Source organism: Tatumella sp. UBA2305, from assembly GCF_002345795.1.
GTDB lineage: Bacteria > Pseudomonadota > Gammaproteobacteria > Enterobacterales > Enterobacteriaceae > Tatumella > Tatumella morbirosei.
The window spans coordinates 57,672-288,357 of sequence record NZ_DDVT01000021.1 but is presented as its reverse complement, the minus strand read 5'-3'; the positions used below and the strand labels follow the sequence as shown (position 1 = coordinate 288,357).

Sequence of the window (230,686 nt, the reverse complement as noted above, 5' to 3'; positions counted from 1 at the left end):
CCGGTTTCTGAAGCAACCGGCTCGATGGTGGTGGATATTGGTGGGGGTACCACTGAGGTTGCGGTGATCTCTCTGAACGGAGTGGTCTATTCTTCTTCTGTACGTATTGGTGGTGATCGCTTTGATGAGGCTATCATTAACTATGTCCGTCGTAATTATGGCTCGCTGATTGGCGAAGCCACTGCTGAAAGAATCAAACATGGAATTGGTTCAGCTTATCCGGGCGATGAAGTGCTGGAGATTGAAGTTCGTGGTCGTAATCTGGCTGAAGGTGTTCCTCGCGGATTTACTCTGAACTCAAATGAAATTCTCGAAGCATTGCAGGAACCATTAACGGGTATTGTCAGTGCTGTGATGGTCGCGCTGGAACAATGCCCGCCGGAACTGGCGTCCGATATTTCGGAGCGCGGTATGGTGCTGACCGGTGGTGGTGCATTGTTACGTAACCTTGAGCGCCTGCTGATGGAAGAAACCGGTATTCCGGTGGTAGTTGCTGAAGATCCGCTGACCTGTGTTGCCCGTGGTGGTGGTAAAGCGCTGGAAATGATAGATATGCATGGCGGGGATCTGTTCAGCGAAGAGTAATAGCTGACAGGACTGAAGTGATGGCTGGTGGAGTCCGCCAGCCACGTTGCTTGTGAACACCCAATGATGACGTGTCCAGCCTAAGGGAGTGCAGGCTAATCGCACTCCCTTAATATTTGTCGAGGAACACGCAGGATTTATGAAGCCGATTTTTAGCAGAGGCCCGTCTCTGCAGTTACGCTTAGTTTTAGCCGTGATTGCTGCGATAGCGATCATCGTTGCAGATAGCCGCGTGGGTTCTTTCCGCGAAATTCGCAGCTATCTTGATACCTCTGTAAGTCCATTCTACTTTCTGGCTGATGGCCCGAGACGTTTCCTGGATGGCGCTGCAGAGACATTCGCGTCGCGTCAAATGCTTGAACAACAGAATAATGCGCTGCGCCGTGAACTGATGCTGAAAAATAGTGAGCTGTTGTTACTGGGACAATATAAGCAGGAAAATATTCGTCTGCGGGAGCTGCTGGGCTCACCGCTACGTCCTGGTGAGCGTAAAATGATCACTCAGGTAATTTCTGCGGGAGCGGATCCATACAGTGACCAGGTGATCATTGATCGAGGAAGTGACAGCGGCGTTTATGAAGGCCAACCAGTGATTAGCGATAAAGGGGTCGTTGGTCAGGTGGTGTCCGTCGGTAAATTCAGCAGCAGGGTCATGCTGGTATGCGATGCATCCCATGCTTTACCGGTTCAGGTATTAAGAAATGATGTCCGCGCGATTGCTTCGGGTGCCGGATGCTCAGAAGATCTGCAACTGGAAAATATGACGGGTAGCCAGGATATTCGGGTGGGGGATGTTCTGGTCAGTTCCGGACTGGGGGGACGTTTCCCTGAAGGTTACCCGGTGGCTGTGGTTTCTTCTGTGACTGTAGATACCCGGCGCGCAACGACGGTTATTCAGGCGAAACCAACCGCCGGACTCCAGCGGCTACGTTATCTGTTACTACTGTGGAACACCGGAAATAATGACGGAGCTTCCGTGACTCCGGAAGCTGTTCGCCAGGCTGCCGATGATCGGCTGTTACAGATGATGCCTCAGGTGTTGCCGCCGGCGGGTGAAGCGGGTAAAGCACCCGCCAGCGATGATACGGCCCCTGCGGCCGGAGCTACCGTTCCTCCGGCGAGCGGAGTCGCGCGTGGAGACCGTCCTTGAGTAGTCGTTATCGCAGTCAGGGACGCTGGGTCATCTGGTTATCTTTTCTTGTTGCTCTGATTCTTGAAGTTATGCCGTGGCCGGAACAGATCTATATGTTCCGGCCATCATGGTTATTGTTGATTCTGCTTTACTGGGTATTGGCATTACCTCATCGGGTCAATGTGGGTACCGGCTTTTTTCTGGGTGCGGTGATGGATCTTATTGTCGGTTCAACGCTGGGAGTCAGGGCACTGGCTTTAAGCCTCGTAGCCTATCTGGTAGCTTATAAATTTCAGTTATTCCGAAATCTTGCCCTCTGGCAACAAGCCTGCATGGTGACAGTGTTATCGTTATTTGTGGATGTTGTAGTGTTCTGGGCGGAGTTTCTGGTCAGCGATGTGGCTTTCCGACCAGAGATTTTCTGGGGCGGAATAGTCAATGGGGTACTCTGGCCCTGGTTGTTCCTGCTAATGCGTAAAATTCGTTATCAGTTTGCCGTTCAGTGAGTGAAATTATGCTCAGTTTATATCTTGCCTCTGCCTCCCCGCGTCGTCAGGAGTTACTGGCTTTGTCAGGCCTTACTTTTGAACGTTTGATCACCGATGTGGAAGAGGTGCGCCGTAAGGACGAGTCTCCGCAGGCATATGTATCCCGTCTGTCGGCAGAGAAAGCTCTGGCAGGCGTCCGGGTGGCCCCCCGAAACTTGCCGGTTATCGGTGCGGATACTATCGTTGTTTCTGAAGGCAGAGTGCTGGAGAAGCCCTGCAGTGAAGAAGATGCCTGCCGGATGCTGAACGCGCTGTCAGGAAAAACGCACCAGGTGATAACCGCGGTGACCGTAGCTAATCGTCAGCACAGTCTGACGACCAGTGTGACCACTCAGGTCACTTTTCGTCAGCTGAATGCCCGTGATATTGCGCAGTATATTGCCAGTGGAGAGCCTATGGACAAGGCAGGAGCCTACGGTATTCAGGGAAAAGGGGGACGTTTCGTCAGGTCTATCGAAGGCAGTTATTCTGCAGTCGTAGGTCTGCCGCTGGTGGAAACGGAAGAGCTGCTCGACCAGTTACAACTTTTAGCGGCGGAAAAGGATCAACATGACGGCTGAATTACTTGTAAATGTCACCCCTTCAGAAACCCGGGTGGCTTATATTGACGGTGGAATTCTGCAGGAAATCCATATTGACAGAGAATCCCGCCGGGGTATTGCCGGAAATATTTATAAAGGCAGAGTCAGCCGCGTCTTACCAGGCATGCAGGCCGCATTTGTAGATATCGGACTGGACAAAGCTGCCTTTCTTCATGCCTCAGACATTATGCCGCATACTGAGTGTGTTGCCGGTGATGAACAGAAAAAATTCAGTGTCCGTGATATCGCTGAGCTGGTGCGTCAGGGGCAGGACCTGATGGTTCAGGTGGTTAAGGAACCTTTAGGGACCAAAGGTGCCCGTCTGACTACCGATATCACTTTACCTTCCCGTTACCTGGTCTTTATGCCGGGGGCTTCACACGTCGGCGTTTCTCAGCGTATTGAAAGCGAACAGGAACGCGAAAGACTGAAGAAAGTCGTAGCAGATTATTGCGACGAAAACGGAGGTTTTATTATCCGAACAGCCGCCGAAGGGGTGGGTGAAACGGAGCTGGCCCGCGATGCTGCATTTCTTAAACGATTATGGGGTAAGGTATCAGAGCGCAAAAAACGGAATCAGACACGTTCGTTACTTTATGGTGAACTGGCCCTCGCTCAGCGGGTACTCAGAGATTTTGCAGAAGCCGAACTTGATCGTATTCGTATCGATTCCCGGCAGACCTACGAGTTGTTGCTGGACTTTACATCGGAATATATGCCGGAAATTACCCGTAAGCTGGAGCTCTATTCCGGGAAGCAGCCAATATTTGATTTATTCGATGTCGAAAATGAAATTCAGCGGGCGCTGGAACGTAAAGTTGAGCTGAAATCCGGTGGCTATCTGATTATTGATCAGACCGAAGCCATGACGACCATTGATATTAACACCGGGGCATTTGTCGGCCATCGTAATCTTGAAGAGACGATCTTTAACACCAATGTTGAAGCGACTCAGGCGATTGCACGGCAACTTCGGTTACGTAATCTGGGTGGGATCATTATCATCGACTTTATTGATATGTCCGATGAAGAGCATCGTCGCCGGGTACTTCATTCGCTTGAAACTGCGTTGAGCCGTGACCGGGTGAAAACCGGTATCCATGGTTTTTCAGCCTTAGGGTTAGTGGAAATGACCCGCAAACGCACCCGGGAAAGCCTTGAGCATGTGTTATGTGGTCAGTGCCCTGCCTGTCAGGGGCGTGGTTCGGTCAGAACTGTAGAAACAGTGTGCTACGAAATTATGCGTGAAATTGTGCGGGTGCACCATGCATACGATACCGATCGTTTCCTGGTTTATACGTCCCCCCGGGTTGCCGAAGCGTTGAAAAGTGAAGAGTCCCACGCGCTCGCGGAACTGGAAATTTTTATCGGTAAGACGGTGAAAATTCATGCGGAGCCACTGTATAACCAGGAACAGTTTGATGTCGTTATGATGTGACTTCCTGAATCTTACGGGGAAAGTCTTGCGCGTTAACAGGGATGTTAAGTTGTTGATCGGCTATAATGCAATATCAGCGGCCCGGCCGCAGATAGTTTTGTATTTTGTATATCCGGGTCTGATTACCGGGTGTGAATCAAGGAGAAGTGTGTGAGGCGTTTGCCGGGGATATTATCACTGATAGTTGCTACGCTGATCGTGATCGTCGCGTTGCTGATCAGTGGTCTCCGTATCCTGATGCCTTATATGAACCAGTACCGTACTGAGATCCTGTCGGTTGTTTCGTCGGCGACCGACAGCCATATCCAGGCGGGTGAGCTTACAGGCCGCTGGGAAACCTTTGGCCCTTCGGTCGATATTAAAGATCTGCGCAGTACACTTGACGATGGTACTACCCTGACTATTTCTCATGTCCGGCTGGCGCTGGATGTCTGGCAGTCTTTACTTCATGCGCGATTACAGTTTCGTGATCTGACTTTTTGGCAGTTGCAGTTGGATCTTCCTTCGTTACCACAAGCCTCTCCCGGCAGTGGCGGTCACCTGGCCCCTAAGCAGCTACAAAGTCTGTTTCTTCGCCAGTTTGACCACTTTGTATTGCGCGACAGTAATATCACCTTTCCTTCCCCATCCGGTCAGCAGGTGCAGTTAGCGATCCCGCAACTGACCTGGTTTAATGAGCGTAAACGTCATCGTGCTGAAGGTGAAGTTGGGCTGACCAGTTTCACCGGGCAGCATGGCGCTATTCAGGTGCGGCTTGATCTGCAGGATGAAAAACAGCTCATTGACAGTGGACGTATTTGGTTGCAGGCCGATGAGGTAGATGTTAAACCCTGGCTGGGACGTTGGATGCATGATAACACGACACTGCAGAGTGCTGATTTTAGTCTGACGGCGTGGATTAATCTGAAAAATGGAGCTGTCGACTCAGGAGATCTGCAGCTGAGTAAAGGCAGCGCCAGTTGGCAGGCTGGTCTTCAGTTGCATCAGTTAACCGTCGATGATCTGACGGCTCATCTGTCCAGGTCAGGTAAGGGATGGGCGCTATCTATCCCTCAGACGGGTATTGAAACAGACCAGCAACGCTGGCCTCAGGGGCAATTGTCACTGTACTGGCAGCCCGAACAAAATAATTTACTGCGTGCCGCTAATGCTTCTGAAATCAGAGTCAGGGCGACTCATCTTGATTTGCAGCGCATGGCTTCACTGGTCCCTCTGATGGCACCGCTGGCACCTGAGCTGGCCGGACAATGGCAGTCATTGCAGCCGGAAGGTACCGTGGATAGTCTGGCAATCGATTTTTCGCTGGCAAAACCGCAAACCAGCCGTTTCCAGGCCAGCTGGCACAATCTTAGCTGGAAAAGCTGGGAATCAGTGCCTGCGATAACGGGATTATCCGGATCGGGGAGCGGCAGCTTTGATCACGGACAACTGAGGGTCTCCGGAGGGCCACAAAATATAACCGTTGGGAGTGAATTTCGTGCCCCGCTGGAAATGGGGCAATTCTCGGGTGAACTGACCTGGGATACCCGTGACGGTAACCTGCTCCTGGAAGGGAAAAACCTAAAAGCCAGCGCCCGTTCGGTCGAAACCCGGGGAGATTTTAGCTATCAGCAGCTTAAAGACGGAAAACCACGGCTGGATATTCTGGCCGGGATTAACGTATTGGATGCTGGTGATGCATGGCGCTATTTTCCACAGAATCTGATGGGAAAAAACCTGACAGATTACCTGAGCGGAGCCATTAAAGGGGGAACAACCCGTAACGCGACGTTGATTTTCGCCGGGAATCCTCATGATTTCCCGTTCCGTCATAATGAAGGCATGTTTCAGGTGAGCGTTCCGTTAACGGAGGCGACTTATGCTTTCCAGCCGGGCTGGCCTGCACTTAACCATCTGAATATCGACCTGAATTTTGTTAATGATGGATTATGGATGAAAGCCCCGCTGGCCCAACTGGGAAATGCCACGGCAGCCAACGTTACCGCGGATATTCCGGACTACCGGCAGGAAAAACTGATAATTAATGGTGACATTACTGGCAGTGGTAGTGATATTCATGATTACTTTAAACAAACTCCACTGGCAAAATCGCTGGCAGCGGCCCTGGCACAGTTGCAAATTAAAGGGGATGTCAGCGGACATCTTAATCTGGATATCCCGCTGAATGGCAAACTGGTTACCGCGACCGGTAATGTCGTCTTTAATAATAACGACCTGTTTATCCAGCCACTGAAGACGACGCTGAAAAATCTACACGGTAATTTCCGCTATGTGAATGGCGCGCTGACCAGCGATCCTATCCAGGCACAGTGGTATGGGCAGCCGGTGACATTTAACTTCTCGACGCTCGAACAGAAAAATGATTTTGCGGTGAATGTTGGTCTGCAATCTGTCTGGCACCCTGAATCAATATCGGTGCTACCTGCTGCGTTGCGCTCACGGCTAAAGGGAAATCTCCCCTGGAAAAGTAAGGTGGATATCAGTCTGCCATATCATGGTGAAGCCAGCTATAAAGTCAATATTACCGGAGATGCAGGTGAAGTAAGTAGTCACTTACCATCGCCGTTGGATAAGCCAGGCGGTGGCCATCTGCCAATAGACGTCAATGTTAACGGGAATCTGCAGAGCTTTATTTTGAGTGGCAGCATCAAAGGTGACCAGCATTTTGTCAGCCGTTGGTTACTGACACCCCAATTGAGGCTCGACCGGGGTATCTGGAAAGATCATACAAATAAGACACCCGCTCTTCCGGATAAAGCCGCGATGGTCGTGAATTTGCCGGCTCTCAACGGGGAAGATTGGCTGGCGCTGTTAACTAATAATAAAAATAATAATGATACTAATGAGTTACGCAGTACCGGCAGTCATGTGCAACTTCCTGGTGATGTTGAATTACATACGCCCTCGCTCAACCTGGGAGGGCAACGCTGGAATGATTTAACGGTATCACTGGCGGAATCGATGTCTGGTAATACCACTGTGACCGCGTCCGGTAAAGAAATTCGTGGTGTACTAAATATAAATAATCATCAGCCGTGGCGACTGAATCTTGATTATCTCTATTACAACCCACAATCGGCCTCAGGAAATCCGCTGAGTGGAAAAATGTCCAATCCTTCTACGCTCAGTTTCACTCAGTGGCCAGCATTACAATTGAATTGTCAGCAATGTTGGTTCTCCGGACAGAATTTCGGGAAAATCTCTGCTTCTCTGGCACCTTCCGGAACTAAGTTAGTACTTACAAACGGCGAGGTGAATACCGGTCACGCTAAACTGAAGGTAAATGGTGAGTGGGACAATATCCCGGGCGCACCACGTACAGCCTTAAAAGGTCAGCTGACCAGTGACGATATCGGTCAGACGATGCAATGGTTTGGTACGTCAACCCCGGTGAGAGAGGCTCCGCTAAAACTGGACTACGATTTGCATTGGCGAAATGTGCCGTGGAAGCCGGAGATCTCAACAATCAGTGGTATATTGAAACTGCATACCGGTAAAGGTGTGATAGAAAATGTCAGTACTGGCCGGGCTGGGCAGTTGTTGCGGCTGGTCAGTGTCGATGCGCTGTTGCGTAAGTTAAGTTTTGATTTCAAAGATACCTTTAGTGACAAAGGATTCTATTTTGATTCCGTGAACGGTACTGCATGGATACAAAATGGTGTGCTGCAAACTGATAACTTACTGATTGATGGACTGGAAGCGGATATTGCTATGAAGGGACAGGCAGACTTCGTCCGTCGCCGGCTGGACTTCGAAGCTGTAGTGGCTCCGGAACTCTCAGCATCAGTAGGGGTAGCGACAGCCTTTGTGATTAATCCGGTCGTCGGGGCGGCGGTATTTGCTGCCAGTAAGGTTCTGGCACCGTTGTGGAATAAGATTTCACTCCTGCGTTATCACATAGGCGGTACTATGGATGATCCGCAGATTCATGAAGTTTTACGTAAGCCACGCACCGCTGAATGAGACAAATTTGACGGCAGAGCAGAATTACAGCAGGCTATATCTAAACGTAATTATACGAGTGAGAAATGATGACACTGAACCTGCTAAGTGAGCACCTGCTAACTGCTAATAATATTAAACAGCAGGATTTATTTTCCCTGTTAAGCCAGCTTTCAGAACGCCGTCTGGATTATGCCGACCTCTATTTCCAGTCCAGTTACCATGAGTCCTGGGTGCTTGAAGACGGTATTATTAAAGACGGTTCGTGGAATATTGATCAGGGTGTGGGCATCCGGGCGATCAGTGGTGAAAAAACCGGCTTTGCTTATGCTGATCAGCTGACTCTGAAAGCTTTGCAACAGAGCGCCGATGCCGCCCGTAGTATAGTTCGTGAATCTGGCAACGGGAAAGTGAAAACCCTGGCAGAAGTCACTCATACCCCGTTGTATCCGGCTTTGAACCCGCTGGACAGCCTGACCCGTGAAGAGAAAATTGCGTTATTACACCGGGTGGATAAAACAGCACGTGCTGCAGACCCGCGTGTCCAGGAGGTGAGTGTCAGCCTGAGCGGGGTTTATGAACAGGTACTGGTCGCGGCAACCGATGGCACACTAGCCGCAGATATCCGTCCACTGGTCAGGCTGTCAGTCAGTGTTCAGGTAGACTCCCAGGGGAAACGTGAACGAGGAGCCAGTGGTGGTGGAGCCCGGACAGGGTATGAATTTTTCCTTGCCGATGAATCCGGTGAAGTTCGTGCTGACGCCTGGGCTAAAGAAGCGGTGCGTATGGCACTGGTGAATTTGTCTGCGGTTGCTGCACCTGCAGGAGCATTGCCTGTTGTTCTGGGTGCCGGTTGGCCCGGAGTACTGCTGCATGAAGCGGTGGGGCATGGCCTGGAAGGTGATTTTAACCGGCGTGGAACGTCGGTATTTAGCGGTAAAGTTGGACAACTGGTGGCTTCAGAGCTTTGTACCGTCGTAGACGATGGAACCCTATCCGACCGCCGTGGCTCGCTGGCAATTGATGATGAGGGTGTACCTGGTCAGTATAACGTCCTGATTGAAAAAGGTATTCTGAAAGGATATATGCAGGATAAACTGAATGCCCGCCTGATGGGCGTTGCACCGACCGGTAATGGACGCCGTGAATCATACGCCCATTTGCCGATGCCACGTATGACAAACACTTATATGCTGGCGGGAGAATCCACACCTCAGGATATTATCGAAAGTGTGGAGTTTGGCCTGTATGCCCCGAACTTTGGTGGCGGGCAGGTGGATATTACTTCCGGGAAATTTGTGTTCTCAACCTCAGAAGCTTATCTGATTGAGAAGGGTAAAATTACTACACCTGTCAAAGGTGCTACGCTGATCGGTTCCGGCATCGAAGCCATGCAACAGATCTCGATGGTAGGTAACGATCTGGCGCTGGATAAGGGGGTAGGTGTCTGCGGCAAAGATGGTCAGAGTGTGCCAGTGGGTGTCGGACAGCCGACCTTAAAACTGGATAAACTGACCGTGGGTGGTACCGCCTGACTCTCTGTAGTTCTATCTGTTAACGCACAGCCCTTCAGGCTGTGCGTTTTAGTTTCTGCTACGGTATTCCTGATACTTTAGTGCCATCTCGCGAAAGTATTCGGTGAGATAATCGATACAAACCTGCACTTTTAATGGCAATTTATCCTTTTCTGTATACAGCGCATATACTGGCCGTGGCTTTGACTGATATTGGGGATACAAAATCTCTATTTCGCCTTGTTTAATATCATCCAGTACCCACATCAGTGGCATACAGGCAATACCGGAGCCAGCTTTTAACCAACCAATCAGGCTGAGTGGGTCATTGGTCGCGAAGCGTCCTTTCGGGGACAATCTCAAAGTGTTTCCGTCCGGGGCTGTCAACTCAAATTCGTTATACGGATAAACACTGTATTCCAGCCAGGCAAAGCTTTCTAATTCCTCCGGCCGTGCGGGAAGATCTCTTAGCCCGGGAAAGCGGGTAGAGGCGCAAAGCACCATCGGCATACTGCCCAGCCGTCGTGAAAACAGCGCTGAATTCTCTAGGTTCCCCGCCTTGATCACTAAATCTAATCCATGAGCGATTAAATCCGGAGAGGGATTTCCGGTGATTAAGTTAACGCTTAACCCCGGGTAGTCGTTCAGTAGTTTTGCTGTCATTGGTGATAAGACAATTCTTGCCATCGTCGTGGTACTGCCAATGCGCAGAGTACCTATGGGGGTATTATTGAAGGCATACAACTGTTCATGAACTTGTGCTGCTTCGCTCAGCATTTTCCTGCACCCCTGGTAATAAATTCGGCCAGCTTCAGTGAGACCGATACTACGGGTACTACGATTCAGTAGTTTAACCTGCAATTCATCTTCCAGCTTCGCGATAGTTTGGCTGACAGAGGAGACACTGAGGTGCAACTGGTTTGCTGCGGCAGTGAAAGAGCCTAAATCAACCACTTTCGCAAAAACTGACATACCTTTTAAACGTTCCATTGTTAACTCTGAATTAAAAGTGATTTATGTCACATAAAGTAGAAAACTAACTATCAGACACGTTACTATAATGAGATCCGGTCAATAATTTACGTTCTTGCTGTACCGTCTAAAGTTATACAAATTCAAGTATTTTGACATATGCTTGTGGTTAGCTGGCTATCAGAGAGCGATTGCCCCTGATGCTGATGGCCACTATTCCTGGTTGTCTGGGTGTAATGTCATGATTCCAAAGGGTTTAAAATGAGTGTGCATCCGGTTTTAGTCGTCTTTGGGCTATCTTTTCCGCCCATTTTTGTAGAGCTGATTCTTTCGCTGCTGCTGTTCTGGCTGGTGAAAAGGATTCTGACTCCCAGCGGGATATACGATCTTGTCTGGCATCCTTCTCTTTTTAACACAGCGCTGTATTGCTGCGTCTTTTATTTTGTCTCCAGTTTAATGGTCTGAGGTTTCAGTGAAAACGCTTATAAGAAAAATCGCACGTTATGCGATAACCCTGATTCTGGTGGTCATTGCCATCATCATTGTATTCAGGGCCTGGGTCTACTACACCGAGTCACCCTGGACCAGGGATGCTAAATTTGCTGCAGATGTTGTGGCGATCTCTCCTGATGTTACGGGGCTGGTCAGTGAAGTCAAAGTCCACGATAACCAGTTTGTGAAGAAAGGCGAGACTCTGTTTATTGTCGATCGTCCGCGTTTTCAGGAAGCCCTGGATGAAGCTCAGGCCAATGTTGAATACTATCAGGCAGTAGTAGCGGAAAAACGCCGTGAAGCAGCACGTCGTAACAAGATAGGTACACAGGCATTGTCGAAAGAAACCGTCGATCAGGCCAATAATGATCTACAGACCAGCGAACATCAGCTGGCACAGGCTGTTGCAGCCCGTGATTTGGCCCAGATTGATCTGACCCGTACCGATGTGCAGGCACCTTCCGATGGCTGGGTGACAAACCTGACCGTATTCGGAGGAGAGTTTATTACCCGTGGCTCGGTGGCAGTGGCTCTGGTGAAAGCGCAGTCTTTCTATGTTATCGCTTATATGGAAGAAACCAAACTGGATGGCGTTAAACCAGGTTACCGGGCTGAAATTACTCCACTGGGCAGCAACGTCACCCTGCATGGTACCGTAGACAGTATTGCCGCGGGGGTAACCAACAGCAGCAGCACGGTTGACTCGAAAGGGATGGCAACGGTGGACTCTGATCTTGAATGGGTAAGGCTTGCGCAGCGTGTTCCGGTACGTATCCATCTTGATAAACAGCCAGGTAACCGCTTTCCTTCGGGTACTACTGCCACAGTGGTTGTGACCGGTGAAAAAGATCGACCCCATGAAAAGCCTACGTTTATCTCAGGTCTGCTGAACAGATTAAGAGAATTTGGTTAATCGGGGTGAACGATGGTCCAGTATTTTCGTTTTCCGGTTAAATTAACTTTTGCCATCCTGATGGCGCTCATCGTGGGTTTCTATTGTAATTTAGAAACTCCACGCTGGGCAGTCATGACCGCCGGTATTGTTGCCGGCGGTCAGGCATTCGCCGCCGGGGGAGACCCTTATTCTGGAGCTCTGCGACACCGCGGGATACTACGTATTATCGGAACCTTTATTGGCTGCCTGGCTGCACTGACTATTATGATTTTTACCGCGCGGGCGCCGGTGGTCATGTTATTACTCTGCTGCATATGGTCAGGCTTCTGTGTCTGGTGGTCATCACTGATACGGGTCGAGAACTCCTATGCCCTGGGCCTGGCAGGGTATACGGCACTGATCATTATCGTAACAGTAGATGCCAGCGGTACTCTGCAACTTGTTCCCCGCTTTGCTGTAGAACGTTGCTGCGAAATTATCATCGGTATTGTTTGTGCCATCGTTGCCGATATGATCTTCTCTCCCCGCTCAATCAAGAAAGTGGTCGATCAGGAAGTCGAATCTCTGTTATTAGCCCAGTACCAACTGTTACAGCTGTGCGTCAGACACCAAAGCAAAGAAGAGCTGGATAAATCCTGGAATGCGCTGGTGCGTCGTACCAGTGCTTTTAGCGGTATGCGCAGCCAGTTGCGGATGGAATCAAGCCACTGGCGTAATACCAGTCAGCGTATGAAAATGTTACATACCTTATCTCTCACCATGATTACCCAGGCGGCGGAAACGTTTCTTATTCAGAATACCCGGCAACATTATGTGCCGGATGATTTCCATCAGCTCATCGATCAGGATGTCAATAATATTACGGGCTTTCGTAAGCAACTCAAGGAGTTGCGTCGGCTACTGACACTTAATGAAACCTCCGATATCCCGGTGACTCTCAGTAGCTGGGTGGGTGCAGCTTCTGAATATTTACTGTTGATGAAAGGGATTCAAAGTAATGCCCGGATAAACAAAACCGAAGAAACTATTCTGCAACGTGAGGGTGAAGTTCATGTCCGTTCTGCTGAAACTCATCCGGCGATGATCAACGGGATTCGCACATTTGCGGCAACCGCACTGGGCTCACTGTTTTGGTTGTATACTGGCTGGAGTGCCGGCAGTGCCTGTATGGTCATGCTGGCAGTTGTGACGTCTCTGGCGATGCGCTTGCCTAATCCTTTGATGATGGCAAAAGATTTTCTGTACGGGATGTCGGTGGCGGTGCCTTTAGGCGCGATTTACTACGTATTCTTAATGCCGGGCACCCAACAAAGTTTGTTTTTGCTGTGTCTGATTATAGGCGCTCTGGCTTTTGTCTGCGGTATTTTTATCCAGAGGCGTCAGTTGGGTACCCTGGGAGCATTTATCGGAACTCTGAATATCATTGTGTTAAGCAATCCCATGAGTTTTTCTATCAATACTTTTATTGATAGTGCTCTGGGCCAGGTGATTGGATGTTTTGTTTCAATGATGGTGATATTACTGATTCGTGATAAATCAAAAGCCCGTACCGGACGGAAAATTCTCAACCGATTTATGTATGCTGCCGTTTCATCATTAACGACTAATCCGGAAAAACGCAGGGAAAATTACCTTCCTTCTTTGTATCAGCAATTATTTTTGTTATTAAATCTTTTCCCCGGAGATATCGATAAATATCGTCTGGCGTTAACATTAATCATCAGCCACCAACGTTTACGCAGAGCTGATATACCCCAAAATGCCGATTTGTCTGAATTTCATCGTCGTTTGCGTTACACCGGTGACAGGGTTATCTCATCTCATAGTGAAGAAAAAAAACGCTACTATTATCATCGGCTGTTGCAGGAATTTGAGATTTACCAACAAAAGCTTAAGCAATATTCTGCCCCTGTATCAGTGACGGAGCCGGTACACCGGTTGGCCGATATTCTGTCTCGTTACCAGAACACTATGATTAATATCTGAAGCGTGGTCCGCAGCCCCGCGAGGCGGCAGACATGAGAGACCAGGAAGATGACCTGGTGAGTTGTCGCTGGTTTATCTCTGTTTCGTGCTGTTAAACCGAAAGTTCAGAAATAAAAAAAGCCCCCGGAAAGGGGGCGAAGCTGACGTTACTGTAGTGTTATTATGTAAATCCCGGTGGGAAGCCGGTAACTTACAATTATTATAATATTTAAGATCCTGCATGGCTCATCCGGATAATTTATCCCGGCGTGTGATTTTTATTATTTTCCGGTAAGCCTGATTCATTTTGATTCTTATGACAAATATTACGGTCATGATTCCTGTGTACAGACAGGATCTCACCGGATGTTTTTTTTACTTTTTTACAGACTATTGTTTGAGGTTATTTATAAATAATGGCGGTTTCGTGATAGTTGCCATTCATATAAGCCTCGGTGACATGGTAGGCTTTAGCCCCCAGGGAAGCTGCTTTATTATTTAATTGTTCGTCGATATCCGAAGGTGATGCATTAATTCCGCTGACGGTAATCACGCCAAAAGACTGCATTCCCCGGGCCTGTTCGCTACTGACAGACTGCGCAGCAAAAGTGCTAAATGACAGCGCTGATAACACGCTGACCATCGCCAGGCCTGCTTTTATTTTCACAATCGTTTCCTCGTTAATTTTTTAATTTCGTGATTCAGATCACGGAGAAAATTATAGATCTGATAACGTAAGAAATTAATGTTTTGCTAATAATGTTTTTTTCGAATGAAAGCGATTACCTGGAGATTTTTATAACAATTTAAACTAAAAATTGATGGTAATTTAACCCGGTGTGTTTTTTTCCTTTTATAACAAAATGTTATGTGTACTTAACATTAAGTGCTATTTTGTCGGGCGTTAACACTGGTGTCATATTTCAATGTTCGACCAGAGGTCTGCAGGGGATAGTGCGGGAAATGGAACCGGGAAGCGTAGCGATACTGGTTGACCGGCATCATTCAGATGCCGGTATTTCTGACTTAGAGTTCCTGTTCGAACAGAGTCAGAATGGCATCATAAAGTTTTTTCACGGTAAAGTTTCGTGATGGAGTGACAAAGATAGTGTCATCACCGGCGATAGTCCCCAGAATGCCTTCTGCTTTACCCAGGGAGTCGAGTAGCCGGGCAATGAGTTGAGCAGCACCAGGACTGGTATGGATGACGACCAGAGCGTCATTATAATCAATATCTAATACCAGATTTTTCAGTGGGCTGCTGGTCGTTGGAACCCCCAGTTCAGCCGGCAGACAGTAAACCATCTCCATTTTTGCATTTCGTGTACGCACTGCACCGAATTTTGTCAGCATCCGTGAGACTTTAGACTGGTTTATGTTGTTAAAGCCGTCGTCCTGAAGAGCAACTACAATTTCGCCCTGAGAACTAAACTTTTCTTCTTTTAGCAGTGCTTTAAATGCCCTGATTAAATCTTCTTGTTTAGAGGAGGTTCGCATAGGCTACCATGAGTAATAAAAGGGAATTGCGCAGGGATAATTACATGATTATGCACCTGTGTGAATTTTTATGCAATCGACAAACGGGTATAAAAAGGCGGGAATGCGCCAGGCGCGGATTGTAGCAAATAAATTGTGAATAGTCCAAATGGCCAGATAATCACTTTTTTATAGTTTTTTATATTGCAACTGACCAACGGATAGTTTGTTTAGCTCTGCTGTAGCTTGTCATCAGGGTTGAGTATTCGGTGACAAACCGGGAGTACTATCGGGGAATTTATTCCGATGAATGGATAAAAAATCATACGCTGGCCGGTAAGAGCGAAATGGCGCGCGGCTTGCCTGCAGCAAGACGACGATTGGCAATTAAGGAGAAGAGTTACTTACGCCGTTGTCCTGTGGGAATTCACGGATGGTGACAGGAATAGTCATCTTTTTATCATTACGTAGTAATTCAACCTCAATGACGGTGCCGGGACGAATTTCAGCGACCTGGTCCATCGTTTCCTGTGCAGAAACGGCGGGTTTTCCATTCACACTTAACAGCAGGTCATTGGCTTGAATACCAGCCTGTTCTGCCGGGCCTCCGGGAGCGACTTTACTGACCACAATTCCCTGTATCTTATCCAGACTGTTGCCGTGACCATTCAGGGCTGGAATTTCCCGGGTGGTTATTCCGATAAACCCGCGTATCACCCGGCCGTAACGGATAAGCTTATCCATTATCTGGGTAGCCAGAGCTGTCGGGATAGCAAAACCAATACCTTCAGGAGTTTCTCCGTCGCTACTTTTATCAAACGTCAGAGTGTTTATCCCCATCAACTCACCTTGTGAATTGATCAGAGCACCTCCGGAATTTCCCTGATTAATAGAAGCGTCAGTTTGCAGAAAATTCTGGCGTCCTGAGGAACTCAACCCTACGCGCCCGGTGGCACTGATAATGCCCTGAGTGACGGTTTGTCCCAGGTTATACGGGTTACCAATAGCCATCACCACATCACCAATATGGGGGATCCGTTTCCGGTTGATGGGTATGACCGGCAAATTAGTGGCTGAAATTTTCAAAACAGCAAGGTCAGTCATCGTGTCTGAACCGACCAGGGTTGCTTCGTAGAAACGTCCGTCCTGTAACGCCACAATGATCTGATCTGCATTATTGATGACATGCTTGTTGGTAAGAATGTAACCTTTGTTGTTCATTATCACCCCAGACCCCAGAGTGGTAATGCCGCGACTGTTATTGGTCTGAGTATTGCGGTTATAGACGTTAACGACCGCAGGTGCCGCCCGTCGTACCCCCTGGCTGAAACTGACTACCGGTTCTTCGGCACTATCATCTGAATGGTCGAACAGAGCGAGCACGCGGCTTCCATAGTGAAATCCAGGCATCACCAGTAGAATCACTACTGCCACAATAAGGCCGATAATCACCGAACGTAATAATTTGAGTAGCATGCCAGTTGCTTTGCCAGAAGAAAGGTGGCTTAGGATAACATGATAACGGTCGGCACGGGTATCCGCTTGTGACGACCGTTATCAGTGCTTTTTAACGCATTAACAGATAGATACTGTCTTTTCCACGAATGATATTCAGAGCGATAACATCCGGTTTGGTGTCGAGGACTTTCTTCAGTTCATCAAGGCTTTGTACCCGTTGGTGGTTAATGCTGACAATCACATCACCGGCATGCATGCCAACCTGTTCTGCGGCACTTTGTTTACTCACCGAAGTGACTTTCACACCTTTCTGTTTATCTGTTGTTTCTCCGTTACCAAATTCAGCGCCCTGGAATGCCGGCTGAGGTAACTGAGTCGATGCGCTATTCGAAGAGTTACTTTGATCCAGAGTGACCACCACATTGATGGTTTTACCATCACGCAACAATCCGAGTCGCACTTTTTCGCCCGGAGCCGCGGTCCCGACTTTAACTCTCAATTCGGCAAATCCGGTAATCGCCTTATCATTCAGGGTGGTAATAATATCACCCGCTTTGACACCGGCTTTATCTGCAGCGGAACCTGGTAATACCTGGGCGACAAACGCACCATGAGTGACATTCACATTGAAAGCTTTTGCCATATCAGCGGTCAGTTCAGTCCCTTTAATTCCTAACTGACCGTGTTTCACCTGGCCGTACTTCATCAACTGGTCGGCAATGTTGATAGCCATATTGCCAGGAATGGCAAATCCGATACCAATATTCCCGCCACCGGAGGCCAGAATGGCAGTATTAATGCCGATTAACTCACCACGCAGATTCACCAGCGCTCCGCCTGAGTTACCACGGTTAATTGCAGCATCCGTCTGAATAAAGTTCTCCAGGCCTTCAATATTCAGCCCGCTGCGGCCTAGTGCTGAAATGATACCGGAAGTTGCGGTTTGTCCCAGTCCAAACGGGTTACCGATAGCGATCGCGAAGTCACCTACCTGCAGTTGGTCCGAGTTACCAACTTTAATTTGAGTAAGATTCTTCGCATTGCTGACCTGTATCAATGCTATATCGGACTGGCTGTCGCTGCCGATCAGTTTGGCGGTGTACTGGCTGCCATCACTGAGTTCGACAGTGATTTTATTGGCACCATTGATGACATGATAATTTGTGAGAATATAGCCTTTCTGCGCATCAATAATCACGCCGGAACCCAGTCCTTCAAACGGCTGACCCTGCGAATTTTGTGGTGCCTGTTGGCCAAAGAATTTCTTCAGTGGCTCAGGAATATTTTGATCATCAGATGCCGGCTGAATGCCACTGACTTTCACACTCACCACTGCCGGCAGAACTTTTGCCAGCATAGGGGCCAGTGAAGGGAGTGGTTGACCTTCAACCTTTACTGGCAGACTTGCCTGGACAGGAAGTGAAAAAGACAGATTCAGCCCGGCACCCAGCGCCATAGCCAGCAGTAACGGTGATAATTTTTTCATTTTGCAGGTGTTCTCACTGTTGAGGGTAAGAAATTGCCGGAGTACGCAATGGCGGCAGCGGAAACACACCGGGCGCATTTATGCGCCCGGTGGGATCATTTGTGGTTTATCGGGCCGCTTCTCAGTAATCCTGAAGCGCCTTCAGAGTAATCCCGCGGGATTTGAACCGGAGCCTGATCATTATCAGCTTCTGCTTCGGTATCCTGCCAGGCAAACGGATTCTGGTCCCCGGGCAAATCAGGTAACAGATCGTTAGAACCTTTCGCCATATGCTGATAAAGCTGACGGTAATCATGAGCCATGTTATCCAGCAATTCGGCACTGCGTGCAAAATGGCCGGTCAGTTCTTTACGGTAATCTTCCAGTTCAGCTTTCGATTTTTCCAACTCATACTGAACGTTACGTTGCTCACGTAATTTTTTATTTCCAAAGCGCATAGCAACAGCGCCAATGACAAGCCCAATTACTAATCCGATTAGCCCATATTCCCAGGTCATAATGACTCCCCTAATTTCCGTTGTTCTTCAGGGCACAACGATTCACTACTGCATGATAATCAGTTAACAACAAGAAGATAACCTACTTCAATACTAGTCACTATACCCGTTAATCTCCCGGATGTGGAATCCTGAGTCAGGCTGTCGTACTGTATAACGGTTTTTTTTCGTCAAACGACAACAAACGGACTTTTCCGGATAGCTGAGAAAAATGCAAATGACATCACCCCTGGCCCTGTATCAGCAAGAGCTTACCCGCGGCGCTTTTCAGCCTGATGACGTTCAGAAGGCGGCAATAACCCGACTGGATTCGATTTATCAGTCTTTTACCTCACGGAATACCTCTCAGTTACCCTCCAAAAAAGGCGTGTTTGGCCGTCTTTCCGGGTTACTGGGAAAGACTAAACAGGATGAAATAACCCCGGTTCGTGGCTTGTATATGTGGGGAGGGGTGGGTCGCGGGAAAACCTGGATCATGGATCTGTTTTTTCAGTCTATTCCTGGTGAGAGAAAACTTCGCTTACATTTCCACCGGTTTATGCTGCGGGTGCATGAACAACTCACAGAATTGCAGGGGCACAGCGACCCGTTATTGATTATTGCTGACCGCTTTAAAGCAGAAACCGATTTATTGTGTTTTGACGAGTTCTTTGTTTCCGATATTACCGATGCTATGTTGCTGGGTACTCTGATGGAAGCTCTGTTCGGGCGGGGTATTACACTGGTAGCTACCTCTAATATTCCCCCGGATGACCTGTATCGTAATGGTTTGCAAAGAGCGCGTTTTTTACCTGCAATTGAGCAGATTAACCGCCATTGTGACGTGATGAATGTTGATGCAGGGATTGACTATCGCCTGAGGACATTGACCTCAGCTCACCTCTGGAAAACACCCGCCACACCACTGGCTACAAAAGAGATGGCGTCGATGTTTGGTGTTCTTTCCGGCTGTGACTACTCTCAGGCAGAGTCACCTGTGCTGGAAGTTAATCATCGGCAGATGGCAACACTCAAAGAACATGGCGGCGTGGTGGCACTGGATTTTGTTACGCTGTGTGGTGAAGGACGCAGTCAGCTTGACTATATAGAGCTTTCGCGGCGTTATCACAGTGTCTTTTTGTTTAATGTTCCTGTGCTGACAACGGCGATGGAAGACCAGGCAAGACGATTTCTGGCATTAGTCGATGAGTTTTACGAGCGACATGTTAAACTCATTGTCTGCGCAGAAGCCGCGCTGGAAGATATTTATGCCGGCAATCAGCTAAAATTTGAATACCAGCGTTGCCTTTCACGTCTGCAGGAGATGCAGAGTGAAGAGTTTCTGCGCCGCCCTCATTTGCCATGAATGCGAATGTCCGGGCGCGGGGCCGCAATTTTTATCGCAAAAAGAGTCGATTTTTAGTCGCGACTTCTCTATACTCTTGCGACCCCACGTTACGGCAAATGGTTTTTTTTCCCAAAAACCTTTGTGATCCGGTAATTCTATCCGAAGGGGTAGGCTTGCTGGCAAAATGGTCGTGTGAGCCTCAATCGTTTACTTAAGCGTTTGGGATTTCACCAACGTGTAACTTATATTTGGGTAAGCTTTTCAATGAAAACTTTTACAGCTAAACCAGAAACCGTCCAGCGTGACTGGTATGTTGTTGACGCGACAGGCAAAACTTTAGGTCGTTTAGCGACTGAACTGGCTCGTCGTCTGCGTGGTAAGCATAAAGCGGAATACACTCCGCACGTTGATACCGGTGATTATATTATCGTTCTGAACGCTGATAAAGTTGCTGTTACCGGCAACAAGCGTAGTGATAAAATTTATTACCATCACACCGGCCACATCGGTGGTATCAAGCAAGCGACCTTCGAAGAGATGATTGCTCGCCGTCCTGAGCGTGTGATTGAAATCGCGGTTAAAGGCATGCTGCCAAAAGGCCCGCTGGGTCGTGCTATGTACCGTAAACTGAAAGTTTACGCAGGTAACGAGCACAACCATGCGGCACAGCAACCGCAAGTTCTTGACATTTAATCGGGATTACAGGCAATGGCTGAAACTCAAAACTACGGCACAGGTCGCCGCAAAAGCTCCTCCGCTCGCGTCTTTATCAAGCCGGGAAGCGGTAACATCGTTATCAATCAGCGCTCTTTAGAGCAGTATTTCGGTCGTGAGACTGCACGTATGGTCGTGCGTCAGCCACTGGAACTGATCGATATGGTTGGAAAATTTGATCTGTACATCACTGTTAAAGGTGGTGGTATCTCTGGTCAGGCTGGTGCGATCCGTCACGGTATCACACGTGCTCTGATGGAGTATGACGAATCTCTGCGTTCAGAACTGCGCAAAGCGGGCTTTGTTACCCGTGATGCACGTAAAGTTGAACGTAAGAAAGTCGGTCTGCGTAAAGCACGTCGTCGTCCACAGTTCTCCAAACGTTAATTGTTTGCTGCTTTTGCAGCATATCAGTTGGCATCAAAAACCCGCTTCGGCGGGTTTTTTGTTGATTTATTCTCTGTATTTGCGTCATTTCAGGCATTTTATTGGCAAATCTTTAATCACCCCCCACAAACAGGCGAAGATCTGATAAACTGTCGGCTTAATTTATGCTTGGCAGCAGTTAAGCGATGCGCAGAATTCAGGGAATGGTTGAAAAGAACGCATCTGCATAGGTTGCAAGCGCTATGTTTACTGGTTAGCAGGCCATCGCCGGCTATTCCCGGTATCTTTTTGAGCAAAGTGGAGGTTTTCATGGCTGTCGCTGCCAACAAACGTTCGGTAATGACACTGTTTTCCGGACTCACTGATATTTTCAGCCACCAGGTGCGTATTGTCCTGGCTGAAAAGGGCGTTAGTGTGGAGATTGAACAGGTCGATATGGATAACCTTCCACAGGATCTGATTGATCTGAATCCGTATTGTACGGTTCCTACCCTGGTTGACCGTGAGCTGACGTTGTATGAATCCCGCATTATTATGGAATACCTGGATGAACGTTTTCCTCATCCGCCATTAATGCCGGTCTATCCTGTCGCCCGTGGTGAAAGCCGCTTGATGATGCACCGTATCGAACAAGACTGGTACAGCCTGATGTTCCTGATCGAAAAAGGAACCGCTCAGGAGGCTGATGATGCCCGTAAACAACTGCGCGAACAGCTGCTGGCCATTGCACCTTTATTTTCCCGTACACCGTTCTTCATGAGTGAAGAGTTCAGCCTCGTGGATTGTTATCTGGCGCCGCTATTGTGGCGTTTGCCTTCAATGGGTGTGGATCTGAGTGGTGCGGGTTCAAAAGAACTTAAAGGTTATATGACCCGTGTTTTCGAACGTGATTCTTTCCTGGCTTCACTGACCGAGACTGAACGCGAAATGCGTCTGCAATTTCGGGGTTAATTATGGAAATGTCTGAAATGACAGCACGTCGTCCCTATCTGCTGCGTGCTTTCTATGACTGGTTGCTGGATAACGATCTGACGCCGCACCTGGTCGTAGATATTAATCTGCCCGGCGTGATGGTTCCGCTGGAATATGCTCGTGACGGACAGATTGTATTGAATATTGCCCCTCGCGCGGTGGGGAACCTGGAACTGACCAATGAAGAAGTGCATTTTAATGCTCGCTTCGGTGGTGTTCCACGTCAGGTTATTGTGCCGATGGTGGCAGTTATGGCTATTTATGCGCGGGAAAATGGGGCAGGGACGATGTTTGAGCCAGAACCAGCGTATGAACAGCTGGCGGGTGATGATGAGGCTCAGCAGGTACCGTCTGAGACTGTGATGTCTGTCATCGATGGCGATTTGCCAGATGATGCAGAAACATCTGTTGATGATGACGACAACGAACCACCTCCTAAAGGTGGCGGGCGTCCTGCGCTGCGCATCGTTAAATAACCACGGACCTCTTTATGAACCGGCCACGATCAGTGGCCGGTTTTTCTTCTGTAGTTCACTTCACAGCTGTTATTGCGCCGTATAGCCACCGTCTACCAGAAGCGATGCGCCATTTATAAAACTGGCTCCGGATCCCGCCAGAAACAGTACTGCATTTGCTACCTCTTCCGGGCGGCCCAGCCGTCCCTGAGGATGAAGTCTGATTAAATCGTTTTTCTGTTCCTGTGTCAGTTTTTTCAGTAGCGGGGTATCGATGTACCCGGGGCAGATCGCATTAATACGAATATTTTTCCCCGCATAATCGGCGGCCAGAGTTTCGGTCAATAGTTTTACTCCGCCTTTTGCCGCAGCATAAGCTGTAACATGGCGTTTTCCGACAAAGCTATGTATCGACCCACAGTTGACGATAATTCCGTCTTGCTGACGGGTTAACCAGTGTTGGATAGCATATTTGTTACTCAAAAAAACACCGGACAGATTAATATCGATAGTCTTCTGCCAGTCGCTGAACGATAGATCTTCTACTGCTCCATCCCTGGCGATTCCCGCATTCGCAAAAACGATATCCAGCCAGGAAAAGGTATTGAGGGTATCAGTGATCAGTGCCTGCTGGTCCTGTTCGCTACAGACATCGGTCTTTCTGAACCGGACGTTTAATCCCTGTTGTTGTAATTTCCCGGCGATACTCTCTCCGTCAGCGGCGATATCCGCTATCATGACAGATGCGCCCGCACGGCCGAAAGCTTTGACCGTTTCCAGGCCAATCCCACTGGCTCCACCGGTTACAATGACAACTTTTCCCGAAAATTCCATAGATGCTCCTTATCTCAACCAATACTATTCACCCTTTGAGCCAGTGAGTTACAAAATTCGCTGGCTCCCCGGCAACGGACTCCATCCGGAGTGATGCCGGAGTCAACGTTAACTTTTTGGCCAAAAAAAAAGGCACATAAATGTGCCTTTTCTCGCGGAGGTATTAGTGCAGGATCACACTTCCAGGTAATCCATAATTCCTTCAGCTGCTTTGCGACCTTCCGCAATGGCAGTCACTACCAGATCAGAACCACGGACAGCATCCCCCCCGGCAAAGATCTTAGGATTGCTGGTCTGGAAGGTACTTTCGCTTTTCTCAGGGGCAATAATCCGGCCCTGGGTATCCAGTTCCACGCCAAATTCTGCCAGCCAATCCATTTTATGCGGACGGAATCCGAATGCCATAACAACAGCATCTGCCGGGATTACATGCTCAGAACCGGCGACGATTTCTGCCCGACGACGGCCGGCTGCATCAGGTGGTCCCATTTCGGTACGGGCCATTTTCACACCGCTGACCCGACCGCTGCTGTTAATTTCCACACCCAAAGGCTGCAGGTTGAACTGGAATTCAACCCCTTCTTCACGGGCGTTTTTAACTTCGCGTTTTGAACCTGGCATATTTTCTTCGTCGCGACGATAGGCGCAGATAACATGACTGGCACCCTGACGAATGGAAGTACGTACGCAGTCCATCGCGGTATCACCACCGCCTAACACGACCACACGCTTGCCGTGCATAGTGATGTAAGGCTGGTCATCCAGCGGCTCAAAGCCCATAGTGTGACGGGTATTGGCTATCAGGAAAGGCAGGGCATCATAAACACCAGGTGCCGATTCATTCTCCAGTCCTCCGCGCATTGACTGGTAAGTCCCGACACCGAGAAATACGGAGTCGTACTCATCCATCAGCTCATTCAACTGAACATCTTTGCCGACTTCGGTATTGAGTCTGAACTCAATACCCATTTCGGTGAACAGCTCACGACGTTTAATCATCACTTCTTTTTCTAATTTAAAAGAAGGGATACCGAAGGTGAGTAAGCCACCGATTTCCGGGTGTCTGTCATAAACTACGGCTTTTACGCCGTTACGGGTCAGTACATCTGCACAGGCCAGTCCGGCAGGACCTGCACCGATAATCGCAACACGTTTACCGGTAGGGGTCACGTGAGACATATCTGGCTTCCAGCCCATCTCCATCGCTTTATCATTGATATAGCGCTCAATGTTACCGATGGTGACGGCACCGAATTCGTCGTTCAGTGTACAGGAGCCCTCGCACAGACGGTCCTGCGGGCAAACCCGGCCACAGACTTCCGGCAGACTATTCGTCTGGTGAGAAAGGTCTGCAGCTTCCATAATCCGGCCTTCATTGGCCAGTTTTAGCCAGTTCGGAATGTAGTTATGGACCGGGCATTTCCACTCACAATACGGGTTACCGCAGGCCAGACAACGATCAGCCTGCGCCTTTACCTGGCCTTCCGAAAAAGGCTCATAGATTTCAACAAATTCAATTTTCCGGATTTTCAGCGGTTTCTTGGGCGGATCAACACGCTGCAAGTCGATAAATTGATAAACGTTCTGACTCATCGTGACCTCTTACTGCGCCTGAACCCGCAGCTCTGCTGCGGAACGGCTACGGTGACCCAACAATGCTTTTACATCACTGGACTTTGGTTTTACCAGGGTGAATTTAGAAGCCCATTCCGGCCAGTTAGCCAGAATTTCTTCACCACGGCCTGACTGGGTGTACTGAACATGTTCAGTAATCAGTCCGCGCAGATGCTCTTCATGAATTGGCAGCTGTTCAACATCCAGCACTTCAACCAATTCCGGATTCACGCGTTTACGGAATTCACCATCTTCATCCAGAACATAAGCAAATCCACCGGTCATCCCTGCGCCGAAGTTAACTCCGGTACGGCCTAACACACAGACAATACCGCCGGTCATATATTCACATCCGTTATCACCAATCCCCTCAACAACCGTGATGGCTCCTGAGTTACGTACAGCGAAACGTTCTCCGGCACGACCTGCGGCAAACAGTTTGCCACCTGTGGCACCGTACAGGCAGGTGTTACCCGCAATAGTCGCATCGTAACTGCGGAATGCTGACCCCATAGGTGGCCGGATTGCCAGCAAACCGCCGGCCATGCCTTTACCGACATAATCGTTCGCGTCTCCGGTCAGGATCATTTCCAGACCCCCGGCATTCCACACCCCGAAACTCTGTCCTGCGGTACCGGAAAAATGTACGCGGATAGGATCGGCAGCCAGGCCCTGATCACCATGAACACTGGCAATAGCACCGGATAAGGTCGCTCCCACAGAACGATCAGTATTCCGAATATCAAAGTAGAACGTTTTACTTTGTCTGAGTTCGACAAATGGTAAAGCCTGCTCCAGTAATGCTTTGTTTAACAGCCCTTTATCAAAAGGGGGGTTACTTTCTGTGCAGTGCAGGGCTTTGCCAGGCATCGGCTGTGCCGTCTTCAGCAACGATGAAAGATCCAGTTTCTGTTGTTTGGCGGTAAATCCGTCCAGCTCTTTGAGTAGATCAGTACGACCGATCAGATCAGTTAACCGGGTCACTCCCAGAGAAGCCATAATCTCACGGGTTTCACGGGCTATAAACTCAAAGTAGTTAGTGACTTTAAATGGCAGACCGTGGTAATGGTTTTTACGCAGTTTGTCATCCTGAGTGGCTACACCGGTCGCACAGTTGTTCAGGTGGCAAATACGCAGGTATTTACAGCCTAATGCAACCATCGGGCCGGTACCGAAACCAAAACTTTCGGCACCAAGGATAGCGGCTTTAACGATATCCAGCCCCGTTTTCAGACCACCATCGATCTGCAGACGGATTTTATGGCGTAAACCATTTGCGACCAGAGCTTGCTGAGTTTCAACTAATCCCAGTTCCCATGGGCAGCCGGCATATTTCACGGAGGTCAGCGGACTGGCCCCGGTACCACCATCGTAACCAGCGACGGTAATTAAATCGGCATAGGCTTTAGCGACCCCGGTAGCAATAGTGCCGACTCCCGGTTCTGACACCAGTTTTACCGAAATCATTGCTTTCGGGTTGACCTGTTTCAGATCGAAGATCAGCTGGGCTAAATCCTCAATTGAATAGATGTCATGGTGCGGTGGTGGCGATATCAGGGTCACCCCGGGAACTGAATAACGCAGACGCGCGATATAAGGCGTTACTTTATCACCAGGTAGCTGACCACCTTCACCAGGTTTCGCTCCCTGGGCGACTTTAATCTGGATAACATCTGCATTCACCAGATAAGCCGGAGTCACACCGAAACGTCCTGAGGCCACCTGCTTGATTCGTGACACTTTATTCGTGCCATAACGTGCCGGGTCTTCACCGCCTTCGCCGGAGTTAGAGAATCCTCCGATGCTGTTCATAGCTTCAGCCAGTGATTCATGCGCTTCAGGGCTCAGAGCGCCAATAGACATCGCTGCGGTATCGAAACGTTTATACAGTTCACTGGCAGGTTCGACATCATCAACATTAATGCTGACGGTGTCTTCGCCTGGCTGGAGTTGCAACAGATCACGGAACGTGGCTGCCGGACGCTGATTGACCAGATCAGCATATTTCTGATAGTCGCTGTATTCACCGCTTTGAACTGCCTGTTGCAGGGTGCCGACGACATCCGGGTTATAAGCGTGGTATTCGCCACCGTGGACGTACTTCAGTAAGCCACCCTGTTCCAGAGTCTTACGTTGCAGCCAGGCACGTTTGGCCAGGTTAACCAAATCCTGCTGGAAGTCAGTAAAACTGGCTCCGGCAATACGGCTGGTCACGTTCTGAAAGCACAGACGGGTCACATCCTGGTGCAGACCAACGGCTTCAAACAGTTTGGAACAACGGTAAGAAGCAATGGTTGAGATGCCCATTTTGGACATGATTTTGTACAGACCTTTGTTGATGCCGTTACGGTAGTTCAGCATCACATTACGGTAATCTTTTTCGATCACCCGGCTATCGCACATCTGAGCCAGAGACTCGTAAGCCAGCCATGGATACACGGCAGTGGCACCAAAGCCAAACAGTACCGCAAAGTGGTGCGGATCGCGGGCTGAGGCCGTTTCAACAATGATGTTGGCATCACAACGTAGATTTTTTTCTACCAGACGTGCCTGTACTGCACCAACGATCATTGGAGCGGGTACCGGTAAACGGCCCGGACTTATCTGACGATCGGAAAGCACCAGCAGTACTGTTCCCTGGCGAACCAGCTCTTCTGCCTCGTCATTCAGGCGATGAATAGCGTGCTCCAGCGTTTCGTTGTCCGGTTCGAATGTACAATCCAGGGTATCGGCACGGTAGTATTTGCCTTCCAGCGTGGTTAGCTGGGTGAAGTCTGAATAGAGGAGAATCGGCGATTTAAAGCTTACCCGATGTGCCTGTCCCTCAGCTTCACAGAAAACGTTCATTTCCTGGCCGATACTGGTCGCCAGTGACATGACGTGGTTTTCACGCAGCGGATCGATTGGCGGGTTGGTCACCTGAGCGAATTGCTGACGGAAATAGTCATAAATGATACGTGGACGGCTGGAGAGTACGGCAAAGGGGGTATCGTCACCCATTGAACCGACAGCCTCCTGGCCATTTTCACCCAGTACCCGCAATACGGTATCCAGCTCTTCGCTGCTGTAACCAAACTGCTTATGGTAAGTTGCCAGCATCGCGTCGGATAACTGACGGCTGCCGACCTGCTCGTCCGGTAACTCTTCAAAAGGCACCAGGCGCTTAACGTTCTTCTCCATCCACTCTTTATAAGGGTGGCGGCTTTTCAGGTCATTATCGGTTTCTGCTGAATGGAGGATACGCCCTTCACGGGTGTCAATAACCATCAGTTCACCCGGACCGACGCGGCCTTTTTCTACCACTTCATCGGGTTGATAGTCCCAGATGCCGACTTCTGAAGCACAGGTAATCAGTTTATCTTTGGTGATGACATAACGGGCCGGGCGTAAGCCATTACGGTCCAGGTTACAGGCTGCATAGCGGCCATCCGACATAACAATCCCCGCCGGGCCATCCCAGGGCTCCATATGCATCGAGTTAAAGTCGAAGAAGGAACGTAATTCCGGGTCCATATCCGGGTTGTTCTGCCAGGCGGGTGGTACCAGTAAGCGCATCGCGCGGATCAGGTCCATACCGCCACTCAGGAACAGCTCCAGCATATTATCCATTGAACTGGAATCCGAGCCTGTTTCATTAACAAATGGCGCCGCATTTTGTAGATCCGGAATCAGTGGCGTATTGAATTTGTATGCACGAGCACGTGCCCACTGACGGTTACCGGCAATGGTATTAATCTCGCCATTGTGCGCCATATAACGGAATGGCTGAGCCAGTGGCCAGCGAGGCACAGTATTGGTAGAAAAGCGCTGATGGAACAGACAAATAGAAGATTCCAGGCGTAAATCAGCCAGATCCAGATAAAAGCGTGGCAGGTCGGCAGGCATGCACAACCCTTTGTAGATATTTACCTGGTTTGAGAAGCTGCACACATAGAAATCACTGTCATTCAGTGCTTCAACGCGTTTTTCTATCCGGCGGCGTGCCATATACAGACGGCGTTCCATATCACGCGGGCGCCAGCCAGCTGGTGCATTAATAAATATCTGCTGGATATCAGGCAGGGAGGAGAGTGCAATTTCGCCCAAAACGTCCTGATTGGTCGGGACCTCACGCCATCCGACCACTGACAGTGTTTCGCGAATAATCTCTTCTTCGACAATCTGACGTGCCGCACTGGCTTTTGCTTCATCGGTGCTCATAAACAGCATACCAACAGCATAATTTTTGGCCAGCCTCCAGCCTTTTTCTTCAGCGACAACGCGGAAGAAACGGTCAGGTTTTTGTAACAGCAGTCCGCAGCCATCTCCGGTTTTGCCGTCAGCAAGAATTGCACCGCGATGTTGCATTCTGGCCAGGCCATGGATGGCGGTACGTACTACTTTATGGCTCGGTTCACCTTCTATATGGGCGATCAGACCAAAACCACAGTTATCCTTTTCAAGGGATTTATCATACAACATTTAGTGAACCTCCCCGGGCTCTATAGACCCTTAATATTCCGGCAGTCAGACATGCTCAGTGAAGGCGACAGAATGAACGCACAAGGTTGCGCCGTTATTCCTTTATCGCCCTATAGCCAGGACTGGTTTAGTCGATGTGACAAGTGCCGGGAACTTGTTACAGGGAACCTCTGCTACTGCATAAATATGGCGGAAAGTGAATCCGCACAGAAAGCTTCCAGTGGATTTCCAACTTATCGGGAAAGTGAAGTCAGGTCAAATAGTGGCGCGTTTTAAGTTGTTATTGACAATTTTTATCTATCATTATGATTATTATGAATTTACTGGACCATCAGGAGGTTTGTTTCGGTGGTGAAGGCGTAGATAAGTGTGAGCTGTCTCACTATAGTGCAGTGCCACAATAACTGCACCATGCTGGTGCCAGGGGGAATTGCAGCAGAAAATGCTACAATGCTCGGCGTTAGCCACTAATATATCTGTTTTTCTTATAATGTCATTTTTGCATCTTACGGTAGCTCATATTAGTAAAATTAATTAAACCATACGATGATTAATGATGCATAAAATTGGTATTTATATTCATTCTCACTTGAAGGTTGGATGAGGTCAGAGACTATTCCCCTGGTACTCATCCCCTGGCTTCCGCAAAATCGATTTTCTACCTGATATTTCCGGTGATCCCTGGTGGTAATTTCCCCTCTGTCCTTTCTGTGACAACATTTTAGGATATGATGGAGGCTACTGTCAGGGAGCGCGTTATGAAACAAATAAGACTGCTAGCACAATATTACGTGGATCTCATGGTCAAACTTGGCCTGGTCCGTTTCTCTTTACTTCTGGCTTCAGCGCTGGTGGTACTGGCCATGATTGTCCAGATGGCCGTCACGCTGGTTCTTCAAGGGCGGGTAGAGAGCATTGATGTCGTTCGATCGGTATTCTTTGGCTTACTGATTACTCCCTGGGCGGTTTATTTTCTGTCGGTAGTGGTTGACCAACTGGAAGATTCCCGACAACGTCTCGCCAGGCTGGTGGATAAACTGGAGGAGATGCGTAAACGTGATTTACAGCTCAACCAACAATTAAAAGAAAACATCCAGCAGCTGAACCAGGAAATTAACGTGCGTAAGGAAGCGGAGCAGGCCCGCGAACATGCCATGGATAAGCTCAGGGAAGAGATGGCGAGTCGTGAAAAAACGCAAATTGAGCTTGAACAGCAGTCAACGTTTTTGCGTTCCTTCCTCGATGCGTCACCGGACCTGGTATTTTACCGAAATATTGATCGTAAGTTTTCGGGCTGTAACCGGGCTGTTGAACTGTTGACCGGCAGAGTTGAAAAACAGCTGGTCGGTCTGTCCCCTAAAGATATTTATGATGCCGATACAGCAGAGAAAATTCTGGAGACCGATGAGAAAGTCTTCCGTCATAACGTTGCTCTGACCTATGAACAGTGGTTGCAGTACCCGGATGGAAAAAAAGCCTGTTTTGAAATTCGTAAAGTTCCTTACTACGACCGTGTGGGCAAACGTAGCGGGCTGATGGGATTTGGTCGCGACATTACTGAACGTAAACGCTACCAGGATGCGCTGGAAAATGCCAGCCGCGAAAAAACGACCTTTATTTCCACGATCAGTCATGAACTTCGTACCCCGTTAAATGGCATTGTTGGCCTGAGCCGGATTCTGCTGGATACCGGGCTTAATCAGGAACAGTTGAATTATCTGAAAACCATTCATGTTTCTGCGATTACTCTGGGGAATATTTTCAATGATGTCATCGAGATGGATAAAATTGAGCGGAGAAAGGTTCAGCTTGATAACCAGCCGATAGATTTCACCGAATTTCTGGCTGACCTGGAAAACCTCTCCGGATTACTGGTACAGCCTAAAGGGCTGAAATTTGTCATGTCGACTCAGCTGCCGCTACCACAAACTATTATTGCTGACGGCACGCGGCTACGGCAGATTTTATGGAACCTGATTGGTAATGCGGTGAAATTTACCCGTGAGGGTGAAATTGTCGTCACGGTAGCCTATGACGAACAGCAACAGCAGTTACGTTTTGACGTTCAGGACTCAGGTATTGGTATTCCGCAAGGTGAGCAGGATAAGATCTTTGCCATGTACTATCAGGTGAAAGATCAGCATGGAGGGAAGCCCGCCACAGGAACCGGCATTGGTCTGGCAATCTCTCACCGGCTGGCTCAGGTGATGGGGGGGAATATCACGGTGCACAGTGCTCCGGGGGAAGGGGCATGTTTCAGTCTGCAGATTCATGCACCCCAGATGGAAACCCGTACTGAAGAGATTAACGAAGAAGATATTTTACCCCTGCCGGCTTTACATATTTTACTGGTCGAAGATATCGAGCTGAATGTTGTTGTGGCTCGCTCGGTGCTGGAAAAACTCGGTTGCAGTACGGAAGTCGCAATGACCGGGAGTGAGGCACTGGAGATGTTCGAGCCGTTAGAGTTCGATATGGTGCTGCTGGATATACAGCTACCGGATATGACCGGACTGGATGTGGCACGCACTTTACATCAACGGTTTGCCGGTCAGCAATTACCGCCTCTGGTTGCGCTTACCGCAAATGTTCTGAAGGATAAAAAAGAGTATCTGGAAGCAGGTATGGATGACGTCTTGAGTAAACCGTTGTCTGTTCCCGCGCTAACGGCAGTGATTGGCAAGTTCTGGAATCAGCATGAATCCTTAGAAGAACCCGGGGAAAATGTTGTAATAGCCGCGGACGAAGGGCACCTGGATATTGCCATGCTCGAACAGTATATGGAGCTGGTGGGATCGCAGCTGATATATCAAAGTCTTGATATGTTTGAAAAAATGATGCCGGGCTATCTCGATGTTTTAGATTCGAACATGATGGCCAGAGATCAGAAAGGGATTGCCGAAGAAGGACATAAAATCAAAGGAGCCGCAGGTTCGGTAGGCTTAAAACACTTGCAACAGGTGGCGAAGCAGATCCAGACGCCTGAACTTCCTGCATGGTGGGATAATGTGCAGGAGTGGATTGATGAACTGCGTCATGAATGGCGTCATGAAGCCGCGATTCTCAGACAGTGGGTAAAAGCCAGGGAACAGAGCACTAATACTAAGCGGCAATAAAAAATGACCCCGGATAAACCGGGGTGCGCGAATATTGCGCCAACACCAGGGAAACTGCTATTCCGCCAGCGAAAAAATTATCGTTTACCGGGCGAACCCGGGCGGCGGAAGGTATTGGTTAGCTATGACTACTACCTTAACAAAAATTGCGATCACTTTGCCACAATTCATTAAGATTTGTGAAGTTGGAATGTTTCCAGACAGAAATATTTTAACAATGATTTAGCCAGTATTGCTGTTCAATAATACGTCACCAGATTATGTAATCGTTTTATTCCCGGGCCGGTAAGGTATCGCGGAGCTAAAGATTATCATTAAAACCTTACAGTTATCAGTGTCTTTGCGGTCTCATATTCTGGTCGTTGCTCTGAATCGTGATTTATATAAAAAAACAACAGCTAAGAAAAATATCCTAAGAAAGCTCACAAATTATTGACTGATTTTAACAAGTTTCTGAGCTTATCATTTTCACTTTCTTTAGTTTAAAAAAGTCGCCGGTCAGTGATGAATGATTCCGGTCATCTGATGCAAACGGCAAGATTGTGTTAATATATGGTTATTTAAGTGGTGTTTTTTGTTTAACGGCGCGTTAAATGTATGGGGCGAGTTACCATTGGGCAGAGAATTAAAACTTAAGACATCTTAATGTTTTGTGGGATTTAGTATTTTGCTGGAACCGATTCCCTTCATTTTCTGAAGTCATTGATGTTACTGAAAGTAACCCGTGTCAGATGTCGCTTCACTGGCTGCTGTTACCCGGGACTTTAGCTAATAAGCGATTACTGACTAATAAATATTTATGAAAAAAACTGTGTTAGCGCTACTCTCAGCAGATGATATGTTTAGCGTAAAAGCCCCGCAGGGATGGATGGATGAGAAAAAAGCATAACAGGGTTGTATCATGGCTAAAGCGTTGCTTGCTTCGCCTGGTGGTGCTGTTGGCAGGAATTACTGCTTCGCTGATACTGCTGTTTTCAGTGGTTCCGGTGCCATTTTCTGCGGTCATGGCAGAACGGCAGATCGGTGCATTTCTGTCCGGAGATACGCAATATCGTGCTCATTCTGACTGGGTGAGCATGTCTAAGATTTCACCCTGGATGCCCCTGGCGGTGATAGCCGGTGAAGACCAGAAATTCCCTCAGCACTGGGGATTTGATTTTGATGCTATGCAGTCCGTACTGGACAGTCGTCAGCATGGGGAAATGCGCGGTGCTTCAACGCTGTCCCAGCAGACCGCAAAAAATCTGTTTCTTTGGGATGGACGTAGCTGGATACGCAAGGGGATGGAAGCGGTACTGACGGTGGGTCTTGAAACGGTCTGGAGCAAAAAGAGAATTCTGACAGTATATCTGAATATCGCCGAATTCGGCCCCGGGATATTCGGGGTACAGGCTGCCGCAGAAGCTTATTTCCATAAACCTGCCAGCCAACTGAGCCGTGAGCAAGCTGCGTTACTGGCTGCGGTACTGCCTAATCCGATAATTTATCATGCCGCTTCGCCTTCAGCATATACCCGCGAACGGCAGCAATGGATTTCTCAACAGATGGGGCAACTGGGAGGAAGGGAGTTTCTGCAACGACATCACCTGTATTGACAGCGACACCGCGGTAATCCCGGGATTTAGTCCTCATCGAAACCAGCGTTAAATAATTCAATCACCGCCTGTAGTGCTTCGGTTTCCTGTGGGCCGGTAGCTTCTACTTCAATCTGCCCTCCCTGGGCTGAGTCCAGCATCAGTAATGCAATAACACTACTGGCATCGGCTTCGGTGCCTGCCTCATTACGCAGAGTCACTTCCGCGTCATAGCTTTGTACCAGCTCAAACAATTTCATTGCCGGGCGGGCATGCATTCCCAGTTTATTTCTGATTTTAACTAATTGCTTGATCGTCATGATTTTTTCTTTTCCAGAGTGCGGTGTCGTGACTGAACGTTTTTTCCCCGTGAGCGGAAGTAGTCCGCCAGTTGTTCAGCAATATACACTGATCGATGTTTACCCCCGGTACAGCCAATCGCGACAGTCAGATAGCTGCGATTGTTGGTTTCCAGCATCGGTAACCAGAGCTCAAGATAGCTACGGGTCTGATAAATAAAATTATGCACTTCGGTATGACGATCAAGAAACGCAGCCACTGGCCGGTCAAGACCGGTGAGCGGTCGCAGTTTTGGGTCCCAGTGAGGATTGGGCAGAAAGCGGACATCAAATACATAATCTGCATCGATAGGGATTCCGTATTTAAATCCAAAAGATTCAAATACTATTGTAAGTTCGCGTTCCCGTTTACCAAGCAGTCGTGTTCTCAGCATTTCGGCCAGTTCGTGCACCGACATCTCAGAGGTATCGATAATTAAATCGGCCCTCGACCGCAGAGGTTCAAGCAGATCGCTCTCTTCATCAATAGCGCTCTCCAGTGACAGGTTTTTACTGGAGAGAGGGTGCAGGCGACGTGTATCACTGTAACGTCGAATCAGAGTATTTCTGTCAGCATCAAGAAAGAGTAACTGCGGAGAAAACTGAGCGGATAACCGGTTAAAGGCATCCTCAAAAATTTCCGGTGACTCAGGCATATTACGCACATCAATACTAACAGCCGCAGAAATATTACGCTTTTCCAGTGAGTTAGCCAGCTCTGGCAGTAAATCGACCGGTAAATTGTCAACACAATAGAACCCCATATCTTCCAGGGCACGTAGTGCGACAGATTTTCCCGACCCTGACCGACCGCTCACGATCATCAGTACCATGATCCTTCTCCCGTCATAATCCCTGGTTAACAGGCTGATTTATTGTTGTTTTTCGTCGCTGCTTTGCTGCTCTTCCATGATGATACTGTAGAGTTCCTGGTCACTTTGTGCTGCCCGCAAACGGCGGCACACAGTTTTATCTGCCAGGCGTTTTGCGACCTGAGATAAGGTATGTAAGTGCGTTTTACACTGATCAGCCGGGACCAGTAGTGCAAACAAAAGGTCCACCGGCTGATTATCGACCGCATCGAATGGAATCGGATGCTCAAGATGAATCAATACCCCAATAGTTCTGAGCGTGTCTTCTTCCAGTTTACCGTGAGGGATGGCAATCCCGTTGCCTATTCCGGTGCTGCCCATCCGTTCACGATTCAGGATCGTCTCAAAAATATTTTGGTGCGGCAGATTCAACTGAGTCGCTGCCAGTTCACTTATTATCTCCAGCGCCCGCTTCTTACTCTGGCAATGTACGTTGTTACGGGTACATTCAAGGGTAAGCACATGGCCAAGTTCAAGTGTCAGATCGCTATTCATATTATTTCGCTTGCAGATTCCACTGCCCATTTTCCGAAGATGGTCACTTATCCGCAGTATTAGCCGTCGGGTCGCTAAACAGCAATACCTGCGGATAAAAGCAGCCACGGAGAGGCAATGTCTGCTGTTTATTTAATGGGATAACTCAGTTTGAAACTAATGCTGTTTCAGTTTTTCTTTGTGGCGGGTTAACTGTCGCGCCAGTTTGTCTGTCAGCCCGTCAATGGCCGAATACATATCATCGGTTGTTGCTGTCGCATGGAGCTCACCTCCGTTCACATGTAAGGTTGCATCTGCAATTTGCTGAACTTTCTCGACCTTCAGGACGATATATACCTGATTGATGTGTTCAAAGTAATGCTCCAGTTTGGCAAATTTTGTGTGAATAAACTGGCGCAGTCCCTCAGTTATTTCAATTTGTTGTCCGGTAATGTTCAGTTGCATAGGCTTTCCTTCTCATGATGTCAAAGCAGCTGTTTACGCTGGTTTGAGGGTGGGATAGATAAAGACTCGCGATATTTAGCAACAGTTCGTCTTGCGACCATGATCCCCTGTTCAGATAACATAGAGGTGAGTTTGCTGTCACTCAAGGGTTTACCCGGATTTTCCGATGAGATTAATTTTTTCACCAGCGCCCGAATCGCCGTTGATGAAGCTTCCCCGCCACCTTCGGTACTGACATGGCTTGAGAAGAAATATTTTAGTTCAAAGATGCCACGCGGACTGTGCAGAAATTTCTGGGTCGTCACCCGCGAGATAGTGGATTCATGCATATCGACTGACTGGGCAATGTCTGCCAGTACCATTGGCCGCATGTACTCTTCCCCTTGCTCAAAAAAAGCCTGCTGCTGTTCGACAATGCAGCGGGTAACCCGCAACAGAGTATCATTTCGGCTTTCCAGGCTTTTAATCAGCCACCGTGCTTCCTGCAAATTACTGCGGATAAACTGATTATCACTGTCGTTGCGCGCTCCGCCACTCATCGCAGCATAATGCTGATTAATGCGTAGGCGTGGCAGGCTGTCGGAATTCAGCTCGACAGTCCACTGGTTGCCTGTTTTCCGCACCAACACATCCGGAATCACATATTCAGACTCACCGGTATGGATAGACTGGCCCGGACGCGGGTCCAGTGACTGAATAAGAGCCATGGCTTCTTTCAGCACATCATCCTTCAGGCGGGTGACACGCATCAGACTGCGAAAATCATGATTAGCCAGTAAATCCAGATGCTCCCGGACAATTAACCGGGCTTCTTCCAGCATAGGGGTTTCCGGGCTGAACTGTGATAGTTGTACCAGCAGGCAGTCTTTCAAATCGCGGGCACCCACGCCTATCGGGTCAAAATGCTGTACCCGTTTCAGAACCGCTTCTACCTCTTCAATACTCAGTTCGTCATCACCAATACTTTCCAGAATGTCTTCCAGTGGAACGGTGAGATAGCCGGTATTATCAATGGCATCCACTATCGAAGTGGCAATCGCACGGTCAGTATCACTGAAGGGCGTCAGTTCAACCTGCCACATCAGATAGTCCTGCAGAGACTGAGTGGTTTCGCCCTGATAGACCGGCAGTTCATCATCCTGATAATCAGTACCCGTACCGGAGGGGGTGCCAGCGGTATAAATTTCATCCCAGGTAGCATCCAGAGGCAGTTCCTCCGGCATATCTTTTTGTTCTAATGCTTCACGGGTGTCCAGAGATGCAGTTTCACCCGACTCCTCAGAATCCACTTCGTTGAGAACTTCGGCCTGTTCCAGTAACGGATTACTTTCCAGTGCCAGTTGCAGTTCCTGCTGTAATTCATGCGTAGAAAGTTGCAACAGTCGTATCGCCTGCTGCAACTGGGGGGTCATTGCCAGTTGTTGGCTGAGCCTGAATTGCAAACTTTGCTTCATAGTGAGGAATGAGTTTCCCGAAAAAATTTCATTGAGGACACATTAACAGAGTCAGAGCCGGAACTCTTCACCGAGATAAACACGTTTCACTTGTTCATCGGCAAGAATATGGTCCGGGGTGCCATGGGCAATCAGTTTACCCTGACTGACAATGTACGCCCGTTCGCAAACTGCCAGCGTTTCGCGGACGTTATGGTCGGTAATCAGTACGCCCAGGCCGCTGTCACGCAGGTGTTCAATGATCTTTTTAATATCAATCACGGATATCGGATCAACACCGGCAAAAGGCTCGTCCAGCAGAATAAATTTCGGATTGGCTGCCAGGGCTCTGGCAATTTCCACCCTGCGGCGTTCCCCGCCTGACAGTGCCTGACCCATGCTGTCACGCAAATGTTCAATATGGAATTCTTCCATCAGTTCATTGGCGCGGTCAGCCCGCTGTTGTGCGTTGAGGTCTTTACGTACCTGTAATACAGCCATCAGATTATCGTAAACACTGAGTCGACGGAAGATCGATGCTTCCTGCGGCAGATAACCAATACCCAATCGCGCACGGGCATGCAGTGGCAGCAGGCTGATATCATCGTTATCGATAATAATTTTCCCGGCATCCCGTGGCACGATACCCACTACCATATAGAAGGTGGTGGTTTTACCGGCCCCGTTAGGCCCCAGTAATCCGACAATTTCGCCTGATTTTACTTCCAGACTGACATCTTCAACGACCCGACGGCCTTTGTAAGCTTTTGCCAGATTTTCTGCTATTAACGTCGCCATAACTGTTATTGACTCTTGTTAGGATGTGCCGGTTTATTATCGTTCTGAAGTTCAGAAGGCATCAGGGTTGTGGTCACACGTTTTTGTTCGCCGCCCTGACTATAAGCCTGCATTTTCTGCTCTTTCACCAGATAAGTGATTCGATCGCCTTTGATATTGCTGTTCAACTGCTCGATGTAGGCATTGCCGGTCAGCTCAACCAGGTCTTTTGCCAGATCGTAATGCAGTTTAGCGGCATGGCCTTTCACCGGTTTACCGTTATCCTGCATCTGGTAGAAGGTGGCAGGATTGCCGTAAGCATCGACCAGCGTTTTCTGGCTGTCGCCACCAGGCCTTGTCACTACCACTTTGTCTGCGGTGATCCTGATGGTTCCCTGGGTGATGATGACATTCCCGGTGAAGGTTGCCACATTCCCCTGCATGTCCATCGACTGATTTTCCGAGGTGATATTTACGGGCTTATCAGAATCACCTGTCACCGCGAGCACTGGCAGGCTGCAACCAAGCAGCGCGGCGACCAACAGCAACCGGATGCTATTTGTTTTGGTTTTGGATTTCATAATCGGTTTTGACCTTTTCAATTAATTCGGCTGTTTTGGCCCGTAAATTGCCACGTAACTTCATCCCGGTTGAACGGAATCCTTGCCCGTAAAGTGTTACCTGATCATCCGAGGTCACATCCTGGGTGGCCAGATTTACCTGTGCATTGTCTGTCGTGATACGTTCAATTTTAGCATTTGGATTGAGTGCCTTGACTTCGACATGTCCATAAAGATACAGCATACGGTTTTTGGTTAATTTGGCTTTATCTGCCTTTACTGACCATGCGGGTGATTCTTGCTGGTCATAGGTCGTCATCACCGGGTTATCGAACCAGCTGACCTGAGATGCATCAAAATAGGATACCTTATCGGATACCAACCGATAAGCTAACGCGCCTTCAGGGTTATAAACCACAGTGTGGGAGCTGGCTGTTGTGTAGGTAGGACTCTGATCATCCTGTGCTACAGATATGGGCTGAGAATCCTGATTTGTCAGGTTCCAGCCAATCAGTACTACCGCAATCACTGCCAGCAGAAGGGTAATCCAGCGTCTGCTTGTACTCATATCGATAACCCTTTGGCATCCTCAAATTTATTTTGCGCCATCAAAATAACATCACAAATCTCGCGTACTGCTCCGCGGCCGCCATTGATACGGGTCACATAATCGGCACGTTGTACGAGCAGGGGATGTGCGTCTGCTACAGATACGCTGAGGCCTACTTTTTCCATAACCGGCCAGTCAATCAGATCGTCACCAATATAGGCGACCTCGTCAGCCTGGAGCGATAGTTTATCCATAAGATCGGCAAAGGCCAAAAGCTTATCTGACTGTCCCTGGTACAGATGACTTATCCCGAGGGTATGACAACGATCTTCCAGCAGTTTGGCTTTTCGGCCGGTGATAATAGCAACTTCGACATTATTGGTTAACAGGCAACGGATACCGTAGCCGTCACGAACATTGAACGCTTTTAGTTCCTCACCATTATTTCCCATATAAATCAGGCCGTCAGACATTACCCCATCGACATCACAGATCAGTAATTTTATTTTTTCGGCACTGGCTATGACCGCAGGGCTGACAGGCCCGTAACACGTATCAATAGGGAGTTTATTGTTCATTTTTTTTTCCTGATCAGACAACACCGGCGCGCAACATATCATGCATATGTATCACACCCACAAGGCGATTGTTATCGGCAACCAATAGTGAGGTGATATTTTTACTCTGCATGACATTCAGGGCATCGACAGCCAGAATATTCGGAGATACACGGATCCCGCCCGGTGTCATGACCTCATCGATGGTGGTTGACTGGAAATTGATATCCATATCGATAACTCGTCGCAAATCACCATCGGTAAAAATACCAGCGATGGTCATATCCTCTTCAGTCACTACGGTCATTCCCAGTTTTTTGCGGGTGATTTCCAACAGAGCATCGCGTAATGATGCATGACGTGAAACACAAGGCATCTCATCACCGGAATGCATAACATCACTCACATGTAACAGTAATTTACGCCCCAATGCTCCGCCAGGATGAGACAAGGCAAAATCTTCGGCAGTAAAACCGCGGGCCTCCAGTAAAGCGACAGCCAGGGCATCCCCCATGACCAGGGTGGCAGTGGTGCTGGTGGTGGGGGCGAGTCCCAGCGGGCAGGCTTCCTGAGGCACCTTCACCGTCAGATGCAGGCCAGCAGCTTTCCCCATAGTGCTCTCTGGCCGGCTAGTCAGGCAAATCAGGGTAATCTTCAGACGCTTAATCACCGGAATCAGTGCCAGTATCTCGTGAGATTCCCCGCTATTTGAAATGGCTATCACGACATCGTCACGTCCGACCATACCCAGATCGCCGTGGCTGGCTTCTCCCGGATGGACAAAAAACGATGGAGTTCCTGTACTGGCAAAGGTGGCCGCCATTTTGCGTGCGATATGGCCCGATTTACCCATGCCCATCACGACCACTTTTCCTGTGCAGCGGAACAGGATTTCGCAGGCCCGGGTGAAGTTTTCATTAATGTATTGCTCCAGTTGAGCAAGCCCTTCGCGTTCAATGCGCAGTACTTTCCTGCCTGCTTCCTTAAAATCAAAACCCGTCAGGGTCGACTGATCAGACATTTTGATGAATCCTTTTAAAGATCATTAATCATCGGGTAGCCCCAGAGAATGGCAACCCAGACAAAAAATCCGCCTAACAGTAACGCACCGGTCAGTCTGCCGATAGTGCGGTTTTTCTTCAGGCAGATCATCGCAAAAACGGTACTGACACCCAGCATTATCCAGTAGTCACGGGAAAAGGCATTACTGTCAATACGGCCCGGGCAGACGATGGCCGGTAAACCCAGAACAATGGCGGTATTATAAATGTTAGCACCCAACAGATTGCCGACCGCGATATCACCTTCACCTTTCAGAGTTCCGGCAATGACTGTTGCCAGTTCTGGCAGGCTGGTTCCGATAGAAATGAAAATTAATGCCATCACTAATTCGCTGATACCCAGATAGTCACCAACGACCACAGCATTGTCCAGAATCATTCGCGTGGCGACCGGTAAGAGTACCAATGCGACTCCCAGCCAGAGAAACGCCACGGTATTACCGGCATCTTCGCCCGGCAGTTCTGCGACCTGTTCTCGTGAGAGTTGATCGCCGGTAGTGGCCTGGCTTTTTCCTGCAATTCGGATAATTCCCCACAGGTAGAGAATAGCCATGACGACCAGGCAAATACCTTCGGTACGGGTCAGCAGATTATCAGCCAGCAACAGTCCACAGAGTAATGTGACCAGCAACATGAGCGGTAATTCCCTGCGTAACAATGCTGAGCTGATTTTCAGAGGATTGAGCAATGCCGCACCGCCAAGAATCAATAATATGTTGGTGATATTTGACCCGACAGCAATCCCCACGGCAAAATCCCGTTGTCCGTGATTTGCGGCGGACAATGACAGGATGATTTCCGGTAGAGAAGTTCCGATTCCCACCACCGTCATCCCGATTATCAGTGGCGGAACTCCCAGTGAACGGCAAAGTATGGATGCGCTAAAAACGAGACGGTCTGCGCCATAGGCCAGCAATAGTAAACCAAGGACCAGCAGAACAATCGCGACAAGCATGGGAATTCCTTTGCCAAAATCTGTAATGAGCAATCACTGCATTACAGCGAAAAGAGAGATCAGTAGTAAACAAGCGCTGATTTTGACTGTCGAAAGGCCAAAAGTAAATTTTATGACGGAATTACACAAAAACGACCTGTAATTTTCTGTAAAAATGACAAGATGCTTTCTCCCGGGCTGGCATCATAGATAACTAAAATGCCCGGACACCTGCAAGGGGTAAACATGGTTCAGCAACAGAAAGGATTAGTGGAAATCCGTGGGGTGAGCTTTACCCGTGGATCCCGCAAAATCTTTGATGACATTTCTTTAACGGTGCCGGAAGGCAAAATTACTGCCATCATGGGTCCCTCTGGTATAGGTAAAACCACGTTATTACGTCTGATTGGTGGTCAGCTGCAGCCAGATAAAGGAGAAATTTTCTTTCACGATGATAATATTCCTGGTTTATCCCGGAGTAAGCTGTACGACGTTCGTAAAAAAATGAGTATGTTGTTTCAGTCAGGCGCCTTGTTTACCGACCTCAGTGTCTATGACAATGTCGCCTGGCCATTGCGGGAACATACTTCCCTGCCTCCGGAGTTGTTGCACAGTACGGTAATGATGAAACTGGAGGCTGTCGGGCTGCGGGGGGCAGAACAACTGACTCCGGCTGAATTGTCTGGTGGTATGGCAAGGCGGGTGGCTTTGGCCAGGGCTATTGCACTTGAGCCGGAACTGATTATGTTTGATGAGCCTTTTGTGGGACAGGACCCCATTACTATGGGGGTGCTGGTTAAGCTGATTGATGAACTGAACCACGCATTGGGACTGACCTGTATTGTGGTTTCTCACGATGTTCCGGAAGTCCTCAGTATTGCCGACTATGCTTATATTGTGGCCGGGCAGAAGATTATTGCACAGGGAGATGCAGCACAATTACGCCAGAATGATGATCCGCGTGTGCGGCAGTTTATTGATGGCCATGCAGATGGTCCGGTACCCTTCAGGTTTCCGGCCGGTGATTACCTCACCGATTTGCTAAGTCCCGGGAGGCACTAAATCCATGTTGTTACAGGCAGTCGCGTCATTAGGGCGTTGGGGAATTAAGAGCTGCAGGTCATTTGGCCGCGCGGGGTTAATGCTATTCCATGCGCTGGTGGGTAAGCCCGAGTTTGCAAAACACAGCCGTCTGGTAGTGAAACAAATCTACAGTGTAGGGGTACTCTCACTGCTGATTATTCTCGTCTCGGGACTGTTTATCGGGATGGTGCTGGGATTACAGGGGTATCTGGTACTAAAAACCTACGGAGCGGAAACCAGCCTCGGAATGCTGGTGGCGTTATCGCTATTGCGCGAGCTGGGACCGGTCGTAACCGCGTTACTGTTTGCCGGCCGTGCCGGCTCAGCATTGACAGCTGAAGTCGGATTGATGAAAGCCACCGAGCAGCTCTCCAGCATGGAAATGATGGCAGTGGATCCGATAAGACGGGTCGTGGCACCGCGTTTCTGGGCCGGGGTGATCAGTATGCCGTTACTGGCCATGATGTTTACGGCCATTGGGATTGCCGGCGGTGCACTGGTTGGGGTGAGCTGGAAAGGAATTGATTCCGGATTTTTCTGGTCTGCTATGCATGGCGCGGTCGATTTCCGGATGGATATTGTTAACTGTGTGGTGAAAAGCATCGTGTTTGCGATTGCGGTTTCATGGATAGCATTATTTAACGGTTATGATGCCATTCCGACGTCTGAAGGCATCAGTCGCGCGACGACACGAACGGTGGTTCATTCGTCTCTTGCTATTCTTGGGTTAGATTTTGTGCTGACAGCACTGATGTTTGGGAATTAACGCAATGCAAAGTAAAAAAAGTGAAATCTGGGTAGGTATTTTCCTGTTACTGGCGCTGATTGCCGCGCTATTTCTTTGTCTGCGCGTCGCCGATTTGAAATCCTTTGGCACAGAACCAACATGGAAATTGTATGCGACCTTTGACAATATTGGCGGGCTGAAGGTGAGCTCACCGGTGGAGATTGGTGGTGTAGTGATTGGGCGTGTGACTAATATCTCACTTGATGACAGCACACTCTCACCAAAAGTCACTATGGCAATCTATGATACTTATGCCGGAAAAATCCCCGATACCAGTTCGCTGGCGATCCGTACTCAGGGTCTGTTAGGTGAGCAGTTCCTGGCGCTGAATCTTGGATTTAATGACCCGGATTTAGGTTCATCGATACTGAAAAATGGCGATACGTTGCGTGACACCAAATCGGCGATAGTCCTCGAAGATTTGATTGGTCAGTTCCTTTATAAAAATAACGATAGCGACAAAGACAAGCATTCACCGGCAGGTGCTGACAGTTCTTCTGCGGCAGCGCCGACCCACTAAGAGGATATTCTATGTTATTTAAACGTTTCGTGATGGCAGCCATGCTGGTTATCCTGCCACTGGCAGCAGCCAATGCGGCAGACCAGGTGGATCAGACGAATCCTTACACGCTGATGAATCAGGCGGCGGAGAAGACCTTTTCCCGTCTGAAAAATGAGCAGGCAAAAATTAAACAAGATCCAAACTATCTGCGTACCATCGTCCGTGAAGAACTGATGCCTTATGTCCAGGTAAAATATGCCGGAGCATTAGTGCTGGGACGTTTCTACAACCAGGCCACTCCGGCTCAGCGTGATGCTTACTATCAGGCATTTGGCGATTACCTGACACAAGCTTACGGTCAGGCGCTGGCGATGTATCATGGTCAGACATATCAAATTCAGTCTCCGCAACCTCTGGGTGATGCGAATATTGTTGCCATCCGTGTCACTATTATTGACCCGAATGGTCGTCCTCCGGTCCGTCTTGACTTCCAGTGGCGGAAAAACACCCGTACTGGTGCATGGCAGGCCTACGATATGGTGGCTGAAGGAATCAGTATGATCACCACCAAACAGAACGAGTGGGGGGATCTGCTACGTACCAAAGGTATTGATGACTTAACTGCACAGTTAAAAACTTATGCAGCTCAGCCGATCACTCTGGGCCAGCAGAACTGATGAGCAGCGAACTGCAATGGCAGCAACAGGCCTCAGCATTACGATTGACCGGCAAGCTTGATCACGAAACTCTCCTGCCTCTTTGGAATCAACGAAATGCCGTGATGCAGGGGATTTCTGAAATGGACCTTTCCGGGCTGAGTCGGGTGGATTCGGCTGGACTGGCTTTGCTGGTGCACCTGCAGGATATTGTTCGCCGTCAGGGGACTCAGCTAACATTTAGCGGCATCTCTGATAAATTACAGTCATTAATCGCACTGTATAATCTGCAACATATTATTGTTTCTTCGAAGGAAAGCCGTTAATTCCTGCCTTGCACATTAAAAGCCCCTGATTTAATCAGGGGCTTTTGTGTATTTAAGATAATGTCGCTTTCTAATAAGATAGGCGCTGATTATGATTATCGGAAGCTGAAAGCAATGGAAAATAATGAGATTCAGGCAGTCCTGATGCAGGCTTTGTCGCTGGACGAAGTTCATGTGAGTGGCGATGGCAGCCATTTCCAGGTGATTGCGGTGAGTGATATTTTTGAAACCATGAGCCGTGTGAAAAAACAGCAGGCAGTGTATGCCCCGCTCATGGAATATATTGCAGATAACCGTATTCATGCGGTATCGATCAAGACCTACACCCCTGCCGAATGGGCACGGGATCGTAAACTGAGTGGCTTTTAAACCTGTTCTTCAGGAAATTCGAGCCGGCAGGTCAGTACCTTTTATGAATGCTAATTGAGAGCTGTGTTAATGGAAAAATTTCGAGTACAGGGGCCCACCCGCTTAAGTGGTGAAGTTACCATTTCCGGAGCAAAAAATGCAGCGTTACCGATTCTGTTTGCAGCTTTGCTGGCCGAAGAACCGGTTGAAATTAAAAATGTCCCGAAATTACGCGACATTGATACCACGATGAAACTGCTCGGCCAACTGGGTGTAAAAGCTGAACGTAATGGTGCTGTTCACCTGGATGCCAGCGATGTCACTATTTTCTGTGCCCCCTATGATCTGGTCAAAACTATGCGTGCCTCCATCTGGGCCCTTGGGCCACTGGTCGCGCGTTTTGGGCAGGGGCAGGTTTCTTTACCGGGTGGCTGTGCGATTGGTGCTCGCCCGGTCGATTTGCATATCAGTGGTCTGGAGCAACTGGGTGCCGAAATTCGTCTGGAAGAAGGCTACGTTAAAGCATCGGTTGATGGTCGGCTGAAAGGTGCCCATATCGTTATGGACAAAGTCAGTGTTGGCGCAACCGTGACTATCATGAGTGCGGCAACGTTGGCGACCGGGACGACTATCATTGAAAATGCTGCCCGTGAACCTGAAATTGCAGATACTGCCGGTTTCCTGAACGCCATTGGTGCAAAAATCACCGGCGCAGGGACTGACAGAATCACGATTGAAGGTGTGGAACGTCTGGGGGGCGGTAGCTATGAAGTGGTGCCCGATCGTATCGAAACCGGGACTTTCCTGGTCGCCGCGGCTATCTCCGGTGGTAAAGTTGTCTGTCGTAAGACCCGTCCGGATACGATGGATGCTGTGCTGGCTAAGCTGCGTGAAGCTGGTGCTGATATTGAGACTGGTGAAGACTGGATCAGCCTGGATATGCATGGACACCGGCCAAAGGCGGTGAATATCCGCACTGCGCCTCATCCTGGCTTCCCGACAGATATGCAAGCCCAGTTTACACTGCTGAATCTGGTAGCAGAAGGCACTGGAGTCATCACCGAAACCATTTTCGAAAATCGCTTTATGCATGTCCCTGAACTGATTCGTATGGGTGCGCACGCTGAGATTGAAAGCAATACGGCAATCTGTCATGGCACAGATAAATTGTCTGGTGCTCAGGTTATGGCAACAGATTTACGAGCTTCCGCGAGTCTGGTACTGGCAGGGTGTATCGCTGAAGGTGAGACTATTGTCGATCGTATTTATCACATCGATCGTGGCTACGAGCGTATTGAAGATAAGCTGCGTAGCCTGGGGGCTCATATCGAACGGATGAAGGGAGAGGACGAACACGCGGTAGAATAATCAATCGCTAATTGTTTCTCCCGTGACACAACAGGCCCATGGCAGAGATGCCAGGGCCTGTTTTATTTCATGCGGTAAAAGCTACTGTGGCAAGGGCTGAGTCTGCTCATGACGTGGTAGCCGGCGCATCAGTTTTTCCCGGTCGAGTAATTCATGAGTAATGGGATCATAGTAACGGCTCGGCCATATTTCTGCCGGATGAATATCAATAGCTTTGGCAATCAGCCATTCACCTTTTGGCCACGGGCGGGATAATGCATTCGCCAGGGTTGAAGAACTTAACCCCGCATTTCTTGATACTGCAGCCAGAGAAGTTCCTTTTTTTCTGAGCGCCGCGATGATATCTGCAGTGTGCCAGTCCTTTTTCAACGTATTCATCTTATTCTCCTTTTCAGATGCCAGCGATGTCTTCCGGACATCGTTTCATTTAACGCGATAAAATTACATCGTTTATGGAAACAGGTATATCAAAAAACGACTAATAATTTCATAAAATTAATTTAAAAACCGCGAATTTACTACAGCCGTCGCAATTCCGGGTAAAAGCTGGCTGAAAACATCTGAAAATATACGGGCGGGATCAGATAAATGGGGAGAATGGAAAGAGGGGAAGGGCGATCCGTAACGATCGTCCCGAAATAAAGGCAAAGGGCACGGATCCTTTGCCTGTCGGCAACCGATCCGTCGGGAGATTAATGATCGCGCTGAACAGACATATGGGCCAGTGACTCTAGTGCCTGACGCCACGGAGTATCAGGCAGAACCTGCAATGCCAGAATAGCTTTATCTGCTTCGGTTTCAGCCCGTTGGCGGGTCCATTCCAGAGAACCACATTGCTGCATGGTTTCCTGAACCTGCTCCAGCAGGTGACGACCATTACCTTGCTCAATGGCCTGGCGGATCATTGCTGACTGTTCAGGATTACCGTGTTTCATTGCGTGCAGTAATGGCAGGGTCGGTTTGCCTTCACTCAGATCATCACCGACATTTTTACCCAGCGCAGTATTATCGGCGCTGTAATCCAGCAGATCGTCGATCAACTGGAAAGCGGTACCAATATAACGTCCGTAATCCCGTAACGCCTGTTCCTGCTCATCACTGGCGCCAGCCAAAATGGCGGATGTCTGGGAAGCAGCCTCAAACAACCTCGCCGTTTTACTGTAAATGACCCGCATATAACTTTCTTCAGTAATATCCGGATCGTTACAGTTCATCAACTGCAGCACTTCGCCTTCAGAGATCACATTAACGGCTTCTGACATCAGGGCAAGGATCTTTAACGATCCCAGACTGGTCATCATCTGGAAGGCCCGGGTGTATATGAAATCGCCCACCAGGACGCTGGCGGCATTTCCAAAGGCAGCATTCGCGGTGGCTTTTCCGCGACGCATATCCGATTCATCCACCACGTCATCGTGCAGCAATGTGGCGGTGTGAATAAATTCGATCAGTGCGGCGTTGAGAATATGTTGGTCGCCCTGGTAACCGAGTGCTCTTGCTGCCAGAACTGCAATCATCGGACGAATGCGTTTGCCTCCGCCGCTGACGATGTAATGACCCAGTTGGCTGATAAGCGCAACATCGGAGTTCAGCTGGTCAAGAATGGTCTGATTGACGGCCGACATATCGGCGGAAGTGATTTCTGTAATTTGTTCTAATTTCATACGTCTTTTCAGTTTTTGACTCGGTTTTGGCCATTTTAGGGCCGTTTAAGCAACAGTGTTCAGATAGTTTGTTTCATCCTGTATCTGAATAAATTTCCCTGTCTGCAGTAACGCTGGCTTCCGGCAGTTTCAACAGACGCCAGCGGCCTTCGAATGCTACCTATTGTACTTGAATTTTGATTACAGGAAACACCCGGCTGTGCCCTGTGTTTTTTTTCTGCAATACCCTGCAAACGAGGCTTGTCTTCTGTGTGATATTTGCGTAGAATTCGCGCCCTATTGTGAATATTTATAGCGCCGCCTGATTTACTCAGAAAGGGCTAGCGCAGAAGCGGAGTTTTATATGTACGCGGTTTTCCAAAGTGGTGGTAAACAACACCGAGTTAGCGAAGGTCAGACCGTTCGCCTGGAAAAGCTTGATATCGCAACCGGTGAAACCATTGAGTTTGACCAGGTTCTGATGATTGCCAACGGCGAAGAAGTTACCATTGGTGCTCCACTGGTTTCAGGTGGTGTTATCAAAGCTGAAGTCGTGGCTCATGGTCGTGGTGAGAAAATTAAGATTGTTAAGTTTCGTCGCCGTAAACACTATCGTAAGCAGCAGGGTCACCGTCAGTGGTTCACTGATGTGAAGATCACTGGCATCAGCGCTTAACAGGAGATTTGACAAATGGCTCATAAAAAGGCTGGCGGCTCCACACGTAACGGTCGCGATTCTAACGCAAAACGCCTGGGCGTAAAACGCTTTGGCGGAGAAACTGTACTGGCAGGTAGCATCATCGTTCGCCAGCGCGGAACCAAATTCCACGCGGGTAACAACGTAGGTTGTGGTCGTGACCACACCCTGTTTGCTACTGCAAACGGTCAGATCAAATTCGAAGTTAAAGGTCCGGACAACCGTAAATACGTCAGCATCATTGCTGAGTAATGGTTGAGTGGCCCGGCAGCATAATCGTTGCCTGACTTAACGAGTTAAAGCCCCGCAGCTTGTGCGGGGCTTTTTACATTCTGCTGCCCTATCCACAGTAAACCCCCGCGTACCTCAGCAGAATGCTGTACACTGGACAGATAAAATACAGAATACTGATACTGGCATGTATGCCGGTATTATCCGCCGCCGGTCAGCAGAGCCGACCCTGGCGGGCCCGTCTGTAGAGCCGGAGTCTTTACAGGCGCAAGAGTGACGGAGAAGAGAAATGAAGTTTGTTGATGAAGCGACAATTCTGGTTGTCGCAGGCGATGGCGGCAACGGTTGTGTCAGCTTCCGCCGTGAGAAATATATTCCGCGTGGCGGTCCTGACGGTGGAGATGGCGGCGATGGTGGCGATGTCTGGCTGTTGGCAGATGAAAACCTCAATACCCTGATCGATTACCGTTTTGAGAAGGCTTTCCGTGCCGAACGTGGCCAGAATGGCCAGAGCCGTGATTGTACCGGCAAACGCGGGAAAGACGTGGTGATTAAGGTGCCTGTGGGTACCCGGATTATCGATCAGGATACCGGAGAGACCATGGGGGATATGACCCGCCATGAGCAGCGTCTGATGGTTGCCAAAGGTGGCTGGCACGGCCTGGGTAACACCCGGTTTAAGTCGTCGGTTAACCGTACTCCGCGCCAGAAAACGATGGGCACAGAGGGCGAGAAGCGCGACCTGCAACTGGAACTGATGTTGCTGGCAGATGTCGGGATGCTGGGGCTGCCTAACGCCGGTAAATCGACCTTTATCCGCGCGGTCTCTGCAGCTAAGCCGAAAGTGGCTGACTATCCGTTTACCACTCTGGTGCCGAGCCTTGGGGTCGTCCGTATGGATCACGAACAGAGCTTCGTGGTGGCAGATATTCCCGGCCTTATCGAAGGTGCGGCGGACGGTGCAGGGTTAGGGATCCGTTTCCTGAAACACCTCGAACGTTGTCGTGTATTGTTGCATCTGATCGATCTGGCACCGATAGATGAGTCAGATCCGGTAGAGAATGCGAAGATAATCCTGGCTGAGTTGGAAAAATACAGCGATAAGCTTTACCAGAAGCCCCGCTGGCTGGTGTTTAATAAAACGGATCTGCTGGATAAACAGGAAGCAGAGAGCCGCGCTAAGGCAGTGGCAGATGCTCTGGGATGGGATAAAAAATATTATCTGATCTCTGCGGCCAGCCGCGATGGTGTTAATGCATTGTGTTGGGATGTGATGAGCTTCATCAACGCCAATCCAAAACAGGCGGAAGAAGAAGAGAAGAAACCGGAGAAAGTCGAGTTCATGTGGGACGACTATCACCGTGAAACTCTGGAAAACAATGCCCAGGCTGAAGAAGAAGATGAAGACTGGGACGACTGGGACGAAGATGATGATGAAGGTGTAGAGATCATTTATCAGCGTTGATCCCTGACGATCCATGATCTGCGGAATTATCATTTAAAAGCCGGAGCTTGTCTCCGGCTTTTCACAGGCTTAGCCCAGTACGGACACCGTCAGTCTGGCGGTACAGCACAGTTTTCCTTTACTGTTACGGATCTCTGTCTGCCAGACCTGCAACTGTCCGCCAATATGCAATGGGTGACAACTGGCATAAACCAGCCCCCGGGAAACCGACCGGTGGTGGCTGGCATTCACTTCAATTCCAACCACACTTTTACCCTCTTCACAGGCCAGGTAACCGGCAACGGATCCCATGGATTCTGCCAGCACCACGGACGCTCCGCCATGGAGCAATCCGAACGGTTGTCGTGTTCGTTCATCTACGGGCATTATCGCTTCCAGATGCTGTTCGCCAATCACAGTGAACTCAATACCCAGGTGCCCGACCAGACACTCCTTGCCCAGGGCATTTAATGCTTCGAGGGTAATTGGTCGTTTCCAGACAGTTTCCATGCGATCAGGCTCCCAGAGTGGCTCCGCCATCCACCACAATATCCTGTAATACCACGTGGCTGGCCTGTGCTGAGGCCAGGAACAAAATGGTATTGGTAATTTCCTGTGGCTGGGCGATTTTCTTCAGTGGAATGCCTAACTTAAATTGTTCGGGGAAGCCGTCAATAGTCTGCTGTTCAGACTGAGGGGTCTTCCACAGACTACGTTGCATTTCTGTATCGGTGGATCCCGGAGAGACAATATTACAGCGTACCCCATGCGGGGCCATCTCCAGGCCAACCGTCAGGCATAAACTGCGTAATGCGGCTTTAGACGCTCCGTAAGCCGACATGCCAAGGCGTGGGGCATGGGCAGCATTTGATGCGACAGTCACGATAGCCCCTTGTTGCTGGCGACGGAACACCGGTAATGTCTGCTGAAACAGATTAAAAGCCCCACCAGCATTAACATTCAGGCACTGCTGCCAGTCGTCAAACGAAAGCTCATCCGTGGCGCCGATCCGCAGGATCCCGGCGGCATTAATCAGGACATCCAGCCGGGGCTGTCTGGCCAGCAGCTTCTGGCAGACCTCAGTCACCTGCTTTGGATCTGCCACATTCATCACCTGACAGCGGAAAGGGTAGTCCTGCCGATCAAATTTTAAATCGAATCCGGTCACTTCAGCTCCGGCCTGGTGAAATGCCAGCGCGGTCTGATAGCCGATACCCTGACCAGCCCCGGTCACCCAAACTTGTTTGCCCTGAAACTCTGGCCACTGACTCATGCTTTTACCTCCCCGGACAGCAGGCTCCACCAGCCATCAACAGAGGCATTTTTTGCCAGGGCCACAAAATCAATCTCCGGATGCGCCATGCGCCAGCGGGCGGCCAGCGCCATCATGCGCACGGAATCCAGACCATAATCGATCAGATTCTCGTCATCTTCCGGTTCATCGTCATCCTCGAGCAATGGCAGAACCATAGCACGCAGGGCACTTTTACTTTCCGGCAGTAGCATTAAATCTTCGGTTGTCACCACTTTACCACTTCGGCCTGCGGTGTAAGTCAGAGCCATCAGGTGCTCTTCACGGCTGAAATCTGCCAGCGCATCGGCCACCATAAAAGGTTTGATATTGCGCATAAAGGCATCGGTGGCTGTTGTCAGGCAACCGATATGAGCGTACACCCCGGTAATCAGTAACTGGTTACGTCCCATAGTTTGCAGTTGCTGTTCGAGATCTGAACGGTGAAAAGCACTGTAACGCCATTTAGTCAGGACAATATCCTGATCATCAGGCGCCAATGCATCGGTGATCTGCTGTTGGTCCGGATGACGGTTTAAACCCGGTCCCCACATATCATTAAGCAGGGCGCGGTCTTCATCACTCTGCTGATTTGGCTGAGCGGTATAAAATACCGGTATCCCCAACGCTTTACACTGAGCACGTAACCGGGCAATATTTTCAACCACCTGGCGAATTAACGGGCTATCACTCCCCCAGAAATTCAGAAAATAGTTCTGCATATCATGGATCAGTAGTGCTGCCCGTGCCGGTTCGAACACCCACTGAACTTTATTTTCCGGCAACTCATCCACTGCCGGCAGGGTGTAAGACTCAAGCTTAGGGATACTCATGGTCACTCCATCAATCGGTGGTAATTCGGATTATTTTTGTTGTTCAGTCAGCCACTGGCGCAGTGCTTTTTTATCGACTTTGCCTACCGGAGTCAGTGGCAGCTCATCCTGCTGAATAATGCGATCAGGGAGTTTAAATTCAGCAATACCCTGTTCACGCAGATGTCGGCGTAAATGTGCCGGCTTGATCGGTTGTTTTGCGACGATAAATGCGCAGCTCTTTTCACCCATCAGCTCATCACTCATTGACACCAGTGCAGCATGGATAATATCAGGGTGACGTTGCAGCAGGTTTTCGATCTCCTCGGCAGCAATCTTCTCTCCGCCACGGTTGATCTGATCTTTTTCACGTCCCTGAACTTTAATATTACCTTCCGCGGTGATCTCAATCAGATCACCGGAACAGTAAAATCCTTCATCATCAAAACAGGTCGCGTTATGTGCCGGGTTATTAAAATAACCACGGAAGGTGTAGGGACCCCGGGTCATCAGGCGACCGATCTGGCCTGCCGGCAACAGCTTGCCGTCTTCATCCACCACTCTGACTTCGTCATCTTCACTCATGGGCCTGCCCTGAGTGGTCACAATTATCTCCAACGGGTCATCCAGCCGGGTATAGTTCACCAGCCCCTCGGCCATACCAAACACCTGTTGTAGCTGACATCCAATTTCTGAAATTATCCGCCGTGCCAGAGTTTCACTCAGACGTGCCCCACCGACCTGCAGGACTTTCAGGGAATTCAGTTCACCGTGATTTCCCTGTTCACTGATGGCCTGTAACCAGAGGCTGACCGCCGGGGGGACCAGCCCGGTCAGGGTAATCTGGTGTCTGGCGATCAGCGGGAAACATTGCGTGGCACTGGGATCGGCGGCCATGACGACCAGCCCGCCGGCATAGAAAATCCCCAGGCACCCCGGAGAGCTCATCGGGTAGTTATGGGCAACCGGCAGGGCGCACAGGTAACGGGTATCAGCATCGACACCGCAAATATCATTACTGGCACGAATACTGTAATAGTAGTCGTTATGGGTCCGTGGAATAAGTTTCGGGGTGCCGGTACTGCCCCCGGAAAGCTGAAAGAAAGCCACTTCATCTGCAGCACTGGGATCGGCAACAAAATTGTCTGCCGGCGTGGCAAGCCACTCAGCCAGGCTGTGATCGCCATCGATAGCATGATGCATCAGCACCGTCGTCACAGAAGGAGTCTGTTCCCTGAACTGATCAAGAAACTGATTATCGGCAAACAAACTATGTCGGCGATCGGCAATCAGTAGTGCGGGTTTTATCTGTTGGGCATAAGAAAACAGCTCAGTACGCTGATGGCTGTACAGGGCATTCACCGGGGCGACGCCCAGTTTCAGAAGCGCAAAGAATACCAGGTAAAACTCGTTATTATTGCCAAGCTGAACCAGTGCGGTATCACCTTTCTTCAGTCCGGCTTGCTGAAGTCTGGCGGCCAGACGGGAACTGGCCAGGGCCATCTGCCGGTAAGTGATCTGCGACTCGTCATCGATAATGGCAACAGCGTCATTATCTTTCTGACGATCGGCAATATCACTTAATGGCAGGTCCAGCCAGTACCCTTTGGTACGGTAGCGACTCGTCAGCTCATCCGGCCAGCGTGTATAAGGGATAGTCATGGGAATTACCTTGATTGTTCAAGCCCGAAAGCTTTCAGCATTGTTGTCAGTTTTACGCCGGTTTCCAGCCATTCAGATTCCGGATTTGATGCCGGGACAATACCGGCACCGGCGAACAGGGTGATATCCTGATTATCGACGGTGGCACAACGTATCGTGACGGCCCATTCGCCATTTCCCTGGTCATCGCACCATCCCACCATGCCGCCAAACAGATGGCGGTCGAAAGGTTCCAGCTGGCGGATTAAGGCCAGCGCCTGAGGATGCGGAAAACCACTCAGTGCCGGTGTCGGGTGTAACAGGGCGGCCAGTGACAAAGCACTTTCGTGACTGTTCTTCAGGGTGCCCCGGATAGAGGTTGCCAGATGCCATAAGGTTCCTGTGGTGACCAGCTCCGGCACTTCGGGCACCGATAACGTCTCGCTGACCGGTTGCAGGGTATCGCGCATGGAATCAGTGACCAGGCGGTGCTCATGGCGGTCTTTTGCCGAGTTCATCAGGGCCTGGCCGGATTGATGATCAAGTTGCGGATCACTGGCACGTTTGGCTGATCCAGCCAGCGGACAGGAATAAAAATGATTTGCCTGCTTTCTCAGCAATAATTCCGGACTGGCACCCAAAAGTGTAGCACCTGAGGATAGTGGAACGTGGAAATGATAGTTATCCGGATTCTGTTGCACAATCTGTGACATCAGCGCCTGCAGGTCCATAGACTCAGGGCTGTGAATGTTCAGCAGACGTGATAATACGACTTTATCCAGCTCTCCCCGCTTCATCGCCTCAACTGCCCGGGCCACCATCGTGGTAAAAACGTTTTTCTCCGGGACCTGGCGGACATACAGAGCATGTTCTGCCGGGGGACCCAGTGGCGCGGTCTCCACTGAGCTCAGTTGCTGGCGATCGAAAAATTCGTAGCTTTCCGGAATATACAACTCTGACGGTTGACGTGTATCAAACGGAATTGCGCCGACAACTACCGGACGTGAAATTCCGGCAGCCCGGGCATGGCGGAATGCAGTTTCCAGACTTTCCGCACTGGCTGAAAGTTGCGGGTTCAGACCGGAAAGAGGCAGTGTCAGACGTTGAAAACAGCCATCAGTTATCAGACTTCGCCAGCCTGACGTAAACAGAAATCGGCCTTTTAAGGAGGGAAATTCCCGAAAGCAGGGATTTTCAGCCTGTTCCTTTTCTAGCATAGTTGCATCCTGAAATGATAAAATGTCTAATAATGATTATCATTTGTATTGTTTCGTGTAACCTAACCGGATCCGTGTAATGTGTCAACGAAATCGTCCTTTGCAGGTAAAAATCCGCAGTTTATGCGAAAAGTCTCCACTGGTAATTCCGGGAAAAAACATGAAAACAGTACACTCAGGTTATAAATGGTTGTTGATGGTATTTTTACTGCCTTTAAGTATGCAAATCAGTGCCATGGAAGGCTGGCCACGACAGGTTCATGGTGAAAACGGCACCATCACGTTACAACATAAGCCTGAGCGCATTGTCTCTACCAGTGTGACATTGACCGGGTCATTACTGGCGATTGATGCTCCGGTAATTGGCAGTGGTGCGACCGCGCCGAACAGCCGTTTTACCGATTCACAGGGCTTCTTCCGCCAGTGGGGAGATATTGCGAAACAACGCCAGGTAAAGCGTCTGTATATTGGCGAGCCGAATGCTGAAAGTATTGCCAGTGAAGCTCCGGATTTGATTCTGGTCAGTGCCACCGGAAATGACAGTGCGGTAAAACTGGTGAGTCAGTTATCGGCGATTGCTCCGGTGCTGGTAGTGAACTACGACGATAAGAGCTGGCAGCAACTGGTCTCAGAGCTGGGACAGGCTACCGGCCATGAAGCACAGGCGGCGCAGAAAGTTGCAGAGTTCGATCAACGTGAAAAAGCGTTGAAAGCACAACTCCGTCTGCCTCCGCAACCTGTCTCAGCAATGGTCTGGAATGGTGGCGGTCGTGAAGTGAATCTGTGGACCCCCGAGTCAGCTCAGGGCAAATTACTGGAACAACTGGGTTTCACTCTCGCCACCCCGCCTGCGTCTGTCACCGGTAATTTCAGCATGGGGCACCGTAAGGATATCATTCAGTTATCCGGTGAAAACCTGGCTGCCGGACTGGCAGGTAAAAGCTGGCTGCTGTTTGCCAGTACCGACAACACCGTGCCTCAGGTCCTCAAAGATCAGTTCCTTTCACAAACGGATGCTGTCCGTAACAAGCAAGTCTATGCAATGGGCAGTGACAATTTCCGTCTGGATTATTATAGTGCCAGCCATCTGCTGACTACCCTGCAGCATCAGTTCGCACATTAATGGTGAGAGAAAACGGTACATCAGTACCGTTTTCTCTGGCCAGTGGTCGCTAAATTTCTTTGCAAGGGTGGCATTTCCAGTTCGTTGAAGGTCCTGAGGGTTATGCGTCAACCGTATTTGCTGATCTTGCTGTTGTTGTTATTTACTCTGTTAACCGTACTGAGCCTGATTGCCGGGTCAAAAATGATTCCGGTCACGGAGACCTGGCAGTCACTGTTCTCTCCTGAGCATTGTGTATCTCAGGACTGTACGATTATCCGCTTTGCCCGGTTGCCCAGAACACTGGCCGGGATTGCCGCAGGTCTATCTCTCGGGCTGGCTGGTGCGCTAATGCAGACGCTCACCCGTAATCCGCTGGCTGATCCTGGCATTCTTGGGGTTAATTCCGGTGCGTCTTTCGCCATTGTGCTGGGCATCGCCCTGACAGGGGCCGATACCCCGCTGGCCTGGCTCGGATTTGCTTTCAGCGGCGCGATTCTTGCCTTATTGATTGTCGCGCTGACCGGTGCCGCTGCGGGAGGTCGGGTGAATCCGGTACGGTTGACCCTCGCGGGTGTCGCCCTGGCCGCGGTTCTGGAGGGGATGACTAATGGCTTGTCATTAATGAACCCCGAAATTTATGATCATCTTCGTTTCTGGCTCAGTGGTTCGCTGGATATTCGCCAGTTTACTTCGCTGGCGGTGATCTCTCCGGCAATCGTCCTGGCGACAGTGTTGTCGCTACTATTAAGTAAATCACTGAATAACCTGAGTATGGGCGGCGACCTTGCGGTAACGCTCGGTACCCGGGTATTACGTACCCAACTGACGGGGCTGGTGGCGGTAGCTCTGCTGGCCGGTTCAGCGACGGCGCTAACCGGGCCGGTAGCGTTTGTTGGTCTGATGGCGCCGCATTTGGGTCGTTTTCTGACAGGTGCTGATCACCGGCGGTTACTGCCGGTCACCTTGCTGCTCACTCCCTGTTTACTGTTGGCAGCTGATATTGCCGGCCGCTTTATGGCGGTGGGGGAATTACGGGTTTCTATCGTCACCGCGTTAATTGGTGCGCCGGTGCTTATTTTCCTGATACGCCGTCAGTCTCAGGGAGGTATCTGATGAAGGCCCGTAACCTGAAGGTATTAATCTTTTTGTTGTTGCTACTGCTGTTACTCAGTTTTTTATCTCTGACACGCGGGACCTTACCGGTCAGTAATGATCAGTTATGGCAGGTGCTGCGGGGGGATGCACCCCGTGGGATTAGCATGGTAGTTATCGACTGGCGGCTACCGCGTGTAGTAGCCGCGCTGATTACCGGTGCTGCTCTGGCACTCAGTGGCGCGATTTTCCAGTCACTGTTGCGCAATCCCCTGGGCAGCCCGGATGTGCTGGGCTTTAACACCGGCGCATTTTCGGCGGTATTACTGGCGATGGTGTTTCTGCCAGGTCAGCCAGCGATATTAGCACTGGCGGCGCTGGCGGGAGGGCTGGTAACGGCGGCAATCGTCTATCTTTTTTCCTGGCGCCAGGGGGTGGCAACCTTCCGGTTGATCATCGTTGGGATTGGTGTTCGTGCATTGCTGATGTCACTCAACAGCTGGCTTATCACCACGGCCTCACTGGATACTGCATTATCCGCCGGGTTATGGAGTGCCGGGTCACTGAACGGTATCAACTGGAACAGCCTGCCTCCGGTCGCCCTGATTTTACTGATGGCAACGGTTGCCACTGCGCTGTTGGCAAGACGTATGCGTTTGCTGGAAATGGGCGATGATATGGCTGCCGCCTTAGGTATTCCGGTCGAACGTAGCCGACTGTGGTTGATGCTGGTGGGGGTGATACTGACCGCCGTATCAACAGCGCTGATTGGTCCGGTGTCGTTCGTCGCGCTGGTCGCACCACAAATTGCCAGTCGTCTGTGTCGTGATGGACCCTATCAAATGATTGCCAGTGCATTCAGTGGTGCTGTTCTGTTACTGGCGGCAGACTATATTGCCACACATCTTTTCGTCCCGTATCAGCTGCCGGTCGGTGTCGTCACGGTCAGTCTGGGAGGGTTGTACTTAATGAGCTTACTGGTCAGAGAGGCACGTCGCAAATGACCGACAGACAATCACCCTTGCAGGGGAATCACCTGACCCTCGGCTACGATAAGAAAATTATTTCCCGCGATTTATCCGTGTCTATTCCGCAGGGAGAAGTGACGGTGATTATCGGTCCGAACGCCTGCGGAAAATCGACCCTGCTGCGTACACTGAGCCGTTTGCTCACTCCACTGCAGGGGCAGGTGGTACTGGATGGTGAGTCGATTAGCAGTTATCCGACCAAAGAAATTGCGCGGCGGCTCGGGCTTTTACCGCAATCTCCCAATTCCCCTGCCGGTATCACGGTACGTGAATTGGTGTCGCGCGGCAGATATCCGCATCAGCAACTGTTTGGCCGGTGGCGTAACGAAGACGCGCAGGCGGTAGATCAGGCAATGCAGGCTACCAGAGTTGACCATCTGGCAGAGCAAACCGTGGATACCTTGTCCGGTGGGCAGCGGCAAAGAGTGTGGATCGCGATGGTACTGGCGCAGCAAACCCCACTGTTATTGCTCGATGAACCTACCACCTGGCTGGATATCACTCATCAGATAGAACTTATGGAGCTGATGCGTGATCTTAATCGTCAGCACGGCAGAACGCTGGTAGTAGTGTTGCATGAACTGAATCATGCCTGCCGTTATGCCACACATCTGATAGCCATGCGTGACGGGCAGATTATCGCTGAGGGTAAACCTTCAGAGATCGTCACAGCAGAGCTGATTGAGCAGGTGTATGGACTGAAATGTATGATCATCAGCGATCCGGTGGCCGGAACGCCGATGGTTGTCCCCTTGGGCAGAGAGTAGCAAACCCCGTAACTGTCGCAGCCTGCCGGAAGCACCAGGGCTTCCGGTAAGCATGAGTTATTTCTGCAGGCTTTCCAGCCGCTGGCTGATTTCCGGACCGATGATCGCCAAAACTGCCTCAGAAAAGATTTCTGAATGGGCGCAGTCGACGGGCACAACTTCCAGCTGACGGATATACGGCGCCCAGCATTGCTGTGCATCAGCCCCCTGCTGGCGGGTTCTTTCGGCCAGGAACATGGTGGCCTTACCCCCAAAGCGGGCGCTGGTCGCAGTGGTCAATAGCCTGACCGCGCTGGCATAGTTCTGACTAATGACTTCAAACATCCCGGCCATATCTTCACCGGCCATTTTCCGCTGACTTTGCATAAATTGCTCACGCTCGCGATCAACTTCAGCCAGGACTTCCGGGTCCAGGACATTTTTTCCCTGGCGTTCATCCCAGTTTTGGGTTTCCGGTGGCCAGGTATCCAGCAGCCCTAGGAAAGCAATCCGCTCACCGGCGGCTTCCAGACGGGCTGCCACTCCCTGAGCCAGTGTGCCACCCAACGAATAGCCGATCAGATAATAGGGGCCATGAGGTTGCTGCTGGCGGATAAGCTGCAGATGCGCATCACAGACATCGTCTATATGCTGGCTCTGTTGCAGAATGCCGTCGGCGGTAGGCGACTGGATACCGGTCACCGACCAGTGAGCCGCCAGATAACGACGCAGAACACTGAACTGCCAGGCGAAACCGGAGGCAGGGTGGAAGCAGAATAGCCGGGGGCCATGACTTTCCCGCAGCGGCAGCAATGGAGCATGACCGGCTTCAGTCCCCTGATCCTGCTGCGGTGTCGTCAATAACCGGGCCAGTTTTTCGACGCTGGGTGCGACCATAATTTGTCCGACGGTGATGTGCTGGTGTAATTTCTTACGCAACCGTGCCGCCAGCCGCATTGCCAGCAGTGAGTGTCCGCCAAGAGCGAAGAAGTCATCTGTGGCGAACAGTGTGTCGCAGCCAAGAATCGCGGCAAATTCTTCGGCCAGCTCGCTTTCCAGCCCTGCCGTCGGTTTTCGCTGGTGTTTACCGGTATGCAGAGCCGGTAACGGTAATGCTTTACGATCCAGTTTGCCGTTATTACTCAGAGGAAAATCATCAACCTGCATAATCGCCACCGGTACCATATGCGCCGGCAAGTGTGCGGCAAGCTGAGATCGCAGTTGCTCTGTGTCTACCGGTTGATCGCTTATTACATAAGAAATCAGCTGGCGGGCATCTTCCCAGCGCTGGTCATGACTCTGGTTTTCCTGCAGTACGCGCGCCAGTGTAACTGCCTGCTCTACGCCAGACTGCTCAAGCAGAACATGATCAATTTCGGTCAGCTCAATACGCTGACCGCGGATTTTCAACTGATCATCATTCCGGCCAAGATATTCAATAGCGCCATTAGCCAACCGCCGTACCACGTCTCCGGTACGGTACATCCGTTCACCTTCTGCGCCTGGCAGGGCCACAAACCGTGAGGCAGTCAGACCCGGACGGCCCAGATAGCCCTGAGCCAGCTGAATGCCACTTAGCCACAGCTCGCCGGCAATACCTTGCGGCAGAGGTTGTAGCTGTGCATCGAGAATATGCAGTCCGGTGTTCCAGACCGGGAAGCCGATGGGCACGCTGCTGCCGGTAACCGCCGCCAGCTCAGGACCGAATGCCGGGTACCAACTGACATCCACGGCCGCTTCCGTCGGACCGTATAAATTGTGTAGTTCTGTTCCGCATAACTGCTGCCACTGCCGGGCAAGAGCTGTCGGCAGGGCTTCGCCACTACAAAAGACCCGACGCAGTTCGCGTGCAGCCAGCCTGGCACTGTCCGGGGGTAACGATGAAGTAAAGGCCGCTAACATCGATGGTACAAAATGGAGTGTGGTGACATGATAATCGAGTATCAGTCTTAGTAATGCTTCCGGGTCGCGGTGTGATTCAGGAGGTGCCATCATTAACCGGGCCCCGGTAATCAGCGGCCAGAAAAATTCCCATACAGACACATCGAAACTGGCCGGGGTCTTTTGCAACACGACATCAGTGCTGTTCAGCGGATAATGATTTTGCATCCACAACAGACGGTTGATGATAGCCTGATGACTGACCAGTACGCCTTTCGGCCGACCGGTAGAACCGGAGGTATAAATCAGGTAAGCGCCATCACCTGCAAACGGTCCGGGCAATGACAAGGGGCCGCAAAGTGGCGACAACAAAGCATCATAATGGTACTGAGCGACTCCGCTGATCGCCCGGAAACGGGAAGTCAGTTCGGGCCCGGTAATCAGGAGTTTCGGGGCTGCGTCTTCCAGCATCATCTGCAGACGGTCGTCCGGGTAACCGGTATCCAGCGGTAGCCAGACGGCACCCAACCGAACAATAGCCTGTAATGCCAGCGACAAACAGACTGAGCGCGGCAGGGCGACAGCCACAATATCCCCGCGACTCACACCCGCCTGATGCAGTTGCTGTGCCAGTGCCAGGCCCTGCTGGTGCATTTCGTGATAAGTGAGTTGCTGATGCACATCCGCCAGACCAATCGCCTGAGGTGAAGACAACGCCTGCTGTTCCAGCAGGTCAGATAAGGTGGTTGCCGGCACAGGGTGTTCTGCCTGACCGATATCAGCAAGCTGTTGTTGCTCTTTAGCATTCAGAATGATCGCCTCTGAACATTTCAGACCCGCTGACTGGCCAAACTGTTTTGCCAGTAATGGCAGACGATCCAGATGTTCCTGAAGCAGGCCGGCATCATAGCGTCCGGCATTAGCCAGTATTCCAAAGGTTACATCGCCGGATTCGCCGGGGAAAATGGCGATTTCCAGATCACGTACCGGGCCGGAGGCAAGATGACGGGTATCGGCATGCAGGCCACTAAAACTGAGCTGATAATCAAACATTTTAACGTTGATCACCGGACCATACAGTGGATCGCTGTCGCCGTGACGGCCGGCATCCCGCATCACCTGTTCCGAATCGTAACGCTGGTGGCGGCGGTTTTTCTTAATTTCTTTAGCCAGCCGGGCTGCCAGTTCAGGCAGTGTCAGGTTGGGCTGATAATCGACAGCCATCGGTAATACATTGATGACCGGACCTGTGGCGCACAGAGCTGCTGAGCCAAGGCGGCGCATAAAGATAAATCCACTGCTGAAAGGTTGCTGTCCGGTCAGACGAGCCAGCCAGACAGCAACCAGCGCAATTGCTCCGTCGGTGAGCGTCAGTTGTTCGGCTGTCAGTTGGCTACACAGTGGTTGCAGATCGGTGGCGGACAAGGTCAGTTGCAGCCGGATAAGTTCAGTCGAAGGGTGCTGCCCGCTCAGTGGCTGTTCAGAGAGGCTAACCGGCGCAGGCAGTGTTTTGACTTTCTCCTGCCAGTAGCCGGCATCCCGTTGCCAGCCGGCAGACTGTTGGTAATCCAGATATTCAGTAACCACGTCACTGAACGGAGTGAACGGTGAGGGCCCCGTATCAGTTTGCTGGCATAAAGCCGTGTAGATCTCAGCAATACGTCGGGTAAGGGCTGTGAAACTGAAACCATCGATCGCAATATGATGATAACGCTGATACCAAAGCCAGTGGTTATCTGCGATCTGCAAAATCAGATTACGATACATCGGTTTACCCGGAGCCAGTCGCAAATCACTGTGTAAATCCTGGTGCATCAGGTGTTCTGCGGTCTGACGTGGATCCCCCTCTTCACGAAGGTCACGAAATTCCGCGTCAATGACCGGCGCCTGACCGGGGCATTGCATGGCTTCACCCTCGATTTCTTCAAACACCATATGCAGGGTATCAGCCTCAGCCAGACCATGGCGGATAGCCGCGGTGAGATGCGGCAGCGAGATCTCGCCCTGTAATTCTGTCACATGGGCCACCGCGTAGGCATTGCTGTAAGGTGATAGCTGATCTGCCAGCCAGATCCCCGGTTGTGCTGCGACCAGCGGCAGCCAGCGTGTTTGTTCAGACATAATGACTTCCGGTACTCAGTTGTGCCGCAGGGCGGATATCCGTCCAGTGTGATTCCAGCCATAGCAGGCATTGTTCCTGTGGGCAGGGGCCATAAACCCGCAGCCAGCCGTCAGGGACAGTAATAGATTCCGGCCACAGACTGAACTGCCCTGCATGATTTTTCAGTACGCTGGCAGAGGCGTCTGGCTGGTCAAAAGGATGAAGATTCTTCATATCAGACTCCTTCCCGGGATGACTCAGGATGAGTATTAAGAGTGGCCTGTAATCCATTGAGTAGTCCGCCACGCCAGCACAGCGCGTCATGGCCCCCCTCAATAAATTCCAGTGTGGCGGTAATATTCTGTCGGCACAGCGCATCGTAGAGCGCACTGTTGGCCTGACAAATAACCTGTTCACGGTGGCCCGCCTCCAGATAAATCCGGCGTGGCGCAGTGGTAAAGGCATGTTGTTCCAGTTGTTCAGTGAGCCAGCCGGCAGGCTGTCCACGTCCTGGCCACCAGAAAGAGCCAGACAGGCTGACGGCCATGCCAAAGGATTCCGGCTTGTGTAATGTGGCATAAACCGCGGACAATCCACCAAAACTCTGCCCGGCGATCAGGGTTCGCTCAGCCGCCGCTTGCCAGCCGGTCCATTGAGCGACCCCGGGAAGGAGTTCCTGTTGAATAGCCTGCCAGAAATCCGGATTGCAGGTCAGTTCCCGGGTACGGTGCTGACGATCGATAATATCGACCATCACGTAAATGGCGGGTGGCAACAATTGCCGATCGGTCAGTGACTGCAGGGGGGCCGCGACCGGCATTTGCTCAGCCCAGAATTGTCCGTCCAGTAGCAGCACTAACGGGCGTTCAGGATTAGCCTGTTCACCGCTCTGATATATCCGGATCTTGCGCTGGTTACCCAGCAGGGAGCTGTCCCATAAATAATGTTCCAGGGGAAGTGTCGTTTCCTGATGCTGATCCAGTGGCTGCCATTCGGGCTGCGGCGGAGCATCCGGCATATGTAACGGAGAGACTGACATTCCCCGGCCACCTGACCAGTGTCGCAACGGATTAAGCGGGTCATACCCGGCATGAGAGAATTTTTCCCGCCACCATTCCCGCCTCTGGAAGATATCGGCTGCGTCGTCAGGTCGTTCAGCGGTGGTATCCGGAATCAGGCAGTAGCTGCCACGCCAGTTGGAAGGCAGCCGGGTTTGCCAGAACCAGACATCAGTTCCGGCAACGCGTTGCAGTGAGCGGGGCGGCGTTTTCTGGTGGTGGTCCGTGATACCGGTGATATTAATCCAGACATGGCGATAACCAGAGGTCGTTTCATTACCCTGGGGGTCACGCCACAGAAAAGTGACTTCACATTCGCTGCCAACAGCAGGCGAAATACGTGGAAGCCCTTGTTGTTGTTGCTGTTGCCACCAGGATTCACTCCCGGGGTGCTCGGTAAACCAGTCAGGGATAGCCATTCGTGGGATAGTCAAATCACTTAAAAAAATAGAGTAATTAATAATAGTATTGATAATTATTTCTGTTTGCAATAAGGTGTTGCGGCGCCTGTCTTTGCTGTTACAGAAACTGCCCTTATCCCTGCCGTCCGCCGGTATTTCTCATTGCTAAAGCAGTTGTCCGCAAAGGCGTAGCTGAACACTTTATGAAAAACGTGGCTAAATAACCGGATTTTCTCCAGCCAGCCTGGTCTGCGCGTGGCAGAAGACCAGGATCATTCTAATGAAAAAAATATCTCTGCTTTCCACTGCTATCTGCCTTGAGCTCGGGGCATCGGCGTTACTCTTTTCATACCCGGTACTGGCAGCTGACAACACCACTAACGATACAGCGGCCAGCCAGCAACAGGCGACTGAACCAACGGCAGTCAGCAAGACTGATACCGACAGTGGCACGATTGTGGTGACCGCCAGGCAACAAAATTTACAGGCTCCGGGCGTTTCCACCATTACCGCAGACGAAATCCGTAAACATCCGCCGGCCCGTGATGTCTCTGAAATTATTCGTACCATGCCTGGCGTTAACCTGACCGGGAACTCGACCAGTGGTCAGCGCGGTAATAACCGTCAGATTGACATCCGTGGGATGGGGCCGGAAAACACCCTGATTCTGATTGATGGCAAACCGGTTTCCAGCCGCAACTCGGTCCGTTTTGGCTGGCGTGGAGAGCGGGATACCCGGGGGGATACTAACTGGGTACCACCGGAGATGATTGAACGTATTGAAGTGATCCGGGGTCCTGCCGCGGCTCGTTACGGTAATGGTGCAATGGGTGGGGTGGTGAATATCATCACCAAACAGGCGACTAACCAGTGGCATGGATCCTGGGATACCTACCTGAATGCGCCCCAGCATAAATCGGAAGGCTCCACCAAACGTACTAACTTTAGCCTGATGGGGCCGGTTTCTGACAGCCTGACACTGAGTATCTGGGGTAATCTGGATAAAACGCAGGCCGATGCCTACGATATCAACGAGTCGCATACTACTCCTCGCCCGGGCTTGTATGCGGGTGGCTATCCTGCTGGGCGCGAAGGGGTTATAGATAAGGAATTGCACGGTAAATTAAACTGGGAATTTGCCCGTAACCAGCATCTGGAATTTGAAGCAGGTACCAGCCGTCAGGGAAATCTGTATGCCGGCGATACCCAGAATACCAACACGACAGATTTCGTAAAATCGATGTACGGTAAAGAGACTAACCGTATTTATCGTCAGAACTATTCACTCACCTGGACCGGGGTCTGGGATAGCGGGGTCAGTACCAATACTTACGCTCAGTATGAAAGAACCCGTAACTCAAGATTGTCTGAAGGGCTGGCTGGAGGGTTTGAAGGCGTACCGAGTGGTGGTTTTGCTGATATCGATTTAGGTGATGTACTGCTGCACAGTGAAGTTAGCATTCCGTTTAACCTGATGGTAAATCAGAACCTGACGCTGGGTACCGAATGGAATCAGCAGAAAATGAAAGACGGAGTATCGACCAGTCAGGCACTGACCGGGGACAGAACCGGGGGGGCGATTGACGGGATAACAACCGGGAAACGCGACCCGTACTCCAGCGCCGAAATTTTCTCGTTGTTTGCTGAAGATAATATGGATATTACCGACAGCACTGTGCTGACCCCGGCGCTGCGTTTCGATCACCATTCGGTTTCAGGAACTAACTGGAGCCCGTCACTGAATCTGTCGCAGGGGCTGACCGAGAACATTACCCTGAAAATGGGGATTGCCCGGGCTTATAAAGCCCCTAATCTGTATCAGACCAACAGAAATTATATTTTATACAGTAATGGTCAGGGCTGTAAAGGCTATGCCGGTTCAGGCGTCGGATGTTATCTGATGGGTAACGATAATCTGAAAGCTGAAACCAGTACCAACAAAGAGATCGGGCTGGAATATAAAGATGATGCCGGTCTGCAGGCCGGAGTTACCTGGTTCCGCAACGACTATCGCAACAAGATTGAGGCGGGTACCAGTTCTATTGGTACCAGCAGTACCGGCACGTATATCTACCAATGGCAAAATGTTCCGAAAGCCGTCGTAGAAGGTCTGGAAGGCACGCTGAATATTCCGGTTACCGATACCCTCAGCTGGAATAACAATATGACCTGGATGCTGCAGAGTAAGAATAAAACCACCGGTGATCGCTTATCGGTTATTCCGCAGTTTACCCTGAATTCCGGACTCACCTGGCAGGCGCGTGAAGATCTGTCTCTGGCAACAACCTTTACCTGGTATGGGCGTCAGAAACCTAAACGTCTCGACTATCGCGGTAATGTGGTCAGTTACCCTGACACCCGCGAAGTCAGTCCGTACAGTATCGTCGGTGCCAGTGCGACCTGGGATGCGACCAAAAATGTCAGCATCACTGCCGGGATAGAGAATCTGTTTGATAAACGCCATTTCCGTGAAGGTAACGCCCAGTCTACGGGAACCATTACCTCTTCAGGAGTGGTTAACCCGATTACTATCTACGGTGCCGGTGCGAATACTTATAACGAATCAGGGCGGACGTTCTATATGAGTCTGAATACCCACTTCTGATAAGTGAGCGACATAAAAAAGCCGCCCTCAGAGATGAGCGCGGCTTTTTGTTTACCGAATCAGTACTGTTGGTAAAGATCGCGATACAGACGGCTTTCAAAGCGCACCAGCGGAGCGCGGCGGGTACGCTGGTCCTGCGGCGGTACCGCGTAGCCGGAGAGATACTGCACAAACGCGATTTTATTGCCGTTAGCGGTGGTCAGGAATCCTGCCAGGTTATAAACCCCCTGCAAAGAACCGGTTTTCGCCGATAACTTACCATCTACCCCGGCCTCATGCAGACCGCCCCGGTACTGCAGGGTTCCGTCATGTCCGGATAATGGCAGCATGCTGATAAAGTCCAGCGTACTGTCGTTTTTACCAATGTATTGCAATGCCTGCATCATGGTGGTGGGGGCAACCAGGTCGTGGCGCGACAGACCGGAACCGTCCATCTGCACCGTATTCCCGAAATCAATCCCGGCTTTCTCTTTCAGAATTCTCCTGACCGCATCAGAACCCGCGCGGTAAGTGCCTGGTACGTTAAAGTAGTGATGGCCAATGGTACGGAAAATAGTATCGGCATACATGTTATCGGACACCTTCAGCATATGGCGCAACAGATCATGTAGCGGTGCTGAATCATGGCTGGCAAGTACGGTACCCGGAGGGGTCGGCTGAGTTTGCCGTAACAGATGACCACTGTAGTCGATATCTGCCTGACGCAATTCATCACGCAGAATTTCACCGGCCCAGGCGGCGCCATCCTGCACAGCAAAGGCTAACGGAAGCGGGTCGGCGCGTTTACGCAAACACCCGGTCAGGGTATAGCGGTTTAATTCACCCGGTACTACATCGAGTTCACAATACTGGCCTTCTCCGGAATTGGGGGCGATAGTCTTCACTTCGCTGAACATATGTGCCGGATAGTAGGAGGCTATACGAATATAGGCGTTTTGCCCGGGAGTATCAGCACTGTAGAGGGCAACAGAAAAACAGTTTTTGTCGATAATTGCGGCCCCCGGTGGAGCACTGAAACACTGGGTCAGATCGTTCCAGGGCCAGCCCGGAGCAGCATCATGGCTGGCAAATACTGAGGTATCAATCACCAGGTTACCCTGAATATGGGTGACCCCCTGTTTTTTCAGACTACTCACCATCGCCCGTAAATCCTGACGGGTAAATGACGGGTCACCGTCGAATCGCGCCACCAGGTCACCCTGTAATGTACCGTTACTGATTTTACCTTTTGTTTCAAACGTGGTCTGAAACCTGAAATCTTTGCCCAGTTCCAGCAGCGCGGCCAGTGATGTGAAAATTTTCATCGTACTGGCAGGCAACGACATACGCTGACCGTTATAGTCCACCAAAGGTTCCTGCGAGCCGACTTTTTGTGCCAGGAACGCCAGACTGGCCCCGCTTGGCAAATATTGTGTATATTGCTCTACAGGGATAGCGGCCTGAGCCTGCAGAGTAAAAGCGAGAGTCAATCCTGATATAAGTCGTAAAAATCGCATAATCTCGGGCTAAGTGACGGAGGAAGCCGCAATACTACGTCCCCTTATGGGGGAAAGTAAACGATGACCCATAGGGAACTCCGGGGTAAAATACGTATCAAAATGAAAAACTGACGCTTGCCTGTGGTTAAACATGCCCCGGGCAGGCTTGTTTTATTCTGAAATTAATGCGTTGCAGGACGCTATTCTCTGCAGTCATCAGTCAGGATGACACTTCTACACATAAGATAATGAGGAGTTTAAGATGAGTCAGGTTCCTATGACGCTACGTGGTGCTGAAAAACTGCGTACAGAACTTGAAGAGCTGAAAACTGTGAAGCGTCCCCGCATCATCGCCTCTATCGCGGAAGCGCGTGAACATGGCGACCTGAAAGAAAATGCGGAGTATCATGCTGCCCGTGAAGAGCAGGGATTTTGTGAAGGGCGTATTCAGGAAATTGAAGCAAAATTATCCAATGCTCAGATCATTGATGTGACTAAAATGCCGGCCACAGGGCGGGTTATTTTTGGGGCAACCGTCACCGTCTATAACACCGGAACTGATGAAGAATCGACTTACCGGATTGTGGGTGACGATGAAGCCGATTTTAAGCAAAATCTGATTTCTGTAAATTCACCGATGGCCCGCGGATTAATTTCCAAGCAACAGGATGATGTTGCGGTCATCAAGACGCCGGGTGGTGATGTGGAATATGAGATTCTGCGGGTGGAATACCTGTAATCTCTTGCTACGCTTAAGTAACAGAATGTCACTTTTACCGTTAAGTGATTCAGCGGATGAGTAAAAATGTGCGGTAACTCTGCATTGATTTACTTAGCGTGGTAACATAAGTTGCCTGAATGAAATGTAAAGAATGGAAAAGGCCGCGGGTGCGGCCTTTTAACCCACAGCGCAGCTGTGGCAATTTCTTCGGGCGCCGTTACCGGTACGGCGCAGAAATTCAGCGAGGCAGAGAAATTTTATTCTCTTTTGAGCGGCGATACAGCACCAGTATTTTGCCAATAACCTGAACTTCAGACGCCTGGGTTTCACGAATAATTGCATTAACAATCAAAGCCTTAGTTTCGCGATCTTCACCTGCGATTTTTACTTTGATCAGTTCGTGATGTTCCAGCGCGTTCTCGATTTCAGCCAGTACACCTTCGGTCAGGCCGTTGTTGCCTAACATGACAACTGGCTTCAGGGGATGGGCCAGGCCTTTCAGGTGCTGTTTTTGTTTGGTACTCAGATTCATCGTATTATTTACTTACTCAGGGATTGAAAACGGTTCATTCTACCGCCATCTCTGGTATATCGCCAAATCAACACGACTTATACGTGGTGATTTCTCGCGACAAGCACGAATTAGTTGGAAAAATTATGACCGGTAAAAAGCGTTCAGCCAGTTCCAGCCGCTGGCTTCAGGAACACTTTAGCGATAAGTATGTGCAGCAGGCACAAAAAAAAGGGTTGCGTTCGCGCGCCTGGTTTAAACTGGATGAAATTCAGCAAGGTGACAAATTATTCAAACCAGGCATGACAGTTGTTGACCTTGGCGCAGCTCCGGGTGGCTGGTCGCAATATGTGGTTCAACAAATCGGTTCCAAAGGGCGTATTATTGCTTGCGACCTGCTGCCGATGGACCCTATTGTAGGGGTAGACTTTCTGCAGGGTGATTTTCGTGACCAGGCGGTTTTAGCAGCATTACTGGAACGTGTAGGTGATGATAAAGTTCAGGTCGTCATGTCTGATATGGCACCGAATATGAGTGGTACTCCGGCAGTGGATATTCCACGTTCGATGTATCTGATAGAACTGGCGTTGGATATGTGTCGGGATATTCTGGCGCCGGGTGGTAGTTTTGTAGTGAAAGTGTTTCAGGGAGATGGCTTCGATGAATACCTGCGGGAAATTCGCTCCCTGTTTACGAAAGTGAAAATTCGGAAGCCTGACGCTTCACGTTCACGTTCACGTGAAGTGTACATTGTAGCGACTGGGCGCAAACTATAGTACCCTACGCTGTCTGTTAACATCGTTGTAATATGAGGTTAATCCCTTGAGTGACATGGCGAAAAACCTGATTCTCTGGCTAGTCATCGCAGTAGTGCTGATGTCGGTGTTCCAGAGCTTTGGGCCCAGCGAGTCGAATGGCCGGAGAGTTGATTACTCAACTTTCCTGTCGGAAGTGAACCAGGATCAGGTCCGCGAGGCACGTATTAACGGGCGTGAAATTAACGTTATCAAAAAAGACAGTGGAAAATATACGACCTATATTCCTGTCAACGATCCCAAGTTGCTCGATAATCTGCTGACTAAAAATGTAAAAGTCGTTGGTGAGCCACCGGAAGAACCAAGTCTGTTGACTTCTATCTTCATCTCCTGGTTCCCGATGCTGTTACTGATAGGCGTGTGGATATTCTTTATGCGCCAGATGCAAGGCGGTGGCGGCAAAGGCGCGATGTCTTTTGGTAAGAGCAAAGCGCGTATGCTTACTGAAGACCAGATTAAGACCACTTTTGCTGATGTCGCCGGTTGTGATGAAGCGAAAGAGGAAGTGAGTGAGCTGGTAGAATACCTGCGTGAACCGAGTCGCTTCCAGAAACTGGGTGGTAAAATTCCTAAGGGCGTCCTGATGGTCGGTCCTCCGGGGACTGGTAAAACATTGCTGGCGAAAGCGATTGCCGGTGAAGCCAAAGTTCCGTTCTTTACCATTTCCGGTTCTGACTTTGTTGAAATGTTTGTCGGTGTCGGTGCATCCCGTGTACGTGACATGTTCGAACAGGCTAAAAAAGCGGCCCCGTGTATTATCTTCATCGATGAAATCGATGCGGTGGGTCGTCAGCGTGGTGCCGGTCTCGGTGGCGGACACGATGAACGTGAGCAGACACTGAACCAGATGCTGGTTGAAATGGATGGTTTTGAAGGTAACGAAGGAATTATCGTTATTGCTGCGACTAACCGTCCGGATGTTCTTGACCCTGCATTACTGCGTCCTGGCCGTTTTGACCGTCAGGTAGTGGTTGGTTTGCCAGATGTTCGTGGTCGTGAGCAGATTCTAAAGGTGCATATGCGCCGTGTTCCGTTAGCGACTGATATTGATGCTGCTATTATCGCCCGTGGCACCCCTGGTTTCTCCGGGGCCGACCTGGCGAACCTGGTCAATGAAGCGGCATTGTTTGCAGCCCGTGGTAACAAGCGTGTTGTCTCAATGGTTGAGTTTGAAAAAGCCAAAGACAAAATCATGATGGGTGCTGAACGTCGTTCAATGGTGATGACTGAAGCCCAGAAAGAGTCAACAGCATACCACGAAGCAGGACACGCCATTATCGGCCGTTTGGTTCCTGAACATGACCCGGTACATAAAGTGACTATTATTCCTCGTGGTCGTGCATTAGGCGTGACTTTCTTCCTGCCGGAAGGAGATGCCATCAGTGCCAGCCGCCAGAAACTCGAAAGTCAGATCTCTACACTGTACGGTGGTCGTCTGGCAGAAGAGATTATCTATGGTGCCGAGAAGGTCTCTACCGGGGCATCTAACGATATTAAAGTGGCAACCAACCTGGCACGTAACATGGTAACGCAATGGGGCTTCTCAGAAAAACTGGGACCATTACTGTATGCTGAGGAAGATGGTGAAGTGTTCCTGGGTCGTTCAGTCGCCAAAGCGAAGCATATGTCTGATGAGACTGCGCGTATTATCGACCAGGAAGTGAAACACCTGATTGACAGCAATTATCAGCGTGCCCGTACCATCCTTAATGAAAACATGGATATCCTACATTCCATGAAAGATGCATTAATGAAGTACGAGACTATCGATGCACCACAGATTGATGATCTGATGGCCCGCCGTGAAGTACGTCCACCGGCTGGCTGGGAAGAACCCAAAAATAATGGTTCTTCTTCAGACAACAACAGTGGTACCCCTGCTCCTCAGGCTCCGCGTCCGGTCGATGAACCGCGCACCGAGAACCCGGGCAATACCATGTCTGAATCATTCGATAAATAAGCTGTTTTTGCGTTAAAATACAACCCCGGCTGGTCCGGGGTTTTTTTTTGCTGATTTTTGTTGCCGGGAGACCATCTGATGAAGTTGTACGCCAGGGATTCTGAACTTGACCTTTCATTTCCCCATGTGATGGGAATTCTGAATATCACCCCTGATTCATTTTCGGATGGTGGCAGTCATGCGACATTAACCGACGCAATCACCCACACCAATGAAATGGTCAATGCCGGCGCGACTATCATTGATGTCGGAGGAGAATCGACCCGTCCGGGGGCAACTGATGTCAGTGTTGAAGAAGAACTGGATCGGGTGATTCCTGTGGTGACTGAAATTGCCCGCCGTTTTGAAGTCTGGATCTCGGTGGATACTTCCCGCCCGGAGGTGATTCGCGAATCTGCACGGGCAGGGGCTCATCTGATTAACGATATCCGGGCATTACAGATGCCAGGTGCACTGTCGGCAGCGGCCGAAACCGGATTACCTGTCTGCATTATGCATATGCAGGGGCAACCAAAAACCATGCAGCAGGCGCCTGACTATGATGATGTCGTGGCCGAAGTGGACCGCTTTTTTGCTGAGCAGATTGAACGCTGCCTTGCCGGGGGCATACAAAAACAGAACCTGATACTCGACCCGGGCTATGGTTTTGGTAAAACACTGGCGCATAATTACCAGTTGCTGGCTAACCTGAGCCATTTTCATCATTTCGGATTGCCGCTGTTGGCTGGAATGTCCAGAAAATCGATGATAGGTCAGTTATTAAATGTCGGGCCGTCACAACGTCTGAATGGCAGCCTGGCTTGCGCTGTCATTGCTGCGATGCAGGGAGCGCAAATTCTCCGTGTGCATGATGTTAAAGAAACCGTTGAAGCAATACGGGTTGCAGAAGCCACATTAAGAGCGAAAGGATAACAGTATGAGTGAGCGTAAATATTTCGGCACCGATGGAATACGTGGCAAGGTTGGAGAAGCGCCGATTACGCCAGATTTTGTCCTGAAACTGGGCTGGGCCGCAGGAAAAGTCCTGGCCCGTCACGGTTCGAAAAAAATCATTATCGGTAAAGATACCCGTATTTCCGGCTATATGCTGGAATCTGCGCTGGAAGCCGGACTGGCAGCCGCAGGTTTATCGGCAGCATTCACCGGCCCAATGCCAACGCCGGCCATCGCCTATCTTACCCGGACCTTCCGTGCTGAAGCGGGGATCGTGATTTCTGCTTCGCATAATCCTTTTGATGATAACGGTATAAAGTTCTTCTCTACCGAAGGGACTAAATTACCCGATGATGTGGAAGCTGCGATTGAGCTGGAGATGGAAAAAACCATCACCTGCGTACCTTCCGCAGAACTCGGTCGTGCCAGCAGGATTGTCGATGCAGCCGGGCGTTATATCGAATTCTGCAAAGGGACGTTTCCAAGTGAGCTCAATCTTAATGGTATGAAAATCGTAGTCGATTGTGCCAATGGTGCGACTTACCACATTGCACCGAACGTGCTGCGTGAACTCGGCGCTGAAGTGATTACTATCGCGGCTCAGCCCGATGGCATGAACATCAATAAGGAGTGTGGTGCTACCGACCTGCGGCTGTTGCAAAAACGGGTACTGGATGAACAGGCACAACTCGGTATAGCCTACGATGGTGACGGAGACCGGATTATGATGGTCGACCACGAAGGTAATCAGGTCGACGGAGACCAGATTCTGTATATCGTGGCCCGTGAGAAACTTCGTCAGGGGAAATTACGTGGCGGGGTTGTGGGTACCCTGATGAGTAATATGGGCCTGGAGTTAGCGCTTAAACAGCTGGGTATCCCGTTTGCCAGAGCAAAAGTGGGGGACCGTTATGTCCTGGAAAAACTGCAGGAAAAAGGCTGGCAGTTGGGGGCCGAGAATTCCGGACATGTTATCCTGCTGGATAAAACGACCACCGGTGACGGTATTGTGGCTGGTTTGCAGGTGCTGACAGCTATGGTTCGTAACCATATGAGCCTGCACGATCTGTGCAGTGGCATGAAATTGCTACCGCAGGTATTAGTGAATGTGCGTTTCAGCGGCGAGAAAGATCCGCTTACAGCGGAGTCTGTGAAACAGGCCACTGACACAGTAGAGAAAGAACTGGCGGGGCGGGGCAGAGTCTTGTTACGTAAATCCGGCACAGAACCCTTGATTCGCGTGATGGTCGAAGGTGAAGATCGTCAGCAGGTTACATTGCTGGCTAACCGAATTGCCGATGCGGTTAAAGCGGTTTGATAATCTCAGGGTGTCGCCGGATAAACGCTGGCTACTCCCTGTGTTCCGGCTAAAAACGGGTGTTTTTGGTAAAGTCATGGCGATAATTGTCATCGTCTGCTGTTTTTATCACCAAACGAAAAAAGTCCGGTAAATTGCTCTTGCAGAGCGTGTCGGCATTGGTTAGTATTCAGACCCGCTTCTGATGGGTGTGGATATATCCATTGGCGCCTGGTGAAGTTTTAACTGTACGGTAGCGTGCAAGGAAACAGGTTAATTATGTACGAAGCTCTTTTAGTTATTTTCCTTCTGGTAGCAGTCAGCCTGGTAGCTATGGTGATGCTGCAGCAAGGTAAAGGCGCTGATATGGGTGCATCTTTTGGTGCTGGTGCGTCAGGAACGTTGTTTGGATCTAATGGGTCAGGTAACTTTATGACTCGTATGACCGGCATTCTGGCTGCGCTGTTCTTTATCATTAGTCTGTTGCTTGGCAACCTGAACACTAATAAAACCGCCAAAGGAAGTGAGTGGGATAATCTGAGTGCTCCTGCTAAGTCTGAACAGACTCAACAGCCAGCTAAACCGGTAGCACCAGGTAGTGATATCCCGCAGTAAACAGCAGTAATCCTACTTTCGACGAATGTTTTCTCCGTCGTCTTAAGCAGTACCGAGGTGGTGGAATTGGTAGACACGCTACCTTGAGGTGGTAGTGCCCATTAGGGCTTACGGGTTCAAGTCCCGTCCTCGGTACCAGTTCAGTTTAACTTGCATTTTTTGCATGTTCGGCGTAAAATTCGCCACGATTTCGGACGCGGGGTGGAGCAGCCTGGTAGCTCGTCGGGCTCATAACCCGAAGGTCGTCGGTTCAAATCCGGCCCCCGCAACCACTTTCCCTTAGAGTTGTTTTTCAAAATACCAACAGGTCTCCGTATTCACCTGGTTTTGAAAAAAATTCTTTTGGTATGTGTTTTGTCACAGATCGACAAACACAGGGTCCAGTGATAAAAAGCCCCGAATATTCGGGGTTTTTTATTATCAGGTAATAGTGATTTTGGGCTTTATGCCCTTTTTTTATGTCTTGGGGGTGGGCTTGTCCACATTAGAGCAAAAATTAACCGAATTAGTTACCGCTCCGGTTGAAGCGCTTGGCTACGAACTGGTCGGTATTGAGTTTGTTCGCGGCCGTGTTTCGACGCTGCGCATCTATATTGACAGTGAGAATGGTATCAACGTTGATGATTGCGCTGATGTCAGCCGCCAGGTCAGCGCTGTAATGGATGTCGAAGATCCGATTACGGTGGCGTATAACCTTGAAGTTTCATCACCGGGTCTGGAAAGACCGTTGTTTAACGCAGCACACTATCAGCGTTTTACCGGCGATGAGGTAAGTCTGGTGTTGCGGATTGCGGTACGAAACCGCCGTAAGTGGCAGGGCATCATTAAAGCTGTAGAAGGTGAAATGGTGACCGTGACCGTCGAGGGTAATGATGAAGTGTTCGCGCTGAGTAATATTCAGAAAGCGAATCTGGTCCCCCATTTTTAAACGTCCGGATTGAGGCTAACCAGGATGAACAAAGAAATCTTAGCTGTTGTAGAAGCCGTTTCTAACGAGAAATCCCTGCCGCGCGAAAAAATTTTTGAAGCGCTGGAAAGTGCGCTTGCAACGGCAACCAAGAAAAAATACGAACAGGAAATTGATGTTCGTGTTTGTATTGATCGTAAAAGTGGTGACTTTGATACCTTCCGTCGTTGGCTGGTAGTTGACGAAGTGACTCTGCCGACCCGCGAAATTACGCTGGAAGCCGCTCAGTTCGAAGACGAAAGCCTCACTCCTGGCGATTATGTTGAAGACCAGATTGAATCTGTTGTTTTTGACCGTATTACGACCCAGACGGCGAAACAGGTTATTGTACAAAAGGTACGTGAAGCCGAGCGTGCCCAGGTCGTTGACCAGTTCCGGGAGCAGGAAGGTGAGATTATCACCGGTGTGGTTAAGAAAGTTAACCGTGACAATATTTCCCTGGAAGTGCGTCCGACCGATGGCTCTGCGACCAGTGCTGAAGCGGTAATTATCCGTGAAGATATGCTGCCGCGGGAGAACTTCCGTCCGGGTGACCGTATCCGTGGAATTCTGTACGCAGTGCGTCCGGAAGCCCGTGGTGCTCAACTGTTCGTCAGCCGCTCTAAACCGGAAATGCTTAAAGAGCTGTTCCGCATTGAAGTGCCGGAAATCGGCGAAGAAGTGATTGAAATTAAAGGCGCAGCCCGTGATCCGGGTTCACGTGCCAAAATCGCAGTAAAAACGAATGACAAACGTATCGACCCGGTAGGCGCCTGTGTAGGTATGCGCGGGGCTCGTGTGCAGGCCGTATCCAGCGAACTGGGCGGTGAGCGTATCGATATCGTGCTGTGGGATGATAATCCGGCACAGTTTGTTATTAATGCCATGGCACCTGCTGATGTCGCCTCCATTGTGGTGGATGAAGACAATCACACCATGGATATCGCTGTTGAAGCCGGCAATCTGGCTCAGGCGATTGGCCGTAATGGCCAAAACGTACGTTTAGCCTCTCAACTGAGCGGTTGGGAACTGAACGTAATGACGGTTGATGACCTGCAGGCGAAACACCAGGCAGAAGCTCATGCAGCCATCGATATGTTCACAAAATACCTCGATATTGACGAGGATTTCGCCACTGCACTGGTCGAAGAAGGATTCTCTACCCTGGAAGAACTGGCGTATGTGCCGGTGAATGAGCTGCTGGAAATAGACGGGCTCGACGAAGATATGGTAGAGGCTCTGCGTGAACGAGCTAAAAATGCGTTGACCACCCTGGCGTTGGCCAAAGAAGAAAGTCTGGGTAACCAGAAACCTGCTGATGATTTACTGGCATTGCAGGGGATGGATAAAGATCTGGCTTATCGTCTGGCGGCAAAAGGCGTCAGTACTCTGGAAGATTTGGCTGAACAGGGTATTGATGACCTGACAGATATTGAAGAGCTTTCTGCAGAGAAAGCTGGCGAGCTGATTATGGCCGCACGTAATATCTGCTGGTTCGGCGGTGACGCGTAACAAACAGGAAGGAACAGCATGACTGATGTAACTGTAAAATCGCTGGCTGCAGAAATTGAAACGCCTGTGGATCGTCTGGTACAGCAACTGGCTGACGCAGGGATCTCTAAGTCTGAAAATGATTCTGTGACTGAACAGGAAAAACAAAGTTTACTGTCATATCTGAATCGTGAGCATGGAAATGCCGATTCAGGTAAACTCACTTTGCAACGCAAAACACGTAGCACCTTGAATATTCCTGGCACCGGGGGTAAAAGTAAATCGGTGCAAATTGAAGTCCGCAAAAAGCGTACCTACGTGAAAGATGATGCCGAAGCTGAACGCCAGGCAGAAGCAGAAGCGCAGGCACAGCGTGAAGCGGAAGAGACGGCACGCCGTGAGGCAGAAGAGAAAGCCAAACGTGCTGCTGAAGAAAAAGCGAAACGTGAAGCTGAAGATAAAGCTAAGCGTGAGGCAGAAGAAAAAGCCAAACGTGTAGCTGCGGAAACAAAAACAGTGACCAATCAACAAAAGAACGATATGACCCAGGCAGCGCCATCAGATAAAGCCCGTCGCGAAGCGGAAGCCGCTGAACTTAAGCGTAAAACCGAAGAAGAAGCTCGCCGCAAGCTGGAAGCTGATGCAAAACGCATTGCGGAAGAAGCCCGCAGACTGGCAGAAGAGAAAGGCGACGAGTGGCAGAAGCCGGTTGAAGCCGAAGATGCTTCTGACTATCACGTGACTACTTCCACCCATGCGCGTCAGGCTGAAGACGAAAATGACCGCCAGGTAGAAGGTGGCCGTGGTCGCGGGCGTACTGCTACTAAAAGCCCGCGGGCTAAGAAAAGTAACAAACATTCCGAAGCGAAAACTGACCGTGAAGAAGCACGTGCAGCAATTCGTGGCGGCAAAGGTGGAAAACACCGTAAGGGCAGTGCCCTGCAGCAGGGCTTTAATAAGCCAGCCCAGGTGGTTAACCGCGATGTAGTGATCGGTGAAACTGTCACTGTGGCCGAACTGGCGAACAAAATGGCCGTTAAAGGTTCTCAGGTCATCAAAGCCATGATGAAACTGGGTGCCATGGCAACGATTAACCAGGTTATCGATCAGGAAACTGCTCAGCTGGTTGCCGAAGAAATGGGTCATAAAGTCATCCTGCGTCGTGAGAACGAGCTGGAAGAAGCCGTGATGAGTGACCGTGATACCGGTGGAAATACTGAAGCTGAATCACGTGCGCCTGTCGTGACCATTATGGGTCACGTCGACCACGGTAAAACTTCTTTGCTGGATTACATTCGTTCCGCGAAAATTGCTTCCGGCGAAGCCGGCGGTATTACTCAGCATATCGGTGCTTACCACGTTGAGACTGAAAACGGGATGATCACCTTCCTGGATACCCCGGGCCACGCCGCGTTTACCGCCATGCGTGCCCGTGGTGCTCAGGCTACGGATATCGTTATCCTGGTCGTTGCCGCGGATGATGGTGTTATGCCGCAGACAGTCGAAGCTATTCAGCATGCGAAAGCCGCGAATGTACCGGTGGTGGTTGCCGTCAACAAAATTGACAAGCCTGATGCTGATCCGGATCGGGTGAAAAATGAGCTGACTCAGTACGGAATTATTCCGGAAGAGTGGGGCGGCGAGAATATGTTCGTCAACGTTTCTGCAAAAGCAGGTACCGGGGTTGATGATCTGCTGCAGGCAATCCTGCTGCAGGCTGAAGTTCTGGAACTGAGCGCAGTTCGCAGCGGTATGGCCAGTGGTGTCGTGATCGAGTCTTTCCTGGACAAAGGCCGTGGTCCGGTGGCGACGGTTCTGGTTCGTTCCGGTACTCTGAACAAAGGCGATATCGTTCTGTGTGGTTTTGAGTATGGGCGTGTTCGTGCAATGCGTAACGAACTGGGGCAGGATGTTCAGGAAGCGGGTCCATCCATTCCGGTCGAAATCCTCGGTCTGTCAGGTGTTCCTGCGGCGGGTGATGAAGCGACAGTGGTACGTGATGAGAAGAAAGCCCGTGAAGTTGCTCTGTATCGTCAGGGTAAATTCCGTGAAGTTAAACTGGCTCGTCAGCAGAAATCTAAACTGGAAAACATGTTTGCGAACATGACCGACGGTGATGTATCTGAACTGAATATCGTACTGAAAGCAGACGTACAGGGATCGGTAGAAGCTATCGCTGACTCGTTACTGAAACTGTCTACCGATGAAGTTAAAGTGAAGATTGTTGGTTCAGGTGTCGGTGGGATTACCGAAACGGATGCCACGCTGGCAGCGGCTTCTAATGCTATCGTACTGGGCTTCAACGTTCGTGCTGATGCTTCCGCTCGCCGGGTCATCGAATCCGAGAGTCTGGATCTGCGCTACTATTCCGTTATCTATAACCTGATCGACGAAGTTAAAGCAGCCATGAGCGGCATGCTGGCACCGGAATACAAACAGCAGATTATCGGTCTGGCAGAAGTCCGTGATGTGTTTAAATCACCTAAGTTTGGTGCCATTGCAGGTTGTATGGTGACCGAAGGTGTGGTCAAACGTCATAATCCAATCCGTGTTCTGCGTGACAACGTGGTTATCTATGAAGGTGAGCTGGAATCCCTGCGTCGCTTCAAAGATGACGTTAACGAAGTCCGTAACGGCATGGAATGTGGTATCGGTGTGAAGAACTACAATGATGTTCGCGCCGGCGATTCTATCGAAGTGTTTGAAGTTATTGAGATCAAACGTACTATCGATTAATCGTTACCGGGTTAAGACGATTTGGGAGGCCACTGGCCTCCCGAATTATTTGAAAGGAGCCGAAATATGGCCAAAGAATTCGGCCGTTCCCAGCGCGTTGCTCAGGAACTGCAAAAAGAAATTGCGTTGATTATTCAGCGTGAAATCAAAGATCCGCGTGTCGGACTTATGGTGACGGTATCGAGCGTGGAAGTCTCGCGTGATCTTGCCTATGCCAAAGTATTCGTCACGTTTCTGAATGATAAAGATGAAGATGCCGTTAAAGGCGGGATCAAAGCCTTACAGGATGCCTCCGGATTTATCCGGACCCTGCTTGGGAAAGCAATGCGTCTGCGTATTGTACCGGAACTGACATTCTTCTATGACAACTCACTGGTGGAAGGGATGCGCATGTCAAACCTGGTCAGCCGTGTTGTTAAACAGGATAATGAACGTCGCGGTGATACCCCTGAAGAACACGGGGAGGAGTAATGGGACGTCCCCGTCGCCGTGGCCGTGATATCCATGGCGTTCTGTTGCTGGATAAACCTACCGGGATATCCTCCAATGATCTGCTGCAAAAAGTAAAACGTATTTATAACGCTAACAGAGCCGGACATACCGGAGCGCTGGACCCGCTGGCGACCGGTATGCTGCCTGTCTGCCTCGGTGAAGCGACCAAATTTTCCCGTTACCTGCTCGATTCTGATAAGCGTTACCGCGTGATTGCCCGTCTGGGGCAGCGTACCGACACTTCCGATGCTGATGGTAATGTGGTGCAGGAACGACCGGTTGTTTTCACCCCTGACATATTGCAACAGGCACTGAACAGTTTTCGCGGGGAGACCCTGCAGGTGCCTTCGATGTTTTCAGCACTGAAACATCAGGGGCGGCCGCTGTATGAGTATGCCCGCCAGGGAATTACCATTGAGCGTGAGCCACGGCCAATAACGGTTTATGAATTGCTGTTTATCCGGCATGAAGGTGATGAGCTGGAGCTGGAGATTCACTGTTCTAAAGGAACCTATATCCGGACCATTATTGATGATCTGGGTGAAAAGCTGGGCTGCGGAGCACATGTGACTATGTTACGGCGTGTGCAGGTGGCGGGTTATCCGACGGACAGAATGGTCACGCTGGAGCAGCTACAGGCATTGGCAGAGCCGGATGAACAGGGCGGATATCCGGCAGAGCGCCTGGATGCATTACTGATGCCGATGGACAGTCCGGCTGAAGCCTATCCGCTGGTCAATTTGCCGGAGTCAGTGAGCCACTGGTTTAAACTCGGACAGCCGGTACAGATTGCCGGTGCACCGGCCGATGGCCTGGTTCGGGTCAGTGAAGGTGAGCACGGCAAATTTATTGGTATGGCCGAGATTGACGACCAGGGGCGTGTGGCACCCCGCCGGCTGGTCGTTGAATATTTCGACTGAGTTAATTGCACTCATGCTTGCCGCAGAGTAGAATGGCGCGGCTTTAAAGTGGGGAGCTGAATTAGAGATCGGCAACCTGAAATCAAACATATACTGGAGTTTATTATGTCTCTAAGCGTAGAAGCTAAAGCAGAGATCGTTGCTAAATACGGTCGTGGTACCAATGACAGTGGTTCAACTGAAGTTCAGGTTGCTCTGCTGACTGCACAGATTAACCACCTGCAGGGTCACTTTTCTGAGCATAAAAAAGACCACCACAGCCGTCGCGGTCTGCTGCGCATGGTTTCCCAGCGTCGTAAATTGCTGGATTACCTGAAGCGTAAAGATGTAGCACGTTACACCAGCCTGATCGAAAATCTGGGTCTGCGTCGCTAAGTCTGACGAATTTTTTCGAGGGTTGGCACTGTGCTTTATTGTCGGTGAGTATCCGAAGAAAGAATTTGAGCGAGTTTCGCGAAAAGGGGGCCTTTACGGCCCCTTTTTTCGGGCGACTGGCAGTATTTCTGCTAAAACTCATGTATTGTTACCGTGAGTGATCTTTATACGCACGATTCGCGCGGCTAATGAGAAATTTTATCTGGCTATCTGCAGGACAAGATTTGTCATTAGTCGCGAGGATGCTAAGAGATCGAAACCCATGCTACAGAGAGCCTGAGAAAAGGCATCTGCACTAAAATTAAAGGATCTAAACTTTGCTGAATCCGATTGTACGTAAATTTCAGTATGGTCAGCATACCGTAACACTGGAAACCGGTATGATGGCCCGTCAGGCGACTGCCGCAGTCATGGCAAGCATTGATGACACCTGCGTGTTTGTTACCGTAGTGGGTCAGAAAAAAGCGAAACCAGGTCAGGACTTCTTCCCGTTAACGGTCAACTATCAGGAGCGTACTTACGCCGCTGGTCGTATTCCGGGAAGCTTCTTCCGTCGTGAAGGTCGTCCGAGTGAAGGCGAAACGCTGATTGCTCGTCTGATTGACCGTCCGGTTCGTCCGCTGTTCCCTGAAGGCTTTGTCAATGAAGTCCAGGTCATTGCTACCGTGGTTTCTGTTAACCCGCAGGTTAACCCTGATATCGTCGCGATGATCGGTGCTTCTGCAGCACTGTCTCTGTCTGGTATTCCGTTTAACGGACCGATTGGTGCAGCCCGTGTGGGTTACATCAACGATCAGTATGTCCTGAACCCGACCACCGATGAGATGGCGAAAACCCGTCTGGATCTGGTGGTTGCCGGTACCGAAAATGCGGTACTGATGGTGGAATCTGAAGCCGATATCCTGAGCGAAGAGCAAATGCTGGGCGCGGTGGTCTTTGGTCACGAGCAGCAGCAGGTCGTTATCGAAAACATCAAGGCTCTGGTTGCCGAAGCGGGCAAACCGCGCTGGGACTGGCAGCCTGAAGCCGCCAACGAAGCGTTGAACTCTCGTATTTCTGCGTTAGCGGAAGCACGCCTGAGCGATGCTTACCGTATCACTGAGAAGCAGGAACGTTATGAGCAGGTTAACCTGATCAAGAGCGAAACTACTGCTGCACTGTTAGCCGAAGACGAAACACTGGATGAAGGCGAAATTAGTGATCTGCTGCATGCTATCGAGAAAAATGTCGTCCGTGTTCGTATCCTGAACGGTGAACCGCGTATCGATGGTCGTGAAAAAGACATGGTTCGTGGTCTGGATGTGCGTACTGGTGTTCTGCCTCGTACCCACGGTTCTGCTCTGTTTACCCGTGGTGAAACTCAGGCGCTGGTGACCGCGACTCTGGGGACTACCCGTGATGCGCAGAACCTGGATGAGCTGATGGGTGAAAGAACTGACAGCTTCCTGTTCCACTACAACTTCCCTCCGTACTCTGTAGGTGAAACAGGGATGGTCGGTTCTCCGAAGCGTCGTGAAATCGGCCATGGCCGTTTAGCGAAACGTGGTGTACTGGCAGTGATGCCGAAAGCCGATGCTTTCCCGTATACCGTGCGTGTGGTTTCTGAAATTACCGAATCCAACGGTTCATCTTCAATGGCTTCTGTCTGTGGTGCCTCTCTGGCGCTGATGGATGCCGGTGTGCCGATTAAAGCCGCTGTTGCAGGTATTGCAATGGGCCTGGTGAAAGACGGTGAGCGCTTTGTTGTTCTGTCCGATATCCTGGGTGACGAAGATCACCTGGGTGATATGGACTTTAAAGTCGCCGGTAGCCGTGAAGGTGTCACTGCACTGCAGATGGACATCAAAATCGAAGGGATTACCCGCGAGATCATGCAGGTAGCTCTGAACCAGGCGAAAGGTGCGCGTTTGCATATCCTGGGTACCATGGAACAGGCTATCAGCACTCCTCGTATTGAAATCTCTGAATTTGCTCCGCGCATTCATACTATTCGTATTAATCCGGACAAAATCAAAGATGTCATCGGTAAAGGCGGTTCTGTTATCCGTGCGCTGACCGAAGAAACCGGCACCACCATTGAAATCGAAGATGACGGTACCGTAAAAATTGCGGCAACTGACGGTAACAAAGCGAAAGAAGCTATCCGTCGGATTGAAGAAATCACGGCAGAAATCGAAGTTGGCCGTGTCTACAACGGTAAAGTCACCCGTATTGTTGACTTCGGTGCTTTCGTCGCGATTGGCGGTGGTAAAGAAGGTCTGGTACATATTTCTCAGATCGCTGATAAGCGTGTCGAAAAAGTGACAGATTATCTGCAAATGGGTCAGGAAGTTCCGGTCAAGGTACTGGAAGTCGATCGTCAGGGTCGTGTACGCCTGAGCATTAAAGAAGCGGTCGAAAAACCGCAGGCAGAAGAAACGACTGCGGCTAACCCGGCTGACGCGGGTTAATCGTTCGATGATTATCCGGGTCTCCGCCAGGTGTGGAGATCCGGATTTATGTTATCGCGAGGGCAGGATTCCTTTGCACGGCAGGCGGATGACAGGATGTTCATCCTAATGTTTGTATTCGGGAGTGGGATAATGAAGCCTTTTTTACGCTGGGGTTTTGTTGCGACAGCTTTGGTGCTGGCAGGATGCAGCAGCTCTAATTGGCGTAAGAATGAAGTTCTTGCCGTTCCTCTGCAACCAACATTGCAGCAGGAAGTTATTCTGGCGCGTATGGAACAAATTCTTGCCAGTCGTGCCCTCACCGATGATGAACGCGCACAGCTGTTATATGAGCGCGGAGTGTTGTATGATAGTTTGGGTCTGCGGGCACTCGCACGGAACGATTTTTCCCAGGCGTTGTCTATCAGACCAGATATGCCAGAAGTGTTTAACTATCTTGGTATATACTTAACGCAGGCAGGGAATTTTGATTCTGCCTATGAAGCGTTTGATTCTGTACTTGAGCTTGATCCAACTTACAATTATGCGCATTTAAACCGTGGTATCGCCCTCTATTACGGCGGACGATACAAGTTAGCGCAAGATGATCTGCTGGCGTTCTATAAGGACGATCCTAATGATCCTTTTCGTGCACTTTGGCTGTATCTCGATGAACGTGAGATAAATGCAGACAAAGCGAAAGTAGCGCTCAAACAGCGCTATGATTCGGCGAATAAAGATCAATGGGGATGGAATATTGTCGAATTCTACCTGGGTGATATCAGTGAAAAAACACTGATGGAAAGACTTCAGGCAGATGCTACCGATAACACCTCGCTCGCTGAACATCTCAGTGAAACCAACTTCTATTTAGGTAAGTACTACCTAAGTCTGGGGGAGAAGGACAACGCAGAAGCGTTGTTCAAACTGGCGGTTGCCAACAACGTGAATAACTTTGTTGAACACCGATACGCATTGTTGGAACTGGCTGAACTTGGCCAGGCACAAGACGATTTATCAGAATCCGACCAGCAATAGCTGACGTTTTTTAACGCCCTTTGTTTATGTTTCCTGTCACCCTTTGGGGTGAGGGGCGTTTTATTCGTCAAAAACTTCTAATTTGAGCCGGTTCACACTTTTCAATGAAACTAACTGCAAGTTTTCATGACGAGTTATGTAGACTGGCCGCCGTTATCTAAGAGGCACGTGTACTACATGACTGATATTCAAACCACTTTTGCTGATCTGGGCCTTAACGAATCCATTTTGTCTGCTCTTAACGACATGGGATACGTTAAACCATCGCCTATCCAGGCGGCCTGTATTCCTCACCTGCTGGAAGGCCGTGATGTTCTGGGTATGGCTCAGACCGGTAGTGGTAAAACAGCGGCATTCTCTTTGCCATTGCTGAACAACATTGATCCTGCCCTGCGCGCACCACAAATCCTGGTGCTGGCCCCAACCCGTGAGTTGGCGGTACAGGTTGCAGAAGCTGCCACTGAATTTTCTAAACATATGCGCGGCGTTAACGTACTGGCCCTGTATGGCGGTCAGCGTTATGACGTACAGCTGCGCGCCCTGCGTCAGGGGCCACAGATCGTCGTCGGTACTCCGGGGCGTCTGCTGGATCACCTGAAGCGCGGGACTCTGGACCTGTCTAATCTGCGTGGTCTGGTTCTGGACGAAGCTGATGAAATGCTGCGTATGGGCTTCATCGAAGACGTTGAAACCATTATGGCGCAGATCCCTGACGGGCATCAGACGGCACTGTTCTCTGCAACAATGCCGGAAGCGATTCGTCGTATCACTCGTCGTTTTATGAAAGATCCACAGGAAGTGCGTATCCAGTCTAGCATCACGACCCGTCCGGACATCAGCCAGTCTTACTGGACTGCTTACGGGCGTAAAAGTGATGCCCTGGTACGTTTCCTCGAAGCAGAAGATTTTGATGCGGCAATTATTTTTGTCCGTACCAAAAATGCGACTCTGGAAGTTGCCGAAACTCTGGAACGTAGCGGTTATAACAGCGCGGCACTGAACGGTGACATGAACCAGTCACTGCGTGAACAGACTTTGGAACGCCTGAAAGATGGTCGTCTGGATATCCTGATTGCTACCGACGTAGCAGCACGCGGACTGGATGTGGAACGTATCAGCCTGGTGGTTAACTATGATATCCCACTGGATGCAGAGTCTTACGTTCACCGTATTGGTCGTACGGGCCGTGCGGGACGTGCCGGTCGTGCGCTGCTGTTTGTTGAAAACCGCGAGCGTCGCCTGCTGCGTAATATCGAACGTACCATGAAGCTGACGATCCCTGAAGTAGAACTGCCTAACGCAGATCTGCTGAGCAGCCGTCGTCAGACCAAATTTGCTGAACGTGTACAGCAACAGCTGGAAAGCAGTGATTTGGATCAGTACCGTGCACTGCTGGAAAAACTGTCCCCTCAGGAAGATCTGGATATGGAAACTCTGGCCGCAGCACTGCTGAAAATGGCCCAGGGCGAACGTCCATTAATCGTACCTGCTGATGCACCACGTCCTCCACGTCGTGAATTCCGTGATCGTGATGACCGTGGTGGCCGCGACCGTGATGATCGTCGTGGTAACCGTGATGGTGACCGCCCACGTCGTGAGCGTCGTGATGTGGGTGATATGCAGATGTACCGCATTGAAGTGGGCCGTGATGACGGTGTTGAAGTTCGCCACATCGTGGGTGCTATCGCTAACGAAGGTGATATCAGCAGCCGCTACATTGGTAACATCAAGCTGTTTGGTTCTCACTCAACGATCGAGCTGCCAAAAGGTATGCCGGGTGAAGTCCTGCAGCACTTTACCAAGACCCGTATTCTGAATAAACCGATGAATATGCAGTTGATTGGTGATGCACCTCAGTCATCCCGTGAACCTCGTCGTGGTGGTCGTGAAGGTGGTCGCGAAGGCGGACGTCGCTTCTCTGATCGCCGTGAAGGTGGTCGTGAAGGTGGACGCAGTTTCGGTGGCAACCGTGAAGGTCATCGTGGCCAGCGTCGTGAAGAAGGTACTGCACCGGCTGCACGTCGTCGCGAATACTAATCACTGAGAAAAGGGACCGTGTTCCGGTCCCTGACTAAGTCCGACAAAAAAGCGATGGTGAAAACCATCGCTTTTTTTATGTCTGTAGATTAGCTGTCAGAAATAGTTTACAGGGATTGTGCCGCAGCCATCGCCAGTGAGAACGAGTAGATACGTGCATCTGTATCGAAGATTTGCCCGTTAACCATAAACTCATCTGCCTGATATTGTTGCTGAAGAGACGCCAGTCCCTGAGCTACGGAGGCCTGATCGCCGACCAGTGACATACCCAGAGCACGGTCGACACCGTATTTTTCTGCCGGTGACCAGATATGATCCATATTTTCGACCGGAGCCGGTAACGGGCCGGGCATACCACGGCGCAGGTTAATAAACTGCTGCTGCTGTGAGGTGAACAGATAACGCGCTCTGGCTTTACTTTCCGCGGCAATCACATTCACTCCGATCATCACATAAGGCTCAGCCAGCCGTGCTGACGGACGGAATTTCTCCCGGTACAGAGTCACTGCCTGCGACAGCATGTCCGGAGCAAAATGAGAAGCGAAAGCAAACGGCAGCCCCAGATGTGCTGCCAGCTGAGCACTGTACAGGCTGGAACCCAGTAACCATAACGGGATCTGCAAGCCGGTACCTGGCACCGGCTGAACGTCAAAATGGCTGCCAGCCGGTGCATCAAACCAGCGGATCAGTTGTTCAATATCCTGCGGAAAGCTGTCTTCTGCGCTACCACTCATATGGCGGCGTAACGCCATCATAGTCCGTTGGTCAGAACCAGGCGCACGGCCGATACCTAAATCAATTCTTCCCGGATATAAGGTGGCAAGGGTACCGAACTGCTCAGCAATCACCAGAGGCGCGTGGTTAGGTAGCATCACGCCGCCGGAACCGAGGTGTAAGTGTTGAGTATTTGCCGCGAGGTAGCCAATCAGTACCGAGGTGGCCGCGCTGGCAATCCCGGTCATATTGTGATGCTCGGCCAGCCAGTAGCGATGATACCCGGCAGACTCTGCAAACCTGGCTAATGCCAGTGAATGGGTAAACGCGGCACGCGGATCAGACTGTTCCGGAATCGGAGACAGATCCAGTACCGAAAGTTTGAAGGGCTTGAGGTCAGACATATTCATACCTTTATCACACCGGGATCTCTGGCGTATTACCGGCAGAGTGACGCAAAACGCATCACTCTCAATGTATCGGTTTTTCTGTCGGATCAGCTAAGCGGATTGTGCCTCTTCTCTGTCTGCAATGCCATCCCTTCAATATTACGCCAGTAGCCATTGCAGTGAGTTGCGTCAGTAAGATCAAAAGGCATTGTTCCTTGCAGATTATCTCTGAACTGCTGTGTCAGCGCCGGCGTTTGCATATCTTCCGGCGACAGACGCAACACATCTACCATTGACTGCATGCCTTTTTGCTCATTCCCCAGGTGGTAGCAATAGCCACTCATGGTCTGAATTCCGTTCAGCACAAACACCGGCTGTCCTTCCTGAGAAAGTACCTTTCTGCCCTGTGGGTAATGAAGGCAGCAGGTCTCACAATGGTCTTTATCGCGGTTTTCTGAACGGGCAGTAAAACAGCGTGCCGACAAGGCCAGTGGCAGATGTCCATAACCAAACACCTCCACTTCAAACTGATCTCTGAAACCTGCTTCGGAACACTCCTTCAGTAGTGTCTCCAGCCAGTCACGGGACAATTCTACCGGCATGCACCAGCGCACCATTCCTTGTTTCAGTAATATTTTCAGGCTGGCCGCGTTGTATATATTCAACGCATGCCCGGCGACAAACGGCAGCCGGTTCTCTGCGGCAAGATTCACGGTGCCCATATCACTGGCTTCAATCATAAACTCACCATTACTGACATAGCGTTTCAGCTCTTTCAGTTCTGAAGGTGATTGCAGTAAGGCCAGGGTACTCAGAACCACCTGCTTACCGGCAGCGGCCAGCTGGCGGGCCATCTCCAACCATTGTGAAAAAGAGGTAGCACGCCGTTTACTACATACTGCTTCCCCAAGATAAATGATCTCAGCATCGCAGGTCGCGGCAGCACGATAAAATTCATTCAGAGTGTCGGTTGGCCAGTACCAGAGCACTGGCCCGAGTGCATATTTCATGGTGGATCCTATTGCCATTGGCGGTGCAAAGCACCGAGGGTGGTTTGTGTTCCTTCGGCCAGTTCACTCAGTTGTTGCAGCCAACGGGAGTCAACCGAAAAGTTATCAGGTGCGTGCAGGCAGCGGTCAATTGCTTGTCGCCATACCGTAGACACCTGACGGACATACGCCGGACTGCGCTGGCGGCCTTCAATTTTTACCGACACAATACCCATTCGTTGCAGTTCCGGTAGCAGGGCCAGAGTGTTCAGGCTGGTGGGTTCTTCCAGCACATGGTAGCGCTGACCATCCACCTGATAACGCCCCTTGCATAGCGTTGGATAGCCGGTATTTTCCTGCGGGCTGAACCGGTCAATCAGCACATTATTAAGCCGTGACTCCATCCCCTGACTGGTCTCTTCCCAGCGGACAAATCTGGCCGGAGAACAGGCACCCACGGTGTTTGGCGATTCCCCGGTCATCCAGGAGGACAGGTAACAGCGACCTTCGGCCATGATACACAGGCTGCCAAAGGCGAAGACCTCAAGCGGGACGGTGGTTTCCCGTGCTAACTGGCGAACCTGATGCAATGACAGAACCCGCGGCAAAACCACCCGGTGCACAGAAAATTCACGCTGATAAAAGCGGATAGCTTCGGTATTAGTGACGGAGGCCTGAACGGAAAGGTGACGCTCTGTCTGCGGATAGCGGCTACAGGCATAGTCGAGCAGTGCCGGATCGGCCATGATTAATGCATCCGCGCCACAGTTCACGGCAATATCTACCGCCTGTTGCCAACGTTTGAACCCGCCGGGGTGGGCAAAGGTATTAATAGCAACATGTAATTTTTTGCGTTGCTGATGCAGATATTTTGCGGCCTGTTCCAGTCGCTCGGGGGTAAAGTTCAGCCCCGTGAAATGCCGTGCATTGGTGTCATCTTTCAGGCCAACATAGACTGCGTCGGCACCATTTTCCGCTGCCGCTTTCAGTGCGGGCAGGTTACCTGCCGGACACAACAATTCCATACCTATCTCCAGATAAAAGCCGGTGGAAAAGTGTAGGGAAATTTATCAGCCTGAAAGTTGATTCAGGGCAGTGTATTACCGGATAGTCAGAAAAATCGTCGTCCGGGCAGATAAAATAGTGCTTCTGTTATGAGTCAAAAGGAAAGGAAGATTATGCTGCAACGGTTACATCATCAGCTGGTTACCCGGTTACCCAAATTACTGGCAGGCCCACTGGGTATTCTGCCTTTTTCCTGCAAGAAAATGTTTCTCAGACAACTGATAAACTGGCAATACCAGCAACTGATTGCAGCTGGTGATATCGACTTTTTACAAGGCCGCCGACTGGGCATCGATATCCGCGATCTGCGTCTGCAATGGGTGATGACCCTGCAACAAGGCCGTATCATGATTACCGATGATACTGTCGCGGGTGTGTGGTTCAGATCAGGAATTAATGACCTGATATTACTCGCGGCAGGCCGTAAAGACCCGGATATGTTATTCTTCCAACGCCGGCTGGTAGTTGAGGGAGATACAGAGTTGGGATTAGCGGTAAAAAACCTGATGGATGCTATTGAACCAGAATCTATGCCGGTGTTATTACGTAACGGGTTGCAGCATCTGGCTGCATTTACAGAAGCAGGAATGACACAGGACGCCAGCGTTATTACGGTGCGCGAAGAGAACTCATGCTAATTCGAACTGAAATTGGTATTGATGCACCAGGCATCGACCGTTTATTAAAAGACAGTTTCCCTTCAGATCAGGAAGCTAAACGGGTCAGAGAACTGCGTGAGCAGGGGCTGCTTACCCTGGGGATTGTTGCGACCGATGATGAGGGGCAGGTACTGGGTTACGCAGCCTTCAGTCCCGTCACGTCGGATGGCGAAGACAGTGGCTGGGTGGCATTGTACCCACTCGCTGTAAGCCGTGAGTTACAACAGCAGACTCTCGACCAACAACTGGTCTGTGAGGCCCTGGATACCCTGAATGAATTTGGCTACAGCGCGGTCATTGCCGAAAACAACGTGGACTGTCTGATTCCGGTTGGGTTCACTGCCTCACAGGGGCTGAACTACCAGTGCCCTGAGGGACATTTGCCGCAAACCCTGCTGGTTTATCCATTAGCCAATGGCCCTACCGATACTCTCAGTGGGGAACTACAGTTCTCAGCCCCTTTTTATGGCTGACCTGTCAGCCAGAGTAACAGATTGTCAGGTTGCTGCTCCACCAGTCGCAGTTTATCTGTCCGTGGCTGTTGTTTAAGCTGGTATTCAAGTTTCGATGCCCGCGACCGGTTACCGGCAGGACACTGGAAAACCAGTGTCAGTGGCCCTTTACCCCGTAAGGCTTTTGCGCCGGTGCCCTGCTGATGCTGCAAAAAACGCCGGGCAACATCGGTAGTGATCCCGGTATACAGCGCACCTGATGCGGTACGCACCATGTAAAGGAACCAGCAATCTTCTGTTGTCTGCATCTTTTTCCTTCCTGATCAGAGCAGGCAGTGTAGCGTGCTGTTTGTAACGATGCCATCGGTGAGTGGCTAAGGTTCTGAATTTGTCTGATTTAAAGCATTGCATTGGCTACCTGAAAAAAAACCATGTACTGACCCTGTGTGCCGGGAGTGGAGAAACGCTGTGGGCCGCAAATTGTTTTTATGTTTTCGATGAACAGAGTGTCTGTTTCTGGCTGATGACCGAAGACACCACCCGCCACGGACAACTGATGTTGAAAAACCCGCATGTGGTGGGTACAGTCACGGCAACGCCTAAATCCGTCATGCTGATTAAAGGGGTCCAGTATGCCGGCGAGATTTTCCGCCCGGAGGGGCAAAGAGAACAGCAGGCGCTGGCCAGTTATCAGAAGAAATTTCCGATAGCTAAATCCATGAAAGCTCCGTTGTGGGAAATTCGTCTTGATGAACTAAAAATGACCAACAACACCCTCGGATTTGGTAAAAAAATTCACTGGCAACGCTCCTCCTGATGGTTTCCTGCTCAGTTCCTTCCCGATGATATAACGATCTTTAAGCCGGTGGTTATGTCATCTGCTGGTACTTCCCTGCAGCACATGCCTCCTGTCATCCAGGTTTTATCTCGCTGAAAATAACATTCATAAAGTTTAATATTATTAACTAATTTCATTTGAAATCATCGACTGTGTTAGATAGTAGTTAACTCCGGGTCAGATATCGGATGGCCGTGATCCCTGATTTAAACTGGATAAATTATTATAAATTTTTTCGCCTCAGAGCTCAGGCGCTGTGAGCAATTCACCTGCTAAATGTAAAACAGTAATTCATCTCATTATTTAATGTTTATTGAACAATGATTTATTCACAACCATCTGTTTTGAGGAAGGGGGGATATTTGCAAAACAGTGCTTCTTCTGAACAGTCAGCCAGGTTACCCACTGCCCACCATATCGTTCCGCGTAATGAGAAAGGTATGTTACCTAACCTGACCGCATTGAACGGTACCAGGTTTATAGCCGCCATGAGGGTATTTCTTTTTCATTCATCACTGACACCGATCCTCGCGCCGTTCTCAAATCCGACGGTCAGTGACTGGTATTATGTCATTTTTAGTAAGACCGGTTGGGTCAGAGTGTCGATATTTTTCATTCTTAGCGGTTTTGTGATGGGTTGGTCATCCCGACCGGTCGATCATCCCCTTCTTTCTACATGTGACGTTTTGCAAAAATTTACCCGGTGAACGTGGTGGTGATGCTGATAACGCTGGGTCGGGGACACAAAATATGATTTTTCGCACGGGATCCTGTTGGTGTCGTTGGCCGCAGTGGTCAGTGTGCTAGTGGGCTGGGCGCTGTATAAGTTTGTGGAAATTCCCTGCGGCAATTATCTTAACTCGCTGACCAAAGACAAAAAAGTTGCGCGCACCATGGCTGAAGCGGGCTGACGGAAATATCGGCAGATGCATGCCGCCCCGTCGGCCACTGAATCGGGTCGACGGGTCAACGCAGATACCAGATACGTTGGTTTTTACTGCCGCGCCATTTGAGCGTCAGATCTTTCTGGCTTTCTATAAATTTACCATCGATCAATACGTTAATCCGGCGGATGATGTCGCGTTGTGTGTCACTTAGCCAGTGAAAACGATACCCAGTCCATAGCCAGATATCTTTACCGGGACATTCATCCGCCACCCGGCTGACCAGTTGTCGCACCGCACTCAGATTGGCCGGATGTAAAGGATCGCCGCCGGAGAGCGACAGACCCTGACGACGAATCCGGGTATCGTTAAGATCGGCAATAATCTGGTCTTCCAGCTCAGGGGTGAACGGGTGGCCAGAATCCACCCGCCAGGTTGACTGGTTGTAGCATCCACGGCAATGATGCTCGCAGCCGGCAACAAACAACGTACAGCGGGTTCCGGGCCCGTTAATCACATCCAGTGGATAATAACGGTGGTAATTCATGTCACTATCCCGGAAGACCGTTCTGCAAATGTTTCACCCGACGTTTAACCTCTTCCTGTTTACCGGCATTAAACGGTCTGGCATCCGGGCTACCGAGGTATCCGCAGACTCTGCGGGTCACTGATACTCTGGCCGGATTATGGTTATCGCATTGCGGGCAGGTAAATCCTTTACTGGTACAACTGAATTCTCCTTTGAAACCGCAGTCGTAACATTCATCAATCGGTGTATTGGTACCATAGTAAGGGATTCGCGAATAGCTGTAGTCCCAGACATCTTCCAGGGCTTTCAGGTTATGGCGCAGATTAGGATATTCTCCGTAACAGATAAATCCGCCATTAGCGATTTCCGGATAAGGGGCTTCGAAATCAATTTTATCGTACGGGTTCGCTGTTTTTTCCACATCCAGATGGAAACTGTTGGTGTAGTAACCTTTGTCGGTCACACCCGGAATTACCCCAAACTCAGCGGCATCCAGCCGACAAAAACGGTCACACAGGTTTTCGCTGGGTGTACTGTAAAGACTGAATCCGTAACCGGTGTCGGCTTTCCACTGATCCGTCGCCTGGCGTAAGCGGTGTACGATAGCCTGTGCTTTCTTTTGTAGTTCAGGGGAATCAAAAAGATGCTGCCGGTTGCCGGTCAGGGCATTAATGGTCTCATGCAGACCAATATAGCCCAGCGAAATGGAGGCCCGGCCATTGCGGAAAATCTTACCGACTTTCTCATCCGCCTGTAACCGGACACCGCAGGCACCTTCCATATACAGAATAGGAGCCACCCGCGCACAGGTATTTTCCAGACGACTGATACGTGTCATCAACGCCTGCCGTGCTATTTCCAGCCGACTTTCCAGCAGAGTCCAGAAGCGGGTCTCATCGCCTTCAGCCTGCAACGCGATGCGCGGCAAATTCAGGCTGACCACCCCAATATTATTTCGTCCTTCATGGATCTGCTGACCGTTTTCTTCATAGACTCCCAAAAAACTCCGGCAGCCCATAGGGGTTTTAAATGAACCCGTCACTTTGACGACCTGATCATAATTCAGAATATCCGGGTACATTCGCTGGCTGGCGCACTCCAGAGCCAGTTGCTTAATATCATAATTGATATCTTCGGGACGATGATTCACTCCTTCACGTATTGCGAACACCAGTTTAGGGAAAACCGCGGTTTTATGATTTTTTCCTAACCCGTTAATCCGGTTTTGCAGGATGGATATCTGTATCAGCCGGGCAGCCCGGGTGGTGCCCAAACCGAAGCCAAAGGTGACAAAGGGGGTCTGACCATTGGCCGTGTGCAGGGTATTCACTTCATATTCCAGCGACTGAAAAGCATCAAAACACTCTTTACGGGTACGGGCATCGGCATAGCCTTCCACATCGTGAATTTGCCATTCCCTGGCAATTTCACGATGCCGTTGCAGGCTGGCTTCAACATACGGGGCCAGTACTTCATCAATCCGGTTGATGGTGGTGCCGCCATAAATATGGCTGGCGACCTGGGCAATGATTTGCGCAGTGACCGCGGTGGCGGTGGCTATCGATTTCGGTGGGGTGATTTCGGCATTACCCATTTTGAATCCACGGGTAAGCATGCCCTGCAGGTCAATCAACATGCAGTTAAACATCGGGAAGAACGGTGAATAATCCAGATCGTGGTAGTGGATATCGCCGCGATCATGGGCCTGCATGACTGACGCAGGTAAAATATGCTGCCTGGCGTAATGCTTTGCGACAATCCCTGCCAGCAAATCCCGCTGGGTAGGAATCACTTTGCTGTCCTTATTAGCATTTTCGTTCAGCAGGGCTGCATTAGTCTGTTCGACCAGTCCCTGAATTTCCTGATGCAGGCGGCCGCGCTGTTCCCTGGCTTTATCACGGTCATGGCGGTATTCAATATAGCTTCTGGCGATGGCCGGGTAACAGCCAGCCATTAAGCCGTTTTCGACTGTCTGTTGTATCCGGCTGATATCCAGTTCCGGAAACTGGCTGAGTTCCTCACAGATTTTTGCGGTAATCGTTTCACAATAGCTATTATCTGACACCCCGGCAGCCCGGGCCGCCGCACAAATTGCATTGAAGATCCTTTGGCGACAAAAAGCTACCTTGCAACCATCCCGTTTAATGACGAACTTATTCATCCTGGCTACCCATATGTGGCGTTTCTTTTCATATTAAACACAACATATAGTGTTTTCTGTGGAATAGTTGGCGGGAGTTTGATTCAGGACAAAGAAGCGTAGAAATGAAGGATGGAGCGAATAAATCACCGGGTTGAGGGGGGATAACCGTCCCCGGCAAGAGTGCCGGGAACAGTGTCGTGAAATTAGCGGCGTACGGCGATCGCTTCGATTTCGATTTTCACGTCTTTCGGTAAACGGGCAACTTCCACACAGGAACGTGCAGGGAAACCTGCCTGATGCTCAGTAAAGAAGGTTTCATAGGTCGCATTGACGGTGGCAAAGTCATTTAAATCTTTGACGAACACGGTGGTTTTCACAATATCACCGACAGTCAGACCCGCCTGCTCAATAATTGCCTTAACATTAGCCAGAGACTGGCGGGTTTGTGCCGCGACATCTTCTGCAACGTCACCGGTGGCAGGATCAACAGGGATCTGTCCGGAGGTAATGATCATATTGCCGAGATCGACAGCCTGTACATACGGGCCGATAGCGGCAGGCGCTTTATCTGTACTGATGACGCGAGACATAAATTCCCCTTAATGATAGTTCAGAGGGCAAAAAGCCCTCTGCCAATGATTTCCCCATTATAGAAGGGTCAGTGGTGATTACCAGTGTCCGATAACAACATGATGCGCAAATTCTTTTTCACAGTATTTGCATTTCAGTGAGATATCCTGCGACCGCTGGCGGACGGTAAACACGGAATTAACCGGCTCATTATGGCTGATACAGTTGCTGTTCGGACAGGTCAGAACCCGTTCAATTTGTTGTGGGAGTGCCGGCACAATTTTGGCGACCACATCATAGTTATCAATCCGGTTTACCGTAGCCTGTGGTGCATAGATAGCCAGTTGATTGATTTGGTCATCGGTCAGGAAAGTATTTTCTATTTTGATCAAATCTTTGCGCTGCATTTCACCGGACGGCAGATTCAGACCAATGGTAATACGTTGATCGGTTTCGGTGAGGCGAAACAGTGACAGCAGCCGGAAGCCGACACGGGCAGGGATGTGGTCAATCACCGTACCGCATTTAATCGCTTCTACCTGTAATTTATTATCCTGAGTCATGGCGGTCTCTCCCCGTTATGCTGTCAGTTGTTCATTGAGTACTAATGCCAGCAAAGCCTGGCGGGCATAGATACCGTTACCTGCCTGCTGGAAGTACCAGGCATGCGGAGTACTGTCAACATCGGTATCAATCTCATCCACACGTGGCAGTGGATGCAGCACTTTCATCGTCTCGCGGGCACCGGTCAGATCGGCGGCCCGTAAGACAAACTGTGCCTTAACGTTGGCATACTCAGACGGGTCCAGGCGCTCTTTCTGCACCCGGGTCATATACAAAATATCGGTCTGTGGTATGACTTCTTCGATGGAGGCATGGCGGGACCAGGCGATACCTTTTTCATCCAGCAAATCGGTGATGTAAGAAGGCATTGCCAGCGCATCCGGGGCGATAAAGAAGAAACGGTTATTACTGAACTTGGCTAATGCCTGGGTCAGTGAATGAACAGTACGGCCGTATTTTAAATCACCCACCATGGCAATGTTCAGATTATCCAGTCGTTGCTGTGTTTCACTGATGGTGAACAGATCCAACAGGGTCTGAGTAGGGTGCTGGTTAGCGCCATCACCGGCATTCAGTACCGGAATATCACCGGAAAATTCGGTCGCCAGCCTCGCAGCACCTTCCTGCGGATGGCGCATGACAATAGCATCCACATAGGTACTAATCACCGAAATGGTATCTGCCAGGGTTTCACCTTTTTTCCCCAGGGAGGTATTTCCGCCATCAGCAAAACCGACTACCGAGGCACCTAAGCGGTGGATAGCTGTTTCAAAGGATAACCGGGTGCGGGTGGAAGCTTCGAAGAAGCAGCTGGCAATGACTTTATGCTTCAGCAATTCCGGCCGGGGTGAGGCCTTCAGCCGGGCGGCGGTATCTAATACCAGCTCCAGCTCCTCGCGGCAGAGGTCATTAATGGAGATAATATGCTTTCGATAGAGAGGGTTAGCCATGAGTTATATCCTCGGCACGAGCAGATGACAGGCAAAAAAAAGCCCCTGAAACAGGGGCTTTAACAGAATAGGGGTCTGCACAGGAAAAAAAGGGCTACCACCCGCAGTCAGGCGGATACGGGAATCAGATTGTGTGATTACCTGCGGCATGTTTTTCCCCTGCAAATTTTCCGCGCATTATACCGGCCTGACAGTTTCTGACAAGAGTTGTGGGCCGTTAATCCTGTTTTCGTATTCGTCTCCCGGTTACCCTGCACTGAGCAGGTGGCGAATTTGTTGGTACAATGGCGCTATCTGCTGGCGATGTACCGGGGCAATCCAGACGTTATCACTGCCTGCCACCACTCCCATCATCTGTGGTAGTTGCTGACAATCGATGACTCTTGCGACCGCCCGTCCATAGCCGGCGGCAGTATGTACCAGAATAAACTCCTGATTATGAACGATATCCACGACCATTTCGGCAATGGTACGGCTTGCCCGGGGCAAGGGTTGTGCCAGGGGATTGAGGGTATAGATGCGTTGCCCACGGCTGTTGCGTATTTTAATCACCCCCAGTGTTTTCAATAGCCTGGAGATGGTGGATTGGCTGACCATCGGAAATCCGGCACGTTGGACATCCTGGCGTAATGCTTCCTGGGAAATATAGCTGTTTTGCCGAATCAGCCGCTGGCACAGTGCCAGCTGTTGCAGCTCCCTGCTGGTGGCGGGGGAGGTAATAGGCATAGAGGACATCTCCGTTGTCGGGCCTGATGAGATCTGCCGGCAGAAATTATTCCATGCCGGCAGAGACTGCCTGAATAATTGGTTTCCGTTTTCAGGCAGTATGCCAGCCATTATAGTAACGCGGAGACACTGAGCATAACTATGTTCATTATCACAAGAATGGCCAGTAACGGAGCAACCCATTTCAGATAACGAATGTATGGGACTCTGGCAATGGCCAGCCCACCCATCACGACACCGGAAGTAGGTGTGATCAGATTAACCAGCCCTGAGGCTGACTGATAGACAGTCACGACCAAATCACGGCCGGCCCCGGCAAAGTCAGCCAACGGCGCCAGAATCGGCATGCTGAGTACTGCCAGTCCTGAGGACGAAGGGATCAAAAACGACAGCACCACTTCAATCAGCCAGGTCACATTGATAAATACGACTGACGGTAATCCGCTAACCAGTTGTTCGGCGGCATTCAGTAACGAATGGGTAATCATGCCATTATCCATAATGACTACAATGCCACGGGCAATACCGATAATCAGGGCTACGCCCAGCAAATCCCGGGCTCCATCGATAAAAGTCGAGGTAAAGTTCTCTTCACTCATCCGTGCTATCAGTCCGACCAGAATCGAGGCCGCAAGGAACATGGCAGATATTTCGCCCATCCACCAGCCCTTTACCGAAACCCCATAAATCATAATCACAAAGGCCACGGCAAACAGGCCGAGAATAATTTTACGTGTCAGGGTAAAAGGTAATGGCTCATCACTTTGCTGAGATAAAAAGTAGCGCCGGTTTTCTTCGGCATGATCGGCCAGCAACGACAGTTGCGGATTTTCACGCACACGAATGGCATAGCGACGTACCCACCAGACACACACCAGCCAGCCACTGATAAGCATGATAATGCGTAGCGTAATACCTTCGGTAAAAGGAATCCCCGCAGCATTTGCCGCAATCACCGTGGCGAACGGATTAATCGTGGAACCCAAAGTGCCGATACCGGCTCCCAACAAAACCGTGGCGGCAGCGACCAGGGGATCGAAACGAGCTGCCATCATCACTGGCACCAGCAGTGAGTAGAACGGTAATGACTCTTCAGCCATCCCGTAAATGGTGCCACCCAGAGCAAACAGCCCCATGAGTATCGGGATCATCCACTCTTCTTTGCCGTGCAGTTTCAGGGTAACCCGTTGTATCCCGGCATCGATAGCGCCGGTTTTATTCGTGACGCCGAGAAATCCGCCGATAATCAGGATAAACAGCGCGACATCAATGGCACCGGCCTGACCAGTTTTGTGGTCCCAGAGACCATCAATCGGAGCCAGCAGAATATCGCTGAGGCCTTGCGGACTGGATGCTACCGTATGATAAGTTCCGGCCACCGGCACTTCTTTGCCCAGACTCTCATTCATTACCATCTGATATTGTCCGGCGGGAATCAGCCAGCTGAGGGCCGCTACCAGAATAATCAGCGCAAACAGAATGGTATAAGCGGAGGGGAATTTAAACGTCTTCATTACACTTTCTCCCGGAGAGGTACGCCATCTCGGCGTACCTGCGGTCAGTTAGTCTGCCAGTGTTGCGACCATCACCGCTTTGATGGTGTGCATCCGGTTTTCTGCTTCATCGAACACAATTGAATGTGCTGATTCGAAAACCTCTTCCGTCACTTCCAGGCCTTTCAGGCCATAAGTCGCCTCGATTTCACGGCCGACGGTGGTGTGTTCATTATGGAAAGCGGGCAGACAGTGCATAAATTTCACCGACGGGTTTCCGGTGGCCTCAATCACCTGCTGGTTAATCTGGTAAGGTTTCATCAGGCTGACACGTTGTTCCCAGGCTTCTTTGGCTTCACCCATGGAGACCCAGACATCGGTATACAGGAAGTCCACGCCTTTCACCCCTTCGCTGACCGATTCGGTCAGGCTGATTTTGGCACCGCTGGTGGCAGCAATGGCCTGACACTGCTTCACCAGCGCCTCGTCGGGCCAGAAAGAGCGGGGAGCGACCAGCCGGATATCCATACCCATAATCGCGGCACCCACCATCAGCGAATTTCCCATATTGTTCCGGGCATCACCCAGGTAAGCAAAGCTCAGTGAAGACAACTCTCTGCCCGGCGCATGTTCCTGCATAGTCATTAAATCAGCCAGAATCTGAGTGGGATGGAACTCATCGGTCAGTCCGTTCCAGACCGGAACCCCGGCAAATTCCGCCAGCTCTTCAACGATATGCTGGCCAAAGCCCCGGTATTCGATACCGTCATACATCCGGCCCAGAACCCTGGCGGTGTCTTTCATCGATTCTTTATGGCCTATCTGAGAACCGGAAGGACCCAGGTAGGTCACACAGGCGCCCTGGTCGAATGCTGCAACCTCAAAAGCACAACGGGTTCGGGTCGAGCTTTTTTCAAAGATCAGCGCAATATTTCTGCCACTGAGTTTCGGTTGTTCAATTCCTTGTTGTTTATCTTGTTTCAGTTGGCGGGCCAGATTCAGCAGGTAATGGATTTCTTCGGCGGTGTAATCCAGCAGTTTCAGAAAATGGCGTTGTTTCAGAGTCACTGACATATCAAAGTCCTTATTTAATGTATCCGTGGGCCGGCTTTTGCCCGGAGTGGCGAACCGGCGTTGATCGGGGGAATAACCGACGAGCATTCAGCCCGGTATAATCAGCGTGCCTTTTTGGCCATTGAGGATCATGCGGCCATCCCGCAATGAGCCAATACCGGCAATACCCTGACAATCGCGAACATAGCGGCAGCAAGCCGAAACTTTCGGCCCCATCGAACCTGCATCAAACTGCAACTCTTCCAGAGAACTGACACTGGTCTGGCCAATGGCCTTTTGCGCTGTGGTATTCCAGTTCAGGTAGACGGCATCGGCATCGGTCAGAATCAGCAGTGCATTGGCGTTAAGCTGGCGGGCCAGCATGGCGGCAGAGAGATCTTTATCAATGACCGCCTCAATCCCCTGTAGTCCCTGGCCCTGATCGGTGACCGGGATACCGCCACCGCCATTGCAGATCACCAGATGATCTTCTGCCAGCAGGGCGGCAATGGCTGCATTTTCGACAATACTGACCGGCTGAGGTGAAGCGACGACCCGGCGAAATCCGCTGCCGTCCGGTTTGACCGTCCAGTGTTTCTCTGCAGATAACTTAATCGCCTGTTCTTCGGAATACATCGGGCCGATGTATTTGCAGGGGTCGAGGAATGCCGGATCCCCGGGATCGACTCTGACCTGCGTCAGCAGAGTACTGATCTGCTGATGTGGCAGACAGTTTTTCAGGGCCTGTTGCAGCATATAACCGACCATTCCCTGAGTTTCCGCGACCAGGACATCCAGCGGATAAGGTTTCACCGCCGGATAGGCTGCGTTTTGTAAAGCCAGCAGCCCGACCTGGGGTCCGTTACCATGAACCAGCACAACACGCCAGTCTGCCGTCAGTCCGGCAATGACTTCCGCGGCTGTCAGGATATTTTTTTGCTGAATTTCTGCTTCCAGCGGATCACCGCGCTTCAGTAACGCGTTTCCACCCAGTGCGACTACCAGCGTGGGTTTATTTTTCACTGTGATTCTCCCTGTGATTAAATTCCGTCCCGCTCCAGCGGACAGCTCATACATCTGGCACCACCACGTCCTCTGCCCAGTTCATCACCGGCAATCGGCAGCACGGTAATTCCCGCCTTATCATATTTTTCGTTAGTCCAGACGTTGCGCTCATAACCAATCACGACGCCCGGGCGAACCGTCAGCACATTATTAGCGTCGTTCCACTGTTCGCGTTCAGCCTCAAAGCGGTCGCCTCCGGTAGTAATTAACCGGATCTGATCAATGCCCAATGCCTGCTCCAGTGCTTTGAGGAAACTGCTTTCCGCTGTGCGACACAGGCCTCCGTGGCCGTCCGGGGTCAGGGTCCAGCAGGTCATATTCTGATTAATGACCTGTGGATAGACAGAGAACGTATCAATATCCAGATGGGTCATGACAGTATCAAGATGCATACAGGAGCGTTGCTGTGGCAGCTCCAGTACAATGACACGACTGGCCTGTTGGTGTTTAAACAGCGAACTGGCGAGAAATTCTATACCCTGCGCCGTGGTTCTTTCAGACAAACCAATCAGGACGGTCCCTCGACCAATCACCAGCACATCACCGCCTTCCAGGGTGGCGTGATCATAATTCAGGTTATCGTCACCGTAATAACGGATGAAATCACCGTTGCTGAAGGCCGGATGCCAGCGATAGATGGCTCTCAGGTTATGGGTTTCACGTTGTCTGGCGACTTTGGCCATCGGGTTAATACTCACACCCTGGTAAATCCAGCAGGAAGTATCGCGGGTAAACAGGTGGTTAGGCAGCGGACGGGTAATAAAATCATCCTGATCGGTCTGACGGCCGGCGATATTTCTGATCTCAGGAGGGAGTTCATCGCAGGTCAGTCCGCCGGTCAGATGTCGGGACAGTTCCCGGTGCGGCATCTGGCCCAGCCAGTCACGGATGTCAGCGGCAAAACATGGGCCCAGGCGATAGTCAGAAATCTGAGTTTTCAGCAGCCAGCTTTTGGCTTCAGGAACGTCCAGAGTTCTGGTCAGTAAATCAGTCAGCAGCAGGACATCCACACCTTGCTGACGTAACGTATCGGCAAATTTATCATGTTCCTCTCCGGCACGTTCTACCGACAAAACATCGTCAAATAACAGATCCTGGCAGTTGCTGGGGGTCAGTCTCTTCAGACTGAGGTTAGGACGATGCAACAGTACAGTGCGTAATGTGCCTATTTCGGAACCGACATAATGCTTTTCCATAGATGCTCCTTATCGGTAGAATAAACAGTATCGGGGAAAATAACCCTGACACTGCTCCTGAAAACAGCCTAAAAATAACCAAAAGGCGTCAGGTGAAAATGTGATGATATTCAAAGAGTGAAATAAACTGACGGCGGATAAACTATTTAATGAGAGAGATCATTAAGTGGTGATTTGTTGGTTATCAGGAAATGAAATTAAAAATAAATTATTGCGATAATTATTTGGGCTCTCCGAATGTTTGGCAAAAGTTTCTTGTTGGGGTGTTTTTTATCTTAATGATAAATATCACTTTATTTTTTATTTTGCATATTTATACATTTGTGTGTTTGGTTATTTTTTTGACAGTGGTCAGGGGGGGGATATTTATTCATTCTCAGTGAAATGTCTGAAAAGTTATATTTATGACTTGCACCTGATTATTAATCTTAACTGCAGGAAAACAGAGGGTTAAAAAACCATGCAGTATTCTTGATTGCCAGGGTATGCATTACTGATGAATAAACTTACCGACGTTAAACAGAAATTTCCGGTCGCGGATAAATAATTATATCTGCACGGGCCGGAACAGGGCTCCGGCAACCTGTCAGGGAGCCGGAGACCAAAGCCGACCAGTTACTGCTGACCCAGGGTGGCAACCATGACCGCTTTTATGGTGTGCATGCGGTTTTCTGCCTGATCAAACACAATACTGTGTTCGGATTCAAAAACCTCGTTAGTCACTTCAATGCCATCGGTAAACCCGTACTGCTCAGACATTTGCTTACCCACGGAAGTTTGATCATCGTGGAAGGCAGGCAGACAGTGCAGGAACTTAACCTCAGGATTTCCGCTCAGTGCCAGCATCTGTTGATTGACCTGGTAAGGGCGTAGCAGAGCAATGCGCTCAGCCCAGGCTTCTTTGGCTTCCCCCATGGAGACCCAGACATCGGTATAGATAAAGTCAGCCCCTTTCACCCCTTCAGCGACTGATTCAGTCAGGGTAATTTTACCACCGGTTTGCGCTGCCGCCGCCTGGCACTCTTCCACCAACGCGTCTTCAGGCCAGCAGGCTTTGGGAGCGACCAGTCGTAAATTCAGCCCGGTCAGTGCGGCAGCTTCCAGCATAGAATTTCCCATGTTATTTCGTGCATCTCCGACATAGACAAGGGTCATCTCTGAGAACTTTTTACCGGGCAAATGTTCCTGCATCGTCAGCAGATCGGCCAGCAACTGGGTCGGGTGAAATTCGGTGGTCAGGCCGTTCCATACCGGAACACCGGCAAATTCGGCCAGCGTTTCAACAATATCCTGACCGTAACCCCGGTACTGAATACCGTCATACATTCTGCCCAGCACCCGGGCCGTGTCTTTAATCGATTCTTTATGCCCAATCTGGTTGCCACTGGCACCCAGCCAGGTGACACGTGCGCCCTGGTCGTAGGCGGCAACTTCGAAAGAGCAACGGGTACGGGTCGAATCTTTTTCGAAGATGAGCGCGATATTTTTTCCCAGCAGGGTAGGTTTTTCTGTGCCCTGTTTTTTCTCTTTTTTCAGGCGGGCAGCCAGGCTCAGCAGTTGTTCGAGTTCGGCGGGGGTAAAATCTAACAGTCTCAGAAAATGACGTTGATACAGCTTACTCATACATCGCTCCGGATAGTAAAAATAATATGAATTAATATTCAATCTATATGTATGAATATTCATTTTCAACCTTATTTTCAGTTATCTGGTGCTTTAGTATAGTGCCGCGTCGGTGGCTGTGGGAAAATAGTGGTTTAGCGAGGGGGCTGACCCCTGAGTGCACCTGAGGAACATCCGATGACTTTTGAATCCTTTATGGAAGAACAGCGCGAAGAAACACGCGAAATTATTGAAGAATTACTGGAAGATGGCAGCGATCCTGACGCGCTCTATACCATCGAACACCATTTGTCCTGTGACAGTTTTGATGCGCTGGAAAAAGCTGCCGTTGACGCATTTAAGCTGGGCTATGAAGTAACCGACCCTGAAGAGCTGGAACTGGAAGACGGCACCACTGTCATGTGCGTGGATATCATCAGTGAAGTCGCCCTGAAAGAAGATCTGATTAATGCCCAGATCGAACAGCTGGTGAAAATGGCCGGTAAACACAACGTCGATTACGATGGCTGGGGAACTTACTTCGAAGACCCGGACGCCGAAGACGAAGAGGACGATGAGGATGACGTCGGCCCGGAACAGGGTGATACCGGCGTTCGTCACTGAGGGTGACGGATCTCTCCTGAAAGCTCCCCCTGCCTGCGTATGCTGCCGGGCCGGGGTGTTTTTGTTTGCTGGTTGTTTTCGCTGAATGTCGCTGAGTTATGAATTACGCTGCCCTTGTTGAACCGCTGTTACAGTTTCTGCATTGCCGTACCCCGCAAGCCTGGATTGATGAAGCCAGCAAACCGGAAAATTTGCCGCTGCTGCTGACCGACCACCTGACCTGTGAACTCAAAGCCGCTCAGACGGCCGCCTGGTTAATTCGCAAATATGCAACGGATAAACCTGGCGGGGAAGCGCTGAATCAGTGGCTGATACCTTATGAGAATTTTATTTACCGCGAACATCCGGACAGCGATTTTATTCAGGCTCATCGTAGTCTGGGCAAAAATATTCACCGCAAAGAAACCTTTCCCTGGTCGGATGAACTGATTGATAAGATGGTGCTGCTGATTAAGGAAGAGCTGCATCATTTTTATCAGGTCTGGGAGATTATGCAGGCCCGGGGAGTGGACTACCGGAAGATCACCGCCAGCCGCTATGCCAAAGGGCTGTTGCGGGAGGTGACCACCCATGAACCCGATACGCTGGTGGATAAGCTGATTTGTGGTGCCTATATTGAGGCCCGCTCCTGTGAACGTTTTGCGGCACTGGCTCCCTGCCTGGATGCTGAACTGGCAAAATTTTATCGTTCATTACTGCGTTCTGAAGCGCGCCATTATCAGGATTATCTTGCTCTGGCGCATCAGATCTCGCCGTACGATATCACCGCCCGTATCCGGAAAATTGGAGAAACCGAAGCCGAGCTGATCACCTCTGCTGACCGGCAATTACGTTTCCATAGCGGACCGTTGGCAAAAATTTAAAAGCTGATGATTCTTTTAGGTTTTTGTGGCTTACGTAAAAATTTACGGTTGTTAGTTTCATATTGTTGTTATTTTAAAAAATAAAATTCTGGTAGTTTGTCGTAATTCTTGTGTTTTTATCTGAATGTTTGTCAGTTTGTGACTGATAACCATTGTTATTCATTTATTTTGAATAAGATAAGCAATTTGTTCAGCTTTTGTCTTGTCGGTTACAGGCCTATGATTCGTTCCATCAAGGCAAACCGGCCTTCTGACAAATAAATGAATTAAGGTGAACTCATGAAATCTATCAAAACTTTCGTCGCTGTTGCTACTCTTTCCCTGGTGTCTTTCGGAAGCTTTGCACAAAGTATCACTGCCTGTGCGGATACTCTGGATGCCGCAGAAGCGCAGATCGCAGCTCAGGCCCATAAAGCGGGTGCTTCTTATAAAATCATCGAAGCCACCTATAAAAATGGCGTGCATATGACTGCGGAACTGAGAAAATAATTCCCGTCACTACAGCTCATCGTGGCTCCGGCCGGATGGGCTGACATTATCCCACGCTCTCCATCCTTCCATAGTAACCTCACACTTTCGACTGTCCCTTAATGACAAACAGTACCGTTACTCCTGAGATACCTGTCTGTCGCAACGGAGCAGAGCCCCTGTCGTTTACCGGCTAAACAGAGTGGCGATGCAACGGTTGTTCGGCCGGTGACAGGCCAGCATTTACCGCTAAAGTGCAGTTAACCTCATCAGCAGACCCTCTTTACGGAAAACTCCTCATTTATTAACAGGCCAGAATCCGGAGGCTATCGCGGGCAGGGGAAGAATACTTCACGGCGGGTGAATCCTCTGACGAAGCCAGGAGAACACATGAGTCTTATAAAGAAATTGGCGGCGGTGACTGCACTCTCATTACTGTCGTTTTATTCTGTGGCCGAAACGGTCACTGCCACTGCAGATAATCTGGATGATGCGGAGGCGGTCATTGCTGCTCAGGCCAAAAAAGCCGGAGAATCCTATACTATCACCGAAGCGACCATGAATAACGAAGTGCATATGACGGCGGAGCTGCATCAATAAACTGCCCCGCAAAGAAAAACAGGCCTCTGAAGTGAAGAGACCTGTGACAAGGAAGGTACCTCAGCGAACGGAGGTTCAGCAGTAAAGCTTAGCGTCCGGTCTGGCCACTCAGCGCTGCCTGTGGGCGATCCAGTCCGTAAACTGACCAGTGCACCGCATTATCACCGATATGGAAGAACGCCGTTGCCAGGGTATTCTCCTGGTCAGGGTCATCTTCTGCCAGCCGGTAGACAGGCAGTTCCCCCTCATCATCAGACAGAATAGACAGAACCTGCACCGCAGACAGGCTTGCGGCCTCTGCTAACTGTCGGTCGATGGTCTGTTGCCGCGCTCCGGAGCTGTCGGTGATGACCTGACGAGTCTCCTGCTGCTGCGGATGAATCAGATGGTTGGCATGGCCGCGGCAACCCGCCATTTCGATAACACTGCTGCCGGTACCGGTAGCTTCCACGCTGAATATTCGGTGATCGCCCGCCTGGCCCAGCGTATGGTGAAATGCACCGGCGCGTGGCGACTGGCTGAGTATAGCGACCGCATCATCCAGCCGTTCGGCGTTTAGTGATGCTCTGGCCAACACCTGGCGGGGAAGCCCTGCCGGCCGCTCCACGGCACGGATATTATTGACCGCATTTACGATGCCATACTGATTGACAGCAAAGGTATGGCCGCAAATCGAACCCGGATAAGCAAAGCTGGTAAAAGCGGTACCTTCCTGTTGGAAAATTTCGGCAATAAAGCAGTCGTCACGAAGTTGGGGAAAACCATCTTCATTATGAGCAATAAAGCCCTGACCATCGCTGTCACGACCGGCCAGGGTAGTACAACCATCCGAGGTCGAACGCACCAGGTCTCCCCGGCAGTTCCAGGCAAAAACTTCCTCTGGCGAGGCTTCCAGACCATAGGCCAGCCCCTGCAATTCCTGCCAGATCAGCGGGTAATCACGTTGTACCGCCAGAGCCATGGACTGCGCCTCTGGCGAGTTTTTCAGGCGGGTTACCGTCTGCCACAACGCAGTCTGCGTCAGTTTCTGATGCCATGCCACTCGCCCGGCGATACCCAGTTGTTCACCGATGGCAAAGGCATGACCCCGGAGGGTGAGTTTTTTCATAAAATGTACGTCAGTTTCCAGTCAGGACACGTGCTGCAGGAATTCCTGCAAACGGGCACAGCCATTACCGCCTTCAATCAGCTCAACCGGTGAACCATCTTCGGCAATGGTTCCGCCATCGATAAAGATCAGACGGGAAGCGACATCACGGGCAAAGCCAATTTCGTGGGTCACAATCACCATCGTCATACCTTCTTCCGCCAGTGACCGCATAACCTGCAGTACTTCATGACGCAGTTCCGGGTCCAGGGCTGAGGTTGGCTCATCAAATAACATCATTTGCGGTTTTACCGCCAGTGCCCGGGCAATCGCCACACGCTGCTGCTGACCGCCTGACAGTTCAGAAGGGTAATGGTCTGCACGGGCCGCCAGGCCCACCCGCGTCAGCAGTTCCATGGCCTGCTTGCGGGCTTCGTCTTTACTGGTATGACGCACCTTGATAGGTCCGAACATCACGTTTTCCAGCGCAGTCAGATGCGGGAACAGGTGAAACTGCTGAAACACCATACCGGCTTCACGGCGAATATCACGCTCATTCACATGGGGATCGGTCAGATGCATACCGGCTACCATCAGGTTCCCGGAAGAGATTTCTTCCAGTTTATTAATGCAACGCAGCAACGTCGATTTTCCTGACCCGGAAGGCCCGATGATCACTACAACTTCACCGGCATCAATTTTCAGATTGATATCGTGCAGCACCTGCGTTGAGCCAAAATTTTTCGAGACATTTTGAAATTCAACCATACTCATAAGATATGCATCCTTTTTTCCAGAGTTTTCAGCAGGAAGCTCAGACACAGAGTAACAATCAGGTAAAGTGCTGCAACTGCGGTCCATACTTCAAGTGCACGGAAGTTACCGGCAATAATTTCCTGGCCCTGACGGGTCAGTTCGGCAACTCCAATCACGATAAATAATGAGGTATCTTTAATACTAATGATCCACTGGTTACCCAGTGCCGGGATCATGCGGCGTAACGCCAGCGGCATGATGATGTACCACAGTGTCTCGCGGGAGGAGAGCCCCATCGCCAGACCGGCTTCACGGAAGCCTTTGTTGATAGACAGTAGTGCTCCGCGGGTAATTTCGGCAATATAGGCCCCGGAGTTAATCATAATGGTGACAACGGCCGCAGTAATTGGCTCAATATGCACCGGCAGAGCTAATGGCAGGGCGAAGTAGATAAACATCACCTGCACCATAATCGGTGTTCCGCGGATAAGTTCTACAAAAATCAAAGAGATGGTTTTTGATATCCTGCCCCCTAATGCACGGCTGACACCGGCCACCAGGCCAATGAAAAATCCTCCAATTAAGCCGATGACTGAGATAAACAGGGTGAGCTTTAGCCCCTGCAACAGAATTGGCACGGCTTGCCAGACATAACTGATATCAAAATTCATAATGGTTATCCGCACGGTCAAAGAGAAAAGGGGCCAGCAGGGCCGGCCCAAAAGACAACTTATTTAGGTTCTTTGTCGAACCATTTCAGGTAAATCTTGTTATAGGTGCCGTCAGCACGTAACGCTTTCAGAGCTTCGTTAACACGTTTGGTGTACGGGCTGTTTTTCTGCAGAGCAAAACCGTACTGTTGTGGCAACACGCTGTCGTTCTCGCCGGTGGCTTTAATTTTGCCGTCACCCGCAGTTTTCACGTAGTACAGCACGTTAGGCGAGTCGTGAACTACGGCATCGATATTTCCGGCCTGCAGATCCAGGTAGGCGTTATCAATGTTCGGGAATTCAACATAGTCTGCTTTCACATGAGCTTTCATGTAGGTTGCCGCGGCAGTCCCCTGTTTCAGACCGACTTTCTTACCTGCCAGGTCGCTGAATTTATTGATACCGGTCGCTGAACTTTTGACTGCCATCAGCAGGTCCGCATTGTAGTACGGGTCACTGAAATCAACGGCCTGGGCACGTACCGGAGTAATAGTAATACCCGCCATTGCCACATCGATGTTACGTGATTGCAGACCCGGGATCAGACCACCGAAATCCATTGGCTGCAGTGTATATTCCACGCCCATTTTCTTGGCGATGGCATTCCACAGGTCAATATCAAAACCGACGTATTTATCCCCTTGTTTAAATTCAAAAGGAACAAATGCGGTATCGACACCGACGGTCAGCTTGTCTTGTGCCATAGCACTAAAACTGAACGCACTTGCCAGTAAAGCCAGTGAGATCCCAACAGTATTAATTGTTTTCAGCATAACGAATCCTTTTTATAAGATCGGATGTGTGTAGTCGTATTCTAAAAAGCAATAACTATGCCAGAAGTTGTAATAAATTATTTTCAACTAAAAATAACTTAACTTACTGATTTGAAAAATATAATCATGTTATCTGGCTGTTAATGTTTAACAGAAGCATAAAACGGCGGGTAATCAGTTTTTCTTATAGCACACCGGATATGGGGCGCACTTATTTGGTGCTCCGTTTTGGTACCCGGAGCACTTTTTTGGTGCGCAGTCACGGAGAAGGGGAATCAAAAATCTTCCGGTGGAGAGTGTGGTGGAGTGCGGGCGACATTCATCATCATGGCCAGTAAGGCGTAATAACCATTAATACCGGTTAAATCGACCACTGCGGTTTCCCCAAACTGGTGGATAACCTGTTGCCATATCTCGTCAGTAACCTGCTTTTGCTGGTGCAGTTGCTGGCAGAAATGATAAACCAGCCATTCGTCCTGTTTTAGCGAATTTTCCCGGGGCTTCTGATGTTGCCTGATGGCGGTAATCGCCTGCTCCGAAATACCCTCCCGGCGGGCAATTGGCGCGTGGATTTCCCATTCCACCGGCTGGTTCCAGTAACGGGCGGTCAGAAGAATAGCCAGTTCTGACAGACGAAGACCTATTGCACTGCGGTAGCGCAGATATTCGCCCATTCGCTGAGCATGTGACATCAGTTGCGGGCTGCGGAGCAGAACCTGAAAAGGGGGCAATAATGCGCCGCGTGGCCCCTTAATCACCTCTTCGGCCAGCACCCGTTGCTCCTCACTCCATTGTTCCTGTGAGAGTGGCGGTAAACGGTTATTGTCGGTCATTCATCAGACTCCTGCGGCCCGATGGGTTTCCTGCTGAATCACCTGCTTCAGGGTCTCAACCACAAAATCCAGCTGCTGTTCTGTCACGATAAATGGGGGAGCGATCAGGATATGATCTCCCTGCTGTCCATCGATAGTGCCGCCCATAGGGTAGACCATCAGACCCTTTTCCAGACAAGCACGTTTAATTGTCGCGTGCAGTTTCAGGGCCGGGTCAAACGCGGTTTTGGTGTGTTTATCTCTGACCAGTTCAACACCGGCAAACAGTCCGCGTCCGCGGGTGTTGCCGACAAATTCCAGTCCGGTTAACTCTTTTTCTAATTTTTGGAGTAAATAATTTCCCTGCTGTTGCACCTGACTTAACAAATTGTCCCGCTCTATAACCTGCTGTACCGCCAGCGCAGCCGCGGCCGCAGTAGGGTGACAGATGTAGGTATGACCGTGCTGGAATAAGCCACTGCCGCGCCGAAGCGGCTCGATGACCTTATCGCTGACCAATACGGCGCCAATCGGCTGATAACCGCCGCCCAGGCCTTTAGCAATAGTGACGATATCCGGAACCACATCATCCTGTTCAAAAGAGTGAAGGGTTCCGGTACGACCCATTCCACACATCACTTCATCAGCGATGTACAACAGGCCATATTGGTCACACAGCTTCCTGACTCCGGCAAAATAACCCCGGGTCGGCGGAACGGCACCAGTAGTGGCTCCGCTGACGGTTTCGGCAACAAAACCGATAATTTTATCCGCACCGGTTTCCAGAATGGTCTGCTCGAGTTCGTTCAGCAACCGTTGCGTATATTGTTGTTCTGTTTCATCCGGCCGCTGATCACGGTAAGCATTACAGGCAGATACCCGTGCGACATCCATCAGCAACGGAGCAAATTGCTTACGGCGCCATTCGTTCCCCCCGACCGCCAGTGCACCCAGGGTATTGCCGTGATAGCTCTGACGACGGCCAATAAAGGTGGTTTTTTGTGGCTGTCCGGTTTCCACACAGTACTGACGCGCCAGCTTCAGGGCCGTTTCTACCGCTTCTGATCCCCCGGAGACAAAATAGACCGAATTCAGGGAGCCGGGTGCGCTGCGCACCAGTTGATCCGCCAGGCTCTCTGCGGCTTCGCTGGTAAAGAACCCGGTATGCGCATAAGCCAGGGTATCAATCTGGCGATGCATAGCCGCCAGAATATCCGGGTGAGCATGGCCCAGGCAGGAGACAGCAGCACCACCGCTGGCATCCAGATAACGTTTGCCGGATATATCGGTGATATAAGCCCCCTGTGCCGCAACGGCAACCGGTGGGGTAAAATTCAGACTGCGGTGAATAATGTGGCTCATGATAATCCCGTCACTGAGATAAGCAGGGGAAAACCCAGGATAAAGGGTATACTCTCAGATCCAAATGAATCATTCAATCAAATAATGATTCATATGCATCCATTGCGGGCGACAGTAACATCCAAAAAGTCCGGCAGGAATGTATTCTGTCAGCAGAATGTCAGCTACGGGGGAGGGCTATTTTCCGGGTAGTATGTAGGCGCCGGAATCAATCAGGTAGCGTTCTGCACTCTCAATCCGGCGGATGGCGTCTTCACCATGCTTTGCCACCAGAGTAGCCATCAAACACTCAGCAATTCCCATCCCGGAAACCACCGAAGGAAAAAATGACGGGCTGTGGGTGGAAAAAAGCAGACTGCAACGCGCTGCCTGAGCCAGCGGCGAAACCGGTGAATCGGTAACCGCAATCACGGTGGCCCCGGCAGCTTCGGCGTAGGCAATAATCTGCAGGGTTTCCCGCGAATAGGGCGCAAATCCGACAATAACCAGCACATCACGGGCGGATATTTCACGGGTAAATATTTCCTGATTATTCGCCAACCCGTCAATCAGTGAGACCTGGCGGTGGAACAACCGGTAAATATAGTAAATTGACCAGGCCACCGGAAAACTGGCACGAAAACCACAAACATAGATCTGATCGGCCTGATCCAGCAGATCAACCGCCTGTTCCAGCGACTGACGGTTATTTTCGCGGGTCTGCTGCAAATTGGCGGTAAAAGTGGTGAACACTTCATCATAGAGTGCCGGATGTTGTTGCTTATTCTGCAGGCCACTGGCCCGGGAGGCATAGCTGTCACCGGCCAGCCCCAGAGAACGGATCATCGCGTCTTTCAAATCCCCCCAGCCGGAAAAGCCCAGACGTTTGGCCAGACGCAGCAAAGTCGCTGGTTTGACTGCGGCATTTGAGGCAAAAGCCCGCATCGACAAAACGACCAGTTCATTATTGTGCTCCAGTACAAATTCAGCTGCTTTCTGTAATTCCGGTGTCAGCTCAGGGTAATGGTCAACAATAATTTTGCGCGGGTCCATATCGGGCTTTCCTTTTGGGTCATTAGCTTAAGGCTGATAATACCTTGTGAAACACGTTTTGTATAAACAGGATCCATGGTCACGTTTTTACCCGGTCACCGGCGATGTCACAAAGTAACAGGCAAAAAAAAGCCGGGAAAGACCCGGCTTGTTTAGCAGATTAATTCTCGTGTATTACAGCGCAGCGATAACTGCCTGCTGGTCATTAATCTTCACTTTAGCCTGTTGCAGTTCGGCCAGACGCTCACGTTCTTTTTCCACCACCGCCGCAGGGGCTCGGGCGACAAAACCTTCGTTGGACAACTTAGCGTCGAGTTTTTCAATCTCGACATCCACCTTGGTCAGCTCTTTTGCCAGACGCTCCAGTTCAGCCTCTTTGTCTACCAGACCCGCCATCGGAATCAGCAACTCAGCACCGTCCACCAGTTTGGTGACAGAGACCGGACCTTTATCGTCGGCAGCCAGCAGAGTCAGACTCTCCAGACGGGCCAGACGCTGCAGGAAGTTACGGTTAGCTTCCACACGACGGACCACTTCCGGGGTGGCGCCACGCAGTAACAGAGCCAGTGGCTTGCTGAGTGCAATACCCATTTCGGCACGGATATTACGTACCGCCACAATCGCCTGCTTAATCCATTCAATATCTGCCAGCGCTGCTGCATCTTCTTTCGCGGCATCGTAGGCAGGGAAGGGTTGCAGCATAATGGTATCGTCACTGTTCCCGGTCAGTACTTTCACCCGTTGCCAGATGGTTTCGGTAATAAACGGAATAATTGGGTGCGCAAGACGCAGCAATGCTTCCAGTACTGTTACCAGGGTATGCCGGGTGCCGCGCAGTTCAGCTTCGCTGCCGTTGTTCATTACCGGTTTAGTCAGTTCCAGGTACCAGTCACAGAATTGGTTCCAGGTAAAGTCATACAGCAGACCAGCAGCGATATCGAAACGATAGGTATCCAGCGCTTCACGATAGGCTTTCACGGTGTTGTTGAATTCGGTCAGGATCCAGCGGTCAGCCAGTGATAACACTTTTTCTCCGCCGTTAAAGCCACAATCCTGCTCTTCGGTATTCATCAGCACGAACCGGCTGGCGTTCCACAGCTTATTACAGAAATTGCGGTAACCTTCCAGACGTTTCATATCCCAGTTGATATCACGGCCGGTAGAGGCCAGTGCCGCCAGGGTAAAGCGCAGCGCATCGGTACCTGAGGGTTCAATACCGTTCGGGAACTGTTTCTCCGTACGCTTACGGATTTTTTCCGCCAGCTGCGGCTGCATCATGTTACCGGTACGTTTTTCCAGCAGATCTTCCAGCGAAATACCGTCCACCATATCCAGCGGATCAATCACGTTACCTTTCGACTTAGACATCTTCTGTCCTTCGTCATCACGGATAAGTCCGGTCATATAGACGGTTTTGAAAGGTACCTGCGGTTTCCCGTTCTCATCTTTCATAAAGTGCATGGTCAGCATGATCATGCGGGCAATCCAGAAGAAGATAATATCGAAACCACTCACCACCACGCTGGTCGGGTGGAAGGTGCGTAAGGCTTCGGTATTTTCCGGCCAGCCGAGGGTAGAGAAGGTCCACAGCCCGGAAGAGAACCAGGTATCCAGAACGTCTTCGTCCTGGCGCAGGGCAACATCATCACCCAGGTTATTTTCGGCGCGAACTTCGGCTTCGCTACGGCCGACAAACACATTGCCGTGATCATCGTACCATGCAGGAATACGGTGTCCCCACCACAGCTGACGGGAAATACACCAGTCCTGAATATCACGCATCCAGGAGAAGTACATATTTTCGTACTGTTTCGGAACAAACTGGATGTCACCGTTTTCTACGGCTTCGACCGCCACTTTAGCCAGCGGGGCAGTACGCACATACCATTGGTCAGTCAGCATTGGTTCGATAACCACGCCACCACGATCGCCATAAGGCACGGTCAGGTCATGAGGTTTAATCTCTTCCAGTAATCCGGCAGCATCTACCGCGGCAACAATCGCTTTACGCGCGGCAAAACGCTCCATTCCGGCAAATTCTGCCGGAATGGTGGCATCGTAGACGTTGCTTTCTTCACCGTTGGTATCATACACCTGGGCCAGTTGGCGGATATCGCCATCAAAGGTCAGGATATTGATCATCGGCAACTGATGACGACGTCCGACTTCGTAGTCATTGAAATCGTGGGCCGGGGTGATTTTTACACAACCGGTGCCTTTTTCCATATCGGCGTGTTCATCGCCAACAATCGGAATACGACGGTTGATCAGAGGCAACACCAGATATTGACCGATCAGATCTTTATAGCGAGGATCTTCCGGGTTTACCGCCACGCCGGTATCGCCCAGCAGGGTTTCCGGACGGGTGGTCGCGACCACCAGGTAATCTTTACCTTCAGCCGTTTTGGCACCGTCGGCCAGTGGATAGCGGATATGCCACATCGAACCTTTCGATTCGCGGTTTTCCACTTCCAGATCTGAAATTGCAGTCCGCAGTTTCGGATCCCAGTTAACCAGACGTTTGCCACGATAAATCAGGTTTTCTTTGTGCAGCCGGACGAAGACTTCTTTGACGGCATTAGAGAGGCCTTCATCCATGGTGAAACGTTCACGTTCCCAGTCCACAGAGTTGCCCAGCCGACGCATCTGGCGGGTGATGGTGCCACCGGATTCGCCTTTCCATTGCCAGATTTTGTCGATAAACGCATCACGACCATAGTCCTGGCGGGTCTTACCTTCTTCCGCAGCAATTTTACGTTCAACCACCATCTGGGTTGCGATACCGGCATGGTCAGTCCCTGCCTGCCACAGGGTATTTTTACCCTGCATACGCTGGTAACGGATCATGGTATCCATGATGGTCTGCTGGAATGCATGTCCCATGTGCAGGCTGCCGGTGACGTTCGGCGGCGGGATCATGATGCAATAGCTTTCCTGACGGGTATCGCCATTCGGTTTGAAATAGCCTTGCTTTTCCCAGTGCTCGTAAAGCGGCTGTTCTATCTCTTGCGGATTATATGTTTTTTCCATGTCTGCTATGTCGTTGATGGCGCGGGGTGCGTTGCCGTATTCAATTGGAAACCGACGCTGCGATACGCTTTATAACGTTCACGCGCCAGCTGCTTCAAAGATTCTTCATCCGGAACAAAGTCTATCACTTCATGGAAAGCGGTAGCAAAATCTGCGAACCACGGCAACAGACTGATCAGTAAATCGCGGGATGCGCTGCCACGTTTTTCCGGCCAGGCCAGCTCGACCGGCGCTCCGTAGCGTGGCCCTTCGCCAGCCAGATTATGTGGCACAAACGCCTCAGCAGGGCGCTGCCATAATGCTTCATCCAGCCGGATTGCCTGTTGCTCATTTTCACAGGCGACCAGAATACGTTTACCTTCACGCCAGCGTGCGGCGGCCAGCTCGCAGGCCAATGCTTCTGTCGCTGACAGCGTCCCCTGTTGTGGATCGGGTCCCGGAAGATAAAACGTGGCATTTTTCATGCGGTTGCCTGTGTTCCATGAAGTAAAAAGAGTGACCGGAGCCACTCAGTGAATCAGTACTGCCGGCAATCGCGGCAGTTAACAAAACACTCCGCAAAGCGGAGTGTCGGCGACGGGCCGGTTATTCGTCAGTACCCAGTCCGGCACGGTTCAGCAGGAACTGTGACAGTAACGGTACCGGACGTCCGGTCGCGCCTTTGGCTTTACCTGAACGCCAGGCGGTGCCGGCAATGTCCAGATGGGCCCAGTTAAATTTACGGGCAAACCGGGCCAGATAACAGCCGGCAGTAATGGCGCCACCAGGGCGGCCACCAATGTTGGCCATATCAGCAAAGTTGGACTCCAGCTGCTCCTGGTACTCATCCGCCATGGGCAGGCGCCATGCGCGGTCACCGGACTGATCCGATGCACTGATCAGTTCATGGGCCAGTGGGTTGTGGTTAGAAAGCAGACCACTAATATGGTGACCCAGAGCAATCACACAGGCACCAGTCAGGGTGGCCACGTCAATCACGACATCCGGATCGAAACGCTCAACATAAGTCAGAGCATCACACAGCACCAGGCGTCCTTCGGCGTCAGTATTCAGAACCTCTACGGTCTGACCCGACATGGTGGTCAGGATATCGCCGGGACGCATAGCGCGACCATCAGGCATATTTTCACAGCCCGCCAGAATGCCCACCACATTCAGTGGCAGCTTCAGTTCGGCCACCATGCGCATAACACCGTAAACTGTCGCGGCGCCGCACATATCATACTTCATTTCGTCCATCGCTTCAGCCGGCTTCAGCGAAATGCCGCCAGCATCAAAGGTCAGACCTTTACCGACCAGCACAATGGGCCGGGCATCGGCATCCGGATGGCCTTTATATTCAATCACTGACATCAGCGATTCATTCTGCGAACCGGCCCCCACCGCCAGGTAGGCATTCATTCCCAGCTCTTTCATCTGCTGCTCACCAATCACCCGGGTGGTGATATTCTGGCTGTAGGCATCGGCCAGCTGGCGGGCCTGAGAAGCCAGATAAGCCGGATTACAGATATTCGGTGGCATATTGCTGAGATCTTTGGCCGCTTTCACACCGGCAGATACCGCCAGCCCGTGCTGAATAGCACGTTCACCGCTGGTCAGTTCCCGGCGGGTCGGTACGTTAAACACCATTTTACGTAACGGACGGCGCGGTTCAGCTTTATTGCTTTTCAGCTGATCAAAGCTGTACAGCGATTCTTTGGCCGTCTCGACAGCCTGGCGTACTTTCCAGTAGTTATTGCGGCTTTTAACGTGCAATTCGGTCAGGAAACAGACGGCTTCCATTGAACCGGTGTCGTTCAGGGTATTGATGGTTTTCTGGATAATTTGCTTGTACTGACGTTCGTCCAGTTCACGCTCTTTACCACAACCAATCAGCAGAATACGCTCAGAGAGAATGTTCGGCACATGGTGTAGTAACAGGGTCTGGCCCACTTTTCCTTCCAGTTCACCACGGCGCAGCAAAGCACTGATGTAACCATCGCTGATCTTGTCGAGTTGTTCGGCAATAGGCGACAAACGACGAGGTTCAAATACGCCGACAACAATACAGGCACTGCGTTGTTTTTCCGGGCTACCGCTTTTTACACTGAACTCCATGTATTCTCCTGAATCTTAAAGACAACAGCGTTGGCTATCGCTAGAATGTACAACTCTTATTCTTATTATGAAACAGTTGTACCATGACAAACACCATATCGGCGTCATAATAAGTTAAGAACCTGAGGTCTGATACCTCAGTATCCTGAGAAGGTGGTCATACAATTTTAGCCATGATGGCAGCCATTGATGAATAAAAATGGCTCATAAGCGTTGAAACTATCGACTTTCCTGCAAAAAGACAAGTTTTCACAGGCGTATTTAGCGTGATTATCATTAGATATCTGGTTCGGGAGACGCTCAAAAGTCAATTCGCCATTCTGTTTGTCCTGCTACTGATCTTCTTTTGTCAGAAGCTGGTCAGGATCCTCGGAGCGGCGGTAGACGGCGACATCCCGACAAATTTAGTTCTGACCCTGCTGGGGTTAGGTGTACCAGAAATGGCAGAGCTGATTCTGCCATTAAGCCTGTTTCTGGCGATCCTGATGACGCTGGGCAGGCTGTATACAGAAAGTGAAATCACCGTGATGCATGCCTGTGGTCTGGGCAAAAGCGTACTGGTGAAAGCGGCATTACTGTTAATGTTGTTAACGGCGGTACTGGCGGCAGTCAATGTGACCTGGCTGGGGCCCTGGTCTGCCCGCTATCAGAATCAGGTGACCCAGAATGCCAGGGCAAACCCCGGGGCTGCGGCCCTGGCGGCCGGACAATTTCGTACCTCCAGTGACGGGAATTCGGTGCTGTTTATCGAAAATGTTAAAGGTAACCAGTTTGGTAACGTCTTCCTGGCGCAGTTGAGACCGAAAGGAAATGCCCGGCCTTCGGTAGTGCTGGCAGATCATGGGCATATGGAACAACATGCAGACGGCTCGCAGACCGTAGTGCTGGATAAAGGTACCCGATTCGAAGGTACGGCGATGTTGCGCGATTTCCGTATCACCGACTTCACCCAATACCAGGCGGTTATGGGTTATAAAGAAGCGACCCTTGACCCGAATGATACCGACCAGGCAACGTTCAGTACCTTGTGGCATAACCCTACTGCGCCTTTCCGTGCGGAGCTTAACTGGCGTCTGACCCTGGTATTCTCGGTACTGGTGATGGCACTGATGGTGGTTCCGCTCAGCGTGGTTAACCCACGTCAGGGACGGGTACTGTCCATGCTGCCGGCCATGCTGTTGTATCTGATCTTTTTCCTGGTTCAGAGTTCGTTCCGCTCGAATGCCAGTAAAGGCCGTCTGGACCCGACGGTCTGGATGTGGGCGGTGAATGTGGGTTATCTGGTGCTGGCCATTGTCCTGAACCTGTGGGATACCTTACCGATGCGTCGCTTCCGTGCTCGATTCAGCCGTAGTGGGGGGCTCTGATGTTTGGTGTTCTGGACCGTTATATCGGAAAAACCATCTTTAATACCATCATGGCGACATTGTTCATGCTGGTGTCCCTGTCGGGAATTATCAAATTTGTCGAGCAGTTAAGGAAAACCGGCCAGGGGGCTTATACCGCTCTTGATGCTGGTTATTTTACTCTGTTGAGTGTCCCTTCGGACCTGGAGCTATTTTTTCCGATGGCTGCCCTGTTAGGGGCGTTGTTAGGGCTGGGGAATCTCGCCCAGCGCAGTGAACTGGTGGTGATGCAGGCGGCTGGTTTTACACGTTTGCAGATTGCGCTGTCGGTGATGAAAACGGCGATTCCGCTGGTATTACTCTCGATGGCGATTGGGGAATTTGTCGCACCACAGGGTGACCAGATGGCACACAACTACCGGGCGCAACAGATGCTCGGCGGGTCGTTACTCTCTACCCAGGGCGGCTTGTGGGCCAAAGACGGGAATAACTTCATCTTTATTGAACACATTCAGAGCCAGAGCCAACTCAAGGGTGTCAGTATCTACCAGTTTAACGACCAGCGCCGGTTGGTGGATGTTCGCTTTGCCGCCACGGCTGACTGGGATAATAAACAACATGAATGGAACCTGGTGCAGGTGGATGAATCTGACCTCAGTAATCCTCAGCAAATCACCGGTTCACAAAGTGTGGGGGGAGTCTGGAAAACCAGCCTGACTCCGGAAAAACTGAATGTGGTGGCACTGGACCCTGATTCTTTATCGATCCGCGGTCTGGATGATTACATTAAATACCTGAAACAGAGTGGCCAGAAGGCGGGCCGTTACCAGCTAAATCTGTGGAGTAAGGTGATTCAGCCGTTATCGGTCGCGGTAATGATGCTGATGGCCCTCTCATTTATCTTTGGTCCGCTGCGTAGTGTTTCTATGGGAATGCGGGTGGTGACAGGAATTAGCTTTGGTTTCTTATTCTATGTACTGGACCAAATCTTTGGACCGCTCAGCCTGGTGTATGGGCTGCCGCCATTCCTCGGGGCTGTGCTGCCGAGTGCGGCATTCTTCTTTATCAGTTTCTACCTGCTGATTAAACGCCGCTGACCGATAAGCGACAGTAAAAAGGGTTCACCTGGCAGTGAACCCTTTTCTAACGCCTAAAGATTAGAAACTGACTTCCAGACCCCCCAGGATATTCCAGTCATCAATCCCTTCTTTTTCCAGCCGTTTCTGGTATTGCAGCCGGGTTGTCAGGCGCGTCTGCGGCGTAAGGGACAACGCTGCATCGGTTTTTAACTGCACACTGTCACCACCACGTCCGGCATTGAAACGGGAAGCAGTCTGACCGTCACTGACAATAAGCTGTGGTGCCTTGCCCGGACGGTGTGTCACCCGGACATCTGCACCCACCACCAGGGCCCCCAGATCTAACTGGTAGCTGACGCCGGTACTGATATCAGGCGCGTACTGCATCCGGTAACTCACCTGCGCCTGATCTTCATCGGTAAACGCATCGATATTCTGATATTGCCAGCGTATGCCCAGCAGGGGTGAGATGCTGTGGGCCCCAAACTGCCAGCGTTTTCCTGCGTCCAGCCCGGCAAGCCAGCTGCCTGCTTTGGGCCTGGCGACCTGGCCGCGCAAGTCCGTGGAGATATCACCACGGAACCTTGTATAAGCTACCGGGCTTTCCAGCCACCATCCTTCAGGATGCAGCCAGCGTAACAGGGCATGCACACCCAGCGTATTAAAATTACTATGGCTGAAACCATCAGCGGCGGAAGGTTTTACTGAAAGTGAGCCTTTACTTACTGCCAGGCCGGTACTGAGCACCTGTTGATCCGCAACAGAGAACTGCCAGCGGCTGCCCAGCATCCAGCCATTGGATTTACTGGTAAAGTTGTAGCCATAGTCTGAAAAACCACCCGCAGAGTGATAGCGGTCTTCGCTGTGATAGCCGTAAACAAACATACCGCGACCCGGGTCCCGGACACTGTCACTGAACATGTCCTGCAGGCTGTCACTGAAATTACGGAAAGCCGCGGGCAGAGAAACGTAAGACGCCACCTGAGGAGTGGTTGCCGGGCGTACCGGCAGCGGTGAGGGGACCGGCGACGGCACAGGGTCCGGCACCGGTGTGGGTGACGGTGAAGGAGAAGGCTCGGGTGAAGGCACAGGATCAACCGCCGGCTCAGTATTTCCTTCACTATTCAGTAAGATATTCTGTAACCGGTAATCCCAGTACTGATTACCCTCTCCGGTAAGTAAGCGTTCACCTGAGGCCGATTTCCCGGGGGCAAAAGCATACAGATCATAAGCCCAGGCCCCCCGGGCAACATAACCACCCGCCAGTTTCACACTGCTGGCGGTCGATGAGCCCCCGACCTGAACCAGCGAGATACCCTCATTGTTATCGGCATGATTATTGTTGTTGGTATCGCTGTTCTGCCAGCCACTTTGTGAGTAAATACTCACCATCAGCGGGGAGTCGTCGGCAGTAACTAAATCACCTTCAATCAGCAGCCGGTCAGTGGCATCCTTAGTAAAGGCAGAGTTCAGGATTAACTGGTTATCCCGCCCGGCGACCAGCTTGCCTATCTTCATTACCGACCATTCATTGTCTGACTGACGATACTTACCCGGATTAAAAGTCGCTTCCGATAAGCTGGTCACCTCACCGAAAGACCCTGCTCCTGAGAGGGTAGTATCACTACCCATGCGCACTGGCCCGGAGACGGTAGAGCGGACTTCCAGATCCCCCCCCGATATCTGAATCCCCCCGCTATTGGTCGCGTCACCCGTCAGTGTCAGACGTCCCTCACCGGACTTGTGCAATATGCCCTGACCGCTGACAGAGGCATTAATTTGTGAAGATATTTCGCCCTGGGTACTGATCCGTTGGCTGATATCCGCCAGCATATATGAACCTTCGGATAACTGCAGGCTGCCATCCAGAGTGGTTCGTGATTGCATCTGCAGGAAGCTGTCAGAGAGCACGATGTCGGAATTCAGGGTGGCATGTTCTGCCAGTATCAGCGTAGCCCCGTTGTTGGTTCTGATGGCTTCAGCCGTATAGGTTTTTTCCTGCCAGTCATTGCTGTACACAACACCGCCAGCATGTAACACCTGCTCGCCACCCAGCGATAACGTTCCCGTATCGGCTGTCAGTTGTGCCAGATAAGCACCGCCGCTCAGCGTCCAGTTATTCTCAGTAGTCACATTCAGTTTTCCGGCGGCCTGTGCATCACCCAGGCTGCCGGCAAACGACTGGTTATTTCCGGTCAGAGTCAGTTCAGAAACCTGACCGGCATTGTTATTTAATAACCGGGCGCCGTTATCATTATGTTTAATCTCACTAAAGCTGAGCGACTGGCCGTTCATATCCAGTGTGCCGCCACGGTAGCCAAACTGAATGTTCTCAGTACTGACCTGATCGGCACTGTTCAGAATGACTGTCGGGCGGCCGCTGACCAGGGTGACAGAGGAAAAGGCCTGTTTCTTACCGTCGGCATCTGCCCGTTGATCGAGGATCACCGTGCCATCACCGGTATTCAGTGCCCCCAGGTTTTCACCGCTGGCATGGACCCATAATGTGCCCGCCCCGATTTTATGCAGAGTATCTCCGGCCCGGCCGTTAACCTGCCAGTCTACCGTCGCGTTTTCGTCCACTTCAACCCCGCCGCCGACCCAGTGCGCACTGTCTGCATCTTTGCCGGTGACTTTATAGTCTGCAGAAAACTGTAATTTTGCCGCACCATGGTTTACGGCCTGCTGCAACACAATGGTGCCGCCGTCGCCGTTAAACTGCAGGTCTTTACTGGCATCCAGTTGCGCGTTACTGGCTTGTGATGGTAGCAGGGTATCGACGCCGTGCCATTGCCACTGCTGATTGCCCTGAGTAATCTGGTCTGCACTCCACAGAATATCGCCTTGTGATTGCTGATCGGTCACTGCAGGGTCGGTATTTTTTTGCTGAACTGCGCTTATTTCGGCATCCTGTAAAAACAAAATGTAGGATCGTAACTGGTAGGGGGCAGTACCCGCGCTGCCAGTTAATACCCCGGCAATTTTCCAGACCTGCTCCAGATTGTCATAGACAAACATCGGACTGCCACTGTCACCGGAACGTGACAAAGAATCCAGTGGTTGTACGCGAGGATCATCCGGGGCGTAGTTGTACCAGCGTAGTCGCCAGTTTTCGAAGGTCGGGTCGGTCATTGTCCCACCGCTTTTCCATTGATAGGCGCCAGCCAGTGAAGTCAGCGTCTGGGTCTCTGCATCGACCTGATACTGACGTCCGCCACCGACCCGGGCATACCATTGGTATCGATCTTTATTTGCCGCCAGTTCAGTACCTTTGACGCCAGGCACCGGAGCCGCTTCAGTGACCACTTTATTTAACCGGGGAACATGAAAGTCCCGTTCGGTTGACTCATTGCGGTTAATTAATAAATATTTAGTTTTATAGAGAGCATTGTTTCCAAAATCTACAGAGTTATAGCCACCGTTATGCCGGACGCTAACAATATACGACGGGGAAATAACAGTGGCATACCCTGTACTATTCACGGCCGAAAAATCGGGCATAGGATATTGCAGTATTCCGGCCACGCTGCCATCTTTTTTTAATACACTGATATTTTCGCGGCCGGGGCGATATTTTCCCAGGTTCTCTGCAAAATCCCGGTATTCCTGGACGGGGACATCTTCACGCATAATACCGGCATTGCCGGTGGCAGGTAACATTGAAGCTGAACACAGCAATGTCAAAGAGAGTCGTTTCACAACTGATATCCTTATCATCGGGGTAAAGGTCATCCTGACCTCGCGGATTTATAACGGATAATGCAAAAATAGTCCAGCGACTACGATCACGAAAAAATGATATTATATTGCGAACTAATAATATCATTTTTATTAATCATTTATTATCGGATATTTTTCTCCGAGCGCCGGAGTCGGTTATTTTTTATTATCCTCCCAGCCACTGGCGGAAATATTGAATAAACAACGGCAGTTGTGAGACCCCAAACAGTAATAATCCGAGTATGCCGCCGACCAGCGTGCCGTTAATCCGGATAAACTGTAAATCACGCCCAATATTTTGCTCAATCTGTGCCGACAGCTGGCGGTTATCCCAGCTCTTTATGGTATCGCTGATGTGCCGGGTCAGGAACCGGGCAAATTCAGGCCCGGCCTGTAATGCCGCCTGTTCCAGATGTTGATTGAGGGAAGCCCGTAGTTGCGGGTCATTTTGTAATGCTTCACCGGCCCACTGTGTGGCCTGACGGATCTGCCTGGCGGTGGCAGAATCCTCGCGTTGCATATCTTCCGTCAGCCAGCGACGTAAATCGTCCCACAGCCCGACGGTGTACTGATTAAAGGCCTCATCCTCTTTCAGCCAGGTTTTTAACTGTTCTGCACGGCGCTGCATTTGTGGATCGTTCTTCAGGGCATCAATGAAGCGGTGCACACTGCGGTTAACCCCGTCCCGTAGCTGGTGATGCTGATCCTGTGCCACATCCAGCAGCAGGGCATCGACCATTGAGGTCACTTTATCGGCGCCTTTTTCCCCCAGCCATTCCACCGAGACCAGTCGTGCCATCGTCGGGTACTCCTGACGGAACCAGCGGCTGATCTGCCCGGCAATAAACTGCCGCGACTCCGGATTATCCAGCACCCGTACCACCTGCTCAATCAGTGCATCCAGTAACGCCTGATGACGGTTTTCGCGGGTCATACTTTCCAGCAACAGCACCGCAGTATGCCGGAAATCGACACTATCGATAGCCCGCAGAATCCCCTGGCGCAGAAAGCGCCGGATATGCTGATCGTTACCGGCATTCAGGAAACCGGCAATCAGCTGGCATATCAGACGACTTAACCGTCCGGCATTGTCGGGAATGACTAACCAGCCCGCCAGTTTTTCTGCCGGAGCCTGGCGCCGCAACAGGGCAATCATACTATCGGTACTGAGAAATTTTTCCTCGACAAAGCGTCCGAGATTATCGGCAATCCGCTGTTTATTACGCGGTATGATCGCGGTATGACGACCGATCAACGGTAACGGAATACGGTGGAACAGGGCGCTGACGGCAAACCAGTCAGCCAGTGCACCGACCATCGAAGCTTCAGCCACCGATTTTATCGCCTGTACCACCAGGCTCTGCGGCAGAAACAGCGTGCTAATGAATACGACACTGGCAATGATTAACAGGCATAACGCCAGCCGTTTGGTTTTCTTTAAGCCGGAAGTTTTATCCATAGAAAGGCCCGGAAAGTCATAAAGTGAAGCCATTCACTGGCAGTTATTGTTTTTTAGCATAGCAATCAACGGGCTGGTTCACCGGGAAAATAGGTTATTCAGCCGCCGGTGACGTCAGAGTCGGCGGAAAATTGTTCATGCTGATGCTGCAACTGATCACTGATAAAGCCGAGAAACAGTTTTAGAGCAGCAGACTGCTGACGTCCGGGCAACAGATGGATCTGCAGTGTACGCTGGGTCAGCGCATTAATCGCCAGGCTACGGGCCACCAGTGGGTGTCCGGCCGGGTGGTACAGCAGGGAAAAACGACTGCACAGAGTGACGGTCAGTGAATTCAGGGTTAAGAAGTGGTACAGCGAGCCAAAATTATTGCAGGTGATGGTGGGTTCGATAAATACCCCGTTCATCTGACAGGACAAATCAAATAACTGGCGCACGGTAGTGCTCTGATCAGGCAGCGCCACCGGGTAGCTGCTGAGGTCCTGTAGCCGAAACTCCTTGCCAGCCAGAGGATGGCTGGCAGACATCACCACCAGTACCGGGGCAGGCCAGCTACCGGCTACCTGTACCCCGCGTTCGGCGTGCAGACAGAACTGCAACGCCAGGTCACACTCACCACGATGCAGGCTCTCAGCCACCTGGCGGGTATTTCCCACCTGCAAATGAAAGCTCACCGAAGGGTATTGCTGCCGGAACTGAGAACAGAGGGCAGGTAACAGATGCCATGCCAGCCCGTCGGTACAGGCAATGCGGATTGCGGTACGGCGGATGGCGGTCAGGCCTTTGATCTCAGCCAGGGTACTGTCCATTTCCCGCATACTCTGACGTATCCGGTGCTCAAACATCCGCCCGGCATCGGTCAGAACCATCCCCCGGGCATGGCGTTCAAATAACGTCACGCCGGTATCCTGTTCCAGTCGCTGAATTTGTCGGCTAATGGCAGAGGTCGCGACAAATAATTGCTGGCTGGCGGCGGTCAGCGAACCGCAGTCAGCGACCGCCAGAAAATAACGGATTTCGGTACTTAGCATGCGGTTGCCTCATCACGGTGCGTGCTGCCTTTTTGTGCAGCCAGACGTTGCTTTCAAAGCAAAGCTTATTTGATATTTTGATAATTGTGGCAAAGCAGAAGAGTAGCTTAGATTGACGGTATAACAAAATAAACCAACGATACCGGACAGACAAATGACAGCAGAAAAAGTAATGGCCGCCGCAGCGGCCTGGTTTGACAGCGGGGAATTTAAAACCACTCTGGCGCGACGCGTCGCTATCCATTCCGAAAGCCAGCGGGACGACCGTGATGAAGAGATCCGCCGCTATCTGAACGAGGAAATCACCCCGGCTATGACCGCTATGGGCTTTACTCTGACAGAGCTGGCCAACCCGGCGGCATCATTGCGCCCGATGCTGCTGGCGACCCGCATTGAAGATCCGGCCTTGCCGACGGTGCTGTGTTACGGGCACGGCGATGTGGTGTTTGGTGATGACGACAACTGGCGCCAGGGGCTGAATCCGTGGCAACTGACCGAAGAGGGTGACCGCTGGTACGGACGTGGCAGCGCCGATAACAAAGGTCAGCATTCGGTGAACATCGCCGCGCTGGAGCAAATTTTTGCCGCCCGCCACGGCAGCCTGGGATTTAACTGTAAATTCCTGTTTGAGATGGGGGAAGAGATCAGTTCCCCGGGGCTGGCTGAGATATGCCGGCAACACCAGGCATTGCTGGCGGCAGATGTCTTTATCGCCTCCGACGGACCACGCTTGTCGGCCGAACGCCCGACGCTGTTTCTGGGGTCACGCGGGGCGGTTAACGTGCGCCTGACCATTAATGCCCGTGAGCGCGATTACCATTCCGGTAACTGGGGCGGTCTGCTGACTAACCCGGCCATCCGTCTGGCCAATGCCCTGTCGACGCTGGTGAATCAGCACGGACAGTTGCAGGTCAGTGCCCTGAAACCGCCGGCGATTTCTGCACAGGTGCGGGAAATTCTCAGTGATATTCAGTTGCAACCTGTTGACGGCGATCCGCAGATTGATGAGCAGTGGGGAGAGGCCGGCCTGACCCCGGTAGAACGCCTGTATGGCTGGAATACCCTGGAAATCCTGGCGATGGTCAGCGGCAATCCGCAACGACCGATGAACGCCATTCCCGGCAGTGCCACCGCGGTGTGTCAGCTACGGTTTGTGGTGGGGACTGACTGGGAAAATATCGATACCCATCTGAGTGACTACCTGGCCGCATACGGATTCGCGGATGTGCAGGTGGAACTGCTACGTGGTTCTCCGGCGACCCGACTGGATCCCCGTTCACCGCTGGTCAGTTGGGCGCTGGATTCGCTGCAACAGAGCAGCGGTAAAAAACCGGCGTTGCTACCGAACCTGGGTGGCTCACTGCCAAATGATGTGTTTGCCAATATTCTGCAACTTCCCACCCTGTGGGTTCCGCACTCCTATCCGGCCTGCGGACAACATGCGGCGGATGAACATATGCTGAAATCGATAGCCCGTGAAGGTCTGCTGATGATGACGCATCTGTTATGGGATTTCGGTGAACAGGGGAGTCAACTGATTGCCAGCCAGCAGGCTTATCGTCAGAAACAGGAGATGCAGTCATGAGTGGCGCGATGGCCCGGCCAGCGCCGAATCTGTATAAAACCCTGTTCTCGACCTGTGTCGGCAATGCTCTGGAATGGTTCGATATTGCGGTGTATGCCTTTTTTGCCCGCTACATTGCCCATGAGTTTTTCCCGACCGAAGATCCTTCGGTCTCACTGTTGCTGACCTTCGGTAGTTTTGGCGTATCGTTCCTGATCCGCCCGTTAGGCGCTATCGTACTCGGCAGCTATGCCGACCGGCATGGTCGTAAGAACGCACTTCTGCTGTCGATCACGCTGATGACTCTCGGCTGCGCGATGATTGTCTTTATGCCGGGTTATGCCACCCTCGGTCTGGCGGCCCCGGTACTGATCCTGCTGGCCAGGCTGATTCAGGGCTTTTCGGCCGGTGGCGAGTTTGGCAGTTCGACGGCTTTTCTGGTGGAGCATTTCCCGCAGCGTAAAGCCTTTATTGCCAGCTGGCAGTTTGCCACCCAGGGGGCCAGCACCTTACTGGCCTCGGCGTTCGGACTTGGTCTGACCCAGTGGCTGACGGACGCGCAGATTCAGCAATGGGGCTGGCGTATTCCGTTTCTTTTCGGGTTGCTGATAGGCCCGGCAGGGCTGTATATCCGCCGCCATGTTTATGAACCTGAACAGTCGGTACAACAGCGGGCGACACATTCTCCGTTGAAACAGCTGTTTTCCGGCCAGAGCCATCTGTTACTGCTGGCGGTAGGGCTGATGGTGATCTCTACTGGGATTAACTACATGCTGAATTATGTCCCGACCTATGCCACCAAAAACCTGCATCTGGCGGGCAAAACGGCCTTTACCGCCACCCTGCTGGCCGGGGTGATTCTGACGGTTGTGACCCCGCTGGCCGGACTACTGGCAGAGAAAACCGGCCGCAGGCCGCTGATGTGGACAGCTCTGGTATTGCTGTTGGTGACGATTTATCCGGCGTTTCTGCTGGTGGTTCGCCATCCGGATGGCGGTATGTTGATTTTGCTGGTCTGCTGGCTGGCGTTACTGAAATCCTGCTACTTTGCTACGGTACCATCGATGATGGCGGATCTGTTTCCGGTCAGCACCCGGGCCAGTGGGATGGCTATCAGCTATAACATTGCGGTGACGGTATTTGGCGGATTTGCCCCGCTGATTTGTAGCCTGCTGATTACGGCCACCGGAACCAGCCTGGCCCCGGGATATTATCTGATGGCGCTGGCAGTGCTGAGTTGTGGGGCGCTGGCGCGAACTAAACGCTACCAGGCAAACTGATAGCCACTTACCCTGCGGAGCGATGGCTCCGCAGGGTATCCGAAGTGATTACTTACGTCCGCCAAACAGACTGCCCAGCACGCCGCGCAGAATCTGGTTAGTCACCTGACGGGTCGCGGTTTTCGCCATGGTCTGCACCACGCCGTCGTGTTTACCACCACGGGGGCCGGTATATCCAAACAGGATATTTTTCAGACCATCCATCACCGTATTTTCCACGCCACTGTTATTCCCTTTGGCCTGCGGTGCATCCGACTGCTGAGGCGCATTTTGGATCCCTTTCTGCAGCAGTTCATAAGCGGACTCTCTGTCCACCACATCATCGTACTTGCCGTACAGCGGTGAATGGTTAATCAGGCTGTTACGTTCATCACTGTTCAGCGGCCCCATCCTGGAACCGGGGGCAATCACCATCGCCCGCTCCACCACCGACGGGCTGCCTTTTTCGTCCAGGAACGAGATCAGGGCTTCGCCGGTGCCCAGTGACTGAATAGCTTCTTCGGTATTAAATGCCGGATTAGCGCGCATGGTGGTCGCGGCGGCTTTCACCGCTTTCTGATCTTTAGGAGTAAAGGCCCGCAGTGCATGCTGCACGCGGTTACCCAACTGACCCAGCACGGTATCCGGCACATCGGAAGGATTCTGGGTGACAAACCAGACGCCCACCCCTTTAGAGCGGATTAAACGAATCACCTGCTGTATTTTTTCCAGTAATACGTCAGGAACATCATCAAACAGCAGATGGGCTTCATCGAAGAAAAACACCAGTTTAGGTTTTTCGACATCCCCGACTTCCGGCAACTGCTCATACAGTTCTGACAGCATCCACAGCAGGCTGGTGGCATACAGTTTTGGCATTTGATAAAGCTTTTCGGCGCTCAGGATATTAATGATGCCACGTCCCTGATCGTCGGTACGCATCCAGTCTTTAATATCCAGCATCGGTTCGCCAAAGAAGTATTCGGCTCCCTGTTGTTCCAGTGCCAGCAGGCCACGCTGGATCGCCCCGACAGAAGCGGTACTGATATTACCGTATTCGGTGGTAAACGCCTTCGCGTTATCACCGATATACTGCACCATCGCACGAAGATCTTTGAAATCCAGCAGTAACATGCCCTGATCGTCGGCGATCCGGAAGATTATCTGTAACACCCCGGACTGGATCTCGTTAAGGTTTAACAGCCGTGCCAGCAGCAGCGGGCCGAGATCCGACACGGTAGCCCGCACCGGATGCCCTTTTTCACCGAAAATATCCCACAGCACCACCGGATTATCCTGTGCCTGCCAGTCAGTCACGCCGATTTTTTCCAGCCGCGCCTGCAGTTTCTCTGAGCTTTCGCCGGCTTTGGCAATGCCGCTTAAATCCCCTTTCACATCGGCCATAAACACCGGCACGCCAATGGCTGAGAAAGACTCAGCTATTTTTTGCAGTGTGACGGTTTTTCCGGTGCCGGTCGCTCCGGTAATCAGGCCGTGGCGGTTAGACATGGCCGGCAACAGATTCAGGGTCAGTTCCGGGGTTCGGGCAATCAGTAACGGTGCAGTCATACGGTGTCAGTCTCTGGAAGTTAGCAGTTGTCAGCATCCCGCAACGGGAGCCAGCCTTCAATCGGTATTATCCGCAATCTTTGGCGGTAAGGGGGAGCAGTCCCGCTCCTGCCCGTAGTCATAATGCAAACTATAGTCAGGGACGGGGAAAAAATATACCCAACATTTTCACACAGATAGTGAGCATTTTGCCGTTAAAACGCTGCGCCTTGCTCACTTCGGCCCGGCATTTTGTGCGCAAAACCCCTTCACTTGTTAGGTAATTATTAATATTGTTATAATTATGCTGTATTGTAAGCGCTATCATTGCGATGTAATCGTTACCACCTTCCTGTTTCTACCAGGTCAATAATAAATACACTGTGAGCCAATGAGAGTCGTTAATTATGCTTTTGCAAAAAAACACCACGCGCCGCAAATTCCTGCTCGGTTCGCTGATGGCTTTGCCACTCACCGAACTGGTGCTTAAGGGTTTGACTGCGGCACAGGCAGCGGAAATGGCCGCGCCTGAACTGACCAGCTATAAACCGGTTTTTTTCACTGCTGACGAATGGCAGTTTATTCTGGCCGCCACCGATCGCATTATCCCTGCGGGTGGCCCGGGCAAAGCCCCGGGAGCACTGGAAACTAACGTCCCGATATTTATCGACCAGCAACTCCATGACGAGCAATTCGGTAAAGAAATCTACATGGAAGGGCCGTTTAACCCTCATGCTCCTGCCACCATGGGCTATCAGGTGCCGCTCTATCCGCAACAGATTTATCAGACCGGCATCCGACTGACTAACCAGTGGAGCCAGCAAAACCTGCAGAAACCTTTCCATCAGCTCTCAGAGGCAGATAAAGACAAGGTTCTGACCGCATTACAGAAAAATACCCTCGATTTCGCAGCACTGGGTGAAAACACCCTGAAAGGCTCACTGTTTTTCAGCCAGTTGCTGGGAGAAACCAAACACGGTTACCTCGCCGACCCGATGTATGGCGGCAATAAGGGGATGAAAGCGTGGATTGCCATCGGTTTCCCCGGGGCCCGCGCCAGCTACCTGGAATGGGTAAAACAACACAATGTGAAGTATCCCCTCGGGCCGGTCAGCCTGCTGGGCGAGACTGCGTGATTGCCGTTTTTTCTGAATAACAGGGTTTTTTATGGCTCAGATAACAAATAAAGAAGTCGATGTCGTGGTTTGCGGATTCGGCTGGGCAGGTTCATTAATGAGTATTGAACTGGCCATGGCGGGGCTGACAGTGCATGCACTGGAAAAAGGTCCGGAACGCGATTATGAAGCTTTCGCCTACCCAAAACCGGCGGATGAATATGCCTATGCGGTACGTAACAAGGTCATGACCACTCCGGCTGACTCAGCGGTCACGGTGCGTTACACCATGCAGGACACCGCGCTGCCGACCCGTAAATGGGGCGCTTTTGTGCCTGGCGGTGGTGTGGGTGGTGCCGGTATGCACTGGACCGGGGTATTGCTGCGACCCACCCCGACCGATATCAAGCTCAAAACCTATGCCGATGAGGCTTACAAACCCGGCGTATTACAGGAAGATATGCGGGTTAAAGATTTCCCGTTCACCTGGGATGAAATTGAACCCTGGTTTGAAAAGTTTGAACGTATCTGCGGATTATCCGGCAACACAGGTAACCTGCGCGGTCAGATTATGGAAGGCGGTGACCCGTTTGAAGGCCCCCGGGCGAACCCGATGCCATTGCCGGCGCTGGAAAACACGCTTAATAGCGTAATGTTTGGCGATACGGTCAAAAAAATGGGCTACCACCCGTTTACCATTCCGTCGGCCGCGGCTTCCCGCGTCTGGACTAACCCGTACGGTAACACCATTGCGCCATGTAACTATTGCGGTTACTGCTCGAAATATCCCTGCCTTAACTACTCCAAAGCTTCGCCACAGACGGCGGTGCTGGATTCGCTGAAGCAGATGAAAAACTTCTCTTATGAAGTGAATGCCGAAGTGTTGCGGGTCGTACTGCACGATGACAAAAAGACCGCCAAAGGCGTGATCTATATCGATGAGCAGGGCAACGAGCGCTTCCAGCCGGCGAAGATTGTCATCCTCAGCAGCTTCCAGTTCTACAATGTGCGCCTGATGTTACTGTCCGGCATCGGTCAGCCATATAACCCGATTACTGAAGAAGGGGTGATTGGTCGTAACTATGCCTTCCTGAGTAACGGTGCGGCGACCCTGTTCTTTAAAGACAAAAACTTTAATCCGTTTGCTACCTCAGGCCCGACCGGGATGCAGTTTAACGATATCTCGCCGGGTAACTTTGATGGCCCGGGTCTGGGCATTATTGGCGGGGCAAAAATTCAGAGTGCTCAGTCCACCGGCACACCGATCAGCACTGCACTGCCACCGGGTACCCCGTCGTGGGGGGCCGGCTGGAAAGAGGGGCTGGAAAACTGGTACGGCCATTCGATGAAAGTCGGTATCACCACCTCCTGCATGTCTTACCGCGATGTTTATCTGGACCTGGACCCGACCTATAAAGACCGCCACGGCCAGCCACTGCTGCGCATGACCTTTAACTGGAAACGTAACGAACTGCAGCTCCAGCAATACCTGAAAGGGATTGTCGGCAACATCGTTAAAGAGATGAACCCTGACAGTTACAGTATGAGTTTCCTGCCGATGGGTGCGGACTTTGACCTGACCAAGTATGTCTCTACCCATAACGTGGGCGGTGCCATTATGGGTGACGATCCGAAAACCTCGGCCCTGAACCGTTATCTGCAAAGCTGGGATGTTCATAACGTATTTGTGCCCGGAGGTAATGCATTCCCGCAGAACTTCCAGTCCAACCCGACCAATACTATCGGGGCAATTACGCTGATGGCAGCCAATGCCATTAAAGAACAGTATCTGAAAAATCCCGGCCCAATGGTACAGGTGTAACATCATGAAAAAGATGACATTTAAACGCCTGTTATTGGCGAATACGGTAGTGCTGGCCTGCGGGCTGGCAGGGGCAGCACAGGCTGCCGACGCACCCAATCAGGATCAGCTGGTAAAACAGGGAGAGTACCTGGCGCGACTCGGGGATTGTATGGCCTGCCACACCGCGTCCGGACGACCGGATTATGCCGGCGGTCTGGCGATAAAATCAGATCTCGGGACCATTTACTCCACCAATATCACCCCGGATAAACAGTACGGGATCGGTAATTACACCGAACAGCAGTTTGCTGATGCGGTACGCAAAGGGGTACGTCCGGATGGCAGTTTCCTCTATCCGGCCATGCCTTATCCTGACTATGCCAAAATCAGTGATGCGGATATTCACGCCCTGTACAGCTACTTTATGCACGGTGTGACCGCCAGCAACAGCCAGCCGCCACAGACTGACCTCAGCTTTCCGTTCAGCCAGCGTTGGGGGATGCGTTTCTGGAATATGGTGTTTACCTCCGATAAGCCATTCCAGCCGATTGGCGGGGCTTCTGAACAGGTCAATCGCGGGGCTTATATTGTGGAGTCTCTGGGCCACTGTGGCAGTTGCCATACCCCCCGGGGAGTGGCGATGGAAGAGAAAGCGCTGGACAGCAGCGACAACAACTTCCTGTCGGGCGGCAACCTGAATGGCTGGGATGTGCCATCGTTACGGGGTATTGCCCGCTGGAGCCCGGCAGAAATTGTCGATTACCTGCAAAGCGGCCGTAACGACAAGGCGGGTGTTGCCGGTGAGATGACTGCGGTGGTGAAAAACAGTACTTCACACATGACCGATGACGACCTGCAGGCGATTGCTGCTTATCTGAAATTCCTTGGCGGCAATCCGCCGTTGCAGGCCTATGATCAGCAGAAAAATCAGGCCACCACCGCCAAATTGACGGCGGCGGTGGATCTGAGCGAAGGGCAGACTCTCTACCTGAACAACTGTGGTGCCTGCCACTTTGTGAACGGACTGGGTGCTGCACGGGCCTTCCCGCAGTTGGATCAGGCATCCATTGTGAATGCCAAAGATCCACAGGGGCTGATTCACATTATTCTGCAAGGAGCGCAGTTACCGGCCACCGCCAAATCACCCTCCATGCTGAAAATGCCTGGCTTCGGACATCGTTTGTCTGACGACCAGGTGGCTAAACTGGCGACCTTTGTACGTCAGGGCTGGAGTAACGATGCATCGGCAGTGACGGCCGATCAGGTGAAAAAAGTCCGTGCCGGACTGGAGCAACACTGATTCAGAAAGCTGTGTTGTAACAACCGGGGCAATGCCCCGGTTTTTTGTTATTTCAGATGGGTCGCCACATCCAGAACGCCGTTAATCACGAACTGAACTCCCATACAAACCAGCAGGAAGCCCATCAGGCGGGAAATTGCTTCGATCCCCCCTTTACCGACCAGCCGCATAATGGCTCCGGAACTGCGCAGGCACAGCCAGAGAATCACTGCGACCAGCAGAAAAGTCAGGACAGGGGCGACATGCAGTACCCATGCCGGGAAATCCCCTGTTTTCACGGTAGAAGCGGTACTTATAATCATCGCAATGGTGCCGGGCCCGGCGGTACTTGGCATAGCAATCGGCACAAAAGCGATATTGACCTGAGAGTCCTGGTGGACGGCGGCATCTATCTCTTCCTGTTTATGCTGAACTTCCAGGGTATCGTGCAGCTTCTGCACAGGAAACAGCATCCGGAAACCGATAAAGGCGACAATCAGTCCCCCGGCAATTCGCAGCCCCGGAATGGAGATGCCAAAGGTATCCAGCACCGCATTACCGGCGTACCACGCCACCATCATAATCAGAAAAACGTACACTGAAGCCTGAAATGCCTGGCGGTTACGTTCGGTAAAATTCATCTCGCCAGATAAGCCGAGGAACAGTGCGACACTGGTCAGTGGGTTCGCCAGTGGCAACAGCACCACTAACCCCAGCCCGACAGCTTTGATGAGTTCCTGCATATAATCCTCAAATTATTCTCTGTTCCGTCCGCCGGTAATGCTGCGGCGCGGTACGATTAATAACATCAGCAGGCAGTTGCCTGTGCGGCGCACAGTATAATGGTTAGTGAATAACCGACAGGGGCGAAAGTTGCTCCGGCAGCTAAAGTGTAGCAGTCACAGAAAAAGGGAAGGGCTGAACAGAGATAAAGAGTCCGGAACCGGTCACTGACCGGCTCCGGCGAGGGGAGGGGGAATTACATACCGAGGTATTTTTTACCCTGGTCCAACACCACATTACAGGCCTTGGTTTTCAGTTTTTCACCGATCGGCGTATTGCTCAGGCTTTTCAGGCTAATCTGCTGACCGTTACCGGTATTCAGCAGCCCTGCCAGACCCTGCGCATAACCGGTTTCCTGTTTCTGTTCTGAGGTATCGGTCAGACCCAGCTTACTTTTCAACTGGTCAGTGACCGAAGAAACGTTGTTTTTCACCAGGTTATTCTCAGCACAGTACTGCAGAATACCGGTGACATTACTCATGCTGTTTGAGCTGACTGCTTTATTACCGCCATTCAGCAGGCCGGTAATCGAGGACAGAGACAACCCGCCTTCAGAACCTGCAGACTGGCCGGAGGTAGCAGAAGAAGAATTCATCAGGTCTGATGCGCTGCTGCTCAGCTTATCCTGCCAGCTGGCCGCACTGGCCGCTCCGCTGATCAGTGCCGCAACTAAACCCATCGCCAGCAACGGTGTGTGTGTCATTTTTTTCATTAAAACAGCCTCATTCAGGTTATTTTTTTGCATTGCTCGCTATTTTAGTCCCTCACCCCCGTCTTAAGTTCCTTTTTTCCGGTTTCTGCCCCGCGAATCGGAAATCTCCGACCCCTTTGACGCACTGAATGTGCATTTATGCTGTAAGGCTAAAGGCTAAAGGCTAAAGGCTAAAGGCTAAAGGCTAAAGGCTAAAGGCTAAAGGCTAAAGGCTAAAGGCTAAAGGCTAAAGGCAAGGGCAAGGGCAAGGGCAAGGGCAAGGGCAAGGGAAACCCTGGCGAGGCGGTTTAGCCTCAGCGAAGGGTAGAACAGGGTGAGTGATTGTTTTTTCGGCAGTTAACCGACAACTGCACGGATTCACCTTGCACCCGCCACGACTCAGGGTATAATCCCGTTGTTTTCCGCATACCCTTCAGTGCCGAAGTGGCGAAATCGGTAGACGCAGTTGATTCAAAATCAACCGTAGAAATACGTGCCGGTTCGAGTCCGGCCTTCGGCACCATACCGTATGCAAAGTAAGTCGCTCAGGAGCGGCTTTTTTTGTGTCTGGAATATCCCTCCTTCATCAGAATTTTATTGTTTATTGCACAATGTGCAGCCTCTTCAAATGCAAATATCCCCTAAAGTTGTTGGACTGTATAAGTTCAGACCTGCCGTTAAGAGTTGTCAATTTGGTTACCGGACTTGTGAATCCGCTTTATGGCCTGGTTTAAGTGGCATCCTGATGAATTACCAACAGTTACTCCATTCCCTCCGGATACTTTTAACCCTGACGGGCTGATGATGGCAGGGAGTGCCCGGTTAGAAATAAGGCAACAATTTGCTGACTTGATGTGCTTTGCTTCAGCGGGTAACAGGAGTAGTATCACACCAGGTGCTACAGATAAGGTAACAGGATGTCAGCCTTATGCGAATTTTTAAAACAAAATGGTTCAACAAAGCAGCTAAAGCTCACGCAATTAAAGATAGTGAGTTATGCCAGGCTATTGAGGCGGTAATGCAGGGAAAGGCTGACGATCTGGGTGGGGGCGTTTACAAGAAACGACTAAACCAGAATCGTGATCGTGCCATCATCCTGGCGAAAGGCGGAAAGCATTGGTTTTACACGTTCCTGTATGCCAAACAGGATATGGTAAACATCGATAATCGCGAACTGGCCGGATTCCGCGAGTTAGCAAAGCACTACGCTACCCTTGCTGATGAAAAGATTACGGCACTGATTAAGAGTAAAGAACTGGTGGAGATTTGCCATGACTGCAAAAAGTAAATTTAAGAGTCCTGCATTTGAGGCCATCCACAGCGCGGCTTCCGGATTATTTAGCGTTGATGCTATCCCGCAGGAAACAATGCGCAACTTTGATAAAGCGTGCCTTAATAACGTGGACGACTTGCAACCTGTTGAGATTAAAGCATTGCGCGAGAAGCTGAACGTCAGCCAGCCGGTTTTTGCCAGCTACCTTAACACCAGCCTTTCAACAGTACAGAAATGGGAAAGCGGTGCAAAACGCCCAAGTGGGGTATCCCTGAAACTGCTTACTGTGGTTCAGAAGCATGGGTTAAAGGTGTTGGTTTGAGTTAGAGCGCTGGTAGTTGTAATTTATCTTTGGTGTAAATAAGTTATTTATTCCTTACTAAGAATAAAAATATGCACTTTAACTCACTAAACATGGCATGATATAACTTAAGTTCTATTGTTGGCATAATCCTTCATAAGTTTTTTTTTAAAATGCTTATAGAGCAACTCCTAAAGCTGCTACATGCGAGGCATGGTGTTATAGCTACCTTTGCGGCGTTAGCCAAAGGACCTTGGTAAGATCTTTCTCATGAGGATGAATTTTAACTAAGGTTACGGATTAGCGTACATTAATGATAGGGATTCCGTGAAATAACTAAAAGTCTAAACACTCCTCAAGCGACCCCACAAAAAGAAATGTATCAGATGGAGATGGTGACAGGCAGATGCCTGAGGCAAGCCTCCACACAGGCCATAAGCGTTGTATGACTATCGTATGGGGACACCAGTATTAGCTAATCCCACGAATTCACCTCGGACACTCCTCGGCGGATATCCTTCCTGCCATAAGACGTATTTTTACTGATTCTGAGTTTTTAATTTAGCCCATAAAAAAAAGGGCTAGAAAATATGATTCTTATGCGCGGCCGTAATTCATTGTGCAAAACGCTGGCTGTAAAAACAACGTTTAAATAACTGACGGAGCACAATGGAATGAAGGCCTATTGCACAAAAAATAATATTCTCGTAACAGAAGGAACCCTCAAAATATTCAGAAAAATAATTTTTGGCGTTCCTTTTGACAATAACTGTGACGGGAGATGCAAACCCGCTTATTACATATCTATAGCTATCCTTATACAGCATCTTATATGCAGTGCAACCGCCAGTAAGAATACTCGTAAAAAAGCTCGCTTTAGGGGTAACAACAAATGGACTTGTTCTGTTCCTTTCCCATATTCACTCGGAGAAAAAGTGGCTCCTGCGGTATTTAAGCAGTCACGCGAGCTTCCCTTTGAAAGGGTACTGGAAAAGCTGGAAGCTGCTGGGCTTCTCAAAATTATCGGTCATGATCCCAGCAAACACAAATGCCGTGAATTTGCTTTATCAAAACGACTGCTGAAAGCATTGTTTCCCGGCGTTCGACGGAAATATCTGCAACGAACAGATCGCTACTACTATCTGATCGACCTTTACGGGAAACGCCAGAAACCTCTGACACTGGAGGAGATGATTGTTCAGGTATCCATCCAGAAACCTATCTTTTGTTATCAGGTATCAAAGCGCAAAGTCCCGGATATGGCATTCAGGGAAAGGGTTATGCAGGTCTACGGGCAACTTGATTATCTGCATATTAATCTTGATACACTACGGGATTATTGCAACGCATATGCCACGCTTATCATCATGGGGTACTACTGCGATTTTATCAGCCATCTCTGCGATGTGAATGTAAAAGTCATCAGCATTAGTCCGCTGATGGTGGCTTATCCCCATTCGTACAAAACTGCCCGTCTGGGTGGGCGTTCGTTTGAGGTGGGTGAAGGGTTTCAGTACCTGCCAAAGTGCATGAAATGGGCGTGTCTGGTGCGAGGATATAACTACGATATTAAAAGCAGCCAACTGGAGATCCTGCAGCATGAGCTTGTGCTCATTAGAGTGTCGCCCAAAAATCTGAAACGCCTTGAAACCAGTTATATGAGTAAAAACTGGAGGTTGATGAAGATGACGTTAAAACTTTTCGTTTTTCGACCATTTTCAGCGTCGGTTCTATAAGCCTGTCATTTAAAATTGTGACCAGAAAACGTCTGAACAAACAACTGGGAGTTGATGAGGCAGGGAGGGTGTTAAAACGCTGGAAAAAGCTAATGGAACCACTCAGGGAAGACCTTAAGCGTCTTACTGATGACTATCTGTCATCCGGTAAAACCAACCGCTACGGGCGCTTTGCCTCAAAAATGCGGTGGGGCAGAACTTTAACTGTACATGGAAGGATGTCCGGAAGGTGGAAAAATGGCAGACAGGACAGATGCGCCGGAAACTGCTTGCCCATATGTTGCAAGGGCTGGAAAGTCGTGCCGTCTACGATTTTGTCGCCAGCCATGGTGGAGTATGCGTACTGGAGCATGACGGTTTTATCAGCCTGAACAAACTGTTTAATGATGACTGGAAACACCCGTATCTGCGCGTTGTGCTAAAAAACGAGGTACATTAGTAAAATCAGTGGTATCAATGTGAGGGATAAATACAGGATGAATTGATTAATTTTTTTTAATCAAGTAGATTATCGCTGTTGAACTATTTCTCGAATATATTCTGTATTTCTACCTATGAAGGATACTATGATGCTTGAGAAGTTAGAGCTAACCAAAAATGCGCAATTTTATATCTCTAAGGGTGATGAACCTCTACCCCCGATAGATGATTTATTTATCCTTGATATATTGAATGCATCTGATGATAATATTGACCCCGAATCTTCACATATATTAAATGAATTTAGAATAAAAAAGTACTTAATTGATAAAGATATCCCTTATTTATATTCAGTTAGAATATTCCCCACTATCAGGCCAGTTTACTTCATTGGGAAAAGTGAAGGCGAGATTGGTTTATATGACAGAATTCATGCGTTTATTATTATTTTTGAATTCGAAAATTATATCGGCATAATTAAAAAAAGCTGTTCTAATATATCTGAGAAAGTTGAGAAAAACTTCGATCTGATTACCAATGCGATGATAGCTGAGACTTTCAATGATTTCGATGTTTCTTTTCAAAGAATATCTTTAAGAAACATGACGGTATCGGATAAAGCAATAAGACAGCGATCTTATGAAGCTCCGGATTTAAAGGGTACATTCTCGACTCATGCTGCCGGAAGATCAATACCATTATTCTTGAAATTTAGACAAGGATCAACTGTAAAAACTATCTCGGGCACCGGGCGTTTAGTCGAGTCATCTCATAGAATCAACTTTGATAACATAGCTCTCTGGGTTTACAATCAACTTTCTCTAATAAAAGATGGTGGTGGCGAAAAGGATTTTCTAGATGCATTCGCGAAACAAAAAAAGCTCCACGAAGTGCTTGAACACACAAAACCAAATGCAATTTTAATTGAAAGTTCATCTCTATATGACCAACTCATCGAAGATGATATTCGCATTAAATATGAAAACAAAAAAGGAGTAGGCGTTGAGCTAATACCAATGGAATTAGAGAGATTAATAAGGCATCTCGAAAGGGTTTATTCAGTTGATTCAGAAGGGAAAATAATCACTAAATTTGGCCGAGCATTTATTAGAGTAAATAATAAAACTTTGACTTTCGACTCCTCATTTCTGAGGGCATTGAAAGTAAATGTATCAGGAAGTGATGTTACGCTACAAAGTTATATAATTAAAAATGGTTTTTATAGTATCACTTTTGATGACCCCCGCTATATGTATTTTATTGGTAACTGTTTTCAAGATGACTCTGGTGTCGCAGAAATAAATAGTATATTAGATATGTTGAGCCCGGTAGAAAATATGGATTCAATTACTAGTGAAAAAGGTAGTTTTAGGACGACTAGTGTTAAATTTTCGAAAGAATCAATGTTTAATCTAGTTGAGAAAATACATAAAAATGATGACTATATTTTTTGTGATGATTTAGGTAATGAATGGGCAGATCATATCACCTTTAACAAAGTTGACTCATGTATTAATTTCATCCACTCAAAACATGGGCCGGTTAGCACTTCTGCTAGTAACTTACATGATGTTGTCGGTCAGGCCGTAAAAAACTTGGGGTACATGAACTTTAGTAAAGCTGACTTTATGAAAAAATCCGGTGGTAAATTTTCAGAGAAATATAAATCTACTAAATGTGAAACAAATATAAAAAGGATCAGAAAAGGCAATCTAAATGACCTGGATGAATATATATCCAATCTTCTAAAAGATTTTAAATTACATCGCAAATGTATTCTGAGCTGTTCTTTTATATCAAAAAATGAAATAAAAAATGAGTTTGATAAAATATCAAGGGGTGAGAAGGTTAATGGTCACATTACTCAACTGCTATGGATATTATCTTCGTTTTCTCATGCAGTAAAAGAAGTAAGCGCAATTCCAATTATTTACTGCTCTGACTGAATGGGTTTAGGCCCTTCAACATTTAAGGGCCTTCTTAGATAAATGGTTAAAACTTAGCAGGAACAAAAATTTTAGAATGTCTATCATTTTTATATATAAGAAAAGTTGCTTCATCTATGAATATTCACATTGATATGAACCACATGAATCAGCTCTTCACTTGCATGTTTGTGGCTACTCTCATATGCCCATTTCATCGAATGTTCTTTGGTTATTCCATGTTGGAACACAGGAAGAGTTTTATCAGCAATAGTGCGTAGTTTAACTACAATGTCGGAAATTCCAGGTTTTTTTACATACTCGACAACATAACCACGACTTTGTCGACCTGTTGAATATCGGGAAACCAATTGTACTATGGCTTGCGTATGATAACTCGGTCCTGAATAGATCTTTGCCTCGGCCAAACGACGCTGAGGAGTATTAATACTTTCAGACTTGATGGTTAGATCAACACGCCCGTTACTATATCCCTCTCGAACTACAGAGAGTCCCGGCATACTTAACGTTGCCGCCAGAAAAGCAGATAGCTTTTCTTCGCTGTCTCCATTCAAGTGATGTGCCTCGGCCTCCATACGTTGCACACATTCCTCAAAATGGCGATCAAGAAAATCGTCAAATTCCTCGGCAGTCCTCGCTTCAAAAAGCTTTCTCAGAACAGGAAACCAAGCAAACATTGTTTTCAAACTATCAACCATGTGTGCCATCCTGTGTTTTAGGAAGCGTCCAGCGGATAGACAAGCCTTCTGCCCAGTCGCGGTCCGTTTGAATTCCTGAACTCATGAATCGTACCTCATCAAAACTAATCGTGTATTGCGCATGTGATGCATCCATGCGTAAAAATTCACGATGTAACAAACCTACATCATTGGCGGATAAAAGATTTAAGACTGGGAAGAGAATATGGCTTACAGAGAACCCACTGCTTTCCTCAATCATGGCCAAGTCAGAAAGACCTATGCTGCTGCGCCCATTGCCCATCAAACGATCTATCAAAAGGCTTGCTGCGTTTGACCATATCTCCGCCTCACCGAATCTATCACGAACTAAAACCTGCACTCGTTTCTTTAACTCATCACTAACTAGCTGATTAGACAGATGCTTCTTGTAAGTCACATCAAACACCATGTCTGTCAACCAACGTTTGAAATTGCTGTTATCGCTGAACTGTTTAAACAGTTCGGTGTGATCAGCCAAGAGTTCAAGCACAACACGGTGAAGTGCTTTATCATGCTCAAGCTTGGCATTTTGCCTGTCAGAATTCACCTGAGCATTCTGGTAAGCTTTATCACGAGCGACGCGTGCAGGGATCTCCTCGGTAAGGACCTTATGAATCTGATCCTCGTCTTTCCAGTCGATATTGCCAAACAGGTCATTGAAGGTCTTAATTATATTCGACAGTCTGTCTATCTCGGGCTCATTTACGCCACCACTGCTGCTGGCAGGAACAGGCTCAACTGCTGCATCTATGTCCTCCATAGCCATCTTGAGTGACGCTTTGGCTTCCACCCGGTAGCTATCCATGTCAACCGACTCCAGCACTCCTTTAGAAAGGTCTTCCTCTTTGGGCGCTGGTAGCTTCGGTATAAGGAAGTTCAGGAAGACCGACAGCTTCTCCCACGCTGGATGGCCATAGCTCAGGATTGCTGCCAAGAAGCTATAGCTACGCACGAATGCCTTGGCTTTCCCCTTAAATCTCACTTGGCCATCTTCGTCCAGGTTTTCTTTATATTCCTCTACACAGAGGTCGAGGATTGGGTCGAGTTTATCCCGATCAGCCCCTCCTAAATAAAGCGTGACTAAATCCTCTACCTGCTGCCAGCTATAAACCTGTGGTCCATCCAGCTCAGCTTTCAGATCGTGCAATTTGTTGGGGTCCGTTTCACCGTTTTGAATTGTGGCACGGTAATAGTCCTGGAATGCAGCCTTCACTGCCTCAGCATTATCGGCAAAGTCCAGCACGAAAGTGTCATGCTTCTGCGGATGGGCACGGTTAAGCCGTGACAGGGTTTGTACTGCCAACACCCCCGCTAAAGGCTTATCCACATACATGGTGTGTAATAGAGGTTCATCAAAACCAGTGACGAACTTATTGGCTACAATCAAAAAACGATAAGGATCCTGCTTGAACTTGGCTGGAATATCCTTGCTTGGGAAGTGGTTGAGATCAGCTTCCGTTTTCTTCTCACCACCGATCTCGAAGTCTCCAGAGTACGCAACAATGGCCTTATATGGGCTCTTGAGCTGGATAAGATAATCTGACACCTCACGGAAGTAGTCGATAGCTCTGGAAATCCCATTGCACACAATCATCGCCCGCGCCTTGCCGCCAATCTTGTGCTTACCTACGACCTGAGTGATAAAATGATCGACCATAATCTCGGCCTTACTGCGAATGGCCTTATCGTGTGATTCTACATAGTGGCGGATCTTCTTAAGCGCCTTCATCTTGTCGAATTCGGGATCATCTTCGACGGTCTTGGCAACCTGGTAGAAGCTGTCGTAACTAGTGTAGTTCTCCACCACATCCAGAATGAACTTTTCTTGAATCGCCTGCTTGGTGGTGTAGGTTAATTCCTCCGGTGAACGAAACTGCACTTCGTCACCTATAACGATTCTCTCGCCGAATAACTCCAAGGTCTTATTCTTTGGGGTAGCGGTAAAGGCGAAGTAGCTAGCATTCATTAACAACTTACGTGACTGAATACGCTTCTCAATCGCTACATTCACTGCAGATTGAGTAGCATCCTCTTCAAAATCCTCCTCACCAACTTTCCCGCCAAGAGCTTCATGCATCCGTGTGGTGGTCTTCCCCCCCTGACTGGAATGTGCCTCATCGATTAGCAATGCAAACTTCTTGCTCGATAAATCGCCCATTTCATCAAGGATAAAGGGAAATTTTTGTACCGTAGTAACGATGATCTTCTTGCCTTTTTGCAAGAAGCTGCGTAACTCTTGTGCATTGTCAGAGTGACCAAAGATAGAGGCGACATGGTCATAGCCCTTGATGGTACGAGCAATCTGCGTATCCAGTGCTCGCCGATCGGTGATGACAATAATTGAGTCAAATTGGGTAGTAAGAGGGTTAGCGGCGGTACGCAGCTCAACCAGTTGGTGAGCTAACCAAGCAATCGTATTGCTCTTACCACTACCTGCTGAATGCTGGATCAAGTAGCGATTGCCAACCCCGTCAGCGCGGGCACGGAGCAGAAGGGCGCGGACAGTGTGGAGCTGATGGTAGCGCGGGAAGATTTGTTTGCGTTTCTTGCGCTTCTTACCATTTGCATCGATCTCTTCTTCTTCCACCACCTGAGCAAAACTTTCGATGATGTTGGCTAACGACTCCCGAGTCAACACTGACTTCCACATATAGTCTGTCTTCATGCCATTCGGGTTGGGTGGGTTGCCTGCACCGCTATTCCACCCCTGGTTGAAGGGAAGGAACCAAGACGTTTTGCCCTTCAGTTCAGTACAAAATGCCGCCTCAACATCATCAACCGCAATGTGGGCTACACAGCGCCCCAACTGGAACAACAGCTCTCGGGGCTCCCGTGTTGTCTGGTACTGGACAATGGCGTCCGCCAAGGTCTGCTTGGTCAAAGAGTTCTTCAATTCAAACGTCAGTACTGGCAAACCGTTGATGAAAATCACCATGTCTAGTTCATTGCCACAGTCATTGCTGTAGCGCAACTGTCGAGTAACGCTGAAAATATTCTTGTTGAAGGCTTCTGCGGCCGTTGGATTGCCTGGTGTGGGTAACCATTTGTAGAGGTCAAGGTGAACCGGTCCGTGACTTATCCCTCTGCGCAACACATCAACCACACCACGCTTGGTGATCTCACCTTGCAAACGATGTAAGAACTGGGTGCGCTTGATCCCTTCAACCGATAGTTCCAACGTTTCCACCGCATCGGATTGCGTTGTATGGAGGAAAGCGAGCAGTTGCACGACGTCCAGAGCGACATCGCGGTTGTAGTCTTTGGCCTGGCCCTGAACATAACCATTATGGGGGGCAGCGAAGTCTGTCAGGGAGAGATCGTGGTTGTACTCCGGTTGTGGCATCCCAGTCAGTCTGCGCACAACGCGCGCCTCGAACCCACGCTCGCTAGTGTCTGTCTTCGCCATCATCCTTCTCCTCTTCAGCCATACCTTCTTGTTCATCGCCGAGCACAACTAACTCCTCGTCGTTTACGACGTCATCTGGGTTTGGCTGCCAGCCATGTACATATACTTGGCCAGTGACCACATCCGCAATCAGCCGGTCGCGGTATTCACGGATTAACTGAATTTGCTTTCGCTCATGCTCGATTGCTACATCAATTGGATGTAACTCATTTTCTAATATTCTAACCAATTGCTCCTGAATATCTTGCGGTGGCAGAGCGAACCAGACGTTGCCAATTACTTCTCGAGTAAGGTTGCCTAAACCAGTAGTACTATTCGAGCCGAACGCCATCTGGTCGCGACCGATTCGACTATTTAGGAAATACCAAACCCACTTTGAGGATACTGAAGATTTCGGACGTAAGCGTTGCATAAAATTGGAGAAACAGCAGTCTAGCTCCTCAACCTCGTTTGTGACTAGGCTCGTTTTTCCAATATGTTTCTCGCTACCACTTGATTTGGTAATTACGAGGTCGCCAACTCGAAGTTTTTTTGAATGTAATTCGTGTGCAGTTAATTGCCTCAATGCTGGTGATTCAATCCGCCAACTACCGTCTACCTCTTGTTCTGTCGAACGTAAAACGGGGGTCCCCCCACTCCCGACTGGATCATCGCCCCAACAGCCACCATCGTTTGCCACAAGTTGTGTCTTCAAACGACAAACTGTCCAATCAAACGGTACTTCTCCTAACCATTCAATGCCAGATGGTTTTAGTTTGCTTTGTGTATCAAAGCCACGTGTGAGTGCTTGATCAATAATATGCTGTTTCCGCTCGGTTAGACGTGAAATTAGATCACGCTTGGCCTTGATAAAGCGGGCTATGTGGGCGTCCTTCGCACGCAGGTAGGCAACGGCCTGATCTTGCTCAGATCTCGGCGGCTGAAGCAATGTAATACCGAGGAACTGGTTTGGATACAAACGCAAACGAGAAGACTGGATGCCAGTCGAACGCCCAATATATTCGGCGACATAAAAGCGGGTACGCAATAAGTAATCGAGATAAATCGGGTTAAAACTGTCGGCACTATACGGGCGATATACACCATAAGCTGGGCTAACAATCCCTGCATGCTTACTCGTGCCGAGCGCAGCCATCCAGGCCCACAAGGTGTTGATCACTATATCACCTGGACGGCATAACTTTGATCCCACATAGCTCGCCGCTTTGAACATGGTTACGTTCTTCTGGCTACGCGGAGTAACGCCAGTGATATGCGATACAGACAACAGCTCTTCCTGACCAGTTTTAGAGCGCTCATCTACCTCGCGAAAGAAAGTTTTGGCTCGTTGTTCATTCCAATGTTCAGGCACTGGTGGCAACCAGCGAATTCGTGCGGCACGGTAAGCCGGATACCTTTTGGTCTCGGCCATCATTACGCTCCCACTATCTTGTGCAACAAGCCTTCTGACTGCTGCTCAAGCGTGAGGATATCAGAAAGAATTTCCTGTAACGTGCGCAGCTTGGTCGGCTTATAGAAGTAGCGGGCAAATGAAATTTCATAGCCGATTTGAGTCTTTTCCATAGCAATCCAAGAGTCTTGAGCGAATGGAAGTACTTCTCGCTCAAAAAAAGCATCAATGCCTCCTTGTTCCTTTAGAGGGACTTGCTCAGTATCACGCAGATCGGAATCCGCTTCGTACTCGACAATGAAGCGATCTTTGCCCACAACCTCTAAATATACGCCGTCATGCCCCTGCTCAAAGAAATCGCTTTCTTTAAGCTTATTGCGCTTGGCAATAACAGGAGGTGCCGTTTCGTCTCGCCAGCTTACCGCCTTAAAGATCATCTTCTTCTCGGCTGCCCCCAACTTTTTACCGTTCGCCTTTAGCACAGCATCAAAACGGGTGCGGAATTCGTTATGATCGTCGAAAACAGTCTGACCAATCTCTTTTTGCGCCAGTAAGGCAAATTCGACTAGTTCCTTGTCACGCTTCCATGTCGTGCTATCGAGCAGCTTCTTGCGACGTTTTGCTGGAACTATCTGCCTAGTAGACTTGTTTTCTTCGCTCTCTTCATCGTTGCCATCATCATCGTTATTCTCATCTTCACCTTTCAACCAAGCATCAATGAGTGGCTTGACTTTAGCGAACTCAGTATAGAGTTTTTCACCATGTTCCTGATAAATTTCAGCTCGCAAAGCCTCATCACCTGAGGCAAAGCGCAAGAGCTCAATACTCTCTGACTTAAGTTGGCTCTTGAGACGAAGCGGACGCTCAACAGTGATCTTCCAGTAGCCAAAGTCAGCGATATCAAACCATTTGCAATTCTCATTTTCCTGTGGCTGGCCCAAGTACAAATCCAAGATATTTTTGATATCCTCTTCGGAGAGTTCACAGTTTTTCCTGCCTAGGTTCCGACGAAGCGGTTGGAACCACTTGCTCGCGTCGATAAGTTGTACCCGGCCCTTACGATATTTGGATTTCTTGTTGGCCAGTACCCAGATATAGGTAGCGATGCCTGTGTTATAGAAAATGTTGAGTGGCAGAGCGATAATTGCTTCGAGCCAATCGTTCTCAAGCACCCAGCGGCGGATATTGCTCTCCCCCTGCCCAGCATCCCCAGTAAACAGAGCCGAGCCGTTGTGCACTAGCGCGATGCGACTGCCCAGCGGTGTGTTGTGCTTCATCTTTTGCAACTTATTGACCAAGAACATAAGCTGACCATCGCTGGAGCGAGTAATGAGCTTGAACTCGGCATCGCCACTATGATTGACGATGAACCTCGGATCACTGAATTCCTTCTTGCCACCCATCCGTTCCAGGTCCGTTTTCCAGCTCTTGCCGTAGGGTGGGTTGGAGATCATAAAATCGAACTCACGCGAACTGAATTGATCGGCGGAAAGAGTTGATTTGTCCGCACCGCCTACTATGTTCTCAGCCTCTTCGCCTTCCCCTTTGAGGAGTAAGTCAGCCTTGCAAATGGCATAGGTCTCATCACTGATTTCCTGCCCGAACAGGTGAATGGACACATCTTTGCCATACTCCTCAGCCAATTCTAGCAAAGCATCTTCAGCCACAGTCAGCATCCCGCCAGTACCACAGGAGCCGTCATACAGGGAGTAGGTACTGGATTCTATCCGGTCAGCCACAGGCAAAAATAGTAATTTGGCCATAAGCTGTACCACATCACGTGGAGTGAAGTGTTCGCCTGCTTGATCGTTATTTTCTTCGTTGAAACGCCGGATCAACTCTTCAAACACTGTACCCATGCCATGGTTATCTAGTGCCGGGAGCCTGATGCGCCCGTCGGCATCCATGACTGGTAACGGCGAGAGATTGATCTTAGGATCGAGGAAATCATCGATCAAATAGCCGAGTACTTGCGAATCTACCAGCTTCTGGATTTGATTTCGGAAGTTGAACTTGGATAGGATCTCTTGCACGTTGGGCGAAAAACCATCAAGGTAGGCAATAAAATCATCACGAAGTCGCTGTCCTGCCGCACTGGCTTTCAATTTGGTCAAAGTAAAATCAGAGACATTATAAAATGCCTGTCCAGCAGCCATACGCAGAGCACCATCTTGCTCTATCACGTTATGAGTATCGAGAAACTTCTTACGCTCCAGTACCGCTTCTTTGGTGTATTCCAAAACGGCATCCAATCGTCGTATCACAATGAATGGAAGAATTACGTCACGATATTTTCCGCGCACATACACATCACGCAGGCGGTCATCAGCGATATTCCAGATAAAGTCAGATACCCACTTGATCTGGCTTTTATCTTGTTGTTTCTTATGCATCAATATGTTCCTTAACTCACCGCTAGCCCAGTTGCTATTTCGTCATCAGGGGCAGCGAGATGCCAATGTTCTATAAATACGTTTAATAAGTGTCGCTGGCGTTTAGCTAAAATATTTGGAGTCCAATTGTCTTCTGACCTGACCTCTTGGGTTAAAACGAATGGAGATGCGACTCCTTTACCCTTAAAGTAAACGTTCTTTTTGGTAGCAAAGTCATAGTTACTGGCTGCTGGATTCTTGCGAATGTGTAAGGGTACCAGATTAGCGAGACGATGTGTCCAGTCGTCTCGTTCTTCCGCGTCAGGAAACCATTTCATCCACTCTGAGGTTAGTGGGGGATTCTGCGGTAGCACATGCTCTAGAGAAAGATGGTCAAAAACTTGTTTTTTACTGCCATCGCTGACTAATTGATCTCTTCCCTTTGTTCAGTCCCGGTGTAAAGTGGAGTTTCCGGCTTTTCTTTCTCTCATTAAATGAGGTCATCCGGCATGAAAAAGACACGTTATACGGAAGAACAGATAGCTTTTGCGCTGAAACAGGCAGAAACCGGCACCCGGGTCGAGGAAGTCTGCAGAAAGATGGGGATTTCTGAGGCGACTTTTTACAACTGGAAGAAGAAATTCGGCGGCATGGGGGGGACTGAATTACGCCGTCTGAGGCAGCTGGAGGAGGAGAACCATCGTCTGAAACGTCTGGTGGCTGATCTGAGTCTGGACAAGGAAATGCTTCAGGATGTCATCCGAAAAAAGTTCTGAGGCCGGTGCAGAAGCGTGAGGCCGTGGAATATCTGCTGGCAGCGTACCGTGTCGGGGTTCGCCGGGGATGCGAACTGATGATGCAGAGCCGTACGGTTTACCACTACCGCAGTTGCCGTGACGACCGGGCGCTGACGCAGCGAATAAGGGAAATTGCTGAGACCCGGATACGCTATGGCTGTGAGCGTATTCATATCCTCCTTCGCCGTGAGGGCTGGCGGGTTAACCATAAGAAAACCCACCGGATTTACTGCCTGGAAGGACTGAATTTACGGTCAAAACGTCCCCGCAGGCATGTCACCGCCAGGCACAGGAAATCACGACCGGAAGTGGTTGCTGTGGATCAGTGCTGGAGCATGGATTTCGTTGCTGATAATCTGTTCAACGGACGCCGGATCAGGGCGCTGACTGTAGTCGATAATTTTAGTCGTGAATGTCTGGCGATCGAGGTCGGCCAGGGGTTACGGGGTGATGATGTGGTTGCCGTAATGGAGCGTTTAAAGCAGTCCTCAGGGCGTACCCCGCAAAGGCTGCAGACAGACAACGGTAGCGAATTTATCTCAAAACCTATGGACAGGTGGGCCTGTGAAAACGGGGTTACCATGGACTTCTCCCGCCCGGGGAAACCCACGGATAATGCGCTTATCGAATCATTTAATGGCAGCCTGAGAGATGAATGTCTGAACGTTCACTGGTTCCTGTCACTTGATGATGCCCGGGAAAAAATCGAACAGTGGCGGCAGGAATATAATCATTACCGGCCGCATTCATCATTAAATAACCTGACTCCGGCGGAATTTGCCCGAAGTCATCAAAAAGGTCAGATCCTCTGATTTAGCCTGGCAGGGATATTGGGAGGAGATCATAAGTAAGCCCCGATAGTCACACCAGCCCCGCCTGATTCGAGAGAACGCAGAGTCATTGGCGACATTCCTGCTCGCTCCGCCACCTGTTTTGCTGTGAGTTTACGCCTCAGACGCGCAAGCTTGAGACGCTCACCGAATTCAGCAAGCAACCGATTAGTATCAGGAAGTAATGGAGCGGTTTTTTTAGCCATAGTGATAATATTCTATCCCTTATAATCGTATATCGCCATAATATTAGCACTTTTATGTCAATCTGGTCTTTGCTATTGCTTGTCGTTAGTACATTGAAAGAAGTGCTAATATTACTGCAATAATGAAACTGAGCTGATAAAAGTCCTGAATAACTAAGATTCTGAAGAATTGGGCCTTTCAGTTATGAAAAATTCTTAATCAGTAATATTGATGACAAAAAAATCCTTATCACAGGTAATAAAAGATCCATGGTTTAATCAGTGCCTGATGAGAAACTACGCAATCACATTGGATGAGGTACCTTCGTCATTTCAGAATTAATATTTTAAATATTAATTTTCCGCAACTGGTTATTTTTTCAATAGTATAATATATTTTCACCCGGGCCTTTATGGTCAATATGGAAGCCACTATTTAATTACAAGGAAGAGTAATGTCAGGGAGAATAAAAACAACACATGTCACGCTGTTACTCGCTGGTTTAGCCATTTCAGTTTTTTTCCTGTGGCTGTCACTGCGCCCGGCGGAGATTGTTGCTGTTCATCATCGGGGGAATGGGTTTAGTGCGGTGTTAGTCAAAAGTTTTCCTTTGACCGATAAAGGAAAAATCCACTGGTGGCTAAAGAATCAGGTTATGTTGAAAGAGAAATATAATCTTCCAAATCCTGGAAAGGATGGACATTTTACTGTAACTTTCTGGTTGTTTGGTGAGGGTTATAAAGAAGAAGGAGACAGTGACAGGCTCTGTTTTGACGATATGCCCGCTCCGGTAAATTGTATTGAAAAGAATGCTATTTTTTCGGTATATAATAGTGCCATTCTGGGAACTATATTTATCGTAGACGGTGGTGAATACCGTTTAAAAAATGGCAGAATAATAAAAATTGCCAGTGAATGAGTTTGGTTGACTGTCAGTCAAAGATCACAGAAACCAGATTGCTTTCGATGGTGCAGTAACAGCATATCGTCTTACCATCAGCTAATCCTGCACAATCCCATCACTGACCACTGGGCTGTATAAAAACCAGGCTATAGCATGGGCTGTCAGAGTTTATAGGGAGATAAACGAATGAGCACCAGAACAGAGATAAAGGACGGGGTTGCGCTTAAATGCCGGTTCGATGAGGGGGAGAGTAGCGGTAAGCCATCTTCGGTCACTGGGACGACGATCCTGCTAAAAGGTGTAAAGTGGTGCGTATTACTGGCGGTCACCTCGTTTATTCTCGTTGGGCTGTTTGTCTGGCTGGTCGCCTCTGGCTCAGATAAAACAGTGGTCTATAAACAAGATAATTTCCTCAGTTACCACATCCTGACTGACAGTGAGATACAAAATGCCCCGCGAATCACGGATAATTTCTATTTCGAATCGCACCCGGGGGATGGCTATGCGCCTTCAAATAGTATTATTTTCGCGGGTGCCTCCGGGACAGCATCGTTGCGCTGTTACCTTGAAACGCTGGGGTATACCAGGCAACAGCGTAACTTAGGAGGAAAAGAAATATGGTCAAAACCGGATCAGTTAAACAGTAACCTTTTTTATATATACTTTAATGCCGTTACAGCTGAAGCTGAGCTAACAAAAGTCCTGAATAACTAACATTCTGAAGAGCAGTATCTTCCGGTTATGTAAAATTAATAATATTGATGACAAAAAACTTATGACAGGTGATAAAAGAGTCATGGTTAAATTAATCTCTGATCAGAAGTTACGGAATGATTTCTTGTATATAATAGTGCCATTTTGGGAACTCTGTTTATCGTAGATGGTGGTGAATACCGTTTAAAAAATGGCAGAATAATAAAAATGACCAGTGAATGAGTTAGGTTGACCAGAAGTCAAAGATCACAGAAACCAGCTTGCTTTCGATGGTGCAGTAACAGCATATCGTCTTACCATCAGCTAATCCTGATCAATCCTGATAAATACCCTGAGCGTGGCCCTGGTCGTATTAATCCGGAAATAGGAACTAATAAGCAAACTCCGGAACACCGATATCGATATTACCTGCACTTTAAGTTCTGTTTCGGTAGTTTTCTGTTATGGCTTATCTGTTAAATCATGGCCGGATTAACTTAGGATTATTACCTGCCCACTAAAAGTAATGCTAAGAATGTGACGGTCATTTTCTCCATGCTGTTTACACCCTGCCATTTTCTGGCGTATGATTTCCTGCGAGGAAGTTACCGGATAAATATACAAGGAATGTATAATTATGGCCGCATTACAGTTTCCCTGTACGCTGTTCGAAACCCAAAAGAGGATGAATGATTACAGCGCCCGCGATATGCGATGCGGTGATTTATCTGAATCTCAGTTAAAAGCAAATTTTCATCTCACCAATGTTTCGGCCAGAGTCAACCCTTATTCTCTGACAAAAATAACTCCATTTTCACGGCCGCAGTCGATGTTTCATGGTTCACATGCGGAGGGGGAAAAGACCACCCGTCAGCAATGTACCCAAATCCTGTTCGATGAATTCAGGGATTTATCACGTGTATTCTCGGTATATGGCCCTTACAGGCACCTGATCGAGAAGATGATCACTCATATGCAATATGGTAATGGTCAGCCATTCAGAAATATAAGTCTGGACAGAGCGTTGTATGAATATATTCTTAATGATAGCACTGATAGTAGTATATTATTAAAAATTAAGGATGCTTTAAATAAGAATATGGATTGGGAAAAGGATCAATTTCCGGCAGAAAAAATAGTAAAAATAAGAGACTCAATCCTTGAAGGGATACTGCCAAAATTCAATCGACTCCGGGATAACATTAACGGGATGGGGATTACGGTTCATGATACCTGGGCTACCCATATCACCCTGAAATCGCTGCATGTAAGTAACGACCGTTATCGTGCTGTAGTACATTACAAAGTGCAGGATCATTTTGGTCTGGATAACGATGATATTCTGAAAGCAAAATTCAGCCAGTTCAACTTATTCCGGATATGGTTTGTACTCCAGCGATATAATCAGTTTGGATTTAAGCCATATATGACCAATATGGAAGCTACGGTAGAAATTACTGGAGGCCGGAATGAACATTAATATGAAAAATAATCTGCGTATTCTCTGTATCATTGGAGGTGTTCTTTCAGGATTCTTTTTGTGGTTTATATACCGCCCGGTAGAAATTATTGCAGTTCATGGCGATGGAAACTACAGTTATGTTTTAGTGAAAGGTTTTCCCATAACAGACAGAGGAAAGATTTCCTGGTGGTTGAAAAATAAAGATTTAATTGGAAAACGGTATGACATTCCAAAGCCAGCTGGTTATGGAAGTTATAATGTTACTTTTTGGGATTTTGGTGATGGGTATAAAGAAGATAAATACGATATGCTCTGCTTCGATGATATGCCCACGAAAATTAACTGCATCGATAAAACCCCACTGTTTACTGTTAAACGATTTGGCTATGAATCAGAAATATTTATTACCTATGAGGGGCGCTATAAATTGTCGGATGCAGGTAAGATCATAAAAGTCCGTCGTGAATAGGTTCATTTACGCTAGTTTTTACCGTATCCGGCTTGTATTGCAGCGGTGCAATATACTGCCCTTTATACCAATATGGAAACCACCATTGAAATTACAGGGAACCGTAATGACAGGAAAAATTAAAAAATTCTTCATTGTGCTGCTACTGGCCGGGGCGGTGATTTCAGGTTATTGCCTGTGGCTGTCACTGCGCCCGGTGGAGATTGTTGCGGTTCATCACCGGGGAAATGGGTTTAGTGCGGTGTTAGTCAAAAGTTTTCCGTTGACCGACACCGGAAAAATTCACTGGTGGCTGAAGAATCAGGCGATGTTAAAAGAGAAATACAATATACCTAATTATCCTGAGGACGGTTATTTTACCGTGACTTTCTGGCGGTTTGGTGAGGGCTACAAAGAAGAGGGTAAATATGACAGGTTATGCTTTAATGATATGTTACCGCCGATAAACTGTATTGAAAAAGATGCTGTATTTTCTGTCTGGAATAACCGACATCGGGATACTATCTTTGCAACCTATGATGGGCGCTATCGGTTAAAGGAAAACGGAGATATCGTTAAAGTTACCTATCCATAGCCGGCTCATAAACAGAATATAACCAGGTGCAGAACTGTTCTGATTTAAAGAGAGTGCAAAATTTTTACTGCACCAACAGCAGCTGGGGATATGGAATGCTGTATTAATCCGGGGCGGGCTTAAAAACCCGGTTTAGGATCTAAGATACGGATACTGGCAGACCTGCTTTCAGATTCTTTATGACCAGTATGGAAACCACCATTGAAATTACAGGGAACCGTAATGACAGGAAAAATTAAAAAATTCTTCATTGTGCTGCTACTGGCCGGGGCGGTGATTTCAGGTTATTGCCTGTGGCTGTCACTGCGCCCGGTGGAGATTGTTGCGGTTCATCACCGGGGAAATGGGTTTAGTGCGGTGTTAGTCAAAAGTTTTCCGTTGACCGACACAGGAAAAATCCACTGGTGGCTGAAGAATCAGGCGATGTTAAAAGAGAAATACAATACGCCAAATTATTCTCAGGATGCTTCTTTTCACGTGACTTTCTGGTTGTTTGGTGAGGGCTACAAAGAAGAGGGTAAATATGACAGGTTATGCTTTAATGATATGTTACCGCCGATAAACTGTATTGATAAAGATGCTGTTTTTTCTGTCAATAATAGCAGGAATCTGGGGATGACCTTTGAAACTTATGAAGGGTACTATCGGTTAAAGGAAAACGGAGATATCGTTAAATTTACCTATCAGTAGCCGGCTCATAAACAGAATATTGTAGATACTGAACAGGTATCTAAAAATCTTCTGCCAGATAAATCCGGTCATTGCGGGAATACTATGTTCCCTCAGAACTTCATTTTTCAGGATCATTTCTGCCGGCCTCAGCTTCAGCGACTGCCAGTGTTCAGGTATCAGTTGCTGATACGCATGTTGTCAGAAAGGCTCATCTGTTAAGGGTCAGATTCCAGTCACTTGCGCAAGTGGTGGTCTTTAATGGTCGGAAAATCAGGCGGCATCGAACGGTAGGCGGTTTCGGCAGGGCACAGGCAGCCAGAGACAATATCATCGTGGTTAATCATCAGGTCAGCGCTCTGAGCGGCAATATCCTTTAGCATTGCATCCAGCGAGACTATATTGTTGTGAATATCAGAAATAACGGCCAGCCTCGTCATTAATTCCTCTTCGGTTATCATTTTGGCGTGAGCCGGTAGTCACCGGTTTCAGGTGCGGAGTCAATCCCCGGCTGGCCGTTTGCTACGGGGGAGAGATAATTCACTCTGCACTGCTGATAACAGTGCTACCCAACGGAATCCCCGTTAGTGAGCCGCGGGAATCTCCCGGCCGATAAATGATTCGCCGCGCGATCTCCGAAGGAGATTAGTGTAAATAAATTGTTGCGTTCGGCCTCATGGCATGGACAATAGTTAGCCATAACTTGTATTTATACCAATAAAATCAACAAATTTATAAAAGATATGGGATGGTTAATGGACAGTAATACTAAAGGATTTACTTCCTACTGGCGGAATACTTTAGCGGATGCAGATTCCGGTAAAGGGGGATTCAGGTCTGGTGATGCAGATAAATTCTGCCAGTGGCGGGATGCCGAAAGCGGACGATTAGCAGAAGATATTGTCCGTGATTACTTTGCCGGTGAAGATACTGATGTCATGACGGTTGAGGTGATGCTCAGGCCACAGGCGTGGATGCTGCAACGACAGCATGGTAAAAAGCCAGCGGCCGGGGCTCCGGATGTAGTCACGCCACTGGTGCTTTCCGCCCGGTTAAATCGTGAAGGTTTTTTAATCCCTGCCGCAGATGCCTCCATCCCTCGTGATCTGCTGGAACCCCTGCCACAGGGCGTGTTCTCGGTTGGTGAAATGGCGCAGTATGATAAGTACCAGACCACCCATAGTTCTGACTATTCTGCAGACGAAGGTCAAACCCCGCCGGAAACCGAAACAGAACAGCAGCAGTTACAAAGGCATGCCGGCTATCAGCGGCAGTGGCAGGCATATCTTCAACAGTCAGAACAACTGCTGGCGCATGTGGCCGGAAAATGGCTGGATGCACATGAACATTATGAGCAGGCCGAATACGGCTATGTAATCAAGGAAAGCCAGGCGGCGGGGGCAGGTTTTCATATCCTTGGTCTGTATGATCATCTGCTGAAATCTAAAAAAGAGGTTCCGTTATTGTCGCGCTTTGCCGCCACGGAACCCTCTCCGTCTGAACCGTTGCTGGGTGACAATGCTCAGTTTGCCCGGCGGTTGGGACACTCCGGCGATAAGTTTCCTCTGGCGATGGCCCAGCGGGATGCGCTCAGCCATTATCTGACCCAACAAACCGGCGATATTCTTGCGGTGAACGGCCCGCCGGGAACCGGAAAAACAACACTGGTTCTGTCGATTATCGCGACTGAATGGGCCAATGCGGCGCTTAATCAATCCGAACCACCGATAGTGATTGCCACATCAACCAATAATCAGGCCGTCACTAATATTATTGAAGCCTTTGGTAAAGACTTTGGGACCGGCAGTGGCGCGATGGCAGGCCGCTGGCTGCCCGGTTTGCAGAGCTATGGCGCTTATTTCCCCTCTTCACGGGGTAAGGCCGAAGCAGCAAAAAAATACCAGACCGAAGACTTCTTCAACTCTGTGGAATCTAAGGTTTATACCGAAACCGCTCAGGCTTACTATCTGCAAAAAGCCCGCGCCGCTTTCCCGCAGGAGAAATGTGAGTCCGCCGGACAGGTCACTGAGTTGCTACACCAGCAGTTAACCGGTTTGTCTGAACGGTTACAGTCTGTCGGCCAGCAATGGCAGCTCCTGCAACAAGCCCGCCAGCAGTTAATGGCGGTCAGTGAAAATCCTCAACACTATATTGCTGATAAACAGCAGCTGTTACTCCAGAGTAGCCGTGAAACCGAACAGTTTATCCTCAGCCGTAAAAAATGGCAGGAATACCGGGCCAGTGAATCGATGATTTTTACGCTGTTCGGCTGGCTTCCTTCCATTCGTACCCGCCGTGGTTACCAGATTAAACTGTTACTGGATGAAATTCTCGGGGATCGGATGGCGGGTTTTCAGGGCAAATTACCGGAAGGTGTCGATGCCTATATTGATTCCCTGATTGTTCAGAGCCAGAACCTTCAGCAGCAGTATCAGCAGCAGATTGATCATGCAGAGCAGGCTATCGCTGAGGAACAGGCGGCCGTCCGGAACTGGCAGGAGATCTGCCAGACACTGGGGCATACCGGTGAACAGGAACTGAACCTCGCGCAGGCAGATGAACTTGCTGATTTAAAGATTCGTTTCCCTGCCTTTCTGCTGGCGACCCACTACTGGGAAGGACGCTGGCTTCAGGATATGGCCGATATTGACAATCCTGCCAAAGAGAAAACCCGTACCGGGGCAAAAAGTGTCCAGGCCCGTTGGCAGCGCAGAATGAAACTCACGCCCTGTGTGGTGATGACCTGCTATATGCTGCCTAATCATATGAAAACCAGCGAATTTGCCGGACAGGGACTGCCGTTTGATAAAAGCTATTTTTATAACCTGGCCGATTTACTGATTGTTGATGAAGCCGGTCAGGTTCTGCCGGAAGTCGCAGCGGCATCTTTTGCGCTGGCAAAAAAAGCGCTGATAATAGGCGACACGGAACAAATCGCCCCAATCTGGAGCAGCACCCCGGCCATTGATATAGGCAATATGCTGGAAGCGGGTATCCTGCAGGGCGACACTCAGGAACATCTGGCTGAAGCCTACCGGCGGGCAGGTGATTCGGGGAAAAGTTCGGCTTCCGGCAGTGTGATGAAAATAGCCCAGTTTGCTTCCCGCTATCACTACGATCCGGACCTGGCCCGGGGCATGTATCTGTACGAACACCGCCGTTGTTTCGACAATATTATCGGTTACTGTAATGAGCTGAGTTATCACGGTAAGTTACAGCCTAAACGGGGTACGCAAAAAGAGACATTGTTCCCGGCGATGGGTTATTTACATATTGATGGTCTGTGTCAGCAGGCGACCAGCGGCAGCCGCTATAACAGTTTTGAAGCTGAAATTATTGCAGCCTGGCTTTCTGAAAATCAGCAGGGTATTGAAGACTACTACGGCAAGCCAATACATAGTCTGGTCGGCGTAGTCACCCCGTTTGCGGCACAGGTCACAGCAATAAAATCTGCTCTGGCTGCCCGGGGTATCACCGTTGACGGGGGGGAAAGCTCGCTGACTGTCGGTACGGTGCATTCTCTGCAGGGGGCTGAGCGGGCCATTGTGTTGTTCTCGCCGGTGTATTCCAAGCATGACGATGGTGGTTTTATCGACAGCAGCAACAGCATGCTGAACGTTGCTGTCTCTCGCGCCAAAGACAGCTTCCTGGTGTTTGGTGATATGGACCTGTTTGAGATTCAGCCGCCATCCTCGCCGCGTGGATTACTGGCAAAATACCTGTTTGCAGTAGCCGGTAACGCCCTGGTCTTCGAATTCCCCGAGCGTCAGGACTTAATCGATGATCACACGCCAGTCACCACCTTGCATGGGGTAGAACAACATGATGAATTCCTTCATGACTCGTTCGCCGGTGTGACTCGCAGCATCCTGATTGTCTCTCCGTGGTTGCGCTGGAGAAGGCTGGAGCAGACCGGTTTTCTGGAATCGATGATCCGGGCCATCGCACGGGGAGTCTCTGTCACCGTGGTGACAGATGAAAGTTTTAATACCGAAGACGATGACGAAGTAAAATATCGCGAGAAACAGCAAAGGTTGACTGAGGCGTTGAACCGGCTGAATGAACAGGGAATAGTGACCCGGTTGGTGGACCGTGTACACAGTAAAATTGTAGTAGGTGACGATGCCATGCTGTGTATAGGCTCATTTAACTGGTTCAGTGCGGCGCGGGAGGAGAAATATCAGCGTTATGATACCTCGATGGTCTACCGGGGCGAAGGCGCGAAAGGGGAAATCAAAACCATTCACGCCAGCCTTACCCAACGTCTGAAATAATCACATCCTTGTTTAATATGCCCGGAATTCCGGGCATATTTTCGGTATTCACTGGTTAACAGAGGGTATCTCCGGAATTGCTGCCGTTTTTTAATTTATCGCCTTCTGCCGACCGTGCTGGCCGGACTCATTGACGCCCCCATTATCGCGGTGCCAGCCCCTGTGGGATACGGTGGGGCTGCAGGTGGTCAGGTGGCGTTATCTTCCTGTCTGGCCAGTTGCAGTGGCGCTATCATGACCATGAATATCGACAATGGCTATGGTGCGCGCCTGCGCGGCCATTAGGATCTACCATAAAATTTATAAAGCAGAATGCCGGCAAAATGATCGTTAAGAAGTTGGGCTGCCAGGGTGGCATGTGGCGGGGTCAGAGGAGGGGATTTCGGGGAAGATGCCAGTTAACTACGGTGAATGCCGACTATCAGTGGTCTGGCCGGAGAGCCTTTTTTCATTATCTGATTAATTATCTGTTGCGACCGAAATATAAAAGCCACCCGCAGGTGGCCATATCTCACTCAATATTATTGATAACAGTGAGTAACTATTTATTCTTAGCAAAGATTGTCGCGCTAATTATACTGTTTGAGCCATTTCCAATAGATCCGGAGGTGTTAATCACATAGTAATCAGCACCTGCGGCATCGGCTTTACGGGAAATGTCATTTTCATGGATATCTTCCATATTTTGTATCACATTTATATTTCCCAGGCTTTTCAGACCGGATGACTCATTCTTACTGATTTCTGTGGCGGCAAACGAGGTGGAGCTGATAGTAAATAACGCGACTGCTATTGCTGCGAACCGTACAGGTTTCATTTTTTAATACCACTATTTTTAAATTTAATTGTCTGCATCATCTGCGAAACAGATCTTAGTCCTCTGCCATAACAGGGACAACGAGTTTTTTTCCTGGGAATTAACATTTATGGCTATTCTCTGTATCCGCTAATGAGTATCGTGAATTCAAATACCGGCGGTAATCCGGGAAAATCAGCCACACGCATCAAAAAGCGCTCTCTGTCATTAATCACTTGAGCTATGTTATTTTTACCCCCTGATAAATAACCATTAATCCGATGGCTATGTATCACTCTTTGTCAGTCATTTAATAAAATTTCACCGGAATAACATCACAGTGCAGTGGCCCGATGTGGCGACAAGGAAGAGAAGCGCCAAACCCGGGGTTAGCGAGGCCCGAAGCATGATGAATACTGGTGTAGAGCGCAGGTAAAATTCCCTGAGTTATCCAGTATTCCGAACGCCGGTAACCCCCGGGCGAGATTTTAAAATGACTTTTAAAGGCTCGTGAAAATGACTGAGGGGAGTCAAAACAATATTTTTCCGCAATATTAATAATACTATGACTGGTTAATCTTAAATCGATCGCGACCCGGGATAAACGACGTTGTCGTACATAATTCCCGAGAGTCATACTGGTCGTTTCCTTAAAAACCCGTTGTAAATGCCATTTAGAATAGCCGGATTTTTCTGCAATATCGTCGAGCTGCAGGTTATCTTCAAGATGAGATTCAACCCATACTACAAGATCACGAATGATGTTACTATTCACTGACTCCTCCATCAGAGAAAATGAGCTGTGAGCACCAGGAAATGACTCATAAAGAGTTATTTCAGTGCGATATTTTAATTATTTCACCTGACAAGCGATTACCTTAAAATAAAGGCGAGGCCGGAGAGGAGAATTACCGGTCAGACAGTAAAGCCAGAGGGAGGAGATGAGGATATTAACCAGGTAAATCTGCAGATAAATACTGAAGACAGGGCTGTTCTGTTATTGTTTTTTGGCAGAATAAGCAATGCTGTAGTGAGCAGTGTATTGATTTTAACCGCAAACCGACAAGCAATTTTAATAAACAACTTCATTTTTCAAACGCATCATTTCGATGTTAAAAACAAACTATATACCCAACAGAATTATCTGACCTTGCCTTTTTTGTAACTTAATTGCGTTCAAAGATGTACAAATGTAACAAGAAGGTGTGAAGTCTTCAGCATTTTCACATGTCTGGTTTTTTTATTGATTCGCCTGAGTTTCTTAAATTAATGATTTTAATTGATAATTAACAGAATGCTTCTGAGGGGGCAGTGGTTATCTGCCGTGGAGGGCTTCACATCTGATAATCCACGGTTTTTAGGGGATCCGGATCTGCTGTTAGCAATACGCGACTGCTTGTTACGTTGACCGTCGGGCTTAAAACTGAAAGGGCTGCTCATTCCCTCTTCCTGACTCCTTGCAGTTATCCACTGGCTTACCGTGACTCAGGTAAATGCTCCATATCTAACGGGCTGCACGTCAGAGGGTATACCGCTTTTAATTGTTCTGAACCTCGTATCTGAGACAGTGCTCCGCGCGTCGTCGGAAGAACTGCTAAATATGTCATTGTGTTACAGGGTTTGTGTCATTCCCCAACAGATGAGTGAGATCTCCGTCACAGGAGTATCTGTTTCAGTTAAATTGTCCATATCCACGGATGCTTAGTCTCTAACCCCCCGCGATATCTGATTTGTAAGCTGGCCCAATAGATGCTGAATAAGCGGGGCTTAACTATGTCTCAGGTAAATCATGTGGTGGGCTACGATGCTGACCACCAGTCAAAAGTCAGAAAAATGAATCTGTTCGTTTCGGTTTCTGCGGCACTGGCCGGGTTGCTGTTCGGACTGGATATCGGGGTGATTTCCGGAGCATTACCCTTTATTACTGAACACTTTCAGCTTTCCAGTCATCTGCAGGAGTGGGTGGTCAGCAGTATGATGCTGGGGGCAGCATTGGGGGCACTGTGCAACGGCTGGGTTTCGCATCGTCTGGGGCGCAAATACAGCCTGATGGCGGGGGCCGTGCTGTTTATCATTGGATCTCTCGGCTCCGCATTTGCCAGTGGAGTGGATATGTTGCTGACTTTCAGGGTGTTACTGGGGCTGGCAGTGGGTATCGCGTCTTACAGTGCCCCCCTGTATCTCTCAGAAATGGCCACTGAACAGGTACGCGGCAAGATGATTAGCCTGTACCAGCTAATGATCACGTTTGGGATTGTGGTGGCATTTCTGTCGGATACGGTATTCAGCTACAGCGGCAACTGGCGTGCCATGCTGGGGGTTCTGGCCATTCCTGCGGTGGTATTGTTGTTTATGGTGATTTTTTTACCTAACAGCCCGCGCTGGCTTGCAGCCAAAGGGCTGCATGTAGAAGCGGAGGAAGTGTTACGTATGTTACGTGACACCTCTGAAAAAGCCCGTCAGGAGCTCAACGAAATCAGGGAAAGCCTGCGGATGAAACAGAGTGGTTTTGCGCTGTTCAGGAGCAACCGGAATGTCCGGCGGGTGGTGTTTCTGGGGATGTTATTGCAGGGTATGCAGCAGTTTACCGGAATGAATATCATCATGTATTACGCGCCACAGATTTTCAAAATGGCCGGATTCCAGAGCACCCAGCAGCAGATGATCGCCACCGTGGTGGTCGGGCTGACATTTATGTTTGCCACTTTTATTGCCGTGTTGACTGTGGATAAGGCCGGCCGGAAACCTATCCTCAAAATTGGCTTTAGTGTGATGGCATTTGCCACCCTGGTACTGGGTTATTGCCTGATGAAAGCCGGAGAAGGGCAGATCAGCTCCGGATTGTCATGGGTCTCTGTCGGTATGACCATGCTTTGCATTGGTGGTTACGCGATGAGTGCTGCACCGGTGGTGTGGATCCTCTGTTCCGAGATTCAGCCGCTGAAATGCCGCGACTTCGGAATCACCTGTTCTACCACTACTAACTGGGTGGCGAACATGATTATCGGAGCGACCTTCCTGTCTTTACTGGGTTCGATAGGGGCTGCCGGGACCTTCTGGCTGTACACCGGTTTTAATCTGCTGTTTATCGTGATCACCTTCCTGCTGGTACCGGAAACTAAAGGCATTACGCTGGAACATATCGAAAGAAACCTGATGGCCGGGAAAAAACTGCGCGATCTGGGGCAGTAATCGCCTTATGCGGGCGTTTTATGGCGTTGCGGAATCACCACAACGCCATAAACAATCGCTCTAACGCTGACCGATAAAATGTAAAATCTGCAGGGCCTGAGTCATAAGGGAACCTTGTTAAACAGCTCTTCCGATGGCGTCAGCCAGATCGGCAACAGGGCCAGCTATACCCCGTTCAGCAACAGGCTGGCCAGCAGGCTGAGCCACCAGTGATGGCGTCCACCTACTTTTGCCTGACTCCACTGTGACCATTCGCGCGCAAGGCATCGTCTGGCCCAAAACCGGCGCCAGCCATAGCCCAGTGCGGGAATCATCAGACCTGCTGCCGCCACAAATACTCCACAATAACGCCCTGACAGCTCCAGAGAGACCAGAATATGTTGCTGACTGTCCGCGGGTAAAAGGCGTCAGGTAGCTTCTGCCGGTTTCCGGATCAGGAAACCAGGCATGATTCCATGCGGTAAACAACGGCATCAACAGCCAACTGAACAGGCTGCCGAAAATAATCCATTTGATCACTGACCAGTTCTGAATCGCCTGGCTCAGCGAACGGAGGCTGGAGAGCGGCTCTTCGATGTAAGGTTCTGACAAACTCCGGCTCAGTTTCTCACTCAGCAATTTCCCGCTCAGACCTTTAGCGTTACCCTGCAACATCTGTTGATGGGATTCTGATTCCATAAATGTCCGGAGCGTCTTGCGACTGAAACCGGCGATAAACGGGTTCAGCCATCGGCTCCTTTTGCTGACAGGGACCAGATTATCCTGGTCGCCTTTCAGCATTCGCTCAACCACATGGCCGGAGTCAGGAATCTGTGGCAGACTACCATAGATTATCTGATGGACAAGCTGCTCACCACAGTGTAGCCGCGGCAGTGGACTGTCCAGCCGGGTAAACGGAACGGTCGCATCAAACAGAAATTTTACCTGATGATGTTCATCATCGATGTCATTGGAGATCAATGCAATATTCCCCACCTGTCCATGATCAGGCAGGCCGGTTTTGTATAAGCCGACTTTGACATACTGCGGAACATCACCAGTAAAGTAGACCAGCTGATAGTCAGGAACAGAGACGGTCTGCAGGCGGGGGATTTCACTGAGCACACCGGTACCGTTGCAGGGGGAGCAGCTCTGATACCCCGGGGAAAACCACATAACAGGAGCATTAATGATAACAGTATTTGTTTTGCTGAAAACGACCACAGCCTGGCTGCGGTTGCCACGTAAAGAAAGAAACCGGATTGCCGACAGGGTACTGGCAGAGGTGCTGAGTGACGAGAAAGTGACCCTCAGAATGTTCGACGCGGAGGCATTTACTGCCCGTTGTACCGATGTTGCGATGTTTCAGGCGGAGGATATGCAGTCGTTTTATTACTCAATTGAAAGGCTGCGTGATTCAGAGTTGATTACCACGCCATACTTTGAAATTGCGGAAATTATCCCGACCATTGAAGATGGCTTTAAAGCGTTTGAAAAGCAGACTCACTGATACCTCCCTCGAGGCAGACAGCCATTCCTGCACCAGCAAAGGCCGCCCGTGGCGGCCTTTTGCACGGTTCAGAGCTTCAACTATTTAGTCAGTTCGGCAGTCATATGCACCTGATTACCGTCCCGTGCTTCGGTAATGCTGTAGCCGGTACCTGCGGCTTTGGCCTGAGCGGCAATTTTCGCTTCGGCACCGTCCAGCGTTGAGGCGGTCGCGGTCACAGTCTGAGCGAAAGCACCGGCAGAGATGACAGATAACAGCGCAACAGCAGCAATATTTTTGATGGTTTTCATAACTAATTCCTCAGCGTAAATTGGGTGGAGTAGGACGTTCTGTCCCGATGAAAGTGATGCTACGCCCGTAAACGCTCAGTGAACAGCTAAGCTTATTGTTGTATCGATTCAAAAAAACTGAACAATAAATAGTTATGATGGTGGATTCTGATAAAGCACTGTTAAATAAGAATATTACGGGCTAAATTCTGAAAAATCCCCCCGGGGAGACTGTGGTGTTGTAGTGCGGCGGTTGGCTGTATATTCTCTGTGCAGGTTTAACATACACGGAGCGTATGACCATGACCGGAACAGGATTACCCTTCACCATTTATTCCACCCGACAGCGTCGCGATGACTATTCAGCCAGTGATATGCGCTGCGGCTACCTTACCCGTCACCAGTTAATCCGTGACTATCATTTGTCTCATGTGTCGGCCAGGGGGGATCCCTACACGCTGAGAAAGATCAGCGGATTTAATCAGCCACAATCCATGTTTCATGGCATCCGTCCTCAGGGTGAGTCGGTAACCCGGCAGCAGTGTGCTGCAATTTTATTTGATGAGTTCAGACATCTTTCAGCAGCCTTTGCCTGGTTCGGGCCTTATAAACATGTGATTAAAACAATGATCACACATATGCAGTACAGCAATGGTGCGATATTTCGCAGTGGCAGTCTGAACAGGGCGTTAGAACAGCATATTCTTAATGACCGGTCAGGGGAAAACAGTACCCGACTCATTTTAACCGGGGCCTTAAGTAAGGTTATTGACTGGCAAGCCAGAGCATTACGAAAAAACGCCTGCCAAATTATTTCCGGAGAAATCAATAAGGGCCGTTTACCAAAATTTGACAGATTTCAGGACAATTTTAACGGCCTGGGGATTACGGTTCATGATACCTGGGCTATTGATATTTCAGTGACATCACTGTCGGTGACAAATTACTATTATCATGCCCGTATTCGCTACCGGGTTCAGGACCATTTTGGCCTGGATGATAATGATATTCTTAATAGTAAATTCTGCCAGTTTAATTTATTCAGGATCTGGTTTTTATTACAGCGCTCAGCAGATTTTTCCTTCCAACCGTTTATGACCAATATGGAAGCCACGATAGAAATCACAGGAGGACGTCGATGAAAATATACAAAAATAAAATTCTCAGTGGGCTGCTTTTAGCATATACATTAGTTTCTGGTTTTATTATCTGGCTGTATGTGCATCCGGTGGAAATTATTGCCACCCATACCGAGGGTATTTTTAGTGATGTCTTGCTAAAAAATCCCCCACTGACTAATCGCGGAATGGTTCGCTGGTGGCAGGACAACCGGGAGCGGCTGAAACAACAGTATAATCTGCCGCAAACCGATGAAAACGGCAATTATGAAATGATTTTCTGGGATCTGGCCGGAGGATTAAAGCCGGAGAAAATTGACGACTCGATCTGTTTTCCGGAATTAAAGCCGCCAGCGAACTGTATTGATAAGAACAAAAGGCTGTGGGTCAGTAATAGCCAGAACCTGGGGCTGACGGTAGTCAATTCCTCCGGGTACTATCAGGTCAAAGAGGATGGCGGACTGGTCAGGCGGAAATACTAAATTACCACTGAACAAAGGAGAGGCCAGTGAAGAAATACCGAAATAAAATACTTTGTGGTCTGGTTAGCGCGGCAATCATGGTCGCAGGTATTATTAGCTGGCTGTCACTTCGTCCGGTGGAAATTATTGCCACCCATACCGAGGGTAGATTTAGTGATGTCTTACTGAAAAATCCTCCACTGACGGAGAGCGGAATGATTCGTTGGTGGCTGGACAACCGGGAGCGGTTAAAACACCAGTATAATCTGCCGCAGACCGATGAAAATGGCAATTTCACAATGATTTTCTGGGACCTCGCCGGAGGATTAAAGCCGGAGAAAATTGACGACTCGATCTGTTTTCCGGAATTAAAGCCGCCAGCGAACTGCATTGATAAAAACAGCCTGATGTGGGTAAGAAATACCCCGAACCGGGGACTGACGGTGGTTGTTTCTTCCGGATACTATCAGGTCAAAGAGGATGGCCGGTTGGTCAGGCGGAATACTGAGTGACAAGCAGTTTTGCCAAATTAAGCCAGGACAGACATGCAAAAGCCGCCCGCAGACGGCCTTTTGCACGGTTCAGAGATTCAATTATTTAGTCAGTTCGGCAGTCATATGCACCTGGTTGCCGTCCCGTGCTTCGGTAATGCTGTAGCCGGTACCTGCGGCTTTAGCCTGAGCGGCAATTTTCGCTTCGGCACCGTCCAGCGTTGAGGCGGTCGCGGTCACCGTCTGAGCGAAAGCACCGGCAGAGATGACAGATAACAGCGCAACAGCAGCAATATTTTTGATGGTTTTCATAACTATTTCCTCAGCGTAAATTGGTTGGAGTGGGACGTTCTGTCCCGATGAAATTTATGCTACGCCCGGAAATGCTCTGTGAACAGCTAAGCTTATTGTTCTATCGGTTCAAAAAAACTGAACAATAAACGGCTATAGCGATAATCTCTGATTAAATATATTTAAATCAGTGTGTTAGTGTGTATTATCTGAAAAAATCCCAGAGGGCTGACGTTGATTGTTCCGGGCGGTGATGACCAGCTCAAAGAGAAGGGACGAGGGGGCTGGCAGTAATACTAAGCTGCCAGCTGTGGTAATCAATAACAGAAGAGCAGAGCCCTGTCAGGGACAGCGTGACCGCTTCGGGGGGATTTCCCCGGCAAAGAGGATGGATTCAAAAAAAGTGGGAAAAAACAGACCGCTGACTGAAATACTCAATATTACGGGCCCGGGAAATGGCCCGTAATATCCCTGTTAACAGTATTGCTGGCGCTCGCGACTATATAGCGTCGGGACTTTTACGAAATGCATTTTCCAGGAACTGTTCTATAACCGGAATAATTTCTCTGCTGTGGGTTTCCAGCGCGAAGTGGCCGGTATCATAGAAGTGGATTTCCGCATCAGGAATATCGCGTTTCCATGCCAGTGCACCAGCCGGAAGGAAAAAAGGATCGTTTTTACCCCAAACAGCTAACAGTGGTGGCTGATAATCCCGGAAGTACTTCTGAAAAGCAGGATACAGTGCCACATTTGAGGCGTAATCCAGCAGCAGATCCAGTTGAATCTCTGCCATTCCTGGCCGGGAAATTTGCAACCCTTCAAGCGTATATCCATCTGGTGAAACCAAATTTTTGTCGTTAACACCTTCAAGATATTGCCATTGTATCGAAGCCGGTGTCGGAAAGTCATGCAGGTTCTCCCGGTGCTGTTGTGTGGGGTACTGCCAGTATTTCCGGATAGGCGCCCAGCTCTCGCCGAGTCCTTCCTCATAAGCGTTGCCATTCTGAGAAACAATAGCAGTCACCCGCTCCGGATGAGCGACTGCCAGTCGCCAGCCGACCGGGGCTCCGTAGTCGTGAACCACAAGTGCATAAGAATCGAGCATAAGTTGTTCGGTGAATTGCCCGATGGTCTTCGCCAGTTGGCTGAAAGTATAAGAATATTCACTCCCTGAAGGGGTTTCAGTAAAGCCAAATGCTGGCAGGTCGGGGGCAATGACGTGATAGCGGCTTGCGAGTTTGGGGATCAGGTCGCGGAACATAAAAGATGAGGCTGCAAACCCATGAAGCAGCAATATTGTTGGCGATGTTGGATTACCGGCTTCGCGGTAGAAAATTTTGACGTTATTCACCTGCTCATAGCGGTAATGCACCGGGTTCGCCGCAGAGACAGAATCTGCACTGTGGTTAAGCTGACAGGTGGCTGTTGTGGCGGTAGTTGAATCAGAGAGAGTCATGATCATTCCTTGTAACCTGTAAAGTGTGTATTTGAAGGTTACAGTATTTTTTGGTAACCTGACAAATAAATTTTTATGGGTTACATGAAATCATGGTTCTGAATCATTCTTATACCGATGCCCCGTTTGTCGGGGATAACCTGGCGCTCGATTTTATTAACAGTGAATACAGGGTTGATGGTCAGCGTCATGACTGTCTGAGGGATGAACAGAGTATTGCCAACTGGCTGATTCGCGCCGGACTGTTGCCGGATAATCATCAGCAGCTTCCGGAGGAATTACTGGCCGAAGCTCGCGAACTTCGTGACACAGCAAGGCAAATTGTCAACGCAGCCATGAATCGTGTCCCGGTGGATCTGACCGTTATCAACCAGGTGCTTAAGGCAGGTCAGCCAATCACCCGGCTTGAATGGGACGACGATATGCGGCAATACCGGACTGCGGTTTATCAAACTTCCGCAGATGCATCCGGTCTTCTCTGGCCGGTGGCTGAGGCGCTGATAAACCTGGTAAGCAGCGATAAATTTCAGTTTGTGCGTCAGTGCGAAGCTGATGACTGTATCCTGCTGTTCCATGACCTGAGTAAATCTCATCGCCGGCGCTGGTGTAGCATGGCAACCTGCGGTAATCGAATGAAGGTTGCCGCATTCCGTTCCAGAAACAAACCTGAGTAAGGCTGGCGACACCGGGCCCCGGGCTGACTGCTGAATAATTTCGACATGGGCAGACCAGAGCGGAATCTACTCTGCGCCCCGATGATTATCGGAATGGTGGTGTGGTTTGTGGGCTGACAGGTTGCCTGAACCACAGAGTTAAGGCAGATTAACTTAATCTCTGCTGCTTAAGATAAACTAACGATGAAGCTTAATTACTCCTTTCTTGAAACCTTTATGGAGATTATTCGCTGCGGGACCTTTGAAAAGGCTTCCGGCAAGCTGCATATCACGCCTTCCGCCGTCAGCCAGCGTATCCGCGCGCTGGAAGAACTGATGGGGCAGGTACTGATTATCCGTGGCAGCCCATGCAAAGCGACCCGATCGGGACAGGATCTCTATCGTTATGCTGAAAAAATTGAGTTGCTGGAGAATGATTTTTTACTGAACCAGCAGGAACTACACCGCGAAAAAGCGGTGATTGCAATAAATGCCGATTCGGTAGACGGCTGGTTTTTAAGCGTTATCGAAACTGTCTATCAGGAGCACGGGATTATCATCGATGTCCGGGTTGAGGATCAGGATTTTAGTGCCTCGTTATTGCAAAGTGGCGAGGTCATGGCCGCTGTCAGTGCGGATCCGACGTTGTTGCAGGGCTGTAAAACCGAATTTCTGGGAACCATGCGCTATAAGGCCTGTGCCTCAGTAGAATTTTATCAGCGTTGTTTTAGTGGCGGAGTGTCGGCCGAGACACTGAATCTGGCCCCGGTTATGATGTTTAATCATAAAGATGATTTGCAGAATAAATTTATCCGTCGCTTTACCCACCAGCAAGTCTCGCCGCCACAGCAGTTTGTCCCTTCAACCTATGCCTACCTGCAGGCGATTGTCCGCGGATTAGGCTGGGGTATGCTGCCGGAGCATCTGTCTGCGCCTTTGCTGGCAGAGGGCAGGCTGGTCGAACTGGCGGAGGATTGTCCGGTAGATACTCCTTTGTACTGGCATCGCTGGAGCCTGAAACTCCGGTTGCTGGACACATTAACCCGCAGCGTGCATGCCGTGGCCCGCAATGAGTTGCATCAGAACCCGCCGGATTGACCTGCCGGCACGGTTCAGATAATCCGCCACCCTTCACCTCTCTGCCCGCGATTCAGTCCCTCAGGGGACGGCACACTGGCATAAAGGCCGGATTCTCCGGTTTCGAAATTCACTCTTATTGTCCACTAAAGTGTGACAGTAATTACCATTTTTGAGTCTTGATGGTTATCCGGATTTACAATAATCTGAATACATCGACAGGGCAGTAGCCTGTCTCACTAAATTCAGAGGATAACATCATGATTGAACAAAGACTGTCAGAAAAACGCGGACTGGGTGATCACGGTTGGTTGTACTCACGTCATACCTTTTCGTTCGCAAATTACTGGGATCCACAGCAGACCGGCTTTTCTGATCTGTTGGTGATTAACGATGACCAGGTGGCTGAGGGACGTGGTTTTGGTGCCCACCCTCACAGCAACATGGAAATCATCTCCTATGTACTGGAAGGCGCACTGGAACATAAAGATTCCATGGGAACCGGTTCGGTGATTGTCCCGGGCGATGTGCAGTTAATGAGTGCCGGTACCGGCGTGACGCATAGCGAATTTAACCATTCGCGGCAGGAAGGGGTGCATTTTCTGCAAATCTGGGTGGTCCCGGCAGAAAAAGGTACCACACCAGGCTATCAGCAGGTGTCGGTGGCGGAAGCAGACAAACGGGGTCAGTTTAAACTGATTATTTCTCCGGACGGCGCCGGTGATTCACTGAAAATCAAACAGGATGTGCGTATTTACGCGGGACTGTTTGATGGTGATGAGCAACAGACTGTCACACTGCCGGAGGATCGTTATGCCTATATTCACGTGGCCCGCGGCAGTATTACGGTAAACGGCGTGAAGTTTTCAGCCGGTGACGGCGCCCGGGTACGTAATGAAACCGCGCTGAGTTTTACTCAGGGTGAGCAGGCCGAAGTATTACTGTTTGACCTGCGTCCGGTTGAAGTGAATCACCCGACCCGCTAAACCGGCTGGTTAATTGATCAGCCAGCTACAGCCATACCTCAGGGTATGGCTGTTTTTTTGTCAGAAGAATATCTCCGGCAATCGCCGGTGAGGCGGCTCAGAGGGCTTTAAGGAACGCAAGTAACTTACAGATAAACTGAGCCCGGTCATTACGTAACCCCCGACGGTAAAAGGCGATAACACGGTCACCATTCACCGCCCGGGAGCCAGGCTTGCTGTCAGGAACTCAGTTCTCTTACCAGCATCTGACGCTTATTAATCACCGAATATCCAATCACCAGCGCTGCCACCGGAATGACGGCCAGCAGGGTGCTGATAAACAGGCTGCCTCCGGTGAGGGTGGTAAAGTTAGACAGTACCATCAGCAGCGACACGGCCAATGCAACCGCCGCCAGTGCAGGGATCCACCGTGTTCTCAGGCGTTTCCCCTGAGACAGGGTATTGTTTTTCTTAAAGAACACCACCACCGAGATGCTGGTCAGTAACATTAGTAATACAATGCCAACGGTCGAGATACCGGCCATAAACCCAAACACCTGGGTCAGGGGTTCCAGTTTACAAAGCGCACAGACAATAATCAGTAACAGGGCCGTCATTGACTGTACCAGTGACGAATTAGCCGGTGACTGATGTTCTCCGTGGACAGCGGAGAGGAATTTAGGCATAAAGCCCTGTCCGGCCAGAACATACTGATATCGGGCGAGTACATTGTGGAAGCTCAGCACACAGGCAAAAATACTGCTGATCAGTAGCACCTGAATGGTGTTGCTCAGCAGGGCACCGTCGTACTGACGGGCGATATCCAGCAGCATATTGCCGTTACCACTCAGCGTATTGTTAGCCACACTCACGGCATGGGAGTAACCACTGCCGACAATCATCGCCCAGGTTGAGAAGGTGTAAAAAACGCCGATAATGACTACCGCCAGATAGGTCGCCCGGGGAATGGTTTTTTCCGGATTTCGCGATTCGTCACGGAAGATAGCGGTGGATTCAAAACCAATAAACCCGGTCAGCGCAAACAATACGGCAATCCCCAGACCATGGCTAAACGCGGCTGAAGGTTCAAAAGAGACCAGACTAATCCCTTCGGCACCGCCTTTATGCAGAATTGAAAAATTCATGATCAGCACGACACCCATTTCCAGCACCAGCGCGATGCCAAGAATTTTCGAACTGAGTTCAATGTGCCGGTAACCCAGGATAGCGACGGCAGCAATCGCCAGCAGAGAGTAGATCCACCACGGGTGAGCGTTGCCACCATAATGCACCACCAGATCGTTCACCGCCCAACCCATATAACCATAAACTCCGGCCTGAATAGCCGTGTAAGTGACCAGTGCCAGATAGGCCGAACCCATTCCGGCACGCAACCCCAGCCCCTGAGTCACATAGGAGTAGAAAGCACCTGCCTGTTTAACATGAGGTGTCATGGCCACAAAGCCCACGGCAAAAACCAGCAGGATCAGCGAGGCTATCAGAAAGCCGAAGGGAGCGCCGATACCATTGCCGGTACCGATAGCCAGCGGCACGTTACCACCAATCACGGTCAGTGGAGCCGCGGCAGCAATCACCATAAATACAATACTACCCACGCCCAGATTACCGCTGAGTCTGGCGGGGCGATGGCGGGTGTTAGCCTCAGACATAGTGAGTTCCTTATATGGCGTTGAATTTAAAGAATGTCGGTCCGCAAATCTTTCAGGTAAGGGTTGTTGCGCTGCGCACTGGCGACCCGTGAGGGTTCTATCTCCGCACAGAGCAACTGTTCTTCGGCTTCCGATGCCTGACTCATCACTGAACCATCCGGAGCGGCCACCAGGCTCAGCCCGACATACTCCAGGTGTTGTTCACTGCCGATCTGATTGACATAAGCGACATACAGCTGGTTTTCCCAGGCGCGGGTGGCAATCAGGTGTTGGTTGACAAAAGTGAAGGGTTTCATTTGTGCGGTAGCCACCGCGATAAGATGGGCGCCCGCTCTGGCCGCGGCCCGGACCGTCTCCGGAAACTCAACGTCGTAGCAGATCAGCATGGCGATACTCAGCCCCTTATAATGGGCGATGCAGACGGGCTCATCACCGGCAGTGAACTGTTGTTTATCCAGTTCACCGAACAGATGAGTTTTACGGTATACCGCCAGCACGTCACCCTGATCGCTAATCAGCCACGCCGCATTATAGATATTACCGTTTTCGGCCAGCGGCCCGGTGATGACCATCGCCATTTGTTGCTCCCGGGCCAGTGCCTGCAACGCTGTCAGCGGAAAGCTGTCAGCCAGTGCCGGCAAATGGTGGCGTAATACATAACCAGACATAAACATTTCCGGGGTGATAAGCAATTCTGCCTGCTGCGCTTTAGCCTGTTGCAGAGCACGGCTCAGCCTGACCAGGTTAGCCTCATAATCGCAGTAACTGCTTTGTGCCTGCCAGATTGCAATTTTCATCAGGATCCTCTTTGACTGCTATTAACCGTTAAATGAGCAATAACTGTGCCAGTCATCAGACCACATGATTTTCATGCTTTTCTTTTTTTTACCAGGATAAAACGCCATTAAGAGCCGCCCCGGGGAACGACAGACGGTGCAGAGGTTGCACGGTAATAGTGCATAATCAGGGGGTATGTGCTGTGAGTAGTGAAAGGAGTCATGAATAACCGCTAATATTAGTGGTTCACGTCGATAAGTGGCATGTATTTCCGCAGATAATTCTGCTGCTGTGCTGTTGCGATCCCGGGGGAAAGCCGGTGACACCAGGGTTCTGGCCGGAACAAAACGTCAGTTTATGGCTCACTGCTGTCCACCCGACAACATCACTTGCCAGCTAACCGAAGGGGAATATCAGACCGTTCCACTCCCGGCACATCCCTTTCCCTGTAGCATTCAATTGATTAGTAAAAATGTTCAGATGAAAAAAATTACTAAAAAACATTTTTTTTCGTTACGAATAAATTAACTCTGAATTATTATCCTGTCGGTTTCTTAACATTTTACCTGGCGGTTTTTTAGTCGTTAATGGTTCAAAATCAACCAGTTTGGAGCTGTATGTTGTTCACCTCTGATATCGCTAAAAGTAGTCTGAACGGACTTTTATCATAAAAAATACCTGCAATCTGGTTAGTAACTCTTATGAGTTATCTGGCGGGGTCGCGATCTGTAGCAAAGCCGGAAGCTGCTGCCGGCAGCGAAATATCCGCATCAGCACAACAGAATACCCGTTGCTGTTTTTAACTTTTATCCCTGATTCAGGGATTTTCTGACATGGAAAGGCGCTATGAAATTTAAACTGGCATTACTGGTGGTCGCCGTCGCGGCCCTCTCTGGCTGTAAAAAAAATGATATTGACTGTGGTTCAGCCGATATTCAGCAAAATCTGGCACAGCGTATTCTGAATGTGATTGCCGAAAAAACCGGTGCTCTGGGAAATGATCCGGATGCACTGAGCCACGTCAAAGTGGCGCTGGACGGATTTACTCAGGATGAAGACCAGTCCACCAAAGAAATTTCTCAGTGTAAGGTCAATGCCACGCTGACTGATGAGCGTAATTCCGGAGTCGCCCTGAAAGGTCCGGTCAGCTATGCGCTGAGTAAAGACAGTTCCGGACATCTCGTGCTGGACAATCATTCAGTCTATGAGGGGACCCGTCAGGACGCGTTTAAAATCGTGAAGATTGATGAAACGCCGGAACAGAAAGCCTGGCGTCTGAAACAGGAACAGGCCGCCGCGGAAAAAGCCAAAGCCGAAGCCGAAGCTAAAGCCCGCCAGGCAGCAGCGGATGCGGCACTGGAAAAAGAGATTACCGCCGCCCAAAGCGCGCCGGACAGTGATTTTAAACCAGTGAACCAGCAACAACTGATGCTGCTCTTCCTGGCGAATTCTGGCCGTCAGGTGAGCGACGACGAGAAACTCAGTCTGCTGAGTGCGGCCTGGAATTCAGAGAAAGATCCGTTTAAGAAAAATGATATGAAAGCGGCGGAACTGGCGCGGATTAATCAGGAACTGGATGCCTGGAAGGGCGTTAAGCTGATTCAGGTAAGCAGAATGAATCCGCGGATGAATGGCAGACAAAATGTGGTCGCCAAACAAATTATTACCAGTGCTTATCTGGGAATTCGTAAGCCGGGTGATTATGACTTCACTAAAAAATCTTTCCCAATCACTATGTCGGGTTGTAACGACACCCTGAAATATGGGCCGATGTCGGTCTATAGCAGCACGCAGAATGTGACCATCGCGATGGTGAAAAATGTCGCCACCTGCGCCCTGACGCCGAAAGATGAAGACGATGCCCGCAGGATCTCCGGCTTGTTCACGGCCATGTCTCCGGCGGTATTCACCGCAGATGCCACAGCCTATTTACTGATCAGTGGCTATGATGCCAATAAAGTGACGGTGAATACGACACTGATCCGAACTGACGTGCAGTTCTACCATAATAATTACGATGCGTTTACCGATAAGCCCCCGGTCCTCACCTGGACGCTGAAATAACTCCCTGCACCGGCTGCCGTAATGGCGGCCGGAATCTTTTACCCGCTACTGACGGAACCAGAACCGATGAAAAAATTACGTATCCTTTCTGCGGCTGCTATTGTGTTTGCGCTGGCTGGCTGTAACAGCGAACCTTCTGAAACCGAAATCACTCAGGCAGTACAGAAAAATATCGATCACGCGAATGCCCAGGTGCAAAAAATGGCCGGTAGTGCCATTCAGACGGATGGTTTTATGACCAAACTGCATTCATTGCGCAAAATTTCATGCGATCAGACGGGTAAAGGCGAACAATACAACTGTAAAGTGGAAGTTGATATTACCGCCCCGTTTGTGGGAGAGCGTAAAACGGTTTCCCAGATTAACCTGGTGAAAGATAACGACGGCTGGGACGTCGTACAGTAATTATGGCGCAAATTCTGGCCTGAATTCAGGCCAGAATCTGGCGCTGTGATACCGCGACTCTACTTCCCCGCGGAGAACTCATCCTTCCATACCGCTTCCCGGACATTAATGGCCCGTGGCAGCAGCCCCAGAGCATAAAAGCGGTCGGCAATCGCCTGTTGATCACGGATGATGGTCAAATCCATTTTTTGCGTCAGGTGACTGCGTCTGGCCAGGGCGTGACTCATCGATTCTGCAGATAACCCCAGTTCAGCAGACAGCAGGTTGGCTGCGTCTTCACGATGGGTATTGATGTAGCGTCCGGTGCGGGATAATGCCTCGATCAGCTGGTGCAGCAGGTCAGAGGAATGGGCTGCAAATTCACGGTGTGCCAGATAAAACTGGTGATTGTTAACCCGTCCCCGGCCATCGGCGAGCATCCGTAACTGACCGTCCAGTGCGGCAGCGCTTAACAGCGGGTCCCACATCATCCAGGCATCGACAGCCAGATAATCACTCGGGGTCAGGGGATATTTAGGGGGGGAGTAGACGACTCTGACATCATCCAGAGTCAGGCCCGCTTCATCGAGAATCTGCACCAGCAGATAATGAACGTTAGAACCTTTATTCACCGCAATCCTTTTACCGCGTAAATCGGCGATGGTGCTGACCGCGCTGTCACCCGGTACCATCAGCGCCACTCCCTCCGGGGCTGCCGGTTCCCAGGCAACATACAACACCCGGTTTTCTCCCGCCTGAGCAAACAGAGGCGGGACTTCGCCGGTGGTACCAAAGTCGATTTCGCCATGACTGAGTGCATGCAGTAGCTGCGGTCCGGCAGGGAATTCACTCCAAAGAACACTGACGCCGCTGTCAGCCAGTTGTTGCTCCAGCGACTGACGGGCCTTGAGTATTCCGAGATTGCCAAACTTCTGATAACCAATACGCAGCTCCCGCTCATGTTGCAGGCGGTGTGGTGATGCCGGTTGCCGTTGAACCGTCAGGCTGCGTCTGGGCTTAATCAGCCCGAGATGGGCGAGGTGGGTGCGTAAGGTGTTACGGCTAATCCCTAACAGCTGTGCCGTTTGTAGCTGATTACTGCCACTTAGTTCATAGGCATTACGTACCAGCGTATCCAGCACCCGCTGATAGAGCCTTGTGCCGCCGTCGGTCAGTTGCTGACGCATAAAGTCATCCAGCGCGGCTTCTCCCGGAGGCTGTTGCAGGGGTTCAGTCGCCGTCAGCCGCAGCTGTTGCGGGTGAATCACCGGTTCCTTGCTGAGTAACACCGCGTTATGCAGCGTATTTTCCAGTTCACGGATATTACCGGGCCAGGGGTAATTCATCAGTGCAGCCATCGTTTCATCGGTCATCTGTAACTGCGGGCGGCCAAGGCGGCGCGCATACAGCCGCAAAAAATGTTCCGCCAGCAACGGAATATCTTCACGCCGTTGGCGCAGCGGCGGCAGAGTGACTGCGGCAACATTCAGCCGGTAATAGAGGTCTTCACGAAAACGCCGTTCACGAATTGCCTGCGCCAGGTCAACGTGCGTCGCGGCAATCACCCGAACATTGACCCGCACCGGTTTACGGGACCCAATACGGGTCACTTCGCGTTCCTGCAATACCCGCAGCAGTTTCACCTGCAACGGCAGGCTCAGTTCACCAATCTCATCGAGTAACAGCGTGCCGCCTTCTGCGGCTTCAAACCAACCGGGGTGGCGCTCTCCGGCACCGGTAAACGCGCCTTTTTCATGACCAAACAGTTCTGACTCCGCCAGGCTTTCTGTCAGTGCGCCACAGTTCACCGCCAGGAACGGTTGTTGGCGGCGTGGACTGTTGTGATGCAGATAGCGCGCGACCACCTCTTTGCCGGTGCCGGTTTCGCCAATGATCAGCACCGTGGCGTCGGTTGGTGCCAGCCGGTCCAGCACACTCTGAAAGGCTATCGATGCAGGATCGATCAGCGCAGGGCCCTGAGTTGTCATCGGGTCATTTCCGCAAAATGTCAAAAAGTCACCATACCCTGTCCTGGCCCCGACGGCGAGATGGCCAAAGGCCGGTTTGCTGCATTTACAGCAGAATGATGATGTCAGATGCTGCAAATGCAACATTTTCCGGTCAGTCGAAAAAAAATTATCTTTATGATTTTTAATGAAAATTTTCCTTTTAATTTTGGCATATTTCCTGCTTAGCTTTTTATAACCAAAGCATCGAATTTCTATCTGATATTTTTAGATATAGTTATATAGGAAATGGATAATGAGCGATTCAGCACAGGAAAATATCAACGTATTCTGGTTTCTGCCGACCCATGGCGACGGCCGTTACCTCGGCACCACTGAAGGCGGTCGTCCGGTAGATCTTCCTTATCTGCAACAGGTTGCGTTGGCGGCAGATAATCTGGGTTACTACGGGGTGCTGATTCCCACCGGCAAAAGCTGTGAAGATTCCTGGCTGGTGGCGGCCGCACTGGCCCCGCTGACCAAAAAGCTGCGTTATCTGGTGGCGGTTCGCCCGGGGCTACAGCCGCCATCACTGGCCGCGCGTATGGCAGCAACGCTGGACCGCCTGTCAGAAGGTCGCTTATTAATCAATGTGGTGACCGGCGGTGATCCGGTGGAAAATAAAGGTGACGGTATTTTCCTGAGCCACGCGGAACGTTATAAAGTGACCAGAGAGTTTCTTGAGGTCTATTCGCGGTTGTTGAAGCGTGAGAAAGTGGATTTTCACGGCGAGTATATCCGTGTTGAGGGTGCTGAAGTGCTGTTTCCGCCGGTGCAACCGGAAGGTCCGCCGCTGTTCTTTGGTGGCTCTTCTGACGATGCTATCGAGGTTGCCGCCAGCCAGATTGATACTTATCTGACCTGGGGAGAACCGGTCGATCAGGTGGCAGAAAAGCTGGCGGTAGTCCGTCAGCGGGCCGCAGAGCAGGGGCGGACTCTGGAATTTGGTATTCGTCTGCATGTCATCGTGCGGGAAACCGAAGAGCAGGCATGGGCGGCAGCCGACCAGCTGATTGCTCATCTGGACGACGATACGATTGCCGCCGCTCAGAAAATCTTCTCCCGCATGGATTCTGCCGGACAGGCGCGGATGAGTGCATTACACCGTGGCTCCCGTGAATCACTGCGTATTGGCCCGAACCTGTGGGCCGGCGTGGGGCTGGTGCGCGGCGGGGCAGGCACCGCGCTGGTAGGCAATCCGCAGCAGGTGGCCGAACGTATCCGTGAATATCAGGCGCTGGGGATCACCAATTTTATTTTCTCCGGTTATCCGCATCTTGAGGAAGCCTATCGTTTTGCGGAACTGGTGATGCCGTTATTGCCACTGGCGTCCAATACGGCGCGCCAGCAGCAAACGGTGAATACCGGCCCGTTCGGCGAAACCATTGGGGGGGATCTGCGACCGGGTAAACCGGCTAACTCCCGGGTAAAGGAGGCGTAATGCGTTATCACGGTGATTCACAGAGCGCTCCGGCAACGGGCTGGGTGCCCAATGTGCCTGGCGGGCAAATGATTAGCAGCCTGGCAAGGCCGTTACCGGCCGGACAGCCGGTAGAGCTTTCGCCAGCGATACTGGCTGAGCCGGCGGGGATCGGCAGTTCGCTGACACATATTCGTTTATCGGCGGTCTGCGCCGCGTTTGACAGAGACTGACTATGGCTGAGCGGCATATTGTTATTGTGGGCGGGGGTTTTAGCGGCACGGCGTTAGCGATCCATCTGGCCCGTTACGGCAGAGCCGGACTGGACGTCACGTTGATTGAACCCCGTCCGTCTCCCGGGCGCGGGGTGGCTTATGGCAGTATCGATCCGTCCCACCGTATTAATGTGCCTGCGGCGCGCATGTACCTGAGCGCGGCCGAAGAGGGGGAGTTTGATCGCTGGTTCCGTGCTTCACCGGCTTTTCACGACGATCCACAGGCGCTGTGGCATGACGGTAGCGTCTATCCACAACGCTCACAGTTCGGTACCTGGGTTGGAGAACAGTTCAGTAAGGCGAGCGAAGCATCATCAGCCAGCATCCGATTTGTGCAGTCTAAAGCGGTTGCGCTGCAACAGGGTGAGGTGGTTACCGCGGACGGACGGCATTTCCCGGTCGATGACCTGGTACTGGCGATCAGTCATCCCCCTCCGGAGCTGCCTTCACTGCTTAAACCTTTTCGCCATTCGCCGGCACTGATCGCCGACCCCTGGCAGGCAAATGCGCTGGCCGGGGTAAAACCCGATGACCGTATCGCGATTATCGGCAGCGGTCTGACCATGTCCGATGTGGTGGCATCACTGCACCGACAGGGGCATCGCGGCAATATTGTGGCCTTTTCGCGGCGTGGTTTGCTGCCGCGTCCGAATCTTAGCGGCAGTTTCCCCATCCTGACCCTCGACTATGCCAGACCTCAGCCGGCGACTGCCCGGGGCTGGCTGCGGCGTATCCGTCAGGAAGTGGCGGCTGCAGGACAGCAACAATTGCCCTGGCAACTGATCCTTGATGATATCCGCAGGAATGGCCAGAAAATCTGGCAACAACTTCCGCTTGCCGAACAACAACGTTTTCTGCGCTATCTGCGGCCGTGGTGGGATGTTCATCGATACCGGATTGCCCCGCAAATTAATGCGGTACTGGAACAATGGCAGTCCAGCGGACAGTTGCAGTTTATCGCCGCACACTTAACCGCAGTCACTGCGGATGAGCAAACCCTGACCCTGACGCTACGGCCGCGTGGAACCGCCGAACAGCGCCTGACCGTGGATAAACTGATCGTCACCACCGGCCCTGCCCACGGCTCTCTGCTGAGCAGTGATGCACTGTTGAGTCAGCTGGCCCACGATGGGGTGATCTGTGCCGACCCGCTCGGGCTGGGCATTCAGGTGAATCCGCATTCGCAGGCTGTCAATGTCCGGGGCGAAACCTCTGCCAGGGTGTATGTGGCCGGACCTGCGGCCCGCGCCCGTTTTGGTGAACTGATGGGATTACCTCAGGTCGCCGATCATGCCGAAGCCCTGGCCCGATATCTGCTGACCACTCAGGACCCACCCGACGCTGAGCGATGTCGGAAGTTACCGCCAGCCGGATAGCGACTTTCCTGAATAACCTGCATTTTCCTGACAACAACAATTACGGGTGAACCGGCGGCTGAGTGCTGCCCGCTTCGGCCCGGGGAGTACTTATGCCTTCGCAACGTGAAATTCGCATTAATGCCTTTGATATGAACTGTGTCGGTCACCAGTCACCGGGACTGTGGGCCCATCCGCGGGATCGCTCATGGCAATACAAAGATCTGGAATACTGGACCGATCTGGCACGTCTGCTGGAACGCGGTAAATTCGACGGGCTGTTTATTGCCGATGTACTGGGCATTTACGATGTTTATAACGGCACTTCCGATGCCGCGATTCGTAACGCCACCCAGGTGCCGGTCAATGATCCTCTGGCGCTGATCACCCCGATGGCGCTGGTGACCGAACATCTTGGTTTCGGCCTGACGGCTTCACTCTCGTTTGAACATCCCTATCCGTTTGCCCGCCGTCTTTCAACGCTCGACCACCTGACCAAAGGCCGTGTTGGCTGGAACATTGTTACCTCTTACCTGGAAAGCGGCGCCCGTAATATCGGCCATAAAGCGCAGACCGGTCATGATGCCCGTTACGATTATGCCGACGAGTATTTGCAGGTGGTCTACAAACTACTGGAAGGGAGCTGGGAAGATGACGCGGTACTGCGTGATCGGCAGCGCGGCATTTTCAGCGATCCGCAGAAAATCCACCCGATTAACCACCAGGGGCATTTTTTCCAGGTGCCGGGCATTCATCTGTGTGAACCCTCACCGCAGCGCACTCCGGTGCTCTATCAGGCCGGCGCCTCCAGCCGGGGTAAACAGTTCGCCGCCGAACATGCCGAATGTGTGTTTGTCGCCGCACCGTCAAAGGTATTGCTGAAAAAAACGGTGGCAGATATCCGCCGCAGGGCCGAAGAGGCCGGGCGGGACCCGCGCAGTGTGCTGATTTTCAATCTGCAGACCGTCATCGTCGGTGAAACCGATCAGCAGGCACGGGCCAAATGGCAGGACTACAAAAAGTATGTCAGCTACGAAGGGGCTCTGACGTTGATCTCCGGCTGGACAGGGATCGATTTCAGCGAATACCGGCCGGATCAGGTGCTGAAACACCTGCATACCAATGCCATTCAGTCGGCAGTAGAAACCTTCTCGACCGCCGATCCTGACCGACAGTGGACGGTCGAAGCACTGGCTGACTGGGTGGGTATTGGCGGGTTCGGTCCGCTGCTGGTGGGCAGCGCCGAAACGGTGGCCGATGAACTGCAAAGCTGGGTAGAGGAAACCGATGTTGATGGTTTCAATCTGGCCTATGCACTGACCCATGAGACCTTCAGCGACGTGGTGGAACTGTTGGTGCCGGAGCTGCAAAAACGTGGGGTATACAAGCAGGATTACCAGCCCGGTACGTTGCGTGAAAAGCTGTTAAATCAGGGACCAAGGTTGCAGGCACCCCATCCGGGTGCCGGTTACCGGGTCTCTGCCTCCTGAGGAATCTGCCAATGATCGAAATTGACAATCTGCATAAGCAGTACCTCAGTGCGAATGGTGTTACCGAAGTGCTGAAAGGTATTTCGCTGACGGTACCCCCGGCTTCGATTACTGCGGTACTGGGACCGAGTGGCGCCGGGAAATCGACACTTGCCCGCTGCATCAGCCTGCTGGAACAGCCCACTTCCGGCAGTATCCGGGTCAACGGTAATGATTTGTCGCGGCTGTCAGGAGAAGCGTTGCGTCGTGAACGACGTGCTATCGGCACGGTATTCCAGTCCTCCGCGTTATTGCAACGTAAAACGGTGTGGCAAAACGTGGCTTTGCCGCTGGAATGGCTGGGGGTGGTCCCGCGAGATATCAAAAAGCATGTCGGTGAGTTGCTGGAGAATGTCGGGCTGGCAGACAAGGCACAATATTATCCGGCGCAACTTTCCGGGGGGCAACGGCAACGGGTAGGCATCGCGCGGGCGCTGGCGCTGCAACCCCGGGTACTGTTGGCCGATGAAGCTACCTCCGGCCTGGACCCACAGTCAACCGCTGCAATCCTTGGTCTGCTGCGGCAACTGCGTGACCAGTACGGGCTGGCGATTGTGCTGATCACTCATGAAATGGATGTGGTGCGCAGTACTGCGGATGCCGTGGCAGAGATTCAGGATGGCCGGCTGATTCAGCAGGGGCCGTTAACGCAGTTACTGGCCGATCCCGGGTCACGGCTGAGTCGTCAGTTATTCCCACTGACACCGGCAGACGGGCAGGGGGATTTACTGTTGCAACTCAGTTATGGCGACCGTCCGCTGGCCGCAGACTGGATAAGCCAGCTGAGTCAGCAGTATGGGTTACACATCGATCTGCTGGCAGCCCATGTCGAACAGGTCGATGGCCGGCTGGCGGGACGGATGCAGGTCGCTGTGCGTTTTACCCGTCACAACATCGACACAGAGCAATTGCTGGGTCATCTGTTCCGGTTGGGGATCAATGCCGGGGTGATTCAGACCCGGAATGCGTTACAGGAGGCGGTATGAAACCGGTTGATGTAATGAGCCAGGATACTCCCTGGAGCCAGATCCATACCCTGATGCTCCCGGCCTATCTGCAAACCTGGCTGATGGTGGGGATTGTGATGTTATTTGTGGTAAGCCTCGGCGGTCTGACCGGGGTGGTGTTATTTAATACCTCCCGTCACGGGTTATTCCCGCGGCCGCGTCTCAATCATGTGCTGAGCTGGCTGGTAAATATGGGACGTTCGCTGCCGTTTCTGGTACTGATGGCGGCCATTATCCCGTTCACTTACTGGCTGACCGGCACCACCATCGGTATTCCGGCGGCGGTGGTGCCGATGATTGTCGCCGGCACCCCGTTTTTTGCCCGGCTGGTAGAGAACGCGCTGCGTGAACTGCCTGCGGAAGTGACGGCCGTTGGCCTGGTCTCGGGAGGGTCCCCCTGGCAGATCATCTGCGGCGCCCAGCTTAGTGAGGCCCTGCCGGCCATTGTGGCCGGAATTGTACTCAACCTGATCTCGATGATTGAGTATTCGGCGATTGCCGGGACCATCGGTGCCGGAGGCATAGGCTATCTGGCGGTGGTATATGGCTATCAGCGTTTTGACCATCACATCATGATAGCCACCATTATCGTGCTGATTGCCACGATTCAGATTATTCAGTTTACCGGTGACCGCCTGGTCGCCGCTCTCCAGCATGCGAAAGGCAGACATTCATCATGACTCAGCACAACTTTGAAATTAAACAGAAGAAAACCTGGCCGAAAATCGTGCTGCTGGTGGCGGTGATAGTGATAGCTGCCCTCGCCTGGCACTTTACCTCCCGCCAGCAGCAAACGGTGACCTTTGGCAGCACACTGAAAGTTCACTTTGAACCGGCGATGGCCGGAGAACAGAAAGTGATTGAGTACGTGGCTCAGCATATTGCCCCGGACTATGGCATCAAAATCGTCGCGGTAGGATTGCAGGATTCAGTGCAGGCCAACCGGGCGGTGGCAGACGGGCAATATGCTGCCACTGTTCATGAACATAAGTGGTGGCTTAAGCAGGTGGCCGAGGCGAATAATTTCGCGCTGACCCCGACGGAGCCACTGTTCCAGTGGGCGTTCGGTCTCTATTCCGACAGATATCCGTCGGTGCAGGCGTTACCGGATGGTGCGGTGATCGTGGTGCCGAATGATGGTGCTAACCAGGGGCAGGCACTGTGGCTGCTGAGCCGTATCGGCCTGATTGGTCTGGACCCGTCGGTAGAGCCGCGAACGGCAAAACTGGCCGATATTAAGCAGAATCCGCATCATTTTGTATTTAAGGAACTCGATCTGCTGACCATCCCACGGGCGCTGAATTCGGTGGATGCGGCTATTGGTTATGTGTCGCAGTTTGATGCCGGTAAAGTCCCGCGCGACAAGGGTATTTTATTCCCTCCGGCGCCAAAAACCTTTGCCTCACAGCTGGTGATTGGCACCCCGTATCTGAAAGACAAAAATATTATTCAGCTGGAGAAAGCCTTTGCCGATCCGCGTCTGCAACAGTGGCTGAAGCAGACCGATGATCCACTGGTTCATGGAGTTCTGGTCCCCGTTTCCGGTGACTAAACCCCTTTAAGGACAATCAGTTAACCGCGGGTGGCCGGACAGGTCGCCTGGCGTTTTTTTGTGGCCAAAATACAGAATAACTTATTGATTATATTGAATTTTATAGCAATATTTGTTGTTTGTCTTTCCGGGCCTTGCAGCTTATAAATCGTCTTATCATCTGCAGCTTCTGCGCTTTGCAGACAGCCTATTACAAAAAGACGAGGGTTCTATGAGCACAATAAACACTGATGGCGGTCTGCTGGTGCCGTCGTCTCATTCATCGCCGGTCAGTTCGGTCGGTGATGTAGCAAGGCTGATTAACCGTCATGCGGGCAGCCGGAAAAACAGCTATGCCAGATTCATCGTTTTTCTGGCTCTGGGCGGTGTTTTCCTCGACGCCTATGACCTGACGACGCTCTCCTACGGTATTGATGATGTGGTGAAAGAGTTTGGGCTGACACCCACTCTGACCGGCGTAGTGACCTCTTCAATTATGGTGGGCACCATCATCGGTAATCTGCTCGGCGGCTGGCTAACCGATAAATATGGCCGCTATTCGGTATTTATGGCCGATATGCTGTTCTTTGTGGTATCTGCGATAGCCGCAGGACTGGCACCCAATGTCTGGGTACTGATCGGCGCCCGTTTTCTGATGGGGATTGGTGTCGGCATTGACCTGCCGGTCGCCATGGCTTATCTGGCGGAGTTCTCGAAATTCACCGGCAAAGGCAACAAAGCCTCTCGGCTCGCGGCCTGGTGTCCGATGTGGTACGCCGCCTCTTCGGTCTGTTTCCTGATTATCTTCGGACTCTATTTTGTGCTGCCACAGGCGCATATCGACTGGCTGTGGCGCGCTTCGCTGTTGTTCGGGGCGGTACCAGCGTTATTAATTATTGCCGTACGCAGCAAGTTTATGAACGAATCGCCGTTGTGGGCCGCCAACCAGGGGGATCTGAGTGGTGCGGTACGCATCCTGCGTGATTCTTACGGTATTAAGGCTCATGAAGCCGCCCCGCCGCAGGCAGAGAAAAAATCTCCGCCTAAAGTCAGCTTCCGTGTGCTGTTCCGGAAACCGTATCGCGAACGTACCCTGGTCGCCGCGGTAATGAACATCTGTATCTCCTTCGAATACACCGCCATCGCCTTCTTCCTGCCCTCAATCCTGGCGCAGTTCCTTGGTGCCGGGGTGTTTGAAACCATTTCGGCTTCGCTGGGGCTGAATGCCTTGTTTGCCTTTACCGGCGGATTGCTGGGGATGCGCCTGGCCTGGAGATTTCCTTCGCGCCATGTGGCGATTGCCGGGTTTGCCCTGCAGTTTATTGCGTTGGTTTCGCTGGCACTGATCGGGCACCCCACAGTACTGGTCGGGGTGGTGTTTGCCATTCTGATGCTCGGTCTGTGGCTGTTCGCGGAAGGATTCGGCCCCGGAGCACAGATGATGATTTATCCGGCTCTCTCTTACCCGACACATATCCGTGCCACCGGAGTGGGCTTCGCCCGTTCGCTATCCGGGATTGGAAGTGCGCTGGCGCTGTTTATTCTGCCGATTTTGCAGGCATCGTTTGGCACCAATATGTTCTGGATTGTCTCTCTGGCGGCCATTATTCCGATTATTTTCCTGCTGGCTGTCCGTTTTGAACCTACCCGTCATGACATTGATGATCATGCTGCACAAGGAGAATCCCATGTCTGAACCACAGATTCCTGATTATGAAACCATTGCGGCGAAATTCCGCCCGATTTTTACCCGGATAGCCGCCGGGGCAACCGAACGTGAAATCAACCGCCAACTGGCGAATGAACCGGTACGCTGGCTGAAAGAGGCCGGGTTCGGTGCACTGCGGATTCCGGTGGAACAGGGCGGTTTTGGCGTCAGCTTGCCGCAACTCTTCCGGCTGCTGACCGAACTGGCGGAAGCCGACTCAAACCTGCCTCAGGCACTGCGTGCCCATTTTGCCTTTGTCGAAGACCGGCTGAATCAGCCGGACAGCGAAGACCGGCGTCGCTGGTTCCGCCGTTTTACCGACGGGGAACTGGTGGGAAGTGGCTGGACGGAAACCGGTGACATTAAGCTGGGGGAAGTGGTGACCCGGGTAACAAAGGCAGAGCAGGGCTGGCAGCTTGATGGCCATAAATTTTACAGCACCGGCACACTGTACGCTGACTGGATCGATGTTTTTGCACGGCGCAATGACAATAACGGCGATGTGATCGCGATAGTCAGTACCCACCAGCCAGCGGTGGAGCGGGAAGATGACTGGGATGGTTTTGGACAACGTCTGACCGGCAGCGGTACCACCCGGTTTAATCAGGCCAGTGTAGAAGCTGAACATGTCTATGATTTTGCCGATCGTTTCCGTTATCAGACCGCCTTTTACCAGCATGTGTTATTAGTCACCCTGGCCGGTATTGGTCGCGCTGTCACCCGCGATGCTGCACAAGGCGTCGCTGCCCGGAAACGTATCTACAGCCACGGTAATGCCCCTCAGGTGAGACAGGATCCGCAGGTTTTACAGGTGGTGGGACAAATTTCGTCCTGGTCATTCGCCGTGGAGGCCGCGGTGCAACAGGCGACGCATTCCCTGCAACGTGCCTGGGAACTGCACGACAGTGCTGATGAAGCGGCTGTTTTACAGGCGAATATCGATGCCGAAGTCGATGCGGCCAGAGCCCAGGTGATTGCCTCCGAACTGATACCGCGCGCGGCGACGGAGCTGTTTAACGCCCTGGGAGCTTCCGATACCCGGGTCAGTAAGGCGCTGGATCGTCACTGGCGCAATGCCCGCACGGTCTCTTCCCACAATCCGGTGATTTATAAAGCCCGTAACGTGGGGGACTGGGAAGTGAACTCGCATCAGCCCACCTTTATCTGGCAAATCGGTAACGGTGAGTAGGGGATTACAGATGACACAACAGCAAACCCGGCGGCTGCCGGAACCGGCTGCAGTGATTACCGGTGAGCAGCAGGCGATCGAGGCGGCCCGGGCCGTCGCGGCGCTGGCGGCAACCGATGTGGTGAAACGGGATCGCCAACGAATTTACCCGCAGGAAGCACTGGCACTCTTCAGCAGTTCAGGGCTGGGGAGCATTCTGGTACCGCGCCACTATGGCGGAGGCGGATTATCTTACGCCACGGTGGCGGAGGTGTTCCGCATCATCTCCGTCGTCGATCCTTCGCTGGGACAGATCCCGCAGAATCATTTTGGTCTGATTCAGTATCTGCGGGATGAAGGCACAGAACTGCAAAAACAACAGCTGTTTGACCGGGTGGTCGCGGGCTACCGCATTGGTAATGGTGGTCCGGAAAAAGGGGCTCGTCATACCCGTGAGGTACTGGCCAGGCTACGTTATACCGCGGAGGGACCGCGACTGACCGGTGAAAAGTTTTACTCTACCGGAGCGTTATTTGCCGATATCGCGGCCACCACCGCCATTGATGACCAGGGTAAAGCCTTGCTGGCCTTTATTCCGCTGCCTGCTGAGGGGCTGCAAATCATCGACGACTGGTCAGGCATCGGTCAGCGTACCACTGCCAGCGGCACCATGCGCTTGCAGGAGGTGGCAGTCGATCCCAACTGGCTGGTGGCGGTTCCCGCTACCGATAAGCCTTCGCTGCGAGGTCCGGTTTCTCAGCTGATTCAGGCCGCGATAGATGCCGGTATTGCGCGTGGTGCGTTTGAAGAAGCCCGGGAATTTATCCTTCACCAGTCACGGCCGTGGGTGGATGCCGGGGTTGAGCGCAATGCTGACGATAGCCAGTTGCAGGCGGATGTCGGACGGGTGTATGTCGACTTACTGGCGGCAGAGGCCACGCTCCGACAGGCCGCCGCAGTGCTGGATAGCATTGACCCTGCGCAACTGGATGCCGCGACCGCCGCACGGGCATCGATTGCGGTGGCCGGTGCCAAGGTACTGACCACCGCAGCGGCATTACAGGTGAGTGAAAAACTCCTGGAATGGGGTGGCAGCCGCGCGACCCTGGAACAGCATGGCTTAGATCGCCACTGGCGCAACGCCCGCACTCATACCCTGCACGATCCGGTGCGCTGGAAGCAGCATACCCTTGGAAATTATTACCTTAACGGCGTTGAACCTGTACGCCATGCCTGGATATAAGGACGCCATCATGACAGTGAGTCAGGTAAGCCCGAAACACCCCGCCGCAGTGATTACCTCCCCACAGCAGGCTATCCACGTCGCCCGGGAACTGGCGGATGCTATCCGCAGCGGATCGGCGCTCCGTGATCGGGACAGAATTCTGCCGGTTCGTGAGCTGGAACAGTTTTTTGCCTCCGGTCTGGGGGGCATTACCGTCCCGAAAAGCTTTGGCGGGGCTGGGGTGTCGACCGCCACGCTGGCAGAGGTGACGGCGATTATCAGCGAGGCCGACAGTGCTATCGGTCAGGTGCCGCAAAATCATTATTATGCGCTGGAAGTGCTGCGGGTTAACGGCAGCCCTCAGCAACAGCAACGGCTGTATGCCGAAGTACTGGCCGGGGTCCATCTGGGAAATGCGCTGGCAGAGTTCAGTTCCCCGGCAGCCCATCAACGTTCCACCTCTATTCTGCCGCAGGGCGATCACTACCGACTACAGGGTCGAAAATTTTATGCCACCGGGGCATTGTTCGCGGACCGCATTCCGACAGCCGCACGGGACGAAAATGGCAACGATCAGCTGGTATTTGTGTCCCGTCATCAGTCCGGGGTCACGGTGATAGATGACTGGTCTGGCTTTGGTCAGCGCACCACCGGCAGCGGTTCCGTGGTCTTTGAGCAGGTGGTGATTGAAGGCGAAGATATCGTGCCATTCTCCACTGCCTTTGAACGGCCGACCACGGTCGGGCCGTTCGCCCAGATTATTCATGCGGCGATAGACCAGGGGATTGCCCGGGCGGCATTTAACGACATGCTTGGTTTTATCCGTCAGCAGGCCCGGCCCTGGCCGGACTCCGGGCTGGAACGGGCCGCCGATGACCCATTGACCCTTGACAGAATCGGTCTGCTGGCTGCCCGGTTGCAGGGGGGCGATGCACTGCTCAGTACCGCAGGTCAGGCGATAGATGCTGCGCAGGCAGCTCCGGATGCAGGTAGTGTGGCCGAAGCCTCGCTGCAGGTGGCGGCCGCGCGGGCCTGGACGACAGATGTCTCTTTGCAAGCCGGTAACCTGCTGTTTGAACTGTCCGGCACCCGTTCTGCATTGCGTGAACACAATCTGGATCGTCACTGGCGCAATGCCCGTACCCATACTCTGCATGATCCGGTCCGCTGGAAGTATCCGATTATCGGTAACTATCTGTTGAATGGTGTGTTGCCGCCACGCAGGGGAACAATATGAGTCAGCCCGGAAAACAGGTACTGCTTAATGCGTTCAATATGAACTGTGTCGGTCATATTCATCATGGGATGTGGACCCATCCACTGGATCTATCGGTGGATTTTAACTCGCTGAATTACTGGCTGGAACTGGCAAAAACCCTGGAACGGGGATTGTTCGACGGGTTGTTTATTGCCGACATTCTCGGGGTTTATGATGTTTATCAGCAGGGGATTGCCCTGACGGCCAGTGAATCTATCCAGTTGCCGGTCAATGACCCGTTACTGCTTATCCCGGCGATGGCCAGTGTGACGCAACACCTTGGGTTCGGGGTCACCGCTAACCTGAGTTATGAAGCGCCTTATCCATTTGCCCGGCGTTTCTCGACGCTCGACCATCTGACCGGGGGGCGGATTGGCTGGAATATTGTCACCGGCTATCTGGACAGCGCGGCACGGGCGATGGGTCAGGCTCAGCTGGCGGGGCACGATCGCCGTTATGATCAGGCCGATGAGTTCCTTGAGGTGAGTTATCAGCTGTGGGAGGGAAGTTGGGAGGATGATGCGGTACTGGCCGATAAGCAGCGGCGGTTGTACGCCGACAGTCAAAAAATTCATTCGATCCGCCATCATGGGGAATTTTATCAGTTGGAGGGTTATCACCTGTCATCGCCTTCACCGCAGCGCACACCGTTGTTGTTCCAGGCCGGCAGTTCCGAACGGGGCAGCCGGTTTGCCGCACAACATGCGGAATGCACTTTTGTCAGTGGCGGTAGCTTGCAGGGAACCCGGGCTCAGGTTGAAAAACTGCGTCAGGCCGCCCGCGAACAGGGACGACAGCCGGAGGATATCAAGGTGTTTATGGGCGTTTCGGTGATTGTTGCCGCCACCGAGGCGGAGGCTCGCAGCAAACACCAGGAATATCTGCGTTATGCCAGCCCGGAGGCAGGTCTGGCCCATTTTTCCAGTTCTGTGGGTATCGATTTTGCACAATTCGGCCTCGACCAACCGGTCAGCAGTGGTCCTACACGGGCGATTGAATCGGTCAGCAAAGCCTTTGATGGCTGGACGCCCAGGCGCTTACTGGAACAGCACGCTCTGGGCGGGCGCTATACGCTGATCGTCGGATCTCCTTCGCAGGTAGCGGATCAGTTGCTGAAATGGGTGGATGAGACCGGGATCGATGGTTTTAATCTGACGCGGATCGTGAATCCGCAGAGTTATATTGATTTTATCGATCTGGTGGTTCCGGAATTGCAGCAGCGTGACCGTTACAAAACGGCTTACCCGCCGGGGACTTTCCGCGAAAAGTTGTTTGGTCAGTCTGCGCGGTTACCGGCGACTCATCCGGCCGCACAGGCGCGGCGCTGAACCTGAAACACCGCCCTGCGGGGCGGTGGTGATGATTCAGTTCCAGGCATGGCGTGGCGGGTTAATATTGTTCAGATAGTAGTTTCCCACATGGAAATATTTCCAGCGCACCGGGTCGTGCAGCGTATGGGTACGCGCATTACGCCAGTGGCGATCCAGATTAAATTCCTCCAGCGTTGAGCGTGTTCCTGCCAGCTCAAACAGTTTATTTCCGGCCTGTAATGCCACTTCGGTGGTCAGCACTTTGGCTTCGGCGGTCGCCACAGAAGCTGCCGCCACGGTCTGCTCATTCGGCTGTTTTAAGGCTTCATCAATCAGTTGTCCTGCCCGCCATAACAGCGACTCTGCGGCATGCAGTCGGATTTTCAGGTCACCAATCGCCGCGATGGTGAAGATATCCTGCGAGGCCTTTTCCTGACCACTGTCGATCCACGGGCGGGATTTTTCATTAATAAATTTCACGGTATCAGCGAGGGTGCCACGGGCGATACCGGCATCGACCGCCGCCTGGATAATCTGCGAGATCGCGCCGGCAGCGGTAGGACGGTCAAAGGCTTTCCAGACCGGAATCACATCTTCCTCTGTAGCCCGGACATTATCCAGCACGACGCTACCGGACGCGGTGGTACGCTGACCAAACGAGGACCAGTTATTAATGACCGTCAGCCCTGCACTGTTGCGGTTAAGAACCACCAGTTGTACCAGCCCCTGTTCATCGACAGCCACGGTATGTACCTTGTGCGCCAGCAGGGCACCGGTGGCATAAAATTTCTCGCCATTCACCCGCAGATGATCACCGTGCCTGGTCAGGGTCGTCCGGAAATCGGCCACGGTTTTCGAGCCTTTTTCGGAAAAGGCATTACCCCAGCGTTCACCGCGTAATACGCCGGCCAGCAGCCGTTGTTTCTGGCTTTCGCTGCCATCAGCAATCAGATGGGCCACCCCCGCCAGATGGTTCTGCGGGATTTGCCCTAATGCGGAATCTGCCGCCGAGATAATGGAAATCACCCGTGCCACGGTCGCGTAAGAGACTTCCGCGCCGCCATAAGCTTTTGGCACATTGATGCCCCACAATCCGCTTTGTGAAAATGCCTCCAGTTCGGCCACCGGCAGTATCCCTTCGCGGTCACGCCGGGCGGCTCCAACGGCGAATTGTTCTGCCAGTTGTTCTGCAACCTCAATCGCCTGCTGATCACTGCGGATAATCTGTGCCGGGACCGACGGTAGTGGCAACGGAGCCAGGGGTTCAGAAGAATTCACGTAAATATCGGCGGCCTGTGGAACCTCTAATGTGCTCATCACTTCTCCTTACCAGACATGTCGCGCATTGCGCAGAATCCCCATAGTGGCACAGTTTTTCCACGACAAATTAGAACAATTCCGGCAATCGTTTTGCGGCAGATGAATAACGATAAGCGATTGAAATTAAAAGGTATTTTAAATTTTATTGACGCATCCGGGGGAGGGGCATCCCCCCGGCGTCTGAGGTTCGGGTCGGCCCCGGAACGCTTCCACAGAGACCGGGGCCCGGGGACTATTTTCCGGGGAGGGGGGCGGCAGTCAGATTGACGTTTTTCTGCTGGCTCAGGGTAAACAGTGACAACAGGGTAAAGCACAGCGCAATCAGCCCCAGTACCAGATAGGCCCCTTTAAAGCCGATATTCTGGTACATCACACCGGCCAGATAAGACATAAAAATCATCGCCAGTTGTTTGAAGAAACAGAAGCAGACCAGATAGATAGTCGCCGAAAAGCGGACTTCAAACTGACTGGTAATGTATTTAAAACAGCCGACAATCAGGAAAGGGATCTCAAACATATGCAGTGTTTTCAGCACCACCACTTCCACGGCATTGGTGGCAAATGACGAACCGATGATCCTGACGGACATGATGGCTCCCGCCAGCAATAAGGCATTTTTCCCGCCAATCCGGTTCACAATCAACGGCGCAAAAAACATGATTAATCCGTTCAGCAGTTCGCCCAGCGTCGTGACATAGCCGAACACCTGGGTGCCTTTGGCGGGGCTGCTAAAAAATCCGGTAAAGAAATTAGCAAACTGCTGATCGAAAACGTCATAGGTGCAGGACACGCCAATCACGTATAACGACAGGAACCACAGCTTCGGTTGTTTAAATAACTCCAGCGCCAGCTTCAGGCTGAATGCCGACGGATTAGCCCCCACTGCATTGGCGACTACGGCAGAAGAGGAGCTGGTGGTCCGTGAGAAAAACAGCAACAGTGCGAGGATTACCGCACAAGCCGACCCCAGCCAGAATACAAACTGGTTATTGATGTTAAACATAATCCCTGTGATTGAGGCGCAGATGGCCCAGCCCACACAACCGAACATCCGCGCCCGGCCAAACTCAAACTGGCTGCGGCGGCTGACTTTCTCGATATAGGCTTCAATCGAAGGGGCACCGGCGTTATAGATAAAGCCGAGGTAAATCCCCCCGGCAATCGAACCCAGTAATACGTTGTATTGCAGCAGCGGGCCGAACACATAAATAAAGAACGGGGCAAACATCACCAGCATACCGGTGATCACCCACAGCAGATGTTTACGCAGCCCTAATTTGTCTGACAGCAGGCCAAAGACCGGCTGAAACAACAGCGAGAACAGTGAAATCGAGGCAAAGATCATCCCGGTATCTTCCTGACTGATATGGTTTATATCGTGCAGCCAGATCGGGAAGAACGGAAAGTAGGCTCCCATAATAAAGAAATAGAAGAAAAAGAAGCTGCCGAAGATCCAGAAATTAGTGTTACGTAAATAGTACATAATCGTTTCCTTGCGCCGCACTACCGGCAGTGATGAACACTGCCGGCAAAGGATTAATGGTGATTATTTCTGCCCCAGACAATCTGATAATGGTAATGACGAGCCGTGAGCAAATACTCAGGCGCGACTGACGGGCTCCAGGAGTCATCACCACCGATCCCCATATGGAAACCATCAATATTCAGCCAGCTTCCTGCCTCTGGTGACAGCAGATGGTGATGGCTGGTCTCTGCCAACTGCTGTTGGCTGTAACGGCTCAGGTTGAACTGAAAATCTCCCTGCCACTGATGGCTGCCATAGCCTAGTTGCCGGGTCGCACAGCGCAGACCGTTCTCCGACGGAAAAACATACGGGGTATACAGTTCAGCCAGCGGCAGATCCCAGCGATCAACGCGGGCTGAACTGAGACGATCCGGATAGTTTTCATGTGGTCCGAGTCCCAGCCAGTTAACCCTTTCAGCTACCTGTGACAACTGGCACGTCAGGCCGATTCTGGCCGGCGGGGTGCCACCGCCAGGCAGGTCAACATCGACGGTAATTTGCAGGTCACCCGCCGTATCGATCCACCACTGTTTGCGGCTGATAAACAGGGTGATGTGCTGATGCTGCCAGTGATGCAGGGTAGTTATCAGCACCGCGTCGCTCAGTTGTTCAGCGCTACACTGCAGCAGCACCGGTTCTGCGGCGTAGTGCCCGGCCGCTTTCCAGCGCTCAGCCCAGGCATTAGGGTCAATCCGGTGGGCTTCACTGACCCCGATATCATTATCCAGCGGCGCCCGGGTAAACTGGTCCGTCAGGGCGCTCAGTAACTGCGGCTGTGCATCGATAAAATACTGGCTGAGAACCCCGGCTTCACGGCTGAATTCCCAGCGGCGGTTCCCGGCAGTCACGCTGAACATAGTGTCGGTGGTACTCAGTTGCGGGGCCTCGCCGTCAGTGGTACTCAGGGGTTCCGCCACTCTCTCTTCCAGTAGCCACTGCTGCCAGCCGCTGATATGCAAGGCTTCTGACCATTGGGTCGCCTGTGGCTGGAAAACTTCGACATTCAGCCACAGCTGACCGTTACCCTCCACCAGTGAAACGTCCGGCAGTTTAATTATCTGGCTGCTCTGCGGCTCGATATCCAGTGTCAGCTCTCCTTCGGCCAGGGGTCGTCCATCCTGAGCGAAACGCCACCGCAGTTGTTCGTTACTGGTGTGACGGAACAGGTATTCACTGTCGATTTGCAGGCGACGTGGCTGGCCCGGCAGCAGATGAAAACGGAAAAACTGTTGTGCATGCTTCGCTTCATATAGCGAAGGGTGCGGCGTACGGTCGGCGAAGACCAGGCCATCCATACAGAACTGACGGTCATTGGGCGTATCCCCAAAATCACCGCCGTAGGCTGACCAGGGTTGACCCTGGTCATCGTATTTAATCAGTGACTGATCCACCCAGTCCCAGACGAAGCCCCCCTGTAACCGGGGATACTGGCGAAATGCCTGCCAGTAACGGGCAAAACCTCCCAGGCTGTTGCCCATCGCATGGGCATATTCACACAGGATCAACGGGCGATGTTCGCCCGGCAGTGACAGCCATTTCCTGATCGACCATTTAGGTACCGCCGGGAAGGGTTGATCCTGATCCACCCGCGCATACATCGGGCAGATAATATCGGTGGCTGCGGTGTCTGCGCCGCCGCCTTCGTACTGTACCGGTCGTGACGGATCTTCAGATTTGATCCAGCGGTACAGCGCATCGTGGTTGACACCATGTCCGGACTCGTTACCCAGTGACCAGATAATAATGCAGGGATGGTTACGATCCCGTTGTACCATTCGCGTGACACGCTGGCTCATCGCCGGTAACCAGTCAGGATCATCGGTCAGCCGGTTCATCGGCACCATACCGTGGGTTTCGATATTCGCTTCATCCACCACATACAGGCCATAATAATCACACAGCCGGTACCACAGAGGATGGTTAGGGTAGTGGGAGCAGCGCACCGCGTTAAAATTATGCTGCTTCATCAGCAAAATATCGGTAACCATGGTCTCTCTGTCCATCACCTGACCGTTGAGCGGGTGATGTTCATGGCGATTGGTCCCGCGGATCAGCAGCGGTTGCCCGTTGAGTAATAACAGACCGTTGCGGATAGTCACTTCACGGAACCCGACATCGCAGGCTTCGGCTTCAGTCAGTTGCCCGTCTGCGGACGCTAACAGGATCACGGCACGATACAGTTGCGGGTCTTCGGCACTCCACAGGGCCGGTTGCGTGACCGGAATCCGCAGCGTGGTACGTTCGGCATAACGACCACGTTCATCCACGATATCGCTGCCGGGAACCCCGCTGACCTCGCCAATCAACTGATCCTGCTGCCAGAGTTGCAGGGTCAGTTGCAGATCAGGGCTGATATTCCCCTGTAAATGGATCTCCGCTGCCAGCTCTGCGGCGCTGAAATCGTTATTCAGTCGGGTGGTGATCCGGTAATCACTGATCCGGGTTTCCGGCTTATGCAGCAGGGTGACATCGCGGAAAATACCGCTCATTCGCCACATATCCTGGTCTTCGAGATAGCTGCCGTCGCACCAGCGCAGCACCATCACCGCCAGCCGGTTGTCACCCTGTTGCAGATAATCAGTCAGGTCAAATTCAGAAGGCAGACGGCTGTCCTGGCCGTAGCCGACAAGTCGGCCGTTACACCACAGATAAAATGCCGAATTCACCCCTTCAAAGATGATTCTTGTCTGGCCTTGCTGCAGCCACTGCGCATCGGCTTTGAATGTGAGCGAGTAACAACCTGTCGGATTGTTCTCCGGCACCCGGGGAGGATCGACCGGAAACGGGTAGGTGACATTGGTGTAAATCGGGGTGTCGTAGCCCTGCATCTGCCAGTTAGAAGGCACAGGGAGCTCGCGGCTGTCAGGCAGATCGGCCAGCCGCCAGCTGTCGGGGACATCCTGCGGCCGGTTAAACAGGCGGAACTGCCACTGGCCATTCAGGCTGCGCAGACTGTCTGACGGCCGATCTTCTGCCGCTGCCTGAGTGGAACGCCAGCTACTAAAGGGCGGGTGTGCCGCCAGCCGGTTGAGCTGGGTGATGGCCGGATTTTGCCAGTGGTTCAGGGCCAGTACCGCGTCCAGGGTGTCACCGTTCTGTGTCATTACCGCAATCCTTAGAAATTGTTATCCGCTCACAATTTCTAAAACATAGGTCCCGGTACTGTTTTCTGTAAAGCAGCAACTGCCCGGTCAGTGAACTGACTCACATTAATTTATTCACCGGAGGGGAGGCGCGAGACCTGGCGGGCCAGACGGATCAGTGAAGCGGAAAGCTCTCTGGTAGAGACGGCATCACGGCCCGGTGGCTGTACGGTATGACGTACCACCAGGCTGACGGGCAGTTGCTGGTTTTCAGTGCCCTGTTCGCCACGCGATAACTGCAACAGCCGGTCAACGCTGGTTTTGCCGAGCAACGGAAAGTCCTGACGAATGGTGGTGAGAGGCGGAATATAGCAGCAGCTGTCATCGGTATCATCGTAGCCAATCACCGAAATATCAGCCGGAACCTGTAAACCATATTCGCAGATAGCCCGCATGGCACCGAGCGCCATCTGATCATTGGCAACCAGCATGGCACCCGGCAGGATACCTCGCTCCAGCATCTGCCGGGTTTGTAAAAAGCCCGACATGGCGCTCCAGTCACCCTGCAATTCGGCGACCGGTTGTAGCTGTTGGCGGGCAAGGGATGACAGCCAGCCGCTGCGTCTTAGCCTGGCGGAGACCGAACTTTCGGGGCCACTGAGCAGTGCAATCTGCTGATGGCCCTGCGCTAACAGATATTCTGCTGCCAGTTGCGGTCCCTGCTGGTGGGAGAAAATGATGCTGTTGACCGGGGCACTGTCTGAAACATCCAGGAACAGCACCGGGACGTTGCCGCAGGCATTGGCCACTTCCCGCGCATCATCATCATCCAGTGGAAAGTTAACGATAATTCCGGTCACCCGTTGTGCCAGCAGGTGATAAATGGCCGCTTTACAGGCCTGCAATCCGGCATGTTCAATCATGGAGATAACCACACTGGCAGAACAGTGGTCAGCACGGGATTTAATGGCGGCGACAATCTGGGAGGGGGCATGCAGTGCCAGGTGGGTGGTTGCTACGCCAATCAGCGGGGACTGTTTTCCTGCCAACTGCTGAGCGACCCGGTTGGGGATATAGTTCAGTTCAGCCATCGCCGCTTCGACTTTCTCGCGGGTCCGCGCCGAAACATGGCTGGCCTGATTAACCACCCTTGAGACGGTCTGGTATGAGACCCCTGCAAGGTCTGCAACATCATACAGTGTGACTGGTTTCATGAGTTCTCCCTGATTGCCGGCTGTCCGCTGGCTATCATGCCACAGTTCTCTGCAGAGTCGCTATGTCCGGTGGTTGGGTCAGGGCTCCGGCGGGCGCGCCGGAACAATATTACCGATACGCACCGGCAGCCCCGAATATTGCCGGCAGCGCTTTTTCAGCGCCTGCCACTCTTCTGTCTGCTGGCGGTTGTGGGCTGTCAGGGAATCAAAGGCTTCTTCAGAGAATTCGATACTGAATTCCCCCGCTATCTGCGGGTCGTCTTCGGAGAAGGGCTCTGCGTCTTCTTGTTCTTCGTCCGGATCTTCATCCCGTTCAGCCAGCAGCTGTTGCAGTTGCCGGGTATTATGTTCGGCCACCGCCGGGCTGTAATAAAACAGCCCGCTGATAAAAATGGCTTCCAGCAGTTAACGAAAACTTAATTCGGTTTCGCTGTAGAGCCGGTGGCGGTGGGTATCATAGTCAATACCGGTAACCCCTTTCTGAAGTAACCCGTCCTGCGGCAGGAATTCCAACGCCTGTCGGTTATCAATCACTACCGGCAGGTTTTTAATATCATGGATATTTTCGCTCAGGCTCCAGTGTTGTGCAGAGTCAAAGCGGATGCCAAAAGCGCTACATTCGGTTTCGATATCGAAATCATCGGCGGGCGCCAGTTCGCGGGAAAAATAGTCGTTAAGGTCTTCCTCTTCTCCCGGTTGCAGATACTGATAACTACGGACCACCGCGCTGTGACGGCGGATACATATCCAGTCAGGCCCGTTGCTGGCCGATGGGGCCGGTTTTTTCATTTCACGGATATAGGCGGCGACATCACGATCCAGAAGGGCGGTTAACAGATCCTGCCAGGCTTCCACTGCAATCAGGATTGCCGCCAGGGTGGTGCCCTGTTCAATTACCACCGGGTGACGAAAGAAGCGTAACAAAAACCAGGGGTCATCAGCGGGCTGGGTCCGGAGAACAGACAGCAAAGGCAGGGCGGTGGCGTCGTCGAAGTCAGATTTAAAACGCAAAATCTGGTCTGCACAAAAATAAAGACGGCCTTCCATCATAGTGTGGTTCCCGCTGAGGACAGTACCAACACCTTAGCAGAGCCGTTTAACCGGTGGTAGGGGGCAGCCCCCGGAAACTGAGGTTGTGTGATAATCCGCCGCATAGCAGAACAATCGCAGAGTACTGCCGGGGCTGTTGCACACTGGCAGTACCTGATCAAAGGGGATAAGATCAGAAGTGGTTAATCAGCCAGAACCCGGCCGTCAGGCCAAAACTGCGCATGTTAAAGAACCAGAAGAACACAAACAGGCAGAAGGTCGGGTGACCGCGCTCACGGCTTTTCGCCTGATGAAACTCACGGAATTTAAACATCATCAGCAAATTCACCAGCAACAGTACCAGCAGCGGCGCGTAAAGTTTCGGGAACGGCATAGTGAACAGCCCAAGCCCGTAGTAATCCCGGTAGCTTTGCAGGAATTTCAGGCTGCTGACAATTTCAAACGCCAGCAACAGCATCAGTATAAACGGCGTTATACGGGCATAGATAAACCTGGCCGCGAAATTATCCAGCGGCAGCGGGGGGCGCTTCGGGGCTGAGCTGCGAGCGGGTTGTACGGAAGGTGCCGGAGACGGCGATGGACTCTGTGATGGCAGGCTGGTTTTTGGCTCACCGGCCCAATTCCCCGGGTTATCATGCCGGTCCGCGGCACGTTCTTTTTCGGCACAGGACGGGCAATAATCATTACTGATCTGCTGATGACATTTGGGGCAGGTTTGCATGCAACATCCTTTCTGAAGCGTGAGACTGGCTCAGTGAAAGCCCGGCCTGTAGCTGCCGGAACGAAAAGCGTTTTATGGTTGTCGGCAAATCATCGCATGGCCTATAGCGGAAGGCAAATGAGGGGGGGGGAGGGATAAGAGATATTCAACATGGATGGTTCGATTCAACTGGTCAGAACCTGGCGGTAAGAGACAAACGCTGTCTGGCTGAATAGCTAGTTCTGCAATATCCTTAGCTGAGTGGGGTGACTATCTATACGCCGCTGAAAAAACTGCTAGCTGAGTATAGGAGAAATTGCACTATACGTGCCGTTCTGAGATGAATTCAAGGTTGCTTACTGTAATACAATGTTTTCGACCTCGATGAATAACGAAGTGATCACATGTACTGATGTATTTGCCATCTGCTTATTTTTTTCAGGGATTATTTGTGTAAGGATAAATCGGATGTGAAACCCAGAAAAATCTAAGGGATTGTAATGTCCGGCTTTCAGAACTGGTTGCTTGGTAAAGCATATGATAACTATTTTCTTTTTATAAAACGTTTATCAGCGAATGATACCGGGGCAACTGGTGCTCATCAGGTGGGGCTCTATATCCCTTCAGACATTGTTTCAGCATTACTCCCATCCATAGATCATACCCGCGAGCAGAACCCCTCAGTTTACCTTAATGCACATGTTTCCTCGCATGAGTGCCCAGACCGCGAAGTCAGGGCCATTTACTACAATAACCGTTTTTTTGATGGTACGAGGAATGAAAAACGGATCACTCGTTGGGGAAGTAACAACCCGCTTCAGGATAAGGAGAATACCGGCGGTCTGGCGCTGTTAGCATTTGAACTCGATCCTGAAGGTGGTGACTGTAAGAGTATCGATATCTGGGTATGCAGTAGTCTGGAAGAGGAGGAATTTGCCGAGTCCATTCTAGGAGAGGTGACTCCGGGAAGTCAGATAACCGGTAAGGGAAGTAAAGTCTTAGGTGGTCTTGCGGTACGCAATACGGAGGTAAATCACAAATATGAACTTCCTGAAGAGTGGAAGGAATACTTCCCGAGTGGCAATGAAATCATCAGTTACGCTTCAAAGCATTATACTAAGACGTCAAATAATCCTGATGTGCAGCTTATAGACAGACGCCGTATTGAGTACGATATTTTTCTGCTGGTCGAAGAGCTGCACGTTCTGGATATTATCCGGCAGGGTTTCGGGTCAGTAGATGAGTTCATTGCTCTGGCCAACTCAGTGAGTAACCGTCGTAAATCCCGCGCCGGGAAGTCTCTGGAGTTACATCTTGAGCATCTGTTCATTGAACATGGTCTGAAGCACTTTACCACTCAGGCTGTCACTGAAGGTAAAAAGAAACCTGATTTTCTGTTTCCGTCAGCCGAAGCCTATCATGATAATGCGTTTCCTGATGAACATCTTCGCATGCTGGCTGTCAAGACGACCTGTAAGGATCGCTGGCGTCAGATAGTGAATGAGGCTGACAGAATCAGCCAGGTGCACTTGTTTACGCTACAGGAAGGGGTATCGGTAAACCAGTATGAAGAGATGCGCGGGGTCGGTGTCAGACTGGTCGTGCCATTATCCTTACATAAAAAATATCCGGAGGAGATCAGGGACGAGCTGATAACTCTGGGGGATTTTATCCTGGAGTTACTGACTCTGTATTCGGACCTCAGTTGAGTCAGGTTCCCGGTACACTGATACCGGGAACTCTGGCGTTATTTATCTTTCCTGGCTTGAGCCGCTTTCAGTATATAAGGTTCCAGTAAACGGGCGACAGCCTCGAAAACCGGGACTACAACTGAGTTACCAAACTGACGGTAAGACTGTGTGTCTGATACAGGGATACGGAAAGGTTTGCCGTGTGGAGTTTCAAACCCCATCAGCCGGGCACATTCACGCGGGGTAAGTCTGCGTGGACGTTTCACCTGGTTCTCTTCATTACTGAAGTCAGCTTCCCCGACAGCTTTATCCCATCCTCTGTCGATCAGAATTTCAGAGCCATCTTTGTGGTAACGGGCGGAAAGAGTACGGGCAACGCTATCCGGATTTGCAGGGTCGACGAGACCAAACCCGAATCCATTACCTTTTGCTGCATGTTTTTTCGCGTAGTTATAAAGGTATTCCCACAGTTTAGGAGTGAGGATATATTTGCTGTCGACTACCGGTTCCAGCAGGTCACCGAAAGTAGGGCGTTTCTCAGGGTAGAAGCGCCCGATATCACGAAGAGTAAAATCTTTGTGCAGATTCAGATCGCGGCGGAAGCCGACCAGAACGATACGCTCGCGGTGTTGTGGCAGGAAATTTTTTCCGTCGATCACTTTAGGGTCACTCTTACCGACATCGCCAGCGTCAGCCACTTCGTAACCGAGTTCATCCAGGGTTTCCATAATGACCTTGAAGGTCTTGCCCTTATCATGACTTTTCAGGTTTTTCACATTCTCAAGGACGAATACGGCCGGTTTTTTTGCGCGGATGATACGTGCGACATCGAAGAACAGGGTACCCTGAGCCTCGCACTCAAACCCGTGCGCACGGCCGAGGGAGTTTTTCTTACTGACACCAGCAAGGCTGAATGGCTGACAGGGGAATCCCGCCAGGAGGACGTCATGATCCGGCACATGAGTGTCGATGTGAGCATATGCATCAACTTCAGAGACATCGGGCTTATCACTGAGAGTGACTTCACGGATATCGAGATTGAAGTTGTGGGCATCTTCGTCGTTATACCAGTTAGCTTTGTAGGTACGTACGGCTTCTTTATTCCATTCACTGGTGAAGACGCACTGTCCGCCAATGGTTTCGAACCCTTTGCGGATCCCCCCGATGCCAGCGAAAAGATCAACGAATCTGAAGGCATAGTTGGGATGATGTGCAGGGGGAGACGGGAGCATTTTCCTGAGTAATGCTTCTTCAGCGATGGTTAGTGATTTAGGCGCCGATTTACCGTTGATCCAGCGATTGATGGATTCTCTGCTCCAGTCACTCTTGCCTACTTTCCTGAGCAGTTCGGCGACATACTTCTGGTCATATATCTGCAGAACCTGCTCGATAAGTTTCTTATCGTTATCCTGTTGTTTTTTTTCTTCGATTTCTGCTTTTTCCAGCAGGCTTTGTGCCAGTAATTCAAATTCAGACATGATGCATCCTCGGGTGTTATGGGTGAAATCCTATCACTCATTTGACCCAGAGGGAAATGTTTATCTGTTTATTTAACCAGTGTAGTGTATTTTTGATCCAAGATGCAGAAGTAGCAGGTGTCTGGGATGTTGTTACTAAGATCCTCCGTATTGAGCCAATGTCGGGAACATCTAGGTTTACCAGCTATTTTTCTCTCCACCCCATCCCCCCGCTAAAAACCCCATCACTTCTGTTCCATATGGTATAATTAAAAAACCAAATGGAGGGTTCGCTATGACTATGAAAGTGTTTTCGCCTTCGGTGGCCCGGGTTCCGCCGGCTGACCTGTGGAGCGTCGTCGGGCTTGAGGTGCTGGATGGGATCGCGCTGATGGGCAGAATCAGCGAGGGTCTGGAAGGGGATGGCGCCAGGCGTTTTTCTGACTGGACCAATATTCCGGCCAGTGAACTGCGTAAAATGTCGGGTATCCCTAACACCACCTTTAACCGCAGCATTAAGGCCCGGTTTACCGCCGACCAGAGCGAGCGAATTATCCGGGTGATCCGGGTGCTGGCGCGGGCCATTGAACTGTTTGAAGGGGACAAGGAAGCCGCTAACCAATGGCTGAATGAAAAAAATCGCGCCCTTAACTGGCAAAAGCCTGCTGATGTTCTGTCGTCAGAAACCGGGGCGCTGGAGGTGATGCGACTGATTACGCGGATTGAGCACGGCGTTTATTCATAATCCTCCAGGTCCCGCGACTTCGGCCAGGGTAAGGGCTCCGGTGATCTATCTTGATACTGCATTAGAGGGCTGACGCACTGCGTGTTTACCGACTGGCTTATTTTTGCTGGATTATCAATATATGGTCAGCCTCGGAATCCTTTCGTTGCCTGACATGATTTCCCTGTCGGCTATTTCTCTGGACATGGAGAAAACCATGTCAAAGTTATCCTGCCTCCTGACCGAATAACAGTGGCTGCAGAGAAACCGAATCAGGTGCCAGCCAGATTAATTTTCCATCAGGTCTCGTTCATTCAGGCCATCGTATTTCTGGACATCACTTTGCATATGATTACCCCATTTATTGATGAAAGCTCCGGTGTCCGGAGCCTTAAGATGATTACTGAGCGCTGCCTGGTCCGCCCAGCGCTCGGTGATCAGTAATTTTCCAGACGGCAAATCAATGACTGCCGTGTCATAGGATATGTTGCCAGTACGTTGACGAGTTATATTGGTTAGCGCTGCTAAATCATCCAGAAAAGGTGTTAGTTCAGCGGGGGGTAAGTACACATAACCGGTTACTATGATCATAAATTGTTCCCTTTCCCGCTGCCCTGGTTGGTGGATATTTTAAACCGGGGCTGGGATATTTCAGTTAACTGTAAGTACTATTTTTCCCTGAATATTGCCACGCGAAGCACGCTGGTGTGCTGCTGTAGCGTCCGACAGAGGAAAGATACTGTCAGTCACGACTCTCAACACGCCGTTTTCAAGCAACCGGCCTGCGTCTTCAAGTTGTTTGCCGCTGGAGCGAACCTGCGTCGATGAAACAGTGATGCCGAGCCGGGTTGCTTCATTGTGTCCGGTGAAGCCCAGCGGGTTAACCAGGTAAAGTGAACCGCCAGGCCTGATGATATTCAGAAACCTGTCCATATTTGCACCGCCCACGGCATCGATAACAAGATCAACATTCTGCGCGGCGGTGTCGGCGGCCTCACGGGTGTAATCAATAAAATCTTCAGCACCCAGTTCGCGTAAAAGGGATTCATGTTTGCCAGAGGCGACTGCTATCACCCGTGCGCCTCTCCATCTGGCAACCTGAACGGCAAGATGACCTACGCCACCCCCTGCGCCATTTACCAAAACCGTTTTACCTTCAAGCTCTGTGGGAACATGCTTAAAAGACTGAAACGGGTTTGGGGCATCATGGCCCGTTTCAATGAGAAACTGCCAGACGGTCAGAAGTGACATGGGTAGGGCGGCGGCCTGGACATGATTTAACCCGTGAGGTTTTAGCGCAAGCTCACTGGCAGGAACACAAACGTATTCCGCATAGGCACCACTGCCTTTCATCAGGTCTTCCGGGAACCTCACCATGGCATAGACTTCATCGCCGATGCTAAAACCGGGGGTGCCCTTACTGACTGCCGCAACGACGCCGGATACATCAGTACCCGGGATCAGCGGAAATACGGGGTCTGGCTGCCACTCGGGTGGCAGTGTGCGATAACCGTCCCGCAGGTAGAGATCCGGTGGGTTGATGCTCGCCGCATGCACCCGTACCAGGACTTCCCCGTCCTTGGGTTCCGGACGAGGAGCATCTTCGTAACGTAGTACGGCTGGCCCACCAAATTCATGTAGTCGTATAGCTTTCATTATTTCTGCCATTTCTGTTCTCCTGATATGAATTAAACGAAAGAAATGGTATGACTGTTCCTGGACATTGATAATAGCGCTCTGATTCGTTTCACTTATGCCATGAAAGATAAAATGGGTTTTGAAAGCCTTACCGGGCTTATTGCATTTGCACGTGCAGGAATGTTGGGGAGTTACACTGCCGCAGCCCGGACGCTCTCTGTATCTCCCTCTGCTGTGAGCAAAAGTATTCAGAGGTTGGAGCAGCATCTCGGTATCTCACTTTTCACACGTACTACACGGTCGCTCACGCTTACGCCAGAAGGCCGCGAGCTGCATGAACGAGTACTGAAGCTGTTACGGGACGCTGAAGAGATCGAGCAGGCAGCGAAAACTGCCCGTGCTGAACCTGCAGGCACGTTACGCATTGCCGCCTCAGTTCCGGTAGGCTTGCATATGCTGGCTCCCCTGTTGACGCAGTTCCGTCTGCGCCAGCCAGCGGTGAAGATTGACTTGCGCCTGAACGACGGGTATGTGGGCTTCATTGAAGAGGGAATTGATATAGCGTTACGAATTGGCGAGCTCCCCGACTCAGGGCTCCTGTCGCGTCGCCTCCCGCCTTACCGGCTTTGTTGCTATGCTTCTCCGGATTATCTGAATAAAAACGGTTTACCGCGGCATCCCGGCGAGCTGATAAATCACGAAACTGTCAACCTGCGCTACCAGAGTACAGGCCAGCTGTTTCGCTGGCCGTTTAATACCGGAAAACACGAGATCGAAATTCTGCCGCCATCAGCTATGGTCATGGATGCAAGTGAGGCAGTGCTGACGACTATTGCGGCAGGTGCAGGAATTGGTATGGCTGCAAGTTTTATGGCTGCTTCCTGGACAGAACGTGGGATGTTAATCCCTGTATTGTCTGAGTTTGCAGTAGAACGGCATAATCTGACAGTACTCTGGCCCGAAAGCCGCCGTACAAATCCTGCAGTGCGTGCCTTTCTGGATATGTTATTTGATTCTCTGTGACAGGGTGCCCGCTTAGCTGCATCCTTTCATCCAGCTTGCAACTGATTCATAGCATCAGCTTAGAGCATGAAGCGGACATCTAAGAATTAAGGAAAAGTACAACATCTTCATGTAACCAATTTGGCTGAAATAACCTAATTACCGACCCGAAGGCCGGTAGTAGTTAACCCTGATAAAAGTTTACCATGCGTAGGCTTCAGGTGCTTCCCCGCCCGGTCCCGGCCAGATGGTATCCAGCCTTTTGAGCGTATCGTCTGAAAGAGACAGCGTCAGGGCATTGAGATTCTGACGGAGCTGTTCTGCTGTACGCGGGCCACTGAGCACGGCGCTAACTACCGGGTTCTGCAGTAGCCAGGCCAGCGCGACGTCTGATGGTGTTTCCCCCAGCTCATCACACAGTGTTTCCCAGGCCTGCAGTTGCGACCGCAGGCGGTTGATTTGCGCCTGCAGTTGCGGTGTTGCCCGACGGCCACCCGCAATTTTCTTCAGAACTCCACCCAGCATCCCCATTCCGACCGGGCTCCAGGGGATCAGGCCAATGCCGTAATGACGCAGCGCCGGAATGACTTCCAGCTCAACCGTGCGCTGGGTCAGGTTATACAGACTCTGCTCAGAGGCCAGCCCCAGAAGATTGCGCGCGTCAGCCTTGCACTGTGCAGTGGCAATATCCCAGCCGGCAAAGTTACTGCTGCCCACGTAGCTGACTTTACCCTCACGGATCAGCTGTTCCATGGCCTGCCAGATCTCTTCCCAGGGGGTGTTCCGGTCGATATGGTGCATCTGATAGAGATCGATATGGTCCGTTTTTAGCCTTTTCAGGCTGGCCTCACAGGCCCGGCGGATATGGTAGGCAGACAGGTATTTGTCGTTCGGCCCTGTGTCCATCGGCTGGTAAACTTTCGTGGCCAGCACTATCCGGTCGCGCTTGCCGCTGCGTGCCAGCCAGTTACCGATGATTTCTTCAGATGTCCCGTACCCTTTTGCCATATCCGGTGACTGCGGCCCGCCATAGACGTCAGCGGTATCGAAAAAGTTGATACCCGCATCCACGGCTTCATCCATGATCCTGAAGCTGGTTGGCTCATCGGTCAGCTCACCGAAATTCATGGTACCGAGACCGATGCGGCTTACCCGCAGGCCGGTACGACCCAGATGTTTGTAGTTCATGTCAGCTGCTCCTTATCATTAAGCCAGGGTGGTGTTATCCATGACAAACCGGTAATGCACATCGCCTGTGAGCATGCGCTCATAGGCGTCGTTAATCTGATCGGCGCGGATAAGCTCAATATCGGCGACAATGCCATGTTCAGCGCAGAAATTGAGCATCTCCTGCGTTTCAGGAATGCCGCCAATCATCGACCCGGCAATCGACCGGCGCTTCATGATGAGGTTGAACACTTCCGGTGAGTCATGCGGCGTGGCCGGCGCACCTACCAGGGTCATCGTGCCATCACGTTTCAGCAGCGCAGTGAACACGTCGAGGTTATGCGGCGCAGCAACGGTGTTGAGGATAAAATCGAAGCTCTTTACATGGGCTTCCATTTCGCTGGCGTGACGGGAGACCACCACCTCATCTGCACCAAGCGCCCTGGCGGCATCACGTTTGGACTCAGACGTGGTAAAGGCCACGACATGGGCGCCCATGGCGTGCGCAAGCTTGATCCCCATATGCCCCAGTCCACCGATACCGACCACTCCGACCTTTTTGCCGGGGCCCGCCTGCCAGTGACGCAGCGGTGAGTACGTGGTGATACCCGCACACAGCAGCGGTGCCACGGCGGCCAGTTGCGCTTCCGGGTGAGTGACGCGCAGGACATAGCGTTCATGCACCACAATCTGCTGCGAATATCCGCCCAGCGTGTGGCCAGGCGCGTCCGGCGTCGGGAAATTGTATGTCCCTGTCATATGGTCGCAGTAGTTCTCCAGTCCGTCGTCACAGTCACCGCAGTGCCGGCAGCTGTCAACAATGCAGCCGACCCCCACCAGGTCCCCTGCACAAAAACCGGAGACGTGATCGCCAACGGCCACTACACGACCGACAATTTCATGTCCCGGTACGCAGGGATAGAGCGTTCCGGCCCATTCAGCGCGTACCTGGTGGATATCCGAATGGCAGACTCCGCAGTACGCGATATCAATCTGCACATCATGGGCACCGGGGGGGCGACGGGTGATATCCATCGACTCCAGCGGCAGTGTGCCCGCATGGGCACCGTAAGCCTTGACTGTCATGGCATTACTCCTGGGTTTATGATTAGTTTGCGGCAGAAGTATCTGCGCGCGAGGTCAGAAAGATCAGTACGGTTGCGATAATCAGCATCGCGGCGCTGGCCAGGAAGGTGCTCTGGTAGCCGTGATGGTCGAAAAGCAGGCCGCCCACCGTCGAACCGAGAGCAATGGACAGCTGCACCATCGCCACCATCAGTCCGCCGCCCGCTTCGGCGTTCTGCGGGAAGGTACGCGGAACCCATGCCCACCATCCCACCGGTGCGGCAGTGGAAATCAGCCCCCATAGCCCGAGCAGTGCGGTCACGATAGCCACCTGGCTGCCGAAGGCAATCAGTGCCATCGCGGTGATGGCCATCAGCACCGGGATAGCCATCAGGGTTGGGTAGAACCCGCGTTTCAGCACCCGGCCAATCAGGGTGGTGCCGATAAAACCTGCGACACCGATAACCAGCAGGACCAGGGTCACCGTTGCGGCATCCACTCGTGTCACCGTCTCAAGGAAAGGCCGAATGTAGGTAAAGAGCGTGAACTGCCCCATAAAGAAGATCCCCACACCCAGCATGCCCAGCCTGACCACCCGACGACGAAACAGCGTGAATACGTTGCGGGAAGCCGCCACCTGACGGGTGACCGGCATGGAAGGCAGACTGAGTAATTGCCAGATAAACGCGATGATGGCGACCGGCACCAGGCAGAAGAAGGCCCCCCGCCAGCCAACCACCGACCCGAGCCAGCTGCCCAGAGGGGCAGCCACGACGGTAGCCAAAGCATTGCCGCTGTTGAAAATAGCCAGCGCCAGTGGAACTCGATGCACCGGGACCAGACGCATTGCCGTCGCGGCCGACATCGACCAGAACCCGCCGACCACGATACCAATCAGGGCTCTGCCCGCCATGTAGATCAGGTAATTGGGTGCCATCGCAATAACAGCACCGGAAATCGCCATAATGCAGGTCAGGCCGAGCAGCAGCGTTTTCCGGTTAAGCGTGCCTGCCAGCACGGAAATAAACAGGCTGGTTACCACTGCAAATGCCCCGGAAATAGCGATGCCCTGTCCGGTCATACCTTCGGTGACATGCAGGGTCTGCGCCATAGGTGTCAGCAGGCTTACCGGCATAAATTCAGAAGCGATCAGGGCGAAGACGCACAGCGTCATGGCAAAGACGCCACTCCAGTGCGCGGGATGTTTCCCGCTTTCGGGGATTTTTTTTCTGTTCTCGTCTGTCTTATTACTCATTCAGAGATTTCTTTTTAGTAGATAACAGGAAGTCTGCGCCCGGGAGCCTTCAGCGCTGCAGTAAGACCTGAAACGGCATACGGGGACGGGACTGTGATAACAGGGATAATCGCGGTGCGGAAGGTGCTGCGGGTCAGTTGGCGACCCTGATTTGCACCGCAAGAGGTCCGTGGCGTTGCAGGACAGGCAGTCCGGAATCCACTTTCCCTAACGGGATAAGTGAACGGGCGTAAGCTCTGCCCTCGGCAAAAACAGCCAGGTTACCCCAGGGCGCGTAGTAAGTGATATCTCCGGCTTCCGGCGTCATGCCGTCCGGTGCCTGTGCCGTAGACAGTCTGCGCGGCAAGTTGCTTATGCGCTCAATAACGTCATAGTCTTCCAGCGTCAGGCTGAGGGGAAGCAAAGACGCAAAGTCCCGGCCTGTCGGGGTATCAAAGAGGGTGGCGGTGGCGGTTTCTCCCTCCACAATGATCTCAATTTTCATAAGCGTCTCCTGCGCCACTCCCCGCTCGTTGTCACCCGCCATAGCGGACTGCGTGAGGTAAAGCAGGCCGGCAAGGAGCAGTAGCAGCGACGTTCTGCGGTAAGCGTTTTGCATAAGGGTTAGCGTTGACTTTTTCATCGCATTATTGTTACCAATATGCAGCGGGTTAACTAGCTAATGAATACTTAATGACCTTATAAGTTAATTTTATAAATAGATCGGAAACGAACATGGCCAGACGCAATCTCAACGACTTACTCTCTTTCATCACCGTGGCACGGGAAGGCAGTTTTACACGCGCTGCCGCGCAGCTTGGGGTGACCCAACCTGCACTGAGCCAGGCGATTTCCGGACTGGAAGAAAAGATGCAAATCCGCTTGTTGACCCGGACCACGCGCAGCGTGTCGGTGACTGCCGCCGGGGAGCGTCTGCTGCAATCGGTGGGACATCGTATTGATGAGATTGAAGCCGAACTGGACATGTTGACGGCATTGCGTGATAAGCCTGCGGGGACCGTCCGTATTACCTGTGGACCCAATGTCCTGAAGACCACGCTACTGCCAAAGCTGACACCACTATTACGCGAATATCCGGATATTCAGATTGAGTTTGACGCCAACCACGGGTTTAGGGATATCGTTGCTGATCGGTTTGATGCCGGTGTGAGGCTCGGAGACACCATCGACAAGGACATGATAGCCGTACCCATTGGTCCGAAACTGCGCATGGCGGCTGTAGCTTCTCCTGAGTATTTTGCCCGGTGTGCAGCCCCTCAGACGCCACGCGATCTTATGCAACACTGCTGTATTAATGAGCGAATGGTTCAATCGGGGAAAATTTACGCCTGGGAGTTTGAGCAGGAAAACGGTAAATTTCATGTTCGGGTTGAAGGGCAACTGACGTTTAACACATCGGAACACGTTGTTGACGCAGCTCTTGCCGGACTGGGAATTGCCTTTTTACCTGAAGAGGAGTTCGGTACCTGTCTGCGGGAAGGAAAACTAATCCGGGTGCTTGAAGATTGGTGCAGGCCTTTTCCCGGTTACTATCTTTATTACCCCAGCCGTAAACAGCCTTCCCCGGCGTTTTCACTGGTTGTGGATGCGTTGCGTATTAACCGGAAAATTTAACGCTGAATTATCTGGTCAATATTTCAGGAACGAACGTAAACGTCCGCTCCCGGCACCATGCGGACGATTTACACACATTCCCACTACAGTTAAGGGCGCGGAATGCTAAGTTCATAAACGACGCATGGCTCATCGTAATGCTGTTCTATTGCCTTATAGGTCATGCCTAAGCGTTGCATCACTCGCTGAGAGGGGATATTTTCGGGGTCGGCAACAGCCACTAAATAATCTGCGCCTATGTGCTCTGCCGCAAAATCAATAATCGCTTCAGCCGCTTCGGTTGCATAGCCTTTGCCATTATGTTCCGGAATAAGCCGCCAACCAATCTCCAGGGGGGCACCCTCAACGTTTGCCAGGTATTGGAGACAGGCTGCTCCAACAACAACTCCGGAGGCTTTCTCTTTGATAGCCCACCATGAAAATCCATATTTATGCCATCGGGACTGAACACGTCTTATATTTTCCCTGGTCTCTTCTGGCGTTTTAACAATACCCTTGTTGATATACCGCATTACTTCGGAATCGTTATCCATCACCCTTAAGCCTTCATAGTGTGAGTCATTATAGGGTTCCAGCTTTAAACGCGTAGTCTCTAAATTCATCTGAGAGTCCTTTTTACCTGGAAACAATACGTTCGGTTAATTTCTCCACATAAAACAACATAGCACGATATCAGCAGTATACGCTTCTGGCACATAACCCCACATCATACCCACTAAAAACCCCATCACTTCTGTTCCATATGGTATAATTAAAAAACCAAATGGAGGGTTTGCTATGACTATGAAAGTGTTTTCGCCTTCGGTGGCCCGGGTTCCGCCGGCTGACCTGTGGAGCGTCGTCGGGCTTGAGGTGCAGGATGGGATCGCGCTGATGGGCAGAATCAGCGAGGGTCTGGAAGGGGATGTCGCCAGGCGTTTTTCTGACTGGACCAATATTCCGGCCAGTGAACTGCGTAAAATGTCGGGCATCCCTAACACCACCTTTAACCGCAGCATTAAGGCCCGGTTTACCGCCGATCAGAGCGAGCGAATTATCCGGGTAATCCGGGTGCTGGCGCGGGCCATTGAACTGTTTGAAGGGGACAAGGAAGCCGCTAACCAATGGCTGAATGAAAAAAATCGTGCCCTTAACTGGCAAAAGCCTGCGGATGTTCTGTCGTCAGAAACCGGGGCGCTGGAGGTGATGCGACTGATTACGCGGATTGAGCACGGCGTTTATTCATGATCCTCTACCGGCTCACCAAAACCCGCTATCTGTCGTCTGCCTGGTCCGGCCTTGGGGCGAAAGAAGCCGGTGGCCGTTGGAACAGTGTCGGCACCGCGATGGTTTATCTGTCGGAGACGGCGTCACTGACCATGCTGGAAACGCTGGTGCATCTGAATGCCCCTCAGCTAATGGGGTCATTTACTCTGCTGAGTATTGAGGTGCCGGATAATCAGATAATGTTATTTGATCAGGATATGCTGCCGGACGACTGGGCTGCCGAAGATGCCCCGGCCATTCTGGCGCAATACGGCGACGACTGGGCAGCAGGTGCTCAGTCGGTGGCGCTGCGTATCCCAAGTGCGCTTTCCCCGGTCGAAAATAATTTTCTGTTCAATCCGCTTCATCCTTCAGTGGCTGGCCTGATGCCCACTGTGCGGGCCATCCCGTTGAGTTTTGATTCCCGCCTGAAATAGTCCGTCTTACGGGCGGTCAGCCACAGCTAGCCATCGATAAACCGCTAACCGAAAGAGGGGAGTTTTATAGCCCTGGCCTCTCTGTCGGTTCCCGGCAGAAAGGCCACGATAACAGCGGCAGCCCCGGCATTGCGGGCTGCCAGATTATTCAGACGGAAGGGATTAATCCGCCATCGACGCGGATAACGCTGCCGGTGATATAGCCCGCCGGTTCTCCGGCAAGGAAGGCGGCAGTCGCACCATATTCCACCGGGTCGCCGTAACGTCCGGCAGGAATGGTTTTGCGGCTCTGTTCAGCCACCTGTTCGGCGGTGGTATTTTCACGTCCCGCTTTCAGTGCATCCAGCTGGCCGACACGGTCAGTGGCGATACGCCCCGGAACCATCACGTTTACCGTGACCCCTTTTGCAGCCACTTCACTGGCGAGGGTTTTTGACCAGCCAAGCAGGCTCATACGCAAAGCATTAGACAGTGCCAGGTTAGGAATCGGGGCAATCACCCCGGAGGAGGTGCTGGTGATAATGCGTCCCCAGCCCTGTTCCAGCATGGCCGGTAACACCTTATCTGTCAGTTGAATTAGTGAACCCACCATCAGCGAAAACTGGCTTTGCCAGACGGCGGCATCGGTTCCGGTGGCGCGGGCCGGTGGTGGCCCACCGGAGTTATTGACCAGAATATCAATATTGCCCCACTGCTGGCGGATACTCTCCAGAGTCTGGTCAAAATCCTGTGGTGCCGCCAGGTCCAGAATCCAGGCCTGTGCGGTGCCACCCTGTGCCGTGATCAGGCTGACAGTCTCTGCCAGTTTATCGGCATTACGACCGGTGACGGCCACCCTGACACCTTCCTGTGCCAGCGAAAGGGCGATTGCCCGGCCCAGACCGCTGCCTGCACCACAAACCAGTGCGACACGCTGTGCTATTTTTAAGTCCATAACTTCTCCTGATTGTATTTTCAGGATCAGTATGTGCAAAATTGATGCCGGTTATGCGTCCGGCTTTGAAAAACTGACCTGGTCAAACGCAAACTGTAGGTGTTTACGCATCAGTTCGGCGGCCAGTTGCGGTTTATGATCACGAAGCGCATCAAGGATCGCGACATGCTCTTCACACCACTCTTTTACGCGACGTTTATTATGGTAGCTGCCGAATTCCAGCAGGCGGCGTAAACGGTTTTGCTGTTGAATCGCCTGTAATACAAACAGGTTACCGCTGGCTTCGGCCAGAATTTCATGGAAAGAAGCATCGGTTTCAAAGATTTCTTTGGCCGGGACCCGGGTAATATCGTCGTGGCCGATTAGCCGCAGATGCTGAGCCCTCAGGCGTTTCAATTGCTGGCGGTCAATTCTCAGCCGTGGTGACAGCAGGGCCGCCGGCTCAATCATCAGCCGGAATCCGTAGCTGTTCTGCAATGCCACATCGGAGTTTATGGTCTGCAGAAATCGCCAGCCATGCCCCGCATTACGGGCTATCAGCCCGTCTTCAGAAAGCATCACCAGCGCCCGCGATAACACCCCGCGATCAGCATCATAGCGCTGGCTGATTTCGGTCTGAGTAAAGGATTCCGGCAGCACTCCGGCAATCCGGTCTCTGACCAGCCGTTCATACAATTCCTGATCATTATTTTTGGTCTGCTCAATGGTCAGACGCTGCAGTTCTTCGATGCTTTTCAGCAGGAAAAACCCCTGATTTGGCCGCGCTTCCACGGCCCCCAGACGAGTCAGCTCCTTGAGTCCCGCCCGGACCGGGCTGCGTGAAACACCCAGCGCATCTGCGAGATGTTGTTCACGCAAATGGTGACCTGGATCGAATCTTGCATCATATATCAGGTCAAGGATTTGCCGGGCTATCCGGCGACTACTGGCAGTTGAGTCAGTCAGTGTCATGGAGCGTGTTCTCTGGAGTGTATTATTGTCGGCTCAATATACAATAATAACTCACCAGGTTGCAGCTAAATAAGCGGTTCAGATGCACGTATTTTGTGCATCCTGCACCACAGGAAAGCATTTTGCTATCCCTTTAATTGTATTTTTTGTGTCAGAAAATCCAATTTAATCACCAGGAGACAAGCATGAACAAATTATCTTTGCGCAAATGGGTGGCCGGAAACCTGTTACTGGCCCTGGCGATCGGGCCACTGGCTGCCGTTGCCGCTGACGAGAGTGTTACCCCGGGGCAATTAACCTATGGTACGGCCGCCACCTTTATGCCGTTTGAATTCGTCAAAAATGGCCAGCTGACCGGGTTTGATATTGACCTGATCACCGCGCTAAGCAAAAAAATCGGTCTGACCCCGGCGCCTCAGCAGATGTCTTTCCAGGGGCTGATTCCGGCGTTGCAGGGCAAACGTCTGGATATGATTAACTCGGCCATGTATGTCAATCCGACGCGTGCCGCACAGGTCGATTTTATTCCTTACCTGAAAATCGGCAGCCGCGTGGTGGTGCGTAAAGGCAACCCATCCGGCATTACCGGTCGCGACCTTTCGCTGTGCGGCAAAAATATCGCCGTCACTCTGGGCGGTATCGAAGAGAGTGAAGCCCGCGAGAATAACACCCAGTGTCTGGCCGCCAAAAAAGCCGCGATTAATGTGATGACCTTCCCGGCGGCCACTGATTCCGCAGTGGCCGTAGCGCAGGGCCGTGCCGATGCAGAGTTTCTGTCTACCCCGGGAACCGTCGCCCTGTTCAGTGAAAAACCCGGCGTGTTTGAGGCCACCGGACCCGAGTTTGAAAACAATACCCAAATCGCTTTCGCCATCCGTAAAGGCGATAACCACACCCGTCAGTTGCTGGAAAAGGGGCTGAAAGAGGTGGTGCAGGACGGGACTTACCACAAGCTGATTACTAAGTGGAACTTCCCGGGCTCCGTCGCCATTTTCTAAACCGAACCCGCACTCCAGGAGAATACTATGTCGATTGATCTGATGTGGCAGTACTTCATCTCACCTGAGTTTTTCAGAGGTGCATGGATGACGCTGTTAATCACCCTTTGTTCACTGCTGTGCGGTGTGGTTATGGGGCTGGTTCTGGCATTGCTGCAGGAAGCTCCGTTTCGTCCCGGAAAATGGCTGGCCTTCTTCTATCTGTGGCTGTTTCGCGGCACTCCGGTGCTGTTTCAGATTATTTTTGTCTATAACGTCCTGCCAGGTTTCGGCATCCGTTTTTCCGCTTTTACCTGTGCGGTGCTGGCGCTTTCTCTGAATGAAGGCGCCTATATGGCGGAAATCCTGCGTTCCGGATTGCAGGCAGTGAAAAGTGGCCAGCGCACTGCTGGTATGGCGCTGGGCATGAACAGCGCGCAGATCATGCGCAAGATTGTGCTGCCACAGGCGGCCAGAATCGTACTGCCACCGATGGGTAACCAGATGATCAGCATGCTGAAGTCCAGCGCGCTGGTGTCGGTGATTGCCGTACAGGACCTGCTGCTGGTGGCAAACCAGGCGGCCAGTGCCAGCTTCCGTTACTTCGAGGCGCTGTGCGCCGCCGGTATCTACTACCTCGTTCTGACCTCATTTTTCATGCTGTTCCAGTCGTGGCTGGAAAGTGTACTGGACCCGAAACTCCGTCGTAAAAAAAACAAAAAGCTGCGCTTAGTGCCGCCAGGCCTGAACAGTGACACCCGGGAGGTACTATGAAACACCCCGATAAACCCCTGCTGGAAATGATCGGCATCGATAAAACCTTTGGCCGCCAGAAAGTGCTGAAAAACTGCTCCCTGACGGTGGAACGTGGCGACACGGTGGTGCTGATTGGCCCTTCCGGCTCCGGAAAATCGACCTTGCTGCGTTGCGTAAATCTGCTGGCCCCGGCCGACAGTGGCGATGTGTTTTTTGGTAACCAGAACATCAGCCGTGGCGAAATTCCGGCCGATAAGCTGCGCCAGCGTATCGGAATGGTGTTTCAGAACTACGAACTGTTCTCCCACCTGACTGCCGCAGAAAACATCATGCTGGCACCGATGACGGTGCTGGGCGTGAACCGGATTGACGCCCGCAAGCAGGCAGAAAATTTGCTGGCGAAGGTGCGGATTAATGAACGCGCTGACCATTTTCCGGATGAACTCTCCGGCGGCCAGCAGCAGCGTGTCGCCATTGCCCGGGCGCTGGCGATGAAACCCGAACTGATGTTGTACGACGAACCCACCTCGGCACTGGACCCGGAAATGATCCGTGAAGTGCTGGATGTGATGGCTGAACTGAGCGCTGAAGGGATGACCAGTATGGTGGTGACCCATGAGATGGGCTTCGCCCGCAGTGCGGCAAATCAGATTCTGTTTATGGAGGAGGGGGAAATTATCGAACGGGCTAATACCCGCGACTTCTTCTCTGGTCAGGTCAGTGATCGCGCCAAACGCTTTCTCGACCAGATTTTACATTAAGAACGGAGCAACTATGAGTACTTATCAGGCTGACAGTGGGCGGATGAAACAGGATTTAGCGGCACTGGTCGCCATTAATACCGAAAATCCGCCGGGCCATGAACGTGAAGCAGCGGAGTGTGTGGCTGGCTGGTTGCGGCAGGCGGGATTCGATCTCTCCTTCAGTGAATATGCGCCGGGCCGGACCAACGTGATCGCGGTACTGAAAAATGGCCCTGGCCCCTGTTTTGCCTTTAATACCCACCTGGACACGGTACCGGCCGGAGAAGGCTGGAGCACCGATCCTTTCACCCTGACCGAAACCGATGGCCGGCTGTATGGTCGCGGTTCCTGTGATGCCAAAGGGCCATTAGTGGCCATGGTCGAGGCCCTGCGAATGCTGGCCGCTGCCCCGCAAACATGGTCCGGAACCCTGATGGGGGTATTCACCGCCGATGAAGAAGCCGCCAGTGAAGGGGCGAAATTCTATGTGAAAGATGCGCCGCCCGCGATCGACTTTGCGGTGATTGGTGAACCCACCTCGAATGCGACCTTTTCGGCGCATAAAGGCAGCCTGCGTCCGAAAGTACGGGTCAACGGGGTGACTGCCCATTCAGGAACGCCTGAACTGGGGGTGAATGCGGTGTATAAGGCCGGACAGCTGTTACAGATGATTGAACAGAGCCACCATCAGGAGGTGCGCTGCCGCTGTCATGCCCTGGTCGGTAATGCCAGCATGACGGTGACCCGTATTCACGGCGGACATGCCGACAATGTGATCCCTGAGAGCTGTGAGCTGATGATTGACCGGCGGATGGTGCCGGGAGAAGACGAAGACCTGGTACGTCAGGAAATTCAACAGTTACTCGACCAGGCCCGTGAACAAAAAGGCATCGAGGCGGAGATTATCGGCTGGCAGCCCACCACCGGTGGCGCGACCGAAACCCACAGCGAAGAAGCGATTGTTCAACACAGTCTGGCGGCCTGCCAGAAACATGGCAACACAGATCCTGGTCCGTACGGCTTCCAGGGCGGGTGTGATTTAGTGCACTTCCGTTCACTGGGGGCCAAAGGGGTGGTGATTGGTCCGGGCGCCCTGGCGGTGGCACATAAGCCGGATGAATTTGTCCCCGTCGATGAGTTTATCGCCGCTGCTTATATCTACCTGGATGTGGCCCTGGCGATGCTGCCTGCGGAGAACGCATCGTGAAAATCCGCTTATGGCGCGGCGAATTGCACTATTCCGGCGTCACGCTCTATACCGCCTCTTCCGGGCCGGTCAGCGGGCTGGACACTCTGTGGCTGACCCTGGAAGACCAGGGCCAGTGCGGGCTGGGGGAAGTGCGCCTGAATATCAGTTATCTGCACGGTTACACCCCGGAACAGGTGATCACTAACCTGCTGCCGGTACTGTCTGACTGGCAGGATCTGCCGGTCGGTCAGGAATTGCTGAGCGCGATCCACGGGCCGGAAAGCCCGCTGCTGGCGCCTGGCCGGATGCTGCTGGATATGGCGGTCCACGATTTTCTGGCCCGCAGCCAACAGCAAACCCTGGCTGAGTTTCTGGGCGGCCCTGCCGGTAACGTGGAATTCAGCACTAACCAGACCCTGTTCTGGGGCAGTGAACAACAACTGTTAACTCAGGCGCATCAGTACGTCAGCCGTGGATTTACTCAGTTAAAACTGCGGGTCGGTATCAGCGATTTTGACACCGATCTGGCGCGTTTAACCCTGCTGCGTGACACCTTCGGTCAACAGATTTCACTGGCGGTGGATGTGAATGGTCAGTGGACATTGCCGCAGGCCCGGCAGGCGTTTGCCAGGCTGCAACCACTGCAACTCAGCTATATCGAACAACCGTTAGCGGCCAGTCAGGACGCTGAACTGCCCGCGCTTCAGGAGTATGGCATTCCGGTGATGCTCGACGAAAGTCTGAACAGCGAAGCGGCGCTGCAACGGCTGGTGGCGGCGGAAGGCCGGCTATGGGGCCATCTGAAGCTGGTCAAACTGGGGGGGATCGCCCCGCTGGTGTCTGCGGCAAGGCAGCTCAAGGCCGCAGGAGTGCCGTTTATGATTGGCCAGATGAACGAGGGGCATGCAGCCACCGCCGCGGCATTGCAGCTCTGTTATCTGCTGCAACCTGCCTTTGCCGAACTCTATGGCGCTGACGGATTAACCGACGATCCCGCCAGCGGATTAACTTATCAACAGGGTCGTATCCGGGCCTCTGACATCCCCGGGCTGGGGGTGCGCTTCGATATGACAACAGCAACCTTACTTCAGGAGTTTAGTGATGCAAAAACCCGGTAATGTGATTCAGGGCAGCGAATCTGCCTTTCAGGCTGAGGAGTATCAGCAACGTATTCGCCTAACCCGTGAGCGGCTCAGCAAGGCCGGTGTTGAGGTGATGATTGTCACCGGGCCGGAAAATATCTTCTGGCTCACCGGTCAGCAGACTCCGGGCTATTACACCTTTCAGGCGCTCATTCTGCCGGTGGAAGGGGATCCGGTATTTGTGATTCGCCAGCTGGAGTATTTCAACTTTATTGCCAACACCTTTATCAGCGATGCCGCGGTATATCAGGATGGTGATAATCCGGTGGAGTTTCTGGTGGAAAAAATCCGTCAGTGCGGCTGGATAAACAAACGTATCGGGCTGGATAAGCGTGGCTGGTTCTTACCGGTTGCAGTGTATGAAGCTCTGCAAAGTCAGCTGGGTGAGATTGCGGATACTGCCGGGGTGATTGAACCGTTGCGGGCGGTGAAATCGGCCGCAGAAATCGAAAAAATTTCGCAGGCTGCCCGTTATGTGGATGAGGGAATGCGGGCTGGTATTAGCGCGATTCGCCAGGGTGCGGACGAAAACGCAGTGGTGTCGGCGATGATGGGCGGCGCGATTGCGGCCGGTTCGGAATATGTTGGCATGGAGCCGCTGATGTCCAGCGGCCCGCGCAGCGGCATTCCTCACGGCACCTGGCGGCGTCGGGTATTGCAGGATAACGACCCGGTATTTCTGGAAATGGCGGCATCCCATGACCGCTACCACGCTGCCTTAATGCGTTCTGCATGGATCGGCAAACCTCCGGCGATTGCCATTGAAATGGAAAAGGTCTGCCAGGAAGCCTTGCAGGCGGCACTGGATGCGATTCGTCCCGGAGCCACCTGTGCCGATCCGCATAATGCCTGTCAGCGGGTGATCGACCGTGCCGGTTTCACCGATAACTTCAAAAAACGTACCGGTTACTCCATCGGGGTGTCGTTTGCGCCTGACTGGGGCGAGGGCGGCATCCTGAGCCTGTACAGCGGCATTACCACAGAACTGCAACCGGGTATGACTTTCCATATTCCGCCTGCGCTGCGTATTTATGGCGAATTTACCGTCGGGGTGAGTGAAACCGTGGTGGTCACCGAAAACGGTTATCGTCAGCTTGCCAGCCTCTCCCGTCCATTAACTTTATTGTAAGGCACAGAAATGAAAGATATTAACGAAAGTCGCGAACGCCTGAAGGGCATTTTCAACATCACGGTGACTCCGTTCACCCCGCAGGGCGAACCTGACTTTAACGCCCTGTGCGAAAACATTGAGCGGGTGATCGGGCTGGGGTATGACGGCATCCTGATCGGTGGCACTTACGGTGAGTTTCCGGTGATGTCACTGGCAGAGCGGCGCGAACTGTTTGTCCGTGTGATGGAATGTGTGCAGGACCGTATCCCGGTCATGCTGTGCAGTGCCAGCTCCGATCCGCGCGATGCCCGTGACCTGACTATCCTGGCCGGTGAGCTGGGCGGGCTGCCGATGGTGACTGCGCCTTACGTCAGCGAAATTACCGATGATCAGATTATCAACTACTTCCGTGAAATGGCACCACTGTCGGTCACCGGTATCCTGGTGTATAACGCGCCGGGTATCGGAATTACGCTCTCTCCGGCGTTGCTGGAGAAACTGGCCGATATCCCGGGTGTGGTGGGCATAAAACAGGGTGATTTAAACCCGACCGCTATCGATCAGATTGCTAACCGTCTGAAAGGGCGTCTGCGCCTGTTCTGTGCCTCGGACCTGGCATTTACCGGTCCAATGATGGCCGGATTCGACGGCATCAGCACCACTAACAGCGGCGCGTTACCGGAATTAATTCTGGCGACTTACCGTGCGCTGGAGCAGGGCGATGCGGCAACCGCCCGCGACCTGCATCAGTTATGGTTCGATTACCGCCAACTGGCACGTCAGCATGGTCAGCCACAGCTGGTGAAAGCGGCGATGGCCCTGCGTGGCTTTAATGGCGGAACGGTCAGGGCACCTCTGCAGCCGGTATCTGCACAGGCTGTCGAGGCACTGACCGGAGTGATGAAAGCTCTGGCCAGTGATCCACGCAGCGGGGTTACCCTTGCCGGTTAACCGCAGCCTGTAAAAACGCGATAAACAGCGGGTGCGGGGCGTCCGGCCGGGACAGTAATTCCGGATGACCCTGCACCCCCTGCCAGAAAGGCGCCAATGCCAGGGCAATGCCTTCGATAATATCGCCACTGGCTGCAGTGATGGTGGCACCAGCCGCCGTCAGCGGACCCGTCAGTGCAGGGTTAAACCGGTAGCGATGGTTGTAATGCATCGGGTAGCTATTGTCAGCAGTGTTGAACGGAAAAATACCGCAGCGATGCCTGCCATCGTCAAAGCGGATAAAACTGTGCAGCGCAGCCTCAGGGTCGACTTCCGCCAGTATGGCCTGCCGGCAATCGTCGGACTGGCGGACCAGTGCGGTGGCCATGCTCTGCATGCCGAGGCACAGTCCGAGCACCGGCAGCGAAGTGTTCAGGGTCGCCTCTGCAATGCGAATCTGCCCGATAACGGCGGCCATCGATGAACCACCCGGCAGAATGATGCCGGACAGCGGAGCTAATTCGCTGAGCTCAGATGACAAACTGTCCGGCGGAACAAAGCGGATATCCGGGGACAGGCCCAGAGCATCGGCGGCGTCACCCAACGCGGCAAGTGTCGCCGGATAGGCCTGACGGTGGTCTTTTTCATGGCCGGCAATGGCGATGGTCAGCGCTGATTCCGCCACTGCGCTCGCAGGCTTTGCATCGTAGCGGCCATAGCGGTCGGCGGATGCTGAGCAATGCAGAGGCGGTTGCGCGCCGTCCAGGCTCAGCTCACCCTGGCGGTAACGGCTGTACAGCCGGGGACCGGGCAATGAAGCAATAAGCGCCTCCTGCGAGGCGGCCAGCACAATCACGGCATCCCGGTCCGGCAGTTGTGCGATATCGGTGACTTCCTGCTGCAAGGTGTTGCTGCGGTACAGACCACTGGTCACGCAATACCCGGCCGAAATCACATGCTGATGGCTGTCGGCAAACGGCTGTTCAAACGCCGGGCGCAGGCTCCACAGCGGCAGGTTTAACTGGTTGGCCCACAGGCTGGCAGTGACGCCAAAGCAGGCCGGGAACGGTGAGTCATCGAGTATGAAGAACGGTAACACGGCATCTATCCTGCTGTAGTTTTGGGAGGATAATTGTATTGTTTGAATCAAATTATACAAAGAGGATTTATGAATACTCATCAGACCGCGCGGAGAATGCAAAGGGTTCGTCCTTCTCCCACCGCCACTATTTCCGACCAGGTCAGGAGTCTGGAGGCCGAAGGCCTGCCAGTGATCAATCTGGGCGAAGGGGAGCTGGATTTTGCCACTCCGCCAGCCATCAGTTATGCCGGTATTGAGGCAATTATCAGCCATCAGACCAAATATACCGCCGTGGCCGGTACCGCCGTGCTGAAACAGGCGATTGCGGCTAAATTTCTCCGCGATAACCAGCTGAATTACCGCCACTCACAGATCATTGCCGGTAGCGGGGCTAAGCAGCTGATTTTTAATGCGCTGCTGGCCACCGTCGATGCGGGACAGCAGGTGATAATTCCGGCCCCTTACTGGGTATCCTATCCCGATATGGTCACGCTGGCGGAAGGTGAGCCGGTGATTGTGCCCTGTGAAGAACAGCACGGCTGGAAGCTACAGCCGGAAACGCTGAAAGCGGCACTGACTCCGCAGACCCGCTGGATCATCCTTAATTCGCCGGGCAACCCAACCGGAGCGGTCTATACCGCAACAGAGTTACAGGCGCTGGCGGCGGTACTGGCTGATTATCCGCAGGTGTTGATTATGGCAGATGATATTTATGAGCCATTACGTTATGACGGCATTGCGTTTAATACCTTTGCCCGGGTGGCACCGGAACTGGCGGACAGAACACTGACGGTCAACGGTGTTTCAAAAAGCCATGCCATGACCGGCTGGCGGCTCGGCTATGCCGCCGGGCCGGAATGGCTGATTGCTGCCATGCAGACGCTACAATCGCAGAGTACCTCTAATCCGTCATCCATTTCTCAGGCTGCTGCGGTAGTGGCACTCAATCAGCCTGCGGATTTTCTGCCTGGCTGGTTAAGTGTTCTGGATAAACACCGCCAGCGGGTACTGCAACTGGCCAGTGATACCGACGGTTTGTCGGCCAGTGCACCACAGGGGGCGTTTTATCTGTTCGTCAATTGCCGTGAATTACTGGGCCGCCGTACCCCGCAGGGGGAGGTGATCTCTGATGATCTGGCGCTGGCGAGCTGGTTGCTGTCTGAGGCACAGGTCGCTGTGATCCACGGTTCGGCGTTCGGTACCCCGGGGTATCTGCGAATTGCTTATGCGGTG

208 protein-coding genes, 3 tRNA genes and 2 pseudogenes (2 of these 213 only partly in view) are annotated in these 230,686 nt (G+C 51.1%); 116 read left to right on the top strand and 97 right to left on the bottom strand.

Annotated elements, in window-relative coordinates; translation table 11 throughout:
* The 7 genes from mreB to tldD form a co-directional block, all read left to right on the top strand.
* On the top strand, positions 1–585 hold the 3' portion of the coding sequence (gene mreB, locus B3Z23_RS15215; protein WP_025903794.1) for a rod shape-determining protein MreB. Its footprint begins 459 nt before the window's first position; 585 of the gene's 1,044 nt are visible here — the last part of the coding sequence; its start codon lies off the left edge, out of view; it ends in the stop codon at positions 583–585.
* 139 nt (positions 586–724) lie between these two features.
* The gene (gene mreC, locus B3Z23_RS15210; protein ID WP_294911633.1) at positions 725–1,735 is read left to right on the top strand and encodes a rod shape-determining protein MreC; all 1,011 of its coding nucleotides are present in this window, start codon (positions 725–727) and stop codon (positions 1,733–1,735) included.
* Complete coding sequence (mreD, locus tag B3Z23_RS15205) at positions 1,732–2,223, top strand: rod shape-determining protein MreD (protein ID WP_038016801.1); 492 nt, start codon at positions 1,732–1,734, stop codon at positions 2,221–2,223. The genes mreC and mreD overlap by 4 nt, the downstream gene beginning before the upstream one ends.
* Positions 2,224–2,231: 8 nt before the next feature.
* Positions 2,232–2,825 (top strand): Maf family protein, encoded by a 594-nt coding sequence (locus tag B3Z23_RS15200; RefSeq protein ID WP_294911631.1) that lies wholly within the window; start codon positions 2,232–2,234, stop codon positions 2,823–2,825.
* Positions 2,815–4,284, top strand: coding sequence for a ribonuclease G (gene rng / locus B3Z23_RS15195; RefSeq protein ID WP_294911629.1), 1,470 nt, complete (start codon positions 2,815–2,817; stop codon positions 4,282–4,284). Before B3Z23_RS15200 ends, rng begins: the two co-directional genes overlap by 11 nt.
* Positions 4,285–4,434: 150 nt before the next feature.
* Positions 4,435–8,247: an AsmA2 domain-containing protein YhdP gene (gene yhdP / locus B3Z23_RS15190; RefSeq protein WP_294911628.1), complete on the top strand. Its 3,813-nt coding sequence runs from the start codon at positions 4,435–4,437 to the stop codon at positions 8,245–8,247.
* A 68-nt stretch (positions 8,248–8,315) separates the two neighbouring features.
* Positions 8,316–9,761 (top strand): metalloprotease TldD, encoded by a 1,446-nt coding sequence (gene tldD, locus B3Z23_RS15185; protein WP_294911920.1) that lies wholly within the window; start codon positions 8,316–8,318, stop codon positions 9,759–9,761.
* Positions 9,762–9,809: 48 nt separating this feature from the next.
* Here tldD and aaeR read toward each other — a convergent pair whose 3' ends face one another.
* Positions 9,810–10,730 carry an HTH-type transcriptional activator AaeR gene (aaeR, locus tag B3Z23_RS15180; protein WP_294911626.1) on the bottom strand — a complete coding sequence of 307 codons (921 nt, stop codon included), beginning with the start codon at positions 10,728–10,730 and terminating at the stop codon, positions 9,810–9,812.
* Positions 10,731–10,973: 243 nt separating this feature from the next.
* On the opposite strand from aaeR, the gene aaeX reads away from it, so the two are divergent.
* From aaeX to aaeB, 3 genes are read left to right on the top strand one after another with little or no spacing between them, the layout of a single operon-like run.
* Entirely contained in the window at positions 10,974–11,177 is a 204-nt protein-coding gene (aaeX, locus tag B3Z23_RS15175; protein ID WP_038016811.1) for a p-hydroxybenzoic acid efflux pump operon protein AaeX, read from the top strand.
* Between the two features lie 7 nt (positions 11,178–11,184).
* Positions 11,185–12,117, top strand: a complete 933-nt coding sequence (gene aaeA / locus B3Z23_RS15170) for a p-hydroxybenzoic acid efflux pump subunit AaeA (RefSeq protein WP_294911623.1) — start codon at positions 11,185–11,187, stop codon at positions 12,115–12,117.
* A gap of 12 nt (positions 12,118–12,129) precedes the next feature.
* Positions 12,130–14,085 carry a p-hydroxybenzoic acid efflux pump subunit AaeB gene (gene aaeB, locus B3Z23_RS15165; RefSeq protein WP_294911622.1) on the top strand — a complete coding sequence of 652 codons (1,956 nt, stop codon included), beginning with the start codon at positions 12,130–12,132 and terminating at the stop codon, positions 14,083–14,085.
* 382 nt (positions 14,086–14,467) lie between these two features.
* Here the strand turns inward: aaeB and B3Z23_RS15160 are convergent, their stop codons facing one another.
* From B3Z23_RS15160 to zapG, 5 genes are all read right to left on the bottom strand, one after another.
* Complete coding sequence (locus B3Z23_RS15160; protein ID WP_294911620.1) at positions 14,468–14,731, bottom strand: YdgH/BhsA/McbA-like domain containing protein; 264 nt, start codon at positions 14,729–14,731, stop codon at positions 14,468–14,470.
* 359 nt (positions 14,732–15,090) lie between these two features.
* Complete coding sequence (argR, locus tag B3Z23_RS15155) at positions 15,091–15,561, bottom strand: transcriptional regulator ArgR (protein ID WP_038016822.1); 471 nt, start codon at positions 15,559–15,561, stop codon at positions 15,091–15,093.
* Between the two features lie 366 nt (positions 15,562–15,927).
* Complete coding sequence (gene degS / locus B3Z23_RS15150; RefSeq protein ID WP_294911618.1) at positions 15,928–17,016, bottom strand: outer membrane-stress sensor serine endopeptidase DegS; 1,089 nt, start codon at positions 17,014–17,016, stop codon at positions 15,928–15,930.
* A gap of 91 nt (positions 17,017–17,107) precedes the next feature.
* On the bottom strand, positions 17,108–18,484 hold the full coding sequence (locus tag B3Z23_RS15145) for a Do family serine endopeptidase (protein WP_294911616.1): 1,377 nt from the start codon (positions 18,482–18,484) through the stop codon (positions 17,108–17,110).
* 95 nt (positions 18,485–18,579) lie between these two features.
* Positions 18,580–18,981, bottom strand: coding sequence for a Z-ring associated protein ZapG (gene zapG / locus B3Z23_RS15140; protein ID WP_038016825.1), 402 nt, complete (start codon positions 18,979–18,981; stop codon positions 18,580–18,582).
* A 211-nt stretch (positions 18,982–19,192) separates the two neighbouring features.
* On the opposite strand from zapG, the gene zapE reads away from it, so the two are divergent.
* From zapE to sspB, 5 genes are all read left to right on the top strand, one after another.
* The gene (gene zapE, locus B3Z23_RS15135; RefSeq protein WP_294911614.1) at positions 19,193–20,326 is read left to right on the top strand and encodes a cell division protein ZapE; all 1,134 of its coding nucleotides are present in this window, start codon (positions 19,193–19,195) and stop codon (positions 20,324–20,326) included.
* Between the two features lie 246 nt (positions 20,327–20,572).
* Positions 20,573–21,001: a 50S ribosomal protein L13 gene (gene rplM, locus B3Z23_RS15130; RefSeq protein ID WP_038016830.1), complete on the top strand. Its 429-nt coding sequence runs from the start codon at positions 20,573–20,575 to the stop codon at positions 20,999–21,001.
* Between the two features lie 15 nt (positions 21,002–21,016).
* Positions 21,017–21,409, top strand: a complete 393-nt coding sequence (gene rpsI, locus B3Z23_RS15125) for a 30S ribosomal protein S9 (protein ID WP_038016832.1) — start codon at positions 21,017–21,019, stop codon at positions 21,407–21,409.
* Positions 21,410–21,718: 309 nt separating this feature from the next.
* A complete protein-coding gene (sspA, locus tag B3Z23_RS15120; protein WP_087486881.1) occupies positions 21,719–22,360 on the top strand; it encodes a stringent starvation protein SspA in 642 nt (213 codons plus the stop codon).
* A gap of 2 nt (positions 22,361–22,362) precedes the next feature.
* The gene (gene sspB, locus B3Z23_RS15115) at positions 22,363–22,857 is read left to right on the top strand and encodes a ClpXP protease specificity-enhancing factor (RefSeq protein WP_294911612.1); all 495 of its coding nucleotides are present in this window, start codon (positions 22,363–22,365) and stop codon (positions 22,855–22,857) included.
* 69 nt (positions 22,858–22,926) lie between these two features.
* Here sspB and B3Z23_RS15110 read toward each other — a convergent pair whose 3' ends face one another.
* The 3 genes from B3Z23_RS15110 to gltB form a co-directional block, all read right to left on the bottom strand.
* Complete coding sequence (locus B3Z23_RS15110) at positions 22,927–23,670, bottom strand: SDR family NAD(P)-dependent oxidoreductase (protein ID WP_294911610.1); 744 nt, start codon at positions 23,668–23,670, stop codon at positions 22,927–22,929.
* Between the two features lie 174 nt (positions 23,671–23,844).
* A complete protein-coding gene (locus B3Z23_RS15105; protein WP_294911608.1) occupies positions 23,845–25,263 on the bottom strand; it encodes a glutamate synthase small subunit in 1,419 nt (472 codons plus the stop codon).
* Between the two features lie 9 nt (positions 25,264–25,272).
* On the bottom strand, positions 25,273–29,745 hold the full coding sequence (gltB, locus tag B3Z23_RS15100; RefSeq protein ID WP_294911606.1) for a glutamate synthase large subunit: 4,473 nt from the start codon (positions 29,743–29,745) through the stop codon (positions 25,273–25,275).
* A gap of 758 nt (positions 29,746–30,503) precedes the next feature.
* Here gltB and arcB point away from each other — a divergent pair.
* Together arcB and mtgA are read left to right on the top strand one after the other, a co-directional pair.
* Positions 30,504–32,861, top strand: a complete 2,358-nt coding sequence (gene arcB, locus B3Z23_RS15095; protein ID WP_294911604.1) for an aerobic respiration two-component sensor histidine kinase ArcB — start codon at positions 30,504–30,506, stop codon at positions 32,859–32,861.
* A gap of 872 nt (positions 32,862–33,733) precedes the next feature.
* Entirely contained in the window at positions 33,734–34,456 is a 723-nt protein-coding gene (mtgA, locus tag B3Z23_RS15090) for a monofunctional biosynthetic peptidoglycan transglycosylase (RefSeq protein ID WP_294911603.1), read from the top strand.
* Positions 34,457–34,482: 26 nt separating this feature from the next.
* On the opposite strand, the gene npr is transcribed toward mtgA, so the two are convergent.
* The 11 genes from npr to B3Z23_RS15035 form a co-directional block, all read right to left on the bottom strand.
* Positions 34,483–34,755 carry a PTS phosphocarrier protein NPr gene (npr, locus tag B3Z23_RS15085; RefSeq protein WP_294911601.1) on the bottom strand — a complete coding sequence of 91 codons (273 nt, stop codon included), beginning with the start codon at positions 34,753–34,755 and terminating at the stop codon, positions 34,483–34,485.
* Entirely contained in the window at positions 34,752–35,606 is an 855-nt protein-coding gene (rapZ, locus tag B3Z23_RS15080; protein ID WP_038016847.1) for an RNase adapter RapZ, read from the bottom strand. Before rapZ ends, npr begins: the two co-directional genes overlap by 4 nt.
* A 39-nt stretch (positions 35,607–35,645) precedes the next feature.
* Positions 35,646–36,140, bottom strand: coding sequence for a PTS IIA-like nitrogen regulatory protein PtsN (gene ptsN / locus B3Z23_RS15075; RefSeq protein WP_294911599.1), 495 nt, complete (start codon positions 36,138–36,140; stop codon positions 35,646–35,648).
* A 156-nt stretch (positions 36,141–36,296) separates the two neighbouring features.
* The gene (hpf, locus tag B3Z23_RS15070) at positions 36,297–36,584 is read right to left on the bottom strand and encodes a ribosome hibernation promoting factor (protein ID WP_038016849.1); all 288 of its coding nucleotides are present in this window, start codon (positions 36,582–36,584) and stop codon (positions 36,297–36,299) included.
* 20 nt (positions 36,585–36,604) lie between these two features.
* Positions 36,605–38,038 (bottom strand): RNA polymerase factor sigma-54, encoded by a 1,434-nt coding sequence (gene rpoN / locus B3Z23_RS15065; RefSeq protein WP_294911597.1) that lies wholly within the window; start codon positions 38,036–38,038, stop codon positions 36,605–36,607.
* A 51-nt stretch (positions 38,039–38,089) separates the two neighbouring features.
* The gene (gene lptB, locus B3Z23_RS15060) at positions 38,090–38,815 is read right to left on the bottom strand and encodes an LPS export ABC transporter ATP-binding protein (RefSeq protein WP_038016853.1); all 726 of its coding nucleotides are present in this window, start codon (positions 38,813–38,815) and stop codon (positions 38,090–38,092) included.
* Positions 38,816–38,820: 5 nt separating this feature from the next.
* The gene (gene lptA / locus B3Z23_RS15055) at positions 38,821–39,375 is read right to left on the bottom strand and encodes a lipopolysaccharide ABC transporter substrate-binding protein LptA (RefSeq protein WP_294911595.1); all 555 of its coding nucleotides are present in this window, start codon (positions 39,373–39,375) and stop codon (positions 38,821–38,823) included.
* Positions 39,350–39,922, bottom strand: a complete 573-nt coding sequence (gene lptC / locus B3Z23_RS15050) for an LPS export ABC transporter periplasmic protein LptC (RefSeq protein ID WP_294911593.1) — start codon at positions 39,920–39,922, stop codon at positions 39,350–39,352. The genes lptA and lptC overlap by 26 nt, the downstream gene beginning before the upstream one ends.
* Entirely contained in the window at positions 39,919–40,482 is a 564-nt protein-coding gene (kdsC, locus tag B3Z23_RS15045) for a 3-deoxy-manno-octulosonate-8-phosphatase KdsC (RefSeq protein ID WP_294911591.1), read from the bottom strand. The genes lptC and kdsC overlap by 4 nt, the downstream gene beginning before the upstream one ends.
* A gap of 13 nt (positions 40,483–40,495) precedes the next feature.
* A complete protein-coding gene (gene kdsD, locus B3Z23_RS15040) occupies positions 40,496–41,482 on the bottom strand; it encodes an arabinose-5-phosphate isomerase KdsD (RefSeq protein WP_294911589.1) in 987 nt (328 codons plus the stop codon).
* A 14-nt stretch (positions 41,483–41,496) separates the two neighbouring features.
* On the bottom strand, positions 41,497–42,477 hold the full coding sequence (locus B3Z23_RS15035; RefSeq protein ID WP_294911587.1) for a calcium/sodium antiporter: 981 nt from the start codon (positions 42,475–42,477) through the stop codon (positions 41,497–41,499).
* 225 nt (positions 42,478–42,702) lie between these two features.
* Between B3Z23_RS15035 and mlaF the strand changes: the two genes are divergently transcribed.
* From mlaF to murA, 7 genes are all read left to right on the top strand, one after another.
* A complete protein-coding gene (gene mlaF, locus B3Z23_RS15030; protein ID WP_294911585.1) occupies positions 42,703–43,518 on the top strand; it encodes a phospholipid ABC transporter ATP-binding protein MlaF in 816 nt (271 codons plus the stop codon).
* 4 nt (positions 43,519–43,522) lie between these two features.
* Positions 43,523–44,305: a lipid asymmetry maintenance ABC transporter permease subunit MlaE gene (gene mlaE, locus B3Z23_RS15025; protein WP_038016865.1), complete on the top strand. Its 783-nt coding sequence runs from the start codon at positions 43,523–43,525 to the stop codon at positions 44,303–44,305.
* A 4-nt stretch (positions 44,306–44,309) separates the two neighbouring features.
* Positions 44,310–44,846: an outer membrane lipid asymmetry maintenance protein MlaD gene (gene mlaD, locus B3Z23_RS15020; protein WP_294911583.1), complete on the top strand. Its 537-nt coding sequence runs from the start codon at positions 44,310–44,312 to the stop codon at positions 44,844–44,846.
* 11 nt (positions 44,847–44,857) lie between these two features.
* Positions 44,858–45,505 (top strand): phospholipid-binding protein MlaC, encoded by a 648-nt coding sequence (gene mlaC / locus B3Z23_RS15015; protein WP_294911581.1) that lies wholly within the window; start codon positions 44,858–44,860, stop codon positions 45,503–45,505.
* A complete protein-coding gene (gene mlaB, locus B3Z23_RS15010; RefSeq protein ID WP_294911579.1) occupies positions 45,505–45,810 on the top strand; it encodes a lipid asymmetry maintenance protein MlaB in 306 nt (101 codons plus the stop codon). The genes mlaC and mlaB overlap by 1 nt, the downstream gene beginning before the upstream one ends.
* A gap of 114 nt (positions 45,811–45,924) precedes the next feature.
* Positions 45,925–46,179, top strand: coding sequence for a BolA family iron metabolism protein IbaG (gene ibaG / locus B3Z23_RS15005; protein WP_038016965.1), 255 nt, complete (start codon positions 45,925–45,927; stop codon positions 46,177–46,179).
* A gap of 69 nt (positions 46,180–46,248) precedes the next feature.
* Positions 46,249–47,526, top strand: coding sequence for a UDP-N-acetylglucosamine 1-carboxyvinyltransferase (murA, locus tag B3Z23_RS15000; RefSeq protein WP_294911577.1), 1,278 nt, complete (start codon positions 46,249–46,251; stop codon positions 47,524–47,526).
* Positions 47,527–47,607: 81 nt separating this feature from the next.
* Here murA and B3Z23_RS14995 read toward each other — a convergent pair whose 3' ends face one another.
* Positions 47,608–47,904: a helix-turn-helix domain-containing protein gene (locus tag B3Z23_RS14995; protein WP_038016875.1), complete on the bottom strand. Its 297-nt coding sequence runs from the start codon at positions 47,902–47,904 to the stop codon at positions 47,608–47,610.
* Positions 47,905–48,218: 314 nt separating this feature from the next.
* A complete protein-coding gene (gene ispB / locus B3Z23_RS14990) occupies positions 48,219–49,190 on the bottom strand; it encodes an octaprenyl diphosphate synthase (RefSeq protein WP_294911574.1) in 972 nt (323 codons plus the stop codon).
* A 343-nt stretch (positions 49,191–49,533) separates the two neighbouring features.
* On the opposite strand from ispB, the gene rplU reads away from it, so the two are divergent.
* The 3 genes from rplU (at position 49,534) to cgtA (ending at position 51,562) form a co-directional block, all read left to right on the top strand.
* A complete protein-coding gene (gene rplU, locus B3Z23_RS14985; protein ID WP_038016880.1) occupies positions 49,534–49,845 on the top strand; it encodes a 50S ribosomal protein L21 in 312 nt (103 codons plus the stop codon).
* 15 nt (positions 49,846–49,860) lie between these two features.
* Positions 49,861–50,118, top strand: coding sequence for a 50S ribosomal protein L27 (rpmA, locus tag B3Z23_RS14980; RefSeq protein ID WP_038016882.1), 258 nt, complete (start codon positions 49,861–49,863; stop codon positions 50,116–50,118).
* Positions 50,119–50,386: 268 nt separating this feature from the next.
* The gene (gene cgtA, locus B3Z23_RS14975) at positions 50,387–51,562 is read left to right on the top strand and encodes an Obg family GTPase CgtA (protein WP_294911572.1); all 1,176 of its coding nucleotides are present in this window, start codon (positions 50,387–50,389) and stop codon (positions 51,560–51,562) included.
* Between the two features lie 69 nt (positions 51,563–51,631).
* On the opposite strand, the gene B3Z23_RS14970 is transcribed toward cgtA, so the two are convergent.
* The 5 genes from B3Z23_RS14970 to B3Z23_RS14950 are packed head-to-tail and all read right to left on the bottom strand — an operon-like array spanning position 51,632 to position 56,502.
* A complete protein-coding gene (locus B3Z23_RS14970) occupies positions 51,632–52,051 on the bottom strand; it encodes a hotdog fold thioesterase (protein ID WP_294911570.1) in 420 nt (139 codons plus the stop codon).
* 4 nt (positions 52,052–52,055) lie between these two features.
* Positions 52,056–52,814 (bottom strand): 2,3-dihydro-2,3-dihydroxybenzoate dehydrogenase, encoded by a 759-nt coding sequence (gene dhbA / locus B3Z23_RS14965; RefSeq protein WP_294911568.1) that lies wholly within the window; start codon positions 52,812–52,814, stop codon positions 52,056–52,058.
* Positions 52,811–53,665 (bottom strand): isochorismatase family protein, encoded by an 855-nt coding sequence (locus B3Z23_RS14960; RefSeq protein WP_294911566.1) that lies wholly within the window; start codon positions 53,663–53,665, stop codon positions 52,811–52,813. Before B3Z23_RS14960 ends, dhbA begins: the two co-directional genes overlap by 4 nt.
* Before the next feature lie 30 nt (positions 53,666–53,695).
* Complete coding sequence (locus B3Z23_RS14955; RefSeq protein ID WP_294911565.1) at positions 53,696–55,306, bottom strand: (2,3-dihydroxybenzoyl)adenylate synthase; 1,611 nt, start codon at positions 55,304–55,306, stop codon at positions 53,696–53,698.
* Between the two features lie 5 nt (positions 55,307–55,311).
* A complete protein-coding gene (locus B3Z23_RS14950; RefSeq protein ID WP_294911563.1) occupies positions 55,312–56,502 on the bottom strand; it encodes an isochorismate synthase in 1,191 nt (396 codons plus the stop codon).
* Between the two features lie 196 nt (positions 56,503–56,698).
* Here B3Z23_RS14950 and fepB point away from each other — a divergent pair, with 196 nt between their 5' ends.
* From fepB to B3Z23_RS14930, 4 genes are all read left to right on the top strand, one after another.
* Positions 56,699–57,625 carry a Fe2+-enterobactin ABC transporter substrate-binding protein gene (gene fepB, locus B3Z23_RS14945; RefSeq protein ID WP_294911918.1) on the top strand — a complete coding sequence of 309 codons (927 nt, stop codon included), beginning with the start codon at positions 56,699–56,701 and terminating at the stop codon, positions 57,623–57,625.
* Positions 57,626–57,697: 72 nt separating this feature from the next.
* Positions 57,698–58,720, top strand: a complete 1,023-nt coding sequence (gene fepD / locus B3Z23_RS14940) for a Fe(3+)-siderophore ABC transporter permease (protein ID WP_414716498.1) — start codon at positions 57,698–57,700, stop codon at positions 58,718–58,720.
* Complete coding sequence (fepG, locus tag B3Z23_RS14935) at positions 58,720–59,703, top strand: iron-enterobactin ABC transporter permease (protein WP_294911559.1); 984 nt, start codon at positions 58,720–58,722, stop codon at positions 59,701–59,703. The genes fepD and fepG overlap by 1 nt, the downstream gene beginning before the upstream one ends.
* Positions 59,700–60,494: an ATP-binding cassette domain-containing protein gene (locus B3Z23_RS14930; RefSeq protein WP_294911557.1), complete on the top strand. Its 795-nt coding sequence runs from the start codon at positions 59,700–59,702 to the stop codon at positions 60,492–60,494. The genes fepG and B3Z23_RS14930 overlap by 4 nt, the downstream gene beginning before the upstream one ends.
* A gap of 57 nt (positions 60,495–60,551) precedes the next feature.
* Here the strand turns inward: B3Z23_RS14930 and B3Z23_RS14925 are convergent, their stop codons facing one another.
* The 3 genes from B3Z23_RS14925 to fes are packed head-to-tail and all read right to left on the bottom strand — an operon-like array spanning position 60,552 to position 66,004.
* A complete protein-coding gene (locus tag B3Z23_RS14925) occupies positions 60,552–64,475 on the bottom strand; it encodes an enterobactin synthase subunit F (RefSeq protein ID WP_294911555.1) in 3,924 nt (1,307 codons plus the stop codon).
* Positions 64,468–64,689, bottom strand: coding sequence for an MbtH family protein (locus tag B3Z23_RS14920; RefSeq protein WP_294911553.1), 222 nt, complete (start codon positions 64,687–64,689; stop codon positions 64,468–64,470). Before B3Z23_RS14920 ends, B3Z23_RS14925 begins: the two co-directional genes overlap by 8 nt.
* A gap of 1 nt (position 64,690) precedes the next feature.
* Positions 64,691–66,004 (bottom strand): enterochelin esterase, encoded by a 1,314-nt coding sequence (gene fes, locus B3Z23_RS14915; RefSeq protein WP_349677223.1) that lies wholly within the window; start codon positions 66,002–66,004, stop codon positions 64,691–64,693.
* A 190-nt stretch (positions 66,005–66,194) separates the two neighbouring features.
* On the opposite strand from fes, the gene B3Z23_RS14910 reads away from it, so the two are divergent.
* On the top strand, positions 66,195–68,519 hold the full coding sequence (locus B3Z23_RS14910) for a TonB-dependent siderophore receptor (RefSeq protein WP_294911551.1): 2,325 nt from the start codon (positions 66,195–66,197) through the stop codon (positions 68,517–68,519).
* A gap of 59 nt (positions 68,520–68,578) precedes the next feature.
* On the opposite strand, the gene dacB is transcribed toward B3Z23_RS14910, so the two are convergent.
* Positions 68,579–70,015, bottom strand: coding sequence for a serine-type D-Ala-D-Ala carboxypeptidase (gene dacB, locus B3Z23_RS14905; RefSeq protein ID WP_294911549.1), 1,437 nt, complete (start codon positions 70,013–70,015; stop codon positions 68,579–68,581).
* A gap of 244 nt (positions 70,016–70,259) precedes the next feature.
* Here dacB and greA point away from each other — a divergent pair, with 244 nt between their 5' ends.
* Entirely contained in the window at positions 70,260–70,736 is a 477-nt protein-coding gene (gene greA, locus B3Z23_RS14900; RefSeq protein ID WP_294911548.1) for a transcription elongation factor GreA, read from the top strand.
* Positions 70,737–70,956: 220 nt separating this feature from the next.
* Here the strand turns inward: greA and yhbY are convergent, their stop codons facing one another.
* A complete protein-coding gene (yhbY, locus tag B3Z23_RS14895; RefSeq protein WP_038016916.1) occupies positions 70,957–71,250 on the bottom strand; it encodes a ribosome assembly RNA-binding protein YhbY in 294 nt (97 codons plus the stop codon).
* A 125-nt stretch (positions 71,251–71,375) separates the two neighbouring features.
* Here yhbY and rlmE point away from each other — a divergent pair, with 125 nt between their 5' ends.
* The 17 genes from rlmE (at position 71,376) to B3Z23_RS14815 (ending at position 89,313) form a co-directional block, all read left to right on the top strand.
* Positions 71,376–72,005, top strand: coding sequence for a 23S rRNA (uridine(2552)-2'-O)-methyltransferase RlmE (gene rlmE, locus B3Z23_RS14890; protein ID WP_038016918.1), 630 nt, complete (start codon positions 71,376–71,378; stop codon positions 72,003–72,005).
* Positions 72,006–72,060: 55 nt separating this feature from the next.
* Positions 72,061–74,004 (top strand): ATP-dependent zinc metalloprotease FtsH, encoded by a 1,944-nt coding sequence (ftsH, locus tag B3Z23_RS14885; protein WP_038016920.1) that lies wholly within the window; start codon positions 72,061–72,063, stop codon positions 74,002–74,004.
* A gap of 78 nt (positions 74,005–74,082) precedes the next feature.
* Complete coding sequence (gene folP / locus B3Z23_RS14880; protein WP_294911544.1) at positions 74,083–74,916, top strand: dihydropteroate synthase; 834 nt, start codon at positions 74,083–74,085, stop codon at positions 74,914–74,916.
* Between the two features lie 4 nt (positions 74,917–74,920).
* Positions 74,921–76,255 (top strand): phosphoglucosamine mutase, encoded by a 1,335-nt coding sequence (gene glmM / locus B3Z23_RS14875; RefSeq protein ID WP_038016925.1) that lies wholly within the window; start codon positions 74,921–74,923, stop codon positions 76,253–76,255.
* Positions 76,256–76,513: 258 nt separating this feature from the next.
* On the top strand, positions 76,514–76,849 hold the full coding sequence (secG, locus tag B3Z23_RS14870; protein ID WP_294911542.1) for a preprotein translocase subunit SecG: 336 nt from the start codon (positions 76,514–76,516) through the stop codon (positions 76,847–76,849).
* Between the two features lie 51 nt (positions 76,850–76,900).
* A tRNA-Leu gene (locus B3Z23_RS14865) sits at positions 76,901–76,987 on the top strand.
* Between the two features lie 57 nt (positions 76,988–77,044).
* Positions 77,045–77,121, top strand: a tRNA-Met gene (locus tag B3Z23_RS14860).
* Between the two features lie 203 nt (positions 77,122–77,324).
* A complete protein-coding gene (gene rimP, locus B3Z23_RS14855; RefSeq protein WP_038016969.1) occupies positions 77,325–77,777 on the top strand; it encodes a ribosome maturation factor RimP in 453 nt (150 codons plus the stop codon).
* A 24-nt stretch (positions 77,778–77,801) separates the two neighbouring features.
* A complete protein-coding gene (gene nusA, locus B3Z23_RS14850; protein ID WP_294911540.1) occupies positions 77,802–79,307 on the top strand; it encodes a transcription termination factor NusA in 1,506 nt (501 codons plus the stop codon).
* Between the two features lie 18 nt (positions 79,308–79,325).
* Complete coding sequence (gene infB, locus B3Z23_RS14845; protein ID WP_294911538.1) at positions 79,326–82,022, top strand: translation initiation factor IF-2; 2,697 nt, start codon at positions 79,326–79,328, stop codon at positions 82,020–82,022.
* Positions 82,023–82,088: 66 nt separating this feature from the next.
* Positions 82,089–82,493, top strand: a complete 405-nt coding sequence (gene rbfA / locus B3Z23_RS14840; protein ID WP_294911537.1) for a 30S ribosome-binding factor RbfA — start codon at positions 82,089–82,091, stop codon at positions 82,491–82,493.
* Complete coding sequence (gene truB, locus B3Z23_RS14835; RefSeq protein ID WP_294911535.1) at positions 82,493–83,434, top strand: tRNA pseudouridine(55) synthase TruB; 942 nt, start codon at positions 82,493–82,495, stop codon at positions 83,432–83,434. The genes rbfA and truB overlap by 1 nt, the downstream gene beginning before the upstream one ends.
* A 105-nt stretch (positions 83,435–83,539) precedes the next feature.
* On the top strand, positions 83,540–83,809 hold the full coding sequence (gene rpsO / locus B3Z23_RS14830) for a 30S ribosomal protein S15 (protein ID WP_038016938.1): 270 nt from the start codon (positions 83,540–83,542) through the stop codon (positions 83,807–83,809).
* A 317-nt stretch (positions 83,810–84,126) separates the two neighbouring features.
* Positions 84,127–86,259 (top strand): polyribonucleotide nucleotidyltransferase, encoded by a 2,133-nt coding sequence (gene pnp / locus B3Z23_RS14825; protein WP_038016941.1) that lies wholly within the window; start codon positions 84,127–84,129, stop codon positions 86,257–86,259.
* Positions 86,260–86,391: 132 nt separating this feature from the next.
* Positions 86,392–87,276, top strand: coding sequence for a lipoprotein NlpI (gene nlpI, locus B3Z23_RS14820; protein WP_294911533.1), 885 nt, complete (start codon positions 86,392–86,394; stop codon positions 87,274–87,276).
* A gap of 104 nt (positions 87,277–87,380) precedes the next feature.
* A complete protein-coding gene (gene yrbN, locus B3Z23_RS18730; protein ID WP_156994705.1) occupies positions 87,381–87,437 on the top strand; it encodes a protein YrbN in 57 nt (18 codons plus the stop codon).
* Positions 87,438–87,453: 16 nt separating this feature from the next.
* Entirely contained in the window at positions 87,454–89,313 is a 1,860-nt protein-coding gene (locus tag B3Z23_RS14815) for a DEAD/DEAH family ATP-dependent RNA helicase (protein ID WP_294911531.1), read from the top strand.
* A 107-nt stretch (positions 89,314–89,420) separates the two neighbouring features.
* Here B3Z23_RS14815 and B3Z23_RS14810 read toward each other — a convergent pair whose 3' ends face one another.
* The 3 genes from B3Z23_RS14810 to ubiU all read right to left on the bottom strand — a co-directional run bounded on the left by B3Z23_RS14810 (position 89,421) and on the right by ubiU (position 92,430).
* On the bottom strand, positions 89,421–90,431 hold the full coding sequence (locus tag B3Z23_RS14810) for a luciferase-like monooxygenase (RefSeq protein WP_294911529.1): 1,011 nt from the start codon (positions 90,429–90,431) through the stop codon (positions 89,421–89,423).
* Between the two features lie 92 nt (positions 90,432–90,523).
* The gene (locus B3Z23_RS14805; RefSeq protein ID WP_294911527.1) at positions 90,524–91,426 is read right to left on the bottom strand and encodes a U32 family peptidase; all 903 of its coding nucleotides are present in this window, start codon (positions 91,424–91,426) and stop codon (positions 90,524–90,526) included.
* An 8-nt stretch (positions 91,427–91,434) separates the two neighbouring features.
* Positions 91,435–92,430: a ubiquinone anaerobic biosynthesis protein UbiU gene (gene ubiU / locus B3Z23_RS14800; protein ID WP_294911525.1), complete on the bottom strand. Its 996-nt coding sequence runs from the start codon at positions 92,428–92,430 to the stop codon at positions 91,435–91,437.
* Positions 92,431–92,583: 153 nt separating this feature from the next.
* Here ubiU and ubiT point away from each other — a divergent pair, with 153 nt between their 5' ends.
* Positions 92,584–93,108 carry a ubiquinone anaerobic biosynthesis accessory factor UbiT gene (gene ubiT / locus B3Z23_RS14795; protein ID WP_294911523.1) on the top strand — a complete coding sequence of 175 codons (525 nt, stop codon included), beginning with the start codon at positions 92,584–92,586 and terminating at the stop codon, positions 93,106–93,108.
* Positions 93,102–93,602, top strand: a complete 501-nt coding sequence (locus B3Z23_RS14790; RefSeq protein WP_294911521.1) for a GNAT family N-acetyltransferase — start codon at positions 93,102–93,104, stop codon at positions 93,600–93,602. The genes ubiT and B3Z23_RS14790 overlap by 7 nt, the downstream gene beginning before the upstream one ends.
* Here B3Z23_RS14790 and B3Z23_RS14785 read toward each other — a convergent pair.
* Complete coding sequence (locus B3Z23_RS14785; RefSeq protein ID WP_294911520.1) at positions 93,593–93,889, bottom strand: GIY-YIG nuclease family protein; 297 nt, start codon at positions 93,887–93,889, stop codon at positions 93,593–93,595. The two genes, B3Z23_RS14790 and B3Z23_RS14785, sit on opposite strands and share 10 nt — an antisense overlap.
* Before the next feature lie 80 nt (positions 93,890–93,969).
* On the opposite strand from B3Z23_RS14785, the gene B3Z23_RS14780 reads away from it, so the two are divergent.
* The 3 genes from B3Z23_RS14780 to B3Z23_RS14770 all read left to right on the top strand — a co-directional run bounded on the left by B3Z23_RS14780 (position 93,970) and on the right by B3Z23_RS14770 (position 95,330).
* Complete coding sequence (locus tag B3Z23_RS14780) at positions 93,970–94,398, top strand: YhbP family protein (protein WP_294911518.1); 429 nt, start codon at positions 93,970–93,972, stop codon at positions 94,396–94,398.
* A 383-nt stretch (positions 94,399–94,781) separates the two neighbouring features.
* Complete coding sequence (locus B3Z23_RS14775) at positions 94,782–95,126, top strand: hypothetical protein (protein ID WP_294911516.1); 345 nt, start codon at positions 94,782–94,784, stop codon at positions 95,124–95,126.
* A gap of 69 nt (positions 95,127–95,195) precedes the next feature.
* Entirely contained in the window at positions 95,196–95,330 is a 135-nt protein-coding gene (locus tag B3Z23_RS14770) for a hypothetical protein (RefSeq protein ID WP_294911514.1), read from the top strand.
* A gap of 55 nt (positions 95,331–95,385) precedes the next feature.
* Here B3Z23_RS14770 and nrdG read toward each other — a convergent pair whose 3' ends face one another.
* From nrdG to argF (B3Z23_RS14715), 11 genes are all read right to left on the bottom strand, one after another.
* Positions 95,386–95,850 carry an anaerobic ribonucleoside-triphosphate reductase-activating protein gene (nrdG, locus tag B3Z23_RS14765; protein WP_294911513.1) on the bottom strand — a complete coding sequence of 155 codons (465 nt, stop codon included), beginning with the start codon at positions 95,848–95,850 and terminating at the stop codon, positions 95,386–95,388.
* Between the two features lie 4 nt (positions 95,851–95,854).
* Positions 95,855–97,993 (bottom strand): anaerobic ribonucleoside-triphosphate reductase, encoded by a 2,139-nt coding sequence (gene nrdD / locus B3Z23_RS14760; RefSeq protein ID WP_294911511.1) that lies wholly within the window; start codon positions 97,991–97,993, stop codon positions 95,855–95,857.
* Between the two features lie 185 nt (positions 97,994–98,178).
* Positions 98,179–98,565 (bottom strand): 2-iminobutanoate/2-iminopropanoate deaminase, encoded by a 387-nt coding sequence (gene ridA, locus B3Z23_RS14755; protein WP_294911509.1) that lies wholly within the window; start codon positions 98,563–98,565, stop codon positions 98,179–98,181.
* A gap of 78 nt (positions 98,566–98,643) precedes the next feature.
* A complete protein-coding gene (gene pyrI / locus B3Z23_RS14750) occupies positions 98,644–99,108 on the bottom strand; it encodes an aspartate carbamoyltransferase regulatory subunit (RefSeq protein WP_294911508.1) in 465 nt (154 codons plus the stop codon).
* A gap of 15 nt (positions 99,109–99,123) precedes the next feature.
* Positions 99,124–100,059: an aspartate carbamoyltransferase gene (gene pyrB / locus B3Z23_RS14745; RefSeq protein WP_294911506.1), complete on the bottom strand. Its 936-nt coding sequence runs from the start codon at positions 100,057–100,059 to the stop codon at positions 99,124–99,126.
* Between the two features lie 246 nt (positions 100,060–100,305).
* Positions 100,306–100,785, bottom strand: coding sequence for an arginine repressor (locus B3Z23_RS14740; RefSeq protein ID WP_294911504.1), 480 nt, complete (start codon positions 100,783–100,785; stop codon positions 100,306–100,308).
* Positions 100,786–100,895: 110 nt separating this feature from the next.
* Entirely contained in the window at positions 100,896–102,299 is a 1,404-nt protein-coding gene (locus tag B3Z23_RS14735; RefSeq protein ID WP_294911503.1) for a YfcC family protein, read from the bottom strand.
* Positions 102,300–102,347: 48 nt separating this feature from the next.
* Positions 102,348–103,352: an ornithine carbamoyltransferase gene (gene argF / locus B3Z23_RS14730; protein ID WP_294911501.1), complete on the bottom strand. Its 1,005-nt coding sequence runs from the start codon at positions 103,350–103,352 to the stop codon at positions 102,348–102,350.
* Between the two features lie 87 nt (positions 103,353–103,439).
* Positions 103,440–104,354 carry a carbamate kinase gene (gene arcC, locus B3Z23_RS14725; protein WP_294911499.1) on the bottom strand — a complete coding sequence of 305 codons (915 nt, stop codon included), beginning with the start codon at positions 104,352–104,354 and terminating at the stop codon, positions 103,440–103,442.
* Between the two features lie 17 nt (positions 104,355–104,371).
* The gene (gene arcA / locus B3Z23_RS14720) at positions 104,372–105,592 is read right to left on the bottom strand and encodes an arginine deiminase (RefSeq protein WP_294911497.1); all 1,221 of its coding nucleotides are present in this window, start codon (positions 105,590–105,592) and stop codon (positions 104,372–104,374) included.
* 615 nt (positions 105,593–106,207) lie between these two features.
* Positions 106,208–107,215, bottom strand: a complete 1,008-nt coding sequence (gene argF / locus B3Z23_RS14715) for an ornithine carbamoyltransferase (protein ID WP_294911496.1) — start codon at positions 107,213–107,215, stop codon at positions 106,208–106,210.
* Between the two features lie 177 nt (positions 107,216–107,392).
* Here argF (B3Z23_RS14715) and rraB point away from each other — a divergent pair, with 177 nt between their 5' ends.
* The 4 genes from rraB (at position 107,393) to B3Z23_RS14695 (ending at position 109,749) form a co-directional block, all read left to right on the top strand.
* Positions 107,393–107,818: a ribonuclease E inhibitor RraB gene (gene rraB, locus B3Z23_RS14710; RefSeq protein WP_294911494.1), complete on the top strand. Its 426-nt coding sequence runs from the start codon at positions 107,393–107,395 to the stop codon at positions 107,816–107,818.
* A gap of 98 nt (positions 107,819–107,916) precedes the next feature.
* Positions 107,917–108,681 carry a tRNA isopentenyl-2-thiomethyl-A-37 hydroxylase MiaE gene (miaE, locus tag B3Z23_RS14705; protein ID WP_294911493.1) on the top strand — a complete coding sequence of 255 codons (765 nt, stop codon included), beginning with the start codon at positions 107,917–107,919 and terminating at the stop codon, positions 108,679–108,681.
* A 279-nt stretch (positions 108,682–108,960) separates the two neighbouring features.
* On the top strand, positions 108,961–109,170 hold the full coding sequence (locus tag B3Z23_RS14700) for a YdgH/BhsA/McbA-like domain containing protein (RefSeq protein WP_294911491.1): 210 nt from the start codon (positions 108,961–108,963) through the stop codon (positions 109,168–109,170).
* Between the two features lie 369 nt (positions 109,171–109,539).
* Entirely contained in the window at positions 109,540–109,749 is a 210-nt protein-coding gene (locus tag B3Z23_RS14695; RefSeq protein WP_294911489.1) for a DUF1471 domain-containing protein, read from the top strand.
* Positions 109,750–109,837: 88 nt separating this feature from the next.
* On the opposite strand, the gene B3Z23_RS14690 is transcribed toward B3Z23_RS14695, so the two are convergent.
* The 10 genes from B3Z23_RS14690 to pepA all read right to left on the bottom strand — a co-directional run bounded on the left by B3Z23_RS14690 (position 109,838) and on the right by pepA (position 121,408).
* The gene (locus tag B3Z23_RS14690) at positions 109,838–110,857 is read right to left on the bottom strand and encodes a C45 family autoproteolytic acyltransferase/hydolase (RefSeq protein ID WP_294911487.1); all 1,020 of its coding nucleotides are present in this window, start codon (positions 110,855–110,857) and stop codon (positions 109,838–109,840) included.
* A 21-nt stretch (positions 110,858–110,878) separates the two neighbouring features.
* Positions 110,879–111,604: a glutamine ABC transporter ATP-binding protein GlnQ gene (gene glnQ, locus B3Z23_RS14685; protein WP_038017340.1), complete on the bottom strand. Its 726-nt coding sequence runs from the start codon at positions 111,602–111,604 to the stop codon at positions 110,879–110,881.
* A gap of 2 nt (positions 111,605–111,606) precedes the next feature.
* Positions 111,607–112,263, bottom strand: coding sequence for a glutamine ABC transporter permease GlnP (gene glnP, locus B3Z23_RS14680; RefSeq protein ID WP_294911485.1), 657 nt, complete (start codon positions 112,261–112,263; stop codon positions 111,607–111,609).
* 59 nt (positions 112,264–112,322) lie between these two features.
* Entirely contained in the window at positions 112,323–113,075 is a 753-nt protein-coding gene (gene glnH, locus B3Z23_RS14675; RefSeq protein WP_084706328.1) for a glutamine ABC transporter substrate-binding protein GlnH, read from the bottom strand.
* Between the two features lie 275 nt (positions 113,076–113,350).
* Positions 113,351–113,908, bottom strand: a complete 558-nt coding sequence (locus tag B3Z23_RS14670) for a carboxymuconolactone decarboxylase family protein (RefSeq protein ID WP_294911484.1) — start codon at positions 113,906–113,908, stop codon at positions 113,351–113,353.
* A gap of 3 nt (positions 113,909–113,911) precedes the next feature.
* Positions 113,912–115,249, bottom strand: a complete 1,338-nt coding sequence (locus B3Z23_RS14665; RefSeq protein WP_294911482.1) for an aspartate aminotransferase family protein — start codon at positions 115,247–115,249, stop codon at positions 113,912–113,914.
* 177 nt (positions 115,250–115,426) lie between these two features.
* A complete protein-coding gene (locus B3Z23_RS14660) occupies positions 115,427–116,281 on the bottom strand; it encodes a MurR/RpiR family transcriptional regulator (protein WP_294911480.1) in 855 nt (284 codons plus the stop codon).
* 174 nt (positions 116,282–116,455) lie between these two features.
* A complete protein-coding gene (locus B3Z23_RS14655; RefSeq protein ID WP_294911478.1) occupies positions 116,456–119,311 on the bottom strand; it encodes a valine--tRNA ligase in 2,856 nt (951 codons plus the stop codon).
* 5 nt (positions 119,312–119,316) lie between these two features.
* On the bottom strand, positions 119,317–119,775 hold the full coding sequence (locus B3Z23_RS14650) for a DNA polymerase III subunit chi (RefSeq protein ID WP_294911476.1): 459 nt from the start codon (positions 119,773–119,775) through the stop codon (positions 119,317–119,319).
* A gap of 121 nt (positions 119,776–119,896) precedes the next feature.
* On the bottom strand, positions 119,897–121,408 hold the full coding sequence (gene pepA, locus B3Z23_RS14645; protein WP_294911474.1) for a leucyl aminopeptidase: 1,512 nt from the start codon (positions 121,406–121,408) through the stop codon (positions 119,897–119,899).
* A 266-nt stretch (positions 121,409–121,674) separates the two neighbouring features.
* On the opposite strand from pepA, the gene lptF reads away from it, so the two are divergent.
* Both lptF and lptG read left to right on the top strand, forming a co-directional pair.
* A complete protein-coding gene (lptF, locus tag B3Z23_RS14640; protein WP_294911472.1) occupies positions 121,675–122,775 on the top strand; it encodes an LPS export ABC transporter permease LptF in 1,101 nt (366 codons plus the stop codon).
* Complete coding sequence (gene lptG, locus B3Z23_RS14635; RefSeq protein ID WP_294911469.1) at positions 122,775–123,851, top strand: LPS export ABC transporter permease LptG; 1,077 nt, start codon at positions 122,775–122,777, stop codon at positions 123,849–123,851. Before lptF ends, lptG begins: the two co-directional genes overlap by 1 nt.
* A 60-nt stretch (positions 123,852–123,911) precedes the next feature.
* Here lptG and B3Z23_RS14630 read toward each other — a convergent pair whose 3' ends face one another.
* The 3 genes from B3Z23_RS14630 to B3Z23_RS14620 all read right to left on the bottom strand — a co-directional run bounded on the left by B3Z23_RS14630 (position 123,912) and on the right by B3Z23_RS14620 (position 130,043).
* Positions 123,912–127,532 carry a S6 family peptidase gene (locus B3Z23_RS14630; protein ID WP_294911466.1) on the bottom strand — a complete coding sequence of 1,207 codons (3,621 nt, stop codon included), beginning with the start codon at positions 127,530–127,532 and terminating at the stop codon, positions 123,912–123,914.
* 187 nt (positions 127,533–127,719) lie between these two features.
* On the bottom strand, positions 127,720–129,012 hold the full coding sequence (locus B3Z23_RS14625) for a DUF445 domain-containing protein (RefSeq protein ID WP_294911463.1): 1,293 nt from the start codon (positions 129,010–129,012) through the stop codon (positions 127,720–127,722).
* Between the two features lie 98 nt (positions 129,013–129,110).
* The gene (locus B3Z23_RS14620) at positions 129,111–130,043 is read right to left on the bottom strand and encodes a LysR family transcriptional regulator (protein ID WP_294911460.1); all 933 of its coding nucleotides are present in this window, start codon (positions 130,041–130,043) and stop codon (positions 129,111–129,113) included.
* A gap of 154 nt (positions 130,044–130,197) precedes the next feature.
* Here B3Z23_RS14620 and B3Z23_RS14615 point away from each other — a divergent pair, with 154 nt between their 5' ends.
* Together B3Z23_RS14615 and B3Z23_RS14610 are read left to right on the top strand one after the other, a co-directional pair.
* The gene (locus B3Z23_RS14615; protein WP_294911457.1) at positions 130,198–131,628 is read left to right on the top strand and encodes a M20 family metallopeptidase; all 1,431 of its coding nucleotides are present in this window, start codon (positions 130,198–130,200) and stop codon (positions 131,626–131,628) included.
* A complete protein-coding gene (locus B3Z23_RS14610; RefSeq protein ID WP_294911454.1) occupies positions 131,625–132,887 on the top strand; it encodes an MFS transporter in 1,263 nt (420 codons plus the stop codon). The genes B3Z23_RS14615 and B3Z23_RS14610 overlap by 4 nt, the downstream gene beginning before the upstream one ends.
* A 48-nt stretch (positions 132,888–132,935) precedes the next feature.
* Here B3Z23_RS14610 and B3Z23_RS14605 read toward each other — a convergent pair whose 3' ends face one another.
* A complete protein-coding gene (locus B3Z23_RS14605; protein WP_294911451.1) occupies positions 132,936–134,435 on the bottom strand; it encodes a helicase HerA-like C-terminal domain-containing protein in 1,500 nt (499 codons plus the stop codon).
* Positions 134,436–134,821: 386 nt separating this feature from the next.
* Here B3Z23_RS14605 and B3Z23_RS14600 point away from each other — a divergent pair, with 386 nt between their 5' ends.
* Genes B3Z23_RS14600 through B3Z23_RS14590 form a run of 3 tightly spaced genes read left to right on the top strand, consistent with a single transcriptional unit; the run spans position 134,822 to position 138,633 of the window.
* Positions 134,822–135,550: a gluconate 2-dehydrogenase subunit 3 family protein gene (locus B3Z23_RS14600; RefSeq protein WP_038017041.1), complete on the top strand. Its 729-nt coding sequence runs from the start codon at positions 134,822–134,824 to the stop codon at positions 135,548–135,550.
* Positions 135,551–135,581: 31 nt separating this feature from the next.
* Entirely contained in the window at positions 135,582–137,351 is a 1,770-nt protein-coding gene (locus B3Z23_RS14595) for a GMC family oxidoreductase (protein WP_294911447.1), read from the top strand.
* Between the two features lie 13 nt (positions 137,352–137,364).
* Positions 137,365–138,633 (top strand): c-type cytochrome, encoded by a 1,269-nt coding sequence (locus B3Z23_RS14590; protein WP_294911912.1) that lies wholly within the window; start codon positions 137,365–137,367, stop codon positions 138,631–138,633.
* Between the two features lie 47 nt (positions 138,634–138,680).
* On the opposite strand, the gene B3Z23_RS14585 is transcribed toward B3Z23_RS14590, so the two are convergent.
* Together B3Z23_RS14585 and B3Z23_RS14580 are read right to left on the bottom strand one after the other, a co-directional pair.
* Positions 138,681–139,355, bottom strand: coding sequence for a MarC family NAAT transporter (locus B3Z23_RS14585; RefSeq protein ID WP_294911445.1), 675 nt, complete (start codon positions 139,353–139,355; stop codon positions 138,681–138,683).
* A gap of 236 nt (positions 139,356–139,591) precedes the next feature.
* Positions 139,592–140,107: a DUF2501 domain-containing protein gene (locus B3Z23_RS14580; protein ID WP_294911442.1), complete on the bottom strand. Its 516-nt coding sequence runs from the start codon at positions 140,105–140,107 to the stop codon at positions 139,592–139,594.
* 417 nt (positions 140,108–140,524) lie between these two features.
* On the opposite strand from B3Z23_RS14580, the gene B3Z23_RS14575 reads away from it, so the two are divergent.
* From B3Z23_RS14575 to B3Z23_RS14550, 6 genes are all read left to right on the top strand, one after another.
* Positions 140,525–140,609 (top strand) — tRNA-Leu (locus B3Z23_RS14575).
* 405 nt (positions 140,610–141,014) lie between these two features.
* On the top strand, positions 141,015–141,374 hold the full coding sequence (locus B3Z23_RS14570) for a type II toxin-antitoxin system RelE/ParE family toxin (protein ID WP_294911439.1): 360 nt from the start codon (positions 141,015–141,017) through the stop codon (positions 141,372–141,374).
* Complete coding sequence (locus B3Z23_RS14565) at positions 141,358–141,681, top strand: helix-turn-helix domain-containing protein (protein ID WP_038017051.1); 324 nt, start codon at positions 141,358–141,360, stop codon at positions 141,679–141,681. Before B3Z23_RS14570 ends, B3Z23_RS14565 begins: the two co-directional genes overlap by 17 nt.
* 653 nt (positions 141,682–142,334) lie before the next feature.
* Positions 142,335–143,396, top strand: a complete 1,062-nt coding sequence (locus B3Z23_RS14560; RefSeq protein ID WP_294911436.1) for a hypothetical protein — start codon at positions 142,335–142,337, stop codon at positions 143,394–143,396.
* 229 nt (positions 143,397–143,625) lie between these two features.
* Entirely contained in the window at positions 143,626–143,835 is a 210-nt protein-coding gene (locus tag B3Z23_RS14555; RefSeq protein WP_294911433.1) for a hypothetical protein, read from the top strand.
* A gap of 127 nt (positions 143,836–143,962) precedes the next feature.
* Positions 143,963–145,762 (top strand): hypothetical protein, encoded by a 1,800-nt coding sequence (locus B3Z23_RS14550; protein ID WP_294911430.1) that lies wholly within the window; start codon positions 143,963–143,965, stop codon positions 145,760–145,762.
* A 110-nt stretch (positions 145,763–145,872) separates the two neighbouring features.
* On the opposite strand, the gene B3Z23_RS14545 is transcribed toward B3Z23_RS14550, so the two are convergent.
* The 5 genes and pseudogenes from B3Z23_RS14545 to B3Z23_RS14525 form a co-directional block, all read right to left on the bottom strand.
* A complete protein-coding gene (locus tag B3Z23_RS14545) occupies positions 145,873–146,460 on the bottom strand; it encodes a hypothetical protein (protein WP_294911427.1) in 588 nt (195 codons plus the stop codon).
* Positions 146,453–149,890 carry a type I restriction endonuclease subunit R gene (locus B3Z23_RS14540; RefSeq protein ID WP_294911426.1) on the bottom strand — a complete coding sequence of 1,146 codons (3,438 nt, stop codon included), beginning with the start codon at positions 149,888–149,890 and terminating at the stop codon, positions 146,453–146,455. The genes B3Z23_RS14545 and B3Z23_RS14540 overlap by 8 nt, the downstream gene beginning before the upstream one ends.
* Positions 149,868–151,301 (bottom strand): restriction endonuclease subunit S, encoded by a 1,434-nt coding sequence (locus B3Z23_RS14535; protein WP_294911423.1) that lies wholly within the window; start codon positions 151,299–151,301, stop codon positions 149,868–149,870. Before B3Z23_RS14535 ends, B3Z23_RS14540 begins: the two co-directional genes overlap by 23 nt.
* Positions 151,301–153,670, bottom strand: a complete 2,370-nt coding sequence (locus B3Z23_RS14530; RefSeq protein ID WP_294911420.1) for a type I restriction-modification system subunit M — start codon at positions 153,668–153,670, stop codon at positions 151,301–151,303. The genes B3Z23_RS14535 and B3Z23_RS14530 overlap by 1 nt, the downstream gene beginning before the upstream one ends.
* 11 nt (positions 153,671–153,681) lie before the next feature.
* Positions 153,682–154,044 (bottom strand): annotated as a pseudogene (locus B3Z23_RS14525) (HNH endonuclease family protein); the annotation flags it as partial.
* A gap of 114 nt (positions 154,045–154,158) precedes the next feature.
* Here B3Z23_RS14525 and B3Z23_RS14520 point away from each other — a divergent pair.
* A protein-coding gene (locus tag B3Z23_RS14520) for an IS3 family transposase (RefSeq protein ID WP_414716495.1) occupies positions 154,159–155,258 on the top strand; the annotation gives its coding sequence in 2 pieces (ribosomal slippage) (positions 154,159–154,414 and positions 154,414–155,258; 1,101 coding nt in all).
* A gap of 32 nt (positions 155,259–155,290) precedes the next feature.
* Here the strand turns inward: B3Z23_RS14520 and B3Z23_RS14515 are convergent.
* Positions 155,291–155,482: pseudogene (locus B3Z23_RS14515) on the bottom strand (helix-turn-helix domain-containing protein); the annotation flags it as partial.
* 434 nt (positions 155,483–155,916) lie between these two features.
* On the opposite strand from B3Z23_RS14515, the gene B3Z23_RS14510 reads away from it, so the two are divergent.
* The 6 genes from B3Z23_RS14510 to B3Z23_RS14485 all read left to right on the top strand — a co-directional run bounded on the left by B3Z23_RS14510 (position 155,917) and on the right by B3Z23_RS14485 (position 160,254).
* Complete coding sequence (locus B3Z23_RS14510; protein ID WP_294911415.1) at positions 155,917–156,381, top strand: DUF943 family protein; 465 nt, start codon at positions 155,917–155,919, stop codon at positions 156,379–156,381.
* Between the two features lie 171 nt (positions 156,382–156,552).
* Positions 156,553–157,080 carry a hypothetical protein gene (locus tag B3Z23_RS14505; RefSeq protein ID WP_294911412.1) on the top strand — a complete coding sequence of 176 codons (528 nt, stop codon included), beginning with the start codon at positions 156,553–156,555 and terminating at the stop codon, positions 157,078–157,080.
* 616 nt (positions 157,081–157,696) lie between these two features.
* Positions 157,697–158,539: a DUF3289 family protein gene (locus B3Z23_RS14500; protein WP_294911409.1), complete on the top strand. Its 843-nt coding sequence runs from the start codon at positions 157,697–157,699 to the stop codon at positions 158,537–158,539.
* On the top strand, positions 158,529–158,990 hold the full coding sequence (locus B3Z23_RS14495) for a DUF943 family protein (protein ID WP_038017089.1): 462 nt from the start codon (positions 158,529–158,531) through the stop codon (positions 158,988–158,990). Before B3Z23_RS14500 ends, B3Z23_RS14495 begins: the two co-directional genes overlap by 11 nt.
* Positions 158,991–159,096: 106 nt before the next feature.
* Positions 159,097–159,564 (top strand): DUF943 family protein, encoded by a 468-nt coding sequence (locus tag B3Z23_RS14490; RefSeq protein WP_294911407.1) that lies wholly within the window; start codon positions 159,097–159,099, stop codon positions 159,562–159,564.
* Positions 159,565–159,786: 222 nt separating this feature from the next.
* On the top strand, positions 159,787–160,254 hold the full coding sequence (locus B3Z23_RS14485) for a DUF943 family protein (RefSeq protein ID WP_294911404.1): 468 nt from the start codon (positions 159,787–159,789) through the stop codon (positions 160,252–160,254).
* A 215-nt stretch (positions 160,255–160,469) separates the two neighbouring features.
* Here the strand turns inward: B3Z23_RS14485 and B3Z23_RS14480 are convergent, their stop codons facing one another.
* Positions 160,470–160,673 carry a hypothetical protein gene (locus B3Z23_RS14480; RefSeq protein WP_294911402.1) on the bottom strand — a complete coding sequence of 68 codons (204 nt, stop codon included), beginning with the start codon at positions 160,671–160,673 and terminating at the stop codon, positions 160,470–160,472.
* Positions 160,674–160,988: 315 nt separating this feature from the next.
* Here B3Z23_RS14480 and B3Z23_RS14475 point away from each other — a divergent pair, with 315 nt between their 5' ends.
* Complete coding sequence (locus tag B3Z23_RS14475; protein ID WP_294911401.1) at positions 160,989–164,507, top strand: AAA domain-containing protein; 3,519 nt, start codon at positions 160,989–160,991, stop codon at positions 164,505–164,507.
* Positions 164,508–165,048: 541 nt separating this feature from the next.
* On the opposite strand, the gene B3Z23_RS14470 is transcribed toward B3Z23_RS14475, so the two are convergent.
* Complete coding sequence (locus B3Z23_RS14470; RefSeq protein ID WP_294911400.1) at positions 165,049–165,324, bottom strand: YdgH/BhsA/McbA-like domain containing protein; 276 nt, start codon at positions 165,322–165,324, stop codon at positions 165,049–165,051.
* Between the two features lie 289 nt (positions 165,325–165,613).
* Complete coding sequence (locus tag B3Z23_RS14465) at positions 165,614–166,078, bottom strand: helix-turn-helix domain-containing protein (protein WP_294911398.1); 465 nt, start codon at positions 166,076–166,078, stop codon at positions 165,614–165,616.
* 998 nt (positions 166,079–167,076) lie between these two features.
* Here B3Z23_RS14465 and B3Z23_RS14460 point away from each other — a divergent pair.
* On the top strand, positions 167,077–168,495 hold the full coding sequence (locus B3Z23_RS14460; protein WP_294911395.1) for a sugar porter family MFS transporter: 1,419 nt from the start codon (positions 167,077–167,079) through the stop codon (positions 168,493–168,495).
* A gap of 117 nt (positions 168,496–168,612) precedes the next feature.
* Here B3Z23_RS14460 and B3Z23_RS14455 read toward each other — a convergent pair whose 3' ends face one another.
* Complete coding sequence (locus B3Z23_RS14455; RefSeq protein ID WP_294911394.1) at positions 168,613–169,599, bottom strand: hypothetical protein; 987 nt, start codon at positions 169,597–169,599, stop codon at positions 168,613–168,615.
* A 64-nt stretch (positions 169,600–169,663) separates the two neighbouring features.
* On the opposite strand from B3Z23_RS14455, the gene B3Z23_RS14450 reads away from it, so the two are divergent.
* The gene (locus B3Z23_RS14450; protein WP_294911391.1) at positions 169,664–169,984 is read left to right on the top strand and encodes a darcynin family protein; all 321 of its coding nucleotides are present in this window, start codon (positions 169,664–169,666) and stop codon (positions 169,982–169,984) included.
* An 80-nt stretch (positions 169,985–170,064) separates the two neighbouring features.
* Here B3Z23_RS14450 and B3Z23_RS14445 read toward each other — a convergent pair whose 3' ends face one another.
* Positions 170,065–170,274 (bottom strand): YdgH/BhsA/McbA-like domain containing protein, encoded by a 210-nt coding sequence (locus tag B3Z23_RS14445; protein ID WP_038017120.1) that lies wholly within the window; start codon positions 170,272–170,274, stop codon positions 170,065–170,067.
* Positions 170,275–170,555: 281 nt separating this feature from the next.
* Between B3Z23_RS14445 and B3Z23_RS14440 the strand changes: the two genes are divergently transcribed.
* From B3Z23_RS14440 to B3Z23_RS14430, 3 genes are read left to right on the top strand one after another with little or no spacing between them, the layout of a single operon-like run.
* Positions 170,556–171,395: a YPO3983 family protein gene (locus B3Z23_RS14440; RefSeq protein WP_294911389.1), complete on the top strand. Its 840-nt coding sequence runs from the start codon at positions 170,556–170,558 to the stop codon at positions 171,393–171,395.
* On the top strand, positions 171,392–171,853 hold the full coding sequence (locus B3Z23_RS14435) for a DUF943 family protein (RefSeq protein ID WP_294911388.1): 462 nt from the start codon (positions 171,392–171,394) through the stop codon (positions 171,851–171,853). The genes B3Z23_RS14440 and B3Z23_RS14435 overlap by 4 nt, the downstream gene beginning before the upstream one ends.
* Positions 171,854–171,879: 26 nt before the next feature.
* Complete coding sequence (locus B3Z23_RS14430) at positions 171,880–172,344, top strand: DUF943 family protein (protein WP_294911386.1); 465 nt, start codon at positions 171,880–171,882, stop codon at positions 172,342–172,344.
* 81 nt (positions 172,345–172,425) lie between these two features.
* Here the strand turns inward: B3Z23_RS14430 and B3Z23_RS14425 are convergent, their stop codons facing one another.
* The gene (locus B3Z23_RS14425; RefSeq protein ID WP_038017120.1) at positions 172,426–172,635 is read right to left on the bottom strand and encodes a YdgH/BhsA/McbA-like domain containing protein; all 210 of its coding nucleotides are present in this window, start codon (positions 172,633–172,635) and stop codon (positions 172,426–172,428) included.
* A gap of 478 nt (positions 172,636–173,113) precedes the next feature.
* A complete protein-coding gene (locus B3Z23_RS14420; protein WP_294911382.1) occupies positions 173,114–174,070 on the bottom strand; it encodes an alpha/beta fold hydrolase in 957 nt (318 codons plus the stop codon).
* Between the two features lie 92 nt (positions 174,071–174,162).
* On the opposite strand from B3Z23_RS14420, the gene B3Z23_RS14415 reads away from it, so the two are divergent.
* The 3 genes from B3Z23_RS14415 (at position 174,163) to B3Z23_RS14405 (ending at position 176,786) form a co-directional block, all read left to right on the top strand.
* Positions 174,163–174,744 carry a CGNR zinc finger domain-containing protein gene (locus B3Z23_RS14415; protein WP_294911379.1) on the top strand — a complete coding sequence of 194 codons (582 nt, stop codon included), beginning with the start codon at positions 174,163–174,165 and terminating at the stop codon, positions 174,742–174,744.
* A 183-nt stretch (positions 174,745–174,927) separates the two neighbouring features.
* On the top strand, positions 174,928–175,821 hold the full coding sequence (locus B3Z23_RS14410; protein WP_294911377.1) for a LysR family transcriptional regulator ArgP: 894 nt from the start codon (positions 174,928–174,930) through the stop codon (positions 175,819–175,821).
* A gap of 239 nt (positions 175,822–176,060) precedes the next feature.
* Positions 176,061–176,786: a pirin family protein gene (locus tag B3Z23_RS14405; RefSeq protein WP_294911373.1), complete on the top strand. Its 726-nt coding sequence runs from the start codon at positions 176,061–176,063 to the stop codon at positions 176,784–176,786.
* A 218-nt stretch (positions 176,787–177,004) separates the two neighbouring features.
* Here B3Z23_RS14405 and B3Z23_RS14400 read toward each other — a convergent pair whose 3' ends face one another.
* Positions 177,005–178,435: an APC family permease gene (locus B3Z23_RS14400; RefSeq protein ID WP_294911370.1), complete on the bottom strand. Its 1,431-nt coding sequence runs from the start codon at positions 178,433–178,435 to the stop codon at positions 177,005–177,007.
* A gap of 26 nt (positions 178,436–178,461) precedes the next feature.
* Positions 178,462–179,232, bottom strand: a complete 771-nt coding sequence (locus B3Z23_RS14395) for a carbon-nitrogen hydrolase family protein (RefSeq protein ID WP_294911368.1) — start codon at positions 179,230–179,232, stop codon at positions 178,462–178,464.
* 826 nt (positions 179,233–180,058) lie between these two features.
* Here B3Z23_RS14395 and B3Z23_RS14390 point away from each other — a divergent pair.
* Entirely contained in the window at positions 180,059–181,276 is a 1,218-nt protein-coding gene (locus B3Z23_RS14390; RefSeq protein ID WP_294911366.1) for a hypothetical protein, read from the top strand.
* A 66-nt stretch (positions 181,277–181,342) separates the two neighbouring features.
* Positions 181,343–181,681: a hypothetical protein gene (locus B3Z23_RS14385; RefSeq protein WP_294911364.1), complete on the top strand. Its 339-nt coding sequence runs from the start codon at positions 181,343–181,345 to the stop codon at positions 181,679–181,681.
* Positions 181,682–181,740: 59 nt separating this feature from the next.
* Here the strand turns inward: B3Z23_RS14385 and B3Z23_RS14380 are convergent, their stop codons facing one another.
* Entirely contained in the window at positions 181,741–183,648 is a 1,908-nt protein-coding gene (locus B3Z23_RS14380) for a sigma-54-dependent Fis family transcriptional regulator (RefSeq protein ID WP_294911362.1), read from the bottom strand.
* 274 nt (positions 183,649–183,922) lie between these two features.
* Here B3Z23_RS14380 and ssuD point away from each other — a divergent pair, with 274 nt between their 5' ends.
* The 12 genes from ssuD to B3Z23_RS14320 all read left to right on the top strand — a co-directional run bounded on the left by ssuD (position 183,923) and on the right by B3Z23_RS14320 (position 197,470).
* Positions 183,923–185,107 carry an FMNH2-dependent alkanesulfonate monooxygenase gene (gene ssuD, locus B3Z23_RS14375; RefSeq protein WP_294911360.1) on the top strand — a complete coding sequence of 395 codons (1,185 nt, stop codon included), beginning with the start codon at positions 183,923–183,925 and terminating at the stop codon, positions 185,105–185,107.
* Positions 185,107–185,319: a hypothetical protein gene (locus B3Z23_RS14370; RefSeq protein ID WP_294911358.1), complete on the top strand. Its 213-nt coding sequence runs from the start codon at positions 185,107–185,109 to the stop codon at positions 185,317–185,319. The genes ssuD and B3Z23_RS14370 overlap by 1 nt, the downstream gene beginning before the upstream one ends.
* A 2-nt stretch (positions 185,320–185,321) precedes the next feature.
* Positions 185,322–186,737, top strand: coding sequence for an FAD/NAD(P)-binding protein (locus B3Z23_RS14365; protein ID WP_294911356.1), 1,416 nt, complete (start codon positions 185,322–185,324; stop codon positions 186,735–186,737).
* 92 nt (positions 186,738–186,829) lie between these two features.
* Positions 186,830–188,206 carry an LLM class flavin-dependent oxidoreductase gene (locus tag B3Z23_RS14360; RefSeq protein WP_294911353.1) on the top strand — a complete coding sequence of 459 codons (1,377 nt, stop codon included), beginning with the start codon at positions 186,830–186,832 and terminating at the stop codon, positions 188,204–188,206.
* Positions 188,207–188,217: 11 nt separating this feature from the next.
* Positions 188,218–189,231, top strand: coding sequence for a methionine ABC transporter ATP-binding protein (locus tag B3Z23_RS14355; RefSeq protein WP_294911351.1), 1,014 nt, complete (start codon positions 188,218–188,220; stop codon positions 189,229–189,231).
* Positions 189,228–189,932, top strand: a complete 705-nt coding sequence (locus tag B3Z23_RS14350) for a methionine ABC transporter permease (RefSeq protein WP_294911349.1) — start codon at positions 189,228–189,230, stop codon at positions 189,930–189,932. Before B3Z23_RS14355 ends, B3Z23_RS14350 begins: the two co-directional genes overlap by 4 nt.
* Positions 189,929–190,804 carry a MetQ/NlpA family ABC transporter substrate-binding protein gene (locus tag B3Z23_RS14345; protein WP_294911346.1) on the top strand — a complete coding sequence of 292 codons (876 nt, stop codon included), beginning with the start codon at positions 189,929–189,931 and terminating at the stop codon, positions 190,802–190,804. Before B3Z23_RS14350 ends, B3Z23_RS14345 begins: the two co-directional genes overlap by 4 nt.
* A 211-nt stretch (positions 190,805–191,015) precedes the next feature.
* A complete protein-coding gene (locus B3Z23_RS14340) occupies positions 191,016–192,479 on the top strand; it encodes an MFS transporter (protein ID WP_294911343.1) in 1,464 nt (487 codons plus the stop codon).
* Positions 192,472–193,680, top strand: a complete 1,209-nt coding sequence (locus B3Z23_RS14335) for an acyl-CoA dehydrogenase family protein (RefSeq protein WP_294911340.1) — start codon at positions 192,472–192,474, stop codon at positions 193,678–193,680. The genes B3Z23_RS14340 and B3Z23_RS14335 overlap by 8 nt, the downstream gene beginning before the upstream one ends.
* 10 nt (positions 193,681–193,690) lie before the next feature.
* Entirely contained in the window at positions 193,691–194,902 is a 1,212-nt protein-coding gene (locus B3Z23_RS14330) for an SfnB family sulfur acquisition oxidoreductase (protein ID WP_294911338.1), read from the top strand.
* Between the two features lie 10 nt (positions 194,903–194,912).
* Positions 194,913–196,121, top strand: coding sequence for an SfnB family sulfur acquisition oxidoreductase (locus B3Z23_RS14325; RefSeq protein WP_294911335.1), 1,209 nt, complete (start codon positions 194,913–194,915; stop codon positions 196,119–196,121).
* Entirely contained in the window at positions 196,118–197,470 is a 1,353-nt protein-coding gene (locus B3Z23_RS14320) for an LLM class flavin-dependent oxidoreductase (RefSeq protein WP_294911333.1), read from the top strand. The genes B3Z23_RS14325 and B3Z23_RS14320 overlap by 4 nt, the downstream gene beginning before the upstream one ends.
* Before the next feature lie 36 nt (positions 197,471–197,506).
* On the opposite strand, the gene B3Z23_RS14315 is transcribed toward B3Z23_RS14320, so the two are convergent.
* The 7 genes from B3Z23_RS14315 to B3Z23_RS14285 all read right to left on the bottom strand — a co-directional run bounded on the left by B3Z23_RS14315 (position 197,507) and on the right by B3Z23_RS14285 (position 206,365).
* Positions 197,507–198,769, bottom strand: a complete 1,263-nt coding sequence (locus B3Z23_RS14315) for an SfnB family sulfur acquisition oxidoreductase (RefSeq protein ID WP_294911330.1) — start codon at positions 198,767–198,769, stop codon at positions 197,507–197,509.
* A gap of 235 nt (positions 198,770–199,004) precedes the next feature.
* A complete protein-coding gene (locus B3Z23_RS14310) occupies positions 199,005–200,255 on the bottom strand; it encodes an MFS transporter (RefSeq protein ID WP_294911327.1) in 1,251 nt (416 codons plus the stop codon).
* A gap of 53 nt (positions 200,256–200,308) precedes the next feature.
* Positions 200,309–203,401 (bottom strand): beta-galactosidase, encoded by a 3,093-nt coding sequence (locus B3Z23_RS14305; protein WP_294911324.1) that lies wholly within the window; start codon positions 203,399–203,401, stop codon positions 200,309–200,311.
* A 110-nt stretch (positions 203,402–203,511) separates the two neighbouring features.
* Positions 203,512–204,594 (bottom strand): LacI family DNA-binding transcriptional regulator, encoded by a 1,083-nt coding sequence (locus tag B3Z23_RS14300; protein ID WP_294911322.1) that lies wholly within the window; start codon positions 204,592–204,594, stop codon positions 203,512–203,514.
* Positions 204,595–204,672: 78 nt separating this feature from the next.
* Complete coding sequence (locus B3Z23_RS14295) at positions 204,673–204,951, bottom strand: hypothetical protein (RefSeq protein WP_294911320.1); 279 nt, start codon at positions 204,949–204,951, stop codon at positions 204,673–204,675.
* 48 nt (positions 204,952–204,999) lie between these two features.
* Entirely contained in the window at positions 205,000–205,644 is a 645-nt protein-coding gene (locus tag B3Z23_RS14290) for a hypothetical protein (RefSeq protein WP_294911317.1), read from the bottom strand.
* A gap of 172 nt (positions 205,645–205,816) precedes the next feature.
* Positions 205,817–206,365 (bottom strand): hypothetical protein, encoded by a 549-nt coding sequence (locus B3Z23_RS14285; protein ID WP_294911316.1) that lies wholly within the window; start codon positions 206,363–206,365, stop codon positions 205,817–205,819.
* A gap of 479 nt (positions 206,366–206,844) precedes the next feature.
* Between B3Z23_RS14285 and B3Z23_RS14280 the strand changes: the two genes are divergently transcribed.
* The gene (locus B3Z23_RS14280; protein WP_294911314.1) at positions 206,845–208,053 is read left to right on the top strand and encodes a type II restriction endonuclease; all 1,209 of its coding nucleotides are present in this window, start codon (positions 206,845–206,847) and stop codon (positions 208,051–208,053) included.
* A 38-nt stretch (positions 208,054–208,091) separates the two neighbouring features.
* Here the strand turns inward: B3Z23_RS14280 and B3Z23_RS14275 are convergent, their stop codons facing one another.
* On the bottom strand, positions 208,092–209,513 hold the full coding sequence (locus B3Z23_RS14275) for a DNA cytosine methyltransferase (protein ID WP_294911312.1): 1,422 nt from the start codon (positions 209,511–209,513) through the stop codon (positions 208,092–208,094).
* A gap of 280 nt (positions 209,514–209,793) precedes the next feature.
* On the opposite strand from B3Z23_RS14275, the gene parS (B3Z23_RS14270) reads away from it, so the two are divergent.
* The gene (gene parS, locus B3Z23_RS14270) at positions 209,794–210,237 is read left to right on the top strand and encodes a type II toxin-antitoxin system Xre/ParS family antitoxin (RefSeq protein ID WP_294911910.1); all 444 of its coding nucleotides are present in this window, start codon (positions 209,794–209,796) and stop codon (positions 210,235–210,237) included.
* Between the two features lie 267 nt (positions 210,238–210,504).
* On the opposite strand, the gene B3Z23_RS14265 is transcribed toward parS (B3Z23_RS14270), so the two are convergent.
* Both B3Z23_RS14265 and B3Z23_RS14260 read right to left on the bottom strand, forming a co-directional pair.
* On the bottom strand, positions 210,505–210,807 hold the full coding sequence (locus B3Z23_RS14265; protein WP_294911310.1) for a putative quinol monooxygenase: 303 nt from the start codon (positions 210,805–210,807) through the stop codon (positions 210,505–210,507).
* A 60-nt stretch (positions 210,808–210,867) separates the two neighbouring features.
* Entirely contained in the window at positions 210,868–211,884 is a 1,017-nt protein-coding gene (locus tag B3Z23_RS14260; protein ID WP_294911308.1) for an NADP-dependent oxidoreductase, read from the bottom strand.
* Positions 211,885–211,974: 90 nt separating this feature from the next.
* Between B3Z23_RS14260 and B3Z23_RS14255 the strand changes: the two genes are divergently transcribed.
* Positions 211,975–212,877, top strand: coding sequence for a LysR family transcriptional regulator (locus B3Z23_RS14255; protein ID WP_294911306.1), 903 nt, complete (start codon positions 211,975–211,977; stop codon positions 212,875–212,877).
* A 180-nt stretch (positions 212,878–213,057) separates the two neighbouring features.
* On the opposite strand, the gene B3Z23_RS14250 is transcribed toward B3Z23_RS14255, so the two are convergent.
* The 4 genes from B3Z23_RS14250 to B3Z23_RS14235 all read right to left on the bottom strand — a co-directional run bounded on the left by B3Z23_RS14250 (position 213,058) and on the right by B3Z23_RS14235 (position 216,827).
* Positions 213,058–214,044, bottom strand: a complete 987-nt coding sequence (locus B3Z23_RS14250) for an aldo/keto reductase (RefSeq protein WP_294911303.1) — start codon at positions 214,042–214,044, stop codon at positions 213,058–213,060.
* 18 nt (positions 214,045–214,062) lie between these two features.
* Positions 214,063–215,109: an NAD(P)-dependent alcohol dehydrogenase gene (locus B3Z23_RS14245; RefSeq protein WP_294911301.1), complete on the bottom strand. Its 1,047-nt coding sequence runs from the start codon at positions 215,107–215,109 to the stop codon at positions 214,063–214,065.
* A gap of 22 nt (positions 215,110–215,131) precedes the next feature.
* A complete protein-coding gene (locus tag B3Z23_RS14240) occupies positions 215,132–216,343 on the bottom strand; it encodes an MFS transporter (protein WP_294911298.1) in 1,212 nt (403 codons plus the stop codon).
* 133 nt (positions 216,344–216,476) lie between these two features.
* On the bottom strand, positions 216,477–216,827 hold the full coding sequence (locus B3Z23_RS14235; RefSeq protein ID WP_294911296.1) for a cyclophilin-like fold protein: 351 nt from the start codon (positions 216,825–216,827) through the stop codon (positions 216,477–216,479).
* Between the two features lie 230 nt (positions 216,828–217,057).
* On the opposite strand from B3Z23_RS14235, the gene B3Z23_RS14230 reads away from it, so the two are divergent.
* On the top strand, positions 217,058–217,957 hold the full coding sequence (locus B3Z23_RS14230; protein ID WP_294911293.1) for a LysR family transcriptional regulator: 900 nt from the start codon (positions 217,058–217,060) through the stop codon (positions 217,955–217,957).
* 89 nt (positions 217,958–218,046) lie between these two features.
* Here B3Z23_RS14230 and B3Z23_RS14225 read toward each other — a convergent pair whose 3' ends face one another.
* Positions 218,047–218,559, bottom strand: a complete 513-nt coding sequence (locus tag B3Z23_RS14225; RefSeq protein WP_294911290.1) for a GNAT family N-acetyltransferase — start codon at positions 218,557–218,559, stop codon at positions 218,047–218,049.
* Positions 218,560–218,740: 181 nt separating this feature from the next.
* Between B3Z23_RS14225 and parS (B3Z23_RS14220) the strand changes: the two genes are divergently transcribed.
* Complete coding sequence (gene parS, locus B3Z23_RS14220) at positions 218,741–219,184, top strand: type II toxin-antitoxin system Xre/ParS family antitoxin (RefSeq protein ID WP_294911909.1); 444 nt, start codon at positions 218,741–218,743, stop codon at positions 219,182–219,184.
* Positions 219,181–219,639 (top strand): RES family NAD+ phosphorylase, encoded by a 459-nt coding sequence (locus tag B3Z23_RS14215; protein ID WP_294911288.1) that lies wholly within the window; start codon positions 219,181–219,183, stop codon positions 219,637–219,639. Before parS (B3Z23_RS14220) ends, B3Z23_RS14215 begins: the two co-directional genes overlap by 4 nt.
* A 148-nt stretch (positions 219,640–219,787) precedes the next feature.
* Here the strand turns inward: B3Z23_RS14215 and B3Z23_RS14210 are convergent, their stop codons facing one another.
* Positions 219,788–220,573, bottom strand: a complete 786-nt coding sequence (locus tag B3Z23_RS14210) for an SDR family oxidoreductase (protein ID WP_038017198.1) — start codon at positions 220,571–220,573, stop codon at positions 219,788–219,790.
* A 51-nt stretch (positions 220,574–220,624) separates the two neighbouring features.
* Positions 220,625–221,524 carry a GntR family transcriptional regulator gene (locus B3Z23_RS14205; RefSeq protein WP_294911284.1) on the bottom strand — a complete coding sequence of 300 codons (900 nt, stop codon included), beginning with the start codon at positions 221,522–221,524 and terminating at the stop codon, positions 220,625–220,627.
* 185 nt (positions 221,525–221,709) lie between these two features.
* Between B3Z23_RS14205 and B3Z23_RS14200 the strand changes: the two genes are divergently transcribed.
* From B3Z23_RS14200 to B3Z23_RS14170, 7 genes are read left to right on the top strand one after another with little or no spacing between them, the layout of a single operon-like run.
* A complete protein-coding gene (locus tag B3Z23_RS14200; protein WP_294911281.1) occupies positions 221,710–222,522 on the top strand; it encodes an ABC transporter substrate-binding protein in 813 nt (270 codons plus the stop codon).
* A 27-nt stretch (positions 222,523–222,549) separates the two neighbouring features.
* Positions 222,550–223,275 (top strand): amino acid ABC transporter permease, encoded by a 726-nt coding sequence (locus tag B3Z23_RS14195; protein WP_294911278.1) that lies wholly within the window; start codon positions 222,550–222,552, stop codon positions 223,273–223,275.
* A complete protein-coding gene (locus B3Z23_RS14190; protein ID WP_038017205.1) occupies positions 223,272–224,018 on the top strand; it encodes an amino acid ABC transporter ATP-binding protein in 747 nt (248 codons plus the stop codon). Before B3Z23_RS14195 ends, B3Z23_RS14190 begins: the two co-directional genes overlap by 4 nt.
* Positions 224,019–224,031: 13 nt before the next feature.
* Positions 224,032–225,207, top strand: a complete 1,176-nt coding sequence (locus B3Z23_RS14185) for a M20 family metallopeptidase (protein ID WP_294911275.1) — start codon at positions 224,032–224,034, stop codon at positions 225,205–225,207.
* Positions 225,204–226,307, top strand: a complete 1,104-nt coding sequence (locus tag B3Z23_RS14180; RefSeq protein ID WP_294911272.1) for a mandelate racemase/muconate lactonizing enzyme family protein — start codon at positions 225,204–225,206, stop codon at positions 226,305–226,307. Before B3Z23_RS14185 ends, B3Z23_RS14180 begins: the two co-directional genes overlap by 4 nt.
* Positions 226,291–227,460 (top strand): M24 family metallopeptidase, encoded by a 1,170-nt coding sequence (locus B3Z23_RS14175; protein ID WP_294911270.1) that lies wholly within the window; start codon positions 226,291–226,293, stop codon positions 227,458–227,460. The genes B3Z23_RS14180 and B3Z23_RS14175 overlap by 17 nt, the downstream gene beginning before the upstream one ends.
* 9 nt (positions 227,461–227,469) lie before the next feature.
* Positions 227,470–228,393 carry a dihydrodipicolinate synthase family protein gene (locus B3Z23_RS14170; RefSeq protein ID WP_294911268.1) on the top strand — a complete coding sequence of 308 codons (924 nt, stop codon included), beginning with the start codon at positions 227,470–227,472 and terminating at the stop codon, positions 228,391–228,393.
* On the opposite strand, the gene B3Z23_RS14165 is transcribed toward B3Z23_RS14170, so the two are convergent.
* Entirely contained in the window at positions 228,377–229,471 is a 1,095-nt protein-coding gene (locus tag B3Z23_RS14165) for a glutamine amidotransferase-related protein (protein ID WP_294911265.1), read from the bottom strand. The genes B3Z23_RS14170 and B3Z23_RS14165 overlap by 17 nt on opposite strands.
* A 69-nt stretch (positions 229,472–229,540) precedes the next feature.
* On the opposite strand from B3Z23_RS14165, the gene B3Z23_RS14160 reads away from it, so the two are divergent.
* Positions 229,541–230,686 carry the 5' portion of a pyridoxal phosphate-dependent aminotransferase gene (locus B3Z23_RS14160; protein ID WP_294911263.1) on the top strand. The gene runs 63 nt beyond the window's last position, so 1,146 of the gene's 1,209 nt are visible here — the first part of the coding sequence; its start codon is at positions 229,541–229,543; its stop codon lies off the right edge, out of view.

Coding starts and splice junctions, on each gene's coding strand:
- B3Z23_RS14400 (WP_294911370.1), bottom strand. CDS start 178,435: ATGTCTGAGGCTAACACCCGCCATCGCCCCGCCAGACTCAGCGGTAAT.
- argF (WP_294911496.1), bottom strand. CDS start 107,215: ATGAGTAAGCTGTATCAACGTCATTTTCTGAGACTGTTAGATTTTACC.
- secG (WP_294911542.1), top strand. CDS start 76,514: ATGTACGAAGCTCTTTTAGTTATTTTCCTTCTGGTAGCAGTCAGCCTG.
- pyrB (WP_294911506.1), bottom strand. CDS start 100,059: ATGGCTAACCCTCTCTATCGAAAGCATATTATCTCCATTAATGACCTC.
- B3Z23_RS14300 (WP_294911322.1), bottom strand. CDS start 204,594: ATGAAACCAGTCACACTGTATGATGTTGCAGACCTTGCAGGGGTCTCA.
- pyrI (WP_294911508.1), bottom strand. CDS start 99,108: ATGACTCAGGATAATAAATTACAGGTAGAAGCGATTAAATGCGGTACG.
- rpsO (WP_038016938.1), top strand. CDS start 83,540: ATGTCTCTAAGCGTAGAAGCTAAAGCAGAGATCGTTGCTAAATACGGT.
- B3Z23_RS14910 (WP_294911551.1), top strand. CDS start 66,195: ATGAAAAAAATATCTCTGCTTTCCACTGCTATCTGCCTTGAGCTCGGG.
- cgtA (WP_294911572.1), top strand. CDS start 50,387: ATGAAGTTTGTTGATGAAGCGACAATTCTGGTTGTCGCAGGCGATGGC.
- B3Z23_RS14290 (WP_294911317.1), bottom strand. CDS start 205,644: ATGATGGAAGGCCGTCTTTATTTTTGTGCAGACCAGATTTTGCGTTTT.
- mlaE (WP_038016865.1), top strand. CDS start 43,523: ATGTTGTTACAGGCAGTCGCGTCATTAGGGCGTTGGGGAATTAAGAGC.
- B3Z23_RS14505 (WP_294911412.1), top strand. CDS start 156,553: ATGAGCACCAGAACAGAGATAAAGGACGGGGTTGCGCTTAAATGCCGG.
- B3Z23_RS14600 (WP_038017041.1), top strand. CDS start 134,822: ATGCTTTTGCAAAAAAACACCACGCGCCGCAAATTCCTGCTCGGTTCG.
- glnH (WP_084706328.1), bottom strand. CDS start 113,075: ATGCTGAAAACAATTAATACTGTTGGGATCTCACTGGCTTTACTGGCA.
- B3Z23_RS14340 (WP_294911343.1), top strand. CDS start 191,016: ATGAGCACAATAAACACTGATGGCGGTCTGCTGGTGCCGTCGTCTCAT.
- B3Z23_RS14195 (WP_294911278.1), top strand. CDS start 222,550: ATGTCGATTGATCTGATGTGGCAGTACTTCATCTCACCTGAGTTTTTC.
- B3Z23_RS14620 (WP_294911460.1), bottom strand. CDS start 130,043: ATGCTAAGTACCGAAATCCGTTATTTTCTGGCGGTCGCTGACTGCGGT.
- B3Z23_RS14810 (WP_294911529.1), bottom strand. CDS start 90,431: ATGTCTGACCTCAAGCCCTTCAAACTTTCGGTACTGGATCTGTCTCCG.
- B3Z23_RS14550 (WP_294911430.1), top strand. CDS start 143,963: ATGATGCTTGAGAAGTTAGAGCTAACCAAAAATGCGCAATTTTATATC.
- B3Z23_RS14565 (WP_038017051.1), top strand. CDS start 141,358: ATGACTGCAAAAAGTAAATTTAAGAGTCCTGCATTTGAGGCCATCCAC.
- B3Z23_RS14615 (WP_294911457.1), top strand. CDS start 130,198: ATGACAGCAGAAAAAGTAATGGCCGCCGCAGCGGCCTGGTTTGACAGC.
- B3Z23_RS14210 (WP_038017198.1), bottom strand. CDS start 220,573: ATGGACTTAAAAATAGCACAGCGTGTCGCACTGGTTTGTGGTGCAGGC.
- arcA (WP_294911497.1), bottom strand. CDS start 105,592: ATGGAAAAGCATTATGTCGGTTCCGAAATAGGCACATTACGCACTGTA.
- ubiU (WP_294911525.1), bottom strand. CDS start 92,430: ATGGAATTGTTGTGTCCGGCAGGTAACCTGCCCGCACTGAAAGCGGCA.
- glnP (WP_294911485.1), bottom strand. CDS start 112,263: ATGAATTTTGATATCAGTTATGTCTGGCAAGCCGTGCCAATTCTGTTG.
- B3Z23_RS14360 (WP_294911353.1), top strand. CDS start 186,830: ATGCCTTCGCAACGTGAAATTCGCATTAATGCCTTTGATATGAACTGT.
- B3Z23_RS14190 (WP_038017205.1), top strand. CDS start 223,272: ATGAAACACCCCGATAAACCCCTGCTGGAAATGATCGGCATCGATAAA.
- aaeB (WP_294911622.1), top strand. CDS start 12,130: ATGGTCCAGTATTTTCGTTTTCCGGTTAAATTAACTTTTGCCATCCTG.
- rpoN (WP_294911597.1), bottom strand. CDS start 38,038: ATGAAGCAAAGTTTGCAATTCAGGCTCAGCCAACAACTGGCAATGACC.
- B3Z23_RS14285 (WP_294911316.1), bottom strand. CDS start 206,365: ATGCAAACCTGCCCCAAATGTCATCAGCAGATCAGTAATGATTATTGC.
- B3Z23_RS14470 (WP_294911400.1), bottom strand. CDS start 165,324: ATGAAACCTGTACGGTTCGCAGCAATAGCAGTCGCGTTATTTACTATC.
- B3Z23_RS14585 (WP_294911445.1), bottom strand. CDS start 139,355: ATGCAGGAACTCATCAAAGCTGTCGGGCTGGGGTTAGTGGTGCTGTTG.
- B3Z23_RS14185 (WP_294911275.1), top strand. CDS start 224,032: ATGAGTACTTATCAGGCTGACAGTGGGCGGATGAAACAGGATTTAGCG.
- miaE (WP_294911493.1), top strand. CDS start 107,917: ATGAATTACGCTGCCCTTGTTGAACCGCTGTTACAGTTTCTGCATTGC.
- B3Z23_RS14205 (WP_294911284.1), bottom strand. CDS start 221,524: ATGACACTGACTGACTCAACTGCCAGTAGTCGCCGGATAGCCCGGCAA.
- B3Z23_RS14335 (WP_294911340.1), top strand. CDS start 192,472: ATGTCTGAACCACAGATTCCTGATTATGAAACCATTGCGGCGAAATTC.
- B3Z23_RS14510 (WP_294911415.1), top strand. CDS start 155,917: ATGTCAGGGAGAATAAAAACAACACATGTCACGCTGTTACTCGCTGGT.
- B3Z23_RS14310 (WP_294911327.1), bottom strand. CDS start 200,255: ATGTACTATTTACGTAACACTAATTTCTGGATCTTCGGCAGCTTCTTT.
- ssuD (WP_294911360.1), top strand. CDS start 183,923: ATGAGCGATTCAGCACAGGAAAATATCAACGTATTCTGGTTTCTGCCG.
- B3Z23_RS14735 (WP_294911503.1), bottom strand. CDS start 102,299: ATGAAGACGTTTAAATTCCCCTCCGCTTATACCATTCTGTTTGCGCTG.
- B3Z23_RS14305 (WP_294911324.1), bottom strand. CDS start 203,401: ATGACACAGAACGGTGACACCCTGGACGCGGTACTGGCCCTGAACCAC.
- B3Z23_RS14925 (WP_294911555.1), bottom strand. CDS start 64,475: ATGTCTGAACAAACACGCTGGCTGCCGCTGGTCGCAGCACAACCGGGG.
- B3Z23_RS14265 (WP_294911310.1), bottom strand. CDS start 210,807: ATGATCATAGTAACCGGTTATGTGTACTTACCCCCCGCTGAACTAACA.
- arcB (WP_294911604.1), top strand. CDS start 30,504: ATGAAACAAATAAGACTGCTAGCACAATATTACGTGGATCTCATGGTC.
- ridA (WP_294911509.1), bottom strand. CDS start 98,565: ATGTCTCGCGTCATCAGTACAGATAAAGCGCCTGCCGCTATCGGCCCG.
- ispB (WP_294911574.1), bottom strand. CDS start 49,190: ATGAAATTAGAACAAATTACAGAAATCACTTCCGCCGATATGTCGGCC.
- pepA (WP_294911474.1), bottom strand. CDS start 121,408: ATGGAGTTCAGTGTAAAAAGCGGTAGCCCGGAAAAACAACGCAGTGCC.
- rapZ (WP_038016847.1), bottom strand. CDS start 35,606: ATGGTACTGATGATCGTGAGCGGTCGGTCAGGGTCGGGAAAATCTGTC.
- B3Z23_RS14385 (WP_294911364.1), top strand. CDS start 181,343: ATGAAAAAATTACGTATCCTTTCTGCGGCTGCTATTGTGTTTGCGCTG.
- rlmE (WP_038016918.1), top strand. CDS start 71,376: ATGACCGGTAAAAAGCGTTCAGCCAGTTCCAGCCGCTGGCTTCAGGAA.
- B3Z23_RS15110 (WP_294911610.1), bottom strand. CDS start 23,670: ATGGAATTTTCGGGAAAAGTTGTCATTGTAACCGGTGGAGCCAGTGGG.
- hpf (WP_038016849.1), bottom strand. CDS start 36,584: ATGCAACTGAACATTACCGGACAACAAATTGAAATAACTGAGGGACTG.
- tldD (WP_294911920.1), top strand. CDS start 8,316: ATGACACTGAACCTGCTAAGTGAGCACCTGCTAACTGCTAATAATATT.
- B3Z23_RS14350 (WP_294911349.1), top strand. CDS start 189,228: ATGAAACCGGTTGATGTAATGAGCCAGGATACTCCCTGGAGCCAGATC.
- B3Z23_RS14490 (WP_294911407.1), top strand. CDS start 159,097: ATGACAGGAAAAATTAAAAAATTCTTCATTGTGCTGCTACTGGCCGGG.
- B3Z23_RS14920 (WP_294911553.1), bottom strand. CDS start 64,689: ATGAAGAATCTTCATCCTTTTGACCAGCCAGACGCCTCTGCCAGCGTA.
- B3Z23_RS14695 (WP_294911489.1), top strand. CDS start 109,540: ATGAGTCTTATAAAGAAATTGGCGGCGGTGACTGCACTCTCATTACTG.
- B3Z23_RS14580 (WP_294911442.1), bottom strand. CDS start 140,107: ATGAAAAAAATGACACACACACCGTTGCTGGCGATGGGTTTAGTTGCG.
- B3Z23_RS14330 (WP_294911338.1), top strand. CDS start 193,691: ATGACACAACAGCAAACCCGGCGGCTGCCGGAACCGGCTGCAGTGATT.
- B3Z23_RS14815 (WP_294911531.1), top strand. CDS start 87,454: ATGACTGATATTCAAACCACTTTTGCTGATCTGGGCCTTAACGAATCC.
- rng (WP_294911629.1), top strand. CDS start 2,815: ATGACGGCTGAATTACTTGTAAATGTCACCCCTTCAGAAACCCGGGTG.
- B3Z23_RS14535 (WP_294911423.1), bottom strand. CDS start 151,301: ATGATGGCCGAGACCAAAAGGTATCCGGCTTACCGTGCCGCACGAATT.
- aaeR (WP_294911626.1), bottom strand. CDS start 10,730: ATGGAACGTTTAAAAGGTATGTCAGTTTTTGCGAAAGTGGTTGATTTA.
- B3Z23_RS14365 (WP_294911356.1), top strand. CDS start 185,322: ATGGCTGAGCGGCATATTGTTATTGTGGGCGGGGGTTTTAGCGGCACG.
- parS (WP_294911910.1), top strand. CDS start 209,794: ATGAAAGTGTTTTCGCCTTCGGTGGCCCGGGTTCCGCCGGCTGACCTG.
- B3Z23_RS14225 (WP_294911290.1), bottom strand. CDS start 218,559: ATGAATTTAGAGACTACGCGTTTAAAGCTGGAACCCTATAATGACTCA.
- ubiT (WP_294911523.1), top strand. CDS start 92,584: ATGCTGCAACGGTTACATCATCAGCTGGTTACCCGGTTACCCAAATTA.
- B3Z23_RS14250 (WP_294911303.1), bottom strand. CDS start 214,044: ATGAACTACAAACATCTGGGTCGTACCGGCCTGCGGGTAAGCCGCATC.
- lptB (WP_038016853.1), bottom strand. CDS start 38,815: ATGGCGACGTTAATAGCAGAAAATCTGGCAAAAGCTTACAAAGGCCGT.
- B3Z23_RS14545 (WP_294911427.1), bottom strand. CDS start 146,460: ATGGTTGATAGTTTGAAAACAATGTTTGCTTGGTTTCCTGTTCTGAGA.
- B3Z23_RS14345 (WP_294911346.1), top strand. CDS start 189,929: ATGACTCAGCACAACTTTGAAATTAAACAGAAGAAAACCTGGCCGAAA.
- B3Z23_RS14930 (WP_294911557.1), top strand. CDS start 59,700: ATGACCGACAGACAATCACCCTTGCAGGGGAATCACCTGACCCTCGGC.
- B3Z23_RS14240 (WP_294911298.1), bottom strand. CDS start 216,343: ATGAGTAATAAGACAGACGAGAACAGAAAAAAAATCCCCGAAAGCGGG.
- mlaD (WP_294911583.1), top strand. CDS start 44,310: ATGCAAAGTAAAAAAAGTGAAATCTGGGTAGGTATTTTCCTGTTACTG.
- B3Z23_RS14805 (WP_294911527.1), bottom strand. CDS start 91,426: ATGAAATATGCACTCGGGCCAGTGCTCTGGTACTGGCCAACCGACACT.
- B3Z23_RS14480 (WP_294911402.1), bottom strand. CDS start 160,673: ATGACGAGGCTGGCCGTTATTTCTGATATTCACAACAATATAGTCTCG.
- B3Z23_RS14280 (WP_294911314.1), top strand. CDS start 206,845: ATGTCCGGCTTTCAGAACTGGTTGCTTGGTAAAGCATATGATAACTAT.
- B3Z23_RS14605 (WP_294911451.1), bottom strand. CDS start 134,435: ATGACTGCACCGTTACTGATTGCCCGAACCCCGGAACTGACCCTGAAT.
- B3Z23_RS14500 (WP_294911409.1), top strand. CDS start 157,697: ATGGCCGCATTACAGTTTCCCTGTACGCTGTTCGAAACCCAAAAGAGG.
- B3Z23_RS14660 (WP_294911480.1), bottom strand. CDS start 116,281: ATGGACCCGCGCAAAATTATTGTTGACCATTACCCTGAGCTGACACCG.
- argF (WP_294911501.1), bottom strand. CDS start 103,352: ATGTCAGTGACTCTGAAACAACGCCATTTTCTGAAACTGCTGGATTAC.
- B3Z23_RS15035 (WP_294911587.1), bottom strand. CDS start 42,477: ATGCTTGTCGCGATTGTTCTGCTGGTCCTTGGTTTACTATTGCTGGCC.
- B3Z23_RS14175 (WP_294911270.1), top strand. CDS start 226,291: ATGCAAAAACCCGGTAATGTGATTCAGGGCAGCGAATCTGCCTTTCAG.
- B3Z23_RS14530 (WP_294911420.1), bottom strand. CDS start 153,670: ATGCATAAGAAACAACAAGATAAAAGCCAGATCAAGTGGGTATCTGAC.
- B3Z23_RS14595 (WP_294911447.1), top strand. CDS start 135,582: ATGGCTCAGATAACAAATAAAGAAGTCGATGTCGTGGTTTGCGGATTC.
- B3Z23_RS14955 (WP_294911565.1), bottom strand. CDS start 55,306: ATGACTATCCCTTATACACGCTGGCCGGATGAGCTGACGAGTCGCTAC.
- B3Z23_RS14320 (WP_294911333.1), top strand. CDS start 196,118: ATGAGTCAGCCCGGAAAACAGGTACTGCTTAATGCGTTCAATATGAAC.
- ibaG (WP_038016965.1), top strand. CDS start 45,925: ATGGAAAATAATGAGATTCAGGCAGTCCTGATGCAGGCTTTGTCGCTG.
- B3Z23_RS14440 (WP_294911389.1), top strand. CDS start 170,556: ATGACCGGAACAGGATTACCCTTCACCATTTATTCCACCCGACAGCGT.
- B3Z23_RS14200 (WP_294911281.1), top strand. CDS start 221,710: ATGAACAAATTATCTTTGCGCAAATGGGTGGCCGGAAACCTGTTACTG.
- mlaB (WP_294911579.1), top strand. CDS start 45,505: ATGAGCAGCGAACTGCAATGGCAGCAACAGGCCTCAGCATTACGATTG.
- B3Z23_RS14355 (WP_294911351.1), top strand. CDS start 188,218: ATGATCGAAATTGACAATCTGCATAAGCAGTACCTCAGTGCGAATGGT.
- argR (WP_038016822.1), bottom strand. CDS start 15,561: ATGCGAACCTCCTCTAAACAAGAAGATTTAATCAGGGCATTTAAAGCA.
- B3Z23_RS14540 (WP_294911426.1), bottom strand. CDS start 149,890: ATGATGGCGAAGACAGACACTAGCGAGCGTGGGTTCGAGGCGCGCGTT.
- B3Z23_RS15200 (WP_294911631.1), top strand. CDS start 2,232: ATGCTCAGTTTATATCTTGCCTCTGCCTCCCCGCGTCGTCAGGAGTTA.
- glnQ (WP_038017340.1), bottom strand. CDS start 111,604: ATGGTTGAATTTCAAAATGTCTCGAAAAATTTTGGCTCAACGCAGGTG.
- B3Z23_RS14405 (WP_294911373.1), top strand. CDS start 176,061: ATGATTGAACAAAGACTGTCAGAAAAACGCGGACTGGGTGATCACGGT.
- B3Z23_RS14245 (WP_294911301.1), bottom strand. CDS start 215,109: ATGACAGTCAAGGCTTACGGTGCCCATGCGGGCACACTGCCGCTGGAG.
- mlaC (WP_294911581.1), top strand. CDS start 44,858: ATGTTATTTAAACGTTTCGTGATGGCAGCCATGCTGGTTATCCTGCCA.
- B3Z23_RS14495 (WP_038017089.1), top strand. CDS start 158,529: ATGAACATTAATATGAAAAATAATCTGCGTATTCTCTGTATCATTGGA.
- B3Z23_RS14325 (WP_294911335.1), top strand. CDS start 194,913: ATGACAGTGAGTCAGGTAAGCCCGAAACACCCCGCCGCAGTGATTACC.
- B3Z23_RS14590 (WP_294911912.1), top strand. CDS start 137,365: ATGACATTTAAACGCCTGTTATTGGCGAATACGGTAGTGCTGGCCTGC.
- B3Z23_RS15145 (WP_294911616.1), bottom strand. CDS start 18,484: ATGAAAAAATTATCACCGTTACTGCTGGCTATGGCGCTGGGTGCCGGG.
- murA (WP_294911577.1), top strand. CDS start 46,249: ATGGAAAAATTTCGAGTACAGGGGCCCACCCGCTTAAGTGGTGAAGTT.
- dhbA (WP_294911568.1), bottom strand. CDS start 52,814: ATGAGTCAGTGGCCAGAGTTTCAGGGCAAACAAGTTTGGGTGACCGGG.
- yhbY (WP_038016916.1), bottom strand. CDS start 71,250: ATGAATCTGAGTACCAAACAAAAACAGCACCTGAAAGGCCTGGCCCAT.
- lptG (WP_294911469.1), top strand. CDS start 122,775: ATGTTTGGTGTTCTGGACCGTTATATCGGAAAAACCATCTTTAATACC.
- fepG (WP_294911559.1), top strand. CDS start 58,720: ATGAAGGCCCGTAACCTGAAGGTATTAATCTTTTTGTTGTTGCTACTG.
- B3Z23_RS14625 (WP_294911463.1), bottom strand. CDS start 129,012: ATGGATAAAACTTCCGGCTTAAAGAAAACCAAACGGCTGGCGTTATGC.
- B3Z23_RS14610 (WP_294911454.1), top strand. CDS start 131,625: ATGAGTGGCGCGATGGCCCGGCCAGCGCCGAATCTGTATAAAACCCTG.
- B3Z23_RS14255 (WP_294911306.1), top strand. CDS start 211,975: ATGAAAGATAAAATGGGTTTTGAAAGCCTTACCGGGCTTATTGCATTT.
- folP (WP_294911544.1), top strand. CDS start 74,083: ATGAAGTTGTACGCCAGGGATTCTGAACTTGACCTTTCATTTCCCCAT.
- sspB (WP_294911612.1), top strand. CDS start 22,363: ATGGAAATGTCTGAAATGACAGCACGTCGTCCCTATCTGCTGCGTGCT.
- B3Z23_RS14415 (WP_294911379.1), top strand. CDS start 174,163: ATGGTTCTGAATCATTCTTATACCGATGCCCCGTTTGTCGGGGATAAC.
- lptA (WP_294911595.1), bottom strand. CDS start 39,375: ATGAAATCCAAAACCAAAACAAATAGCATCCGGTTGCTGTTGGTCGCC.
- B3Z23_RS14570 (WP_294911439.1), top strand. CDS start 141,015: ATGCGAATTTTTAAAACAAAATGGTTCAACAAAGCAGCTAAAGCTCAC.
- B3Z23_RS14395 (WP_294911368.1), bottom strand. CDS start 179,232: ATGAAAATTGCAATCTGGCAGGCACAAAGCAGTTACTGCGATTATGAG.
- B3Z23_RS14425 (WP_038017120.1), bottom strand. CDS start 172,635: ATGAAAACCATCAAAAATATTGCTGCTGTTGCGCTGTTATCTGTCATC.
- B3Z23_RS14970 (WP_294911570.1), bottom strand. CDS start 52,051: ATGGAAACTGTCTGGAAACGACCAATTACCCTCGAAGCATTAAATGCC.
- B3Z23_RS14665 (WP_294911482.1), bottom strand. CDS start 115,249: ATGAGCCACATTATTCACCGCAGTCTGAATTTTACCCCACCGGTTGCC.
- B3Z23_RS14390 (WP_294911366.1), top strand. CDS start 180,059: ATGAAATTTAAACTGGCATTACTGGTGGTCGCCGTCGCGGCCCTCTCT.
- truB (WP_294911535.1), top strand. CDS start 82,493: ATGGGACGTCCCCGTCGCCGTGGCCGTGATATCCATGGCGTTCTGTTG.
- sspA (WP_087486881.1), top strand. CDS start 21,719: ATGGCTGTCGCTGCCAACAAACGTTCGGTAATGACACTGTTTTCCGGA.
- B3Z23_RS14790 (WP_294911521.1), top strand. CDS start 93,102: ATGCTAATTCGAACTGAAATTGGTATTGATGCACCAGGCATCGACCGT.
- nlpI (WP_294911533.1), top strand. CDS start 86,392: ATGAAGCCTTTTTTACGCTGGGGTTTTGTTGCGACAGCTTTGGTGCTG.
- B3Z23_RS14740 (WP_294911504.1), bottom strand. CDS start 100,785: ATGCCTATTACCTCCCCCGCCACCAGCAGGGAGCTGCAACAGCTGGCA.
- nusA (WP_294911540.1), top strand. CDS start 77,802: ATGAACAAAGAAATCTTAGCTGTTGTAGAAGCCGTTTCTAACGAGAAA.
- B3Z23_RS14690 (WP_294911487.1), bottom strand. CDS start 110,857: ATGAAAAAACTCACCCTCCGGGGTCATGCCTTTGCCATCGGTGAACAA.
- kdsC (WP_294911591.1), bottom strand. CDS start 40,482: ATGAACAATAAACTCCCTATTGATACGTGTTACGGGCCTGTCAGCCCT.
- aaeX (WP_038016811.1), top strand. CDS start 10,974: ATGAGTGTGCATCCGGTTTTAGTCGTCTTTGGGCTATCTTTTCCGCCC.
- parS (WP_294911909.1), top strand. CDS start 218,741: ATGAAAGTGTTTTCGCCTTCGGTGGCCCGGGTTCCGCCGGCTGACCTG.
- rpsI (WP_038016832.1), top strand. CDS start 21,017: ATGGCTGAAACTCAAAACTACGGCACAGGTCGCCGCAAAAGCTCCTCC.
- B3Z23_RS14700 (WP_294911491.1), top strand. CDS start 108,961: ATGAAATCTATCAAAACTTTCGTCGCTGTTGCTACTCTTTCCCTGGTG.
- B3Z23_RS14950 (WP_294911563.1), bottom strand. CDS start 56,502: ATGCTAGAAAAGGAACAGGCTGAAAATCCCTGCTTTCGGGAATTTCCC.
- fepB (WP_294911918.1), top strand. CDS start 56,699: ATGGTATTTTTACTGCCTTTAAGTATGCAAATCAGTGCCATGGAAGGC.
- zapG (WP_038016825.1), bottom strand. CDS start 18,981: ATGACCTGGGAATATGGGCTAATCGGATTAGTAATTGGGCTTGTCATT.
- B3Z23_RS14230 (WP_294911293.1), top strand. CDS start 217,058: ATGGCCAGACGCAATCTCAACGACTTACTCTCTTTCATCACCGTGGCA.
- npr (WP_294911601.1), bottom strand. CDS start 34,755: ATGACGATCAAGCAATTAGTTAAAATCAGAAATAAACTGGGAATGCAT.
- infB (WP_294911538.1), top strand. CDS start 79,326: ATGACTGATGTAACTGTAAAATCGCTGGCTGCAGAAATTGAAACGCCT.
- B3Z23_RS14215 (WP_294911288.1), top strand. CDS start 219,181: ATGATCCTCTACCGGCTCACCAAAACCCGCTATCTGTCGTCTGCCTGG.
- B3Z23_RS14995 (WP_038016875.1), bottom strand. CDS start 47,904: ATGAATACGTTGAAAAAGGACTGGCACACTGCAGATATCATCGCGGCG.
- B3Z23_RS14650 (WP_294911476.1), bottom strand. CDS start 119,775: ATGAAAAATGCCACGTTTTATCTTCCGGGACCCGATCCACAACAGGGG.
- dacB (WP_294911549.1), bottom strand. CDS start 70,015: ATGCGATTTTTACGACTTATATCAGGATTGACTCTCGCTTTTACTCTG.
- degS (WP_294911618.1), bottom strand. CDS start 17,016: ATGCTACTCAAATTATTACGTTCGGTGATTATCGGCCTTATTGTGGCA.
- B3Z23_RS14655 (WP_294911478.1), bottom strand. CDS start 119,311: ATGGAAAAAACATATAATCCGCAAGAGATAGAACAGCCGCTTTACGAG.
- mlaF (WP_294911585.1), top strand. CDS start 42,703: ATGGTTCAGCAACAGAAAGGATTAGTGGAAATCCGTGGGGTGAGCTTT.
- B3Z23_RS14785 (WP_294911520.1), bottom strand. CDS start 93,889: ATGCAGACAACAGAAGATTGCTGGTTCCTTTACATGGTGCGTACCGCA.
- B3Z23_RS14460 (WP_294911395.1), top strand. CDS start 167,077: ATGTCTCAGGTAAATCATGTGGTGGGCTACGATGCTGACCACCAGTCA.
- B3Z23_RS14410 (WP_294911377.1), top strand. CDS start 174,928: ATGAAGCTTAATTACTCCTTTCTTGAAACCTTTATGGAGATTATTCGC.
- B3Z23_RS14235 (WP_294911296.1), bottom strand. CDS start 216,827: ATGAAAATTGAGATCATTGTGGAGGGAGAAACCGCCACCGCCACCCTC.
- B3Z23_RS14960 (WP_294911566.1), bottom strand. CDS start 53,665: ATGAGTATCCCTAAGCTTGAGTCTTACACCCTGCCGGCAGTGGATGAG.
- B3Z23_RS14420 (WP_294911382.1), bottom strand. CDS start 174,070: ATGACTCTCTCTGATTCAACTACCGCCACAACAGCCACCTGTCAGCTT.
- B3Z23_RS14260 (WP_294911308.1), bottom strand. CDS start 211,884: ATGGCAGAAATAATGAAAGCTATACGACTACATGAATTTGGTGGGCCA.
- greA (WP_294911548.1), top strand. CDS start 70,260: ATGAGTCAGGTTCCTATGACGCTACGTGGTGCTGAAAAACTGCGTACA.
- ptsN (WP_294911599.1), bottom strand. CDS start 36,140: ATGAATAGCGATCTGACACTTGAACTTGGCCATGTGCTTACCCTTGAA.
- B3Z23_RS14485 (WP_294911404.1), top strand. CDS start 159,787: ATGACAGGAAAAATTAAAAAATTCTTCATTGTGCTGCTACTGGCCGGG.
- nrdG (WP_294911513.1), bottom strand. CDS start 95,850: ATGAATTACCACCGTTATTATCCACTGGATGTGATTAACGGGCCCGGA.
- B3Z23_RS14170 (WP_294911268.1), top strand. CDS start 227,470: ATGAAAGATATTAACGAAAGTCGCGAACGCCTGAAGGGCATTTTCAAC.
- B3Z23_RS14445 (WP_038017120.1), bottom strand. CDS start 170,274: ATGAAAACCATCAAAAATATTGCTGCTGTTGCGCTGTTATCTGTCATC.
- zapE (WP_294911614.1), top strand. CDS start 19,193: ATGCAAATGACATCACCCCTGGCCCTGTATCAGCAAGAGCTTACCCGC.
- B3Z23_RS15105 (WP_294911608.1), bottom strand. CDS start 25,263: ATGAGTCAGAACGTTTATCAATTTATCGACTTGCAGCGTGTTGATCCG.
- rplM (WP_038016830.1), top strand. CDS start 20,573: ATGAAAACTTTTACAGCTAAACCAGAAACCGTCCAGCGTGACTGGTAT.
- B3Z23_RS14475 (WP_294911401.1), top strand. CDS start 160,989: ATGGACAGTAATACTAAAGGATTTACTTCCTACTGGCGGAATACTTTA.
- kdsD (WP_294911589.1), bottom strand. CDS start 41,482: ATGTCTGATCAGTCGACCCTGACGGGTTTTGATTTTAAGGAAGCAGGC.
- B3Z23_RS14380 (WP_294911362.1), bottom strand. CDS start 183,648: ATGACAACTCAGGGCCCTGCGCTGATCGATCCTGCATCGATAGCCTTT.
- B3Z23_RS14370 (WP_294911358.1), top strand. CDS start 185,107: ATGCGTTATCACGGTGATTCACAGAGCGCTCCGGCAACGGGCTGGGTG.
- B3Z23_RS14670 (WP_294911484.1), bottom strand. CDS start 113,908: ATGACCGACAATAACCGTTTACCGCCACTCTCACAGGAACAATGGAGT.
- nrdD (WP_294911511.1), bottom strand. CDS start 97,993: ATGAATAAGTTCGTCATTAAACGGGATGGTTGCAAGGTAGCTTTTTGT.
- B3Z23_RS14275 (WP_294911312.1), bottom strand. CDS start 209,513: ATGTCTGAATTTGAATTACTGGCACAAAGCCTGCTGGAAAAAGCAGAA.
- rpmA (WP_038016882.1), top strand. CDS start 49,861: ATGGCTCATAAAAAGGCTGGCGGCTCCACACGTAACGGTCGCGATTCT.
- B3Z23_RS14450 (WP_294911391.1), top strand. CDS start 169,664: ATGATAACAGTATTTGTTTTGCTGAAAACGACCACAGCCTGGCTGCGG.
- B3Z23_RS14315 (WP_294911330.1), bottom strand. CDS start 198,769: ATGAGCACATTAGAGGTTCCACAGGCCGCCGATATTTACGTGAATTCT.
- rplU (WP_038016880.1), top strand. CDS start 49,534: ATGTACGCGGTTTTCCAAAGTGGTGGTAAACAACACCGAGTTAGCGAA.
- ftsH (WP_038016920.1), top strand. CDS start 72,061: ATGGCGAAAAACCTGATTCTCTGGCTAGTCATCGCAGTAGTGCTGATG.
- B3Z23_RS14435 (WP_294911388.1), top strand. CDS start 171,392: ATGAAAATATACAAAAATAAAATTCTCAGTGGGCTGCTTTTAGCATAT.
- gltB (WP_294911606.1), bottom strand. CDS start 29,745: ATGTTGTATGATAAATCCCTTGAAAAGGATAACTGTGGTTTTGGTCTG.
- B3Z23_RS14560 (WP_294911436.1), top strand. CDS start 142,335: ATGAAGGCCTATTGCACAAAAAATAATATTCTCGTAACAGAAGGAACC.
- lptC (WP_294911593.1), bottom strand. CDS start 39,922: ATGAGTACAAGCAGACGCTGGATTACCCTTCTGCTGGCAGTGATTGCG.
- rbfA (WP_294911537.1), top strand. CDS start 82,089: ATGGCCAAAGAATTCGGCCGTTCCCAGCGCGTTGCTCAGGAACTGCAA.
- mtgA (WP_294911603.1), top strand. CDS start 33,734: ATGAGAAAAAAGCATAACAGGGTTGTATCATGGCTAAAGCGTTGCTTG.
- mreC (WP_294911633.1), top strand. CDS start 725: ATGAAGCCGATTTTTAGCAGAGGCCCGTCTCTGCAGTTACGCTTAGTT.
- glmM (WP_038016925.1), top strand. CDS start 74,921: ATGAGTGAGCGTAAATATTTCGGCACCGATGGAATACGTGGCAAGGTT.
- rraB (WP_294911494.1), top strand. CDS start 107,393: ATGACTTTTGAATCCTTTATGGAAGAACAGCGCGAAGAAACACGCGAA.